This is a genomic window from Halotalea alkalilenta (genome assembly GCF_001648175.1).
GTDB classification, from domain to species: domain Bacteria; phylum Pseudomonadota; class Gammaproteobacteria; order Pseudomonadales; family Halomonadaceae; genus Halotalea; species Halotalea alkalilenta_A.
Window position 1 is genome coordinate 4,165,567 of sequence record NZ_CP015243.1, and the last position, 221,862, is coordinate 4,387,428.

A 221,862-nucleotide genomic window follows, 5' to 3' on the forward strand; every position below is an offset into this window, starting at 1 on the left:
GCCCGGCGACCCCGGAGCCGAGGGCGAAGGTGAGCAGGTCGACGCGCGAGGCGCGAATCCCCATCGCCCGGGCCATCGCGCGGTTCTGGGTCACCGCGCGCACCTCGAGACCGAGCCGGGTGGCGCGCATCACCGCGAGCAGAGCGAGAAACACCAGCGCTGCGAACAGCATCACGTAGAGCCTGTTGAGCGTCAGCGACAGGCCGTCGATCACCATCACTGACCCACTCATCCATTCCGGCGTGACCACGCTGCGGTTTTGCGGCGAGATCATCGTGCGCACCAGCTGCTGCAGGATCAGGCTGACCCCGAAAGTGGCGAGCAGGGTCTCCAGCGGGCGCCCCTTGAGATAGCGGATCACGCCACGCTCGAGCACGATGCCGACCAGTGCCGAGACCAGGAATCCAGCCGGGATCGCCAGCAGCACCGCGAGCCCCGGCTGGCCCGGCAGCCATTGCTGCAGCATCCAGGTGGTGTAGGCGCCGAGCATGATCAGCTCGCCATGGGCCATGTTGATCACCCCCATCACACCGAAGGTGATCGCAAGCCCTATCGCCGCCAGCACCAGCACCGAGCCCATGCTCAGGCCGAAGAACAGCTGCTGCAGCCAGCGATTGATCTCGGCACGTCGCTCGATCTCCCCCAGCGCCTGCTGCGCGGCGGCGGCCATCTGCGCATCGCCGCTCTGCGCCGCGCGGGTCAGGGCGAGGCGCACGGCGTTGTCCTGGCTGCCACGCAGCGCTTCGATCGCGGTCACATCGCCGTGCTCCAGCCTGGGCAACGCCAGCGCTCGCTCGAGCGCGGCACGCACGCTCTCGTCTTCTTCGCCTTCGAGCCGCGCCTCGATCAAGCTGGCGAGGTCGTCGTCGACGCGGCCGAACAGCCCGGCCGCTGCGGCGCGACGCACGGCGGGATCCTCGGCGGAAAGGTCGAGAGTGGCGATCGCACCGCGCAGCTGTACGCGCAGTGCGTTGTTGATCGGAATTCGTCTGAGCTCGCGACGCTCGATCGTGCCCATCGGCGCACCGTCGAGCGCCGCACGGGCCTCGAGGGAGCGTCCGCTGGTCGAAGCGACGATCACCAGCGTCCCGTCGCCTGCGAGTTGGAGACGGCCGTCGAGCATCGCTTCGAGCCACTCGCCCGCGCGTGGTGTACCGCTCGCGGCGACTGAGTTGATCGCCTCGCTCTTGTCGTTGAACGAACCGGTGCCGAGCGACTCGAGCAGTGCCGCGTCATCGGGCGACTGGGCATGCGCCTGCTGGCCGAGAATGACGACCATCAGGCAAGCACAGAGCCCGAGCAGCGCGAACAGCCTTGCGCCAGAGGAGGCGAATAAGGGCAGGGGGAAAAGCTTCATCGGTTTTCTCCGTGGGGTACCGCGCGGGGCGCAAGCGCCCCGCAACGGACTCACTCGGCGAGCGCGGCCTCGGCCTCTTGCGCAGCGGTACTGCCGCCACAGCTCATGGTCTGGACGTTGAGATTCCCGCAGCGCAGCGGTGCGCGCCAATCGCTGATCAGGTCACGCGAGCCGGGCAGGAAGTCCGACCATTCGTCGCCGGCGACGGTCGAAGGCGTCTCCCAGACCACCTGGAACTGGCCATCGTCCTGGATCTCACCGATGAACACAGGCTTAGTGATGTGGTGGTTGGGCATCATCGCGGCATAGCCGCCAGAGAGGTTCGGCACGGTGACGCCGATGATCGCCTCCTTGACCGCGTCGACATCGGTGGTACCGGCCTTGCGCACCGCTTCGAGCCACATGTTGAAGCCGATGTAGTGTGCCTCCATCGGGTCGTTGGTCACCGCCGCATCGTCCTGCGTGTAGGCCTGCCATGCATCGACGAATTCCGCATTGGCGTCGGTGTCGATGCTCTGGAAGTAGTTCCATGCGGCGAGATGGCCGACCAAGGGACCGGTATCGATGCCGGAGAGCTCCTGCTCGCCGACCGAGAAAGCGATCACCGGGATGTCGGAGGCATCGACCCCCTGGTTGGCGAGCTCGAGGTAGAACGGCACGTTGGCATCGCCGTTGATCGTCGAGACCACCGCGGTCGGCTTGCCCTGGGAACCGAACTGCTGGATCTGGGCGACGATGTTCTGCCAGTCCGAGTGTCCGAACGGGGTGTAGTTGATCATGATGTCTTCGTCCGCAATGCCGCGCTCGTCCTTGAGATAGGCCTCGAGGATGCGGTTGGCGGTACGCGGGTAGACGTAGTCCGTGCCTGCGAGCACGAAGCGCTCGATGCCGAGTTCGTCGATCAGGTAGTCGACCGCGGGGATCGCCTGCTGGTTGGGCGCCGCGCCGGTGTAGAAGACGTTCTGAGAGGACTCCTCGCCCTCGTACTGCACCGGGTAGAACAAAAGCCCATTGAGCTCCTCGACCACCGGCAGCATCGCCTTGCGCGAAACCGAGGTCCAGGCGCCGAAGATCACGTCGACCTGGTCCTGGGCCAGCAGCTGGCGCGCTTGTTCGGCGTACATCGGCCAGTTCGAGCCCGGGTCGACCACCACCGGCTGGAGCTGGCGCCCGAGCAGGCCGCCTCGCTCGTTTTGCTGCTCGATCAGCATCAGCATCTCGTCTTTGAGGACCGTCTCGCTGATCGCCATGGTGCCGGAGAGCGAATGGAGAATGCCGACCTTGATCGGACCTTGGTCCTGGGCGCTCGCCGGACCCGCCAGTCCCAGGCCCGTGCCGATTGCCAGGGCAAGGGTCGAGTTGCGCATCAGTGCACGCGTGATCATCGCTTGTCACCTCTGTTTTCTTTGTGGTTAGGGGTGTCGTCGAACATCGGCGCCCTCCCCTTCAAGGCGCCGGGCCAGGCTCAATCGCGCAACCGCTCGCGCGCGGCTTGCAGCATGTGCAAGGTAATCTTGCGCACCTCCGCCTTACTGATTTCGATGTGACTCTCAAGCAGCCGCTTGGCATGCTCACCGCGATGGCGCCTCAACGCTTCGAGGATCTGCCCGTGCTCGTCGTAGGTCGCCTCGATGCGCGGCAGCTGGGTGAAGTCGAGCCGGCGAATGATGCTGATCTTCTCACTGACATCGCGGTGCACCCGCGCCATCTCGGCGTTCCCGGAGGCTTCTACCAAGCCGATGTGGAACGCCTTGTCGACCTCGGCGAGCTGCGGGTCACGGCGACGCTGATCCGTCGGCACGCACCAGATCTCGGCCAACCGGTCGACCATCTCGGGCAACTCGCTCAGGTTGGTCAACCGCTCGACGGCGGCGCACTCGAGCACGATGCGCAGGTCATAGAGCTGCTCGAAATAGGCGAAGTCGAATGGCCTCACCTGCCAGCCGCTCTTGAACTGCACCTCGACGTAGCCTTCGCGGCCGAGCCGATGCAGCGCCTCGCGCACCGGCGTTCGCGAAACCTCCATACGCGCGGCGACGTCGTTCTCGCTGAAGCGGTCCCCAGGCATCAATTCGAAATCGAACAGCATCCGCTTGATCCGCTGGTAGACCTGCTCGGCCAACGGCTCCCGCGTGGGCAGCTCGCGGGCGAAGCCGTGACGCGCAGCGCTCACGCGCGCTCCTCCTCGTCCATCACTACCAGCACCTCGCCAGCGGCGACCTGCTGGCCCGGCCGGCAGCGCACCGCCTTGACCAGTCCGGCCACCGGGGCGTTGAGCGCGATCTCCATCTTCATCGCCTCTAGCACGATCAGCGGCTCACCCGCGGCGACCCGCTGTCCGGGCTCGACCAGGACTTTCCAGACGCTGCCGGTGATCTCCGCATGCAGCGCACGCCCATCGATCTGCTCCTCTACCTCGGGACGCTCGACCACCGCCGGGGGCGGGGCGATGTCGGCCTCCTGCCAGCGCGCCACTTCACGCTCGAAGGCGGCGCGCTGGTGGCGCTGAAACCCCTTGATCTCTGCGTCGTGCTGCTCGAGCAGGCGGGCATAGTCGGCAAGATCGAAGTAGGTCGGTTCGATCTCGATGGTATGGCGCCCGTGGCGGAACTCCTCGCGCAGATGGCTGAGCTCGGATTCCGAGACCGGGTGGAAGCGCACCTGGTCGAAGAACTTCAAAAGCCAAGGCTCACCATGCTCGAACTGCACGTTGAGCAGGTGCTTGTTCCAGATCGGCAGCGTCCGCCCGACCAGCTGGTAGCCGCCTGGCGAGTCCATCCCATAGATGCACATGTACATGCCACCGATGCCGACCGTGCCCTCGGCGGTGAAGGTGCGGGCCGGGTTGTACTTGGAACTGAGCAGACGATGGCGCGGATCTACCGGCACCGCGCAGGGTGCGCCGAGATAGACGTCACCGAGGCCGAGCACCATGTAGCTGGCATCGAACACGATCCGCTCCACCTCCTCGCGCGAATCGAGACCGTTGATCCGGGCGATGAAGTCGACGTTGTTGGGCAGCCAGGGGGCTTCCGCGCGCACGGTCTCGGCATAGCGCTCGACCGCGCCGAGGGTGGCGGAATCTTCGAATGCCAGCGGCATATGCACGATCCGGGAGGGCACCCGCATGCTCTCGATCGGTGGAAGGCTGTCCTCGAGCGCCACCAGCCGTTCGATCAGCTCGTCCTGCGCGATCACCAAGGGATCGAAGCGCACTTGCAGCGAGCGCACGCCCGGGGCGAGCTCGGTCACGCCGACGAAGCCACCGGCGCGAATCGCCTCCATCAGCGCATGCAGGCGAAAACGCAGGCGCAGGTCGAGCAGATTGTCGCCGTATTCGATCAGCACGTAGCGGTCGCCGGCACGGCGATAGTGAATTTCGGGGCGATCGAGAAGCTCCGGCAGGTGGGCCAGCAGCGTACGCGAGCGGTTGTCTTCGTCGGCCTCGAGCGCAGGCACCGCGCAGTGCTCCAACCGGGCTGCCTCGGCGACCGGGGATAGGGTCTCGATCTCGGCTTCCTGGACACGACGCAGCTCGAGGGCATCCTCATGACGGATCGGAACGAAGCGAATGGTGTCGCCCGGTTTGAGCTGGCCCACCTTCCAGAGCTCGGCCTCGCAGATCGTCACCGGGCAGACGAAGCCACCGAGGCTTGGACCGTCATGGGTGAGGATCACCGGCATGTCGCCGGTGAAATTGACCGCGCCAATCGCATATTCGCAGTCATGGACGTTGGAAGGATGCAGCCCCGCCTCGCCGCCGTTGTCGCGCGCCCAGGTAGGACGCGGCCCGATCAGCCGCACGCCGAGGCGGTTGGAGTTGTAGTGCACTTCCCAGTCGGTGGCGAAAAAACGTTCGATCGACTCCGCGGTGAAGTAGTCCGGTGCGCCGTGCGGCCCGTAGAGAACACCGATGCGCCACTCGATGCCGTATTCGGGCAGCAGGCTTGCGTCGAGCGCACGTGGCGCAGCGATCGGCGCCGGCGAGTCGCCTTCCACGCCTTCGCGGCCGATCGGCAGCCAGTCCCCCGCACGCAGCGTGCGCCCCGCATGACCGCCGAACTGGCCGAGCACGAAGGTCGAGCGGCTGCCGAGGTAGCTCGGGACGTCGAAGCCACCGCGCACCGCGAGATAGGTGCGACAGCCCGCCTGCGCCTTGCCGATCACCAGGGTATCGCCGGCCTGTACCGCGACCGGCGACCAGAACCCGGCCTCGCGGCGCTCACCTTCGGCGCTCTCGAGGTAGGCGTCGCACGGGGCACCGGTCAGTGCGATGACGCCCTCGGCGTGAAAACGCACGGAAGGACCGACCAGCGTGCACTCGAGCCCTGCGGCATGGGGGTGGTTGCCGACGATGCGATTGCCCAGGCGGAAGGCGCGATCGTCCATCGGTCCCGAAGGCGGCACGCCGACGTCCCAGTGGCCGAGCCGACCGGGATAGTCCTGCACCGTGGTGTAGGTGCCGGGAGCGATCACTTCGACGCCGAAAGGGGAAAACGCAAAGGTATCGAGGGCTCGGGTCGAGACCTCGCCCCGATCGAAGTCGGGATCTCTCACCACCGCGCGCAGATAGTCGAGGTTGGTGACGATACCTTGGATGCGAGTGGCATCGAGCGCTTGTCGCATCCGCGCCAGCGCCTCTTCGCGATCGGCACCGAAGGTGATCAACTTCGCGATCATCGGATCGAAGTGGCTCGACACCGAGCTTCCGCGCCCGATCCCACTATCGATACGCAGCCAGGAAGCGGGTTCGGGCCAACGCACCTCGGTGAGCTCGCCGGCGGAGGGGCGGAAGTTCTTCGCCGGGTCTTCGGCGTAGAGGCGGACCTCGATCGCCGCGCCCTTCGGCGCGACCGTCGCGTCGAGCACCGAGGCGTCACCCGCGGCGATACGCAGCATCCATTCGACCAGGTCGAAGCCGGTAACCATCTCGGTGATCGGATGCTCGACCTGCAGCCGGGTGTTGACCTCGAGGAAGTAGAAGGCGTCGCGGGCTTGATCGTAGATGAACTCGACGGTGCCCGCGCTCTGGTAGGCCACCTCTTCACCGAGCCGCACCGCGGCCTCGCACATCCGCTCGCGAGTGGCGGCAGGCAGCTTGGGCGCCGGCGTCTCCTCGACCACTTTCTGGTTGCGCCGCTGCAGCGAACAATCTCGCTCCCCCAGCGCGACTACACGGCCCCGACCGTCGCCGAATATCTGCACTTCGACGTGGCGGGCGTGATCGATGAAACACTCGAGAAATACACCCGCGTTGCTGAAATAGCTCTGGCCTAAGCGGGTCACTGAATCGAACGCCGCTTCGAGCTCGGCGGCATCGGCGCAGCGGGTAAGCCCGATGCCGCCACCTCCAGCGGTGCTCTTCAGCATCACCGGATAACCAAGCCGCTCGGCCTCCGCAAGGGCCTGGTCGCGATCAGCGAGCAGACCGCTGCCGGGCGCCAGCGGCACGCCCGCCCGCTCGGCGATCTCGCGGGCGGTGTGCTTGAGTCCGAAGCGAAGCATCTGATCCGGCGTGGGACCGATGAAAACGATGCCCGCGGCGGCGCACTCGGTGGCGAATTCGGCGTTTTCGGACAGGAAGCCGTAGCCTGGGATGATCGCCTCGCAACCGCTGGCCTTCGCCGCGGCGATGATCTTGTCGCCACGCAGATAGCTCTGCGCCGCACTTTCACCCTCAAGCGCAACCGCCTGGTCCGCAAGTTCGACGTGACGCGCATAGCGATCGGGCTCGGCGAAGACCGCGACCGACTCTATGCCCAGCCGCTTCAAGGTGTGGATGATGCGGACCGCTATCTCCCCACGGTTCGCGATCAGGACTCGGGTGAACATGGTAATGATGTCTCCTGCTCGGGGCGGATCAGCGATTGGGGTCGGCGATGAAGGCGCGCCAACCACCATAGGCGGTGATGTCTCGGGCACTGGGCAGCGCAGCACCTTCGCAGATGAATCCCTTGACCCAGCGACCGTCTTCGAGCTCGAGGTTGCCGATGCCGAGAGGCGCGGGAATTTCGGCGACGAACTCGCCGAAGCGCGCGGTGGGTACGTCCCACAGTTCGACGATGATCGCGCAGCCCTCCTCCCCATCCGCGCAGCGTGCAAGCCCAGGCTTCGGCGGCACGGTGCCGGCCAGGGCGTAGAGGCGATAGCGTGGGGCGGTCAGGGTCTGCTCGACCAGCCGTGCATCTCGGGTGATCAGCTGGAAGTTGAGCGGCATGCCGGTGAGATGGGCACCGACCACTGCGACGCGTACGCAGCCGGCAGCCTGCTCGACCTTTGCAACGCCCGGTGCAGGGCGCCCGGTGGCCCCCAGCGGTGCGGCCAGCGCCTGCTGCCAGCGGCGGGCGAAATGGGTCAGCGCGCGGTCGTGCCAGGCCGGGGCGATCAGGGTGATGCCGGCGGGCAAGCCATCGCTGCGAAAGTCCGCGGGCAGGGCCAGGGCGCTGAGGTCGGCCAGGTTGGTGAAGTTGGTATAGGTGCCGAACTGGGCGTTGTAGGCCACCGGCTGCTCGGCCATTTCGGCGATGGTGCGAATGGTAGGTGAAGTCGGTACCACCAAAGCGTCGAGGTCGTTGAGGACCTGCCCGATCGTGCGGCTCAGTTCGGCGCGACGATACTCGGCCTTGAACACATCCAGAGCGCTGTAAGTGAAGCCCTCCTGGACGATGCCACGCACGGTCGGTTCGATCGCGTCGCTGTCGGTCTCGAGCAGCGCTTCTACGGCGGCGGTGCGCTCGGCCACCCAGGGCCCCTGGTAAAGCTCTGCGGCAAGCTTGGCGAAGGGGGCATAGTCGATCTCGACCAGCTCGGCGCCGAGTGCCTCGAGACGCGAAATCGCCGCCGCGAACGCCGCTTCGGCCTGGGTATCGCCGAAGAACTCCAGCTTGTCGGGAATCCCGAGCCTGGGCGCGATCGGCAGCGCCACCGGGGCAGTGCCGGGGTGGCGCCTCGAGTAGGGGTCCTGCGGATCGTAGCCACCGGCGATCTCGGCCACGGTCTCGGCATCCTCGGCCGTGAGCGCGAATATTGAAATGCAATCGAGGGTACGGCAGGCGGGCACCAGCCCACGGTTGGAGAACCAGCCGCGGGTCGGCTTTAGCCCGACGATATTGTTGAACCCAGCAGGCACCCGGCCAGAGCCTGCGGTGTCGGTGCCAAGTGAGAACGGCACCAGTCCGCGAGCGACTACGCTGGCAGAACCGGCGCTGGAACCACCGCTGACGTAGCGTGGATCGAAGGCATTGGTCACCGCGCCGTAGGGAGAGCGGGTTCCGACCAGGCCGGTGGCGAACTGATCGAGGTTGGTCTTACCGATTGCGATCGCCCCCTGCGCCTGGAGCCGCGCAATCACCTCGGCGTCCTCGCTTGGAGCGTAGGCGAACTCGGGGCAGGCGGCGGTGGTATCGAAGCCAGCCACATCGATATTGTCCTTCACCGCGAACGGCACACCGAACAGCGAAAGCTGCTCTCCGGCCGCACGGCGCGCTTCGAGCGCTTGCCAGCGGGCGCTCAACCCATCGGTCGATAGCCTGGAGATCCAAGCGGTGTCATCGTCTTCGAGGCTCGCGAGCAGCGCTTCGAGACGCTCGAGCCCCCGTCCATCGAGTTGCCGCTCGCGCCATTCGCCGAGCGTCCAGCCGCGAAAGTCATCCATTCGGTCATCTGCCATGCAATCTGGTATCCCAGTTTGAATAGCAGGAAGCGTGCCAGTTCTTTCGCAGCGTCAGAGTGGCGGAGGTGAAGCAGCAGGTGGAGCAGAAGAGGCAGCGGAGGATGGAACAGGAATGGAGCGAGGCTACTGACCAGGCGAACATCCGCGCAAAGCCCGATACCACCCTGCCTTCGGGCGAGAAATCCGCCGGTGGCGAACGCGCGGCCGCTCGCCTGAGGGGCGCACGGATGGCGCTCAATTGAGCATCGGTTTCTTACTGCGTCGAGCTCGGGAAGAGCCTATGGCGACGCGCCATCCTGCGCAGAATCGGTGCACGGCCGCCGGGCCCTGCTCCATGGACGCGCAGCCAGGATGACGGGGTGCCATCCTGGCTGCGGAATCCGGCCCGGCTTCGGCGCGCGCTCTTTTTCGAAAGGGGGTGCTAATCGATCAGCATATGCCTGTGGCGCAGCGCATCCAATTCACCGGTCAGCTCCATGTTCTCCAGGAGGAAGTCGACGGTATCCTGCAGGCGCTCGGCATCCGCGGCCATCAGGTAAGCGAGCTGGCTGCGTGTGAAAGGCTCGTTGGCCAAGGGGGCGGCCAAGCGGTCATCGCTATTGGCATAGAAAATCGCCTCCGGGCTGTCGGTGATCATCACATCGACCTTCTTGGCCGCGACGGCTGGCGGGATATCCAGGTTGTTCTCGATCGACACGACCTCGGCTCGATGGATGCTGTCCCTCACGAATGCCTCATTGGTCCCACCTGGGTTGACCCCGATTCTGACATCAGCCTGGTCGATGTCTTCCAGCGAGGTGAAACGCTCGGCATTGTCGGCATGCACCAGAGGGGTCTTGCCATAGGTCAGGTAGGGAATGGAAAAGCGAGCCTCGAGCTGTCGGGCGATGGTGCGACTGATCCCCCCCATGCCGATATCGAAATTATCAGCCTTGAGGTCACCCATGAGCGTCGGCCAACTGGTTTCAACGAACTCGAGCTTCAATCCCATCTTGTCGGCCACGAGTTCGGCCATCTCGATATCGAAACCCTGGTACTCCCCCTCATCCAGATAGGTGAAAGGCTTGTAGTCTCCCGTAGTGCCGACTCGAAGAGTGCCACTATCGAGTATGGCGTCGAGATCACGTGCCATTACGCCAAGGCTGGAGGTCAATAACAGGGTTAGCAGAGCGAGTCGCAGCATCGGAGAAATCCTTCGCTTTATTGTGATTTCGGCTGCGCTGATTCAGCGTGTGATGGCTGCTCAGCGCTCGCCAGTATTCAACCCCTCGGCAGCGGCGTCAACGCTGCCATCATGTACTTTCCACGCCGTTTTCCGCCGCCGGGCGCCCCAAAAGGGAAAACCCCCGCACCAATCGGTGCGGGGGTTCTCGGGATGAATGCTTGACGATGACCTACTCTCACATGGGGAGACCCCACACTACCATCGGCGCTGAGCGGTTTCACTGCTGAGTTCGGCATGGGGTCAGGTGGGACCCGCTCGCTATGGTCGTCAAGCATATTCTGGCGCAAAGCCTGCCCATCAAGGCAAACTTCACTGATTCGTGGATCATGCTGGCCGAGATCGTCTCGTCGTATCCGTTGCTTCGTCTTTCGATGACCTGACCACTTGGGGTTATATGGTCAAGCCTCACGGACCATTAGTACACGTTAGCTCAAAGCGTTGACCGCTCTTCTACACCGTGCCTATCAACCTCGTCGTCTTCGAGGGTCCTTTAGGGGGCTCGAGGCCCCAGGGAAGTCTCATCTTGAAGGGGGCTTCCCGCTTAGATGCTTTCAGCGGTTATCCCGTCCGAACATAGCTACCCGGCAATGCCACTGGCGTGACAACCGGAACACCAGAGGTTCGTCCACTCCGGTCCTCTCGTACTAGGAGCAGCGCTTCTCAAACTTCCAACGCCCACGGCAGATAGGGACCGAACTGTCTCACGACGTTCTAAACCCAGCTCGCGTACCACTTTAAATGGCGAACAGCCATACCCTTGGGACCGACTTCAGCCCCAGGATGTGATGAGCCGACATCGAGGTGCCAAACACCGCCGTCGATGTGAACTCTTGGGCGGTATCAGCCTGTTATCCCCGGAGTACCTTTTATCCGTTGAGCGATGGCCCTTCCATACAGAACCACCGGATCACTAGAACCTACTTTCGTACCTGCTCGACCTGTCCGTCTCGCAGTCAAGCACCCTTATGCTCTTGCACTCAATGCACGATTTCCAACCGTGCTGAGGGTACCTTCGTGCTCCTCCGTTACTCTTTGGGAGGAGACCGCCCCAGTCAAACTACCCACCACACACTGTCCTTCCCCCGGATCACGGGGGCAAGTTAGAACGCCAATGATGCCAGGCTGGTATTTCAAGGTTGGCTCCCCCCGAACTGGCGTCCAGGGTTCATAGCCTCCCAGCTATCCTACACAAGCAACATCAGCGTCCAGTGTGAAGCTGTAGTAAAGGTTCACGGGGTCTTTCCGTCTAGCCGCGGGTACACTGCATCTTCACAGCGATTTCAATTTCACTGAGTCTCGGGTGGAGACAGTGTGGCCATCATTACGCCATTCGTGCAGGTCGGAACTTACCCGACAAGGAATTTCGCTACCTTAGGACCGTTATAGTTACGGCCGCCGTTTACCGGGGCTTCGATCAGGAGCTTCGCCTAAGCTAACACCATCAATTAACCTTCCGGCACCGGGCAGGCGTCACACCCTATACGTCCGCTTACGCGTTAGCAGAGTGCTGTGTTTTTAATAAACAGTTGCAGCCACCTGGACTCTTCGACCGGTTCGCGCTCCGAGAGCTAGTCTCTTCACCCTACGCCGGCGCACCTTCTCCCGAAGTTACGGTGCCATTTTGCCTAGTTCCTTCACCCGAGTTCTCTCAAGCGCCTTGGTATTCTCTACCTGACCACCTGTGTCGGTTTGGGGTACGGTCACACGTTACCTGAAGCTTAGAGGCTTTTCCTGGAAGCGTGGCATCAACGGCTTCCCAGTTCCGAAAAACTGGTTCGTCTCGTATCTCGGCTTTGAATCTCCGGATTTGCCAGGAGATTCGGCCTACCTACTTTTACCCGGACAACCAACGCCGGGCCCGCCTAGCCTTCTCCGTCCCCCCATCGCAGTAACGTCTGGTACGGGAATATTGACCCGTTTCCCATCGACTACGCCTTTCGGCCTCGCCTTAGGGGCCGACTCACTCTGCTCCGATTGACGTCGAACAGAAACCCTTGGTCTTCCGGCGGGGGTGGTTTTCACACCCCTTGTCGTTACTCATGTCAGCATTCGCACTTGTGATACCTCCAGCAGACCTTACGATCCACCTTCGCAGGCGTACACAACGCTCCTCTACCGCATGCCTGCATCCTTAAGCCTACTCCCTTCACGCGCAACGCCACCCACTCGACGTTCGTGGATGGCTTTCACTCGCTGCGCTCGTGCAAGCGAATAGTCTTAAGTGATGCAGGCACACCCGTAGCTTCGGCATCTGGTTTGAGCCCCGTTACATCTTCCGCGCAGGCCGACTCGACTAGTGAGCTATTACGCTTTCTTTAAAGGATGGCTGCTTCTAAGCCAACCTCCTAGCTGTCTAAGCCTTCCCACATCGTTTCCCACTTAACCAGAATTTTGGGGCCTTAGCTGACGGTCTGGGTTGTTTCCCTTTTCACGACGGACGTTAGCACCCGCCGTGTGTCTCCCACGCTGCACTCATCGGTATTCGGAGTTTGCCTCGGGTTGGTAACCCGGGATGGGCCCCTAGCCGAAACAGTGCTCTACCCCCGATGGTGATACGTGAGGCGCTACCTAAATAGCTTTCGAGGAGAACCAGCTATCTCCGAGCTTGATTAGCCTTTCACTCCGATCCACAGGTCATCCGAATCTTTTTCAACAGATCCCGGTTCGGTCCTCCAGTTGATGTTACTCAACCTTCAACCTGCCCATGGATAGATCGCCCGGTTTCGGGTCTATTCCCAGCAACTATGTCGCCCATTTAAGACTCGGTTTCCCTACGCCTCCCCTATACGGTTAAGCTCGCTACTGAGAATAAGTCGCTGACCCATTATACAAAAGGTACGCAGTCACAGGACTTGCCTGCTCCCACTGCTTGTACGCACACGGTTTCAGGATCTATTTCACTCCCCTCGCCGGGGTTCTTTTCGCCTTTCCCTCACGGTACTGGTTCACTATCGGTCAGCCAGGAGTATTTAGCCTTGGAGGATGGTCCCCCCATGTTCAGACAGGGTTTCACGTGCCCCGTCCTACTCGTTTTCACACCCTATGCCCTTTCATGTACGGGGCTATCACCCGCTACGGCCCGACTTTCCAGACGGTTCCACTAGAACATAAGCTGCTTAAGGGCTTCTCCCCGGTCGCTCGCCGCTACTGGGGGAATCTCAATTGATGTCTTTTCCTCGGGGTACTTAGATGTTTCAGTTCTCCCGGTTCGCCTCCGTACGTTATGTATTGGCGTACGGATACCGACCTTCTGGCCGGTGGGTTTCCCCATTCAGAAATCGCTGGATCAAAGGTCATTTGCCACCTCCCCAACGCTTATCGCAGGCTATCACGTCTTTCATCGCCTCTGGCTGCCAAGGCATCCACCGTGTGCGCTTAATCGCTTGACCATATAACCCGAAGGGGTCTGGTCACCGATCAACGAAAACAATTTCGCCGGATACGCTTGAGACGTATCTCTCTGCCCGCCTTGCGGCCGGCAGGCCAGCGTTCACGACACGAGGTCTCCACCCCGGTGTTCGCGCTGGACTTGGTCAGCATGATCCACATTGTTAAAGAGCGTACTGTCGCGAAGACAGTCGGAAACCCACGTCTTCCTCTTGATCCGGAGGACATTGGTTTGCGACTGGCATCGGTATTTTCTTCGTTGGCCTGGACAGCGACCTCGATTCAAACGAATCGATGGTGGAGCCTAGCGGGATCGAACCGCTGACCTCCTGCGTGCAAAGCAGGCGCTCTCCCAGCTGAGCTAAGGCCCCGTTGTCGTCACCGCTCTCACAGATCCAACCAGGAGAATGGTGGGTCTGGGCAGATTCGAACTGCCGACCTCACCCTTATCAGGGGTGCGCTCTAACCAACTGAGCTACAGACCCAGCTTCGGGCACTCAGAGCTTACCTTCGGCATACTTCGAACTGCCGACCTCACCCTGCTTTCCACAAGGTCAGGGGATGCGCTCCAACCAACCGAGCTACAGACCCAAGCCGGGGCCGTAGACCCTTAGTACTTCGCTCTTGCTTTCGATCAGGCAATTTGGTGTGGGTACTCGGCTCAACCACGGCGCTGTCGTTTAAGGAGGTGATCCAGCCGCAGGTTCCCCTACGGCTACCTTGTTACGACTTCACCCCAGTCATGAACCACACCGTGGTGACCGTTCTCCCGAAGGTTAAACTAGCCACTTCTGGTGCAATCCACTCCCATGGTGTGACGGGCGGTGTGTACAAGGCCCGGGAACGTATTCACCGCGACATTCTGATTCGCGATTACTAGCGATTCCGACTTCATGGAGTCGAGTTGCAGACTCCAATCCGGACTGAGGCGAGCTTTCTGGGATTGGCTTCACGTCGCCGCTTCGCAACCCTCTGTACTCGCCATTGTAGCACGTGTGTAGCCCTACCCGTAAGGGCCATGATGACTTGACGTCGTCCCCACCTTCCTCCGGTTTGTCACCGGCAGTCTCCTTAGAGTTCCCGACCGAATCGCTGGCAAATAAGGATAGGGGTTGCGCTCGTTACGGGACTTAACCCAACATTTCACAACACGAGCTGACGACAGCCATGCAGCACCTGTCTCAGAGTTCCCGAAGGCACCCATCCATCTCTGGATAGTCCTCTGGATGTCAAGGGTAGGTAAGGTTCTTCGCGTTGCATCGAATTAAACCACATGCTCCACCGCTTGTGCGGGCCCCCGTCAATTCATTTGAGTTTTAGCCTTGCGGCCGTACTCCCCAGGCGGTCAACTTAGTGCGTTAGCTGCGCCACTAAATCCTCAAGGGATCCAACGGCTAGTTGACATCGTTTACGGCGTGGACTACCAGGGTATCTAATCCTGTTTGCTACCCACGCTTTCGCGCCTCAGCGTCAGTGTCAGTCCAGAAGGCCGCCTTCGCCACTGGTATTCCTCCCGATCTCTACGCATTTCACCGCTACACCGGGAATTCTACCTTCCTCTCCTGCACTCAAGTCCGCCAGTTCCAAATGCTGTTCCCAGGTTGAGCCCGGGGCTTTCACATCTGGCTTAACAGACCGCCTACGCGCCCTTTACGCCCAGTAATTCCGATTAACGCTCGCACCCTCCGTATTACCGCGGCTGCTGGCACGGAGTTAGCCGGTGCTTCTTCTGCGAGTAACGTCCCCCCTCCAGGGTATTAACCCAAAGGCGTTCCTCCTCGCTGAAAGTGCTTTACAACCCGAAGGCCTTCTTCACACACGCGGCATGGCTGGATCAGGGTTGCCCCCATTGTCCAATATTCCCCACTGCTGCCTCCCGTAGGAGTCTGGGCCGTGTCTCAGTCCCAGTGTGGCTGATCATCCTCTCAGACCAGCTACGGATCGTCGCCTTGGTAGGCCTTTACCCTACCAACTAGCTAATCCGACATGGGCTCATCCGATAGCGGAAGGTCCGAAGATCCCCTCCTTTCTCCCGTAGGACGTATGCGGTATTAGCGTGCGTTTCCACACGTTATCCCCCTCTACCGGGCAGATTCCCATGCATTACTCACCCGTCCGCCGCTCGCCACCAGGGAGCAAGCTCCCCGTGCTGCCGCTCGACTTGCATGTGTTAGGCCTGCCGCCAGCGTTCAATCTGAGCCATGATCAAACTCTTCAGTTTAAATCTTGCTGCCCCCCACCTTCGAAAAAGCGGACGGCTTAGCCTGGCTCGACAGAGCTGTTACATCGACAAACGATGGATCGCTTGCCTTTGTGGTCGCTGCCTCGATGCCTGACTGGATACATCAGTGACGTTGCCGTCTCATCGAGCCGAGCGCCCACACAAATTGCCTGATCGACTTGTTAAAGAGCGTCTCGTCGCGGGCTGAACCTGGCTTCGAAGAAGCGTGCCCTGCGTCGAGTGGATGAGCATTCTACTCAGAAACGCTTTGGTGTCAACCACTTCCTTGAGGAAGCGTCGTTCGGAACCAGCCAACCACCCGCTCCCGAACCAACCTGAAACACCAAAACAATCAATGACTTGCTCTTCCCGCTGCGGGTTAACCCCGGTCAGCGAGGGCGTACTTTATAGACCCCCTCGCCACTTGGCAAGTCCTTTCCGCAGGTTTTTGACCCAAAGGGGCAGTTTCATCGCGTTGAAAACAGCAGACGCCCCGGGATGCAGGGCGTCTCGAGCGTGAAGCATCGTCGAAGATCGAAGGCGTTAGCGCTCTTCTTGCCTGCGAACGTTACGCACCAGCGCCATGATCGGGCCTGAAAGGGCATAGCCGCTGAACAGTATCAGGAGTACCACGGAAGGCTGCAGGGAAATGACGACGAAAGCGAGCACGATGGCCAACAGCGCGACGAAGGGGACCGGACTGCGGAAATCGATCTCCTTGAAGCTGTAGTAGCGAATGTTGCTGACCATCAGGATGCCCATCACCGCCACGATCAGCGCCATCAACAGATCGAAAGCGAAGGCGTCGATTTCGAAGCTATCGAATGCCCATACGCAGCTGGCCACCATGGCCGCCGCCGAGGGGCTCGGCAGACCGATGAACCATTTCTTGTCGACGCTGCCGATCTGGACGTTGAAGCGCGCCAGACGCAGCGCGGCACCCGCGACGAAGATGAACGCACAGATCCAGCCGAACTTGCCGAGCGACTGCAGCGACCAGCTGAAGGCCACCACCGCGGGCGCGACACCAAAGGAGAGCATATCGGAAAGGCTGTCGTACTCGGCCCCGAAGGCGCTTTGGGTATTGGTCATCCGCGCCACCCGGCCATCGAACCCATCGAGCACCATGGAGACGAAGATCGCGATCGCTGCGGTGGAGAAATCATTGTTGAGCGCGGAAACGACAGCGAAGAACCCGGCGAACAGTGCCGAAGTGGTGAACAAGTTGGGCAGCAGATAGATCCCCTTGCGGCGCACCGTCTTGCCATCCTGCACGACCTCCTCGACGACTTCGGTATCCTCGCGGAAATCACGAAAAGGATCGCTCGGCTTGCAGCGATTCGGCGCATCCTCTGCCTGCGCTTCCGGCCTGGATGCATCAGTACGCTCATTGGGGTCATGCGACATGAAAACTGTTCCTTAAATCACGCCCGCCTCGCTCGATGAGGAAACGGGAAACGGTTCATCACACGAGGCGATGAACCAGAGTAACCAGCATGCAGGATATCCATACCTTGATGAGACGTCACGCGTGGGTAAACGAGCCCGCCAATCCGATGGTCGCTGCCCGCCTTGGGAGATCGGATCCGGCATGACAGGGCGGCACGCCGAGCGCGGATCAGCAGCGTGCGGCTCCCGCGCCGGGCCGTGGACCAAAGAATAGCGGCCGCAGCCGAACACCCACCGCGTTGCCGAAGAAAGCAGCGATCAACCACACCCAGCCGTGCAGGCTGCCGGAGGCGATGCCGCTGAAGTAGGCGCCGATGTTGCAACCATAGGCGAGACGCGCCCCATAGCCGAGCAGCAGCCCGCCAACCACCGCGGCGACCAGCGAGCGCACGGGAATCCGCAGGCTCGGCGCGAACCGCCCGGCCAGCGAAGCCGCCAGCATCGCGCCAATGATGATGCCGACATCCATCACCGTAGTGATGTCATACCAGACGCTCTGGGACAACGCTCGAGCGTTGTTGGGCATCTGCCAATAGGCCCACGCACTCGGATCGACGCCCAACCACTGCGCGCCTTTGGCCCCCCATAGCGCAAAAGCGCTGGTGATGCCCCAGGGGCGCCCGGAGAGCGCGAGGGTGATGAAGTTGAGCACCGCCAGCGCCAGCGCGCCGAACAGCAGCGGCCAGGGACCACGCAGCCAACGAGAGCCCCCATGACGAGGAGCCTCGGGCTCCTTCTCGAGCGAACCATGGCGACGCTTTTCAAGCATCACGGTAAGCAACGCGATCAGCGCGAAGAGCGCCAGGCTCGAACTGATTCCGCCGACCGGGCCTAGGGTGTCGACCAAGGTGACCGGTGCGAAATGCGGGAGCGCCGCCCACCAGTCGAAATGGATCGTCGCCAACAGCGAGCCGATGATGAAGAAGGCCAGCGTCACCAGCATCCGCGCGTTGCCACCCCCGACGGTGAACAGGGTCCCTGATGCACAGCCACCGCCAAGCTGCATGCCGATGCCGAAGATGAAAGCCCCGAAGACCACCGAGACGCCTATCGGCGCCAACAGCCCGGTGACCGGCTGGCCGAACAGAGTGCCCGAAGCGAGCGCGGGGAAGAACAAGACCACTGCCAGCGACAGCATTGCCATCTGGGCACGCAGACCTCGACCGCGCCGTTCGGTGATGAATACCCGCCAGGCGGAAGTGAATCCGAAAGCGGCGTGATAGAGCACCAACCCGAGCGCACCGCCGACGATGAGCAGCGCCCCCTGGACCGGCCCCACCTGCTCGCCAAGCCAGAGCGCACCGACTATCAATAGCGCGACGGTTGCCACGACCAACGGCCGCAGCGGAGGACGAGTGACGGAATCAGCGATCGATGTACTCATGGCTCAGCGTTCCTACAAGAACTGGGTAGCTATCGGCAAAGCTTAGCGCTATCGGATGGGAATCTCAGACGAAGCGTCCAAGTCCCACGGCGCTGCGCAGACGATCGACGAACGGTGCCGCCTGAGCCCGGGCGCGTTCAGCACCTTTGCGCAGAAGCGCTTCGATATGCGCTGGGTCCTCGAGCAGTGCCTGATAGGTCTCGCGAGGAGCCCGCAGCTGTTCGTTAAGGGTTTCGAACACGATGTTCTTGGCCTCGCCCCAGCCGATGCCTTCGGCATAGCGCTGGCGCATCGCATCGCTCGCGCCGCGGTCGACGAAAGCGCTGTAGATCTGGAACAACGTGCAGCCGTCGGGATCCTTGGGCTCCCCAGGCTCGAGCGAGTTGGTCTTGATCTTGCGCACCAGCTTCAAAAGCTGCTTTTCGGTGCTGAACAGCGCGATGGTATTGTCATAGCTTTTCGACATCTTGCGCCCGTCGAGCCCGTTGAGCACCTGCACCCGCTCGTCGACCTGCGCCTCTGGCAAGGTGAAGAAATCGCCTTTGTAGAGGTGGTTGAAACGTCCCGCGATGTCGCGCGCCATTTCGATGTGTTGGATCTGGTCACGGCCGACCGGCACCCGATTGGCGTTGAACAGCAGGATGTCGGCGGCCATCAGCACCGGATAGCTGAACAACCCCATGGTGATGCCACGATCAGGATCCGGACTACCGGAGCTCTCGTTGTCGGCGACCGCGGCCTTGTACGCATGCGCGCGGTTCATCAGCCCCTTGGCGCAAACGCAGGTCAAAAGCCAGGTCAGCTCATTGACTTCGGGCACGTCGGACTGCCGATAGAAGATCGCATTGTCCGTGTCCAAACCGAGCGCGAGCCAGGTCGCGGCGATCTCGAGCCGCGAGCGCTGAACCCGGGCCGGATCCTGGGCCTTGATCAGCGCGTGCAGATCGGCGAGGAAGTAATAGGATTGGACGCCTGGATCCTGGCTTGCCTCGATCGCCGGGCGGATGGCGCCGACATAGTTGCCGAGATGGGGCGTGCCTGTGGTGGTGATGCCGGTGAGAACGCGGGTCTTGGTCATTGGAGAACGCTGTCGCTTACCCAAGTCTGTACGAGTTTCGAACCGCCAGCCAAGAAGGCCGGCGGAGACTCGTGCCAGTGTACTACAGCTGTACTAAGGCGTCGGGGCTTCGCGGATCAGCGGATCAACGCACGCGAATCGATCGCCTCGAGCCCGAAGGCGGCGGCGATCTCTCCACGGGTCAGCACACCTTCGTGCGCATTGAGTCCGGACAAGAAGTTGCCGTTTTCCCGAAACGCCCTGCGCCACCCCTTGTCGGCCAGGGCAGCGACGTATGGCAAGGTCGCGCTGGTCAGCGCCTGGGTGGCCGTCCTCGGCACCGCACCCGGCATATTGGCGACGCAGTAATGGTTGATTCCATCGACCAGATAGGTGGGATTGTCATGGGTGGTCGGCCGGCTGGTCTCGAAGCAGCCGCCCTGGTCGATCGCGACGTCGACCAACACGCTCCCCGGGCGCATTTGCGCAAGCTGGGCCCGCTTGACCAGCTTCGGCGCCGCCGCTCCGGGAACCAGGACCGCACCGATCACCAGATCGGACTCCCGAATGGCCGCGGCGAGCGCGTCCTGGGTCGAATAGACCGTGCGCAAGCGCCCTCCATAGCGCTGGTCGAGCGCCTCGAGCCGCGCCAGGGAGAGATCGAACACGCTGACCTCGGCTCCCAAGCCAAGCGCCATACGGGCTGCGTTCTCACCCACTACGCCAGCGCCGATCACCGTCACCTTCGCAGGCGCCACTCCGGGGACGCCGGAAATCAGGATCCCAGCCCCACCCTGGGCGCGCTCCAGGCTATGAGCGCCGGCCTGCACCGACATACGCCCCGCCACGCGACTCATCGGCGCGAGCAGCGGCAGCCGTCCTTCGGCATCGGTAACGGTCTCGTAAGCGATCGACGTAGCCCGACTCTCGAGCAGCCCCTCGGTCAGCGCTCGATCGGCGGCAAGGTGGAGATAGGTGAACAGCATTTGACCAGCACCGAGCCGGGCGACCTCGCCGCGCTGTGGCTCCTTGACCTTGACGATCAGCTCCGCCTCGCTCCAGAGCCTATCGACCTCCACCGTCAACTCCGCACCGGCGTCGCCGTACTCGGCGTCGCTGAAGCCCGCCCCCGCGCCCGCTCCGCGCTCGACCATCACCCGGTGGCCTCGCGCCACGAGCTCACCCACCCCCGACGGGGTCAGGGCGACCCGATACTCATGGCTCTTGATCTCCTTGGGCAGCGCGATCTTCATCTTCACCTCCAGATTCGCATCGATACACCCTGAGCATAGCGAAACGATCCAGACACCGCGGCCGAACCCCATTTCCATGCGCGACTCATTGGTCGCAGCCGTGAAAGGGCTCAGTCGCGGAAGACGCGCACACCCAGCGCCTTGAGATAAGCGGTCTCGGGGATCGCCGGATGCACGGGATGATCCGGCCCTTGACGGCCATCGAAGAGAATCTGCGCATGGCGATCCTGATGGCGAGCAGCGCCCCTCACCACGTCGACCAACCGCTCGGGCGCCAGGTGCATCGAGCAGGAGGCCGAGACCAGCAGGCCATCACGCCCCAGCAGCCGCATCGCCTCGCGGTTGAGCCGTCCATAGGCGCGCTCCCCGTTGGGAATGTCCTTGCGCTTACGGATGAAGGCGGGAGGGTCGAGCACCACGATGTCGAACTGCTCGCCGGCAGCCTTGAGTGAGGCCAGCGCTTCGAAGGCGTCGGATTCGAGCGTCGAAACCCGCTCGGCGACACCGTTCAGCTCGGCATTGCCGGCGACCGCCTCGAGCGCACGAGCGGAGCTGTCGACACAGACCACCTGGGAGGCGCCATGCGCCGCGGCCTGCACGCCCCAGCCACCCACGTAGCTGAACACATCGAGCACCCGCTGCCCTTGGACCAGCCCGTTGAGCCAGGCGCGATTGACGCGGTGGTCGTAGAACCAGCCGGTCTTCTGCCCATCGACGGCCGAAGCCCGGAAGCGTACGCCGTTCTCCTCGAGCTCGATCTCACCGTCGAACTCGCCCTTGACCACCTCCACGCCCTGCTCGAGCTGCTCGAGACGGCGCCCGCTCGAATCATTGCGCAGTACGATGACGCGAGGCTTGAGCACTTTTTCGAGTGCATCGACGATCTCGTCTCGCAGCCGATCCATGCCCAGGGTATTGAGCTGCACCACCAGGACATCGCCGAAACGGTCGATCACAAGGCCCGGCAGCAGGTCGCCCTCGCCATGTATCAGCCGGTAGAAAGGCTTGTCGAACAAGCGCTGGCGCAGCCCGAGCGCCTGCTTGAAGCGATGGACCAGCAGCGAGCGATCGAGCCGCAGAGAGGGGTCGCGTGACACCACTCGTGCACAGATGAGCGAATTGGGATTGACATAGGCGACACCGATCGCGCGCCCGTTGGCCTCTTCGACCAAGGCCTGGGCGCCGGCTTCGAAACCTTTCAACGGCGTTACCGCGATATCGATTTCGTTGGAGTAGAGCCACAGGTGACCGGCCTTCAAGCGGCGATCGGCATTTTTCTTCAAGCGCAAGCGTTGAGTCACGGCAAGGAATTCCTGAAAAGGGAGGGCGATGGTTCAGCGCTGGCAGGTCGCGCAGAACACGCTGGCCCGCTGCCCCAGGGTGACCTGGAGCAACGGGGCCGCACAGCGGCGGCAAGGCTCGCCAGCGCGACCGTAGACGTTGAGTCTTTGAGCGAAGTAGCCCGGTTCACCCTGGCCGCTGACGAAATCGCGCAGCGTGGTGCCACCCTGCTCGATCGCCGCGGCAAGCACCTGCTTGATCGCAACGCAGAGCAACCGGTAGCGCTCGAGCGAAATACGACCCGCCGCGCGGCGCGGATCGATGCCGGCGATGAACAGCGCCTCGGCGGCATAGATATTGCCGACGCCGACCACCACCGCGTTGTCCATGATGAAGGTCTTCACCGCCGCGCGCTTGCCCCTCGACAGCCGATGGAGGCGATCCCCATCGAAGTCATCGGAGAGCGGCTCTGGGCCGAGGCGAATCAGTCGGCGATCGGCCAAGGGGTCGCCGGTGATGAAGTCGAGCGCGCCGAAACGGCGAGGATCATGGTAGCGCAGCAGCCAGCCCGAACTCATCCTCAGCTCGATGTGGTCGTGCCGCTTGGGCGCGTCCTGGCCTCGGGTCAGGCGCAGGCTGCCGGACATGCCCAGATGCCAAAGCAAGTGCCCCCCACCGACCGGCAGCAGCAGGTACTTCGCCCGGCGCATGATCGACCCCACCCGCTCACCGACGACACGCTCGGCGAGATCCGCGGGTACCGGCGAGCGCAGGCGCGACTCGCGCACCGTCACTTCCTCGATACGTTCGTTCTCGACGAAGGGAGCGATTCCGCGCCTGGTGGTTTCGACTTCGGGCAGTTCGGGCATGGGGCTCTTTGCTCCCGGTGAACGACCAGATACGAAGAACCCGGCGCTGGGCCGGGTTCCGCGTCACCGACAAAAGCCGAGCGGGCGCCTTGCGGCGCCGAACTCAGGCTTGCGATCCGAAAGGACCGCGGCGGCTTACTTGATCTTCGCTTCGCGGTAGATCACGTGCTTGCGCACGACCGGGTCGAACTTCTTGAATTCCAACTTGTCAGGCGTATTACGCTTGTTCTTGTTGGTGGTGTAGAAGTGACCGGTACCTGCAGAGGAGACCAGCTTGATCTTGTCACGCATGATGATGCTCTCCGGCTCTCAACGAGCTTGATGAACGTGGACGAGACTCGGCCCGGCGGGCGCTGATGCCATCAGGGTCGCCTAATGCGACCCAATGGCAAAATCAGACGCGCTCGCCGCGGGCGCGCAGCTCGCTGAGGACCTGCTCGATGCCTTTCTTGTCGATGATGCGCATTCCCTTGGAGGATACGCGCAGCTTGACGAAGCGTTTCTCGCCTTCGACCCAGAAGCGATGGGTGTGCAGGTTCGGAACGAACCGGCGACGCGTCTTGCGCTGGGAGTGTGAAACGTTGTTACCCGTCACCGGACGCTTGCCGGTGACCTGACATACCTGGGACATGCGTGCCTCCAACCGTTAGCCTGGCCGATCGAACTCGTGGGTGACGGGTCCAACCAGAAATCGTCTGTTCGAAGCGAACCCGCAACGGCCCGGTCGAGCAATCTCGATCGATCGCTTTCGCGAAGCCTCGTCACGGACGTATCTACGGGGATACTCGACCACTAACGCAAACACAAAGGGGCGGTGATCGTCGCGACGCACGGGAAGATTCGAATACCAAATTGACCTTGATGATGCCACGGGAACCAATGCGTCGATGAACGCTGAGAGGAACTCACCACGGGCACCTTAGATATCAAAGGCCGCATTTTATAGCAGAACGCGGGACAAGCGGCAACCCTGGGATGTCACAACCAGCCACGCTCCGCGAACGAGGTCATCTCGCCATCCCCGATGACGAAGTGGTCAAGCACCCGTACATCGACCAGCCCAAGCGCCTCGCGCAACCGGTGGGTGATGCGCCGGTCCGCTTCGCTCGGCTCAGAGACGCCGGACGGGTGGTTGTGGGCGAAGATGACCGCACCGGCGCCCAGCGCCAGGGTTCGCTTGACCACCTCGCGAGGATAGACCGCGGCGGCATCGAGCGTACCGCTGAACAGCCGCTCGAAACGCAGCATTCTATGCTGGTTATCGAGAAACATCGCCGCGAACACCTCGTGATCGAAATCTCGCATCTGCGCGTGCAGGAACTGACGCACAGCGCCTGGGGAATCGAAAGCGCTCGAGCGCATCAGCTGCGCTTCATAGTGCCGCCTCGCAAGCTCCAGCGCGGCCTGGAGCGTCACGTAGGCCGCCTCGCCCAAGCCATGACCGGCACAGAAGCGAGCGCGATCGGCGTCCAGCAGCGGCCTCAGGCCATCGAACTCGATGAGACGATCGCGGGCGAGATCCACCGCGGAGCGCCCGGCGACGCCGACCCTCAGGAAGATCGCCAACAGCTCCGCGTCCGACAGTGCGGCACACCCGTGGCGGAGAAGTTTTTCCCGGGGCCGTTCGGCCAGCGGCCATTGCTTGATGCTCATCTGCATTTCCCCCGGTGCGACTCGATACCCCTTCATCGGCATCGCCGCGGGTCGATTGACCCCCGGGTCGTTCCCAGCAATGACTCGCAGGCGCGATCAGCCGACAGGCTGATATACTCCGGCGGACGCGCGTCAAATGATCCCTGCGTTCATCCAGGTAGAACGCTCCACCACGAAACGAAGGAAGCTGAGACATGGTCAAGCTGGTACTCGTCCGTCACGGCGAAAGCGAGTGGAACAAGGCCAACCTGTTCACTGGTTGGGTCGATGTCGACCTCTCGGAACAGGGCGTCGAGGAAGCCAAACGCGCCGGTCGTCGGCTCAAGGCGGCGGGGCTTAGCTTCGACATCGCCTATACCTCGGTGCTCAAACGGGCGATCAAGACGCTCCACTATGCGCTCGAAGAACTCGATCAGCTGTGGATCGAGGAGCACAAGTCGTGGCGGCTCAACGAGCGCCACTATGGCGGCCTGTCAGGACTCGACAAAAAAGAGACGGCGGAGAAATACGGCGCCGAGCAGGTGCATATCTGGCGCCGCAGCTACGATGAACTGCCCCCCCTGCTCGACCGCGACAGCCCTTATCATCCGGCCAACGATCCGCGTTACAAAGACCTCGATCCGCGCTCGCTGCCGTCCGGTGAGAACCTCAAGGTGACCCTGGAACGGGTGATCCCCTTCTGGCAGGATCGCATCGCCCCACAGCTTCGCGACGGTCGTACCGTGCTGGTTGCCGCCCACGGCAACAGCCTGCGAGCGCTGGTGAAGTATCTCGAGTCGATCAGCGACGAAGAGATCATGAACCTCAACATCCCCACCGGCGTGCCATTGGTCTACGAGCTCAGTGACGACCTCGCGGTGGAGAAAAAGTACTACCTCGAGCGCGACTGAGCGACCCGACGTCGTAGTGCTCTACCCTGGCCCCGGGAGATAACGATGTTCGCCTCTCACCGCACCGGCACCTTGCTCGGCACTCGCATCCTGCTCGGCGTCAGCGGCGGCATCGCCGCCTACAAGAGCGCGGTGCTCGCGCGCCTGTTGAAAAAAGCAGGGGCCGAGGTGCGGGTGGTGATGACCGAAGGCGCCCAAGCTTTCATCCAGCCGCTCACCTTCCAGGCGCTTACCGGCGAACCGGTGGGGACGTCGCTGCTGGACCCGGAGGCCGAGGCGGGCATGGGGCATATCGAGCTCGCTCGCTGGGCCGAACTGATCCTGATCGCGCCGGCCAGCGCCAATCTCATCGCCCGTCTCTCCAGGGGACACGCCGATGACCTGCTCACCACGCTGTGCTTGGCGAGCGGCGCCGAGCGCATGCTTGCACCGGCGATGAACCAGCAGATGTGGGCCCATCCCGCGGTGCAGGAGAACGTCGACAGGCTGAAGGCCCAGGGCTGGGGGATCCTCGGCCCGGACGCGGGCGAGCAGGCCTGCGGCGATATCGGTAGCGGACGGATGATGGAGCCGGAAGCGATCATCGATACGCTCCAGGCCTCGCCGGGCCAGCGTCCGGCGGAAGGTCTCGAGATAGTCATCACCGCCGGCCCGACCCGGGAGGCCATCGACCCGGTTCGCTACCTGACCAACCACAGCTCCGGCAAGATGGGCTATGCCCTCGCCGCCGCCGCCCAAGCGCTCGGCGCCACTGTCACGCTGATCAGCGGGCCGGTGCGGCTGGCCACCCCGCCCGGCGTGGCGCGAGTCGATGTCGACAGCGCAGAGCAGATGCTCGATGCCGCCGAACGCGCAGCCATGACGGCGGACATCTTCATCGCTGCCGCGGCGGTGGCGGACTACCGTCCGGCCACCGCCGCGGAGCAGAAGATCAAGAAAGGCAGCGAAGACGAGCTGGTCCTGCGCCTGATCAAGAACCCAGACGTCGTTGCCACCATCGCGGCAGGCGAGAACGCCCCCTTCACCGTGGGGTTCGCCGCGGAGACCGAGGCGCTCGAGCATCACGCGCTCGACAAACTCGAGCGCAAGCGGCTGATGATGATCGTCGCCAACCAGGTCGGCGGCGGCCTCGGCTTCGACCGCGACGACAACGCAGCGACGCTTTACTGGCGCGAACCAGAAGAGCAGATACGCAGCGAGCGCTTCGACGCCCAGCCCAAGAGCGCGCTGGCCGAGAAGCTGATCATGCGGATCGTTGCCCACTATCGCAGCGCGACAAGCGCCTGAACCCATACCCAGAACCAGGAGAGCACTTCGATGCCACGCATTGAAGTCAGGATTCTCGATCCTCGACTCAAGGACCACCCCCTGCCCCATTACGCCACCGCTGGCAGCGCCGGCATGGACCTGCGCGCCCTCCTCGATGCCCCGCTGACGCTGGCGCCCGGGGAGTGCGAGCTGGTGCGCACCGGGCTCGCCCTGCACATCAAGGACCCGGCCTACGCGGGCCTGGTACTGCCACGTTCAGGGCTGGGCCACAAGCGAGGCATCGTGCTCGGCAACCTGGTCGGGCTGATCGATGCCGATTATCAAGGCGAACTGATGATTTCGGTGTGGAACCGGGGCCTGGAAACGGTCACCATCGAACCCTTCGAGCGCATCGCCCAGTACGTACTGGTGCCGGTACTCAAGGCCGAGCTCGAAGTGGTCGAATCGTTCGAGGCCAGCACCCGCGGAGAGGGTGGTTTCGGCCACTCCGGTCGCCACTGACGAAGGCCAGGACACAAGAGATCATCGCAATGTACCAACAAGGACATGACCCGGCCTCGGTGGTGGAGATACTCTCCGAGGCGCTGCCCTACATCCAGCGCTATGCCGGCAAGACCATCGTGGTCAAGTACGGTGGCAACGCCATGACCGACGATACCCTGGTCGACTCATTCGCCCGAGACATCGTGCTGATGAAGACCGTTGGGCTCAATCCGGTGGTAGTGCACGGCGGTGGGCCGCAGATCGGCATCCTGCTCGAGCGACTGGGCATCGAGTCACGCTTCGTCGACGGCATGCGCGTCACCGACGCCGCTACCATGGACGTGGTCGAAATGGTCCTCGGCGGCCAGGTCAACAAGAGCATCGTCAACCAGATCAATCTCGCTGGCGGCAAGGCGATCGGCCTGACCGGAAAGGACAATGCCCAGATTCGCGCCCGCCGGCTGAAGATCGAGCGTCGCTCTCCCGAGCTGAGCGCGCCGGAGATCATCGACATTGGCCATGTCGGCGAGATCACCAGGATCTCGACCGACCTGATCGAGATGCTCACCCAGGCGGACTACATCCCGGTGATCGCACCGATCGGCGTCGATGACCAAGGAAACTCCTACAATATCAACGCCGACGTGGTCGCCGGCCGCATCGCCGAGGCGCTCAGCGCCGAGCGGTTGATGCTGCTGACCAACGTCGCTGGGCTACTCGACGCCGATGGCAAGGTGATGACTGGGTTGACCGTCGAGGACGTCGACCGCTTGATCGAGGAGGGTGTGATTTACGGCGGTATGCTGCCGAAGATCCGCTGCGCCCTCGAGGCGGTGAAGGGCGGCGTCGACAGCGCGGTGATCGTCGATGGCCGCGTGCCTCATGCAACCCTGCTCGAAATCTTCACCAATGCAGGCGCGGGAACCCTGATCAGTGCTACGCCGCGAAGCTGAGCACATCCACGAAGCGACCATAACGAATCGACGCCATGACGCAGGAAACCCAAGCGACCTCCCGCCGCGAGCAGATTCTCCAGACGCTCGCGGAGATGCTCGAGCAGGAGAACGGTGGACGGATCACCACTGCGGCACTCGCCCGTCAGGTCGGCGTCTCCGAGGCAGCTCTCTATCGCCACTTCCCCAGCAAGGCCAAGATGTTCGAAGCCTTGATCGGCTTCATCGAACAGTCGGTGTTCGAGCGCATCCAGGCGATCATCGAGGGTACCCGGCGCGACCAGGCCCCGGCGAGCGAATGCATACGCCTGATCCTCACCCTGGTACTCACCTTCGCCTCGCGCAATCCTGGCCTCTGCCGGCTGCTCAATGGCGAGATCCTGAGTGGCGACGTCGCCCGTCTTCGCCCACGCATGGCGCAGTTCTTCGAGCGGCTCGAGACCCAGCTCAAGCAAGTACTGCGTGAGGCCGAGATCCAGCAGGGGCTGCGCCTGCCGAGCACGGTGACGACCTATGCCAACCTGCTGATGAGCGTCATCGAGGGCCGCATCGGTCAATACGTGCGCAGCGGCTTCCGTCGAGCGCCCACTGAGCTATGGGAAGACCAGTGGCAGCTGTTGGCGGCCCCTCTCACCGGCCTCGCCCACCTTCGCCCGTGACAGCCACTGGACGGGCATGAGAAAAAGCCCCGGCGCCTTTGAACTGCCCCCCAATAGTTGGACGGTTGGTTCTCTCAGCCGGTGGCCATGGCCTGAGTCCTGTACTGTACGGGGCTCAGGCCTTTTAGTTTCATTTTGATCCGCTCGTGGTTGTAGTAATCGATGTAACGATCGAGACCTCGCTGCAGCTTCTCAACATTATCGAACGGCTCAGGTGAAAGTATTCGGCCTTCAGGGTACCAAGGAAGCTCTCCATCGCGGCATTGTCCAGGCAGTTGCCCTGGCGTGACATGCTTTGGGTCAGCGCCTGTCTGCCGCAAAACGGCGGTGAAGCTACGGTAGCCATAGCATGCACGTTCTCAGATCCACACATCATTCTGGGCCGTCCGCTCTCCCGTCCAGTCGCCCGTGTTCAACACGCCGCGCGGCTCGATCAGCATCAGTTTGACTTCATGCTCAGCATAGGGCTTGTGCTCGACCCCTTTGGGAACGACATACAGCTCGCCTTGCCGCAGCAAGACGTTGCCATCGCGGAAGTCAATGCGCAGCTCGCCCTCAAGCACAAGGAAGGCTTCGTCGGTATCTGCGTGAGTGTGCCAAACGAAGTGGCCTTCCAGGCGAACGATCTTGAATTGGTAGTCGTTCATTTCAGCGACGACCTTGGGCGTCCATTGCTCGCTGAAAAGCGCGAACTTCTGCGCAAAGTTGATGCCGTGTTGGCGGCCTGTGCCGGGTGTCGGTGTCATGCTGAAATCCTGATGAAAGCCAGAAGTCAGCATGTTAGAAAAGCACCGCCTGCGGGTCTTGCACGATCGTGCAGGTCGCTGCCGTGAACCTACCGGGGCCGCTTGATCCGTTTCAGCCATCGCGCCGGGGGAACGCCATAGGCCGAGGTGAACTGGCGCGCCATATGGCTCTGGTCGAAGAAACCAGCCCTCAGCGCCGATTCGGCGATGGTCAGGCCCGACAGCATCAGCCGCCGGGAGAAATCGAGGCGGCGCATCGTCAGATAACGATAGGGACTGGTGCCGTAGAGCGACCGGAAATCCCGGCATAGCTGCCAGCGATCCAAGCCACTGGTTTCTGCCAGCGTATCCAGCGTGATGATTTGATCCAGCGCGTCATGGATATAGGCCCGAGCACGTTCCACTGCGATGAAATCGGGATGACGCCGGATACGGCGCTGCCCGGCAACGGCGACCAAGGCATGCGCCAGGTCGTGCAGCGCATCTTCTTCTTCCATCGGGTCGATGCCCGCATCCATGCCTTGCAGCAAGGGCGCCAGTGCGGCCTGGAGCCGTGGATCGCTGGACAGACCGCCCTCGATGAAGGGGAGCGGCTTGCCGCCGAGAATCTGTTGGATCAAGGAAGGCTCGATGTACGCCATCCGGTAGTGAAAGCCGGCCTCGGTGCCCGCCTCGCCATCATGGAGTTCATCGGGATGCAACACCAGGATGGTTCCGGGCAGGCTATGGCGCTGGGCGCGGCGATACTGGAAGCTCTGCACGCCCGCCAGGGTGAGGCCAATGGCATAGGTGTCGTGTCGATGCGGGGCGTAACCGTACCCGCCGAAATAGGCTTCGATGCGCTCGATCTTTCCCGGTCGGGTGGCGTGCTGAACCCAATCGTAAGGTGTTGTTGTTTTAGCCATCCTGTTTTTCCACATAGAAACGCGGCCTGACAAGGAATCGGCACACAGGTTCGCAATCCTACTTCCCTACGAGGAATTGCAGGTAGAAAAACTGAAGCATCGAATGACACCTGGTTCGGTCGCGTCGGCGTTTTCGCCGCCGGGCTTTCGGGCTGCGCCCCGCCGCAACGAACTGCCCCCGAAGGTTGGATCGGGTGTCCAACCTTCGGGGGCAGTTCATCTTGCGGCGCCGGGGCTTTTCTTCAGAGCGAGGTTCGAAGGGTGGATCAGGCGAGTTCGCGCGACTCCTCGCCCATCATCATACGAAGCTTCTTCATCGCGCTCTTTTCGAGCTGACGAATCCGCTCGGCCGAAACGCCGTAGATATCGGCGAGTTCATGCAAGGTGGCTTTCTGATCGCCCAGCCAGCGCTGCTGGAGAATGTCGCGGGAGCGCTCATCGAGGCGGCTGAGCGCCATCGCGAGCCGCCGCGAGGCATCCTCTTCGGAGTCCGCGACCTCGAGCTGTGTCGCCGGGTCGAAGCGATCGTCTTCGAGGTAGTTGGCCGGTGCCAGATAGCTCTGCTCGTCGTCGTCGCCCGGGCCCGCATCGAAGCCGGCGTCGTTGGAGGCGAGACGGCCCTCCATTTCACGCACCACCTGCGGCTTGACGTCGAGATCCTTGGCGATCGCCTCGACCTCGTCGGTGTTGAGCCAGGCAAGCCGTTTCTTGGCGCTGCGCAGGTTGAAGAACAGCTTGCGCTGCGCCTTGGTGGTAGCGACCTTGACGATCCGCCAGTTGCGCAGCACGAACTCGTGGATCTCGGCTTTGATCCAATGGACCGCGAAGGATACCAAGCGTACCCCTTGGGTCGGATCGAAGCGCTTGACCGCCTTCATCAGGCCGACGTTGCCTTCCTGGATCAGGTCGGCCTGGGGCAGGCCATAGCCCGAATAGCTGCGCGCGATATGGACCACGAAGCGCAGGTGGGACATGACCAGCCGGCGGGCGGAATCGAGATCGCCGTGCTCGCGCAGGCGCGTTGCAAGCGCCTGCTCTTCCTCTACCGAGAGGACGGGAATGTTGTTGACGGTCTGAATGTAACCGTTGAGATCATGGCCCGGAGAGAGATGACCGATGGCCTGAAGACTATTACCCATGTTTGGCTGTCTCCTTGCGACTTGGCCGGATGAACTGGCCGAATAAAGAAAAGAGCGTAACCCTGTGACACGTGGATGAAGATGACTCAATCGTGGCTGCTCTGGAAACCACCAGCTTGGACCACCGAACCGGTCCTGAGTTCCTCCCGGTCAGCGCGGACGGATCTCGGCGAGATGCCGGCCTACCGCCACCCAGGCGCCAATCAAGCTCAATAGTATACTACACGCGACCATCAGCAGCGAACCGCCGCCTCCGAGCGAGGGCAAAGCGTAGTCGCTGCCGTAGCTACGCGCCAGCGCACCAATCGGCGCGGAGAGCCAGCCACGACCCAGGGTCAGCAGCAGTACCGCGAGCACGCCACCGCCCAGCCCGAACCAAGCCCCACTGTAGAGGAATGGCCGGCGCACGAAGGCCCGGGTCGCGCCGATCAGCGTCACTACCTCGATCTCCTTGCGCCGATTCTCCACCGCAAGCCGGATGGTGTTGCCGACCACCAGCAGCACACCGAAACCGAACAGCACCGCCAGTCCCAGGGTCAAGCGCTGGCCCAGCGCACCCAGCTCACGCAAGCGCTCGAGCCAAGCGAGGTCGAGACGCGCCTCGTCGACGCCTTCCAGCGTCCCCAAGCGCTCGGCCAGTCGCTCGGCCTCCGCGGGATCACGCTCGAGCGGCGTGACCAAGAGCGTCGCCGGCAGCGGGTTGGCGTCGAGCAGCGACAGCGTATCGCCCACCCCAAGGGCCTGCTGGAACTCCTGAAGCCCCTGTTCGGCGGTGATCACCTCGACCTCGGACACGCCTGGCTCGCCCCGCACTCGCTCGGCCAGCCCCATGACCTGCTCGCTGCCGCTACCGGGGGAGAGATAGAGGGTCATTCGCGCGCTGTCGTCGAAACTATGATCGAGCGCACGCACGCTGCCGAGTCCGAGCCAGAGCATCGCCGGCAGGACCAGGGCGATCGCGATCGCGAGCATGGTGAACAGCGAGGAGAAAGGCTGGCGCACGAGCCGCCGCCCGCTGTCCACCGCGACCTGACGGTGGTGGCGCAGCCAGGCCTGATAGCGGCTGTCGAGGGATATCCGCTGGGCGCGCGCGCCCTTGCGCGGGCGCGGCTCGCGCGTGGCCGCCTTTGGCGTACGTTTCATGCAGCCTCCTCATCGGCGATCAGGCGGCCTTCGCGCAGCCGCAGGATACGGTGACGAAGACGAGCGATCAGCGCCAGGTCGTGGCTCGCCAGCAGCACCGTGGTGCCGATCCGATTGAAATCCTCGAAAAGTCGCATGATGTCGGCGGAGAGCTGGGGGTCGAGGTTACCGGTCGGCTCGTCGGCGAGCAGCAGCGCGGGCTTGTTGACCACCGCCCTGGCGATGCCGACACGCTGCTGCTCGCCGCCGGAAAGCTCGATCGGCAGCGCCCGCTCGCGATGCAGCAGGCCCACCTTGTCGAGCGCCGCGCGCACCCGGCGCGCGGCATCCAAAGGAGGCACCCCCTGGATCAGCAGCGGCAGAGCGACGTTGTCGAACACACTGCGATCGAACAACAGCTGGTGGTCCTGGAATACCACGCCGATCTGGCGTCGATAGAACGGCACCTGCCCGGCGCTGAGCGAGGCCAGGTCGCGCCCAGCGACCAGCACCCGCCCCCGGCTCGGTCGCTCGAGGCAGGTGAGCAGCTTGAGGACCGAACTCTTGCCCGCCCCTGAGTGGCCGGTGAGGAACACCATCTCGCCGCGCTCGATCGAGAAATTGAGATCGGCGATCGCCTCGAAGCGTCCGCCATAGCGCTTGCCCACGTGCTCGAAGGTGATCATCGCCATCGGCTAGCTGCTCCGCTGATCGAACAGGGCATCGACGAACGGCTTGGCCTCGAATGGACGCAGGTCGTCGAGGGTTTCCCCGACGCCGATGAAACGAATCGGGATCTCGAGCTGCTTGGCCAAGGCGAAGATCACCCCCCCTTCGCCGTGCCATCGAGCTTGGTAAGCGCAATGCCGGTGATCGGCACCGCGTCTCCAAAGGTCTGCGCCTGGCTGATCGCGTTCTGACCGGTGCCGGCGTCGACCACCAGCAGCACCTCATGGGGCGCCTCGGCGTCCAGCTTGGCCATCACCCGGCGGACCTTCTTCAGCTCTTCCATCAGGTGGCTCTTGTTGTGCAGCCGCCCCGCGGTATCGGCGATGAGGATGTCGGTGCCGCGCGAACGCGCCGCCGACAAAGCATCGAAAATCACCGAGGCGCTGTCCGCACCGGTATGCTGGGCGATCACCGGCACCTTGTTGCGCTCGCCCCAGACCTGGAGCTGCTCGACCGCGGCGGCACGGAAGGTATCCCCCGCCGCGAGCATCACCGAGCGCCCCTCGCGCTGGAAGCGCCGGGCGAGCTTGCCGATGGTAGTGGTCTTGCCGACGCCGTTGACCCCGACCACCAGGATCACGAACGGCCCCTGGCCCTTCGGCGGCAGGGGCATCGGCCGCTCCACCGGGAGCAGCATGGCGGCGAGCTCCTCCTGCAGGGCGCGATAGAGCGCCTGGGCGCTGGAAAGCTCGCGCCGGGACACTCGCTCGGTCAGCCGGTCGATGATCACCGTAGTCGCCTCGACCCCGACGTCCGCCATCAGCAGTTGGGTCTCGAGATCCTCGATCAGCTCATCGTCAATCTCTTTCTCACCGAGAAACAGAGTAGCGATGCCGCCGGTCAGGTTGCTGCGGGTCTTGCTCAAACCCTGGCGGATCCGCGAGAACCAGCCGCGGGATTCATCCGGCTCGACCGGCTCGGCGTCCAGCGCCTCTTGCGGCGGCGCGGCGAGCACCTCGCGGCCGGCGATCAAGGGGGGCTCATCGCTCGCTGGCGTCTCGCTCACCTGCCCGTCCGGCGCACCATCGCGCTGAGGAGGCGGCTCGGGAGCGGTGGCTTCCTCCGTACGCGGCGCAGCGGCGGGCAGCGGCGAGGGTTCGCCCTCGGCAAGATCATCGCGCTGTGTCGACTCAGGCTCGGCAAGGGGCGGGATTTCGGCCGACGGCAACCCCTCGCCTTCTCTCGGCTCGGCGATCTGCGGCGATTGGGAAGGCTCCGACTGCTGCGGGGAGCGCTCGTCTTGCTGCTTCTTGCGTTTGAAAAAACCGAACATGGGAAATCATCATGCCTGTAAAGGAGATGGGCCGAATCACCGCTCGGTGACCCAGTGACGCTGCGCCTCGGCGGGCATGCCGCAGGCGAAAATGGTCGCGCCCTAAACGTTTCGGCATCCTATCACTTGCGACCCTGACCCGGGTACAATCGCGCGCCATGAGCCCAAAACGCCCGCCCTCCCACCCCCGCACTCGGCCCGCAGGACGGGTACGCCTGATCGGCGGCCGCCTCAAACGCAGCGTGATCGAAGTGCTCGACAGCCCCGGCCTTCGACCGACGCCAGACCGGGTCCGCGAGACCTTGTTCAACTGGCTTGCCTTCGAACTCGCCGGGGTCCGCGTGCTCGATCCATTCGCCGGCAGCGGCGCGCTCGGTTTCGAGGCGATCTCGCGCGGTGCCGCGAAGGCGCTGATGATCGAGCGCGATCGCCGGGTCGCAGGGCTGCTGCGTGACAATGCCCGCCGCCTCGGCATCGGGGAGCAGATCGAGGTACGCGAGGCGGATGCGCTCGTCCAGCTCGCCCGGACGCCGGATGAACCATACGACCTGGTCTTCCTCGACCCGCCATTCCACCAGGGACTGGCGGCCGCAGCCGCGGCGCTGCTCGAACGGCATGGCTGGCTCACCGAGCGGGCGCTGATCTATCTCGAATGTGAATCGAGCCTGGCGACGCCGGTACCGGCAAATTGGCAGGCGCTGCGCGACACCCGCGCGGGCGAGACACAAGCCCGGCTCTATCGTCGTGCGCCGACGGGCTGATCGGCGCTTGCTGACCTGCCCGCCCTTCGGGCATGCTGGCGCGACGCGGCGATCCAGCCAAACTCACGACCGAACCAACCGCAGCAATTATCCGTAGTAAATGCCAGGAGGCACGCCCAAGATGAGCACCGAACTCTTCGACCAGCTCGAACAGAAGGTCAGCAATGCACTCGATACCATCGAGATGCTGCGCATGGAGGTAGAGGAGCTCCGCGAAGAGAATCAGCGGCTTCTCAACGAGCGCCAGCAGGGCGAATCACGCCTCAACGATATTCTCGCGCGCTTCAACCAGATCGAGCAGCAGAACTCGAACGCTCCCCAGGATCCTGCCCAGGGCTTCCAGCCCAACCAGGAAGCGACGCAGCCGAGCGAGCAGCAGCACTACTGAGCGCCATTCGGGGGCGCGCCACATCATCGCGCCCCCGCTACAGCGGCGCTCGACCCACCGCGGTTCCCCTCGACATCAAAAGCGCATCCTCGCGCCCGCTGCCCGCATCGGGGTAATAGCCGCGGCGCACTCCGTCCTCTGCGTAGCCGGCACGCCGATAGAGCGCGATCGCGCCTTGGTTCGACACCCGCACTTCGAGCAAGATCCGCTCCTTGCCCAGCGCACCGGCCCGAGACGCGCAGTGCTCGAGCAGCGCCAGCGCGATACCACGCCTGCGCCAGTCGGGAGATACGCCGATGATCTCGAGCTCGACGTCGAATAGCCCAACCCCTAGCACACAGTAGCCACGAACCACCCGCTGCTCACGATCGCGCCAGCCCCACACCTCGCGCGCGGGGTCCTCGAGCGCGGCCGCAAGCAGCGAGCGCGACCAGGGGGAGCCAGCGCTGGCGACTCGCTCGAGCGTATCGAGCTGCGCCAGCGCATCGACCTCGAGACGCTCGATCATCGTTCATCCATTCGCGAGAACGTCACGCAAGCGCGCCAGCGCAGGCCACAGACGCCGCTTCGCCTCGGCGCTCTCGAGCAGCGTCGCGAGACCAGGCGCAGCCAGCGCGGGCAGTTCCAGCAGCTCGCTTCGAACATCGTCGATGGCGAGCACCTCGCGCAGCCGCGAAGCGTCGTCTCCATCATCGGCGAACAGCAGCAGCCATTCGGGCGATGCGTTCGCGCCGATGCGCCCCTGGAGGAAAGCGCGCAGCCCTTCGCGCGCCTCGAGCAGCGGCTCCTCCACGCTCAGCCCTTCGATCATCGGCCAGTGGAACTCGACCAGCTCGCCCAACTGGCGCTGATTCGCCCCGACCGCTGAGAACAGCGCATCGAGCAGGCTGAGCTGTCGTGGATCGGGTCGGTCTCCGACGCTCATCACCAACCAGCGCCGCTCGACCACGATGGCGGTAAAGGAGAACCGCAGCGGCGCCTGGGACACCGCCGCGGGTGCCGGCGCTTCCGTGGCTGCTGCGGGCGCTGGCGTCGTCTCGGCCTGCTCCTCGCCGAGCAGCGCGCGCGCGCTGGCGGGCGGGGGCGCAGGCGTGACGGCAGAGACATCCGCCATGGCGGTGTCTTCACTGCGAGACCGCTCGACCGACTCGGACTCGCGCAGCAGCGCCTGCAGCCGAGTGGCAGGCGCCACTCCCTGCTCTTCGGCTGACTCCAGCGGCCATTCGCAGGCGTCGATGGGTCGTGCGTTGGGCAACTGATAGCGCGCGGTCCAAAGCGTCAGCCCCATCGCCTCGAGATACTGCAACTGGTGATGGGGCGCGGCCGCGCTGGGGCATGACATGGGCGAATTCCTAGGCGTACGCGGGAGGGCTTGTGGCACTGCGGTATCAGGCAATGCGCCCACCGCCGCGGCAGTCGGGCGAAGCGGGAATCTCACCGTGCCGGCGCTCCCACTCGCGAGGCGTATAGAGGTGCAGTGCGAGCGCATGGATGGGCCCTGCGAGCTCCTCGTCGAGCAGACCATAGATCCGCTGGTGGCGCTTCACCGGCATCAAGCCTTCGAACGCCTCGCTGACCAAGGTGACTTTGAAGTGGGTCTCGGAATCAGGTGGGACGTGGTGGAGATGACTTTCGTTCTCGACCTGCAAAAACCGCGGCGAAAGCTGACCGAGCTTGGCTTCGATGCGTTGTTGAACGTTCATGGATTCTCCGGATCGAGCGAATGTCAGCGGATGCGCCGATGGTGGAGGCGCGGCTAGCGGCATTGCGCGCGGGATTCAGCGATCAGCCTCGCAGGAGCACGCGCAGAGCGGCCATTCGCAAAAGGCTCACGACCAGCGCCACTGCCGCGAACAGCGAGGCGACCCACAGCGCCAACCCCACCGGCAGCGTCGCGGCATGGCTTGAGAAGATTATTCCAGAAAGCGCCAGGGCGACCAAGGCGGCCCCTACGCTTTGCGCAAAGGTGCGCACCGTGGCGAGAACGCCCGATGCCCGGTTGCTCAGCGCCAGCGGCAGGCTGGCCATCATCTCCCGATTGTTCGGCGCCTGATAGGCGCCGAACCCCAGTCCGCAGAGCGCCGAGCGCCATAGCACGTCGACCACTTGAGGCGCGGGCTCGGCGGCGAGTAGCGCCAGCGACAGCACCCCCGCGCAGAAGAGCAAAAGCCCACAGGTCGCCACCCTGGGCGCGGGCACCCGATCGGCCAGTCGCCCGGCCAGAGGCGCGGCGATCATGATCGCCAGCGGCCAGGGGGTGAATAGCAGTCCGGACACCAGCGGCGAGAATCCTTGCGCGTTCTGGAACAAGAAGGGTAGCGCAACGAAAGCCATGGTCTGGGCGACGAAGCTGAAGAACGAGGTCAGCGCCGCCAGCGAGAAACGCGGCTCACGGAACATCGACAGCGGCAGCAGTGGGTGAGACGTGCGCCGCTGGCGCTGCAGGAAGGCCAGCGCCGCGACCGCGCTGAGAGCAAGCCAGAGCAGCGCGCTGCTCCACCCATCGTCGGCACGCAGGCGATCGACGCCGATCACACAGGGGCCGAGTGCCAGCGCCGACAGCATCGCGCCGAGCAGGTCGAAGGGGCGGCCGTTGCCGCTCTCGCGTGGCAGGAAGCGAGCGGCGATCACCAGCGCCGCCAGCCCGACCGGCAGATTGATGTAGAAAAGCCACCGCCAGTCGGCGATCGTCAGCAAAAGTCCACCGAGGGTCGGTCCAGCGGCCAGCGCCGTGGCGACGCTCATCGCGACCATGCCGATCGCGGCTCCGAGCAGCCGGGAGGGGAAGATACGTCGATTGAGCGAGGGGCCGATGCTCATTACCGCCGCAGCCCCGAGCCCCTGCACCGCGCGCCAGAACACCAGGGTCTCGAAAGAATCCGACAGCGCACAGCCCAGCGAGGAGACCACGAACAGCGAGAGGCCGCCGAGATAGAGCCGGTATCGACCGATCCGGTCACCGAGCGCGGCGCAGGAGAGAATCACCGCGGCCGCGACCAGCTGGTAGATGTTGCTGATCCATACCGCCGATGCGGAGTCGATCGACAGCGAGTGCGCCATCGTTGGCAGCGCCACGCTGACCATGGTGGTGTCGAGCACCACCATCAGCGTCGCCAGCAGTACCGACACCATCGCCGGCAGGCGATGCGCGGGCGGCAGCCCATCATCTCCCGGCCGGGAGGAGAACAGGCCGTCCTTCATCTATGCTGCGCGGCGATGCAGCACCACATCGCGCGCGGCGTCTCGAATCACGCCTCGTCCTCGTCGAGGGGCTGAGCGTCGAGCACCTCGTCATCCTCGAGATCGAGCGCTAGATAGCTGTGCTCGACGCGCAGGAAGCGTTCGAACAGCGCCCAATCGAGTGTCTCGGGCCACAGCCGGGAATCCTCCTCCCAGGCGCGCAGCTCGCTCTCGAGGATGTCGAGATAGCGCTCGCGGACATAGGCCAGAAGCGCTTCCTCGGTATCCATCTCACCGATCAGGTAGACGGTACTCTCGCGCTCGACATCCGCCAGGTTCAGATCATCCTCTCCCTCGGTCGCTTCCAGCAGGTTGATCCAGTCGACGAAGGCCTGGGTCGGCTTGACGCTCAGCGCCGAACGATTGACCAATCTCATCTTGAAACTCCTCACCTGGGAGGTGGACGTTGGCGATATGCCGCCGGGACTTCAATCAGCGATGGGGCGCATCGCCGGGAACAGCAGCACGTCGCGAATCGAAGCGCTATTGGTGAGCAGCATCACTAAACGATCGATGCCGATGCCCTCGCCCGCGGTCGGCGGCATGCCGTACTCGAGCGCGCGCACATAGTCGGCGTCATAGTACATGGCTTCGAGATCTCCGGCGTCCTTTTCCGCTGCCTGGGCACGGAAGCGCGCCGCCTGATCCTCGGCGTCGTTGAGCTCGGAGAAACCGTTGGCGATCTCGCGCCCACCAACGAAGAACTCGAAGCGGTCGGTGACCTCGGGATCGCGGTCGCTGCGCCGCGCCAGCGGGCTGACCTCGGCCGGATACTCGGTGATGAAGGTCGGCTTGACCAAGCGATGCTCGGCGACCGCTTCGAACACCTCGGTGAGGCGCTTGCCATGACCCCAACTGGGCTTGAGCTCGATGCCGAGGCGCTGGGCGAGCGCGGTGATGCCGTCGAGGCTTTCGAGTTCGCAAGCCTCGATCCCCTCACCATATCGAAGTACCGCATCCTTCATGCTCAGCCGGTCGAACGGCTCGGCCAGATCGAGCTCGATCGCCGCTTCATCGTGCCCGAGCATGATCCTGGTGCTACCGAGCACCTCGAGAGCGACCTCGCGCAGCATCTCTTCGGTGAGATCGATCAGGTCCCGGTAGTCGGCGTATCCCCAGTAGAACTCGAGCATGGTGAACTCGGGATTATGCCGGGTGGAAAGCCCCTCGTTCCTGAAGTTACGGTTGATCTCGAAGACCCGCTCGAAACCGCCCACCACCAAGCGCTTGAGATAGAGCTCAGGGGCGATCCGCAGGTACATATCGAGATCGAGCGCGTTGTGATGGGTGACGAACGGTCTGGCGCTGGCGCCGCCGGGAATCGGCTGCAGCATCGGCGTCTCGACTTCCATGAACGCACGCTCGGTGAGGAAGCGCCGGATCGCCGCGATCACCCCAGCGCGAACCCGGAAGGTCTCGCGAACCTCCGGATTCATGATCAGATCGACGTAGCGCTGACGGTAGCGGCTCTCCTGGTCGGTGAGACCGTGGAACTTGTCCGGCAGCGGCCGCAGCCCCTTGGTCAGCAGGCGCGCCTCGCGCATCAATACGTAGAGATCGCCCTTGCCGGATTTGTGCACCGGCCCATGCGCGCCGACGATGTCACCGATATCCCACCCCTTGACCTCTTCGAGCGTCTCAGTATCGAGCCCGTGCTTGTCGACGTAGAGCTGAATCTGGCCACTCACGTCCTGGATCACGATGAACGGGCCCCGCTTGCGCATCACCCGCCCGGCGACCGCCGCCTGGCGATCGAGCGCCTCGAGCGCCGGCTTGTCATACCCACCGAGTTCGAGCTCGAGCTCCGAAGCCAAGCTGTCACGGCGAAAATCGTTGGGGAAGGCGCTGGTGCCCCGCTCGTTAGCCCGCTCGCGCAGCTGGCTCAGCTTGGCGCGGCGCTCCTGGATCAGATGATTTTCCGGCTCCTGGCCGGGCAACGCGGTGCTTTCAGAGGGGTCCTGGTGGGGCATGGTGTATCCTGTCTCGATAGCTTCAAAGCAGTCGATGGTAATGGAAATCTAAACGAGTTCCGGCGAGCCGTGATGGCATCGCCGGGCGGATCATAGCGGCTCAGAGCCCTTGCTTGAGGCTGGCGACGATGAATTCGTCGAGATCGCCATCGAGCACTTTATCGCAGTTGCTGGTCTGCACCCCGGTGCGCAGGTCCTTGATCCGCTGGTCGTCAAGAACGTAGGAGCGGATCTGGCTGCCCCAGCCGATATCGGACTTCGAATCCTCGAGCTTTTGCTTTTCAGCGTTCCTGAGCTGCATTTCGCGCTCGTAGAGCTTCGCCTTGAGCATCTTCATCGCGCGGTCGCGGTTGTTGTGCTGCGAACGCTCGGTCTGGCAGGAGACCACCACGCCAGTCGGCACGTGGGTGATCCGCACCGCCGAATCGGTGGTGTTGACGTGCTGCCCACCGGCGCCGCTCGAGCGATAGGTATCGGTGCGCAGGTCCGCCGGGTTGATGTCGATCTCGATATTGTCGTCGACCTCGGGAGAGAGGAACACCGAAGAGAACGAGGTATGCCGACGCCCGCCCGAGTCGAACGGGCTCTTGCGCACCAGCCGGTGCACGCCGGTCTCGGTACGCAGCCAGCCGAAGGCATATTCGCCGCGGATGTGCACGGTCGCCGACTTGATCCCCGCCACCTCGCCGGCGCTGACCTCGACCAGCTCGGTGTCGAAGCCGTGATGCTCGGCCCAGCGCAGGTACATGCGCAGCAGCATGTTGGCCCAGTCCTGCGCCTCGGTGCCACCGGAGCCGGCCTGGATGTCGAGATAGGCGTTGTTGGCGTCCATCTCGCCCGAGAACATGCGCCGGAACTCGAGCGCGGCGAGGCGCTCCTCGAGGCGGTCGATCTCGACCACGATCTCCTCGACGGTGGCCTCGTCATCCTCCATCACCGCCAACTCGAGCAGCTCGGCATTGTCGCCAACCCCAGCGTCGAGGGCGTCGATGGTCGACACCACCTGCTCGAGCTGGGCGCGCTCGCGTCCGAGCTTCTGAGCGTATTCGGGATCGTTCCAGACCGTCGGGTTCTCGAGCTCGCGGTTGACTTCTTCTAGCCGGTCTTTCTTTTCGGCGTAGTCAAAGATACCCCCTCAGGACGTCGGCGCGTTGCGCCAGATCCTTGAGCTGGGCGTTGATCGGATTGATCTCTCGCATATTGGCTACCGTGGTGTCTGTACGCACGCCGAGACGGGCGGCGCAGGAGAAAACGTCGGCGCCTCACGGCAGGTGGCATTCACCAAACCTTCCCGGGGCGCATCAGAGGGGGAGCATTGTAGGGCATCGCCCAGCGCAGCGTCATCCGCGCCATATCGACGGTTCGCGACCGCCCGACCGATCGAACCGCCCTTGCCCACCCTATAAGCAAAGAGCCAGAGTGAATTGGCCGAGATACTCAAAGGCTGGCTAAAGTGGCAACGGGCCCGAGACGAGGGCTAAAGTGAACTTGAAGCATCGGGACCATCTCGTCGAACGATAATCAGAAGGGAACACCAACCGGATGAAGCGCACTCTTGTCCACGCCACGCTGCTCACCGCCATGCTGGGGCTACCGGCCCTCGCCCAGGCAGAAACCCTCCGGGTCGGGATCATCGGCGACCCCGCCTCGCTCAGTCCGCCGAAGATCACCGGCGGCGTATGGGAAGAAGATGTGCTGCGCGATCTGTTCGCCGGGCTCATCGACGTCTCGAGCGACGGCCAGGTGATCCCCGGCGTCGCCGAGCGCTGGGAGGTATCCGAAGACGGAAAGACCTACACCTTCCACCTGCGCGACTCGAAATGGTCCGACGGCGAGCCGGTCACCGCCTCCGACTTCGTCTTCGCGCTGCGCTATGCGATCGACCCGAGCAACGCCGCCACTGGTGCCGAGCGGCTCTACCCGCTGGTCAATGGCCAGCGCATCGCCGAGGGCGAGGCCGAACCGGACACCCTCGGCGCGAGAGCGGTCGACGACCATACCCTCGAACTCACCCTGAGCGAACCCGCCGCGTACTTCCTCAAGATGCTGGTGCTGCCGATCTTCTATCCCCTGCCAGAGCACGCGGTGCAACAGCATGGCGACGACTGGAGCCGCCCCGACCGGATCGTGGTCAACGGTGCGTTCAAACCGACCCAGTGGATATCGGGCACCGAACTGACCACGGTCAAGAACCCGGAATACTTCGACGCCGAGAACGTAGCGCTCGACGGCGTGCGCTACTTCCCGATGGAGGACCGCGAGGCAGGGATCACCCGCTTCCGCGCCAACGAACTCGACGTGCTGCGGGACTTCCCCGCTTCACGCCATACCTTCCTCCAGCAGACGCTGCCCGATGCGGTTCACATCACACCCAATCTCGGCAGCTACTACTATACCTTCAACCTGCGCGACAGCCAGCCGACCGCGGATCAGAGAGTGCGCGAAGCGCTGAGCCTCGCCATTCGCCGTGACGTGATCGCCGACCAGCTGCTCGAAGGCGCGGTCTCTCCCTCCAATGCACTGGTGCCGACCAGTGTCAGCGACTACACCCCCCAGCCCCAGCCGGGTCTCGACCAACCGATCGAGCAACGCCTGGAGCGCGCCCGGGAGCTGCTCGCGGAAGCAGGCTACGGGCCCGACGAGCCGCTCGAGCTGACCCTGAGTTTCAACGCCGGTACAGAACAGCAGCGTATCGCGGTGGCGATCGCGGCGATGTGGCAACCACTCGGCGTCCGGGTGCGGATGAACAGCGCCGAGGCCAACGTGCACTACGCCAACCTCCGCCAGGGCGACTTCCAGATCGGGCGCGCCGCCTGGATCTCGAGCTACGACGACCCACAGAACTTCCTGCAACTGGTCTACTCCGCCGGCAACAACTACGGCGACTACCAGGACCCGACCTTCCGCGACTTGTTCGCCCGCTCCAACGTCGAACAGGATGCGGCCAAGCGGCGCGAGCTGCTCGAGCAGGCCGAGCGGCGGCTGTCTTCCCAGTTCGTGCATGCCCCGATCTATCTGTACACCGCACGCAATCTGGTCAACCCGAACGTCGAAGGCTGGCAAGACAACGCTCTCGACATCCACCCTGCGCGGTGGATCAGTATCGAGGCCCAGTAGCTCCCGCTACCGACCGGCGGCTGCCGGTCGGTGCTCTGCGACCATCGTACTGGTCTCTTGTTGATGCTCGTTCAAGCCCGTAAATTGATGCCCTTGAACAAAGGTTCATCAAAGCTTGCACGTACTACGAGATCCGCAAACTGTCCTCCGCTGGGGATCGCCGCCGCTTTGATCAGCCAGGCTCCATATCAACAACAACTCGGAACACCACATGCGCTCATCCAGATATCTCCTCAAAGCCCTGGCGCTCTCGGGCGGCATGATCGCCTCGCTGCTGCTCGCCGGCCCCGCGGCCGCGCGCACGCTCAACATCGGCGTGATGGGCGAACTCGCCTCCTTCGACACTTCCCAAGTCGCCGGCGGCGTTTGGGAATCGCAAGTGCTGATGGACGTCTACGAGGGATTATTGAAGAAGGGGCCGGATGGCGAACCCCTACCAGGCATGGCCACCTCCTGGGAGGTCTCCGAGGACGGCAAGACCTATACCTTCCATCTTCGCGAAGGCGCCAAGTGGTCGGACGGCCAGCCAGTGACCGCGGAGGACTTCGTGTTCGGCTGGCGACACCTTCTCGACCCGCAGAACGCGTCGAAATACGCCTACATGCTCTACCCGGTGGTCAACGCCGAGGCGGTCAACACCGGCGAACAGCCGCTGGAGCAGCTGGGAATCCGCTCGCTCGACGAGGGCCGCACCTTCGAGGTCAGCCTCAATGCGCCAACGCCCTATTTTCTCCAGCTGATGACCCACTACACCGCTTATCCGCAGCCCAAGCATCTCTACGATGAATATGGCCGCAGATGGGTCGATCTTGCCAACATCGCCACCAACGGAGCGTTCAAGCCGGTGGGCTGGGTGTCGCAGTCACGCATCGACACGGTGAAGAACCCCGAGTACTACGACGCCGAACAGGTCGCGCTCGATGGCGTCACCTTCCATACCACCGAGGATCGCAACTCGGCGATCACCCGCTTCCGCGCCGGTGAGTTCGACATCATCACCGACTACCCTTCGAGCCGTTACGCCTGGTTGAAGGAGAACCTGCCCGAGGCTACCCATATGGCGCCTTATCTCGGCAGCTACTACTACGTGCTGAACCAGCGCGAAGGGCGCAAGACCGCCGATCCGCGAGTGCGTGAGGCGCTCAACCTGGCGGTTCGCCGCGACATACTGTCGAACCAGATCATGGCCGGCAGCTTCGCCGAGGGGCTCTCCTTCGTGCCACCCGGGGTCAGCCACTACCAGCCCCAGGAAATGGACCTCGGCGACGCGGACTACCAAGACCGGCTAGCGCGGGCGAAGGCACTGATGGAAGAGGCCGGCTACACCCCCGCCAACCCGCTGCGGGTGGACCTGCGCTACAACACCGCCGATGAGCACCGCCAGATCGCGGTGGCGATCGCGGCGATGTGGCGCCCGATAGGGGTCGAGGTCAACATGGTCAACGCCGAGGCCACGGTCCATTACCAGACCATCGCCCAGGGCGACTTCGACATTGCTCGCGCGGGGTGGATCGCCGACTACAACGACGCCGAGAACTTCCTCACCCTGCTGCGCACAGGGGTGGGCAACAACTACGGCGCCTACTCCAATCCCGAGTACGACGAACTGATGGCGCAGGCCGCCAACACCCAGGATCTCGACGCCCGCGAGAAAGTACTCGAACAGGCCGAGCACCTGGCGATGAACGACTATGCGCTGATTCCGCTGCTCTACTACGTCTCGCGCAACCTGGTCGATCCCTCGATCCGAGGTTGGGAAGACAACGTTCAAGACGACCACCCCTCACGCTGGGTGAGCTTCGCCGAGTAAGTCACCGCGATCGCCCGGCACCCCGCCGGGCGGCCCTCAGTATCCGGCACCGCCGAGCGGCGGTGCCGGCCAGATCGAGTTTGCCGATGACATCCCTGCTCTTCATCCCGTCCTCTCGCCTCAAGCGTATCCTCGCCGCTGGCTGCAGCGCGCTGCTGTTCGCCGCCCTCGCCCCACCGCTCCAGGCGGCCACTTTGCGCATGGCGATCCAGGGCGAGCCGGCCTCGCTGGCACCGGCCAGAGTCAACGGCACCGTATTCGACAATGACGTGCTGGGGGATCTCTACGAAGGCCTGGTGACGCTCGACGCCACGGGTCGATACATACCGGGCGTCGCCAGCGGCTGGCAGGTCAGCGACGACGGGCGGACCTATACTTTCGAACTGCGCGAGGACGCCCGATGGTCCGATGGCGAGCCGGTCAAGGCCGTGGACTTCGTTACCGCCTTTCGCACCGCGCTCGATCCCAAGTCGCCGTCGGTCTACGCCAGCCTGTTCTATCCGATCGAGGGCGCGCAGCAAGCGGCCCGGGGCGAAGTGGCGCTGGAGTCGATCGGCGTAAGCGCGGAAAACGAGCATCAATTGCGCATCGAGCTGGTCCAGCCGATCACCTATTTGCCGGCGCTGCTCGCCCACATCGCCGCTTCTCCGCTGCCGACCCATCTGATCGAGCGCCTGGGCGATGACTGGAGCAGCATCGATGAGATCGTCACCAACGGCGCTTTCGCACCTCGCAGCTGGGTTTCCCACGACCACCTGAGCGCGGTCAAGAACCCCTATTTCCATGCGGCCGAAAGCGTAGCCCTGGAAGGTATCGACTACTATCCGATGGAGGATCCCGCAGCCGGAGTACAGCGTTTCCGCGCGGGCGAATTCGACGTCGTACGCAGCTTCCCGGTTGGAGACTATCCGCGGCTCGCGCAGCAGTTGGGTGAGCAGGTCAGACTCTCGACCGAGCTCGGGGTCTACTACTACGCGCTCAATCAGCGCGATGGCCAGCCGACGAGCGATAAGCGCGTGCGCGAAGCGCTCAACCTGGCCATCGACCGCGAGGTGATCGCCGATAAGATCATGCAGGGCACGGTGATCCCCGCCGAGAGCTTCGTCCCCCCCGGCGTCGATCACTATCAAGGCGCGCAGATGCCTGGGCTGGACGCCCCGCTCGACCAGCGCCAAGCGAGGGCGCGTACGCTGCTCTCGGATGCCGGCTACTCAGCCTCGCCGCTCGTGCTGCGCCTGGCCTTCAACGAGAATCGCACCAATCGCAGCATCGCCATCGCGGTGGCGGCGATGTGGCGCGCCATAGGAGTCGAGACCGAGCTGGTCAACGCCGAGGCGAGCGTGCACTTCTCCAATCTCGCTGGCGGTCAGTTCGGCATCGGCCGGGCAAGCTGGATCGGAGACTACGATGACGCAGACAACTTCCTCGGCATATTGCAAAGCGGCAACGCCAAGAACTACGGCGGCTATCGCGATGACCAGTTCGATGCCCTGCTCGAGCGCGCCGCCGCCGAACAGGACCAGCAGCGCCGAGCGGCGATACTCCAGGCCGCGGAGGCGCAGGCGCTCGATGACTATGCGCTGCTGCCGCTCTACTTCGACGCTTCACGCAATCTCGTCGCCGAGGGTGTAAAGGGCTGGCAGGACAACGTACTCAACCGACATCTCGCCCGCTGGTTATCGCTGCAAGCACAGTGAGCCGGGAGATGATCAGACGCATCGACACCGACCCAAGCTTGGGAGCTTGGCGCACTTCCCCACGTACGATGGGCAGCGTCAACCCAGGCTGCCGCCAAAACGTGCATGGCACGATAGTTGCCTAATCATCTACCGTATCGGCACCGCGATCCGGCGCCGACGGTAAAGCCGTTTCAGGAGCAACGCATGCTTCATCGACTGTTCTCGGGCCTATCCTCTCGCGCCCGACCGCTCAGGGGTCCAATCACCGGGGCGCTACTGCTCGGCCTGCTCCCCTTCGCCTCGGCCCAAGCGGCGACCATCCATATCGCCAATGGCGCCGAACCCGGCACGCTCGATCCACAGAAGGCCTCGGGCGACTGGGAAACACGCATTACCCGCGAGCTGTTCGAACCATTGGTGGGATACGACGCCCAAGGTGAACTCACCCCCGGGCTCGCCGACCGCTGGGAAGTATCGGACGATGGCAGGACCTATCGATTCCATCTGCGCGAAGCGCAATGGTCGGATGGCCAGGAAATCACCGCCGCGGATGCGGTGTTCGCGCTGCGCCGGCTGCTCGCGCCCCAGACCGCAGCCTACAACGCCAACCTCTACTACCCGATCGAGGGTGCCGAGTCGGTCAACCGCGGTGACGCCACGCCCGACACCCTCGGGGTGGAGGCGCTCGACGAACGCACGCTGGAGATACGGCTGACCCAGCCCACCGCCTATTTCCTCCAAGCGATGGCGATGACTGAATCCGCACCGCTACCCGAGCACTACATCGATCAGGCGCTCGACCAACCGGGAGCGCGCTGGGTCATCCCCGGTAAACTGGTGGTCAGCGGCGCCTTCCAACTCACCGCCTGGACGCCACAGACCGAAATCCGGCTCGAGAAGAATCCCAGCTTCCATGCGGCCGACCAGGTGAAGCTCGATACCGCGGTGCTCTACCCACTCGACGATGCCCAGGCGGCGCTCAACCGCTTTCGCACCGCAGAGATCGACATCTCCTACCTCGGCGTCCCGTCATCCCAGATCGGCTGGGCCAGAGAGAATCTCGAACACGAGCTTCGGATCAATCCGATCCTCGGCGAGTACTACTACGTGCTCAACCAGCGCGAAGGCTCGACGCTTGCCGACAAGCGGGTGCGGGAGGCGCTCAACCTCGCCGTTCGCCGCGAGGTGATCACCGACACCATCCTCGGCATGGGCCAGATTCCCTCCTACTGGTACCTGCCCCGGGCGATGTCCGGCAATGCAGGCGGCACGATGGGCTTCATGCAAGAACCGCTCGAGCAGCGCCTGGACCGCGCTCGCGCGCTGCTCACCGAGGCAGGCTACGGCCCAGGCCAGCCGCTCGAGCTGGAGATTGCCTACAACACGCTCGAAGACCATCGCAAAGTGGCGGTGGCGATCGCTGCGATGTGGCGCGCGATCGGGATCGAGACTCGGCTGACCAACCGCGAGACGGCGGTGCACTTCGCCACCCTGCGCCAGGGCGACTTCCAGGTCGGCCGCTACGGTGCGATTGCCACCGTGGACGATCCGTTCGATCTGCTCAGCTCCTTCGTCACCGGTGCCAGCGGCAACTACAGCGGCTACACCAATCCGGCCTACGACCAGCTGGTCGCGCGCAGCACCGCCGAGCTCGACCCTACACGCCGCGCTGAGCTGCTGACCGAAGCTCAGCAGCAACTGCTCGACGACTACGCACTAGTGCCACTCTATGACTACGTCTCGACCAAACTCGTCTCCGACAGGGTTCAGGGCTGGCAAGGCAATCCGCTCGATGTCCATCCACTTCGCTACATGAGCGTCACCGAGTGAAAGCGCAAGGCTCCCAAGACTCTTCCATCCCCCGGCTTTGGAATGCACGTACGCCATGCTGACCTACATCCTCAAGCGCTTCGGGCAGGCGATCCCGACGCTTTTGATCGTGATCACCGTCTCGTTCTTCCTCATGCGCCTGGCGCCAGGCGGCCCCTTCGACGGAGAGCGCCAGCTGCCACCGGAGATCGAAGCCAACCTGATGGCGGCCTACCACCTCGACGAGCCGCTGTGGTCGCAATACTTGCGATACATGGGCGGCCTGCTGCAGGGAGACTTCGGCCCCTCGTTCAAGTACAAGGATTTCAGCGTCACCGATCTGATCATGCAGGGCTTCCCGGTCAGCCTCGAGCTGGGTGCCTGGGCGATCGCGCTGGCGCTGGCGATCGGCCTGCCGCTCGGGATAATCGCCGCGCTGAAACGCAACTCGACGGTCGACTACGTGGTAATGGGCATCGCACTCGGTGGCATCGCGATCCCAAACTTCGTGATCGCGCCGATCATGGCACTGGTGTTCGGGGTAATGCTGGCCTGGTTGCCAGCCGGCGGCTGGAACGGCGGCGCCTGGGCCAACATGGTGCTGCCGGTGATCGCGCTGTCGATCCAACAGATCGCCGCGATCGCGAGGCTCACCCGGGCCTCGATGATCGAGGTGCTCGGCAGCCAGTACATCCGCACCGCCCGCGCCAAGGGGCTCTCCGAATCGGAGGTGATTTTCCACCATGCGCTCAGGCCTTCGCTGCTGCCGGTGATCTCGTACCTGGGGCCGGCGATCGCCGGAATCATCACCGGCTCTATCGTGATCGAGCAGATCTTCGGCCTGCCCGGCATCGGACGCTATTTCGTCCAGGGCGCGCTCAACCGCGACTACACCCTGGTGATGGGGGTGGTGGTTTTCTACGGGGTACTGATCGTGCTGCTCAACCTGATCGTCGATTTGCTCTACAGCGTCCTCGATCCACAGATCCGCTACGACGATTGAGCCTGCTCCTCGACCCAGATTCGGTGACCAACAGATGAGCCAAGACAACGTACCCAGCGTCGCCAAGAGCGTCGCTCCGCAAACCTTCCTCGGCGCCGGCGACAGCCTGGCGATGGACGCCTGGCACCGGCTGCGCCAGAACAAGGCCGCGATGGGCAGCCTGATCATCCTGGTACTGCTCGCGGCCGTCTGCCTGGTCGGTCCCTTGCTGCTGCCCTGGGGTCTGGCCGACGTCGACTGGGAGAACTTCATGAGCCCGCCGTCGCTCGAGTCGACCCACTACCTCGGCACCGACGCCAACGGCCGCGACCTGCTGGTGCGCACCCTCTATGGCGGCCAGATCTCGCTCTCGGTAGCGCTGGTCGCCACCGCCGTGAGCCTGGTGATCGGCGTGCTCTACGGTGCCATCGCCGGCTATTTCGGCGGGCGCATCGACAGCCTGATGATGCGCTTCGTCGACATCATGTTCTCGCTGCCGTTCATGTTCATGGTGATCCTGCTGATGGTGGTGTTCGGCCGCAACATCCTGCTGATCTATGCCGCGATCGGTGCGGTCGAATGGCTCGACATGGCGCGCATCGTGCGCGGCCAGGTACTGGCGCTGAAACGCCGCGAGTTCGTCGAGGCGGCCCAGGCGCTCGGGGTCAAGGACTCGAAGATCGTCACCCGCCACCTGATCCCCAATGCGATCGGCCCGGTGATCGTCTACGTCACGCTGACCGTGCCCAAGGTGATCCTGCTCGAAAGCTTCCTCTCCTTCCTCGGCCTCGGCGTGCAGGAGCCGCTGACCAGTTGGGGAGTGCTGATCTCGGAGGGCCGCGAAATGATGGAGAGCGCCCCTTGGCTGCTGGTCACCCCGTCGGTGTTCCTCGCTGTGACGCTGTTCTGTCTCAACTTCCTCGGCGACGGTCTGCGCGATGCGCTCGACCCCAAGACCCGTTGAACGGCCCGCGACGATGGATACCAAGGGAACCAAGATGAACGCACCCCAGCACTCTCCTCATCCCCAAGAGGACAACGTCCCGCTGCTGAAGGTCGAGGGCCTGTGCGTCGACTTCGCGCTGCATACCGGCGCGGTCAACGCGGTCAAGGACGTCGGCTTTACCCTGCGGCGCGGCGAAACCCTGGCGCTGGTCGGCGAGTCCGGCTCGGGCAAGTCGGTGACCTCGAGCGCACTGATGCATCTGCTGCCGGATCTGGCTCAGGTCTCCGGCCGGGCGGAGTTCGAGGGCGAAGAGCTGGTCTCGATGCCGCTCAAGCGGATGCGCCGGATTCGCGGCAACGCGATTTCGATGATCTTCCAGGAGCCGATGACCTCGCTCAACCCGCTGCATCGGGTCGGCAAGCAGATCGGCGAGGTGCTGAAGAAGCACCGCAAGGCACACGGAGCGGCGGTGCGCCAACGCGTGCTGGCACTGCTCGAACAGGTCGGCATTCCCGACCCCGCTCGAAGGATCGACAGCTACCCGCACGAACTTTCCGGCGGCCAGCGCCAGCGCGTGATGATCGCGATGGCGCTGGCTTGCGAGCCAAAGCTCCTGATCGCGGACGAACCGACCACTGCGCTGGACGTCACCGTGCAAGCGCAGATCCTCGAGTTGCTCAAGGAACTGCAGGCTCGCCTCGGCATGGCGATTCTGTTCATCACCCACGACCTCAACCTGGTCAAGCGCTTCGCCGACAGCGTCTGTGTGATGCGCCATGGCGAGCTGGTCGAGTCGGGCTCGGTCGAGGAGGTGTTCACCAATCCTCGCCATGACTACACCCGCATGCTGCTGGCCGCCGAGCCGCGTGGCAGCAAACAGCCGGTCGAGGAGTCAGCGCCGGTGCTGCTCGACGCCAAGGACGTACGGGTGCGCTTCGCCACCAGGAAGCATTTGTTTCGCGCCGACGAGTATTTCGAGGCGGTGCGAGGGATCGATCTGACCGTAAGACGCGGCCAGACCATCGGCATCGTTGGCGAATCGGGCTCGGGCAAATCCACCCTCGGCCGAGCGCTGCTGCGATTGGTCGAGAGCAAGGGATCGATCGATTTCGACGGCACCGATCTAGAGCGACTCGACAAGAGCGGCATGCGGCCGCTGCGCTCGCGCATGCAGGTAGTGTTCCAGGATCCCTACGGCTCGCTCTCGCCTCGTCTCAACGTCAGCGAAATCATCAGCGAAGGGCTCAAGGTCCATCACCCCGAGCTCAATCGCCGCCAGCGCGACCAACGGGTGGTCGAGGCGCTGGAGGAGGTCGCTCTCGACCCTCGGATGCGCGGCCGATACCCGCACGAGTTCTCCGGTGGACAGCGCCAGCGCATCGCCATCGCGCGCGCCCTGGTACTGAAACCCGAGTTCTTGCTGCTCGACGAGCCGACCTCGGCGCTCGATCGCTCGGTACAGGTGCGCGTGGTCGAGCTGCTGCGCGATATCCAGCGCAAGTACGGGCTGACCTATGTATTCATCAGCCATGACCTCGCGGTAGTACGGGCACTGGCCGACACCGTGCTGGTGATGAAGGACGGCCAGGTGGTGGAACGAGGCCCGGCCGAGCGGATATTCTCCGCACCGCGCGAGCCCTATACCCAGGCGCTGCTCAAGGCCGCCTTCCTCAATCGCGCCAACGGCCCGACACCCGAAACCCTGCATCGAGGCTGACGACTCAGGCCGGCCCCAGTGCCGGCGCTTCTCATACCAAAGCCATCTACCAGCGCTGTCTGCCAATGCTATCCACCCCGGCCCTCCCGATGAGGGCCGGCGGCCTCGTCACGGATGAATCCTGCGAGCTGGTTCGGAAGTAAAGCGCAGAACCGGGCGTAATAACTACAGACCCAGCTAATCCTTAGTTTTCAAACATTTAAATAACAATACAATGATTAGCATTGCAAATAAAAATCCCTCTACAAATAGCTATTTTTGATGGAACTTTTTCAGTATAAAAGATCGCGGATGCGCCAAAGGCCCGTCGATCACCAGTGGTAGCGATTCCACACCGACCGAGCCGCAGAGCGGTCTCCTGCGCTCATCGAGAGGGCCACAACTAGTACAAATCGATCGCCACTGGCCTATCCACAACTGTTCGACCCACAACTACAAAAGCGCCACATCCATTAGGATCATCAGGAATCCGATAATGCATAACGCAACATCCCACGCACGCCATACTTTCAAACTCAGCCTGCTCGCCGTCGCCATCGGCGCCGCTTCCTTCAGCGCCATCGAACAGGCTTCGGCCTTCACCGCCTACGAAGACGCCAACAACCGCTTCATCATCAACGGTCGTATCGCCGGCAACTACACCTGGAACCGCGGCGGCGTCGACGGTGAAGACAACTTCAAGAACCAGGCCTCGCGTATCAACCTGGTTTACGAACACTACTTCGCCGATGACTGGACCGCGCTTGCGCGCACCGAATGGGGCTTCGATCCCTTCTTCGAGAATGGCGACGACAACCACACCAAGCGCCACCAGTACGTCGGCGTCAAGCATCCGGTCTACGGGACCGTACTGCTTGGCCAGCAGTGGTCGATCTACTACGACATGGTCGGCATCATGACCGACCAACTGTGGGTCTATGGCGCCGAGGCGCAGGGCTCGTTCAATGGCAACATGGGTAACGGCTTCCAGGGCCTGAGCCGTCCGAACCAGTCGATCTCCTATCGCAACACCTGGGACGACCTGACCTGGGGCCTGATGTACGGTACCTCGACCGGCGAGAACAAATCCGATCTCGTCGGTTTCGACTCCGTTACCGGCAACCCCGAGTACGTCAGCCGCGGCGGCGAGCGCCGGTACTTCGCCCAGACCGCGTTGAGCTGGAAAGCCAGTGAGGACCTGACCCTGGCCGCGGCCTATAACTACAGCCGCATCGAGCAGCACTACGTCACCAGCGACGCGGGCCAGGTCACCGAAGACCCCAACGTCAACGCTTGGCTGCTCGGTGCCAGCTGGACCCCGGGCAACTGGTACCTCGCTGTGACCGCCGGCGAGCAGCGCAACCTGCGCGGCCAGGGTAATGGGGCCTACCAGAGCGCGCGCGGCTATGAAGGCGTGGCGAGGTACACTTTCCCCGAACTTACGAGCTTCGGCGACGTCCAGCTCTACAGCGCCGTCAACCGCTACGAGGACAAGGACACCAGCCAGCGCGCGAGCTACTACGTGCTGGGTACCGCCTTGGTCGCCTTCGATAGCAAGCTGATCCTGGCGCTCGAGCATCGGTTCAACGACAACAAGACCGCCAGTGGCAGCAACACCACCGCAGACAAGGATTCAACCGCTCTGCTGGTCCGCTACAACTACTAATCCCGACAGGCGACGCAGCGAAAGTCCCACCTGGTCTGAACCGCCCATCCCATTGGGCGGCTCAGGGCGCCAGGCGGGGCTTTTTTGCGCCGGAAAGACGCCTTGCGCCCAATCATCGATACAGCAAATCATTTGCAAGGCAAGTTTTAATTGAGTAATTAAATGGAACTATCCAACAGTCGATGATGAGGTGCGCGCCATTTTTCGGTATAAAGATCACATCACCTGAATCGGCACATACACAATTCTCAGAATAACAGTGGTTTAGGTGAATTAACCTCATGCGGGTCAGCCATTGGCAGCAGCTGTAGCACCAATGAGCTAGGCACCATGCGGGTCGCGGGACCGGATTGGTGATATTGGCGACGACAACGACCCCACGCACATACCAAGTCGATCGGCGCCGTTCCCAACCCGAAGACTGTGTTCTAAGTGAGTGCAAGCTCGCTCGACACCGACAAAAAGCAGTGCTTGCCCGCGCAAGGTCCTCGCAGCTTGCAGCGGTTGGCTCCACTAAAACATTCGGGAACACTACGACAATGCAGCGTTCAGCACATCGACAGATCTTCAAGCACAGCGCCATCGCCGTCGCCGTCGGCCTTGCCTCGATGGCAACCGTCGAACGCGCGGCCGCCTTCACCGCCTTCGAAACGCCCAACAACCGTTTCGTGATCAACGGCCGTATCGCTGGCAGCTATGACTGGAATGACGGCGGCAGCGATGAAGACAACTTCAACAACGCCGGCTCGCGTATCAACCTGGTCTATGAGCACTACTTCGCCGATGACTGGACCGCGCTGGCGCGCACCGAATGGGGCTTCGACCCGTTCTTCCAACACGGTGACGACAACCATACCAAGCGCCACCTCTATGTCGGCCTGAGCAACCCCACCTACGGTACCGTCACCGTTGGTAAGCAGTATTCGGTCATGTATGACCTGGTCGACGTCTACACTGACCAACCGTGGCTCTATACCGACTACACCTCCCAGACCTGGATGGGCTACGCCGGCGACTGGCTCGGCATGCAGCGCCCTGACCGTTCGATCAAGTACGTCGTCGACGTGGGTGACTGGACCCTGGGTGCGATGTACGGCACCTCCCGCGGCGACATCGACAGCGATCTGGTCGGCGTGAATGGCAGCGAGCTCGTCTACGCCGACCGTGGCGCCGAGCGCGAGTACTTCGCTCAGCTGGCGTTCAACTACCGGCTGGGCTACGACGTCACCCTGTTCGCCGGCTACAACTACGCGCGCATCAGCGAAAGCGGCTATACCGCCTCGGAAGGCGTAGTGAATGACACTTACGAAGACGATCCCAACGTCAACAACTGGGAAGTCGGCTTCAACTGGGCGCCGGGCAACTGGTACATCTCCGCACTCGGCGGCGAGTCGCGCAACCTCATCGCCACCGACCGTCAGGGCGGCGTGATGCAGTCCGCGCGCAACTACGACACCTTCGCCGGCTATACCTTCCCGGGCGCGCTGGGTGAAATCGGCGACCTGCAGCTCTACGGCCAGTACAGCTACGCCAAGGACAACGACGGCGATGCTCGCATGGATCGCAAGATCTTCGGCGTAGCCGCGATCACCTTCAACGAGCAGCTGATCATCGCCCTCGAGCACATGATCATGGATGACAAGTCGGATACCGGCGCTGACGCCTATGACAACGACGTCACCGGCATCCTGGTCCGCTACAACTACTGAGTCGCCAAGCAAGGCAACGCTTTAGTTCGGCTTCCTTCCGCCCCGGCTCGCCGGGGCGGAAGGTTTTCATCTCCTCCTGTTCGCCACTCCCCCTCCCGCACCGTTCTCATCACTCCTGTCTCATCCCTCTTGTCTCACCACCCTTGCCATTGACCCAAGTGCTACCCACAGGTTCTAGACTGCGAGATACAGGAAGTCGCAGCAGCCTCTGGAGGCGAGAATGAAAGTCAGCGAATTGGCGCGTCGCGCCGAAGTGACCGCCGAAACGGTCCGTCACTATGTCCGCGAAGGCCTGCTCGAACCAGCGCGAGACCCTCATAACAACTATCAGCTGTTCGACGAAGGCGCGCTCGGTCGACTGCGCTTCATCCTTCGCGCGCGCACCCTGGGGTTCAGCCTCAAGGAGATCCGCGACATCGTCGCTCACGCAGACCAAGGTGATTCACCCTGCCCGCTGGTCCGCGACATGCTCAGCGCTCGCCTGCCTGAAGTCCAAGCGCGCATTCGTGAACTGCAAAGCCTCGCCGAACGAATGGAGCAGGCGCTCACCGCCTGGTCGACCATGCCCGACGGCTCACCCGACGGACACACCATCTGCCAGCTGATCGAGCACTGGAACGAAGGCGCGGACGACTGCTGTCCGTCTCGAGTGGAGAAGCAGCACGCGCAAGAAGCCTCCCACTGAGGCTATCCACCGGCATCCGGGGCCTACTCTAGGAGGCTTCACTCATGCAACAAGCCATCGCTCCCGCCCGACACCACTGGTCGCTGAGCCTCAGCGGGCTCAGCTGCGGACACTGCGTCCAGCGCACCAGACAAGGGATCGAGGCCGCCGATCCAGCGGCCTCGATCACCACACTGGACAAGACGCGCCTGGAAATCGACACCGTGCTGGGGCGCCAGGAGCTGATCGCCACGGTCGAGGCCGCGGGCTACCACGCCCGCCCTGTGCACGAAGACGAACTCTCCAAGGAGCCGGCCGCGCCTGCGCAGCCGGCGTGCGGCCATGGCGGGATGACGGAGGGCGACGAGCGTTCATCGATGCGACGCGAGTTCGAGATCGAAGGCATGACCTGCGCCTCCTGCGTATCCCGCGTAGAAAGGGCGCTTGGCCGCGTCAGCGGCGTAGCCCACGCCTACGTCAATCTCGCCAGCGAGCGCGCGACCGTCGAACTCGATGCCAAGGTCGACGACGCCAGCCTGATACGCGCGGTGCAAGATGCAGGCTACTCGGCCAAACCACTCACGGCCAACGCGAGCGAACACCAGGAAGCACGCCAGCGTGAAGAGCAGCGATCGCTACATCGGGCGCTGCTGTTGGCAACCGTGCTCAGTCTGCCGATAGTCGTTCTGGAGATGGGCGGGCATCTGATACCGGGCCTCAACGACCTGCTGGTCGCTACCGTCGGGCAGCACAATCTCTGGCTGCTCCAGGCGATACTCGCCACCCTGGTACTGGCCGGGCCCGGCAGGCGATTCTTCCGCCAGGGCATACCCGCGCTGCTGCGCGCAGCACCGGACATGCACTCGCTGGTCGCCGTAGGCACTGGCGCGGCCTATCTCTACTCGCTGATCAGCACTCTGCAACCAGGCTGGCTACCAGCGGGCACCGCCAACGTCTACTTCGAAGCAGCCGCAGTGATCGTCACGCTGATCCTGCTCGGGCGCTATCTGGAAATACGCGCACGCGGGCGCACCTCCAGCGCGATTCGCCACTTGATCGGCCTGCGTCCACGGCAAGGACGCATCGAACGCGACGGCGTCGTCACCATGCTGCCCATCGACCAAATCGAGACCGGCATGCGGGTGCTGGTCCAGCCCGGCGAGCGGATCCCGGTGGATGGCGTGGTGCTCGAAGGAGAGAGCTTCGTCGATGAATCGATGCTCAGCGGCGAGCCGATGCCGATCGCCAAGCGCGCAGGCGAACGGCTTGCCGCCGGCACCCTCAATCAGCGGGGCGCATTGATCTTTCGCGCGACGGAGGTAGGCGAAGGCACCCTCTTGGCCCAGATCGTGCGCATGGTGGAAGAGGCCCAAGGCGCCAAGCTGCCGGTGCAGGCACTGGTCGACAGAGTGACGCTATGGTTCGTTCCGGCGGTAATGGGCGTGGCGCTGCTCACCTTCTTCGCCTGGCTACTGCTGGCGCCAGCGCCTTCGCTGGGTCTTGCCGTGGTCAATGCAGTGGCAGTGCTGATCATCGCCTGTCCTTGCGCGATGGGACTGGCGACGCCGACTTCGATCATGGTCGGTACCGGCCGCGCTGCCCAGCTCGGGGTGCTGCTGCGCAGGGGCGAGGCGCTGCAACGCCTCAGGAACGTTCGCGTGGTGGCACTCGACAAGACAGGCACCTTGACCGAAGGTCGGCCAGCCCTGACCGAACTCGAGATCGTTGAAGGCATCGACGAAGCGCGGCTGCTTGCCGATCTCGCCACGGTGGAGGTGCGCTCGGAGCATCCGATCGCCCAAGCGATCGTCGCCGCCGCCGAAGCGCGCGGCCTGCGCCGTGGAACGCTGGAAAGATTCGAATCGCTCACCGGACTCGGTGTGACCGCACAGGTCGATGGTCGCGAGATCGCCATCGGTACTGGAAGGCTACTGGCCAAACTGGGCATCGACCCAGCGGCCCTGGATGCGCGCGCCACCCAGCTGGCCGAGACGGGAAAAACGCCGCTGTTCGCGGCGGTCGACGGTCGGCTCGCCGGCGTACTGGCGGTCAGCGACCCGCTCAAACCCAGCAGTCGGGAGGCTATCGATGGCCTCCATGCCCACGGTATCAAGGTCGCGCTGGTCAGCGGTGACAACCGCCGCACCTGTGAAGCGATCGCCGCTCAGCTCGGCATCGATGAGGTGATCGCCGAAGTGCTGCCCGGTGGCAAGGTCGCAGCGGTAGAGCGGCTTCGCCAGCGCATGGGCTCGATCACCTTCGTCGGCGATGGAATCAACGACGCCCCGGCACTGGCCAGCGCCGACGTCGGTGTGGCGATGGGCTCTGGCACCGACATCGCGATCGAGTCAGCCGATGTGGTACTGGTCAACGGCCAGCCACGAGGAATACTGCGGGCGATCGAGATATCGCGCGCGGTGATGCGCAACATCGCACAGAACTTGTTCTGGGCCTTCGCCTACAACGTCGCACTGATTCCGGTCGCCGCGGGCGTGCTGACCCTGTTCGGCGGGCCGCTGCTGTCTCCGGAGCTCGCCGCCGGGGCAATGGCGCTATCCAGCGTGTTCGTCCTCGCCAACGCCCTGCGCCTGCGCCGCGCGGCCGCTTGAGCATGGCGCAAGGAACCAGCCACCGATGAAAACCGGTGGCTCGTTTCGTCCCGCCCGAGGCGCTTCATCAGTACTGAAGTTCAGCGTGCTCGATCATCAACTGCAGAGATTCGCGCCCGCGGTAACGGTTGCGTGAAGGCTTGAAGGCGCAGCGCACGCGGGCGCCTGCGCCGAAAGGCACCGCCTCGCCGGGCGTTACCGCGCGAAACCAGATCGCCTTGAGCGCGCGCGAACCCGCGCCGAGCTCGAGCATCAAGTGGCAGCCATCGGCGCCCACCAGCCGGGTGCCAAGTACCTCGAACCGGCCCTCGAACAGCGGCGTCTCGAACTCGCGGCCGAAGGGTGCGAGACGCTCGATCTCATCGAGCAGCCCAAGATCGAGCGCCTGTAGCGGCAACTCCCCGTCGGTGAGAATCAGCGGGTGCAGCTCGCGCTCCCCCAGCTGCTCGTCCACGGCTTGCTCGATCGCCGCGCGAAAAGCCTCGAACCCGGAAGCAGCAAGCCCGATTCCCGCTGCGCCGGCGTGCCCGCCGAAACGCTCGAGTACTCCAGGCGCCAACTCGTCAGCGCGCTGCAGCGCGGCACGCAAATGCACTCCCTCGATCGAGCGCCCCGAGCCGGAGAGCTGCCCCGGCGCAGCGGCCGGGGTGAGCACGAAGCACGGACGGCCGAACGCCTGGACCAGACGCGAGGCGACGATGCCCTGAACGCCGGCATGCCCATCGGCGAGATGGATCACCAGCACCCTGGCACCGCGGCCGAGTGGCGCTTGGGCCAGCCGCTTCGCCTCCTCGGTCATGGTGGCTTCGATCACCTTGCGCGACTGGTTGTCCTGGTCGAGCAGTTCGAGCTGGTGCCGCGCGCGATCGTCGGTCTCAGCGAGCATGAAGTGCAATGCCGCATAGGGATCATCGAGCCGTGAGCGGGCGTTGATCCTCGGCCCCATCTGAAAGCCCAGGGTCTCGGCGGTGAACGGCAGGCTGTCGGGGCCGAGACGTTCGGCCATCGCCCGCCAACAGGGTTCATCCATGCGATTGATCAGCGAGAGCCCCAGGGTCACCACCGCGCGATTGATCGCACTGTCGCCAAGAGAAACGCAATCGGCCACGGTGCCGAGTGCGACATAGGAGAGCCAGGCCGAGAGCTTCGGCGTCGCCGCGGGCAGCACGCCCATCTCGATCAGCGTCGAGCGCGCCAGCGACATGGTCAGCCAGGAGACCATGCAGCCGGCGATGGTGGCATCGGGGTAATCGCAGTCGCTTCTGGACGGGTTGACCACCGCGTAGGCCGAAGGCGGCGGCCCATCGATCGGCAGGGCGTGATGGTCGGTGACTACCACGTCGATCCCCGCGGCGCTGAGCCGAGCGATGCGCGGCTCGTCCGATGAACCGCAGTCGGCGCTGATCACCAGCGTCGGCCTGGGCCTGAGTGCGAGGGTACGCTCCACCAGCGGCTGCGAGATCCCGTAGCCATCGTTGATCCGATGCCCAATCAGGCTATGGATGCGCGAACGCGGCACCCCGAACAGCTCGACCAGGGTGCGCAGGATCACCACATGGGAGGTGATGCCATCGACGTCGTAGTCGGTGAGTATGCCGATATGCTCACCCTCGGCCACCGCGCGGGCGATCCGCTCGGCCGCGCGCGCGCCGTCGCGCAGCCGCCCAGGGTGGACGAGATGGCGCAGGCTCGGTGAAATCAGCGCATCGAGCGCATGCAGCGGCGAGCAGAGCCTGCCGCCGAGCAGTCGCGCCTGCAGCGGGCTCAGGCCGGCGGCGAGCGCCGCCGCCTCGACTTCACGATCGACCTCGCGCGCGACCAGCCGCGGCGCGGCATAGTCGACCCGCGCAGCGCCCCCGCTATCGCCCACGGGCCGCATCAGCGGCGCGCGCGGGCAATGTAGTCCTGCACCGCCTCGAGCGAAGCCGGCAACACCTCGTAGCGCTCCTCACGAGTGAGCAAGTCGCTCATCGCCTCGGGCAGCGGGACTTCGGTAAAGCCGGCCTTGACCACGGCCTCGGCGAACTTGGCCGGGTGCGCGGTAGCCAAGGTCACCATCGGCACCTCTGGATGACGGTTGCAGCGCTCGGCAGCGCGGTAGCCGGTGGCGGTGTGAGGATCGAGCAACTCGCCGGTGCGGGCATGGGCATCGCGAATCGTCTCGAGGATCTCCGCATCATCGACGCTGTAGCTTGAAAACAGCGCGCGCAGGCGCTCGAGTGGCGCATCGGCGAGCGAGGCGGGCTCGTGCTTGAAACGCTCGAGCAGCGCATCTACCGCACCGGTATCGCGATCGTAGGCGAAGAACAGCAGGCGCTCGAAGTTCGACGAGACCACGATGTCCATCGAGGGCGCGAGCGTCGCCAGCAGTTCACGCCGGGAGAAATCGTTGTCGCTGATCACCCGATGGAGAATGTCGTTGGCATTGGTGGCGATCACCAGCTGGCGAATCGGCAATCCCATCTCGCGAGCGATGTAGCCGGCGAAGAGATTGCCGAAGTTGGCCGATGGTACGGTGAAGCTGACCTCTCGGTGCGGTGCACCGAGCGCCACCGCCGCCGCGACGTAATAGACGGTCTGGGCCATGATCCGCGCCCAGTTGATCGAGTTGACCGCGACCAGCCGGGTACCGTCGAGGAAGGCCTGGTCGGCGAAGCTCGCCTTGACCATCGCCTGGGCGTCGTCGAAGTTGCCCTCGATCGCGATGTTGAACACGTTGTCGGCGAGCACCGAGGTCATCTGGCGGCGCTGCACCTCGGAAACCCGCTGGTAAGGATGGAGAATGAAGATGTCCAGATGCTCGCAGTGCCGGCAACCCTCGATCGCAGCGGACCCGGTATCACCCGAAGTGGCGCCGAGGATCACCGCCCGCTCGTCCCGCTTGGCGAGGAAATGATCGAGCAGCCGGCCAAGCAGCTGCAGCGCGACGTCCTTGAACGCCAGCGTCGGGCCGTGGAACAGCTCGAGCAGGAAATGATTGGCGTCGAGCTGCTTGAGCGGCACTACCGCGTCATGGTGAAAACTGGCATAGCTCTCTTCGACCAGCCGCTTGAAGGTGCCGTCATCGATCGCGCCACCGACGAAGGGACGCATCACCCGGAAGGCGATCTCGGCGTAGGAGAGTCCGGCGAACTCCGCCAGCTCCTGGTGCGATAGGCGAGGTAGGTCCTCCGGTACGTAGAGCCCGCCGTCGCTGGCGAGACCAGTGAGGACCACGTCTTCGAAACCAAGTGCGGGAGCCTTCCCGCGAGTGCTGATATAGCGCATCGCTCATGTCTCGTGCGGCCCTGATCGGGCCGGATCATTGCAAGGGATGCGACGGCATGGCCGTCGTCGATCCAAGGCTCACTGCTCGTCGAGGTTCTCGACCCGAATGCGGGTGACCGGACCCGCGATGTCGTCGAGCGCTTCGAGGCTCAGGATCGCTGCATTCATGTTCGCCTCGCGCACAGCGTGGGTCAGCATGATGATCGTCGCCAGGTCGCCGCTCTTCGCTTCCTTCTGGATCAGCGATTCGATGCTGATCTCCTGCTCGGCGAGGATCATCGCTACCCGCGCCAGCACGCCCGGCCGATCGACCGCGGAGAGACGCAGGTAGTAGGCGCTGACGATTCGCTCCATCGGCAGGATCGGCAACCGGTCCTGGTCGTCATCGATGCCGATGAACGCCAGGTACGGGGTGCGGTAATTGTGCTCGGTGGCGATATCGCGGGCAACGTCGAGGATATCGGCAACCACCGCGGAGGCAGTCGGCTCGGCACCGGCACCGGCACCGTAGTAGAGCGTCGGCCCTACCGCATCGCCCATCACCTCGATCGCGTTCTTGACCCCATGGACGTTGGCCAGCAAACGAGTCTTTGGGATCAGCGTCGGATGCACGCGCAGCTCGACCCCGCCATCGGTGCGCCGAGCGATACCGAGATGCTTGATGATGTAGCCAAGGTTGTCGGCCTGCTCGATGTCCTCCGAGGTAATCCGCGAGATGCCCTCGGTGTAGGTCTTGTCGAACTGCAGCGGCACGCCGAAGGCGATCGAGGCCAGGATGGTCAGCTTGTGGGCGGCATCGATCCCTTCGATGTCGAAGGTCGGGTCGGCTTCAGCGTAGCCCAGCGCCTGGGCCTCGGCGAGCACGTCCTCGAAGGTGCGCCCTTCGTCGCGCATATGGGTAAGGATGTAGTTGCCGGTGCCATTGATGATCCCAGCGAGCCACTGGATGCGGTTGGCTCCGAGCCCTTCGCGCAGCGACTTGATCACCGGAATGCCCCCGGCCACCGCCGCCTCGAAAGCGACGATCACGCCGCGCTCCGCGGCGGCGCGGAAGATTTCGCTGCCGTGCACCGCGATCAATGCCTTGTTGGCGGTGACCACGTGCTTGCCATGACTGATCGCCTCGAGCACCAGCTGGCGGGCGACCTCATAACCGCCGATCAGCTCGACCACCACATCGATATCGGGATTGCGGGCGACCTCGAAAATGTCGCGGGTCACCTTCGCCGAGGACAGATCGCACAGCGGGTTGTCACGGCGCGCGCCGATCTGCTCGATCACGATCGGGCGACCCGCGCGACGGGCGATCTCATCGGCGTTGCGGGTCAGCACGTTGAAGGTGCCGCCGCCAACGGTACCGAGACCGCAAATGCCGACTCGTACAGGTTTCAGATTGACTGGTGCCTTGCCCGCGGATTCCAAGATTGCCATCACTCTCTCACTGCATGATTGACCGGGCGAGTCGTCGCCCATCGATTCTCTTACCCATCCTGCCTCACCACCCTAGGCGGCTTCAGGATCTCGCATCGATCAGCTGGGTCAACTGGTCGACCGGCAGGTAGCCCGGAACGATGCTGCCATCGGGAAACACCACCGCCGGCGTGCCTTGCACGCCAAGACGCTTGCCTAGTTCGTAATCACGTTCGATCTGAGCGACGCAGGCGCTGCCGGAGGCGCTCAGCTCCTCCCCTCGTACCGCGGCACTCATCGCTTCACTGCGATTGTCGCTGCACCAGACCTGAGCGAGCTGGCGCGCCCCGGGGGAGTTCTCGCCCGCGCGAGGGAAAGCCAGATAACGCACCGCGATACCGCGCTGGTTGAGCTCGGGCACCTCGGCGTGAAGCTTGTGACAATAGGGGCACGAGGTATCGGTGAACACCGTCAAGGTGCTCTTGATCTCGCCTGCCGGTCGAAAGATCACCATGTCATCTTCGTCGAGCGAGGCGAGCGCCTCGCGGCGCTCCTGGTTCTCGGCCTGACGGCTCAGGTTGACCAGACCGCCGGGGCCGTTCTCGTAGAGATCGCCCACCAGCATGTAGCGACCCTGGGCATCCGAGAACACCACTTCACCGCTTTCGAGCCGCAGCCGGTAGAGCCCTTCGATCGGCGTACTGCGGGCGTCTCTCACCGCGACCTCGGTACCATTGATCGTCAAGCGCTCAAGCCCATCGGGCGGTTCGTCAGCGGCCACCGCCATGGATGCGCCAAGGGCGAACGTACCTAGCAGCGCCCGACCGAACAGGCGACGCGGGGCGGCAAACGAGGTGAATGGCATCTATCGATCTCCTGAAAAACGTATCGCGTCGTTCAACCGCGCGGGTGGTGGCGGCGATGCAGCGCTTCGAGCCTACGCTGCGCGACGTGGGTATAAATCTGCGTGGTCGACAGATCACGGTGTCCGAGCAGCTCCTGGACCACCCTTAAGTGGGCGCCGTGGTCGAGCAGGTGCGTGGCGAAGGCGTGGCGGAGAGTATGCGGCGATAGCGGCTTTGAGATTCCCGCCGAAGCCGCATGCAGCTTGATCCGGTGCCAAAACGTCTGACGGGTCATGAAGCCATCTTGGCGCCCGGGAAACAAGGGGGCACGCGTGATGTCGCGCATCAACTGCCCTCGCCCCTCGCGCAGGTAGCGTTCGAGCCAATCGTGCGCCTCCTCGCCAAGCGGCACCAACCGCTCCTTGCCGCCCTTGCCCAGCACCCTCACCACGCCCTGGCGCAGGTTGAGACTGTCAAGGCGCAGGCCGACCAGCTCCGACACCCGCAATCCGCAGGCGTAGAGCACCTCGATCATGGTGCGATCGCGCAGGCCGATAGGCTGTTCGACGTCCGGCGCGGCGAGCAGCCGATCGACATCGACCTCATCGAGGGTCTTGGGCAGCCCTGGCCGGGCGGGAGGGGTACCGACACCGCCGACCGGATCCGCCTCGAGCAGCCCCTCGAGCATCGCCCAGCGATAAAACCGCCGCAGGCTGGAGAGTAACCGGGCGTCGCTGCGCGGATGGTAGCCGGCTGCCCGGCGCTCGCCCAAGAGCGCCTCGATGGCCCCCTCTCCCGGTGCGAGCAGCGTCGTCGCCGAGCGTTCGAGATGGCTCGTCCAGTGGCCCAGGTCGCGCCGATAGGCCGCCAAGGTGTGCGGGCTGGCGCCGCGCTCGAGCCAGAGCGCGTCGAGGAAGCCGTCGATCAGGACATTGGCGCAGCCGTCGTTCATGGAGCCTCGATGCCAAGCGGACAACAACAGAGCTTGCGAAAAGCACGAAACCCCGCGCGCCAGGAAGGCGCCGCGGGGTTTCGTCTCGACCGGGGCACGCCCGAGTGGGCGTATCCCGAGGCGCTATCAGGAAAGCTTTTCCTTGATGCGCGCGGCCTTGCCGCTGAGCTCGCGAAGGTAGTAAAGCTTCGCCTGACGAACGTCACCGCGGCGCTTCACTTCAACGCTCGCGACCAGCGGGCTGTAGGTCTGGAAGGTACGCTCGACGCCGACACCGTGGGAAATCTTGCGCACGGTGAAGGCGGAGTTGAGGCCGCGGTTGCGCTTGCCGATCACCACGCCTTCGAACGCCTGCAGACGCTCGCGGGTACCTTCGACGACCTTCACCTGGACGATGATGGTGTCGCCGGGGCCGAAAGCGGGCAGCTCTTTGCCCATCTGCTCGGATTCGATCACCTGGATCACTTTGTTTCGATTGCTCATGTCCTGCTCCTGATGCTGGACCGGTAGCCCGGTTCCGGTGATCCCGACGCCGAGCGCGGGGACCGATGATGGATGACGCGCGAGGACATTCAGTCCCGCGCACCGCCGTCGCCCTGCCGGGCGGCGTACTCACGGACGTACTCATCGAGAAGCGTGCGCTCCTCTGCGGTCAACGTCCGCGTTTCGAGCAGATCCGGCCGCAATGACCAAGTCCGCCCAAGGGATTGCTTGAGGCGCCAGCGGCGAATCTCACCATGATGCCCGTTGATCAGCACCTCGGGAACGCGCTTGCCATCGATCTCTTCCGGCCGCGTATAGTGCGGGCAGTCGAGCAGGCCATCGGCGAACGAATCCTCCTCGGCCGAGCGGGCATGTCCGAGCACCCCCGGCACCAGCCTCGAGATCGCATCGATCAGCACCATCGCTGGCAGCTCGCCGCCACTCAGTACGTAGTCGCCGATCGACCACTGCTCATCGACGTCGGCTTCTATCACGCGCTCGTCGATGCCCTCGTAGCGTCCAGCGACCAGCACCAAACGCCCGCTGCTCGCCAGTTCACGCACTCCCCGCTGGTCCAGCACCCTTCCCTGCGGGGAGAGATAGATCACTCGGGGAGCGACACCGTCCACGGTGAGCGCATCGCGCGCATCGTGAATCGCACCGCGCAGCGTATCGACCTTCATCAGCATCCCCGGCCCTCCCCCGTAGGGGCGGTCATCGACGCTGCGATGCCGGTCGACGGCATAGTCACGCGGATTCCAGAACTCGAGCGACAAAAGCCCCTGGCGAACCGCGCGACCGCTGACCCCATGCAAGGTCAGGGCGTCGAACATCTCGGGAAACAGCGACACCACGCCGATGCTCAGGCCTGGGCCTCCCTCACTGCTCGAGTCGTGCATCGTCGTGCTCAGAACTCAGGGTCCCAATCGACGCGCATCTCTCCCGTCTCGAGGTCGATCCGCTCGATCACCTCGTCAGGCAGGAAGGGCAACAGCCGCTCCTTGCCGTCGGGGCCACCCTTGACCACCAATACGTCGTTGGCACCGGTCTCGAGCAGGTGATCCACCCGCCCGAGCTCGACACCGTCGATGGTCGTTACCTTGAGACCTTCGAGCTGGTACCAGTAATACTCGCCCGCCGAGAGCCGGGGCAGTTCGTCGGTCGCAAGCTTGATCGTCGCACCGCCGAGCGCTTCGGCCGCCTCGCGCGAAGCGACACCAGCCAACTGGACCACCAAACCCTTGCCCTGGCGACGCCCCTGGAGCACCTCGTAGACACGCTCGACACCGTCCTTGTCGACGGTCCAGCGGTCGTACTCGAGGATGCCCTCCATGGGGCTCGTGTGCGAATAGACCTTCAACCATCCCTTGACACCGTAGGGGCTGGTCAAGCTGCCCATCACCACACGCTCGGGCGAGGCATTTTCAGCGGGGGTCACGTTATCGCTCACTAATTCGCTCGATGAAGTCGGGACGGCGTCCCGGGGCACTCTTACTTAACGCTTCTACTTAACGCTTCACGCCTAGCCCTCGCGCCAGGCACGAGAGTCTCAAGCCCACCGAGGTGGGCATGGGTGCCGCTCAGGCTGCGGTCTTACGCGCTTCCTTGATCAGCTGAGCGACGCGGTCGGAGACCTGCGCGCCCTGCGACTGCCAATAGGCCAGGCGATCAAGATCGACGCGCAGGCGTTCTTCGCCACCGCGCGCGATCGGGTTGAAGAACCCCAGGCGCTCGATGAAGCGACCATCACGAGCGACGCGGGAGTCGGTGACGGTGAGGTGATAGAAAGGACGCTTCTTGGCGCCGCCACGTGCCAGACGAATGGTTACCATCGATAAGTCTCTCTAGTGATGCTCGAACTGAAGTGCTTGATTAGGCTCTGGCCACTGACCGATCGCTCGCGCCGGTCCATCGCCCCAAAGCTACCGATGCTCGACTGTGAAGATCGCAGTACGGCACTCACGGCAGGTGAGCCACCTGCCTAAGGGCAGCCCACTTCGAAGACGCGACATTCTACGGGAAATTTCAACCCCTGCAAACACGCACCGGCGTCAAAGGCATCAGCGGCGAGGGAAACCGCCCATTCCGCCCATGCCCCCCATACCGCCGGGGCCACCGCCCCCGCCGAACATGCTGCTCATGCCGCGCATCATCTTCTGCATGCCGCCCTTCTTGCCCATTTTCTTCATCATCTTCTGCATCTGCTTGTGCTGCTTGAGCAGCCGGTTGAGCTCCGGGATCTGGGTACCGGAACCCGCGCAGATGCGACGTTTGCGCGAACCGTTGATCAGGTCGGGTTTACGCCGCTCGAACGGCGTCATCGAATTGATCATCGCCTCGAGTTTGCCGAACTCCTTCTCCGCGTTGCGGTTCTGCGCAAGCTCGGCCATCTGGCCCATGCCGGGCAGCTTCTCGAGCAGGCTACCCATACCCCCCATGTTCTTGAGCTGCTGGAGCTGATCGCGGAAATCCTCGAGATCGAAGCCCTCGCCCTTCTTGAGCTTCTTGGTCAGCTTGGCGGCCTTGCCCTTGTCGACGGTGCGCTCGGCCTCCTCGATCAGACTGAGGACATCACCCATGCCGAGAATGCGCGAGGCGATACGGTCGGGGTGGAAAGGCTCGAGGGCATCGGTCTTCTCGCCCATGCCGATGAACTTGATCGGCTTGCCGGTGAGATGACGCACCGACAGCGCGGCCCCGCCACGGGCATCGCCATCGGCCTTGGTCAGGATCACACCGGTGAGCGGCAGCGCCTCGTGGAACGCCTTGGCGGTATTGGCGGCGTCCTGCCCGGTCATCGCGTCGACCACGAAGAGCGTCTCGGCGGGTTTGATCGCAGCGTGCAGCGCCTTGATCTCGTCCATCATCTCGGCGTCGACGTGCAGACGACCAGCGGTGTCGACCAGCACCACATCGTGGAAGTGGATCTTGGCGTGGCGAATCGCCGCTTCGGCGATCGCTACAGGGCGCTGCTCGGTGGTGGACGGGAAGAACTCCACCTCGACCTCTTCAGCGAGGCGCGCGAGCTGGTCGATCGCCGCCGGACGATAGACGTCCGCCGAGACCACCAGCACTTTCTTCTTCTCGCGCTCGCGCAGGAAGCGGGCGAGCTTGGCCACCGAGGTGGTCTTGCCCGCGCCCTGGAGACCAGCCATCAGGATCACCGAAGGCGGGTGCTTGAGATCCAGCGGCGCGCTGCCCTCGCCCATGACCGCCTCGAGCTCCTGCTGGACGATCTTGACGAACTGCTGCCCTGGCGAAAGGCTCTTGGACACCTCCTGGCCGACCGCGCGCTCGCGCACCCGCTCGACGAAGGCTTTGACCACCGGCAGCGCGACATCGGCTTCGAGCAGCGCGCGGCGCACTTCACGCAATGTCTCCTGGACGTTCTCTTCGGTGAGCCTGGCCTGGCCGGTGATCGTGCGCAGCGTCCGCGACAGGCGATCGGACAAACTTTCGAACATGGGCGCCTCCAAGGGCTGACGGCTAACGCGGGCCGTCGAGCGGAAATCTCGGTCGTGACCCGGCAGCGGCGCTTGGTAGCGATGCTTGGTAGCGATAGTGCTGGCCGATCACGACGACAGGTGCGTGATTATATCGTCTCCGGCGGCAGCTCTCCATCCGCCGCCTCGCCCGAGCACTTGCGAATGGTTATAGTGACACAACCCTTGAAGGTCACTCATGACGCGCCAAAGGCGCGTGGACGCCATATCTGGATGCATGCCGCACTGCCCTACGCCCTGCTTGCCGCTTTTCTCTATCTGTTTGCCGGCCTCTGGCAGGCCGCGGCACTCGCCCGAGCCTGCTCACCGCGCCCTGGGCTTGTGCGCACGACCGGCCTGCTCGCCGTCGCGCTCCATGCGCTGGTGCTCTATTTCGTGCTCTATCGCGATGGCGAACTCAACCTTGGCATGATCGAGACCCTGTCGCTGATCTGCTGGGTCATCGCCGTGCTGCTGCTGGGTGCCAGCCTGTTCTCCCCGACTCTCGCGCCAGGCGCGGCGCTGCTGCCATTCGCCGCGTTCAGCCTGATCGCCATGGTCGGCCTACCCGGAACGCTGACCTACGCTTACTTCCCCCCTGGGGTGCTGGTCCATATCGCAAGCTCGACGCTCGCCTTCGCGCTGCTCTCGATCGCCGCGGTCCAAGCATTGCTGATCGCACTGCAGGACCATGCGCTGAAGACCAGGCGGCTGCGCGGCATCGTCCAGGCGCTGCCCGCGCTGACCCGAATGGAGCGCATGCTGTTCGAACTCATCACCCTGGGAATGGTGCTGCTGACGATTTCGATCGCCAGCGGTGCGCTGTTCGTCCACGACCTGTCCGCCCAGCACCTGACCCCGAAGACCCTGCTTTCACTGATGGCATGGGTGATCTTCGGCGTGCTGCTCTGGTGCCGCCGTTTCCACGGCTGGCGTGGACGTCGCGCGGTGCGCTGGACGCTGGTCGGCGCCGTGGTGCTGGTACTCGCCTACTTCGGCAGCCGGCTGCTGCTCGCCACGCGCTGAGCTGGCAGCGATCGCCCTCGTGCATCCATCCTAGGGCGGGTTAACCCGCCCTAGCTTAAGATTCCGGCCATCGGCTTGACGCCCCGAGGGCCAATCCCTAAAACCCCTCCAATCTCTTATGGAGTCACGATGACGCGCCAAGCTGCCGCCATGCCCCTCGCACCCTCGCGGATGCTCGACGCTTCATGCGCCAAGCGCCATGGAGCGGCTCGATGAGCGAACTGCTGCTGTTGACGAGCGGGATAGTGCTGCTACTGGCGCTGTGCGCGTTCTTCTCCTTCGCGGAGATCGGCATGATGGCGGTCAATCGCTACCGGCTGCATCACCTCGCCGGAGAAGGGCATGTGGGGGCCAAGCGAGTGCTCGAGCTCGTCCGCCAGCCGGACAAGCTGCTGGGAGTGATCCTGATCGGCAATACCCTGGTCGGCAACCTCTCCGCTTCACTGGCCACCATGCTCGCGCTCAACTTCTTCGACGCGGGCTCGGCGCCGATCGTCGCGACCGTGCTGCTGACCATCGTGATGCTGATCTTCGGCGAAGTGATGCCCAAAACCTGGGCGGCGGTGAGCCCGGAGCAGGTTTCCTACCCCTGCGCACGGGTGCTGGGGCCGGCGCTGAAGATATGCATGCCGCTGGTGGTAATGGTCAACGGCATCTCCAACTGGCTGCTCAAGTTCTGCGGCCTGCACAAGGTCCAGGCCGACGCGACCTCGCTGTCGCCCGAGGAACTGCGCACCGTGGTCGGAGAGGCCGGCAGCCTGATTCCATCACGCAACCGTGCAATGCTGCTGTCGATCATCGACCTCAACAAGGCGACAGTGCGCAGCATCATGGTGCCACGCCATGAAATCGACGGCATCGACCTGGAGAGCGACGACGAATCGCTACGTCGACAGCTGACCCACAGCCAGCACACCCGGCTGCCGGTCTACAAAGGGGACGTCAACAACGTCGTCGGACTGCTCCATGTGAGAAGCGCGGCGGCGATCCTGGGCCGGCCCGAGCGGCTGCGCGCCGAGATCGTCAACGCGGCCAGCGAGCCCTACTTCGTCCCTGAATCGACGCCGCTGCATACCCAGCTGCACTACTTTCAGAGTCAGCAGCGCCGTATCGCCCTGGTGGTCGACGAATATGGCGAAGTGATCGGACTGGCCACCCTCGAGGACATCCTCGAGGAGATCGTCGGCGAGTTCACCACCCAGTCCCAGTCGCCCACGGACGGCATCCAGCCGTTCGAGGATGGCTACCTGATCGAGGGCAGGGTGCCACTGCGCGAGATCAATCGGCTACTCGGCTGGTCACTGCCGGTCGATGGACCGCGAACGCTCAACGGGCTGATCGTCGAACGACTCGAGACCTTCCCGGCGGGTCCGGTCTCGCTGATGTTGGGCGACTATCGTATCGAGGTGACCGACCTCGAAGACAACTTCATCGTCCGGGCGTACTGCGCGCCTCGCGCCAGCATCGCCGGCGCGAGGTCCCGCCCGGAGTAACGGAGAACCGAGCATGGCGATCGACAGGCTAGGTGCTCGACTGGGCGCGGCTTTTGCCGGGCTGACGCTGATTGCGCTAACTTGGAGCATAGCGCCCGCTCGAGCGGAGCTCGATCAGAACGATGCGTTGGATCTCACCGAACAGGGCAAGATTCTGCCGCTCGAGGAGATCATCGCCCAGGCGCGCCATTTTCATGAGGGAAAACTGATCGAAGCGATGCTCGAATATCATGCCCCGCACTACGTGTACCGGCTGGAAATACTCGACGAACACGGGCAGGTCTGGGACGTGCTCTTCGATGCGGCCTCGGGCGAACGAATCACCACGGAATAGGAACGGACCGATATGCGACTCCTGCTGGTCGAAGACAACGTACCGCTCGCCGACGAACTCAACACCCTGTTCACCCAGAATGGCTATGCCGTGGACTGGTGCACGGATGGCCGCGACGCTGCGGTGATGGCGCTCAACATTCCTTTCGACATGATCGTGCTCGATCTCGGGCTGCCCGGCCGTCCCGGCCTTCAGCTGCTCGAGGAGTGGCGCGAGAACGGCCTCGACACCCCGATCCTGATCCTCACCGCCCGGACCAGCTGGAGCGAGCGGATCACCGGGCTGCGCGCCGGCGCCGACGATTACCTGCCGAAGCCCTTCCATCCCGACGAGCTGCTGCTGCGCCTCCAAGGGCTGATGCGCCGCCGCCACGGCCAGAGGCCGACGCCCAAGCTCTCGGTCGCAGGCGTGGTGCTCGACGAGGCCAGCCAGAGCGCGACCACCGAGGCCGGCGGCGACAAGCAGGTCAACCTGACCCGCGCCGAGTTCGCCATCCTGCGCTACATGATGCTGCATCCCGAACACGTGATCCCCAAGGATCGACTGCTCGACCACCTCTACGACAGCGAGCACGAACGCAATCCGAACGTGGTCGAGGTGCACATCAACCACCTGCGCCAGAAGCTGGGGCGCGGCGTGATCATCACCCAGCGAGGACAGGGCTATCGTTTCGGCGGCAGCAGCCGCGAAGATAATCAGTGATCTCGCTGACCCGGCGGCTCGCGCTGGGGCTCCTGCTCGCAGGTCTGGCGGTGATGTTCCTCCTCGCGCACGGCAGCGTGCTGCTGTTCGACCATGCCTTTCGCGACTATCTCGGCGAGCGGCTGCGCGAGGACGCGGAGGGCATCGTCGCCGAGGCGCTCGACGAGCAGGACCGGGTCGATCTCGATCGGCTGCCGTTTCGCGAGTCCTATAGCCGGGTCTATGCAGGCAGCTATTTCAGCCTGAGAGTCGACGGCGGCGAGGAGATTCGCTCTCGCTCCCTATGGGACCACCGCTTGCCGAACGTAGGCGAAGGGCTCGCCGAACGCCTGCTGCCTGGCCCGGAAGGCCAGGCGCTGCTGGTGTGGAGCGGCGCCTACAGCCGCGCCGGCCACGAATTCGAAATCACTACCGCGCTCGACTACACCCCGGTGACCCAGCGGCTCAACTGGCTGCGGCTTTCCATCTGGCTGCTCGGCGGACTGCTCGCGGTACTGCTGGTCGTGATCCAGCAGCACGTCATCCGCCTCGGCATGCGCCCGCTCGGACGCCTGCGCAGCGAGCTGGCACTGATCAACGATGGTCACCGGATGAAGATCGAGACCCAGGTACCGGAGGAGATCGAGCCGGTGGTGGTCGAGCTCAACCACCAGCTGGAGCGGATCGAGAAAGTCCTCAACCGCTCTCGTGATGGGATCAGCAACCTGGGGCACGCGCTGAAAACGCCGCTGGCGGTGATGGAGACCCTGCTCGCCCGTCGCGAACTCAGCCAGCATCCGGAACTGCGTGACGGACTACGCAACCGGCTCGACGATATCCATCGCCTGGTCGAGCGAGAACTGCAGCGCGCGCGACTCGATACCCGGGACAACTCCCACACCACGCGCTTTCATCCCGACACCGAGCTGCCGCCGCTGATCGACACCCTTGGCGAGATCTACCATCACATTCATTTCGACTATCGCATCGACGGCGTGCCCAACGCACTGCCCTGGGATGGGGAGGACATGCTCGAGGTCCTCGGCAATCTGCTCGATAACGCCGGCAAGTGGGCCAAGAGCGAGGCTCGTCTCACCCTGAGCGTCGCTCGCGGCCAGCTGATCATGGAAGTGGATGACGACGGCCCGGGGATCAGCCCGGAGTATCGCGACGAAGTGATCCACCGTGGCACACGACTGGATGAAAAGGTGGCCGGCCACGGCCTCGGGCTCGGCATCGTCGAACAGGTGGTCGCCTATCACGGCGGAGAGATGGCGCTCGCCGACAGTCCCTTGGGCGGGCTCAAGGTGAGAATCCAACTGCCGATGCCGATCGAGGAGCCGGAGCGTCAGCCTCGCCGCCGCCGACGGGGCCAGAAGGGCAACAAGGCCTGAGCTACCCTTCTGACAATCATACGAAGCGATGGCCAGGCGGATCTCCCCGCCTGGCCATCGCCGTTCATCAATCAGTCAGCGCTGCTCGTCGAGCCGCTGCTTGAGTCTCACCACCTCCAGCCGCAGGTGATGGCGATCGATGCAGGTGGCCGGCAGCGGTGCGCCGAAGCCAAGCCTCACTCGCCGACGTAGCCGTCTCGGCCAGCGCTTGAACGGACGCCCGGCGTGATAGGAGCCCCAAGAGCCCCACAGCCCCGAAATCGCCGCAGGCACCACAGGCACCGGGTCACGGCGCAGGATGAGTTCCACCCCGCGACGGAACTCGTTGACACTCCCGTCCCGGGTCAGCCGTCCCTCGGGAAAGAGCATCACCACCTCGCCATTGCGCAGCGCCATGCTGACTTCGTTCAGCGCCCGGCGCAAATCGGTCGGGCTGCGCTTGTCGAGATCGACCGGGATCGCCCCGACGATCCGACAGAACCAGTTGATCCAGGGCGATTCATAAGCCGGGCTGTCCATCATGAAGCGCAGCGGGCGAGGGCTGGTACCGCCTAGCATCAGCGCGTCCATATAGCTCACGTGGTTGCAGACGACTATCGCAGGCCCTGAGTCGGGAATGTGGCGACGCCCCTCGAGACTCAGCCGATAACCCAAGCGCAGCGCGATGAATATGCAGATCCGCAAAAGCGGCCGCGGACGAGCCACCGAACAGGTTACCCCGACCGCCAACGAGATCGCCGCGATCAGAGTGAAGTACCAGTTCAACGAGGCGCCTAATACGCTCAGCACCAGGATGCCGAGTCCCGCGGCGAGGATCATGAACAATGCGTTAAGCACATTGTTGGCGGCGATCATTCGCGCTCGCTCGCCCTCGTCGCTACCGATCTGGACGATCAGGTAGAGCGGCACGATGTAGAGCCCTCCCCCGATGCCGATCAGTACCAGGTCGGCGAACATCCACCATAGTCGCGGCTCGCCCACCAGCTCACCGAGCCCTCTGAGCGTTTCATCGCCGCCGAACGGACTATGGTGGGCGAAGTCGAAACCGCCCAGGGCGATCAACAGCGCGCCGAGAGGGATCAGCCCCACTTCGAGACGCCCGGCCGACAGCCTCGCGCAAACCAGCGAGCCGAGACCGATACCAATCGCGAACGCTGCGAGCAGGAAGCTGACCACGCCGCCGTCGCCGCCGATGATCACATCGACCCACAGAGGCAGCTGGGTCAGATAGCTGGTACCCAGCAGCCAGAAGATGCTGATGCCGAGCAGAGCACGAAAGATCCGCGGCTGCCGCCAGGCCGAGCTCAACACTTCCCGGCTGAGCTTGAGCGGTCGCCAGGTGACCCGCTGCGAACTCACCGGCGGCGCGCTCGGAACCTGGTAACCCGCGATCAGGCCACAGAGCGACACCAGTACCAGCGTTGCCCCCATCGCCCATACCGAAATTCCCTCCGGCAGTGCGACCAGCCCCCCGCGAGCAGCGTGCCGAGCAGAATCGCCATGAAGGTGCCCATCTCGACCCAAGCGTTGGCGTTGACCAAGCGGGAGCGCGGCACGTGCTGGGGCAGGATCGCGTACTTGACCGGGCCGAACAGCGCCGCCTGGACGCCTGCCAGGAACAAAAGCGAAAGGAGCGCGACGAAGGCCTGGAACCAGATCATCACCGCCGCCGCGAGCATGGTCATCAATTCCAGCCATTTCAGCGCGCGGATCAAGCGGCGCTTGTCTACCGCATCGGCCAGCGCTCCACCCCATGCGGAGAAAAGCAGGAAAGGAAGGATGAAGAGCCCAGCGGCGAGGTTGTTGACCAGCCCAGCGTCCCAACCGTGCATCGGCACGGCGACAAAGGTGAGCAACAGCAACAGAAGCTGCTTGTAGACGTTGTCGTTGAAGGCACCGAGCGCCTGGGTCCAGAAGAAGGGCGCGAAGTGGCGCGACCCCATCAGCCCAGGTGCGCTCGCATCAAGAGCGTCGATCTCGGGCCTTACGTTCATGGGCTCAACGAGCGCGCACCGAGCGCGGCGAGGGTCATGGCGAGCAGTTGGTCGAGCAGATCGGTGACCTCGACCGGGCGCCCCTGGCTATAGCCGAGACGCTGGGTCATACCCAGCTGGACCAGACCGTGGACGCTGCCCCAGAGGGTACGGGCGAGGCGATTGGCATCGGCCTCATTGAGCCCGGGACGCAGCTCACAAAGGGTCGCCTCAACGCGCACGAACAGTGCTTCGATCGCCTGGCTCTGGCGCTGGTCGAGTTCGCCCTCCTGGGCCAGCGGATACTCGAACAGCAGCTGCCAACGGTGCGGATGCTTACTGGCGAAATGCCAATAAGCATGGGCCAGGGCACCGAGACGCTCCTGCGGCGCAGCGGAGGCGCTAAGCTCGATACCCTCGCTCAGCGCCTTCAAGGTCTCGACATTGACGTACTGGAGGAGATTGTTGAAGCTGCCGTACAGTTTCAACAGGGTGCTGGGTGCACAGCCAATCTCCCGCGCCAGGGCGCGCAGGGAAAGCGAGTGAGCTGGCTGAGTATTGAGCCATTCGTCACACGCAGCCATCACCTGTGCATGCAACGCCTCTGGTGCATGCTGCCGTGGACGAGCCATCGTCGACCCCTGATAATCAGAAAGCGTGCAGTTTAACATAGAGAAACACTGTTTCCGTAGCATATCGACACACTCCGCAAACGCAACACCTCGATTGTCTCGAACGCTGCGCGCGAGTTGCCGCGTCCTAACCTCAAGGAGACCGCATGGCGGGCCGCCTACATGTCGATCATATCGACCTTGCCACGCTTTGTGCTCCACTCGTCCCGCGCATCCGCCAACCGCTGGTAAGAAGCCCCAACCTCGCGCCGCGCAGGCCGCTGTCGATGCTGCGCTTCGCGCCTGAAACACCATCGACCGATAGTTTGGAACTGGCCGAGGCGTTCTGGGGTCTCACTCCGGCCTGGCTCGAGGTGCTCGATCACGCCCCCCACTGTGCCCGTGCCGAATCCCTCGAGCAGCGCCCGATGTTCCGGGAAGCGTTTCTATCCCGACGCTGCGCGATACCGGTCACGGGTATCTATGCATGGGTGGCGGGAGCTCGGGGCAAGCAGCCGTTTCTGATCACCCGGGTGGATCGCTCGCCGCTGCTGCTCGCTGCCATCTGGTGCGGCTATCCACGCCCAGGGGAGAGCGGCTTCGACTCCACCGCGCTGGTCACCGTACCGACGCAGGGAGCGATCACACCGCTCAGCGACCGACTTCCTGCGTTGCTCGATGGGGAGCGGCTGCATGCCTGGCTCTCCCCGTCGACGCCGATGGGCGAGGCGCGAGCGCTGCTCGCGCCAGCCGCGCCAGGGGCTCTCGGCGCCTTTCCAGTCGAGCGCGCGATCAATGATCCGCGCTGCCAGGAATGGCACTGCGCCCGGCCGATCGGCCCGATGCGCATCGATAGGGCTTGAAGCGACACCGTTCGAACATCGGGCAAGGCGATCTCCACCGTATCACCGGCCTCCAACAAGACTACGGATCAGGAAAAAGCATGCTGCGACTCTCCACCGATCACCCGCCCCGGCCAAAGCCGCGCCGGATGCTGGCCACTGCGCTGTTGTGCATCGGGCTGGCCCAGCCGTTCATCGGCCAGGCGGTTGCCGAACAGCCCTCCCAGCCCAGTCCCGAGGCGCTTGAGGACTTCGCACTGCCCGCCTATTCTCCCGACTCGCTCGAGGTGATAAAGAGCCCGAACGACCGCGCCGACTACCGCGCTCTGCGGCTCGACAACGGCCTCGAAGTACTGCTGGTGCACGACCCTCGCGCGGATCGCGCCGGCGCTTCGATGGACGTCTCGGTGGGCAGCGCCTTCGATCCAAAGGACATGCCGGGGCTTGCCCACTTCCTCGAGCACATGCTGTTTCTCGGCACGCAGCGCTATCCAGACGCCGCCGACTACCAGGACTACCTCACCCGCCACGGCGGCAGCCACAACGCCTTCACCGCTCCGCGCGATACCAACTTCTACTTCGATATCGCCCCCGATGCCTTCGAAGGGGCGCTGGACCGCTTCAGCCAGTTCTTCATCTCACCGCAGTTCAACACCGAATTCGTCGACCGGGAGCGCCACGCGGTCGATTCAGAATATCGTGCCCGCATACGCGATGATTCTCGCCGGATCAACGATGCCACCAACCAGGCGATGAACCCCGAGCACCCATTCTCTGGCTTCTCGGTCGGTAGCATCGACACCTTGGTCGATGGCCAGACTTCGTTACGCGATCGACTGCTGGCGTTCTACCGCGCCCACTATGACGCCAACGTCATGCACCTGGCGGTGGTCGGCCCACAGTCGCTGGATGAGCTGGAAGCGCTGGTACGGGATCGCTTCGAGCAGATTCCCGATCACGGACTGAAAGCGCCGGAGATCGACGCGCCGATGTTCACCCAAGGACAGCTGCCGGCGAAGCTCGAGGTGCAGACCCTCGCCGACCAACGCAGCCTGAGCTTCAGCTTCCCGGTACCCGACCCCCAGCAGTTCCCTCGCGAGCGTCCGGACGCTTATCTTGGAGACCTGCTCGGCCACGAGGGCGAAGGCAGCCTGCTCGCCGCGCTGCGCAACCGGGGGTGGGCCAATGCGCTGTCGGCGGGCGTCCAGGGCGGTGATGGCAAGCAGGCGATACTGGGTATCGATATCGAACTCACCCCCGAGGGCACCCAGCACCAGGATGAGATTCAGGCCACCCTGTTCGCCTACCTCGATATGCTGCGTGCCCAGCCTCCCCAGCAATGGCGCTTCGATGAGCAGGCGGCGCTGCTGGCCCAGCAGTTTCGCTTCGCCCAGAATGGCTCGGGCGCCGACCGCGCGGTGGGCCTGACACTGGGCATGTCGCGCCTTCCGCTCAGCGAGATCAATGTTGCCCGCTATCGTATGGATCGCTTCGATGCGGGGGTAATCGATGACTACCTGCGCGCGCTGACGCCAGACAACCTGCTGCGTGTGTACGCGGGCCCCGAAGTGCAAGGAGAATCCCGCTCCCCCTGGTTCGACGCCCCCTATACGCTGACTAAGATGAGCCAGTGGCCGGCGGCCAGACCGCTCGAAGAGCTGGCACTGCCTGGCGCCAACCCATTCATCGCCAGTGACTTCTCGCTGCTGCCGGTCGACGACACCAGCCCGCGCCGGCTGATCGACCGTCCCGGGCTCGATCTCTGGTACCGGGGGGATCACGACTTCGGCACCCCAAGTGCTGAGTGGCGCATCAGCCTGATGAGCCCCGAGGCTACGCGCGATGCGCGCCAGCAGGTGCTCACAGAGCTGCTCGCCGATTGGCTCAACGACAGCCTCTCGGAAGTGCTCTATCCCGCCACGCTGGCAGGCCAGTCGGCCGGCGCCTATGCACACGGCCGGGGTATCACCCTGAGCCTCTCGGGCTGGCGCGATCATCAACGGGGCGTGCTGACCCAGCTGGTCGATCAGCTACGCGAGGGAGAGATCGACGAAGCGAACTTCGCCAGGATCCGGCTCGATCTCGAGGACGAACTGCGCAACGAACGCCAGATGCCCCTCTACCAACGCCTCGGCTCGAGTCTCGCCGAACGCTTGATCAGTCCCCAGTGGACCACGACCCAGCGACTCGAGGCGCTGGAACAGATCGATCTCGACGACCTGCGCACGTTCCGCGACGCCTGGCTACAGTCGCTCCACGTCCAGGCTCTGACCATCGGCAACCTGAGCGAGGATGACGCCATCGCGGTAGGCGATATGCTCGACCAGCGGCTGGCACCGAGACGACCGCTCGATGCGATCCCGGATCTAGTGCCACTCGCGGTGCGCGCCGACATGCCGGTGCTGCGCCCCGCCACCGATCGCAATGACTCGGGAGCGCTGCGCTATCTCCAGGGGCCTGATCGCTCAGCGGAGTCCCAAGCGCGGCTAGCGGTGATAGGCCAGCTGATCCAGGCGCCCTTCTACACCGAACTGCGCACCCGCCAACAGCTCGGCTACGTCGTCAGCGCACGCTACATGTCGCTACTCGACGCTCCAGGGATCGCGATGCTGATCCAGTCGCCGGGTCAATCGAGCGAGACGCTGTTCGAGCGGATGGACGATTTCCTCGATCAGTTCACTCCCAGCATCGAGGCACTCGACGACCAGGCGCTGATGCCCTTCAAGGCCGCAGTGCGCTCATCGCTGCTCGAGCGTGATCAGAGCCTGTCGGAGATGACCAATCGGCAGTGGCGGGAGCTCTCGTTCGGCTGGACCGACTTCGATCGCCAACAGCGCCTGGCCACCGCGGTCGACGCAGTCGATGCCGAACAGATCAAGGCAGCCTGGCAGGCGCTTCGCCAGGCGCCGCCTTTCGACATCGCAGCCGACCCGCAAGAGCCAGACAACGACGACGCCTATACCGAGAGCGACACCTTATCTGCGCTGCCACGCTAAGCGGTCAGAAGAGGCGCCCCGGTCCGTGAGGACCGGGGCGCTTTTTCGTACGGCAAAGCGGAGGAAACCGTCTGCGCAGGGCGCTACTCGAACGCTTGCGGGGGCATGATCGCTTCGACGTGCATCACCAGCTCTTCCAGCAGTTGGCGGTCACGCTCGGACAGCGGCTCGCGATTGAGCCGCTCGATCTCGCGGGCGAAGCCTTGAAGGGTCAATGAGGAGAGCTGGGGCGAATTGAAACGCTCCCAGCGCAGCTGGTCCCAATGCTCGCGGTCAGCCCCTTCGAGGGTCTCGGGATAGCTGCGCGCGCGCATACGGAACAGCATTTCCGGCAGGCGGGCATCCTGGAACATAGGATTGAGCCCGACCAGATCCCAGCCGAGATGCTGGTGCACCTCGGCCATTGCGCGCTTGTCCGAGGACGAAAAGAAGCTCCCTGAGTAGAGCATCAGATCGGGATCCGTGCTGCCTTCGGGAGGCGGCTCGGCGAACACCTCGGCCACCTTCGCCGCCAGTCCCTCGACCTGGGCCAACCGCTGCCAGTGGGACTCGGAACGCTCGCGGTCGATGCCCAGGCGCGCAGCGGCGCTCTCGTCGAGCGCCTTCACCGGCAGCAGGGCCGGGCTGCGATTGACCTGCACCACCTTGAGCGGAATCCGCTCGAGCCCCTCGGCCAGTTCGGCTCGGCTGACGAATACCCGCGCGCGGATCTCTTCGGCCGAGAGCGCGAGCAGCGGCTCGGGGTCGGCCGACAAATCGCAGACGATCACCCCATTAGGGTTGCTGGGATGGCGTGCCAGCGGCGCGACCAGCGCGCTGCAGCCTTGCGCTGCAGGATAGCGGCGGGAGACATGGATCATCGGTTTGCGCGAGTCGACGTCGAGCAGCGCCTTGACCCGATGCTTGTCACGCAGGCCGAGCAGGTAGTCGAACAGCTTGGCGTTGCGCTCGCGCAGCAGCCGGGCGAGCGAGATCGTCGCGCGTACGTCGGAGAGCGCATCGTGGGCGCCAACATGCTCGATGCCGTTGGCGGCGGTGAGCTGCTCGAGCTTGAAACTCGGCACCTTGCGGCCTTCCATGTCTTCCCGCATCGGCCATTCGATGCCCTGCGGACGCAGCGCGTAGAAGGTGCGCACCGCATCGATCAGGTCCCAGCGCGAATTGCCGTTCTGCCACTCCCGCCCATAGGGGTCGAGCAGGTTGCGGTAGAAGAGGTGACGGCTCACCTCGTCATCGAAGCGCAGGGTGTTGTAGCCAAGCGAGCAGGTCCCCGGCACGCTCATCAGCGCCTGGATACGAGCGGCGAACTCCGCCTCCGGCAGCCCGCGGCGATTGGCTCGCTGCGGGGTGATCCCGGTGATCAGGCAGGCCTGCGGATGGGGCAGATAATCATCCGCCTGACGACAGTAGATCACCTCGGGCTCACCGATCTGGTTGAACTCGACGTCGGTTCGGATCGCCGCGAACTGCGATGGGCGGTCGCGCCGAGGGTCGGCACCGAAGGTTTCGTAGTCGTGGAAAAGGAAGCTTGGCTCGGGCACTACGAGGAACCTACTGCGGTGCGGCGGTCACGCGCGACCGCCACGCCCGCGTCAATTGTCTTGGTTGGGCAACGTCACGTTGAGTTCGAGAATCGAGCAGTCGGCGTCACGATCGAGACTGATACTGATCGCATCCTGATCGACGTCGACGTAGCGGCGGATCACCTCGAGCAGCTCGCGCTCGAGCATTGGCATGTAGTCGGGCTGGCCACGCTGCCCGCGCTGGTGGGCGACGATGATCTGCAGCCGTTCCTTGGCCACCGACGCCGTCTTCTTGCTTTCTCCGCGAAAGAAATCGAGTAGTCTCACCGGCGACCTCCTCCGAACATACGGCTCAGGAATCCGCGCTTCTGCTGCTCGTGAAAGCGCAGCGGCTTATCCTCGCCAAGCAGTCGATCCACGGTGTCCGAATAAGCCTGGCCCGCATCGCTTTGCTGGTCATGGGTAACCGGCACGCCCTGGTTGGAAGCCCGCAGCACCGCCTCGGACTCAGGGATCAGTCCGATCAGCGGGATCGCCAGGATCTCGCGGATGTCATCGAGGTTGAGCATGTCTCCGCTGGTCACGCGATCAGGGGAATAGCGAGTGATCAGCAGATGCTCCTTGATCGGCTCCTGGCCCTGCTCCGCGCGGCGAGTCTTGGAGCTGAGCAGCCCCAGCATGCGGTCGGAGTCGCGTACCGAGGAGACCTCGGGGTTGGTCACCACCACCGCTTCATCGGCGAAGTACATCGCCAGCTGCGCGCCGCGCTCGATCCCCGCCGGCGAGTCGCAAACGATGTAGTCGAAATCCTCGCTGAGGGTATCGAGCACCCGTTCGACCCCTTCGATGGTCAGCGCATCTTTGTCGCGGGTCTGGGAGGCGGGCAGGATATGCAGGTTCTCGACCCGCTTGTCGCGAATCAGCGCCTGATTGAGCCCCGCTTCGCCCTGGATCACATTGATCAGGTCATAGACCACCCGACGCTCGCAGCCCATGATCAGATCGAGGTTACGCAGGCCGACGTCGAAATCGATCACCACCGTCTTGTGCCCTTTGAACGCCAGCCCCGTGGCGATCGCTGCCGCGCTGGTGGTCTTACCAACGCCGCCTTTCCCTGAAGTCACTACAATGATCTTGGCCAAGGTTACATTCCTGTATGACGCTGTTCATCGACTACCGACCGCATCCTGCCCTGCGGGCCGAGAGGGCCGTAACGTTCTTCGTCCGGGCCGCGCCCGCGACGTCACACTCGCAGCGGCTCGAAGGCGCTGATCTCCAGCTGGTCCTCAACCATCCGAACCTGCACGCTCTTGCCCAGCAGATCCGGCGGGATGTCTTCGAGTCGCTTGTAGTTGCCGGCCACCGAAAGCAGCTCAGCGTCGAGTTCATGACAGAACACCGCAGCGTCCTGATCGCCGTGGATACCCGCCAGCGCTCGACCGCGCAGTGGTCCGTAGACGTGAATGCTGCCAGCGGCGAGGATTTCCGCCCCGGCGTTGACCGCACCGACCACCACCAGATCACCGCGTGGCGCGCTGACCTGCTGCCCGGAGCGCACCGTACCCCGGAATATCCGCCCACTGCGTAGCTCGAGCGGCGGCGCCTCCTCCGGCAAAGGCGTCACCGGCGCCTCCGGCACCGGCTCCAAGAGCGGCTGGACACGCCCTTCCTGAGGCGGGAACCAACCGATTCCCAACGCCCAGGCCGATTGCTTGATCGCATCGTTACCGCCACGCACCGCTACCGGCAGCAAGCGATGGCGACGCAGCATGGCGCAGAGCTGATCGAGTGCCAGGGGCTCGTCCGGCAAGCGCTCGAGACCGATCACTACCGGAGTCTGCTGGAAGAAGGCGGGCGACTGGCTGATCTTTCCGCTGAGCTGGGCCTCGATTCGCTCGATATTGCCTGAGGCCAGCTCGATGACCGTCAAAGGCAGCATGCCGCCTTTGAAAGTGAAGGCGACCTGTTCTGCGTCCAGCTCGAGGCTCATCGTCCGCTCCACATCAGTGGCGTATTCATTGCGCATTCCTTTTCAACGCCCGCGGCGCGAGATCGGACAAATAATCGCTTACGCTATAGCGCAACCGCACGGGGCGCAATCGTCTCCTTGGAACGGTAACAACTTTTAGCATTTTCCTGCATTTACCACCTGGACGCCTACGCCCAATGGAGAAGAGCAGAAGCACGTTAGGTTGACCATTTGGAAAAAAAGAGTATAGTGACGCCTCAGTCGATGCGGGGTGGAGCAGTCTGGTAGCTCGTCGGGCTCATAACCCGAAGGTCGTCGGTTCAAATCCGGCCCCCGCTACCAAGTTATAGAGAAGGCGATCCTTAAACAGGGTCGCCTTTTTCGTTGTGGCCGGCCACCGCCGGGCGAACCCGGAAAGCGTCGGTTCGCATTCCCCCTCCCAGGCCCCCGCCGCCAGAGTCTTCGGGGCAGAACGCCCTCCTTTTGAAAGCCCGCTCGTGGAGAGCCGGGCCTTCGTCTATCTTGGTCATCTCACACAAGGCCGGGAAGGCGTCGAACCACAGCCTCCACGCCAGGGCCAGGCTCCCTAAACGAGCTTCCCGTTCGTCAAACCGAATCATAGGATTGGCGCTTAGGGCTGCTAAAAAAGCATCCAGATCAGTGGTGTAAATTCATCCACTCAATGGATGAATTTACAGGTTGCATCCACGCAGAATCCGCCAGTACACGCTCGAAGACTTGGATGACTCTCCGGTCATTCTGGTCAATGACACCCGCCATATAGGCAAAAGCACCCTGGTTAGAACTCTGGAGCAGGATGTCCGCTGCTTCACCTTTGACGATCCGGCTGTGCTGGCGGCTGCCCAAGCCAACCCGTTCGGTTTCATCGGGGCGCTCGGGGATGAATGGCTGATCCGGTTCTTCAGCTGCGCAATTGCACCTCTCTTGACCGGCCATTCGCATAGACGCTTGCCACTCATCCCATATCAAGACCAGCGTTTAAATGATGATCACGCAGACCAAGAGATCCCGTTAGGTTCGAACGGCGGCAGAAAATTCCATCGCCAGCATCACCTGCACGGCCTCGCATCTACTCCTGGTGGTCGCTACCTTCGATTGAATCACCCACATATGAAACAGCGATTGCCGTTCGACGCATCCAGGCGCGGCCATCAGCCACGCCGCACGCGCGATATTGCCGGTCACCGAAGATGGTGACATGCTAGCCAGGCTGGGTTCGCAAAAGAACCATCGTGATTATCCTTAGAGCGGGGAGGCTCTCGACCGGAAACGGACGAGAGCCTTTTATTTTTTTGGTGGCCTAAGATGCAATCAAACAACTGGCGGGTGGGTATTCTCTTCTCCGAAACAGGCGTCACTGGGGCCATCGAGCGGACGCAAAGAGCGGCCACGATGCTCGCTATAGAGGAGATCAATCGGGCCGGCGGCGTCAGGGGACGACCGATCGAGCCTGTCAGCTACGATCCTCGCTCCACACCCGGTCTCTATCGCGATCTTGCGACCAAGCTCTGTGACGAGGACAGGGTTCGCATCGTCTTCGGTTGCCATATGTCCAGCTCCCGCAAGGCCGTGCTCCCGGTGGTCGAGTCACGCGAAGCGCTGCTGTTCTATCCCACCCTCTACGAGGGTTTCGAATACTCCCGGCATTGCATCTATACCGGTGCCGCACCCAACCAGAACTCGCTCCAGCTGGTCGACTTCCTCACTACGCACTATGGCAAGCGGGTGTTCCTCGTCGGCTCCAACTACGTCTACCCCTACGAATCCAACCGGATCATCAGCGACCTTTTTCTCGACGCGGGTGGTCAAGTGCTGGACGAGCTTTACGTCCCTCTCCACCTCAGGGACGAGCACCTGGATAAGATCATCACGCGCGTTCGCCAGGCGCAGCCCGATGTCATCTACTCCACCATCGTCGGCGACGGGATCATCCCCTTCTACACGGCTTTTCACGAGGCCGGCTTCGATGCCGAAAAGATCCCGATAGCAAGCCAGTCCACCAGTGAAGCGGACGTTGCGCGCATGCGCCTGGAGGTGGCGAAAGGACACATCACCGCCGCCCCCTTCTTCGCAACGCTGGACACCCCTCGCGCTCGTGAATTCGCCGACGCGTTTGCGAGCAGATTCGGCAAGGATATGCCGCTGACCGCACCGGCCGAAGCGGCCTATTTCCAGGTCTATCTCTACGCCGCTGCCCTGGAGCTCTCGAACAGCGACCGTCTGACTGAGCTTCTGCCAGCGCTCTACGAGGTGGAATACCACGCCCCTCAAGGTCCGGTGAAGATCGACCGACGGACCAATCACACCCACCTCTGGCCGCGGGTGGCGAAGGTGGACGAGCACGGGCACTATGAAATCGTCCTCGACCCATCCATGCGGGTCGCGCCCGATCCTTTCATGCTGGAATATCGACTCGAAGCGGCAGCGCCGGCTTCGACATCGTCTGAGCAGGGGGACAGGACGTGTCGTTTTCCCTACTGAGGGATCTCAGAGATCTCAATGTGCTCGTTTTGCACCCTAGGAATGCCGAGGGTGAAGCGCTCGTCGACCATCTGCGTCGCATCGGTTGCATGGTGAACTTCCTGTGGCCTGCGCCGGACAACCTGCCCCCTGGCACGGACGTGGTATTTCTCGCCATGGAGGACGAATCCCGGCCGGAAATCGAGTACTTCCTGAAGTCGATGCCGAAGCCAGGGCCGACGATACTGGCCATCGTCGGCTACGAAAACCCATCGACACTGCAAATCGTGATCGAAAGTGGAGCGCTCGCTGTCATCGAACGTCCCATCAAGCCATTTGGCCTGCTCACCAATCTGGCGATCGCTCGTAATCTATGGCTGCAACAACAAAAACTGCTCAAAGAAGCACGCAAGTACAAACGCAAGGTGCTGGGAGATCAGCGAATCTCTCGGGCCAAGGCAATTCTCATGGCGGTCCACCATGTCAGCGAAAGCGAGGCCTATCAGGAACTCCGTCGTCAGGCTATGGCGCGACGCGTATCCATTGATGCCATCGCCGATTCGATCATCGACCAGGAACAATGCTTGCGAACGCCGCAAAAACATGATTAGCTTCTAACAGCTCCAAGCATCCACATATCTCCGGTATATCCCCTGAAAAAAGGCCATATACCGGTGACGCACACGGCACCTCGCCGTAGTGCTTCGCGGCAAAGACGCCCGCAGGCTTTTCTCTAGCCTAGCGGGCTTTTTGTCGTTTTCTGACAGTGTCGTCAGGTATTCCAAAAACTCCAAAGTCACTACCAGGCCTCCTGATAACGGAGCCAGGTCGTGTGCGCCTGTCACAATAAGGAGAAAGACAAATGGTGCTCAAACGACGCGATTTTCTCAAGCGCAGTGCCATCGCCTCGGCAGCCATGGCATTTCCAACTTTGACCCGGCACTCGTTCGCATCGGAGCCAATCAAGGTGGGCGCGCTCTACTCTCAGACCGGAGGCCTGTCGGTAGCTGAGAAGCTGCTCGCCAACGGCGTCCTGATGGCGATCTCGGAAATCAATGCCACAGGTGGCGTGCTCGGGCGGCCTGTCGAAGTGGTGGTTGAAGATGGCGCCTCCGACCCTAGGACCTTCAGTGAAAAGGCTTCCAAACTGGTGATGAGGGATCGCGTCTCCACCGTCTTCGGTTGCCATACTTCTGCCAGCCGCAAAGCGGTTCTTCCTATCTTCGAACGCCGCGATGCGATGCTCTTCTATCAAACCCACTACGAGGGTTTCGAGTGCTCTCGCAACGTCATCTATTCCGGCGCGGTGCCGAATCAGCAGCTTGCCAATTACATTCCTTGGATCGTCGAGAAACTAGGCAAGAAAAAATTCTTCATCGTCGGATCCAACTACGTATATCCGCGTGAAATGGCCAAAGTTTCCAAGATGTTGATCGAACAGGCGGGAGCCGAATGGGTAGCCGACGACTACCTGGAACTGGGCCATTCCGAATGGTCGGTAACGGTGAACAAAATCAAAGAATCCGGCGCGGATGTCGTTCTTTCCAACGTCGTTGGAGATTCGGTTATCTCCTTTTATCGCGAATACATAAACCAGGGGATGAGCCATGAAACCGTGCCGATATGCGCCACCGTGACTTCCGAGATAGAAATCGCCGCAATGGGCGCCGAATATGCCGTCGGAAGCTATACCTCCTTCCCCTACTTCATGTCGATCGACACCCCAGACAATACCAGCTTCATCGAACGATTCCGTGCCTTCGTCAATGATCCTAGAGCGGTCACCTACCACTCCCTGGAGGCAGCCTATTTCCAGGTCTTCCTGTGGAAACAGGCAGTTGAAAAGATGAATGACCTGTCAGCGAGCGCTATACGGGAAGGAGTCAGAGGCCAGAGCTTCCAGGCACCCGGGGGGCTCGTCACCATCGACGCCGATAACCTGCACTGTTGGCTCACTCCGCGTATCGGCCGATGGGGCTCGAACGGCCAGAGCGAAGTAGTGGATGCCTATCCCGCGCCGATCAAGCCGCTGCCCTATTCCGCCTATGGGGAGACCGAACAGAGCCTGTTCTGCACACCAGCAGGGCTCGACTCCTCCCGACTCAGCGGCTAGAGAACAAAGACAATCGGCTGATCCGGCCTTTCGGGTTCAGCGATCGGCTCTGCGATGCTCAACACTCAGGATCGTTCGGCATGACCGCAAGCTTTGCCGTGACGCCTCCCCAGGGGCGGTCACGGCAGGCAGCGAATTCATCGGACGCATTATCGATTCGGGGCGCCCTATCCTATGCTCAACATACTCTTCATCGGACTCAGCCTGAGCTCGATACTCTTATTGATCGCCCTGGGACTGGCGATCACTTACGGCGCAATGGGTGTGATCAACATGGCCCACGGGGAAATGGTCATGGTCGGCGCCTATGTCGCGGTTCTCTCTGGCATCTGGCTGGATGCCAACCTGCTCGTCGCGATTCCGCTCGCCTTCGTCGTCACCGCGCTACTCGGACTGGCCATCGAGCGCGTGGTGGTACGCAAGCTCTATGGCCGCATGCTGGATACTCTGCTAGCCACTTGGGGCGTAGCACTGTTGATCCAGCAGGCCGTGAGGCTCGAGTTCGGACTCTCCTTCTTCGGCGTCCATGTCGAGGGGCTGGGGCCTGGATTGCAGCACGTGACCACGCCGGCCTTCCTGCAAGGCACCTTCCGTCTCGCCGGGGTGGAGCTCAACGCCTACCGAACCTTCATCATCCTGGTCACCGCGGTGCTGGCAACGGCCACCTGGTGGCTGGTCTACCGAACCGCCGCAGGCATGCAGGTCCGGGCGATCATCCGCAACCCCAACATGGCCGCGGCCAGCGGCATCGATGTCAAGCGCGTCAATTCAATGACCTTCGCTTTCGGCTCAGGCCTGGCGGGCATCGCAGGCGTGCTGATTTCAGGGATCAGGACCGTCTTTCCGGACATGGGGCCGCCGCTGGTCGTAGATGGCTTCATGGTCGTCGTCACCGGTGGCGTCGGCAGCCTCTACGGCACTCTGCTGTCTTCCGCGCTGCTCGGCGAAATCAATGCACTGGTCGCCATCGGTACCAACGACATCCTCGCGCGCGCGGTGATGTTCGCGGTAGTGATCCTGGTGATCCTGATCAAGCCCAACGGACTTTTCTCATTCAAGGAGCGTTGAAATGGCCTTAGAAAACAAACTGAGGCTCGCAGCCTACGCCCTGTTCTTCCTTGCCGTCTTCGCCGCTCCAGTCTTCAGCGACGAGTTCCTGCTCAATCGCCTGTCGAAGTATCTGGTCTACGGCATGCTCGCCATTGCCATTGCCCTCACCTGGGGATACGCGGGCGTACTCAATCTAGGCCAAGGGCTCTTCTTCGGTCTGGGCGCATACATGCTGGCCATGTCGCTGAAGCTATCGAGCCCGACCAGCCTGCAACAGGGAGCCGACCAGCCAGTACCCGACTTCATGCTGTGGAATGCGCAGCCGGGATCCCCCACCGAACTGTGCTGCATCACGCCTGGCTCATTCATCTGGCTGCCATTTCAGAGCCAATGGACCGGGCTGGTGCTTGGCGTCGTGCTGCCGGTACTGATCGCGGGACTGCTCGGCCTCTTGGTCTTCCGCAAGCGCATCGCCGGCGTGTTCGTCTCGATCATCACTCTTGCGCTGGCCTTGCTGGTACGACTGGTGGTGGGCGATGCGCAGCCGGTCACCAACGGCTTCAACGGATTGACCGACCTCGGCTGGCTCACCATCGGCGGCCTGGAATTCGATCCGTACAGCCACGCAACCTACTATCTCTGCGCCGCAACGTTGACGTTCACGCTGATCGGCACGCGATTGCTGGTCGAGACCCGGGCGGGCCTGATTCTCCAGGCAGCGCGTGACGATCAGACGCGGGCACGCTATCTCGGCTTCGACGTACCGCTCTATCAGACCTTCTTTTTCCTCATCGCGGCGGGCATCTCCGGACTCGCCGGCATGCTCTACGTGGTAGTGGCGGAATTCGCCTCACCGACCTTCATGGATCTCTCCTTCTCTATCGCGATGGTGATATGGGCGGCGGTGGGAGGACGAAACTCGCTCCTCGGCGCCTGCCTCGGCGCCATCCTGATCAGCGCGATCGAAACCAGCGTGAGCGAGACCGCCGCGCTCATCGAAGCCTGGAAGGCGGTGATCGGGCTGATCTTCGTGCTCGTCGTCCTGTTCCTGCCGCGCGGTCTCGCCGGCGCGGCCCACGACCTGATCAAGCGTTTCCGGCACAGCCAGCCCCATATCGCCCCCTCCTCCCGCGAACAACGCAACGAGGTGCATTGAGATGGGCTCCATAGCACTCACGGTCGATGGGCTAGGGGTGAGCTTTGGCGGTTTCAAGGCTCTACAGGGCATCAATCTCACCGTAGCAAGTGGGGAACTGAGAGTACTGCTCGGTGCCAACGGTGCAGGCAAGACCACGCTGATGGACCTGATCAGCGGCAAGACGCGCAGCAGCGAGGGCCGCGTGTTCATCCACGATACCGAGATCACCCACTGGCCCGAGCATCGGATCGCTCGAGCCGGCATTGGTCGTAAGTTCCAGGTGCCGAGCGTATTCAGGGAGTTGAGCGTATGGCAGAACCTGGCGGTGGCCGCCTGCCGCGCAACGTCGGTACTGGCCAACCTGCGCTTCTCCTTCTCCCGCACCGAGATCAGCAAGGTGGAAGAGGTACTGGCGCTCACCAGCCTCACCGACGAGCGCAACGCTACCGCCGCCCATCTCAGTCACGGTCAGACCCAGTGGCTGGAGCTCGGCATGCTGATCGCCCAGAACCCGAAGATCGTCCTGCTCGATGAACCGACGGCGGGAATGACCCAAGCGGAAACCCGCAAGACGGCGCAGATCATCAACCAGCTCAAGGGACGGCACACGCTCCTGGTGGTGGAACATGACATGGGTTTCGTACGCGAGATCGCCGAGCGAATCACCGTGCTGCACCTCGGCCAGGTGCTGGCGGAGGGCAGCGTGGCCCAGATCGAAACCGATGCCCGCGTGCGAGCGGCCTATCTCGGCTCGAAGGGGATCTCATGATGCTTTCTGTCCAGGACCTGCAGAGCTACTACGGGCGCAGCCACATCCTGCACGGTATCCGACTCGAGGTGGCCAAGGGGGAGATACTCAGCGTCATAGGTCGCAATGGCACCGGCAAGACGACATTGCTCAAGACATTGATGGCGCTCACCGATCGAGCGAGTGGTTCCATCCACTTGGATGGGAAGGAACTGATCGATGCTCCCACTCATCGCCGCGCACGCGCGGGTATCGCCTACGTACCCCAGGGGCGTGAAATCATTCCAGACTTCACCATCCGAGAAAACATCCTGATGGGCGCTTTCGCACGCACTGATGGATGCCGGAGCATCCCGGACCTGGTGGCGGAGCTCTTTCCCTATCTAATCGCGAATCTCAACCGACCGGGTGGGCTGCTTTCCGGCGGGCAGCAGCAGCAACTCGCCATCGCCCGTGCCCTCGCCGCACAGCCGAAGCTACTGCTGCTCGACGAACCCAACGAAGGCATCCAGCCCTCGATCGTCGAGGAGATCGAACGGATCATCGTTCGCCTCAATCAGGAGGCGGGCATCACGGTGATCTTGGTCGAGCAGAACATCGCCTTCGTCCGCCAAGCGTCCCACCGATTCGCCATGCTGGAGAAAGGCAGCGTAGTGGCCGCCGGCAAGATCGACACCCTGTCCGATGCGTTGGTGCACAAGCATATGACCGTCTGAGTCAAACGGACGGCGCTATTTCAATCAAGGAGATGATGAGCATGACCTCGATGCCGGGATACAAGGCGGCCACCATTCAATTCGAACCAATGCTAGGCGAGAAGGAACGCAACGTCGCGCGACTGCTCGAGCTCTGCACAGAGGCGGCGGAAAACGGCGCACAGCTGATCGTCACCCCGGAAATGGGCACCACCGGCTACTGCTGGTACGACCGTTGCGAAGTTGGCCCTTTCACTGAAACGATTCCTGGCCCCACCACCGAGCGCTTCCAGGCGCTGGCGGCAAGATTCGGCTGCCATATCGTGATCGGCATGCCCGAGGTCGATCCATACAGCGATCTCTACTACAACAGCGCGGTACTGATCGGTCCGGAAGGCATCGTCGGCAAGCATCGCAAATCCCACCCCTACATCGCCGAGCCCAAGTGGGCCGCCAATGGCGACATCGCCCACCAAGTGTTTGAGACCAAGCTCGGTCGGATCGCCTTACTGGTCTGCATGGACCTGCACTTCTTCGAGACCGCGCGACTCGAGGCACTCGCCGGTGCCGATGTGATCTGCCATGTCTCGAACTGGCTGCAGGAGCGCACCCCGGCCCCCTACTGGATAAACCGCGCCTTCGAGAACGCATGCTACGTGGTGGAGAGCAATCGCTGGGGATGGGAACGTACCGTCCAGTTCTCCGGGGGGAGCTGCATCATCGCGCCGGATGGAAAAGTGGTCGCCACGATGGATTCGGGAGACGGCATCGTCTACGCATCGATCGACCCCACCCTCGCGCGCCGACGCCAGGTACTCGGTGAACCAGTATTCAGCCGGCGCCGCCCCGAGCTGTACATGAACCTGATGACCAACAGCTTCACCTGGAACCCCTCCGACTACTTCCGCCTCTATGGCTATCAGCCCATTCCGCCAGGGAGGAAGTCACGCGCCGCGGTCGCCCAGTTCAAACCCTCCAATGTGGTTGCCGACAACCTCGCGCGAATAGCTGAACTGACGCAGGAAGCCCATCGAGACGGTGTGGATCTCCTGGTCTTCCCCGAGCTTGCCCTGAGCGGCCTGGATGAACCACAAACACGCGCCGAGCCACTGAGCGGGCCAGCGGTCGAGGCTTTCGTCCGCTTGGCCATGAGGCTCAGGATCTACCTGGTCGCGGGACTCGCCGAGGCCGACGGCGAACAGCGATACAATACGGCGATTCTCGCCGGCCCAGAGGGACTGGTGGGCAGCTATCGCAAAACCCATCTGAGTATCGCCGATGGCACCTGGGCCAGGGCTGGCGACCAGTGGCGAACCTACGACCTGCCGATCGGCCGCGTCGGCCTCGCCCTCGGCCACGACACGCTCTATCCAGAGGCGATTCGCTCGCTCGCGCTGCTCGGCTGCGACCTGGTGGCATGTCCGGCAGCGCTCGCCGGTTGCTTCACCAGTGCCCACTCTGGCACACGGATTCCGCACAACTATCCAATCCCCAAGGGAGCGGATCCATACCACTGGCATGCGATGCGTATGCGTGGAGGCGAAAACAATCTCTACCTGGCTTTCGCCAACGTGATCGATCCGGCTCGCGATTACCTCGGCAACAGCGCAGTGTTCGGCCCGGACGCCTTCGTCTTTCCTCGCCAGGAGTCAGCGATACTCGATGACGAGGGCATCGCCTCCACCACGATCGATACCACCAACCTCGCTACCCCCTACCCGACCAATATCGTGCGACGCAAAGACCTCATCGTCATGCGCCTACCGCATCACTATCGGCCATTGGTCGAGCGCCCGCTCGATACGGCTCGTTGATCGGCAGCGGCGGTATTCCCGCCTAACCACCCGGCATGCCGGGTCCGTACCGGGCAAGTCCGGCCCGAAGGCCGTCGGCTCGTTTTTCATCGGCCTCATGGCGATCCGGCTTTGGGACTCAACCGAGCGGCTTGCGTATCGCGCAGCGCCGCTCGAATCCGCGCTGCCGTTCTGACTCGAGCAGCTGCGCCAAACGCTCGCCCGACCGTTCATCGGTGACGATATCGAAGCCGAGGCGGCGATAGAAAGGCGCGTTGAACGGAACGTCGCGGAAAGTAGTCAGGGTCAACGCATGGATGCCGCGAGGAGCGACGCAGCGCGGGTGACTGTTCGGCATCGGCTTCGACGGCCAGGCGGTAAATGACAGGCATAGGGCTGGGCATCTGTTCGCGATCTCGCATAATGCGCTTGGTGTTTTATACCACCGCCGAAAAACCTGAAAAATTTTAAAATCAGCTCGTCATCGCAATGCTCTTTTCCATCGATGACGAGGAATATATCTACCGGAAAGAGAGGTATAACCGTGAACCACTTCCTCTTCATCCTCCATCCATAGTCGAATTTCTCGGCCGTTAATCAGAAGCACACCCATTCCAATCGGAGAAACTTACTTCGTCACCAGAACATCACTCCCTGTGAACCAAGCTCGATAAACCGAAGAAATAGGACGTCTTGAACACCCAGCCAATTTCCAACGATCCGACAGTGTAATTTCGGTCCAATCGATCGATAAGCTACGCCGATGTTTGCATTGGGTCGCATCGTTTCCCAGACACTACCGGCTGCGGAAAGGCAGATGCACGAAGAGATCGCCGAGATCGTTCACCCCATATCCGCATGGGTATATATGCCACTGTCACCGCATAAGGCAGACCATAAAGTTCTATACATTTTGTAGGAAAAGAATGCCCGGTCTTTACACTGTCGACATGATCTCCTTGTCAAACAGCGCAGGATCGCATCATGACCGTAGAATTCATCAGCGCCAGCTATGCGAATGCCTCGACCGATCTCGACCCCAGGCCCGGCGCACCGCTCGACCCTGCCTATTTTGCGCGCTATGCGCGGACGCTGGATGAGATCGGCTTCAACTATACGCTGTTACCTTATCATTCATCTTCCTTCGATCCTTTCACGCTGGGGGCGACCGTCATCGCCCATACGAAGTCCATCAGTCCCATCATCGCGCTTCGTCCGAACACCGTCTATCCGACCGTCGCGGCCAAGGCTCTGGCTACGCTTGACCAGTTGAGCGGCGGCCGCGTCGTGGTCCACTTCATCGCCGGAGGGGACGCCATCGAGCAGGCCCGTGAGGGTGATTTCCTCACCAAGGAAGAGCGCTATGCGCGCACCGAGGAATACATCCGTATCCTGCGGCGGGCCTGGCAGTCGTCCGAGCCCTTCGATTTCGATGGAAAGTACTACCAGTTCAAAGGGTTCAGCAATGCAGTCCTGCCGGTGAATGGCACCATCCCGGTGTCGCTCGGCGGCTCTTCCGACGACGCCTACCGGGTCGGCGGCTCGCTCGCCGATATCTTTGGACTCTGGGGTGAACCGCTCAAGGAAACGAAGGAGCAGATCGGCCGCATCCACGAGGCTGCGGCAAGGGCCGGCCGCAAGGATCGTCCACGCATCTGGGTGACCTTCCGACCGATCATCGCCGAAACCGACGATCTCGCCTGGGCGAAGGCGCATCGGGTACTGGAGAAGCTCAAGGCGAATCATGCCAAGGGCGCACCAACGCGGCCGCTTTCCGGCGGTCCGCCACAGAATGTCGGCTCTCAGCGCCTGCTCGCGATCGCCTCGCGCGGCGAGGTGCAGGATCGGGCGCTGTGGTATCCCACGGTGACGGCCACCAATGCACGCGGCGCTTCCACGGCACTGGTCGGTTCGCCACAGACGATCGCGGATTCCATCCTCGACTACGTCGATCTGGGCGCGGAGCTGATTTCGATCCGCGGCTACGACAATCTCAACGACGCCGTCGACTACGGCCGTTATGTGCTGCCGCTCGTCCGGGCGGAGCTTACCCGACGCACCGGCAAAGATTACGCCTATGCCTGACCACCACGGCCGGGCTGGATCGCGCGACGCGGGGATCGATCTTGCCGGCGTTCGCCTTGGCGACCATCTATCCCGGCTTTCCCGTTTTCCCAGACCGGGCGTTTCAATGCACTTGCCGGCGAGATCGATCCGCTGCTGGTAGGCGGCGTTCAACAACTCTGTCCCGATGCTGTCCGATCGCGCCCCGCAGGAAAACACGGTGATTCCGCTACTCGGGGGTAACTTCCTTCGTCACCCGGACCGGGGAGTCCGCCGTCGTGGAAGGAAACGAGCGCGCGTAATTCGCGGCCATTGCGGATGAACGATTTCCAGACCGGCGATGATCATCGCCGCCGCTGGCACCAGACCCAAACCGAACCATCAGGATCTCTACTAAATGACCAAGCGCTCTTCTCTGTTTTCCCTTTCCCGGCGCCGCATGATGATCATGACATCCACGTTGGCGACCGCTGCGCTGGTGGCAATGGCGGGCTTCACACCGGCCCAGGGTGCCGACGATCCGCGCAATGGCGGTGACATCGTCTTCCTCATCGACTCGCTGGGCGACACCTGGATCCCGAACAATAGCGCGATCTCCAGCTTCCAGGGGCATATCTGGGGCCATGTGACCGACAAGCTGGTCTACGTCGACGCCAAAGGCGAGGCCAGCCCTTGGATCGCCGAAAGCTGGGAGCAGAACGACGACGCCACCGAATTCACCCTCCACCTCAAGCGCGGCGTGACCTTCTCCGATGGCACCCTACTCGACGCCTCGGCCGTCGTCGCCAACCTCGACATCTGGTACGCCGGGCGCACGAACGAGGGCATCAACCCGATCGGCCTTTTCCCGAAAACCTACGACCGCGCCGAAGCGGTCGATGAAACCACGGTGAAGGTCTTCTTCACCGCGCCGACGCTCGGCTTCATCCCGACACTCGGCTACCACGGCTCTATCCTCATCTCGCCGAAGACCCTCGAGCAGCCCGCCGCCGAGCAGGCTGACCTGGGCAAGACTTCCGGCAGTGGCCCATACGTGATCGACTCCTGGAGGGAGGGCGACTTCGTCAAGCTGGTCAAGCGCGATGACTACAACTGGGGCCCCGAGGCGGTTGGCCACACCGGCCCCGCCTTTCTCGACTCGATCACCTACAAGCTGGTGTCCGAGCAGTCGCTGCGAGTCGCCTCCGTCCAGGCCGGCCAGGCCGATGTCGCCTACAACGCCTCGCCACAGGAGCTGCAATCCCTCAAAGAGGAGGGCTTCACCACCGCGACGCCCCGCTACCTCGGCTTCGTGAACGGCTGGGCCATCAATACCCAACAAGCGCCGTATGACGACGTGAAGGTGCGCCAAGCGCTTCAGGCCGGCATTGATCGCCAAGAGATCATCGACACCGTCTACACACCCGACTGGTTGATGCCGCAGTCCCTCATCCAGAGCAACGTGCCCGGGGTGACCGATCAAAGCGACCTGCTGGCCTACGATCCCGAAAAGGCCGAGAGGCTCCTCGATGAAGCGGGCTGGACCAGGGGCCCCGACGGCATCCGCACCAAGAACGGCGAACAGCTGACGCTGACTGTTCACCCCAATCCCTATCTCGCGACCGCCAGATCGGTCGACGAACTCATTGCCCAGCAGCTCGGCAGAATCGGCTGGAAGGTCGACATCCGCGCCTACGATGTCGTGACCTTTGGCGAGAGAGTCCGGTTTGGTCGCCCAGGCGTGCCGGCCTACGAAGTGACGCGCAGCTTCATCGATGCCGGCACCGTGGCCAGCATCCTGACCAGCGCCAACAACGCAGAGAACTGGTTCGCCCTCGACGAGCGCGACGAAAAGCTGAACGAGCTGCGCGACAGCATCGCCAGTGCCGGCTCCCACGAGGTCCGCGATCCGCTCTTGGACGAGTTGCAGAAATACGTCCTGGAGCAGGGCTACTTCATTCCGCGCACGCAGATCGTCCAGCGGATCTACGTGCAATCCCCGAGGCTCACCGGCGAGGTCTACAACGGCGTGGCCTACGCGAGCTATTACACCGCCACGCTGAACGACTGAGCACCGGCATCCGAGCGAAATGAGGAGGAATCCAATGAGCAACGCCTACTCGGTCTATGTCACCAAGCGCCTCCTCCAGTCCGTCGTCGTCATCCTGCTGGCCTATGTCTTTACCTTCATCGTCGTCAGCATCCTCCCGGGCGACCCCGTTACCAACGTCCTGCGCGACCCCCAGAACGGATTCACCGAGGAGCAGATCAGGGAGATCATCGCCGCCCAGGGTCTGGACCAGCCGATCCCAGTCCAGTTGTGGTCATCCCTGTCCAGCTTCCTGACCGGCGACCTGGGCTTGTCGATGCGATCGAGTCGGCCCGTGGCAACCTTGATCGCCGAGGTGCTCCCCTCGACGCTAATCCTCGCCTCCTCGGCTCTGGGCGTCGCGCTGGTACTGGCATTCGCGGTCGCCTACGGAACCCAGTTCCTGCCCAAACGGTTCGGCCAGGACCTCCTGCGAGCCTTCCCGTCGCTGTTCCTGTCAGTACCCAACTTCGTGATCGGCCTGGTGCTGATCCATCTCTTCGGCTTCCAGCTCGGGCTCTTCCGGGTGATCGAGCCCAACAGCTTTTGGGCGACCTTTTTCGCAGCGATCGCGCTCGGCATCCCGGTCTCGGCACAGATCGCCGAGGTACTGATCGCGAACCTCGACAACGAGTCGCGACAAGAGTACGCCACCGTCGCGCGCGGCCGCGGTCTCAGGCGGGCACGCCTCTTCGCCAAGCACTTGCTCAAGCCATCCTCGCTCCCGGTGGTCACCGTCGTCGCGCTCACCATCGGCGAGCTGCTCGGCGGCTCGCTGATCACCGAGACGGTCTTCGGCCGCACCGGCGTTGGCAGCCTGGTACAGCGTTCGGTGGCGATGCAGGACCTGCCTGTTCTGCAGGCAATCGTCTCGCTGGCGGCGGTGGTCTTCGTGCTCATCAATCTGATCGCAGATCTGGTCTATCCGCTGCTCGACCCGCGCGTGAAGCTCGTCGGCGGCACAAGACACCGCGGTGCAACGTCGACAGAGCCCCTACAGACACTCCCCGGACGGTGACAGCATGACCTTTTCCTCTACTTACCTCCGCCGCGTCACCGCGCCCCGTCGGCTGGCAGCCCTACGGGTGCCGCCGACCGTCGCGCTCTCCTTCGCGGTCATCGCGCTCGTGGTCGCCTGGTCACTCGTGCCAAGCCTCTTCACCAACCACAGTCCAGTCAATGGCGCGCCCGCCGACAAGCTGCTCGGCCCCAGTGCGGAGTACTGGTTCGGCACCGACCACTTGGGACGCGACCTCTACAGCCGCATCGTCCATGGCACAGCCTCTTCGGTGACCAGCGCGCTCATCGCCGTCGCCATCGGCTCCCTCGTCGGCGGCCTCGTCGGTCTGCTGGCCGGCTTCCTCGGTGGCTGGGTCGACATCGTGCTCGCCCGCCTGGTCGACGTGCTGCTGGCGATTCCGAGCTTCCTGCTGGCCGTCATCGTCGTCACTGCGCTCGGCTTCAACAGCACGAACGCCGCCATCGCGACCGGCGTCTCGGCGGTGGCCGTCTTTGCCCGGGTGATGCGCTCGGAGGTCATCAAGATCCGTCAGATGACGTTCGTCGAGGCGTCGTTCCTGCAGGGCGGCTCGCGCTGGCACATCCTCTGGCGCCACGTGCTGCCGAACGCATCGCGTTCGGTGCTCCCGCTCGCAGTGCTGCAATTCGGCCTGTCGATCCTGGTGATCGCCGGCCTTGCGTTCCTCGGTTACGGCGATCCACCGCCCGCCTCCGACTGGGGCCTGCTGATCTCGATCGGCAAGGACTACCTCAAATGGCCGTGGCTGGTATACGCACCCGCTCTAGTCACGATCGCGACAGTTCTCTCTGTGAATAGGATCAGCCGATGGCTCCGCAAGACAGACTGACCGCCACCCTCACCTGTGCAGAGACCAACGGGCCGACGCCGCGGCAAGCCGATGCTCCAGCGGACAGCCCACTGCTCCGGGTTGACGGTCTGTCGGTCTGTTATGGGCCGCAAGAGGTCGTCACCGAGGTTGGATTCGAACTGGGCCGCGGCAGGAGCCTGGCCCTCATCGGGGAGTCCGGCTCGGGCAAGTCGACCATCGCCCGTGCGGTGCTGCGCCTGCTTCCCGCCGGGGGACGGACCACCGGCCGCGTAGCGTTCGATGGCCAGGAGCTGTTAGCGCTCTCAGAGCGTCGTTTCCGACCACTTAGAGGCCGTGCCATCGGGTTCGTGCCGCAGGACCCCGGCAACTCGCTCAATCCAGTGCGGACGATCGGCGCCCAGGCACAGGAGGCGGCCGCGCTCCTCGACGGATCCGGCAAGGCCGTCCGCAAGGCGCTTATCCTCGAGACCTTCGCCCAGGTCGGGCTCGACAACCCCGGGCGAGTTTACGACTCCTACCCGCATCAGCTGTCCGGCGGCATGCTGCAACGCGTGCTGATCGGTCTGGCGGTCCTGCCGCGTCCGGCCCTGCTGGTCGCGGACGAACCAACCTCCGCGCTCGACGTCACGATCCAGAAGCGGATCCTCGATCTGCTTTCACGGTTGCAACACGAACTCCATATCAGTCTGCTGCTCATCACCCACGACCTGGCGATCGCGGCCGAGCGGGCGGACTCGCTGGTGGTGCTCAAGGATGGCGTGGTCCAGGAAGCCGGCCGGACCGCGGCGGTCTTTTCCTCGCCGGCGTCGGCATATGCGAAGAAGCTGCACGCTGACGTCCCGGCGCTCAACCCTGACCGCTTCGCCGAGCTGCGCGACACTGGCTTCCATCGTCGCGGGGCCGATGCCGGCGAAACACCGAAGATCGAGGTCAATGCCGTCACCAAGACCTTCACGGTCGACGGGGAGACGATGACCGCCGTCGATGCTGTGTCGTTCACCGTTCCGGCAGGCACTACGCATGCGCTGGTCGGCGAGTCGGGCTCCGGCAAGACAACGACGATCCGCTTGCTGCTCGGGCTTGAAGAACCCGACACCGGGGACATCTCGGTCGCCGGCGAGCAGGTCACAGGTCGCACGCACGAGTCCCTGCGCGCGGTGCGCCGCCATCTCCAGCTCGTCTACCAGAATCCATTCACCTCACTCGACCCGACCTGGAAAGTCGAGCAGCTGGTGCGCGAGCCGCTGGACCAATTCAGAATCGGGACCGCTAAGGAGCGGGCCGAGCGGGTTCGCGAGGCATTGGCCAGCGTCGGGCTTGGCGAGCACCTGCTCTCGCGTAATCCGGGAGCCCTGTCCGGCGGCCAGCGCCAGCGCGTGGCCATCGCCCGTGCGCTGGTCCTCAAACCCGACGTGATCGTGCTCGACGAGCCCACCTCCGCGCTTGACGTCAGCGTCCAGGCCGACATCGTGGAGGTGCTGCTCTCGCTACAGACCGAGCTGGGCCTGACCTATGTGTTCGTCTCCCACGACCTCGCGCTGGTACGCCAGCTCGCCCACACCGTCTCGGTGATGCACCGTGGGCGCGTCGTCGAACACGGGACCGTCAGCGATATCTTCGACAACCCGCAGCAGCGCTATACCGTGTCGTTACTGGAGTCGATCCCGTCCGGTGTGAGAGCACTGTGAACCAGGTGGGATCCGGGCTTGGCGCCATCCCCCCCTCCGTTCGTCCCGAGGGCGAGGAACGAGCATCGAGGGACAGGCTTTCCTTGAACCGGCCTTCCGGTTCAAGGTCCACGCGCAGGGTCGCCATGGCACAGGCGGCAGACCGGGAGCACACCCGGGCGCTATGGAAGCAGATCGAGAAGCAGATCAATGTTTCCGCCACATTCATGGGATACATTGGCGGCGGCAATTTCCACGATATTTTTGCCGTCGACCCTGACAGCCTCGAAGAGTTGCAACAAGTCGTCGAAATCAACTCCCGTAGCTAGACCACGCTCTACCGGTAAGCGGCATCTGCGCCGGCGAACATCGTATGGACACGGCAGGATCGATTATCTAAAGCGTAAATATGGAGAGGTGGCTATCGCGGTCATGCGGGTCATCAAAGGGGCCATCGATCCCCAGGGTTTAATGAATCCGGGCAAGCTTTTAATCCCATAGACTTAAAATCATACGTTAATAGCCATCGGGACGGCTTCAATTTCATTATTAAACATCATGGCATCAACGGATATCGCTGAACGCAAACTTTCAAATCCAGCCCCGGCGATAAAGTCATCGAAAAAGCCCGGTCGGTCGGACCGGGCTTCGCTTTTAGTTCTTGCTCTTGTCGACCATCTTATTGGCCGCGATCCAGGGCATCATCGCGCGCAGTTTGGCACCGACCTGCTCGATCTGATGCTCGGCACCGATCCGGCGCTTGGCCTTGAGGGTCGGGAAACCGGCCTGGTTGTCGAGGATGAAGTCCTTGGCGAAGGTGCCGTTCTGGATCTCCTTGAGCACCTGGCGCATGGCGTTCTTGGTCTCTTCGGTGACCACCTTCGGGCCGGTGACGTAGTCGCCGTACTCGGCAGTGTTCGAAACCGAGTAGCGCATGTCCGCCATGCCGCCTTCGTACATCAGGTCGACGATCAGCTTGAGTTCGTGGAGACACTCGAAGTAGGCCATTTCCGGTGCGTAGCCGGCTTCCACCAGGGTTTCGAAGCCCGCCTGGACCAGCGCGGTTACGCCGCCGCAGAGCACTGCCTGCTCGCCGAAGAGATCGGTCTCGGTCTCTTCCTGGAACGAGGTGTGGATGATCCCCGCGCGGCCGCCGCCGTTGGCGCTGGCGTAGGAGAGCGCGATTTCCTTGGCCTGGCCGGACTTGTCCTGATAGACCGCGATCAGGCTCGGTACGCCGCCGCCCTGGGTGTAGGTCTGGCGCACGGTGTGCCCGGGGGCCTTCGGCGCGATCATGATCACGTCGAGGTCTTCGCGTGGTTCGATCTGCTGGAAGTGGACGTTGAAGCCATGGGCGAAGGCCAGCGCCGCGCCCTGCTTGAGGTTCGGCTCGATATCGCGATAGTAGATCTGCTTTTGCAGCTCGTCGGGCGCAAGGATCATCACCACGTCGGCACCGGCGACCGCGTCGGTTACTTCGGCGACCTTGAGACCCGCGTTCTCGGCCTTCTGCCAGGAGCTGGAGCCCTTGCGCAGCGCGACGGTGACGTCGACACCGGACTCCTTGAGGTTATTGGCATGCGCGTGGCCCTGTGAGCCGTAGCCGAGAATCACGACTTTCTTGCTCTGGATCAGGGAGAGGTCGCAATCCTTGTCGTAGTACACCTGCATGATGTTCACCTTGTCGTCTTGAATCGTAATGATGAAGGGTAAGTCGCGGCCGTGCATCGGCGGCGCCATGGCATTGTCAAAGGCTCAGGGTCTTCTCGCCGCGCGAGATACCGGAGACACCGGAGCGCACCACTTCGAGCACCGAGGCCGGCCCGATCGCCTGGAGGAAGCCATCGAGCTTCGATGCATCACCGGTGATCTGCACCGTGTAGGCGCTGGGCGTGACGTCGACAATCTGCGCACGGAAGATGTCGACGGTGCGCTTGATCTCCTCGCGCGCGCCGGCCACCGCCTTGAGCTTGACCAGCATCAACTCGCGCTCGATGTGGGCACCCTCGGTCAGGTCGACCAGCTTGACCACGTCGATCAGCTTGTTGAGGTGCTTGGTGATCTGCTCGATGATTCGGTCGTCGCCGTTGGTGGTGACGGTCAGCCGTGAAAGGCTGGCGTCCTCGGTCGGCGCTACGTTGAGGGTTTCGATATTGAAGTTGCGCTGCGAGAACAGGCCGACCACACGGGAGAGCGCGCCGGGCTCGTTCTCAAGCAGAATCGAGATGATGTGGCGCATCAGGTTCTCTCCGTCTTGGACAGCAGCATGTCGTTCATCGCCCCGAGCGGTACCTGCATCGGGTAGACGTGCTCGCGCGGGTCGACGTGGATGTCGAGGAAGACCATCTCGTTTCTGTCACGGAAGGCTTCGTCGAGCGCGCCCTCGAGCTCCTCTGCGCGGGTCACGGTGATCGCCTTGAAGCCATACGCCTCGAACAGCTTATGGAAGTCCGGCAGCGATTCCATGTAGGACTGAGCGTGGCGGGCCTTGTAGTTGAGGTCCTGCCACTGCCGCACCATGCCGAGCGACTGGTTGTTCAAGTTGACGATCTTCACCGCGATGCCGAACTGCCGGCAGGTGGAGAGCTCCTGCATCATCATCTGGAAGCTGCCCTCGCCGGTGAACAGCACTACCTGCTCCTCGGGGAAGTTGAGCTTCACACCCATCGCCGCGGGCAGGCCGAAGCCCATGGTGCCGAGACCGCCCGAGGTGATGAACCGATGGGGTTTGTTGAACTTGTAGTACTGGGCCGCGAACATCTGGTGCTGGCCGACGTCGGTGGCGACGAAAGCATCGCCCTGGGTCGCGCGGTGCACCGCCTCGACCACCTGCTGGGGCTTGAGCAACTCGTCCTGGGCCGCGGGCTCGTAGAGCCGACCGGCGCGGCTCGCACGCCAGGCGTCGATCCGCTCCCACCAGGGCGCGAGCTGCTGCTCCCGCGTGGTGACGTCCTTCTCGCGATCGCCGAGCAGACCGAGCATCTCGTTGAGCACGCTGGCAGCCGCACCGACGATCGGTACATCGGTGGGCACGGTCTTGGAAATCGAGCTGGGATCGATGTCGATGTGGATGATCTTGGCGGTCGGGCAGAACTTGGCGACGTTGTTGGTCACCCGGTCGTCGAAGCGCGCGCCCACGCAGAAGATCAGGTCCGCATGATGCATCGCCTGGTTGGCTTCGAAGCTGCCGTGCATCCCGGGCCAGCCGAGGCACTGGCGGTCGTTCTGGGGATAGGCGCCAATGCCCATCAGCGAGGTGATCACCGGGAGCCCCAAGCGCTTGGCGAGGTCGGTGAGCGCATCGCTCGCCTCTCCGGTGATCACGCCACCACCCGCGAACACCACCGGCCGGCGCGCCTCGAGGATCAGCTCGATCGCCTTCTTGATCTGCCCGCCGTGGCCGCGGAATGCCGGGTTGTAGGAGCGGATCTTGACCTTTTTCGGATAGACGTACTCATAGCGCTCGGTCGGCGCAGTCATATCCTTGGGAATGTCGACCACCACCGGCCCCGGACGGCCCGAAGCGGCGATATAGAACGCCTTCTTCAACACCGTGGGAATGTCCGAGGGATAGCGGATCGAGAAGCTGTGCTTCACGATCGGCCGGGTCACGCCGACGATGTCGGTTTCCTGGAAGGCATCCTCACCGATCAGGTGGCTTGCGACCTGGCCGCACAGCACCACCATCGGGATCGAATCCATGTAGGCAGTGGCGATGCCCGTTACCGCATTGGTCGCACCGGGCCCCGAGGTCACCAGCACCACCCCGGGTTTACCGGTGGCGCGAGCGTAGCCATCGGCCATGTGAGTGGCGGCCTGTTCGTGGCGAACCAGGATGTGTTTGACGGCTTCCTGACGGAACAGCGCATCGTAGATGTGAAGCGCTGCGCCACCCGGATAGCCATAGATGTACTCGACGCCTTCGTCTTTCAGAAAGCGCGCGATCATGTCTGCGCCGGAAAGCAATTCCACGGATGAATCCTCTTGAGGTCTCGATCGCAATCGCGATGCAGTACGCATCGGAGTTCGAGGGCGGATGACCGCCTGTCACACGCCCTGGGCGCATGACACCTGATCGCCACAATGGCTGGACCTGGGGTCGGGGAAGAGCGCGCGCCACCATCGCAAGATGGTGGACGCGCGGCTTGCCACCCATGGCCCGGTAGGGCCTGCTCTCTCATGCGCAAGGCCGAGGGGGAGCTGTTCGGGAGGAAGGCGGGTGACGCCGTGGCCCGATGTAGGTCCTTTGACGAGCGAACGGTCGGTCAACCGCTGCAATGCTTGGCGGGGGGATTGCCCGCTCGCCATGCATGCTCGCAATCAGGAGGCTGCTAGACTCTACGACCCAAAAGAAAGTGTCAACATATAGCGCGCCATGCGCACAACATAAGCACGATTACCCAAATAAAACACAAAAAAGGAAACATTATCCCCCAATCAATGAAAAACCGGCATTATATTGCAGAGCAAAATTCGCTTTTCCCGCCCTGGATCAGCCCTCTCCGCTGAGCGGACGCTTGCCTATCCTGACTTTGGTCGAAGCGTTCCCGTACTACGCGCTAAGATGATGGCTCGGGCGTAGACAGCGAGCGCCCGAGCCCGCTTTCGCGCCCGGAGGATAGCCATGATCGATGCAGCGACGCAGCTGGAACTTCCCAACGTTCCGCCGCCCCCCGACGAGCTGTGGGGCGAGCTGTTCATCGAGGTCCAACGGCGCGGCCTGTTCGAAGACAGCAAGACCTTCGTCGACTTGGTCCCCCGTGACGCACCAGAGGCGGTGCTGCGTGAGTTCGCCCGGCTGCAGGCCGCCGGCTCGCCGAGCGACGAAGCCCTTGGCGGCTTCGTCGAGACCCACTTCGCCCCTCAGGACGCCGAGGATGTCGAGCTCAGCCACCAGCAGGGCGATCGCCTCGGCGAAGACTGCATCAACAGCCACATCGATACCCTCTGGCGCGTCCTTACCCGGCGCCCCCAGGCCAGCGACAACCCTTACTCCTCGAGGCTGCAGCTGCCCTACCCTTTCGTGGTGCCCGGCGGGCGATTCAATGAAATCTACTACTGGGATTCCTACTTCACCATTCTCGGCCTGCAGGAAAGCGAGCGCTCCGACCTGATTCGCGACATGGTAAACAACTTCGCCTACCTGATCGACGAGTTCGGCCATATTCCCAACGGCAACCGCAACTACTTCCTCAGCCGCTCGCAGCCGCCCTACTTCGCCGACATGGTCGACCTGCTCGCGCTGATCGACGGCAACGAGACCTATCGCCTCTATCTGCCTCAGCTGGAAGCGGAGTACGCCTACTGGATGGATGGCGCCGACGACCTGCCGCCGGGCGAAGCGTACCGAAGGGTGGTGCGGCTCGCGGACGGCGCGCTGCTCAACCGCTACTGGGACGACGCCGACAAACCGCGCCCCGAGTCCTATCGGGAGGATCTAGAGACCGCCCACGACGCGCCAGAGCGGGACGAGCGCCAGGTCTGGCGCGATCTGCGCGCGGGCTGCGAGAGCGGCTGGGACTTCACTTCGCGCTGGCTGACCGACGATCACCGGCTATCGACGATCCGCACCACCGCGATCGCGCCGATCGATCTCAACTGCCTGATGCATCATCTGGAAGCGACGCTCTACAAGATTCATGAAAGCCTCGGCCATGCCAACCGCGCCGAGTTCTACCATGAGCGCCATATCCAGCGCCGCAATGCGTTGCTGGCCCATTTCTGGGACGAGGAACAAGGGGTCTTCGGCGATCTGCTGTGGCAAGAGTGCCAGCTCACCGGCGTACTCAGCGCCGCCTGCTGCTACCCGCTCTACTATGCGATCGCCACTCCCGACCAGGCGCGCGCCACCGCAGCCACTTTGGAAACTCAGCTGCTCGCCGACGGAGGCCTGCTGACCACCACGATACGCTCAGGCCAGCAGTGGGACGCTCCCAACGGCTGGGCGCCGCTGCAGTGGGTCTCAGTCATCGGTCTGCGCCACTACGGCGAGCACGACCTGGCGGCCGAGATCGCGCGACGCTGGATCGGCTGCAACGTCGATTACTATTACCGCCGGCGCAAGCTGATCGAAAAATACGATGTCGTCACCGGCGACACCGCCAGCGGCGGCGAGTATCCCGCTCAGGACGGCTTCGGCTGGACCAACGGCGTTCTGAGCGCGCTGCTGGCTCTCTATCCCGAACACCACCCCGGCCACTGCGCCTGAGCCAGCCGGCTGCGCAGGCAAGCGAACGCCCCTGGACGATCATCGTCCAGGGGCGTTTACGTTGCGTTTCGCAGTCCTACTTGACCAGCGTCAGCTGTCCTTCCTCGGCATCTACCTTGATCGTATCGCCGGGGCCGAAGCGGCCGGAGAGCAGCGCCTGGGCCAGCGGGTTCTCGAGCCGGGTCTGGATCGCTCGCTTGAGCGGGCGAGCGCCATAGACCGGGTCGAAGCCGACCACTGCGAGCTGGGCCATCGCTGCATCGGAGACCTCGAACCCGATATCGCGATCCTTGAGACGGCCGCGCAGGCGCTCGAGCTGGATCGAGGCGATCCGCTGGATCTGCTCCTGACCGAGCGGGTGGAACACCACCACTTCGTCGATACGGTTGATCAGCTCGGGGCGGAAGTGCAGCCCGACCACGTCCATCACCGCATTTTTCATCTCGGCATACTGCTCTTCCTGCCCGGCGAAGCGTTGGATCACATCGGAGCCGAGATTCGAGGTCATCACCACCACGGTATTGCGGAAATCGACCGTGCGACCCTGCCCATCGGTCAGGCGGCCGTCCTCGAGCACCTGAAGCAGGATGTTGAACACATCCGGATGGGCCTTTTCGACCTCGTCGAGCAGCAGCACCGAGTAGGGCTTACGCCTGACCGCTTCGGTGAGATAGCCACCCTCCTCGTAACCTACGTAGCCCGGAGGCGCACCGATCAGCCGCGATACCGAGTGTTTCTCCATGAACTCGGACATGTCGATCCTGACCATCGCCTCTTCGGTATCGAACAGGAACGCAGCCAGCGCCTTGCACAGCTCGGTCTTGCCGACCCCGGTCGGGCCGAGGAACAGGAAAGATCCGTTGGGACGATTAGGGTCGCCGATCCCCGCGCGCGAGCGGCGCACCGCGTTGGAGACCGCTTCGACCGCTTCTTCCTGGCCGACCACCCGCTGATGCAGCGCTTCTTCCATCCGCAGCAGCTTGTCGCGTTCGCCCTCGAGCATCTTCGACACCGGGATACCGGTCCAGCGCGAGACCACCTCCGCGATCTCCTCCTCGGTGACGTTGGCGCGCAAGAGCCTGAGCGGGGTCTTCTCGGCCTCGCCGGCCTCGCTGATCTTCTGCTCGAGCGTCGGGATCACCCCATACTGGAGCTCGGACATCCTGCCCAGGTCGCCGGCCCGCCGAGCGGCCTCGAGATCGATACGCGCCTGCTCGAGCTCGGATTTGAATTGGGCCGCGCCCTGCAGGCTCGCCTTCTCGGCCTTCCATACCTCCTCGAGATCGGCGTACTCACGGCCGAGCTCCTGGATCTGCTCCTCGAGCAGCTCGAGACGCTTGCGCGTCGGCTCGTCGGTCTCTTTCTTCAGCGCCTCGCGCTCGATCTTGAGCTGAATCAGCCGCCGCTCGAGACGATCCATCGACTCAGGCTTGGAGTCCATCTCCATGCGAATCCGCGAGGCCGCCTCGTCGATCAAGTCGATCGCTTTGTCGGGCAGCTGGCGGTCGGCGATGTAGCGGGTCGAGAGCTTGGCCGCGGCGATGATCGCGCCGTCGGTGATATCGACACCATGGTGGACCTCGTAGCGCTCCTTGAGCCCGCGAAGGATCGCGATGGTATCCTCCTCGGAGGGCTCGTCGACCAGCACCTTCTGGAAGCGGCGCTCGAGCGCGGCGTCTTTCTCGATGTACTTGCGATACTCATCCAGCGTGGTCGCCCCGACGCAGTGCAGCTCGCCGCGCGCCAGCGCGGGTTTCAACATATTACCGGCATCCATCGCCCCATCGGCCTTGCCCGCGCCGACCATGGTGTGCAGCTCATCGATGAACAGGATCACTCGACCCTCTTCCTTGGCCAGCTCGTTGAGCACCGCCTTGAGCCGCTCCTCGAAGTCACCACGGAATTTGGCCCCGGCGAGCAGCGCGCCAAGATCGAGCGAGAGCACCCGCTTGTCCTTGAGCGACTCAGGCACCTCCCCGTTGATGATCCGCTGGGCCAACCCTTCGACGATGGCGGTCTTGCCCACCCCGGGCTCGCCGATCAGCACCGGATTGTTCTTGGTCCTGCGCTGCAGTACCTGGATGGTGCGGCGAATCTCGTCATCACGACCGATCACCGGATCGAGCTTACCGCTCGCCGCGCGGGCAGTGAGGTCCATGGTGTACTTGTCGAGCGCCTCGCGCTTTTCTTCGGCACCGGCATCGTCGACGCTGGCCCCGCCGCGCAGCGAGTCGATCGCCGCGCGCACGCTCTGCTTGCTCAATCCCGCGTCGCTGAGCGCACGCCCCACCGCGCCACCGGCTTCGAGCGCAGCGAGCAGCGTAAGCTCGCTGGCGATGAACTGGTCATTGCGACTCTGCGCCTCACGGTCGGTGAGGTTGAGCAGCTTGGCCAGCTCCTGGCTCATCGAAACGTTGCCGTCGAACTGCTTGAGCGTAGGCAACTCCTCGAGCTGATGGGTCAGCGCCTGCTTGAGCCGCGCGGGATCGCCGCCGGCTTTCTGCACCAGCGCACGGAAGCCGCCATCGCGCTCGTCGAGCAGCGCCAGCAACAGGTGCACCGGTTGAAGTTCGTTGTGACCCAGCCCGACCGCGCGCGACTGGGCATCGGCCAGCGCGCTCTGCAATTTAGTGGTGAGGCGATCCATTCTCATGCGTGTTTCTCCTTGACACCTGGGCGTGTCGCGCTGATCCAAAGCTTAGTTCGGGATGAGCGGACCGTCAGCGGTGCGAAGCGGGAATTCGGCCCGGCGCGAGCCGGGTCCTGGAAGTGACAGCAACCATGATGAGGGCGAGCCGGGAAGTTTCAAGCGGCAAGGGGTTGACAAAACGCCGCAGGATGAATCTTTCGCTACTGACTCAGCCCTTGAGCCAGATCACGCTGGCCATGCGCCCGGTCTGGCCATCGTCGCGCCGCCATGAATAGAAACGCGCATCCGAAGCGGTGCAGAAGTGCCCCCCGCCGATCGACTCGAGCCCAAGTCGTTCGAGGCGTAGTCGCGCCAACCGGTAGAGGTCGGCCATGTAGTGCTCGAGTCGGTAAGGGCTGACCTCGAAGGCGGCCTCGGCCTCGGAATCCTGCTCGACGAAGGCATCGAACACCTCCCGGCCGACTTCGTACTGCGCGTTGGAGATCGCAGGCCCCAGCCAGGCAAGCAGCTCGGAGGGATGGCAGCGGAGCGCCGCCACGGTCGCCTCGAGCACTCCGCCGGCGAGCCCGCGCCAGCCGGCGTGGGCGACGCCCACCCGGGTGCCGGCGCGATCGCAGAAGAACACCGGCAGGCAGTCGGCGGTCATCACCACGCATGCGTGGCCTTGGTCGAACGCCACCGCGGCATCGGCCTTGGGTGGCGCGGTACCTGCCGGTGGCAGCGTCGTCGCCACCTCGCAACCGTGGGTCTGTTCGAGCCAGAGCAGCGGCCGGGGGTCGTTGATCCGCAGTGACAGCATCCGCCGACAGGCATGGACGGTGTCGGGGTCGTCGCCAACGTGGGCGGCGACATTGAAAGCGTCGAACGGAGGAGCGCTCGGGCCCAACTCACGCGTGGTGACGAAGGCGCCCACGGTGCTCGGCGCGGGCCAGTCGGGCACGAGCATGCGCGGCTCGCTCTGGTCGAATTGATGCGACACGGCGCTATTGATCATCCTGGTCCTCGTTTGCAGGTCGCTCGCTGGGCTCAAACGATGCCGGCGTCCTCGAGGAGCGCGGCGATCAGGTCTTGCAGATCCGCCGGCGGCGATGCCTCGAAACGCAGCGTCTCGCCGCTCGCCGGGTGCCGGATGCTCAACCGGCGCGCGTGCAGGGCCTGGCGCGAGAAGCCGCGAAGCCGCTCCTTGAGCACCTCAGAGGCGCCCGCGGGGAACTTGAGCCTCCCGCCGTAGACCGGGTCGCCGACCAACGGCAGCTGCCGATGCGCCATGTGCACGCGGATCTGATGGGTGCGGCCGGTCTCGAGCTTGCAGCGCACCAGGGCGTGGGCGCGATAGCGCTCCACCACCCGATAATGGGTCACCGCCGGTTTGCCACCCGCCACCACCGCCTGGCGCTTGCGGTCCCTGGGATGGCGACCGATCGGCGCATCCACCCGGCCACCGGAGATCGGCGTACCGACCACCACTGCATCGTACTCGCGCGACACGCTCCTGTCCTTGAGCTGCTCGATCAGCGAACGCTGGGCAAGCAGGCTCTTCGCCACCACCATCAGCCCGCTGGTGTCCTTGTCGAGCCGGTGGACGATGCCCGCACGTGCCAGCTGGATCTGCTCCGGCAAATGGTGGAGCAAGGCGTTGAGCAGGGTACCGTCGGGATTGCCGGCGGCGGGATGGACCACCAGGCCGGCCGGTTTGTCGATCACCAGCAGCTCCTCGTCCTCGAACAGGATCTCAAGCGCGATGTCCTGCGCCTCCCAATCGCCGGCGGGCTCCAGTTCGGCGGACAGCGTCAGGAGCTGACCGCGCAGCACCTTGGCGCGCGGCTTGACCGTCTCGCCATCGAGGGTCAAAGCGCCCTCGCCGATCCAGGCCTTGAGGCGCTCGCGGGAAAAATCTCCGAACAGTTGGGCGGCGGCCTGGTCGACACGCAGCCCGCTGAGCTCCTCGGGGACGATGTACTGCTGTTCGATTCGCTCGGGCATGGGCTGGGGAAACTCCTGGCTCGACAAACGGCGGCTGAGCGTATCACCGGCATCCGCGTCGAAGCGGGACGGTGTTCTAACGTCGCACGGTGTTTTATAGTGGGGCGGCTTTCCGCGCAGGAGAAGCCGGCAGAGGCCGGTTTTCCCGCTCGCGCGGCAATCCCGATGATGTACAGCGGCGGCGAATTCTATCATGTGCGCCGCGGTTTGCCCGACACGAGGAAGATGATGCGCGCCTTTCAACTGAGTGCTCTCGCGCTGGCCGCCGCCGTGCTGGTCGGTTGCGCCAGCAGCGACACCCAGGATTCGATCCCCGACGTGCCAGAGCAGCAGCTCTACCAGCAGGCGCAGCAGTCCCTGGACAATGGCCGCTACTCCGCCGCGGTGACCCAGCTCGAAACCCTCGACAGCCGCTATCCGTTCGGCGACTACGCCCAGCAGGCGCAGCTCGAGCTGATCTACGGCTACTACCAGATCAGCAACTGGGAATCAGCGCGCGCCGCCTCGACCCGGTTCATCCGCCTGCACCCGGATCATCCGCAGGTCGACTACGCCTACTACATGCGCGGCCTGGCCGCCTGGCAGGCCGGACGGTTCAGCCTCGAGGGCCTCGACCTGATCGACATTTCCAAGCGCGACCTCGGCTCCACCCGCGACGCCTATGCCGACCTTGGCGAGGTGGTGCGCCGCTTCCCCGACAGCCCCTACGCCGCCGATGCTCGCCAGCGGATCATCTATCTGCGCAACGTGCTCGCGCGCAGCGAGCTGCAGGTCGCTGACTTCTACCTGCGCAAGCAGGCCTACGTGGCAGCGGTCGAGCGCGGACGCTGGGTGATCGAACACTATCCGCAGGCGCAGGGCAGCGATGACGCCCTCGCCGCGATGATCGAGGGCTACATGGGGCTGGGCATGACCGACCGCGCCCGTGAGACCCTCGCGATCCTGATCCACAATGCGCCAGACTACTCACGCCTCAATGGCCAGACCTTCCAGCCGCGCTACGTGGGCGGTAGCCTTTCGCTCGAAGGCTGAGCACTTGCAGACCACCGTCCCGGCGGCAGCCGGGACGAGGTCGTAGTCTCAGTCCCCCGGCTTCCAACCGTTGACGATCGGGTAGCGCCGTTCACGTCCAAAGGCGCGCTTGGAGACTCGCACCCCCGGCGCGGATTGACGGCGCTTGAATTCATTGCGATCGACCAGCGCCACTACCCGCTCGACCGCCTCGCGCTCGAATCCTTCGGCGACGATCGCCTCCAGGCTGTGATCCTGCTCGATGTAGCGCATGAGGATCGCATCCAGCGTCGGATAGTCCGGCAACGAATCACTGTCCAGCTGCCCCTCGGCGAGCTCCGCCGAGGGCGCGCGCTCGATCACCCTCGGCGGAATCACCGGCGCACCGTGCTCGCCCTGGGCGTTACGCCAGCGTGCAAGGCCATAAACCTGGGTCTTGTAGAGATCCTTGAGCACGCTGTAGCCGCCGACCATATCGCCATACAGCGTGGCATAGCCAACCGCCATTTCGCTCTTGTTGCCAGTGGTCAACACCATCAGCCCACGACGGTTGGCCAGTGCCATCAACAAGGTGCCGCGCACCCGCGCCTGGAGGTTCTGCTCGGTGACATCCTGGGCCGAAGGCGGATCGAGCGAGGCGAAGCTCTCGCCGAGAATCGCATCGAGTGCCTCCACCGCTGCACCGATCGGCAGTTCCTCGAAGGCGACACCGAGGCCATGCGCCTGCGTCGCCGCATCGTCGCGCGACATATCGGCGGTGTAGCGATACGGCATCATCACCGCCCTGACCCGCTCAGGGCCGAGCGCATCCACCGCGACCGCGAGCGACAGCGCCGAGTCGATACCGCCGGAGAGCCCCAGCACCACACCGGCGAAACCGCTCTTGCGCACGTATTCACGCAGGCCCACCACCAATGCGCAGTAGAGGGACTCCTCGTCCTGCGCGATCCGCGCTCGTTCACCGGGCGCCAGCTGCCAGCCGCTCCCCTCATCGACCAGCCGCAGCGGCATCAGCCCCTCTTCCCAGGCTGGCGCCTGGACCTGGATCCGGCCATCGCTATCGAGGGCGAACGAGGCGCCATCGAAAACCAGGTCGTCCTGCCCGCCCACCTGGTGGACATAGGCGATCGGGGTCGAGATCGCGCGCGCCCGCTGCGTGATCACCGCGATACGCTCATCGAGCTTGCCGAGATGCCAGGGGGAGCAATTGAGCGAGAGCAGCAGATCGACCTGGCCGGCGTAGCCGGCGGCCGGCTCGGTGAGCCACAGGTCCTCGCAGATCGAGAGTCCGAGGCGAACGCCCTGGTGTTCGATCACGCAGAGCGCATCGCCGGCGGTGAAATAACGCCGCTCGTCGAACACCCCATAGTTGGGTAGCGCCTGCTTGGCGTACTCGGCGATCCACTCCCCGTCGCGCAGCGCTCCGGCGAGATTGTAGAGCTGGCTTCCACGCAGGCCTGGATAGCCGATCACCACCAGCACCCCTGGCACCATGCGGCTTGCCATCAGCGCGCGGGCCTTGCTCACGCGGGCTTCGAGCGCCTCGCGCAGCAGCAGGTCCTCCGGCGAGTAGCCGACCAGGAACAGCTCGGGGAACACCACGACGTCGGCATGATGCTCGATGCTCGCCTCTCGCACCGCCTCCACCGCCCGCACGGCGTTGCCTTCGATGTCGCCGACCAGCGGGTCGCACTGGGCCATCACTGTGATCAGTTGCCGCATTTTAGTCCTCGTGCCGCTCGCCGGGAGCGCTTTCATCGCGTCGAGATTCCCTGACGCGGTTTGTCAACGACGTTGCCATCGACATCCCGCCAACGACATTGTGTTGGTATAGTAACCGCGCATCGCGGCGCTACTTTGCTCTTATTGTGATCTTTGCCACGACGCTGTCAAAACCGCCGTATCACTTTCAAGGAGTGCCGCCCGATGCTGCGCCTGCTGATCCTGGCCGCACTGATCTATCTGCTCTACCGGTGCTACCGTCACTATCGCCGACTCCAGTCGCGCGCCGAGACGAAGGCGCCGCGCAGCATTGCCTCGATTCGCTGCTCCCACTGCGGCCTGCACCTGCCTGCCAGCGAGGCGGTACGGGCGGCGGATGCTTCGCATCACTACTACTGCAACTCCGAGCATGCGCGACTCGGGCCAAAGCCACCACGCAGGCACTGAGGTCGCGTTCAATCCTGCCTCGTCGGTGCCGATGGATGCGATATCCAACCGATACCGCGAACCCATCATGCCGACTCCTGAAGCGGGCGCGAGCCTGCCATCGCTGCTGCTGGCCCTGACGCTTACCTCGGCCACCGCGCTGTACGCCGTCGATGGCGCCCGTCGCTGGCTCGATGCCCGACATGCCGAGGCCGACCGTCAGGCACTGGCGGGCCTGATCGAGCGCGCCCGGCTGCAAAGCCTGCTCGAGGGACGCAGGCTTCGCCTCTGCGCAAGCGCCGATGCCGAGCGCTGCGCAGAGCGCTGGGAGCGAGGCGCACTGCTGCTCGACCCGGTATCGGGGCAAATGATCAGCGCCTTCACCCCCCGAGCGCGCATTACCCTCCATGGTCCGGCGACCGCGCTCGACTTCAGCGCACACCCGGCCGCGAGCGTGCTCAATGCCACCTTCACGCTCTGCACACCACTGCGCCAAGGCTGGCAACTGGTACTCAACCGCGTAGGCAGACCGCGCATGGACTGGGTCGAGCGCGATCAGCGCTGCAGCACCCAGTAGCCCGGCAGCAGCGAACGCCCGGTGTCGGGCGATTCGACCACCATACCGCCGCGCACCAGCCTGGAGGAGAGACCATCCTCGTCCCGATACTCGATGGAAATCTCTATCTCCCTGCAGCGCGGGCGCTCGAGCCCTTCGCAGCGCCGCTCGGGGCCGAGCGGCACCACCGCGACCGCCGTCTGTCCGCTCCCATCTACCCGCTGCCAACGTCCGTAGCCCGCATCGCTCTCCCCCAGCCGCCGCCACGCAATATCCATCTCACCCTCGAGCCGGGCCAGCCGTTCAAGGCGAAGCTGCTCTCCTCGCAGCGCAGGCGGCTCTCGCTCCAGACGCTGGATCAAGGCATCGAGCAGCGGCGACAAGGTCGTCAGCAGCACCAGCACCATGGGCAGCACGATGCCCGACTGGCGCGACGCAGCGCTCACTCGCGGTCCTCGAAGATCGAGAGCGCCTCGAGCCTACTCGCCGCGAGATGCTGATCGAGCGGGTTGCGCAGCACTACCAGCAGGCTGCGCTCGACTTCGACCTGATCGATGCCGACACCGGCGAAGCCCAGCGGATCACTCACCGCTCGCAACGTACAGCGCACCGCCACCGCCCTTCGCCAGTCACTCACCTGCTCGGCGGCGACGAAAGTTAAGGACTGGCCGTCTGCGTCACTGCCCAGCCCATACTCACAGCGAAGTCCTGTGATCCCACGAACCAGCTCCTGCGCCAGGCTACGCCCGGCAATGCGCAGATAGAGCCCGGGCCCATCCCCATCGAGGTAGTAACCAGCGGCGTAGTGATGCCACTGCGCGCCCTGGGCCTCGGCGAAAAGTAGCGGCAGTCCCGCGGCCATCGGATCACCGCTGGCGCGCGCGAAGCGCACGATCAGCGCGCTTTCCCTACCGCCCGCTGGCGCCAGCCGGTCCTCCCCCGGCATCGCACAGGGTGAGCCCTGGCAGACCACGCGACCGCTGCCCCCCGTCACTGCGGCCGGCATCGCAATGCCGCGGTCAGCGGGCATCCCGCCCCAGAAACCGGCCAGGCGCAGCTCGTCCTCGAGCAGCAGGGAAGCCACTCTAACCCGCTCGAAGGCCTGCCAGCGTGCCGCTTCGTAACGAACTCGCTGCTGCAGCACGGCGTGTACCTCGAGCAACATGACCACCAGCAGCGCACCGATCGCGAGCGCCGCAAGGGTCTCGACCAGGGAGAAGCCGTGTTGGTCGCTCAAGGCGCGGCCCCCGAAAGCTCGATCGCACCGGCCGGCGCCCCCTCGCCACAGGCCGGCGGCGCCAAGCCGGGCCTGCGCGGCCACACCAGCCAGACGTGCATCACGCCGTCATCGGCACGCCGACAGAGCGTCACGCCGCCGCCCAATGGCGCAAGGGTGACTGATGATGCGGGTACCCCACGCTGAGACTCGAGCAGCATCCCGATCGCCGAGGTGCCCAGGCTACGCTCGCGCAGCAGCTGCCCACGTCCGAGCGCCACCTCGAGCGCGGCTACCAGCGCCGTGATGCCGACAGCGGCGATCGCCACCGCCGCGAGCGCCTCGATCAGCGAGGCACCGCGCTGGCGACCGGCAGCTTCGGATATCGAGAAATCGCGCATGCAAGACTCCCTGGCGACGCGAAGGCGCCACTTGAGATAGCCATCGGCCAGGCAGGCAACGGTTTGAGTCGGAAGGAATGAAACGAAAAGCTGCGCCGAGGGGCGCAGCTCAGATCGAAGGCTTCGGCAGGAAGATGCTCAGTGAGTGGTCAGCGGGCGAACCTCGAGCACCTCGACGTCGAACAGCAGGATGCGTCCGGCGAGCGGATGATTGAAATCGACCTCGATCCGGTCCCCTTCGACCGTCTTGATCACCCCGGGCAGCTCACCGCCCCCCGGGTCGGAGAACGAGACCACGGTGCCCGTTTCGAGCTCGATCGAGGCATCGAAGGCGCTACGATCGAGCAGCTGCACGTTCTGCGGATTGTACTGGCCGAAGGCGTGTTCGGGTGTGACCTCGAAACGACCGCGCTCGCCGGTACCCAGCCCCCTGAGCGGCTGCTCGAAACCTGGCGGCAGGTTGCCGTCACCGAAGTCGAACTCGGCGGGACGACCGTCGCGGGTCGAATCGACCACGGTGCCATCCTCGAGCATCAGGGTGAAATGGAGCACCACTGAGGTGCCCTCGCCGATCCGGGTAAGATCGTGCTCGATTCCACTCATGACTGCTCCTCTTCTTGCCGGCCGCGACGACCGCGCAGCGCATCCCAGATCAACCCGACCGCGCCGACGCAGATCGCGCTGTCGGCGATGTTGAATGCCGGGTAGTAATAGGCCCTGCGCCAGTGGAACGAGAAAAAGTCGACCACGTAGCCGTGCACCATGCGATCGAACAGATTGCCGACCGCGCCGCCGATGATCAACGCCAGCGCCACCGCCACCAGGGTTTCGCCCTGCTTGAGCCGCGACATCCATACGCTCAGCCCCACTGCCGCGCCGACCGCGATCAGTGCGAACAGCCAGCGCTGCCAGCCGGAGTGGTCGGCGAGGAAGCTGAACGCGGCGCCATAGTTATGCAAAAGCGTCAGGTCGAAGAATCCCTCGATCACCACCACCGGCTGGGCATAGACCAGCAGGCTCGAGGCCAGCGCCTTGGTGCCGAGATCGACCACGATCACCGCCAGCGCCAGCCACAGCCAGCGCAGCGGAGCGCGCATCGGCGCTAAGGAATGCTTATCGAGATCAGGCATAGCGCCGTACCTCGCCCGGACCGCCCGGCAGGTTGAGAATGCTGCGCTCGCAGAGCGTCGGGTGCTCCGGATGGGTGCCTACGTCGGGGCGCCGCTCCCAGCTGCGCTCGCACTTCGGCCATGGGCTTGCGATCACCTTGACCTTGAGGCCATCGATCTCGGTCTCGGCCGCACCCTCACCCGCCTGATCGAGCGGCTCCAGCCGGGCCTCGGAGGTGATCAGCACGAAGCGCAGCTCGTGCCCCAGGCGAGCGAGCAGCGAGTGCAGCGCCTCGTCCACGTAGAGCGTCACCTCGGTATCCAGCGACCCCTTGACCAGGCCTTCGCCGCGCGCGGCCTCGAGGCACTTGTTGACCGCGTGCTTGACCTCCATCACCCGATCCCAGAAGGCGCGACCATAGGCGAAGTCCTGCGGCAGCTCGACGAGTTCGCGATAGTACTCCTCGAGCAGCACGCTCTCGGCGCCTTTGCCCGGCAGGTTCTCGTGAATCTCCTCGGCGGTGAAGGAGAGGATCGGCGCGATCCAGCGACTGAGCGCCCGGGCAATGTGATAGAGCGCGGTCTGGCAGCTGCGTCGCGGCAGCGAATCCGCCTGGGTGGTGTACTGGCGGTCCTTGATCACGTCGAGGTAGAAACTGCCCATGTCCCTCGAGCAGAAGCTCAGTACCTGCTGGTAGACGTCGAGGAAGCGGTACTCGGTATAGGCCTTCTCTATCCGCGCCTGGAGCTGGGCGGCGCGATCCACCGCCCAGCGGTCCAGCGCGATCATCCTCTCCGGCTCGACGATATCGCGAGCGGGATCGAAACCGGTCAGGTTGGCGAGCATGAAGCGGGCGGTATTGCGAATGCGCCGATAGGCGTCGGCGGTACGCTTCAAGATTTCATCGGAGACCGCCATCTCACCGGAATAATCGGTCGAGGCGACCCACAGACGCAGAATGTCGGCACCGAGCTTGTCCATGACCTGCTGCGGAGCGACCACATTGCCGACCGACTTGGACATCTTGCGTCCTTGGGCATCGACCGTGAAGCCATGGGTCAGCAGCGCACGATACGGCGGGTGGCCATCGATCGCCGAGCCGGTGAGCAGCGAAGAATGGAACCAGCCGCGGTGCTGGTCCGAGCCTTCGAGGTAGAGATCCGCCGCCGGGCCTTCGGCATGGGCCAACGGGTGCGAACCGCGCAGCACATGGTAGTGGGTGGTGCCGGAGTCGAACCAGACGTCGAGGGTGTCGAGCACCTTCTCGTAGTCGGACGCCTGCGCGCCCAGGAGCTCGACGGGATCGAGCTTGAACCAGGCCTCGATGCCTTCGCGCTCGACCCGCTGGGCGACCTCTTCCATCAGTTCGACGGTGCGCGGATGCAGCTCACCGCTCTCACGATGGAGGAAGAACGCAATCGGCACGCCCCAGTTGCGCTGGCGCGAGATGCACCAGTCGGGCCGGCTTTCGATCATGCCGTGCAGCCGCGCCTGGCCCCAGGCCGGATAGAAACGCGTGCTATCGATGCCCTCGAGCGCCAGCCCGCGCAAGCTGCGGCCATCGGCGCAGGGCTTGTCCATGCTCACGAACCACTGCGCGGTCGCGCGGTAGATCAGAGGCGACTTGTGCCGCCAGCAGTGCATGTAGCTGTGGGAGATGCGTTGATGGGCGAGCAATTGCCCTGCATCGTCCAGCGCGGCGACGATCCGGGGATTGGCCTTCCAGATGAACTGGCCACCGAACAGCGGCAGGGATTCGGCATAGACTCCGTTGGCCTGCACCGGGCTTAGGATCTCATCGAAGCTCATCCCATGGCGGCGGCAGGAGTAGAAGTCGTCCTCGCCATAGGCCGGCGCCGAGTGGACCACTCCAGTGCCGGCGCCGAGTTCGACGTAGTCGGCGAGATAAACCGGCGCAGCGCGGTCGTACCCTGGATCGATACCGGCCAGCGGATGGTGGAACTCGATCAGCTCCAGCGCGGTCCCTGGCGCACGGGCGATGATTTCGCCGTCGAGGCCGTAGCGTTCGAGACAGCTTTCGACCAGCGTCTCGGCCAGCAGCAGCAGGCGCTCGCCGACATCCACCAGCGCATAGGTGAAGTCAGGATGGACATTGAGCGCCTGGTTGGCCGGGATGGTCCAAGGCGTGGTGGTCCAGATCACCACCGCGGCCGGCTTGGCCAGTGCGTCGACACCGAATGCGGCCGCCAGGCGCAGCGGGTCGACGACCGGGAAAGCGACGTCGATCGCGTCGGACTCCTTGTCCTGGTACTCGACCTCGGCCTCGGCCAGGGCCGAGGCGCAATCGAAGCACCAGTTGACCGGCTTGAGCCCCTTGAACACGAAGCCGCGCTCGACGATCTTCGCCAGCGCCCGGATCTCCATTGCTTCGTTGACGAAGTCCATGGTGCGGTAAGGGTTGTCCCAATCGCCCAGCACGCCGAGCCTGATGAAGTCGGCCTTCTGGCCCTCGATCTGCTCCGCGGCATAGGCGCGGCAAAGCTCGCGCGCTCGCGCGGCGGGAAGATGCTTGCCGTGGGTGGTCTCGACCTTGTGCTCGATCGGCAGGCCGTGGCAGTCCCAGCCCGGCACGTAGGGCGCATCGAACCCCGCCATGCTCTTCGACTTGACGATGATGTCCTTGAGGATCTTGTTCACCGCGTGGCCGATATGGATGCTCCCATTGGCGTAGGGAGGCCCATCGTGGAGCACGAAGCGCTCGCGTCCGGCACGGATCTCGCGGAGCTTGGTGTACAGCCCCATGTCGGTCCACTGAGCGAGCCGCTTGGGCTCCTGGCTCGGCAGGTTGCCGCGCATCGGAAAATCGGTGCTCGGCAGGTTCAAGGTATGCTTGTAGTCGTGCTGTCGATCGCTCATGGCCTGCTCGTAGGACTCAGGATGATAAGAAAAAACGCGTCAGCGTTGGTCGACGCCCGCGCTCGAAGGCGTATTCGCATTGCTCGGCGGAGAGAGCGGCGCGGTGGCGAGCTTGAGCGGCCGCCCCGCGTAGCGAGCCTCGACGAAGGTGTCGGGCTCCGCCGCTTGGCTCAGGTAATCACGGCTCACCGCCACGTCGCGATGCAGCTGGGTACGCAGCGCCTCGAGCCCGTCGAAGACGAGTTCGCCGCGCAGCCTGACACACGGCAGTACAGTCAGCCGCTCGCCGTAGAGATCGCCCGAAAAGTCGATCAGGTGAACCTCGAGCACCGGACGCTGGCTGCCGACCGTCGGTCGCCAGCCGAAATTCGCCGCGCCCGGCAGCAGTTCGCCACTCTCGCGCGCCACCATCACCGCGTAGACGCCCCGCAGCACCAGCGGCCCTTCGGGCAACGGCAGGTTGGCGGTGGGAACGCCCAAGGTGCGCCCAAGCTGCCGGTCGGCGACCACACGGCCCTCGAAGCGATAGGGGCGCCCCAGCAGATAGGCGGCCTGGAGAAAGTTGCCGGAAGCCAGCAGCGTTCGCACCCGGCTGCTGGAGACCCGCTCGTCGTCAAGCTGGAAAGCATGAGTGTGTTCGACACTGTAGCCATGCTCGCGGCCGAGCGCTTCGAGCAAAGCGAAGTCGCCGGCACGATCGCAGCCGAAGCGAAAGTCGTCGCCGACCACCAGATGACGCACATCCAGCCCCTCGACCAGTACCCGTTCGATGAAGTCACGCCCCGAGAGTTCGCGCAGACGCTGATTGAACGGCAAGCAAAGCACCTGCTCGACCCCCTGCTCGGCGAGCAGCCTTAGCTTCTCCCTCAACCGAGTCAGACGCGGCGGCGCCTGGGTACCGGCGAAGTACTCGCGCGGCTGGGGCTCGAACAGCACCACGGTCAGCGCCAGCCCCTCGCCATTGGCGTGCCGGCGCAGCTGATCGAGGATCGCGCGGTGGCCACGGTGCACCCCATCGAAGTTGCCGATGGTCGCAACGCACCCACGGTGGCGTTGGCGAAGATTGTGCAGTCCTCTGATCAATTCCATGCGAGATCGTCCCGTTGGCGATGCGTGGCGCCGAGCCGCGCAAACGTCGGCAGGCGCCCCGAGTATAACCGAGCCCATCGGTGTAGACCGGCAGCCGTAGCGCAGGCCGCATGGGCGCTCATCCGCGCATCCTGAAGTGGGAAAGGCGCATGCCGGTGAGCGCCAGCCAAGCGAAATAGACGGCCATAGAAGCCACGATCACCGCACTCATCATGCCTGCGCGCTCGAGCACTCCCCAGGCGAGCCACTGCTGCAGTGGCGGCACCAACCACCAGAGCCCCGCGCCGAGCAATCCGCAGCCACCCCCGACCTGCAGCCAGAAGCGCCGCCAGCCCGGCTGAACCACCAGCACTCCCTGGCGCAACAGGCCACGCGCCAGCAGCCCGGCGTTGACATAGGCCGCAAGCGCAGTGGCAAGTGCGAGCCCCGCATGGGCCAGCGGCCAGACCAGCACCAGGTTGAAGGCCATGTTGGCGGCCATCGCGATCACCCCGATGCGCACCGGGGTGCGAGTATCCTGACGCGCATAGAAGCCAGGCGCGAGCACCTTGATCAACATGTAGGCGATCACCCCGAAAGCCAATGCCCTGAGGCTGCGCGCGGTCATCTCGATGTCGTGGTCGGTCATCGCGCCGTAGTGGAACAGCGTCACCAGCAACGGCTCGGCGAGCAGGAAGATCGCCAGCGCCGCGGGCAGGCTAATGATCAGCACCATGCGCAGCGCCCAATCGAGCATCCGGGAGAAGTGCTCGGTACTCTGGCTGGCGTGCCGCCGGGACAGCGCGGGCAGGATCACGGTGGCGATGGCGACACCGAAGATACCGATCGGCAGCTCGACCAGCCGGTCGGAGTAGTAAAGCCAGGACACGCTGCCGGTGACCAGGAACGAGGCCAGGATGGTGTTCAGCAGCATGTTGATCTGCGCCACGGAGACGCCGAACAGCGCAGGCCCCATCAGCTTGAGGATACGCCTCACCCCGGGGTGGCTGAAATCCGGCCTGGGACGCGGCAGAAGCCCCAGCCGGCCGAGAAACGGCAGCTGGAAACCCAGCTGGATCACCCCTGCGGCGAGTACCCCCCAGGCAAGCCCCATCGCGGGCACCTCGAGGCGCGGTGAGAGCCACAGCACCGCCGCGATCATCGTCAGGTTGAGGAATACCGGGGTCAATGCGGGAATCGCAAAGCGGTTCCAACTATTGAGCACTGCGCTGCAGAAAGCGGTCAGCGAGATCAGCAGCAGATACGGAAAGGTGATCCTCAGCATGTCCGAGGTGAGCGCGAGCTTGCCTGCATCGCTCGAGAAGCCGGGAGCGAAGATCCATACCAGCCAGGGCGAAAGCAGCACCGCGACCAGCGTGATCAGGGTCAGGACCATCGCCAGGCTGCCGGCGGTGGCGTCGAGCAACCGACGCGTCTCGCGCGGATCATCCTTGGTCGCGTATTCCGAAAGCACCGGGACGAAGGCCTGGTTGAACGCCCCCTCGGCGAACAGCCGGCGCAGCAGGTTGGGGATGCGGAAGGCAACGAAGAACGCATCCGCGCCCCCGCCTGCGCCAAGCAGCGATGCGATCATCACGTCGCGCACCATTCCCAGCACGCGCGAGATCATGGTCATCGCGCCGACCACCGCGCCAGACCTGAGCAGCCCCGCCACCTTGCGTTCCTTCATTCGCTCCGTTCCCGCTCACGTTACGAACACAAAAAAACCGGCCGAAGCCGGTTTTTTCTACAGCACCTGACCGGCTTAGGCAGCCAGGCTTTTAATTCGCGCGTTGAGACGGCTCTTGATGCGAGCTGCCTTTTTCTTCGCGATCACGTTCTTGTCGGCGATACGGTCGATGACCGGCTGCGCTTTCTTGAACTCGGTCATCGCGACGCTGTGGTCGCCGGTCTGGATCGCTTTCAGCACGCGCTTGACGAAGGTACGTGCCATCGAGCGCTGGCTGGACTTGAGGACGCGACGCGCTTCGGACTGACGTGCGCGCTTACGGGCTTGCTTGGAATTCGCCACCGTCTACTCCCTGGAGATATCGACAGTTGATTAACGGATAGTTCGTGATTATGCCCGGCTAGAGGCAAATGACGCTGATGCCTGCACGAGCCGAGCTTCGTTACGACCGCGGGTTCTCTGATGCGAAGACCCATGGTCGTACGGGCCATGTCTGAGAGGATGCGGCATTCTATCAGCGAGTCGCGATCAACGCCACCCGTCTCTCAACGCGACGGCGCCTGCCCGAGCTAGAGCACCACCAGATTGTCGCGGTGGATCAGCTCGGGGGATTCGACGTAGCCGAGCCGCGCCTCTATCTCACGGCTCGGCGCACCGATGATCAGCTCGGCCTCGGCGATATCGTAATTGACCAGCCCCTTGGCGACCCGCTCGCCGCGCTCATCGACGCAGACCACCAGATCGCCGCGCTTGAATCGACCGCTGACTTGCCTGACACCGACCGGAAGCAGGCTCGAGCCGTGGGTGCGCAGCACCTCCACCGCACCGTCGTCGATCACCAGCGTTCCACGCACCTGGAGCTGGCCGGCGATCCAACGCTTACGCGCGGTAATCGGCGCATGCTCGGGCTTGAGCAGCGTTCCCAGGGACTCGCCGCGCAGCAGTCGCAGCAGCACGTCTGGCTGCCGGCCGCTGGCGATCACCGTCAGCGCGCCGGAACGCGCGGCCAACCTGGCCGCACGCAGCTTGGTCGCCATCCCACCGCGACCGAGCAGCCCACCGCCGCCCGCCACGGCATCGAGCCGCGGATCGTCGGCATCGCACTCTTCGATCAGCTGCGCATCGGGGTTGCTGCGCGGGTCCGCATCGAAAAGCCCCTCCTGATCGGTGAGCAGCAGCAGCGCTTCTGCCTCGACCAGGTTGGCGACCAGAGCGCCCAGGGTGTCGTTGTCACCAAAGCGAATCTCGTCGGTGACCACGGTGTCGTTTTCGTTGATCACCGGGACCACGCCGAGCGAGATCAGCGTGCGCAGCGCCGAGCGGGCGTTGAGATAGCGCTTGCGATTGGAAAGGTCGTCATGGGTCAGGAGGATCTGCGCGCTGCGCACGCCGTGCCTGGCGAAGTGGCCCTCCCAGCACTGCACCAACCCGGACTGCCCCACCGCGGCGGCGGCCTGCAGCTCGTGGAGCTCGCTCGGGCGCGAGTGCCAGCCCAGGCGGACCATGCCCTCGGCGACGGCGCCGGAGGAAACCAGCACCGGAGCGATGCCGAGCGCGCGCAGCGCGATCAGTTGATCGACCCAGCCACCGATCGCGACCTCATCGAGCCCGCGTCCGTCGTTGGTCAGAAGCGAGCTGCCGATCTTCACCACTACGCAGCGAGCCCGGTCGAGGCTCGCGCGGTCCGGAACCTGCGCACTCATCCCTTACGCCACTCCCCTGCCTTGGAATCGAAAACGCCGCGGTGCATGCCGCGGCGTCTGGAACTTGACCGAGTCGACCGAGCGGCGTTCAGCCGCGCAGGCCAGCCGTGCGCTCAGCGAGCGTACTCGATCTCGACATCATAATCGTCCTCGTCCCAATCATCATCGTCGTCGTCGACGTTCTCATCCTGCTCGACGTCTTTCTCGACGACGCGCCGATGGCGACGAGCGAGACGCTCCTCGGCCCGGGCCAGCGACTCCTGCTCCATCCGCTCGCGCATTTCACGCTCGCGCTCCGCCGCATCCTCGCTTTCAAGCACCTGCTGGCGCTGCTCGACGAGCCAGCGATGAGCGGCCTGGACCAGCTCATCGCAGCCCTCGCGATTGGCCGCGGAAAGCTCGAACACCGGGCCCTCCCAACCAAGCCGCTGCTTGATCTCGGCGACCTTGGCGGCGCGCTCGTCGGGAGCGATCAGATCGAGCTTGTTGATCACCAGCCACCGCGGCAGCTCGGCGAGCGCTGGCGAGAAGCTGGCGAGCTCAGCGGCGATCATCTCGACCGCGGCCACCGGATCGCTCTCATCGACCGGCATCACATCGACGACGTGGAACAACAGCCGGGTGCGGGTAAGGTGCTTGAGGAAACGAAGCCCGAGCCCCGCCCCCTCGGAGGCCCCCTCGATCAGCCCCGGCACGTCGGCGATCACGAAGTGCTCATGGGAGCCGATCTTGACCACGCCGAGGTTGGGCACCAGGGTGGTGAAGGGATAGTCCGCCACCTTGGGACGCGCCGCCGAGACCGCGCGGATCAAGGTCGACTTGCCGGCGTTGGGCATGCCGAGCAGCCCCACATCGGCCATCAGCTTGAGCTCGAGACGCAGCTCGCGACGATCGCCTTCGGTGCCCTGAGTGGTGCGCCGCGGCGCACGGTTGGTCGACGACTTGAAGTGCACGTTGCCGAGCCCGCGACGGCCGCCCTGGGCGACCTTGAGCTCTTGACCCACTTCGGTGACATCGCCGATCACCTCGAGGGTCTCGACGTCGATCACGATGGTACCGACCGGCACCTTGACGTAGAGATCCTCGCCCTGGCGACCGCTCATCTGGCTGCCCTGCCCGGGACGACCGTTCTCGGCCTTGTAGAAGCGCTGGAACTTGAAGTCGATCAGGGTATTGAGCGACTCGTCGCCGACCAGATAGACGCTGCCGCCATGGCCGCCGTCACCACCGTCGGGACCGCCCTTGGGGATGAATTTCTCGCGCCGGAAACTCAGGCAGCCATTGCCGCCATTACCCGCCTCGACGGTGATCGAAGCCTCATCGACGAATTGCATATGCTCTCCTCACGCCTTGCTCGGGCGCCTTCAGCAATCGTACGGCGTGGCGGGAACAACGAACCCGGGAAGGCACTGCATCGACGTCGATTGCACGATCTGCGACGACCCGAAGGCCATCGTTTGAACTGGATGGAGCCGCCCAAGCGGCACTGGCCCTTGCGGGCCGACATGCGAAAGAGCCCCGCAACGAGGGCGGGGCTCTTTCACCTGCCGACCGACCCCGGCATGCGCCAGGGTCGCGGAAGGCTAGATCAGGCCGGGACGACGCTGACGAACTTGCGCTGCTTCGGACCTTTGGTCTCGAACTTGATGTGACCATCGGTCAGCGCAAACAGGGTGTAGTCCTTGCCCACGCCCACACCGGTGCCAGCGTGGAACTTGGTGCCACGCTGACGAACGATGATGTTGCCGGCGATGGCGGCCTGGCCACCGAACAGCTTCACGCCGAGGCGTTTCGAATGAGAGTCGCGTCCGTTGCGCGAACTACCCGCCGCTTTCTTGTGAGCCATTGCACTTTACCTCGCTTCTCGGGGAATCGATCGCTTACGCGCTGATTCCGGTGATCTTGACTTCAGTGAACCACTGGCGGTGGCCCTGACGCTTCATGTGGTGCTTGCGACGGCGGAACTTGATGATGGTCACCTTGTCGCCGCGGCCGTGCGAAACCACCTCGGCAGTCACCTTGGCACCGTCGACCAGCGGAGCGCCGACCTTGACTTCGTCACCGCCGATCAGCAGCACCTGGTCGAAATCGAAGCTCTCGCCGGTGGCGATCTCGAGCTTCTCGAGCTTGATGCGCTGGCCTTCCTTGACGCGGTACTGCTTGCCACCGCTCTTGATTACTGCATACATGGGGGTTTCTCCGAACGACTCATCTGGATCGCTACTTGGTCGACCTGCGTCGAGTGGCGCCCCTTTTGGCACCATCTAACAGGGAGCACGACGAGTTTGGGGCCGCGCATTATAACCATGAAGCCCCCATCACTCAAGTGCCAAGGTCAGCTGCCTTGACGCCTTAGCGCGCCCCGCCTAGCATACCGCGACGGTGCAGCCCCAGGGCATCGCAAGGCTGCCGATGGCGGCGAAGCGTGCCCGTGAAGTTCGAATCACGGCATCGCCTTTACAACTCCCAAGACGGTCGTCTCGTCCGACGCCGGCACCGACACTCTCGGTTGTGACGGATAGAGCGGCGGCGAGCGCATCACAGCGACAGAGCCAGCCATGTCATTCAGCGCCTCCCCGACTCACGCTCCAGTAGCCAAAGACTTCGCCGAAGTCGATAGCACCATTCATCGACGTCTCGCCTCCGATATCCCCTTGGTCGAGACGATCGGCCACTACATCGTGGAAAGCGGCGGCAAGCGGGTTCGCCCACTGCTGGTGCTGCTCGCCGCGCGCGCACTCGGCTACCGCGGAGACAAGCACGTACTGCTGGCCGCGCTGATCGAGTTCATGCACACCTCCACCCTGCTCCATGACGATGTGGTCGACGAATCCCGGCTACGTCGCGGCAAGCCGACCGCCAACGAGGAGTGGGGCAACGCGCCCTCGGTACTGGTCGGCGACTTCCTCTATTCCCGCTCGTTCCAGATGATGGTCGACGTCGGCTCGATGGAGATCATGGCGATTCTGTCCAAGGCGACCTCGACGATCGCCGAAGGCGAAGTGCTCCAGCTGACCAACATCGGCAACGCCGACATCGACGAGGCGGACTACTTCAAGACCATCCAGGGCAAGACCGCGATGCTGTTCGAGGCGGCATCGCATACCGGCGCGATGCTCACCGATGGCAGTAGCGAGCAGATCGAGGCGCTGCGGCTCTATGGCCGCCACCTCGGGCTCGCCTTCCAACTGGTCGACGACCTGCTCGACTATCTCGGCGACGCCGGCACGATGGGCAAGAACGTCGGCGACGATCTTGCCGAAGGCAAGCCGACCCTGCCGCTGATCCAGGCGATGAAGACCGGCACCGCGGAGGAAGCGGCATTGATCCGCCGAGCGATCGAGCAAGGCGGCCTCGAGCACCTCGACGCCGTGCTCGATATCGTCCAGCGTACCGGCTCGCTCGACTACACCCGCGATCGCGCACTCGAAATGCGCGACCAGGCACTGGCCAACCTCGACTGCCTGCCGCCGAGCGAATTCCGCGAAAGTCTCGCCCTGCTGGCACGGCAAGCGGTCGAGCGCAGCGCCTGAACGGCAACGATCGCTTGCAAAAGAACGGCAAAGACTTATAATGCGCCCCGTTCTCGATGCTTGGGGCGAACGCCGCTAGCAGCGGGCAACATGTCGGAGTGTAGCTCAGCTTGGTAGAGCACTGTCTTCGGGAGGCAGGGGTCGTAGGTTCAAATCCTATCACTCCGACCAAAAAGATCCCGCCAAAACCGCCATCTTCGGATCATTCCGGGTGGCGGTTTTTCGTTGCAGATGACGCCAGCGGCATCCGCTCCGCGCGCCCTCGTTCTTCGCACGGCCAGAGATCGCCCGCAAACCGCCGATGAGCTTACGAATGCCGGTCGCGTCTCCCCTCGATGACATCCGCGCCCTGGGACGCCAACGTATTCGGCGTACTGGCCGTCTACCAGGCCATGCTGCCAATCCTGCGTGACACGTCGCACTCGCGCATCGTCAACATCTCGAAGAGTATGCCGCCAAGGCCCTACGCGTCGCGCTGCTCGGCCCCGAAGCGCCGACAGAGACGCTCACGCATGCCACAATGGGCGTAGTTCCGTGGTGATCTGAAACTCCGCCGGCCTTCGCCTATCGGCCATTTGACCAGCTGTTGCCCAAATCCCGCAAAGTCGCACGGTATGACCAGCAACGCCTATGACTAGCGCTGACCGGATTATGCAGTCCCGCAGAGACACATCTCATCGTGGCGGGGGCGACCGTCATCGCGGCGACGTCGCCTGTACTTGCGTCGAGTAGTAACGCCGAAAACGAAAGGACTGAGCCCATGAGACCCATTACCTTCAAGAATCGCGATATCAAGCTTCAGGGTAATCTGCATCTGCCGCCTGGCTTCGACCAGGGTGGCTCCTACGCCGCGCTCGTGCTCGCCACGCCCGGCAGTAGCGTGAAGGAGCAGATTGGCGGTATTTATGCTCAGAAGCTGGCGGAACACGGCTTCGTGGCACTGACTTTCGACCCTTCCTACCAAGGCGAAAGCGGCGGTGAACCGCGCGATCTGGAGGACCCCGCCGCCCGGGTCGAGGACATCCGCTGCGCGGTCGATTATCTGATGACGCTGCCCTTCGTGGGCGAGGAACGCGTCGGCCTTCTCGGCATCTGCGCCGGCGGCGGCTATGCGATCAACGCAGCGCTTACCGAGCACCGCTTCCAGGCTGTCGGGACGGTCGTCGCCAGCGATATCGGCCGTGCATTCCGTCAGATGCAGCCCAAAGAAGACCTCCTCAAAAAGCTCGAGGACATTGGCAGGCAACGCACTGCGGAGGCGCGAGGCGGTGAGCTGCGGCGCGATCCATGGATTCCGGACAGCCAGAAGGAGGCCGAAGCAGCAGGAATCGAGGACCCGGAGTTGTTCGAAGCCATCAAGTTCTACCGCGAGTCGCGCCATCGCCACCCGAACTCCACCAACCGGCTACTCTTCTCGAGCTACGCGCAACTGCTCAGCTTCGACGCCTTCAACCTCGTCCCCGAATTGCTGATTCAGCCGCTACAGGTCATCGTCGGCGGGCGTCGCGGCAACACTGGCCAGTATGAGACTGGAGAGAGGCTGTTCGAATTGTCCCCTGCCGCCGAGAAAGACTTCTTGGTGGTGGAAGGTGCCGGCCACTATGACATGTATTACAAGCCCGAGTACGTGAACCCGGCGATCGACCATTTAGTGCCGTTCTACTCGAAACACCTTCGCGCCTGAAGCGAGGAGCTAGATATGTCTGACACCGCAACGGCTTCTAACACCACGAAGCCTATGCAGAACTCGGCCAGGCAGTTGTTAGCATCCCCTATTGGGCTGTCCGAAGCTATTGGACACTTTTGGCCCACCTGCCAACCTCCCACATCAGCATGGAAGAGACTTCCCGTGCGCTTGTCGAGCCAATCGGCAAACGCATAGCGAATGCGCCGACACCGTAGAAAGACCGGCGATGGGAAGGCTGGCTCAGCCGCGAACGTCGCTCAGCGGGCCGCTGCGGCGATCATCGCCAGCGCTTGGCGATGCAGCTCGGTCGAGGCTGCGGCGATCACTTGGCCGCATGAGTCGAGGCCGAGCGGCCGTCCTCGCCAGTCGCTGATCACGCCACCGGCGCCCTCGACTATCGTGACCAGGGCCAGATAGTCGTATGGCTCGAGCCCGGTTTCGATGATCAGGTCGATGTGGCCCGAGGCGAGCAATCCGTAGCCATAGCAGTCGCCGCCGAAGCGTACCAGCGCGGCCTGCTCCATCACCTGGTCGAGGCCTTTGCGCTCATCGGCGGCGAAGTAGAACGGTGAAGTGGTATAGAACCGTGCCTCGGTAAGCGTCTCGCATCCGCTGACACGACAAGGCTCCCCGTTCAGTCGGGTCGGCTCCCCCACCTGAGCGCTCCACCTCTCGCCGACCGCAGGCGCATCGATCACTCCCAAAAGCGGGCGGCCGTCGCGCAGCAAGGCGATCAGCGTTCCCCAAAGCGGCCAGCCGCTGATGAAGCTGCGGGTGCCGTCGATCGGATCGATCACCCAAACGTACTCGGCATCGAGCCTTTCACGCCCATGTTCCTCGCCGAGGATGCCGTGGTCGGGATAGCGCCGCGCGATCATCGCTCGCAGCTCGGCTTCGGTCTCGCGATCAGCGATGGTGACCGGGCTCTCGTCGCGCTTGGTATCGACCTCGAACGACTGCCGGAAGCGCCCCAGGGTCAGGGGTGACGCGGCATCGGCGAGGGCCTGGGCGAAACGCATCGAAGCGTCGTGATCGGAGCTGGACGTGTCGGCGGGGCTGGGCATGGTCGGGCGATCTCGATGAAGTGACCTTCGGCACCGACGAGGCGATGGACGAGGAGTCGATGGCGGTAAAAAAACGTTGCGTCCTATCCGTTGGTGTGATTTCAATAGACATATCCATAAAAAAGCACATATTCCACAAAACAACAACAACGCCAAGACCCCCTTCGCCAGGATCGACACGCAGGCGCAGACCGCAAAATTTCGCCTCATCGCCCGATCGCAGCAGCACCAGCAGCACCGTGGTCAATAACAAAAAGCCCCAAGGGTGACACCCCGATGCCGACATGCGCTTTCACGCCGCTCCTGCACGACGCCGCGCCACCGATAGGCCCTGACCCCATCGGTACCAGCGCCAAAGCCCCGAGGCCGGAGCTCAGCCGCTAGCCCACCGCCAGCCACATAGTGCCGTAAGCCGTCTCAAGAGCCGTCCCTAGACCAATAACACCGATAAAAACATTAGGAGGGTTTCATGATCAGTCGCCGGAATTTCCTCAGTGCCTCAGCGCTGGCCTGCGGTACCTTGGCCATCGCCAGGATCGATCCCGATTTCTTCTTCACCTCGGCCCGTGCACAGAGCGATCGTCCGATCACCTTTCTCTCGGCCGAGAACATCACCGGCAACTGGGATCCGACCGCTCACACCACGCTGTCCCAGACCACGATCCAGGGGTTCGTCATGGGCTATCTGGCCCGCGCACCGATGCGCCCCGAGGACCCAGGTGAGATGGTGATGGAGCTGGCGACCTCGATCGAGCAGCTCGATCCACACCGGCTCGAGATCCGGCTGCGCGAGGGCATCACCTTCCACGACGGCAAGCCGTTTGGCGCCGAGGACGTGAAGGCGACCTTCGAATACGGCTCGCAGCCCGACCGACCGGCGCAGTGGTATCCAGGCTCGAACGAGACGTTCGAGGTGACCACGCCGGACGACTACACGGTGATCGTCGATACCTCCAAGGGCGGCTATGGCGCCCACCTGTTCATCTTCCTCGCGGCCTACTTGCCGATCATGTCGGCCACCGACATCGCCGGAGGGCCGCGCGGCCCGCTCAGCCAGCGGCTGAACGGCACCGGCCCGTTCCGGTTCGTCGAGCAGCGAGGCAACAGCACGGTGATGGAGGCGTTCCCTGACTACTACAAAGGGCATCCGACCGTGCAGGGCGTGACGTTCTCCTTCGTCGGCGACGCGACCACGCGCATGCTGTCGTTGATGAACGGTCAGGCCGACATCATCGAACGCCTGGAACCGGAGCAGTTCGCGACCCTGGAAGGCCGGGACGACATCAAGCTGTCGCGGCTGGTCTCGGTGGAGAACAAGTACCTCTGGTTTCGCTGCTCGAAGCCGCCCTTCGACGATTGGCGCGTGCGCCGCGCGGCCTGCCACGCGATCGACCGCACGGTGATCGACGAGATACTGGGTATCGCGGGCGAGCCGTCGTCGAATTTCATTTCGCCGATCAAGTTCGGCTACTCGGACCTGGCCAACTACCCCGAATACGATCCAGAGGAGTGCCAGCGCCTGCTGGCCGAGGCGGGCTATCCAAACGGCGAGGGCCTTCCCGAGCTGGAGTACATCACCTCGACCGGTTTCTATCCCAAGACCCGTGACTACGGCGAGATCATCACCATGCTGCTGCGCGAGCAGGGCTTTCCGGTGACGCTGAACGTGATGGAGGTCGCCGCCTGGAACGAGCGCCTGTACGACCGCCCCGGTGGAGGCCCAGGCCATATGATCGACTGCGGCTGGTCGACCGGCTCGCCCGAGCCCGACCTGGTGCTGCGTACCCATTTCCACTCCTCCTCGAAGCGCATCTGCGGCATCGAGGACGCCGAGATCGATGCGGCCCTGGACCGCGAACGCAACGCCGCGACCCTCGAGGAGCGGCGCGAGCTGCTGCAGACCGACCTGCTGCCGATGCTGGCGGACAAGGCACCAGCGCTTTCGCTGTTCACGTCGGTGATGATCCACGGCATGCGCGCGGAGATGGACGGCCTGTTCATCTACCCCGACGGCCTGACCGACGCATCGAAGGCGGTCTTCTCCACCTGACCTGCAAGCGCGGCGCGCACCGCTGCGCGCCGCCCCGCTCACTGGCTGGAGGATGGAGCCATGTTCATCATGGTCTTTCTAGCGAAGAGGCTGGCACAGGGCACCTTGATCGTTCTGCTGGTGGCCTTCGTCATTTTCACCCTGCTGCGTGTGGTACCGGGGGACCCGGTGCGGCTGATGGCCGGCGGCATGGCGCCCGAGACGCTGATCGAGCAGATCGCAACCGAAATGGGACTGCGCGATCCGATCCCGGTGCAGTTCGGCCGCTACATCGCAAGCGTCGCCCAGGGCGACCTGGGCCAATCCTTCATGCGGCCGGCCAGCGGCGCGGCGGTGGGCGGCGCCAGCTTCGACGATATGACCCGCTCCGAGCGGGCCCGGGTGCTGGACCTGATCGCCGAGGCGGCGCCGAAGACCCTCCAGCTGGCGCTGCTGGCCATGGTCTTCGCATTGATCGTCGCGGTGCCGGTCGGCGTAGCGGGCGGGCTTCACCCTGGGCGCTGGCCGGACAGGATGGCGCTCTATCTGGGGTCGGTGTTCGTCAGCCTGCCGAACTTCTGGCTGGGCATCGTACTGGCGCTGCTGCTGTCGGTGAAACTGGGCTGGCTGCCGGCAATCGGCTATCGCGGCTTTGCCTACACCGTACTGCCGGCGATCGTGCTGGCGGTCGAGATGGCCCCGTTCATCATTCGTACGCTGACGGTGTCAGTCGCCCAGATCATGCGCCAGAGCTTCATCGACATCGCCAGGATTCGCGGCCTGTCGCGCGTCCAGATCATCGTCCGCCACGCGCTGAAAAACGCCTCGGTGCCGCTTTTGAACCTGCTGGGGGTGCAGTTCTCGATGCTGCTCGGCGGCGTGCTGGTCGTCGAGTTCATCTTCGACTACCCAGGTCTCGGCCTACTGACCATCAACGCGGTCCTGCAGCGGGATTTCCCGCTGATCCAGGGTATCGCCATCGTCACTAGCGCCGCCTTCGTGCTGATCAACATCGCGGTCGATCTCGCGACGACCGCCATCGACCCGAGGCTGGAATACTGATGTCCGAGATCGAGATCCCCCAGCCCCCCGCGACCCCGGTCCGCACCCTCACCTCGCGTATCTGGCACTTGGCCTGGGCCTCGGTCGAGTTCCGGATCGGGTTTTGCGTCTTCACCCTGCTGCTCCTGGCGGCACTGCTTTACCCCGAGCTGAGAGGCATCGACCCGACCGCGATGAACGTCCGGGCACGCTTTACCCCACCGGTACTGCTCGCCGAAGGCTTCAGCTGGACACACCCCCTGGGCACCGACCAGCTGGGGCGGGACATGCTGTCACGCTCCTTGGTGGGGCTGCGCTACTCGCTGCTGATCGGGGTGACGACCGTGGTGCTGATGCTGGTGATCGGCTGCGCGGTAGGGATGGTCGCCGGCTACTACGGCGGCAAGATCGACATGCTGCTGATGCGGCTGACGGATGCTCAGCTATCGATCCCGATGATCATTCTCGCCATTACCATCCTCGGCGTCGCACGCCCCACCATCCCGGCGATCATCCTGGTGCTGGGACTCTCCGGCTGGCCGGTCTATGCCCGCGTGATGCGCTCGACCGTGATGGCCGAGCGCAGCAAGGAGTACGTGCGCGGCGCACGAGTGCTGGGCGCCTCGGACGCGCGCATCATGCTGTCGCTGCTGCTGCCCTTGGTGCTGCCACCGATCGCCTTCGTCGCCGTGCTCGACATCGCACGGATGATGATCTTCGAGAGCGTGCTGGGATTCCTTGGACTCGGGGTTCAGCCGCCCACGCCTACCTTCGGCAACATCATCGCCGAAGGTCGCCAGTACCTGTTGAACGCATGGTGGATCGCTACGATGCCCGGTGTCTTCCTGTTCCTGACGCTGGGCAGCATCAACCTGATGGGCGCCGCGCTGGAGCGCGCCCGCAACAGCGTCTACGGAGGCCAGCGATGACTGGGGATTCGCTGCTCAGCGTGCAGAATCTTTGCGTCGATCTGAACACCTCGGCGGGCAGAACGGCGATCCTGCGCGACATCTCGTTTGAGATCGCCACGCGCCAGATCGTCGGGGTGATCGGCGAAAGCGGCTCGGGCAAGACCGTGCTTGCGCGGACGCTGGCCAGCTGGCTGTCGCCACCGCTTGGAGTATCGGCGGGGCGAATCCTGTTCCAGGGCCGCGACCTGGTTGCCGACCCCGGCTTGGCGAAACGCCTGTCCGGGCGCGAAATCGCCTATGTCGGCGGCAATCCCGCCGGCGCGCTTGACCCAACGATGACGGTCGGCGCACAGATCGTCGAGAAGCTGCGCGCGGTGCGCCCCGGCATCTCGGTGACCGATGCGCGCAAGCGCGCGATCGAGCTGCTCTCGGCGGTGCGTATCCCGGCGGCGCGCCAGCGGTTCCACGAGTATCCGTTCCAGTACAGCGGCGGGATGATGCAGCGGGCGATGATCGTCGATGCGCTGATCTCGGACCCCGCGCTGCTGATCGCCGACAACATCACCCAGCCGCTGGATGTGACCATTGCCGCGCAGATACTCAAGCTGCTGCGGGAGCTGGCGAATGAATTCGACACCGGCGTGCTGTTCGTCTGCTCGTCGCTGCCGGTCGCCTGCGACGCCTCGGACAGGGTCATGGTCCTGCATGAAGGCCAGGTGGTCGAACAGCAACCGCCCACCGCGCTGATCCACCAGCCGCGACATGCTTATACCCAGGGTCTGATCGCAGAACTGCCCCGACTGTGGGACGAGACCACGACGCCCCCCATGCATGGCGACACCCGCCAGCCGATCATGTCGGTGCGCGGCGTCAGTCGCAGCTATTCGGTGCGAAAGCCGGGCGGCCTGGGAAAAGTACAGGTCCAGGCCGTGCGCCAAGTGGATTTCGACGTCTACGCTGGAGACAACTTCGGCGTCGTCGGCGAGAGCGGCTGCGGAAAGTCCTCGCTGATGCGCCTGCTGACCGGGCTCGAGCAGCCCGACAGCGGTGAAGTGCTGTTCGAAGGAACCAACGTCTCGACCAGCTCGTCGGCCGAACTGCGCCGGCTGCGGCGCAGGTTCCAGCTGGTGCTGCAGGATCCCTATGGCTCGCTGCCTCCGCAGTCGACCATCGGCGCGATTCTGGAGGAACCGCTGAAGATCCATCGGATCGGTACCGCACGCGAGCGCCGCGCACGCGCTGCCGAGGTGATGAACGAAGTCGGCCTGTCCCCAAGCCTGTACCATGAACTGCCGACGGGGCTGAGCGCCGGACAGCGCCAGCGCGTGAACGTCGCGCGCGCGATGATCCTGGAGCCGCGCCTGCTGATCATGGACGAGACCCTGTCGGCGCTGGATCAGACCGAGCAGGGCAAGATGCTCAACCTGTTCGAGCGGCTGCAGGCGCAGCATGGATTCACCTACATCTTCATCTCGCACGACCTGGCGATGGTCCGCCGGGTGTGTTCGCGGATCGCGGTCATGTACCTCGGCGAGACCGTGGAAGTGGCCCCGAACCGCAAGTTGTTCTTCGATCCCGCCCACCCCTATTCCCGCGCGCTGCTGTCGGCCGCCCCGACGCTTGAGCAGCGTCGCTACCGCCCTGAAGAGTGCCTGCTGGAGGGCGAGCCGCCCAGTCCGATCGAGCTGCCGCCCGGCTGCTCCTTCGCCAACCGTTGTCCGCACGCGTTCGATCGCTGCCGGCTGGAGAGCCCGCGGCTGAGCAGTTCCGGGGACGGCGCACTGTCCGCCTGTTTCCTTCACCAGCCATCTTCCCAGCGAGCGATGACAGCCGAGCTGCTTCGCTAGCCAGGCCAGTAGCCCTAAGGAGAGCATCCATGCCCGACACTCAGCGCATCCCTCGCATCGACAGCAAGTCGCTCGACGAGCTGATGGCCACGGTCTCGACATTCGGCTCGACCGGTGACGGCGGGGTCGACCGTCCCGCGCTGACCGATGCCCATGCACAGGCACGTGACTGGTTCGCCGCGCAGATGCGCAGCCGAGGCTATGAGGTGCGGGTCGATGCGATCGGTAACCTGTTCGGTGTGCTCGAGCTGGCCGGCCCCGATGCGCCAATGATCATGGTCGGCTCCCATCTCGACAGCCAGCCCAAGGGGGGGCGTTTCGACGGAGCCTATGGCGTGATGGCGGCACTGGCGGGCATCGAGGCCGTCCGCGAAGCCGCCCGCGCGCGGGGCATCACGCCGGGCTGCAACTTCGCCATCGCGGACTGGATGAACGAGGAAGGCGCGCGCTTTCAGCCCAGCCTGCTGGGCAGCAGCGTTTTCGCCGGCGAGCTGACGCTCGACTTCGCCCTCGATCGGCGCGACGGCGACGGCCACCGCGTCGGCGACGAGCTCCAGCGTACCGGCTATGCCGGCTCCGCTTCCGCGCCGGTCCCCAATGCCTATCTCGAAGTCCATGTCGAGTGCGGCCCCCATCTGGAGCGCGAGCACAAGGTCATCGCGCCCTTCGTGCGCTACTGGGGAGCACTGAAGGTCCGTATCGAAGTCACCGGCGAACAGGCGCACACCGGCCCCACCGCGATGGCACAGCGCAAGGATGCCGTACTGGGGGCCGCCTACCTGATCAGCGCGATCCGCGAGTTGGTGGACCAGGCGCCCGACACCCTGCATACATCGGTGGCGCGCCTTGAAATCTCGCCGAACTCGCCGAACATCGTCCCCGGGCAGGCGATTCTGTTCGCCGAGCTGCGCGCCCCTGAGATGGCGACGCTTACGTGGGCTGAGAAGGCGCTCGAATCCGCCCTGCCCGGCTGCATGAAGCGCGCCGGCGTAGCGGGGCGGATCGTCTCCATCGACCGCCGGCCGGCCGGGCGCTTCGACGCGCGCCTGGTGGAGATGACCGAGGCCGCCGCGGACGCCCTGACGCTGCCGCGCATGCAGTTGGACACCATCGGTGGACATGACGCCATCCCGGTGCTGCGCCGCTGTCCGGCGATCGTCATCGCTGTACCCAGCAAGGACGGTATCTGCCACAACCCGCAGGAATACACTTGCGCGGAGGATCTCGCCGCAGGGGGGGACGTGCTGGTTCACATGCTGTGGCGGCTGTTCCGCGCCGACGGCGACCTGGACCGAGCCAGGGAGGACGCGTAATGGCGGACCATGCCAGCGAGGTGGATCCGAACCTGGTGCTCGAGGCAGCGGGACTGGCCGGGGCAGTGGTCCAACCAGGCCCGGAGTCGGTGGCCTCGCCGACCTGCCGAGCCGTCGACAGCCTCACCTATCACCTCGAGCACCCCTCCACCCACCAGCCGCTGTTCCTGAAGATCATGCATGCGGAAATGCGCAGCTTCTACGATCTCGACGCGGCGATCGCCGGAGCACGCTTGGCCTCCGAGCTGGGGATCGGTCCACGGGTGGTCTGGGCCGATGCAGCGCTCGGCGCGGTGCTGTTCGAACGGTTGGAGGCGGGCTGGCATACCGCGACGCTCGATCGCCTGCAAACACCCGAGATCCTGAACCAGACCCTCGCTAGGCTTGCCTGCCTGCATGCGGCCCCGCCAATGGCGGCGCGCTTCGACCCATTCGCCCGGATCGACGAGCTCAGTGAACGCGCAGGCGCATTGAACCTGCCGATGCCGGACGACTTCTGGTGGATTCTCAGGATGGTCGAGGCGATCGAGCAAGCCACCAGCGCAAGCCCACTGGCCCCCTGCCGCAACGAGGGCAATGCATCCAACCTGATGATCTCGGATGGTGGCGACGTGATGTTGCTGGACTTCGACAGAGCAGGGATGAACGACCCGCTCTATGACGTCGGTGTGGTGCTGAACGAGGCGCACTACTTCGAATCCGAGATGCGCATGGCCTTCGGCATCTACCTGGGGCGAGAGGATTCTAAAGCCTTCAACCGCGCGCGACTGTACGCCATCGTCGATGACGTGATGTGCGCGCTGTGGGGATTGGTGGCGGCTCGGACGACTGCGCGAGAGCAGATCGAGTTCATGAAGTACGGCGAATGGCGCCTAATGCGCGCGCGACTGGCGCTGAACCATCCGCAGTTCGAGGAAAAGTTGCGCGGGCTTTGAGCGACGGGGGATAACGATGATGATCAGGAAGCTCGGAGAGGCGATGACGGTCGCCGAACGTGAGATAGAAGCGGCGATCCGCAAGGCGCCACTGTTTCGCCGCTGCGGAGATATCACCTATCGACCAGTGTCGGGTGGGATAAGCAATTCGAACTGGCGTGTGACCTGCAGCGATGGAACGGGGGACTACTTCGTCAAGCTGCCCGGCAAGGGAACCGAAATGTTCATCGATCGGGTCGCCGCGCTGGATGCATCGCGCAAGGCCGCCGCGGCGGGCATCGGCCCGGCCGTGCATGACGATCTGGCCGCGGAGGGGATCGAGATCAACGATTTCATGCCCACCCACCGTGCCAGCACCCACAGTGTCTTCGCCGACAGCGATGCCCGGTTGGCCGCGATCGATGCCTATCGAAGATTTCACGCCCTGCCGTCGCTGGTGCTGACCAAGACCGTTTTCGACATGATCGATGAGCACGAGGAGCAGGTCAGGACACTGGGCGCGCCTCAGCCGCCCGACGCCGAATGGATCGCGCTGAACTATCGATTGGCGCGCAGCGCGCTGGAAGCCTCGGGACTGGACCTGGTGCCCTGCTTCAACGATCCGATGCCGGGTAATTTCATGGTTGGAACGGATGGTTCGATCATGCTGATCGACTACGAGTATGCGTCGATGAACGACCGCTGCTACGATCTCGGGATCTGGTTCGGCGAGATGTTCTTTCCTCCCGAGGTCGAGCGCGCCCTGATCGAGGCCTATTTCGGCCATGTCACCGACCAGCTCGTTGCGCGCGTCACGATCCACAAGGCGCTGGCCGACATCAAGTGGGCGGCCTGGTCGATGGTGCAGATGATGGTCTCGCAGCTCGAGTTCGATTACTTCAAGTACGGCGCATGGAAGCTGATGCGCTTTCGCGCCATCGTTGGCGACCCCGCCTGGAAGACCCATCTATCCAAGGTATGAGTTGCGGATACCAAATCATGGATCCCCCGCGGCACGACATTGCGCCCCAGCCGGGGCACGGATATTCCGCGTTGGCGATGAGTAAAGGGATTTGACCGGATGTGGCATCAGGAACGCTATCAACGCATCTGCACGCTGCTCGACACTTTTCAACGCCTCTCCACCGAACGATTGGCGTCGGAACTGGGCGTATCACGCGAAACCGTCAGGCGGGATCTGCTCTATCTCGAACGCCGCGGTGAACTCAGGCGCATCCACGGCGGCGCGATGACGACCAGGCCCCAAGAGCCGCCGATCGATGTGCGTGCAAAAACCCGGATCGAAGAAAAACGCACGATCGCAAAACTCACCCGCAATGAGATATCAAGCGGACAGACCCTGTTCATCGACGCAGGCACCACGACGACCCTCTTGGCCGAGGAGCTCAGTACGCTGGAGGGGCTGGTCGTGGTGACCAACTCGATTGCCGTGGCGCTGAAGCTCTCACCCGCCCCACGAGAGGCACACACCATTTCCAGCAACCGGGTGATTCTGCTCGGCGGAGACGTCAACTCCGCCCTGCAGGCAACCTTCGGTGCCAAGACCATCGGTGAGATCCACCGCTATCGTGCCGATCTGGCGCTGCTTTCACCGGTCGGCATCGATGCCGCGCACGGCGCCACCAGCTACGATCACGACGAGGCGGAGATCGCCGCCGCCATGGCCGCGTGCGCCTCGCGTATCGCACTGCTTGCCGATCACAGCAAGATCGGGCGAGCCAGCCGACTGTCCTACTGCAGAGCCTCGCGGATCGATCTGCTGGTCAGTGATCGCCCCATCGACGACCCGGCGCTGCTCGACGCCCTCGCCGAGCGAGGGCGGATACTCCACCCTGGCAGCTAGCCCTTTGCAGGCTCGCGCCCGTTCGTTGCGGGGCAAGCGAGGCACGATCGAGGGCCACGCCCTGGCGGTGCGGCTCGATCTCAGTGGAACACTACGGTGCGATCGTCGTTCAGCAGGACCCGGTGCTCGAGGTGCAATCGCACCGCTCGGGCCAGCACCTGGCACTCTGTATCGCGGCCGATCGCGGCCATGTCTTCGGCGGTCATCGAATGATCGACGCGCTGCACGTCCTGCTCGATGATCGGCCCTTCGTCGAGGGCGGCGGTGACGTAGTGCGCGGTAGCCCCGATCAGCTTCACCCCACGCTTGTGCGCCTGATGATAGGGACGCGCGCCCTTGAAGCTGGGCAGGAAGGAGTGATGGATGTTGATCACCCGTCCGGAAAGCGCTTTCGATAGATCATCGGAGAGGATCTGCATGTAGCGGGCGAGGATCACCAGGTCGACACGCTGCTCGCGTATCAGCTCCAGCAGTTTCGCCTCCTGCTCCGCCTTGCTGGCGGCGGTCACGGGCAGATGATGAAAGGGCACACCCTCGTGCTCGGCACGACGCCTGAAGGTGTCGTGGTTGGAGAGGATCGAGGTCAGCTCCATCGGCAACTGCCCGGTGCCATGGCGATAGAGCAGGTCGTTGAGACAATGACCTTGCTGGGAGACCATGATCATCACCCGCGGCTTGACCGCGGCGTCATGCACCTCCCATCTCATCGAGTACTCGGCACCGACCGGCGAGAAGCCCTTGCGGAATGCCTCGAGCGAACCGCTCTCTTCGACCTCGCAGCATACCCGCATGAAAAAGCGCCCATTCTCGCGGTCGACGTACTGTCCGCTTTCGACGATGTTGCCGCCTTGCGCTGCGATCGCGCTGCCGACGGCGGCAACGATACCCATGCGGTCCGCGCAGGAGAGAGTGAGAACGAGGGTTTTCATCGGCGGGAATATCTCCGGAATTCGATTCGTGGCTATTCGAACAGACTGGCCACGGCAAAGACGAAAAACAAAACGATCACCACCATCGCGACCCCAACGATCAACAGACGCACATCCTTGAACGGAGAAACGCGACTTGGCCTGCGTTCCTTCGCAGAAGCGGGACCAGTGGCATCGTCATGCGCTCTTTCGGCAGAGTTCGAGTCTTTCATCACCGGGCAATCCACGCTGTGCAGGAAGGGCTGGATGGTTGAGGGCTGGCTGGCAGTCCTCGATGGGTCGAGCAGTATATGCCCGATCAGCGAGCTCGGTAAGGGGCTGCCAGTGGAGACGGGGAAAACCTCAATCGCGCGGCGGATGTCGCTCGAAACATCCCGTCGAACTTTTCTGCGCCGCTCTGCGCTGCGAACTTCTCTTTGGTCGCAAGGTACTTCCAGCATCGGATAGCGTCGCTACACTGGAGGCGTACTCGAGCTCGGCGAGGGTGCCAGCCAGCCCCTACCCAAGGCTCGGGCCGCGATCCAGGCGAAACTCCAGCCTACGTTCGATACGGAGGCCTTTGATATGTTCGATTCGATGCTCAGTGCTCTCGTGGTGATTTCGCTCACCGGTGTCAGCGCCTGGATCTGGTCGATGCTGGTCAATGCACGCCCCCGCGACCCTCTCTACTTGCGCCCCCACAGCATCCGCCGCGGGGTATTGTTCTTGCGCAGAAAGCGTAAGGATTCCAGCCAGCCCGGCCTAGCCGTCCAACGGCGTCAACCTGATCTCACCCATGAGCGAGCGCAGGACGTCGGCCGCGATAGCGGCTCCTAGATCACGTCTTCAGCGCACGCCAGAGTGGATAGAGTCCGCGCGCAGACCGCGTCCGAGTCCGATGTGGCCAGCGCAATCGCGTTCAGATTTCCCTACCCGACCAAGCCGGACCTCGACGAGCGTCTGATACAGTGGTGATGCGGCCGGATACGTCGATCATCCGCAGAGAGCCTGACTGCGCAGCGGAGCCGCTACCGGCCTCTTCATTCGGATCGGTCATGGCTGCGCATCGGCCTGACGAATCTCGTTGCCAAAGCAGGTCTTCCGGCTTGCGCCTGCCGAGGCCCAACAAACGTTTGGAGTGGAACGTGGATACTGAAGAATTCCGCAGGCACGGCCATGCCGTGATCGACTGGCTGGCCGATTATCACGCGCAAATAAGGAGTCTGCCTGTCCAGGCCGCTTCGGAACCGGGCAGCGTAAAGGCACTCCTGCCGGACTCGCCGCCACTGCAGGGCGAGTCATTCGAAGCGATCCTCGGTGACATGGACAAGGTCGTGCTGCCCCACCTCTCCCACTGGCAGCATCCACGATTCTTTGGATTCTTCCCGTCGAACTCCCTGCGTGCGGGCATTCTCGGAGACCTGATGAGCAGCGGCCTCGGCGTCCTCGGCCTGTCCTGGCAGTCCTCGCCCGCGGTTACGGAAGTCGAAGAGGTCGTCGTCGACTGGTTCCGCCAGATGGTGGGCCTTTCGCCGCAGTGGTTCGGCGTAATCAACGATACCGCCTCGTCGAGCACACTGGTGGCGCTACTGACCGCGCGCGAGCGCTCGACGGACTACTCCTTGGCACGGGCGGGCCTGCAGGACGGCGGCCAGCGCCTGGTCGTCTACACCTCGGTGAGCGCGCACTCCTCTGTGATGAAGGCGGCTCTGCTCTGCGGTTTCGGCCGTGAAAACGTCCGCCTGATCGATGTCGACGAGGCCTTTGCGATGCGCGCCGACGCGCTCGAGCAGGCCATCGCAGCCGACCTGGCCGCTGGCCTCAAACCGTGCGCCATCGTTGCCGCCGTGGGGGGCACGGCGACGACCTCCGTCGATCCGGTCGACGAGATCGCCGCGATTGCGCAAAAGCACGGCATCTGGCTGCACGTGGATGCGGCGATGGCCGGCAGTGCGATGATCCTCCCGGAATACCGATGGATGTGGAACGGCATCGAGGGCGCCGACAGCGTCGTGATCAATGCCCACAAATGGCTGGGTGTACCCTTCGACTGCTCTCTTTTCTTCGTCCGAGACGAGCCGCATCTGCTGCGGGTCATGTCGACCAATCCGACATATCTCCAGTCGGAAACCGACGGCGTGGTTCGTAACCTCCGCGACACAGGCATCCCTCTCGGCCGGCGTTTCCGGGCCTTGAAGCTGTGGTTCGTCATTCGTGAACAGGGTGTCGACGGCTTGCAGGCGCGCCTGCGACGCGATTTGAAACTGGCAGCGGAGCTGTCCGAGGAAGTTTCGCGCACACCGCATTGGCATGTCGTGGCGCCGGTGGTGCTCCAGACCGTCTGCGTCCGGTTCGAACCGCCGGGCATCCCAGGGGAGGCGCTCGATGAATTCACCCGGGCGTGGGCGAGCGCGGTCAACAAATCCGGCGAGGCCTTCGTCACACCCGCGACCGCAGGTGGAAAGTGGATGGTCAGGGTATCCATCGGCGCACCGGAAACGACCGATGAAGACGTGAAGTCGCTGTGGTCGCTGATGCAGTCGGTATCCGCGGACGTCGCCTCGACATTCCAAACCAACCAAGCCGGCGCCTGAGTTTCAAGGCGCTGGCGCAGCCGCCGAGCAGCGATGAAGCGCTGCTCGGCGAGGGCGCGACTTCTCAGCATCGCGTCGAGCCAAAAAGGCTTCGACGCGATCGACGCTGGCGCAAAACACCGTGGCTATCGAATAGACATCAGGCCAATGCAGCAGCGGTGCACAGCCGTAGTTCCGGCGCGCAGGCAACGGCTGCGGCAAGCGGCCCTTGTTCCTGCACTGCGGCGAAAGCAGTCTTGAATGCCTCCATATCTTCACGAGTCCCCACCGACACGCGCACCCAGTTGGGCCAGCTCGGCCAGCTGCGCCCGACATGGACGCCATGGCTCGCCATCGCCGCGGCCACGTCCTTGCCTGGTCGACCGACATCCATCATGAAACAGTTCGTATGAGACACCGTGCACTCGATTCCCCGAGCCTGGAGCCAGCGGATCACATCGTTACGCACCCCTGAGTTATAAGCGCGCCGTTCGGCCACGATCATTTCATCCTCGATGCTCGCCTGCGCCGCTACCGCAGCGGTGACCGAAATGGCATCGGACCCCATTTCCCGCAGCTTGGCCAACGCTTCGCCCTGCCCCACCGCGAATCCGCAGCGAAGCCCCGCCATACCGTAGAGCTTGGCGAAGGTATGCAGCACGATCAGATCAGGGTGCGATGCGACCAGATCGATCACCGACTGCTCTTCGGAGAAGTGGATGTAGGCCTCATCGACCAGCAGGATGGCACCGGCAGGTTTATTGGCCAGCGCGCTCACGATCGCCTCGCGCGGTGTGATGGTGCCAGTCGGGTTGTTAGGGTTGCAGACGTAGATCAGTCCGGCATCGGGGAAGGCGCACATCGCAGTCAGATCGTGCGCGCCATTGGCGAGCAGGGGAACCCGGTGGACGGGGGTACCCATACGCTTGGCAACCTGTTCGCAGGCTTCATAACTCGGGTCTGCGACCACCAGTGAGCGCTCAGCCGAAGTGAATACCCGAGGTGCGAGTTCCAGCGCCCATCCAGAGCCGGGGTAGAGGATCACCTGCTCAGCATCGACGCCGAGGTGTGCGGCCAGCGAGTCGTGGAAGTGCTGGATCAAGTCGAAGCGGTAGAAACCGGTGTGCCCAATGATCTCGACCAGAGCCTCGCGGGCGGACTCGCAAGGACCGAGCGGATACTCGTTGTAGTTGATGAAAGTGCCCTTGCGGGCAAAGCGCGCACCTGGAGCCGGGGCGAGTATCGAGGATGTTGGCTGTGCGCTGGCGCAGCCACCGAGCAGCGGCAGAGCGCTGCCGGCGACGGCGAGGGCGGAAGCTCCCAAAGAAGAACGAAGGAAATGGCGGCGGGAACCAGTGTCAGTCATGAAGACATCCTTGGCGTGTTATTGTTGAGAATCAAAAGGCTTCTCTTTGTAGCACGCCAAGAACCTAGACCAAAGTCGTACCTCGCTCAGTGCAGCTCCTCGGGGGCCACCTCGATCCAGTTGAGATCGGCACTCGGCTGCGCTCCTGCCGCGCGCTGCTGCTCGGCGGAGCGGCTGCGCCATTCACGCATCCGTTCGGTATGGCTGGCGCTGCGCGTGACCCAGACCCTCACACCGCCCTGCTCGATGTCGGTGCCGTTGAGCAGCATGTAGCCGTCCGAACCGGAGGTGTCCCCGGCGACCAGCACCGGCTTGTTCCATTGATCGATCCAGCCATAGATGGTGCCGAGCTTACCTTCGAACCAGGTCATCGGATTGACCAGATAGCTGGTCAGCACCATCCGCTGGCTCGCCGCCTGGTCGTACACGCCGTCTCTGATCGCGAACCGCGAGGTGGTCAGCTCACCGCTCTCGGGGTCCTTGAGCAGCGTATTGACGCCGATCACGTGCTCGGGCGGCACGTTGTAGCCATAGCGAGGATCGGAGGCCACCATCCGCACTATCTCTTCGTTGGCGGCGGTGACGACGTAGACCTCGATGCCGTTCTCCTGCAGGCGATTGTAGAGCTCCTGCATGCCGGCGAAGAGTCGCGGCGGCTCGACCTGGTATTCGACGTAGTCGTCGCCATCGTAGTAGTGGGTCGGCACCGGCTTGCCCTCGGCCAGCATCTCATCGACGTTGCGCTTGAGCTCCTCGAGGCTCAGTCCCGCGAACGACTGGGCGATCCACGGGTAGCAGACCAGATCATCGATCTCGCACAGCCGGTAGTAGTAGCTGAACAGGCTCTCGGGCTGCCCCTCTGCGTCCTTGAACGGAATCAGCTTGAGCGCCGGATCGAGGTTTTCGCGGGTCAGTACGCCTTTGTTCTCGAGATAAGGCAGCAGCGACTCGGTGATATCGAACTGGTAGCTGGTGTTGTCCATATCGAACACCGCGTAGGCATGCTCGCGACCGCGGTTCTGTTCGATCATCGCATCGATCCTGGCGGCCGCTTCGGGCGGCCAGTGCTCGAGCTTGGTCTCGGCGAAGGCGAGATGCGTGGCAGTGACGCACAGCGCGCCGAACATCAAAGACGAGATAGTGCGTGTCATGACGATCCTCTCGGCATAGTTATCGTTGGATTTGGTTATGGTTGGATTTGCCAGCGCCAACGCGGCGTCGGCGCCAAAACCCTAACATCGCCGTAAATTTTATTGAATGGGCAATCAAAAAAGAGGCGGCGCAGCGGCTCAAAGCAACCGTTCCAACCTCAATACCCTCGCGACCCAGGCCTGGAAACGCCGCCACGGATTGCCTCGCTCGCTGTGATATCGACGCAGCCGGCCACTGCCATCATCGGATATCCAGGTCAGCCGCCCCTGGTCGATGTGTACCGCATAGCTGTGCTCGGGCAGCGCACCGAACGCGTTGATTCCACGCAGCTCGCGATTGAGCTCGACGCTCTCTATCACGACTCCGAGCTCGCAGTTCCACCACACCGATCGAGGGTCGAGATTGAACGAGGCGATCATCAGCCGGTCATGATCGAACGCGAAGGTCTTGGCATGCAGCGAATTGGAACGCGGCCGGGAGAGCTTGAGCCTGGTCCGCGCGCGCAGCCGGGCACGCATCCGTGACCTGGTCAGCGGCTGGTAGCGAATTTCATAGAGTTTCGCCCCCGCCGCCAGCAGCGGCTTGCGCCAGGGTGCGTAACCGCCGTGCACCAGCGGCACGTCGGTGGCTTCCAATGCGTTAGTGATCGCCACCACCTTCACCCCGCGCGCGAGCAGGGCGAACAGGTCGATGCCGTCGAGATCATGGGGAATCAGGTAGCCAGAGACCACCTCCAGGCTATGCTCGACCCGATCGAGCTCTTCGACCACCTTGCCGCTCATCCGCAATTCGCGAGGCGGCAGGCCGCGCATCGCGGCCACCTCTGGGTCGTCCCACAGTACTCGCGCAGCGGCCCACTCGAGCCGCCCGGCGAGTTCGTCGCGGTCATCCCGGCGCAGTTCATCGAGCGCTTCGTCGTACTCCTTGCCTGTCCGCGAAGGCTCGGCGCAAATCCTCTCCAGCTCGTCATCCAGCGCCCGCCAAGCCTGCCCATCGCGCGCACGCGCGAACTTCCGAAGCGGCACCGCCAGCGAATGGCTCCAGTAGGCATCGAAGCTCTGGCCCAATCGCTCGGGCGTCTCGCCACCGACGGCCAGCGCATCGATATCGATGAACAAGTGGCGGGAATCGGAGCTGAAGTAGTCATCGCCAAGATTGCGACCGCCGAAGATCGCCAGGCTGCGATCGGCCAACCACAGCTTGTTATGCATCCGCCGATGCAGTCGGCGGACATTGAGCACCAGGCTCGCGAGCCGGGTGAGGGTGAAGCGGCGCCCGGAGGGAATGGGATTGAACAGCCGCACTTCGATGTTGGGATGGCTATCGAGCTTGGCGAGGCGGTACTGCTGGTGACCTACGCTCAAATCATCGAGCAGCAGCCGGACTTTGACTCCGCGCTGCGCAGCCTGGATCAGTTGGCGCAGCAGCCGCCGGGTGCTGTGGCCATCCTCGAAGATGTAGGTCTGCACGTCCAGGCTGTGACACGCCCGCTCGGCAAGCAGCGCCCGTCGTGCATGCGCCTCGATACCATGAATCAGCAGCTGGAAGCCGCTGTGACCGCCTCGCCCATCGGCAAGCGACCTTGCCCACTCGGCTTCGCTCTCGCGCTGATCGATCGAACCCATGCTTGCTCCTGGTCGATGCCGGCAACGCCTGGCGACTGAAAATGGCCTTCGCACCGCCGATGACACCAGACAGTACTCAGCGCCCGCAGGATAACCCGCGTATCCCGCCCCGCCCACTAAAGGCGCAGGAGGCCTCGATCAACGCATTCTCGCTAGGCTCTTTGGTGCTGCCGCTTGCACCGCTGCACGCCGCGCTCGCCGTACTGGTACTGCTCGCCCTCGGTGCCGGGCGCGCGGAACGCCCGCGCCTGCTCGGTCGTGCGGCGCTGGCCGTCGCATTCGGGCTGGTCATACGAGCGCTGATACCGGCGCTCGACGACGAACTCGGAGACTGGCTGGCAGTGCTCGCGGCGCTTGCCGTGCTAGTGCCCTCGAGCCTGCACCAGCGCGCCACGCGACGGCACAAGGCCCGGGAGCTTCTCGCCCTGGCGCTCGCGCTGGCGACGTGGCATCTGCTCGAGTACAGCGCCCCGCTGGCACCTCGATTGCCTGACCAGCTGGCGCTGCCAGCGCTCGAACGGCTCGACGGCACTTTGCGCCACGCCTCGCCGCCTCCTGGCTCACCGCACCCTGCCAGGCCGCTGCTGCTGGTGCTATGGCGCAGCGACTGCGCACCATGCCTCGCTCAGCTCGCTCTACTGTCCGCAGAGCCGATCCCGGCCGCCGCAGCCGAGACGCTGCTGGTCAACCAGGGTGAAAGCCTGCTCGCCAACCTTCGCGCCCTCGGTGCTCATCGCGACGGCGCATTGCGCGATCCCGGCCAGCGGCTCCAAGCCGCCGCCGGCACCCAGGGGCTTCCGCTCACCATCCTGCTCGACCGCGACGGCCGGGTGCTGGAATGGCACCTCGGCGCCTTCGGCTCGCGTGAATGGAGACGCTGGCGTACGCGTCTGCCGGAAGGTGCGATGCATTAGCGCGTGAAGCGTCGCTGACAAGCCGCTAGAATACGCGCCCCCTGATTGATGTCGGCGCGCCGACCGCAGCGACGACTCTTCGACCCGATTTGAGCTCTCGATTCAACTAAGGCCAGACTTGCGACTGCTATGAGCGAATTCATTCCCGGCCAGCGCTGGATCAGCGACGGCGAGGCCGAACTAGGGCTGGGCACCATCCTCAAGTGCGACTTCCGCACCGTCATGGTGCTGTTCAACGCACGCGAAGAAACGCGTACCTACAGTGTGCGGCAGGCACCGCTCACCCGTGTCGCGTTCTCGAGCGGCGATCGCGTCGAATCCGATCTTGGAGAGCGCCTGCGGGTGGTCGACACCAAGGAGATCGACGGGCTTTTGACCTACATCTGCCAGCCAGATGGCGAATCCACCGCCAGCGCTGCGCTGATCGAGCTGCCCGAAGCGCGGCTCAACGACAAGATGCAGTTCCACCAGGCGCGGGACCGGCTGCTCACCGGCCAGGTCGACCGCAACGACTGGTTCAACCTGCGCTATCGCAGTCTGCAGCACATCCAGCGGTTGCAGCGCCACGCAGCCCACGGCTTCTGTGGCCCGCGCATCGACCTGGTGTCGCACCAGCTGGCGATCGCCGACGAAGTCAGCTCGCGCCACCGCCCTCGGGTACTGCTTGCCGACGAGGTCGGGCTGGGCAAGACCATCGAAGCAGGGCTGATTCTCCATCGGCTGCTGCTCAACGAACGAATCTCCCGGGTGCTGGTGCTGGTGCCGGCCAGCCTCTGCCACCAGTGGCTGGTCGAGCTGCTGCGCCGCTTCGATCTCGCCTTCACCCTGCTCGACGAGCACCAGAGCGAAGCGCTCGAGCGCGATGCCAATCCGTTCGAAAGCAGCCAGTGGGTGATCGCCAGCCAGCAATGGCTGTTCGCTAACCCGCGGCGCCAGCGCGAGGCCGAGGAGGCGGGCTGGGACCTGCTGATCGTCGACGAGGCCCATCATCTCGACGCCAGCGACGAAGAGAGCGGCTATGCCTGCGTCGAGCGCCTCGCCGGCGGCGACTGCGGCCTGCTGCTGCTTACCGCGACCCCCGAGCAGATGGGCATCGAGCGCCACTTCGAGCGCCTGCGCCTGCTCGATCCCGAGCGCTACCATGACCTCGAGCGCTTCCGCGCCGAGGAGCAGGGTTTCGCCCGGCTCGCCGACCAGCTCGAGCGGCTGGGTGAGGCGCTCGATACCGATGGCACGATCGATGCTGCGCTGGTCAGCGAATTGGCCACCACCGTGGGCGACGACCAGGATGCCCGTGCCCAGCTCGATACCCTGGTGACGGCCGCGGCCGGCGACGCGCGCGACACCGCGCATCGCGCGCTGCGCCAGCTGCTGCTCGACCGCCACGGCATCGGCCGGGTGATGTTTCACAACAGTCGTCGCGAGATCGAAGGCTTTCCCGAGCGCAGGCTCTCGGTCTCTATGCTCGAGCCGCCGATGCCCTACCGGCGGGTGCTGCGCCGGCTCGAGCGTGACGAGGAGTACCTCGACACCCTGATGGTCGAGCATGAGCTCGCCTATCCCGATGCGTTGATCTACCCCGAGCTGACCTACACCGCGCTCGCCGGCGAGGAGGCCGATCCCTGGTGGCGCCTCGACCCCAGGGTCGAGTGGCTGCGCCAATGGGTGAAGACCCACCCGGGCCAGAAGGCGCTGGTGATCTGCCATTCCAACGAGACCGCACGGGATCTCGCCACCGCGCTGCAGGTCCTCAGCGGCCAGCACGTGCCGGTGTTCCATGAAGGCACCTCGCTGGTCGAGCGTGATCGCGCCGCGGCCGACTTCGCCGACGCAGAGGATGGCAGCCCGCTGCTGATCTGCTCCGAGATCGGCTCCGAAGGGCGCAACTTCCAGTTCTGCCACCATCTGGTGCTGTTCGACCTGCCTCCCCACCCGGATCTGCTCGAGCAGCGCATCGGCCGGCTCGACCGGATCGGCCAGCGCTTCCCGATCGAGCTGCACGTGGCTTGCTTCGAGGGTGCCCCCGACGGTGCGCTGATGCATTGGTATCGCGACGGAGTGGAAGCCTTCGGCGCTCCCAATGGGCTCGGCGGAGAGCTGTTCGAAGCGTTCAACCAAGAGCTCGACGAAGCGCTGCTCGACGCCGACAAGCTCGATGGCCTGGTCGAGCGTACCGCCGAGCGCCGCCGCGAGCGGCTGGCCGAACGCGCGGCGGGGCGCTATAGGCTGCTGGCCAAGAGCATCGCCGAGCGCGGTCGGGTCGAGGAGCTCAAGCGCGCGATCATCGAACTCGACGAAGACGCGAAGCTGCCAAGCTACCTGGAGCAAGCGTTCGATGTCTTCGGTGTCGAGACCAGCGATCTGGGCGATGGCTTGCTCCATCTGGTCGCCGGACCGCACATGCTCGACGGCCTGCCGGGGCTCGCCAAGGGCGAGGAAGGCTTCACCGCGACCCTTTCGCGCGCGCAGGCGCTGTCCCGCGACGATGTCCAGCGGCTCAGCTGGGAGCATCCGCTGGTGCGCGAAATGCTCGGCCGCGCGCTCGAGGGCACGCTCGGCAACACCGCCCTGGCGCTGCTCAAGCACCCCGCGATTCCCGGCGGCCGGCTGATGGCCGAGATGGTCTTCGTCACCCATACCCCGGCACCGCGCCGCTATCAGGCGGGACGCTTCCTGCCGCCGACCACGGTGCGGGTGCTGCTCGACGACCAGGGCCAGAACCTCACTGACAAGGTCTCCTTCGGCGGGCTCGCCAAGAACCTGCGCAAGGTCAAGCGCACGATGGCGCGGGACCTGATCAAGCAGTGCCTGCCCCAGCTACGCGATTTGCTCGAACGCGCCGAGGTCGAGGCAGAGCGCACCCTGCCGACGCTGATCGAAGATGGGCAGCAGAGATTGGCTGCGGGCCTGGACCGCGAGATCGCCCGGCTGCGCGCACTGGCGGGCCGCAATCCCGCAGTGCGCGACGAAGAGATCGATGCGCTGGTCGCGGAGCGCGGCACGCTGAGTGCCGCGATCAATGACACCCGCCTGCGTCTCGATGCGGTGAGGGTCATCGTCACTGTCGGAGCCGAAGACTAGCGCGAGCGCTCCCGCCCGAGCATTGCCGCGAGCGCGCCGTCGAGTTCGGGATGAGAGAATTCGAATCCCGCCTCGAGCAGCCGGCGCGGGCGCATGTCGGCACCGGTGAGCAGCATGCGCGACATCTCACCGAGGCCGAGCTCGAGCAGCCGCGCCGGGATCCGCCACGGCACCGGTCGGTGCAGCGCCCGCCCCAGTGCCGCCATGAACTCGGCGTTGCGCAGCGGGCGCGGCGCGCTCAGGTTGAACACCCCCGCCTGGGCGCGGTCCTCGAGCAGCCACACCAGCGCCTCGACCAAGTCGCTGCGTGCTATCCACGGCATGAACTGGCAGCCATCACCGAGCCTAGCGCCGGCGCCAAAGCGCACCGCCGGCAGCATCGAGCGCAGCATCCCACCCTCTGGATCCAGCACCAGCCCGAAACGCGCGATCACCAGGCGCATACCAAGCGACTCGACCGGCTTCGCCGCCTGCTCCCAGAGGGCGCAGAGGCGATGGGCGAACTCATCGTGAGCAGGCGTCGCCTCGTCGACCTCGCGCTCGCCTTGATCACCGTAGTAGCCCATCGCCGAGGCGGAAATCATCACCGCAGGCGGAGAATCGAGGCGCCGGCACAGCGCTACCAGGTCAGCGGTGGCCGCGACCCTGCTGTCGATCAGCGTGCGCTTGCGTGACTCGCTCCAACGCCCGCCGAAGATCGGCGCGCCCGCCAGATTGATGACCGCAGCCACCGGCTCACCGGAAAAGCCAACCGCGCTGTCATGCGCATCCACCTCGATGCCGATCCGCTTGGCCGCGCCGCGGGGGTCGCGAGAGACCACGCCCAGCCGGTGGCCGGCGGCCTTCAGTCGATGGCATAGCGCCCGACCGACGAAGCCGGTGGCACCACTCAAGACCACGTACATACGAGCATTCCTCATCGCGCGACATCACGCCGCTCTACCTACGGTAGTTCCCCACCTCCCCGCTCGCCATGCCCACCTTGGCATGAGATGGCCTCGCGTCAGCACCATCGCTGCCTCTCCGAGGGCATCGATGCCTCCCCTTCCATGCCTCAGGCGTCGTACCATGGGCGGGACACGCGCTCCCGTTCGACCGGGACAGATACACGTTTTCAGAGCCGCTCGCCCATGCAAAGCACGCTGATCATCCTCGCCCATGGATCGACCGATCCCACCTGGCAGGCCCCCTTCACCACGCTCGAGGCGCGCCTTCGCGAACGGCTGGGCCCTCAGCTACGGCTCGCCTACATGGAGCTTTGCTCGCCACTGCTTGAAGAGGTGGTACAGGAACTCGCCGAGGCGCATCCCGAAGGTACCCGCATCGACGTCCTGCCGCTGTTCTTCGCCTCCGGGCGCCACCTGCGCAAGGACGTGCCGGCGCAGCTCGAGGCACTCGCCCAGCAGCACCCCAGGCTCGAGCTGGCCCTGCTGCCGCCGGTTGGGCAGCATCCGGCATTCATCGATGTGGTAGCGGAAATCGTCGCGGAACGCGGCCTGCAGGCGTGAGCCGCCGGATCGAGGAGGAAGCGATGCCCCAGCGCCAGTTGGTCTGGTTCAGAAACGACCTGCGCTGCGCAGACCATCGCGCGCTCTACGCCGCCAGCGCCAGGGGCGAGGTGATCGCGCTCATCTCCCCCTGCTACGGGCAGTGGCGGGAACACGGCCATGGCGCCAACAAGCTGGATTTCTGGTATCGCAACGCAAAGGCGCTCGCCGCACAGCTCGATGCGCTGAACATCCCGGTGCAGGTACTCGAGGCCGAGCGCTTCGACCAGGTGCCCGAGGCGCTGGTGGATCGGGCTCGAGCACTCGGCTGCGACGCCTTGCACTTCAACGACGAGTACGCGGTCAACGAACGCGAGCGCGACCGTCGGGTAGCCGAGGCTTGTCGCGCCGCGGGGCTCGAAGTGCATCGCCATACCGATGCCGTGCAGTTCGCGCCCGGTGAGCTCAGAACCGGCAAGGGGGAGTACTACAGCGTCTTCACCCCGTTCGCCAAAGCCTGGCACCGCGCGCTGGAGGGATCTCGGCTGAAGCCCTCGCCCATGCCCGAGCGCCAGCCCGCTCCAACCGACGTGGTGAACGAAGATATTCCCGCCCCGCCACGGCCCGCGACGATCGATACCGCCCTCTGGCCGGCTGGAGAGGAGGAAGCGCAGGCGAGGCTCTCACGATTCATCCGTGATCGAGTGCGCCTTTATCAGCGCGATCGGGACTTTCCCGCCCAGGCCGCGACCAGCGCTTTGTCCGCCTATCTGGCCATCGGGGCGATCTCGGCCCGCCAGTGTCTCAATGCGGTCCTGCACCATAATAATGGGCATCTCGCCGACGGCGACGCAGGCACCTCGGCCTGGGTCAATGAACTGGTATGGCGGGAGTTCTACCAGCACATTCTGGTCGGCTATCCCCAGGTCTGTCGTCATCGCCCGTTTCGCCAGGAAGCACAGCGGATCCGCTGGCGCGATGCTCCCGAGGAGCTCGAAGCCTGGCGACAGGGACGCACCGGCTACCCGTTGATCGATGCAGCGATGCGCCAATTGGTCGAGACCGGGTGGATGCACAATCGGCTGCGCATGGTCACTGCGATGTTCCTTACCAAGCATCTGCTGATCGACTGGCGAGAGGGGGAAGCTTTCTTTCTCGATCACCTGGTCGACGGAGAGCTCGGCGCCAACAATGGCGGCTGGCAGTGGGCCGCCTCGACCGGCACCGACGCTGCGCCCTACTTCCGCCTGTTCAATCCGACCACTCAGTCGCGGCGTTTCGATCCCGACGGCGCCTTCATTGCCTCCTGGCTCGAGGGCTTCGAGGAGCTCGATGCCAAGGCGCGCCACGCGCCGAGCGCGCAGCAGCGTGAGGCGTGCGGCTACCCTGCACCGATCGTCGATCACCGCGCAGCGCGTGAACGGGCGCTGTCTACTTTCGCCGCAGCATTCAAGCACCACGGCTAAGTATGTGATGATTAGCCTGTGGCGGGCGCCTCATCGAGCATCGGGCTTCGATTTAGTCACCCGCCGCACAGCTATGGCATAATGCCGCCGGCTGATGCCCACGTGGCGTGCACAAGATCCTCGCCACGACAGGGCCTGACACCCCCGCGCCAGGTGACCACCAGGCACGGCGCAGCGCCGGGAACGCTAGAATGGCGCGATTGGCGGGCACCGGGTGACATGCTCTAAACTCGGGCGCCTGACGAACAAGCCCCCTACCCAGATCTTCGGAAAGCGTCTCTGTGACCAAGCAACACTCCTTTAGCCATGAAGAGCTGCTCAAGTGCAGCCAAGGCGAACTCTTTGGCCCGGGCAACGCTCAGCTGCCAGCACCGAACATGCTGATGCTCGATCGTATCACCCACATCGGCGAGACCGGTGGGCAGTACGGCAAGGGTGAGCTGATCGCCGAGCTCGACATCCATCCCGACCTCTGGTTCTTCCAGTGCCACTTCCCTGGCGATCCGGTAATGCCTGGCTGCCTCGGTCTCGATGCAATGTGGCAGTTGGTCGGATTCCATCTCGGCTGGCTGGGCAACCCTGGCCGTGGCCGCGCGCTGGGCTGTGGAGAAGTCAAGTTCTCCGGCCAGATCCTGCCGAGCGCGGAAAAGGTCACCTATCACATCCACGTCAAGCGGGTCATCACCCGTAGACTGATCCTCGGCATCGCCGACGGCGTGGTCTCCGTGGATGGAGAGCCGATCTACCAGGCCAACGACCTTCGCGTCGGCCTGTTCACCTCCACTTCGAATTTCTGATTGGGAGGTCCCCATGCGACGAGTGGTAGTCACTGGTATCGGTATCGTTTCGTGCCTCGGCAATGATCAGCAACAGGTCCTCGAGTCCCTCAAGCAAGGGCGCTCCGGCATTCGCTACCGCGAAGAGTACGCGCAGCGCGGCATGCGCAGTCACGTCGCAGGCGTAGTGGACATCGACCTCGATGCACTGGTCGATCGCAAGCATCGCCGCTTCATGGGCGATGCCGCGGCCTATGCCTATGTCTCGATGCAGCAGGCGATCGAGGACGCGGGGCTCACCCCCGAGCAGGTATCCAACCTTCGCACCGGCCTGATCGCAGGCTCCGGTGGCGCCTCCTCGGCCAACCAGGTCGAGGCTGCCGATATCCTGCGCGAGAAGGGCCTTCGCCGGGTCGGTCCGTATCGCGTCACGCGCACCATGGGCAGCACCGTCTCCGCCTGCCTGGCCACGCCGTTCTCGATCAAGGGGCTCAACTATTCGATCTCCTCGGCCTGCGCCACTTCCGCGCACTGCATCGGCAGCGCAATGGAGCAGATCCAGTTCGGCAAGCAGGACATCGTCTTCGCCGGCGGCGGCGAAGAGGAGCATTGGACGCTATCGTGCCTGTTCGATGCGATGGGCGCTCTCTCCACCGGCTACAACGATACGCCAGAGAAGGCCTCTCGTGCCTATGACTCGCAGCGCGATGGCTTCGTCATCGCCGGCGGTGGCGCCATGCTGGTACTCGAGGAATACGAACACGCCAAGGCCCGCGGCGCGAAGATCTATGCCGAGCTGGTCGGCTATGGCGCCAATTCGGACGGCGCAGACATGGTCGCCCCTTCTGGCGAAGGCGGTGCTCGCTGCATGCAGCAGGCGCTGGCGACGGTGGAAGGTTCGATCGACTACATCAACACCCACGGCACCTCGACGCCGGTAGGCGACATGAGCGAGCTGCGCGCACTGCGTCAGGTTTTCGGCGACGCCGTGCCGGCGCTCTCCTCGACCAAGTCGCTGACCGGGCACTCGCTCGGCGCCACGGGGGCCCAGGAAGCGATCTACTCGCTGCTGATGATGAAGCACGACTTCATCTGCGCCTCGGCCAACGTCGACGAGCTCGATGCCAAGGCCGAAGGCTTCGATGTCGTGCTCAAGCGTCGCGACGGCGTGCGCCTCGAACGCGTCATGTCGAACAGCTTCGGATTCGGCGGCACCAACGCCTGCTTGGTGTTCCAACGACTGGAAGATTGATCCACAGCACGTCCAGCGCTATGAAAAGAAGACCCCGCGAAGCGATTCGCGGGGTCCTTCGTTGGCTCACCGTATCATCGAGCCCGGCTCAAGCCTGCTCGACGGGCATCGTTTTACGACTCGGGCGAGGCACCGTGGATATCTGCTCGAGCTGGTCCTCGATCCAGTTCTCCACCTCGACGAGTAGATCCTTGACATCGCGCCCCTCTGTCGCGATCGGCTCGCCTATCACCACCTCGATGCGCCCCGGGCGTTTTATCCAGCCACCGCTGGTCCAGCATTCGCCCGAATTGTGGGCGATCGGGACTACCGGCACCCCAGCCCGCCAGGCAATATGCACGCCGCTTTTGCTGAACGGCTTGCGGCTGCCCGGCGGCACCCGGGTACCTTCGGGGAAGATGAGCACCGAGAGCCCCTCACGCAGCCGTTCAGCGCCTTCTCTAAGCACCTGCTTCAGCGCGACCGACGGGCGCGAACGATCCAGCGGGATCGGTCTCACCAAGCGCAGCGCCCAGCCGAACACCGGAATTTTCAGCAACTCCTTCTTGAGTACCGTACAGGTCGGCGGCTTGAGCAGTTGCAGGAACAAGGTCTCCCACTCACTCTGGTGATTGGAGAGCATCACGCACGGGCCAGCCGGCAGCCTCTCGCCACCGCGTACCCGGACCGTCACCCCGCAACAGAGGCTGAACCAAGCAATGATCGTTCGGTTATAGAGATTGAGTACCCGAAAACGCGGCTTCAGCGGCAAAAAGCAGGCAACTGGCACCAATGTCACCGCGCTGACCAGCACCATCAGCACGTAGCCGATGTAGAACAATGAGCTGCGTAGTACATTCATACCGCTTCTACCCTTGCTGCCCACGCATCGACGCAGGCGCCTCCGGCTCGCCGAAACGCTCGTCGAGCCACTGTTCGATCAGCCGCTCGAGCTCGAGCCGCCAAGGTTTTTGATGCACCCCGAAGGTGCCCAGCATGCGCCGGCAATTGAGCACTCTACGCACCATTCCTCCCTCTCGGAAAACAGCCTCGACCTCACCCAGTCCATCGACCGGAAGCCCGCGTGCGCTGAGCTGCTGCTCGAGCTGGGTGCGCACTGCGGCAACGAAGGTGAAGAGGCTCACCGGCTCGATTCCAGCCAGGTGGTAGGCGCCCCATGCCTCGGCACCGTTATCGAGCTGCAGCAGCATGCCGCAAAGTGCGCGGGCCAGCCCCTCGACCGGGGTCGGGCCAACGAACAGATCCTGCTCGGCATGCACTCGCCGGCCAGCCTCAAGCGTCTCGAGCAGGTCGGGAAGCCATGCCTCCTCGCCTTCGCTACCGAACAGCGGACCTACCCGCACTACCAGGTGACGCGGCAGTTCGGCGCGAATCCGGTCGCCAACCGCGACCAGACGCTTGCGCGGGGCGGACTCCGGACGAGGAATGAGCCCTTCCTCGATCGCTCCTTCCTCATAACCATGCTCGTAGATCTGGTCGCTGATGCACCAGACCAGGATCGTCCCGCTGACGCGACATCCCGCGATCATCGCCTCGACCCGCGAGGCGTGCGCCTCGACCTGCTCGGGGCTGATCGCATCCAAGTGAGCCAACGGCGGCAGCACCAAGGCGTCGAACTGTCCAGAATCGAGCGCCTCGAGCGCATCGCGAGACTCGTCGACGAGGGATAACTCGAGATCCAGGCGACGTTCCACCTCGCGATCCAGTGCAAGGCTAAGACAATGACCGGCATCGAATACCAGAAGTTTCACGACAGGGCAGCTCGGCTTGGCAGGTGATCGATCGACAGCCACGGACGGCTGCAAGTTTCGGGATCGACATGATCCTAGCTGCGGAGCGCAACGTCCAGTTTGGCGTGTATCCACGTAGCCAAGGGCAGGGCTTGGTGGCTCTTGGTGTACACGATCGAACGAGGCTCGAGCCCTACGGCATAACGGGCCCAGGCCATGGCCACCGGCTGAGAGCGCGAACCGTCCAACTATCGGAGTCGGCTCACAGTCCGGCTTGCCGGGGATAGCGATCTGGAGAATTCTACCGCCGACAGGCAGGACTGCTACGAGCCGTCGGCTCGCTTCAGGATTTAGCGATTTCCGGCGTCAACATCCACTCAGCGCTGTCGTTCCACACGTCCATGCGGGTGATCTTGCCGTCGCGTACTTCGAAGCGGTCCAGGTAGCGGTTGCCGGAGAAGCTGCGGCCATCGGGCCATTCGCCGTAGAGCGTGCCGTTGGAATACACCACGGTGTGATCGCCGCGATCCATCCAGTCGAAATTGCCCAACGCCTTCTTTACCCAGGCATATCGTCCGCCGTTGAACGCAGTGATGGTTTGCGGGTCGGGCATAGCGCGCCCACCGGTGAAGGTGATCTTCACGTCATCGCTCATGAAGGTCGCTGCGCGGACCGGATCCGGGGCCATGGATGCCTCAAGAAAATTGCTAACAATCTGCACGGCCTCGTTTATCTCAGACATAACCCACTCTCCTGACTCAGTGATGATCGCAATGAAGAGGCGTGCCCCCGTGTGGTGCAAAGCGCCTTAATTTGGAGCGAAATTTCCAGTCGAAACCCCGCAAGCCCTTGGATTTCAACTGGCCACGGACTGGCATCCTAATTGCTAGCAATAAATTTACAAGTGCTAGCAAACAGGAGCATCACCCATGTCATTCCGGCTTCCAAACGTGCAGCGTCTGTTATTCACCGTGGCTGCGGCCGTCTCGCTCAACCTCGCCATCGGCACCAGCACTCAAGCGGCCGAACCACCCATCAAGGTCGGTCTGGTGGCGGCTCTTTCTGGCCAGTCAGCCAAATCCGGCGAGGCCCTCACCCGTGGCCTGACCATGGCCATCGACGAGGTCAACGCCAATGGCGGCGTGCTGGGACGCCCGCTTGAACTGGTACGTCGCGACGACGAAAGCAATCCGTCCAAGGGCATGCTGGCAGCGCGCGAATTGATCCAGCGCGAGAAAGTCACGGTGCTGTTCGGCGGCCTCGACACCCCGGTTTCCCTGGCGATCGTGCCTCTGGCCAATCAGCTGAAGGTGCCGTTCATGGGCGTCTGGGCAGCGGGCACCAAAATCACCGAAAACGGCGCAGCGGATAACTACGTGTTTCGTGTCTCGGCCGTCGATGAGCTGGTGGACGAAGCGCTGGTCAAGTACGGCGCCGATCAGGGCATGAAGAAGCCGGGCATGATCCTCATCAACAATCCGTGGGGCGAGTCCAACGAAGCCGGCTTCAGGATCGCGCTGGAAAAACGCGGCCTGGAAAACGCCGGTGTGGAGCGCATTCAGGACAGCGATCTGGACGTGGTGCCGCAGCTCACCCGCCTGAAGAACGCAGGCGCCGATACCCTGCTGATGGTCGGCAACGTCGGGCCCTCGGCGCAGGTGGTGAAATCCCTCGACCGCATGGGCTGGGACGTGCCGGTGATCTCGCACTGGGGCCCGGCGGGCGGGCGTTTTGGCGAGCTGGCCGGACCGAGCGCCTCGCGGGTGCACTTCATCCAGACCTACGTGTTCACCGAACACAACGATGCCAAGGGTGACGCGCTGCTCGCAGCGCTGAAAACCGCTTACCCGCAGATCAAAAGCCTGGCCGATGTGACGCCTGCTGTCGGCATCGCCAACGCCTACGACGCCCTGCACCTCAGCGCCCTGGCCATCGAGAACGCCGGCAGCACCGACGGCGAGGCGGTGCGCGACGGTTTCTACGAGATCACCGATTACGACGGTCTGATCAAGGACTACGAACAGCCGTTCACCGCGCAGAAACATGACGCACTTGGCCCTGACGATTATGTGTTCGCCCACTTCGTGGGCGACCAGATCGTGCCGCTCAAACCCTGAACTCCGGTCCTGAATCAAGCCGTCACCGAACACTAAGGAATTCGCCATGTTCACCGCCGCCATCGTCACCGGCCTCGGACTGGGCAGCATGTACGCCCTGCTCGCCCTAGGTTTCCACCTGACCTACGTGGTCTCGCGCACCGTCAACTTCGCCCAGGGCAGCGCCATGATGGTCGGCGCGGTGCTGGGCTACACGCTGTGCATCACCTGGGGTCTGTCGCTGTGGCTGGCGCTGCCGCTGACGCTTTTGCTCAGCGCCCTCTACGGGCTGGCGATCGAACGCTGGCTGGTGCGCCCGTTCCACAGCCGCGGCTCGCAAGCCTGGCTGATGGCGACGGTGGCGGGCGGTATTCTGGTGGACAACCTGGCGCTGTTCACCTTTGGCAAAGAGCCGCGGCAGTTCGAAAGCAGCCTGCTCAATTTGAAAGTCGAGCTGTTCGGTAACACCATTGGCGCCTTGCAGCTGTTGATCCCGCTGGCCGGCGCGGCCATCGCCCTGGCGCTGTTTCTGGTACGCCGTTACACGCGGCTGGGCAAGGTGCTGGAGGCCTGCGTGCAGAACTCGCGCGCCGCGATGCTGATAGGCATCAACGTCAATCGCGTGGTCGCCATTGCCTTTGCGATATCGACGGTATTCGCGGCCATCGCCGGTCTGCTGATCGCGCCGCTGTTCAGCGTCAACGCCGAGATGGGCATGTTGTTCGGTCTGAAGGCCTTCGCCGTGGCGATTCTGGGGGGTATAGCCAGCGCCGGGGGCGTGTTCGTCGCCGGGCTGCTGTTCGGCCTGACTGAAGCCCTGGTCACCCTGTATTTCGGCTCGGCATTCACCCAGATATTTACCTTCGCTCTGGTGATTCTGGCCCTGGCGATCCGCCCCAACGGCCTGTTCGGCAGTCAGGCACTGGTGAAGGTATGAAATACCTGAAAACCCAACTGGGCCCTGTTTCCATTGGCGTTCTAGCCCTGACCAGCGTCGTTGCCGTGCTCGCTCTCGACAGCTATTCGCTGCTGGTCTTCACCCTGTGCGCGCTGGCCGCCGTAGTGGGTGTGGGCCTCAACGTACTGATCAGCTTGAGCGGTCAGATTTCCTTTGGCCACATCGCGTTCTATGCCATTGGCGCCTACATCTCGGCGCTGATGACCCTGGCTGGGTTGCCGCTATGGCTGGCCGTTCCCGCAGCCGGTCTGGTGGCTGGCGCCATCGGCGCTTTGCTGGCGATTCCGGCGTTGCGTGTCACTGGGTCTTATCTGGCGATGATCACCATCGCGTTTTCCTTTGTCGTGCATCACAGCCTGATCGAATGGCGCGACGTCACCGGCGGCTCCAATGGCCTGATGGGCATTCCATTGCCTGAGTTCGCAGGCATGGATCCATCGATCCTGCTGGCATTGATCGCCACAGCCCTGATGATCGCCGCGCTGGCGTTCTACCAGCGCCTGCGTCACAGCGGCTGGGGCAAGGCCATGCGCGCGGTGAAGGCCTCGGAAATCGCCGCCCGCTCCCTGGGTTTCAACCCGGTCGTCACCAAGACCCTGGCCTTCGCCCTGTCGGCGCTGCTCACCGGTCTGGCGGGTTCGTTGCTCGCGCCATTGCTGATGTTCATCAATCCGGAATCCTTTCCGTTCTCGCAGTCGATCCTGTTCGTGCTGGCGGTGATCGTCGGCGGCAGCGGCACCCTGTTCGGTCCGGTGCTGGGTGCGTTGCTGATCGTGCTGGTGCCTGAACTACTGTCTGATTTCGCCGAATACCGGCTGCTGATCTTTTCGGTGCTTTTGCTGGTGGTGCTGTGGATCGCGCCTAATGGATTGCTGGGTACCATCGCCCGCCGCTGGATCAAGCCGACAGCGCTGACACCGCCGGCAAGAATCAACACCAGGCGCGTCGCTGATTACCTGAGCAATCACACCCATCGCGACGGTCTGCACATTCGCGATATCGGCATTCGTTTCGGCGGTGTGCAAGCAGCGCAACACGTGAGCCTACACGCTCCGGCAGGCAGCATCACCAGCATCATCGGCCCTAACGGCGCGGGTAAAACCACGGTGCTGAACATGATCAGCGGGTTTTACACCCCCGACAGCGGACAGATCGAACTGGGTCGGGCGCTGGCCGGATTGCCTGCCTGGAAGACCGCACGAGCCGGGATCGCCCGCACCTACCAGACCACTCAGCTGTTCGGCGAAATGTCGGTACTGGACAACGTGTTGGTGGCGATGCAGAAAGGACGACTGGGGCTGATCTTCAGCCGATCGAGCACCGCTCAACGGGAGCTGGCGTTGGATCTGCTGGCACTGGTCGGCTATCGCGGCGCAGTCAATATCCCTGCCGAAGACCTGGCCCATGTCGACCGCCGCCTGGTGGAGATCGCCCGGGCCCTCGCCGCGGCACCCGCGGTGTTGCTGCTGGACGAACCTGCGGCCGGCCTGAGCCGCCGCGACACCGATGCGCTGGCCATTCTGCTGAAGCAACTCGCAGGTTTCGGTCTGACGGTGATTCTGGTGGAGCACGACATGGCGCTGGTGATGGCAGTGTCCGAGCGCTTGCTGGTGCTCGACGCAGGCAAACCGATCACGGTCGGCACACCTGCCGAAGTGCAACGCGACGAGCGCGTCATTGCAGCATATCTAGGCGGCACTGATTATCAGGCCACGCCTCGCAACGAGGCTTGGGACGGCAGTCGCGATGCACGCTTGCAGGTCAAGGATCTGGTCATCGACTACGGCGCAGCGCCAGTGGTGAACAAGGTCAATCTGGTGGTCAATCCGGGTGAACTGGTGGCGATTCTCGGCGCCAATGGCGCGGGCAAATCCAGCATCCTGCAATGCCTGGCCGGGCTGCATCGCGCATCGGGCGGCAGCATCCTGCTGGACAACGAAAACATCGAACAGGCCAGCGCCAGCAGCATCGCAGGCCAGGGCCTGGCGCTGGTGCCCGAAGGTCGTCAGGTGTTCCCGTACCTGAGCGTGCGCGACAACCTGTTGCTGGGCAGTTATTCACGCCGCGATGTAGTGGATGCCGACCGGGAAATCGAAGCGATCCTGCAGCGCTTCCCACGCCTGCGCGATCGCATCGACAGCCCCGCCGGCCTGCTTTCCGGTGGCGAGCAGCAAATGGTCGCGGTGGGTCGTGGACTGATGGCCAAGCCGAAAATTCTCCTGCTCGACGAGCCGTCGCTGGGGCTTTCGCCATTGATGATCGGCGAGCTGTACGACGCGCTGGCAGCGCTGCGCGATGAGGGCGTGACCCTATTGCTGGTGGACCAGATGGCCAATCTCGCACTGCAGGTCGCTGATCGCGCTTACGTGCTGGAAACCGGCCACGTGATCAAGTCCGGTAGCGCCGCGCAGCTGCGCGAAGACAGCGACCTGGCAGCGGCGTATCTGGGTGAAGGAGTCAGCGCATGAGCGCCTTGATCATCAACAATGCGCGCGTCGGCCACGAACCGATTCCGAGCTCGCTGTACGTCGAGGACGGGCGTTTCGTCGAAGCGCTGGGCCGTGAGGCTACTGCCTGCGAGACCCTCGATCTCGAAGGTCGGCTGCTGCTGCCGGGACTGGTCGAAACCCACATCCATCTGGACAAGGCCTGCATCATGCAGCGCTGCCAGTTGCAGGCCGGCACACTGGCCGAGGCCGTGCGGCAGACCCGCGCGGCGAAGGCGGAATTCACCGAGGAGGACGTCTATCGACGGGGCGCTCAGGTGCTGGAAAAGGCCATCCTGCAGGGCACCACGCACATGCGCACCCACGTCGAACTGGATCCGCAGATCGGTCTGATCGGCTTCAATGCGATTCGTCGCTTGCAGGCCGATTACGCCTGGGCGATCACCCTGGATATCTGCGTGTTTCCCCAAGAAGGCATGCTCAACAACCCGGGCACCGAGGAATTGCTGCGCTTCGGTCTGGAAAACGGCGCGACGGTATTGGGAGGCTGCCCTTACACCGACAGCGATCCACTGGGGCAGATCGAGCGTCTATTCGAACTGGCGGTGGAGTACGGCTGTGACCTGGACCTCCATCTGGATTTCGACCTCAACCCCGAAGGCATGACCGTCGCACACGTGGCGCGCTGCACCGAGCAGCACGACTGGAGCGGGCGCGTGACCATCGGCCATGTCACCAAGCTGTCGGCACTGCCCAAGGAAACCTTGATTCCCCTGGGTAGCCGCCTGGCCGAGGTCGGCGTACAGGTGACTTGCCTGCCGAGCACCGATTTGTTCCTGATGGGTCGCGAGCACTTCCACAACAAGCCCCGTGGCTTGGCGCCGCTGGCGCATTTGCACGCTTGCGGGGTGACGTGTTCGGTATCGACCAACAACATCGGCAACCCATTCACGCCATACGGCGACGCGTCATTGGTACGCCAGGCCAACCTGTTCGCCAACGTCAGCCAGATGGGTACGGTGCCGGAACTGCTGCAATGCCTGGCGTGGGTATCGAGCGAATCGGCGCGAATGCTGCGCCTGCCGGACTACGGCCTGACGCCTGGCTGCTACGCCGACTTCATCGTCTTCGACGCCCCCTCGCCTGCTGCGGTGATTGGTGAAATCAGCGTGCCGTTAATGGGCTACAAACGCGGAAAGCGGACCTTCGAGCGGCCGCAAGGGAGATTGCTATTGCCCCGATAATCAAGGGGGCACGCTGAGGGGTAGATCGACATCTACCGCCAATCCGCTACACGACGCTCTCGTGGAAGTGAGCTTGCTCACTTCCATGGGCATGTGCCCCGATTGAATTGGCGATTGACCAGATGAAGTGGCAGCACCGTAGCCGTCCGGCTACAGCTACGTTCGATCACTCACTCAACGCCTGCTTGAGGTTGAACTCCGCAGGCGCTGCGGAGTTCAGCACTAGTTGCCCTTCCAGCTCCTCCAAGTGCTCGATCATCACCACCACGGCTTTCTCATGGTCACCGTTTTCAAGAGCCGTGATGATCTGCTGATGCTCGTCCGAAGCGCAGGAAGGCACATCGTTACGCTGGTACAGCGCGACGATCAGCGAGCTGCGCACCATCAGGTTGCCGAGGATGTCGCTGAGCACGCTGTTGCCGCAAATCGCTCCGAGCATCAGGTGAAACTCGCTCAGCTCACGCACGATGGCGCGGCGATCGGTATCGTCAGTCGCCTTGCGCTCGTTGTTCATGTGGGCCGCCACGCGCTGGCGCTGTTCGCGCATGATCGCGGGTGTGATGGATTCGACGATCGCCCGCTCGATGGCTCGCCGCGCACTGAAAATGTCCCGCGCTTCCTTGGCGGTAGGCTGGGCAACCATCGCCCCACGATTGGCCTCGATGGTCACCACTTTCTGCAGTGCCAGGCGCTGCAACGCGGCCTGGACATGGTTGCGATTGGCTTGCAGGGTCTCGACGATCTGCGCTTCGATCAGGCGCGTGCCGGGCGGCAGGCGATGCTGGGCAATCGCCCTGTACAACGCATCGAAGATGCGCTGAACCTCAAGCTGTTTGGCGGTGACAGTTCTCGAGCCCATCCTTTCCTCATTTCTGCAGAGAACCTCACGCCACCCGCACAGCATTGGCGGTCAAGCCACGGGCGGCATTACCCCGCCAGCGCCCCTTACAGCACGGGACTCAGGCCTTGAGCCCCGGCTGAGTGAACCGTCCAATACTGGGGGTCAATTCGAAAGGCGGGGCTCTCCAAGGAAAACTTTACAGCTTTCGTTGAGGTGCTCTCTCAGAACGGAATCTCGTCGTCGAAGTCGTCGAAGCTACCCGGGTTCGGTGCGCCATTATTATTCTGCTGCGGGGCGCCATAGCCACCCTGCTGGGGGGCGTTGTTCGGCGCCGGGCGCGGCTGGCCGCCACCATGGGCCGGAGCGCGTGCCGCTTGGCCATAGTCCTGGCCGCCACCATAGCCGCCCTGCGGGGCGTCCTGTGGAGCACCGCCCCCCTGGTTGCCGCGCGGTTGATAACCGCCCTGACCACCCCCATTGTTAGGGTTGAAATCGCCGGCTCGGGAATCGAGCATCTGCATGTCGTTGGCGACGATCTCGGTGGAGTAGCGATCCTGGCCGTCCTGTCCCTGCCATTTGCGCGTCTGCAGGCGCCCTTCGATATAGAGTCGGGAGCCTTTCTTGACGTACTGCTGGGCGATCTCGGCCAGCTTGTTGAACAGCACCACCGTGTGCCATTCGGTACGTTCCTGGCGCTGACCGCTCTGGCGGTCGTTCCAGGTGTCGGTGGTGGCCAGGCGCAGATTGCAGACCGGGTTGCCCGAGGGCAGGAAACGCACTTCAGGATCCTGACCGAGGTTGCCGATCAGGATCACTTTGTTCACACCGCGGGCCATATCCGCTCTCCTCGATTGAAAATTCCTGGTTCACGCCTCAGGGCCGACCGTCGCACCAGCGCCCGGTCCTTCTGGCAAGCGCCTAAAACCGCTCGCGCGCACGCTTGGCGTCGCGCCACTCGCTCGGGTCACGAGCTTGGTGCCTGGCATTCGCCGCTTGCCCCGAATCGCGCGGCAAGGCATGCACAATTGAGTGGCGCGCCCTAAGGCTATCGGCGCATTTTAGCGTACTTGAACCCCTCGGCATACGCGCCGAGGGTCTTGGCCGCGTGACGTAAAGACGCCTGGGCCCGCTATGGCCTATAGTTACTCGCTTAACCCGTCAGAGGTCGCCATGGATCGTATTCTGGTGCGCGGTGCGCGCACTCATAACCTGAAGGACATAGATGTAGAACTGCCGCGCGACAAGCTGATCGTGGTCACTGGGCTTTCCGGCTCGGGCAAGTCGTCGCTCGCCTTCGACACTCTCTATGCCGAAGGACAGCGCCGCTACGTCGAGTCACTCTCCACCTACGCGCGCCAGTTCCTGTCGATGATGGAGAAACCCGACGTCGACCATATCGAGGGACTCTCCCCGGCCATCTCGATCGAACAGAAATCGACCTCGCACAATCCGCGCTCCACGGTCGGTACCATCACCGAGATCTACGACTACCTGCGCCTGCTCTATGCCCGCGCAGGTACGCCACGCTGCCCGGATCATCATCTCGATCTCGAAGCGCAGACCGTCTCGCAGATGGTCGACCAGACCCTGGCGCTACCCGAAGGCAGCCGGGTGATGCTGCTCGCACCGCTGGTCAAAGGCCGCAAGGGCGAGCATCAGCAGTTGCTCTCCGAACTGCGCGCCCAAGGCTACGTCCGTGCCATGGTCGATGGCGAGGTATTCGAGCTCGATGACGTGCCGGCGCTGGAAAAGAACAAGAAACACGACATCAGCGTGGTGGTCGACCGTGTGAAGATCCGCCCGGACCTGGCCCAGCGCCTCGCCGAATCGTTCGAGACCGCGCTCGGACTGGCCGATGGTGCGGCGATCCTGCACTTCATGGACGAAGATCGCGAGCCGATGATCTTCTCTTCTCGCTTCGCCTGCCCAATCTGCGGCTACTCGCTGGCCGAGCTGGAACCGAGGCTGTTCTCGTTCAACAACCCGGCAGGGGCCTGCCCAAGCTGCGATGGCCTCGGGGTGCATCAGTTCTTCGACCCTGACAAGCTGGTTCGCCAGCATGAGCTATCGCTGGCCGAGGGGGTGATCAAGGGCTGGGACCGCCGCAGCATCTACTACTTCGGCCTGCTCGAAGCGATCGCCGAGCATTATGGATTCGCGCTCGACACGCCCTGGCGCGACCTCCCCGCTTCGGCGCGGGACATCGTGCTGCATGGCAGCGCCGGCGAGGAGATCGCTTTCAGCTACGTCAACGATCGCGGCAAGCAGGTCACCCGGCACCACCCCTTCGAGGGCGTGCTGCCGAATCTGGAGCGGCGCTATCGCGATACCGACTCGAACACGGTGCGCGATGAGCTCGCCAAGTACATCGCGATTCGCCCTTGCCCGAACTGCGAAGGCTCTCGACTCAGGCGCGAAGCGCGCAACGTGTTCGTCGATGATCGGCCACTGCCCTCTGTGGTGAGGATGCCGATCGGCGAGGCACAGGCGCTGTTCTCGACCATGCGGTTGCCGGGCCGCAAGGGCGAGATCGCGGTGAAGATATTGAACGAGATCAGCGCGCGGCTGGAATTTCTGGTCAATGTCGGTCTCGACTACCTGACGCTGGAGCGCAGCGCTGACACGCTCTCTGGCGGTGAGGCACAGCGCATCCGCCTGGCGAGCCAGATTGGCGCGGGCTTGGTCGGGGTGATGTATATCCTCGATGAGCCGTCGATCGGTCTGCACCAGCGCGACAATGATCGGCTGCTCAGTACCCTGGTGCATCTGCGCGACCTGGGCAATACGGTGATCGTGGTCGAACACGACGAGGATGCGATCCGCGCCGCCGACCATGTGCTCGACATCGGCCCCGGGGCCGGTGTTCACGGCGGACGGATCGTCGCCCAGGGTACGCCCGCGCAGATCGAGCGGCACCCTGACTCGCTCACCGGCCAGTATCTGAGCGGCAAGCGGCGTATCGAGGTCCCGCACCAGCGCTTTCCGGTCAACGAAAACAAGATGATCCATCTCCTCGGCGCTAGCGGTAACAACCTCTGCGACGTCGACCTGCATCTGCCGCTGGGCCGCTTCGTCTGCATCACCGGAGTCTCTGGATCGGGTAAATCGACGCTGATCAACGCAACGCTGATGCCGATCGCCGCCACCGAGTTGAACAAGGCGACCACGCTCACCCCTGCGCCCTATCGCTCGATCTCCGGGCTCGACCAGCTCGACAAGATGATCGACATCGACCAGAGCCCGATCGGCCGCACTCCGCGCTCCAATCCAGCCACCTACACCGGGATCTTCACCGCGATCCGCGAGCTGTTCTCCGGCACCCAGGAGGCACGGGCTCGAGGCTACAAACCGGGCAGATTCAGCTTCAACGTCAAGGGTGGGCGCTGCGAGGCCTGCCAGGGCGAGGGGCTGATCAAGGTCGAGATGCACTTCCTGCCCGATATCTACGTCCCTTGCGACGTCTGCCACGGCAAGCGCTACAACCGCGAAACGCTCGAGGTGAAGTACAAGGAGAAGAACATCCACGAAGTGCTCGAGATGACCGTCGAGGACGCGCTGACCTTCTTCTCCCCTGTTCCCGCGATCGCACGCCGCCTGCAGACGCTGATGGACGTGGGGCTGACCTACGTGCGCCTCGGCCAAAGCGCGACCACGCTCTCCGGGGGCGAGGCACAGCGGGTCAAGCTCGCCCGCGAGCTGGCCAAACGCGATACCGGCAAGACGCTCTACATTCTCGATGAGCCCACCACAGGGCTTCACTTCGAGGATATTCGCCAACTGCTCGGAGTGCTGCACAAGCTGCGCGACCAGGGCAATTCAATCGTGGTGATCGAGCACAATCTCGATGTGATCAAGACCGCCGACTGGCTGATCGACCTGGGCCCTGAGGGCGGCTCGAAGGGGGGGCAGATCATCGCCGAAGGCACTCCGGAGACGCTGGCGGAAAACGAGCGATCCCACACGGGGCGCTTTCTCAAGCCCCTGCTGCAGGCCCATACCGAACGGAGCAAACGCGCCGGATGATGAAGAGCGGCGGCACAGCATCACGAGTGTGCCGCCGACTCGCTGGGTGATCGTCTCATCAGATGAAAGAAAAAAGCCGATTCGGGATGTCCCGAATCGGCTTTGATTACTGCTCGCGCCTGGTCAGCAAGGCGCGCGATGCTTACTCGTCGCCGGCGGCTTCAGCAGCTACCGGACGATCCACCAGCTCGACGTAAGCCATCGGTGCGTTGTCGCCGGGGCGAAAACCGCACTTGAGGATGCGCACATAGCCGCCCGGACGGGTAGCATAGCGCGGACCCAGCTCACGGAAGAGCTTGCCCACCGCGGCGTCGGAACGCGTGCGGCTGAACGCCAGGCGCCGGTTGGCGACGCTGTCGCTCTTGGCCAGGGTGATCAGCGGCTCGATATGACGACGCAGTTCCTTGGCCTTGGGCAGGGTGGTTTTGATCAGTTCATGTTCGACCAGCGACACGCACATGTTCTTGAACATGGCATGGCGGTGCGCCGAATTCCTGTTGAGTTGACGACCACTCTTACGATGACGCATGGTTGTGATTCCTTACCAATCTTGGACTCGAGTCACCCGTTTCAGGCGGAGGCCTTTTCGTCCTTCAGGCTCGCGGGCGGCCAATTTTCCAGCCTCATACCGAGCGACAAACCACGTGCCTCGAGCACGTCCTTGATTTCATTCAAGGACTTCTTGCCAAGGTTCGGCGTCTTCAGCAGCTCGACTTCGGTGCGCTGAATCAGATCGCCGATGTAGTAAATGTTCTCGGCCTTGAGGCAGTTGGCGCTGCGGACGGTCAACTCGAGATCGTCTACGGGGCGGAGCAGAATCGGATCGATCTGATCCTCTTCCTCCTCGACTTCCTGCTCTTTATCGGCTTCAAGATCGACGAAGGCAGCCAGCTGCTCCTGCAGAATGGTCGCGGAGCGGCGGATCGCCTCTTCGGGATCCAGGGTGCCATCGGTCTCCAGGTCGATCACGAGCTTGTCGAGGTCGGTACGCTGCTCTACGCGCGCAGACTCGACGGCGTAGGAAACGCGGCGAACCGGGCTGTAGGTCGCATCCAGTTGAAGACGGCCGATCGCTCGGGTTTCGTCTTCGTTCTGGGCACGGACGTCTGCCGGCTCGTAACCGCGACCACGCATGATGCGAAGCTTCATGTTGAGCTCGCCGCCATCGTTCAGGTGAGCGATGACGTGATCCGGATTGACGATCTCGACATCGTGGCTGACGGCGATATCGCCGGCGGTCACGACGCCAGGGCCCTGCTTGTTCAGCGCCAGTTCAGCATCGTCGCGTCCGTGCATCTTGATGGACACGTCTTTGAGGTTCAGGAGGATTTCGATGACATCTTCCTGAATGCCTTCGATGGCGCTGTACTCGTGCTCGACTCCTTGGATCTCAGCCTCTACGACGGCACAGCCGGGCATCGAGGAGAGAAGGATGCGACGCAGAGCATTCCCCAGGGTATGACCGAAGCCGCGCTCGAATGGTTCGAGCACGATCTTCGCGTGATTCGCGTTGATCTCTTCGACCTTGATATCGCGAGGACGGAGAAACTCTGTCACTGAACGCTGCATATGAACACCTTTAGGCTGCCGAACGAATACTCGAAGTCTCTTACGAAGTTGACCACTCGAAGGATTACTTGGAGTAGAGCTCGACGATCAGGTTTTCGTTGATGTCGGCAGACAGGTCTCCACGCTCGGGAATGGCCTTGAACGTGCCTTCCATCTTCTTGGCATCGATTTCGATCCAAGGGATGTCGCCACGGTTGCCGGCAATTTCGAGGGCAGCCTGGATACGGCTCTGGTTCTTCGACTTCTCGCGTACGGAGATCACGTCACCAGTGGCGACCTTGAAGGACGCGACGTTAACGGTCTTGCCGTTGACGGCGATCGCCTTGTGGCTCACCAGCTGGCGTGCTTCAGCGCGGGTAGCACCAAAGCCCATGCGGTAGACGACGTTGTCCAGGCGGGTTTCGAGCAGCTGAAGCAGAACTTCGCCGGTCGCACCCTTCTGGCTTGCTGCCTTTTTGTAGTAGTTGCGGAATTGCTTTTCCAGTACGCCGTACATGCGACGCACTTTCTGCTTTTCACGCAGCTGAGTACCGTAGTCGGAGAGACGCTGACGGCGCTGGCCATGCTGCCCCGGGGGCTGCTCGGCTTTGCATTTCTTCTCGAATGCGGTGACGCCGCTCTTGAGGAAGAGATCGGTGCCTTCGCGACGAGACAGCTTGCATTTGGGTCCGGTATAACGTGCCATGAATCTGTCTCCTTATACGCGGCGTTTTTTCGGCGGACGGCAGCCGTTGTGAGGAACGGGCGTCGCGTCGGTGATGCTCTGTACGCGGAAGCCTGCGGCGTTGAGCGCACGCACGGCGGATTCACGGCCGGGTCCGGGACCCTTGACCAGCACGTCTACGTTCTTCACTCCATACTCGGCTGCAGCGGTCGCTGCACGTTCGCTTGCTACTTGAGCCGCGAACGGGGTGCTCTTGCGAGAACCACGAAAACCCGAACCACCGGCAGTCGCCCATGCGAGCGCGTTGCCCTGGCGGTCTGTGATCGTCACGATCGTGTTGTTAAAAGAGGCGTGGATATGAGCGATCGCATCCACTACCTGCTTTTTAACCTTTTTACGGTTACTGCGCGGGTTAGCCATGTTTGGAAGTATCCTGGTGTTAACGCATCACGCGTTATTTGCGAATCGGTTTACGCGGCCCCTTACGGGTACGCGCGTTGGTCTTGGTGCGCTGACCGCGCAACGGAAGACCACGACGATGGCGCAGACCACGGTAGCAACCCAGATCCATGAGACGCTTGATATTCAGCGTGATCTCACGGCGAAGGTCACCTTCTACGACGTACTTGCCGACTTCTACACGCAAAACGTCCAGCTGCTCGGGGGAGAGATCCCCGATCTTGGTGCTGGCTTCGATGCCAACAGCAGCACAGATCGCTTTGGAGCGAGTACGGCCAACGCCGTAGATGTAGGTCAGCGAGATCGCCGCATGCTTGTTGTCCGGGATATTGACGCCTGCAATACGGGCCATCAGCTTACTCCGAAGATTTGAGCGGCTTTGCTCGGTTAGTCATCTACAAAAAGGCGCAATAGCATACCTCTTGCTCACTACTGGAGCAAGAGGCATGCTCGCGCCGAGGTCAAAGACAGTGTCAGGGCGAAGATCTAGGATCAACCCTGGCGCTGCTTGTGCCGCGGTTCAGTGCAGATAACCCGCACAGCACCGCGACGGCGAATGATCTTGCAGTTACGGCAGATCTTTTTAACGGAAGCTCGAACTTTCATCGTTCACTCCAAAATGTCTAGCGGAGACATCAGCGCATGATGCCGCCGCTGCCATAGCCTTTGAGGTTGGCCTTCTTCATCACGGACTCGTACTGATGGGACATCAGATGCGATTGCACCTGGGCCATGAAGTCCATCACGACCACCACCACGATCAGTATCGACGTACCGCCGAAGTAGAAGGGCACCTGCCAGGCGACCATCAAGAACTGAGGCATCAGGGAGACGAACGTGATGTAAATAGCCCCGAACAGCGTCAACCGCGTCATCACCTTGTCGATGTAGCGCGCGGTCTGATCCCCCGGGCGGATACCCGGAAGGAAGGCTCCAGACTTCTTCAGGTTATCGGCAACGTCCTTCGGATTGAAGACCAGCGCCGTATAGAAGAAGCAGAAGAATACTACCGCGGCTGCAAAAAGCAAGATGTAGAGCGGCTGTCCTGGCCCAAGCGCCTGAGAGATGGTGGAAAGCCACCCCAATCCTTCGCCCTGACCGAACCACTGCCCGATGGACGCCGGGAAGAGCAGGATACTGGACGCGAAGATCGGCGGAATGACACCCGCCATGTTGACCTTCATCGGCAGATAGCTGCTCTGACCCGCATACATCTTGTTGCCCACCTGACGCCGCGGATAGTTCACCGTAATGCGGCGCTGGCCGCGTTCGATGAACACCACGAAAGCGACGGTGGCGACGCCGAGGAGCGCCAGCGCGAGCAGCGGCAGCACGTTCCAGGCGCCGTCGTTGCGCGCTAGTTCGAAGGCCTGCCCGACCGCACTGGGCATGCCAGCGACGATACCCGCGAAGATGATCAGCGAAATGCCGTTGCCGATCCCCTTCTCGGTGATCTGCTCACCGAGCCACATCAGGAACACCGCGCCAGCGACGAAGGTCACGATGGCGGTGAAGTAGAAGCTGATGTCGGCACTGTAAGCCACACCGCTCCCAACCAGTCCCACTGCCATGCCGACCGCTTGGATCAGTGCCAGTACGACCGTGCCGTAGCGAGTGTACTGGGTGATCTTGCGACGACCTGCCTCTCCTTCCTTCTTCAACTGCTCGAGATGGGGAGAGACTACCGTCAAGAGCTGCATGATGATCGACGCGGAAATGTACGGCATGATGCCGAGCGCGAAGATACTCATCCGCTCCAGCGCACCACCGGAGAACATGTTGAACAGGCTCAGGATGGTGCCCTGGTTTTCTCTGAAGAGGGCAGCGAGCTGGTCAGGATTGATACCGGGCACCGGAATGTGGGCACCGATCCGGTACACCACGAGCGCGATGATCACGAACCGAAGACGGGCCCAGAGTTCACTGAGGCCGCCCTGGCTACTGGCCGGTACGTTTCCTGACTTAGCCATTAGTCCTCTACCTTACCACCAGCGTTTTCGATCGCCGCGCGAGCACCCTTGGTGACTTTGATGCCACGCACGGTAACGGCACGGTCCAGCTCGCCAGAGAGAACGATTTTGGCGAAGCGGGTCGAGTCCTTGATCACGTTGGCTTCTTTCAGCGTCGCGAGATCGACGACCTCGCCATCGACCTTGGCCAGCTCGGAGAGGCGAACCTCTTCGGAGACCAGCGACTTGGCCGAGGTGAAGCCGAACTTCGGCAGACGACGCTGGAGCGGCATCTGGCCACCCTCGAAACCGGGCTTCACAGTCCCACCGGAGCGAGATTTCTGCCCTTTATGGCCGCGACCGCCAGTCTTGCCAAGCCCGGAGCCGATACCGCGCCCAAGGCGTTTTTCGGCATGCTTGGCGCCCGGTGCCGGACGCAAAGTGTTGAGCTTCATGGATTACTCCCCTTCGACTCGGACAAGGTAGTTAACCTTGTTGATCATGCCGCGAACGGCCGGAGTGTCTTCCAGTTCGACGGTGTGGCCGATACGGCGAAGACCCAGACCACGAACCGTGGCCTGATGTTTCTTGCCAGTGCCGATCACACTGCGGACCTGAGTAACTTTAAGCTTGCCTGACATGGTGCTTACCCCGTGATTGCAGCGACGGAGAGGCCACGCTTGGCAGCGACGTCCTCGGGCGAACGCATCGAAGCGAGCCCTTTGACGGTCGCACGCACCACGTTGACCGGATTGGTCGAACCGTAGCACTTGGCGAGGACGTCATGGACGCCGGCCAGCTCGAGGACGGAGCGCATGGCGCCACCGGCGATGATGCCGGTACCCTCGGATGCGGGCTGCATGAAGATCTTCGATGCGCCGTGACGGGCACGCACCGGATACTGCAGGGTGTGGCCCTTCAATTCGACTTTGACCATGCTGCGATGAGCCTGGTCCATCGCCTTTTGGATCGCGACCGGCACTTCACGCGCCTTGCCGCGGCCGAAGCCGACACGCCCTTTGCCATCGCCAACGACGGTCAGCGCGGTGAAGCCGAAGATACGGCCACCCTTGACCACCTTGGCGACGCGGTTGATCTGCACCAACTTCTCTTGCAGATCACCGCTGCCTTTCTGTTCGTTATTCGCCATCGTGAAACCCTTTAGAATTGCAGGCCGCCTTCACGCGCGGCATCGGCCAGAGCCTTGACGCGACCGTGGTATTTGAAGCCAGAGCGGTCGAAGGCCACTTCAGTGATACCCGCGTCCTTGGCACGCTCAGCGAGCAGCGATCCGACCTTGGCAGCCGCGTCGGCGTTGCCAGTGGCCGCTTCGCGCAGCGCCTTGTCGAGCGTAGAGGCGCTGACCAACACATGGCCGCCATCGGCGGAGATGATCTGCGCGTAGATGTGGCGCGGAGTGCGGTTGACGCACAGACGCACAACACCCAGCTCACGGATCTTCGCGCGCGCACGGCGGGCACGACGGAGACGAGATTCTTTCTTCGCGTTCATAACCCTGCCTTACTTCTTCTTGGCTTCTTTACGGCGAACCTGTTCGTCGCTGTAACGAACGCCCTTGCCCTTGTAGGGCTCCGGCGGACGGAAAGCGCGAATTTCTGCCGCGACCTGGCCGAGCTGCTGCTTGTCCGCGCTTTTCAGCACGATCGTGGTGTTACGCGGAGTCTCCGCGCTGACACCTTTGGGCAGCGTGTACTCAACCGGGTGAGAAAAGCCGAGCGAAAGGTTGATGGTCTGGCCATTAGCAGCGGCACGATAGCCGACGCCGTTGATCTCGAGGGTGCGCGAGAAACCTTCGCTCACTCCGACGACCATGTTGTTGACCAGTGCCCGAGTAGTGCCCGCCATGGCCCAGCTCTTGGCTTGAGCGCTGGGTGCGAAGGTCAGCTGACCTTCTTCCTGGCTGACGACGACATCGGCGTGAACGGTCAGTTCGAGCTGGCCCTGGCCGCCTTTCACGGTCAGGGTCTTATCGTTGATCTTCACTTCGACGCCGCTGGGCAGCTTTACCGGATATTTGGCAATCCTAGACATTTCTCACTCCTAGAATACGGTACAGATGACTTCACCGCCGACGCCGGCCTGACGCGCGGCACGGTCGGTCATCACGCCCTTGGAGGTGGAAACGATGGCGACGCCGAGACCGTCTGCGACCTTGGGCAATTCATCCTTGCCCTTGTAGATGCGCAGGGAAGGCTTGGAGACGCGCTGCAGGTGCTCGATGACCGGCTTGCCTTCGAAATACTTGAGGGTGACCTTCAGCTGCGGCTGAGTCTCACCGACGACAGCGAAGTCGGCGATGTATCCCTCTTCCTTCAGTACACGCGCCACTTCGACCTTGACCTTGGAGGACGGAATATCGACCGTCACCTTGGTGGCCTGCTGCGCGTTGCGGATACGAGTCAACATATCCGCCAGAGTGTCTTGCATGCTCATTGCTAGCGCTCCTCGCGTGCGTTACCAGCTGGACTTGGTCAAGCCGGGGACGTCGCCGCGCATTGCGGCTTCACGCAGCTTGTTACGGCCAAGGCCGAACTTGTTGTAGTAGCCGTGCGGACGGCCGGTGATACGGCAGCGGTTACGCTGACGGACCGGGCTCGAGTCACGCGGAAGGCTCTGCAGCTTGAGCTGAGCATCGAATTTCTCCTCGTCGGACGAGGAGACACTCTGGATGATTGCTTTGAGCTCCGCGCGGCGAGCTGCGTACTTCTTGACCAGCTGCGTGCGCTTGAGCTCACGCTCAATCATACTTTTCTTCGCCATTATTCCAGCCTTTATTTCTTGAACGGGAAGTTCAGCGCGCTAAGGAGCGCACGACCTTCTTCGTCGCTGTTGGCAGTGGTGGTAATCGTGATGTCCAGACCACGGATCCGGTCGATCTTATCATATTCGATCTCCGGAAAGATGATCTGCTCACGAACGCCCATGGAGTAGTTGCCGCGACCGTCGAAAGACTTCGGGTTGAGACCACGGAAGTCACGGACACGCGGGATCGCGATATTGACCAGACGGTCAAGAAAATCCCACATCCGCTCCTTGCGCAGCGTCACCTTGACGCCGATCGGCCAGCCTTCACGGACCTTGAAACCGGCGACGGATTTACGCGCCTTGGTCACGATCGGCTTTTGGCCGGAGAGCTTCTCCAAGTCCGCTGCAGCGTGCTCGATCAGCTTTTTATCGCTGGTCGCTTCACCAACACCCATGTTCAGGGTGATCTTGGTGATTTTCGGCACCTGCATCACGTTGGCGTAGCCGAAATGCTCCTTGAGCTGGGCTACCACCTCGTCTTTGTACTGCTGTTTCAAATTCGCCATTATCCCACCCGACTCGCGTTAGGCGTCGATCTGCTTTTGAGTCGACTTGAAGATACGGACCTTGGTACCGTCGTCCTTCAGCTGAAAGCCGACACGATCCGCCTTGCCGGTTTCCTGGTTGAAGATCGCGACGTTAGACTCGTGAATCGGAGCCTCACGTTCGACGATACCCCCCTGCTGACCGAGCATCGGGTTGGGCTTGGTGTGACGTTTAATCATGTTCACACCTGCGATGACGAACTTACCGTCTTTAAGCACACGCTTGACGGTACCGCGCTTGCCCTTGTCCTTGCCGGCGATGACGATTACCTCGTCGTCACGTTTGATCTTGCGCATTTTCCGCTCCGCTCCTTACAGCACTTCGGGCGCCAAGGAAATGATCTTCATGAACTTTTCAGTACGAAGCTCACGAGTAACCGGCCCAAAGATACGGGTGCCGATCGGCTGTTCGTTGGTGTTGTTCAACAGAACCGCCGCATTTCCATCGAAACGGATCAGCGAGCCGTCCGGACGGCGAACGCCGCTCGCGGTACGCACGACCACAGCCTTGAGTACTTGGCCTTTCTTTACACGGCCACGCGGAATCGCTTCCTTGACCGTGACCTTGATGACGTCGCCGATGCGCGCGTAGCGACGGTGAGAGCCGCCGAGCACCTTGATGCACTGGACCCGGCGCGCACCGCTGTTGTCAGCGACATCCAGCATTGTTTGCGTCTGAATCATCGGTTTTCTCCAAACCTAAACTGACTGCACTGGTAGGCAGCGGGCTCAGCCCTTGGCCTGTTCGATCACTTCGACCAGCGACCAGGACTTCATCTTGGAGATCGGGCGGCCTTCACGAATGGAGACCAGATCGCCAACCTTCGCCTGGTTGGTTTCGTCGTGGGCATGCAGCTTGGTGGAGCGCTTAACATACTTGCCGTAGATCGGGTGGCGCTCAGAGCGCTCGATCATCACGACGATGGACTTGTCCATCTTATCGCTCACAACCTTGCCGGTGAGCGTACGTGCTTGCGTTTCCTGGGACATCTTATTCACCTGCCTTCTGTTTGATCACAGTCTTCACGCGAGCGATCTCGCGACGCGTCTGCTTCAACAGATGGGTCTGGTTAAGCTGCCCCGTAGCCTTCTGCATACGCAGATTGAATTGCTCGCGCAGCAGCTCGAACAGCTGCTCTTTGAGCGCCTCGGCTGACTTTTCACGAAGTTCCTGAGCTTTCATCACATCACCGTCCGTTTCACGAAGGTAGTGGCAACGGGCATCTTCTGAGCAGCCAGAGTGAACGCCTCACGCGCCAGCTCTTCCGAAACGCCTTCGATCTCGTAAAGAACGCGACCGGGCTGGATCTGCGCAACCCAGTACTCCACCGACCCCTTACCTTTACCCATACGAACTTCGAGGGGCTTTTCCGAGATCGGCTTGTCCGGGAAGACGCGAATCCAGATCTTGCCACCACGCTTGACGTGACGGGTGATCGCACGACGACCGGCTTCGATCTGACGAGCGGTGAGACGACCACGGCCAGTGGCCTTGAGGCCGTACTCGCCGAAGCTCACGCTGCTACCGCGATTCGCCAGGCCACGGTTGCGGCCCTTGTGCTGCTTGCGAAATTTTGTACGCTTGGGCTGTAACATCGACTAATCCCCTTACTTTGAGCCTTTCTTCTTGGGAGCCGCAGGCTGCTGAGGCTGCTTGGCTTTCGCCCGCACTTCCTCGATGCCTCCGAGAATCTCTCCCTTGAAGACCCAAACCTTGACGCCGATGACGCCGTAGGTGGTATGCGCTTCATAGGTGGCGTAGTCGATGTCCGCGCGCAGTGTGTGAAGCGGAACACGGCCTTCACGATACCACTCGGTGCGCGCGATCTCGGCACCGCCAAGGCGACCGGAGAGCTGGATCTTGATGCCCTTGGCGCCGAGGCGCATGGCGTTCTGCACCGCACGCTTCATTGCACGGCGGAACATCACGCGGCGCTCGAGCTGGCCTGCGATGTTCTGCGCGACCAAGCGAGCGTCGAGCTCCGGCTTGCGAACTTCCTCGATGTTGACGTGCACCGGCACGCCCATCATCGAAGTCAGATCGCGACGAAGGCGATCGACGTCTTCGCCTTTCTTGCCAATCACGATGCCCGGACGAGCAGTGTGAATGGTGATGCGTGCATTGTTAGCCGGACGCTCGATGAGCACGCGGCTGACGGATGCATTCTTGAGACGATCCTCGATGAAGCTACGAACGGCGAGGTCGTTGTTCAGCTTGTCGGCATAAGCACCGCGCTCTGCGTACCAGACCGAAGTGTGGTCTTTGACGATACCGAGGCGAATACCGATTGGATGTACTTTTTGACCCATCTGGTCGACTCCTACTTCTCGGCTACCTTGACGGTGATGTGGCAAGAACGCTTCATGATGCGATCCGCACGGCCTTTGGCGCGCGGCTGAATGCGCTTGAGCGTCGTGCCCTCATCGACATAGATGGTCGAGACGCGAAGCTCGTCGATGTCCATGCCGTTGTTTTCTTCCGCGTTAGCGATGGCGGACTGAAGCACTTTCCGGACGATCACCGCCGCTTTCTTCGGCGAGAAGGTCAGGATGTCGAGCGCCTCAGCCACCGGCTTGCCGCGCACCTGATCAGCGACCAAACGGGCCTTCTGAGCGGACAGGCGAGCGCCGCGCAATTTTGCAGCTACTTCTTCCATTTCTCGGTCCTCTCTCACCGCTTGGCTTTCTTATCAGCCGCGTGGCCGCGATAAGTGCGGGTGGCAGCGAACTCGCCAAGCTTATGCCCCACCATCTCCTCGGAGACGTAGACCGGAACATGCTGGCGACCGTTATGGACGGCAATGGTGAGTCCTACCATGTTCGGCAGGATCATCGAACGACGCGACCAGGTCTTGATCGGTTTGCGGTCGTTCTTTTCCACAGCCGCCTCAACCTTCTTCAAAAGATGAAGGTCGATGAAGGGACCTTTCTTAAGTGAACGTGGCACAGCCGTTACCCCTTAAATTCTGTTACTTGGCCTTGCGGCGACGAACGATCAGTTTATCGGTGCGCTTGTTCTTACGAGTCTTATGACCCTTGGTCGGAACACCCCACGGAGAAACCGGGTGACGGCCTCCGCTGGTACGACCTTCACCACCACCGTGCGGGTGGTCGACCGGGTTCATTGCGACACCGCGAACTGTCGGACGCACACCTCTCCAGCGCTTGGCGCCGGCCTTGCCGAGTTGGCGCAGGCTGTGCTCCGAGTTGCCCACTTCGCCGAGGGTGGCGCGGCATTCGGAAAGAATGCGGCGCATCTCGCCGGAGCGCAGGCGCACGGTGGCGTAGTTGCCTTCGCGTGCGACCAGCTGAGCACTGGCACCGGCGCTACGGACGAGCTGGGCACCCTTGCCGGGCTTGAGCTCGATACAGTGGATGGTCGAACCAACCGGGATGTTGCGCAGCGGCAGGGTATTGCCCGCGCGGATTGCCGCATTGACGCCTGACTCAAGGCGATCACCGGCCGCAACGTTCTTCGGCGCGATGATGTAGCGACGCTCACCATCCGAGTACTTAAGCAGCGCGATATGGGCGCTACGGTTCGGGTCGTACTCCAGGCGCTCGACAACCGCCGGGATACCATCCTTGTTACGCTTGAAATCAACCAAGCGGTAATGCTGACGCTGGCCGCCACCGATGTGACGAGTGGTGATACGGCCATTGTTGTTGCGACCGCCGCTGCGCTTCTGCGCCTCGACCAGAGCGTCAACCGGGCGACCCTTGTAGAGGTCTGGGCTGACGATCTTCACCATGTGGCGACGGCCGGCGGACGTCGGTTTGGTCTTAACTACTGCCATGATCCGTTCTCCTGCCTCACTCGTTGCCAGTGAAGTCTTCGAGGGTCTCACCAGCGGCCAGGGTCACATAGGCTTTGCGATAGCCGCTGCGACGACCTTCGCCACGCGCGGTGCGCTTGACTTTGCCCTTGATGTTGAGCACCTGGACGGCCGCGACCTTCTTGCCGAAGAGAGCCTCGACGGCTTTCTTGATTTCCGGCTTGGTGGCGTCCGAGGCGACCTTGAACACATACTGATTGTTCTCGGCGGCGATGGCGGCCTTCTCGGTCATATGCGGCCCGAGCAGCACTTTGAATACGCGTTCCGGGTTCATCCCAGCTTCTCCTCGAACTTACGCAGAGCGGGCACGGTCACCAGCACCTTGTCGAAAGCGACCAGGCTGACCGGATCGACCGCGGCAACGTCGACGACAGCAACGTTGGGGATGTTGCGAGCGGCAAGGTAAAGGTTTTCATCGACCTCTTCGGTAACGATGAGCACCCTCTCCAACCCCAACTCCTGAAGCTTGGTGACGAGCTGCTTGGTCTTCGGAGAATCGACGACGAACTCGTTGATCGCGACCAGGCGCTCCTGACGGAGAAGCTCGGAAAGGATCGAACGCATCGCGGCGCGATACATCTTGCGGTTGACCTTCTGGGAATGATCCTGCGGGCGAGCCGCAAAGGTCACACCGCCGCTGCGCCACAGCGGGGAACGGATGGTGCCAGCACGTGCGCGACCAGAACCTTTCTGGCGCCACGGTTTCTTGCCACCACCTCTGACATCGGAGCGAGTCTTCTGCGCGCGGGAACCCTGACGAGCACCTGCCAGATAGGCGGTGACGACCTGGTGCACGAGAGGCTCGTTGAAATCCTTGCCAAAAGTCACGTCGGAAAGTTCGACGGCTTCAGCATTGGCACCTACGAGATTGAGATTCATCGGTACTTACCTCTCAGCGGGCTTTAACAGCGCTGCGCACGATCACTTGGCTGCCGGTTGCACCGGGGACAGCACCTTTGACCAGCAGCAGGTTGCGTTCAGCATCGACACGCACCACTTCAAGGCTTTGCACGGTCACGCGGGCGCTGCCCATGTGTCCTGCCATTTTCTTGCCCTTGAAGACGCGACCCGGGGTCTGGCACTGGCCAATGGAGCCAGGTGCACGGTGCGAGAGGGAGTTGCCGTGAGTCATGTCCTGAGTACGGAAGTTCCAGCGCTTGACCGCGCCCTGGAAGCCCTTACCCTTGGACGTACCGGTCACATCAATCTTCTGACCAGTTTCAAAGAGGGATACGGTGAATTCGCCGCCGACCTGGGGATCTTCCTCGCTTTCAGCGAGACGGAATTCCGCCAGAGTACGACCAGCTTCGACACCTGCTTTGGCGAACTGACCTGCAGCAGCCTTGGACAGATGCTTGGCCTTGCGCGAACCGGCAGTCACTTGGACGGCGCGATAGCCGTCAGACTCGAGAGTCTTGACGCTGGTGACGCGATTAGGCTCAACTTCGATGACGGTTACGGGCACGGAGGTGCCATCTTCGGTGAAGATACGGGTCATGCCGCTCTTCTTGCCGACCAAACCGATCGTCATGTTCAGTCTCCTTTAGTGTACGGGGCTATCACCCGCTATGGCTGCCCTTTCCAGAGCATTCCACTAGCACATTGTGTGGCGTCTCACGACGCGGCGGCCAACACGGCCGCAAGTGACTAGTGAGGGTGATTAATCAACCTTGATCTGCACATCGACGCCGGCGGCGAGATCAAGCTTCATCAGCGCATCGACCGTTTTCTCGGTCGGTTCGACGATGTCCAACACACGCTTGTGGGTGCGAATCTCGTACTGATCACGCGCGTCTTTGTTGACGTGCGGGGAGATCAGAACGGTATAACGCTCCCGATTGGTCGGCAGGGGGATCGGCCCACGCACCTGAGCACCGGTCCGCTTCGCGGTATCCACGATTTCCTGCGCGGACTGATCGATCAGGCGATGGTCGAACGCCTTCAGCCGAATGCGAATTTTCTGGTTCTGCATGTTGCCTTAACTCCAATGGGCAATACCCGCGCGCCATGATGATGCGCTAAGCAGCCTGTGAATGCGACGGCGCGAGCCGCCCACTCACGCTTGAAAGGATGCGCATTATATTCACCCTGAGGGGGTGAGTCAAACGCACATCGCACGAGAGGGACAGCCCGACATGAGAAAGGGGCCCGAGCCGGGCCCCTTTTGAATCGCCTTGCGATGTTACTCGACGATCTTGGCGACGACGCCAGCGCCGACGGTACGACCGCCTTCGCGGATAGCGAAGCGCAGGCCGTCTTCCATCGCGATCGGAGCGATCAGGGTGACAACCATCTTGACGTTGTCGCCCGGCATGACCATCTCGACACCTTCCGGCAATTCACAGGTACCAGTCACATCGGTGGTACGGAAGTAGAACTGCGGGCGATAGCCTTTGAAGAACGGCGTGTGACGGCCGCCTTCTTCCTTGGACAGGATGTAGACTTCGCTTTCGAACTTGGTGTGCGGAGTGATCGAGCCCGGCTTGGCCAGAACCTGGCCACGCTCGACGTCGTCACGCTTGGTACCGCGCAGCAGCGCACCGATGTTCTCACCCGCACGACCTTCGTCGAGCAGCTTACGGAACATCTCGACACCGGTAACGGTAGTCTTGGTGGTGTCACGCAGACCAACGATCTCGACTTCTTCGCCAGTCTTGACGATGCCGCGCTCGACACGACCGGTGACCACGGTACCGCGGCCAGAGATCGAGAACACGTCTTCGATCGGCATCAGGAACGGACGGTCGATGGCACGCTCCGGCTCAGGGATGTAGTCATCCAGTGCCTTGATCAGGTTGGTAACGGCGGTGGTGCCCATGCCGTTATCGTCCTTGCCTTCGAGCGCCATCAGCGCGGAGCCGATGATGATCGGGGTGTCGTCACCCGGGAAGTCGTACTCGCTGAGGAGCTCACGAACTTCCATCTCGACCAGCTCGAGCAGCTCTTCGTCGTCGACCATGTCGGCCTTGTTCAGGAACACGACGATGTAGGGTACGCCCACCTGACGCGACAGCAGGATGTGCTCGCGGGTCTGCGGCATGGGGCCGTCAGCTGCGGAGCAGACCAGGATCGCGCCGTCCATCTGAGCGGCACCGGTGATCATGTTCTTGACGTAGTCGGCGTGCCCAGGGCAGTCGACGTGCGCGTAGTGACGGACTTCCGACTGGTACTCGACGTGAGCGGTGGCGATGGTGATACCGCGCTCGCGCTCTTCCGGAGCGTTGTCGATGGTGTCGAAAGCGCGCCATTCACCGCCGAAGACTTCCGCGGAGACGCGGGTCAGTGCCGCAGTCAGGGTGGTCTTACCATGGTCGACGTGACCGATGGTACCGACGTTTACGTGCGGTTTGGAACGTTCAAATTTTGCCTTAGCCACTGCTATAACCTCGTTTGAGCTATGGGTTATTTCTGATTGATGACGGCTTCGACGACGCTGGACGGCGCCTCATCGTACTTCGCAAACTCCATGGAGTAGCTTGCGCGGCCCTGGGTCTGCGAACGCAGGTCGGTCGCGTAACCGAACATCTCACCCAGCGGCACCATTGCACGGATGACTTTACCAGAAGAGGAGTCATCCATACCCTGCACCAGGCCACGGCGGCGGTTCAAATCGCCCATCACATCGCCCATGAAGTCCTCAGGCGTCACCACCTCGACTCGCATGATCGGCTCGAGCAGAACCGCGCCAGCCTTGCGCGCGCCTTCCTTGATCGCCATCGACGAGGCGATCTTGAAGGCATTTTCGTTCGAGTCGACATCGTGGTAGGAACCATCGAACAGCGCGACTTTGACGTCGATCATCGGGTAACCCGCGATGACGCCGTTCTGCAGCTGCTCGAAAGCGCCCTTCTCGACTGCGGGAACGTATTCCTTCGGCACCACCCCACCGACGATCTCGGAGGTGAACTTGAAGGTCATTTCCTCGTCGCCACCCTTGTCGGCCTCGGTCAGCGGCTCGATACGAAGCCACACGTGACCGAACTGACCGCGCCCACCGGACTGGCGAACGAACTTGCCTTCCTGCTCGACGCTCTTACGAATCGTCTCGCGATAGGCAACCTGCGGCTTGCCGATGTTCGCCTCGACTTTGAACTCGCGACGCATACGGTCGACGATGATGTCGAGGTGCAGCTCGCCCATCCCGGAGATGATGGTCTGACCGCTCTCCTCGTCGGTCTTGACGCGGAAGGAAGGATCCTCCTGCGCAAGCTTGCCGAGGGCGATACCCATCTTCTCCTGATCAGCCTTGGACTTCGGCTCGACGGCGACCGAGATCACAGGCTCAGGGAACTCCATCCGCTCCAGCACGATCTTGTTATCGATGGCGCAAAGAGTATCACCGGTAGTGACATCCTTGAGCCCGACGCAGGCAGCGATGTCACCCGCGAGGATCTCTTTGATCTCTTCGCGCGTGTTCGCATGCATCTGAACGATACGACCGATGCGCTCTTTCTTCTCCTTAACGGAGTTGTAGACGCTATCGCCCGAGCTCAGCACGCCCGAATAGACGCGAACGAAGGTCAGCGTACCGACGAACGGGTCGGTTGCGATCTTGAACGCGAGCGCGGCGAAAGGGGCGTTGTCATCGGCCTCACGGGTCTCGATGGTGCCTTCCTTGTCGTTCAGCTCACCCTCGATCGCCTTGACCTCGAGCGGAGAAGGAAGATATTCGACGACCGCGTCGAGCACTGCCTGCACGCCCTTGTTCTTGAACGCGGAGCCGCAGGTGATCAGTACGATCTCGTTGTCGAGGGTACGACGACGCAGACCGGCCTTGATCTCTTCCTTGGTCAGCTCGCCCTCGTCGAGGTACTTCTCCATCAGCTCGTCCGAGGCCTCGGCCGCGGCTTCGATCATCTGCTCGCGGTAGGTCTCAGCGGTCTCGCGGAGCTCGTCGGGGATATCGACGAGTTCGTAGGTGAGCCCCTGATCGGCGTCGTTCCAGAGGATCGCTTTCATCTCGAGCAGATCGACGACGCCCTTGAACTCTTCTTCAGCGCCCCAGTTGATCTGGATCGGCACGGCGTTGCAGTTCAAGCGATCCTTGAGCTGCTCGACGACCTTGAAGAAGTCCGCACCCGCGCGGTCCATCTTGTTGACGAAGACCATGCGCGGCACTTCGTACTTGTTCGCCTGGCGCCAAACGGTTTCGGTCTGGGGCTGCACACCGGAGGAGCCGCAGAGCACGACCACGGCGCCATCGAGCACGCGCAGGGAACGTTCGACCTCGATGGTGAAGTCGACGTGTCCAGGGGTGTCGATGATATTGATGCGGTGCTCGTCGAACTGCTGGTTCATCCCCTTCCAGAAGGTCGTCACAGCAGCGGAGGTGATGGTGATACCACGCTCCTGCTCCTGCTCCATCCAGTCGGTGGTTGCAGCGCCGTCATGGACTTCGCCGATCTTGTGCGAGAGACCGGTATAGAAAAGCACGCGCTCGGTCGTAGTGGTCTTGCCCGCATCGACGTGCGCGACAATCCCGATATTGCGATAGCGCTTAAGGGGAGTCTTGCGTGCCACGATAGTGTGTCCTGTTGGTTGGAAGCCTCGTCCTTCACCGGCGGGGCCATCGCGAGGAGAAGCCCCGCGACGGCCGAACGACGCGGATCAGAAACGGTAGTGCGAGAACGCCTTATTGGCCTCGGCCATACGGTGGACGTCTTCGCGCTTCTTGACGGCGGCACCTTTTCCTTCCGCTGCATCCAGGATCTCGCCAGCAAGACGCTGCTCCATGGTCTTCTCACCACGCGAACGCGCAGCGTCGACCATCCAGCGCATAGCCAGCGCCTGACGACGGGAAGGACGTACTTCCACAGGCACCTGGTAGGTGGCACCACCTACGCGACGCGACTTGACCTCGACCATCGGCTGGATAGCTTCCAGCGCTTTTTCGAACAGATCCAGCGGCTCGGCATCTTTGGAGCGAGTGGCAACCCGGTCGAGCGCGCCATAAACGATGCGCTCGGCAACGGACTTCTTGCCGCTGATCATCAGATGGTTCATGAACTTGGCCAGCCGCTCACTTCCGAACTTGGGATCCGGAAGAATGTCGCGTTTTGCGGCAATACGACGTCTAGGCATGATAAGCCCTCGGTGAAGGGTCCTTCAGGTAAACCTGGCCACTGAGACCAGCCTTACTCTTATCAGACCAGAATGAAATCAGGATTTCGGACGCTTGGTGCCGTACTTCGAACGGCCCTGCTTACGGTTCTGGACGCCAGAGGTATCCAGAGCGCCGCGCACGGTGTGATAACGCACACCGGGCAAGTCCTTCACACGACCGCCGCGAATCAGCACGACCGAGTGTTCCTGCAGGTTGTGACCCTCACCACCGATGTAGGAGGTGACTTCGAAGCCGTTGGTCAAACGCACGCGGCAAACTTTACGCAGCGCCGAGTTCGGCTTCTTCGGGGTCGTGGTGTATACGCGGGTGCAAACCCCACGTTTCTGGGGGCAGGCCTGAAGCGCCGGGACGTCACTCTTGGTGACGGGGCGCTTGCGCGGCTTGCGCACCAGCTGGTTGACGGTTGCCATTAAGTTACTCACTCCAAATAGCGATGCAATGATACTGCCACTACCCACCCGGGCAGCTTGATAGCGAAAAAAGACGGACTTCTCCCGCTATTAAAGGCTGCGAATTCTACGGGCTTCGCAACCTGAGCGTCAAGCCCGGGCGAAGCTCTTCGCCCGGGCTTGACGATTTCATCCACTACAGACGTCTTCAGTCTTCGTCGGCATCCAGCGCGGTCAGCTGCTCGCCGAGCTGCTGTTCGATGTCGAGCGCGGTCGGGTGCAGCACGCGATCGGACTCCTCGCGCCGGCGCCGACGCTCGGCGTGATGCGCAAGACCGGTACCGGCAGGGATCAGGCGACCGACGACCACGTTCTCCTTCAGGCCGCGAAGGAAGTCGCGCTTGCCGGTGACCGAGGCCTCTGTGAGCACGCGAGTGGTCTCCTGGAACGATGCCGCGGAGATGAACGACTCGGTGGCAAGCGAAGCCTTGGTGATCCCCAGCAGTACGCGCTCGTACTTGGCCGGGAAACGGTTCGCTGCCGCGAGGCGCTCATTTTCCTCGAGCACCCGGAAGAACTCGACCTGGTCGCCCTGGATCAGCTCGCTGTCGGCGGCATCGGTGACTTCGACCTTGCGCAGCATCTGACGCACGATCACTTCGATGTGCTTGTCGTTGATGCCCACGCCCTGCAGCCGGTAGACATCCTGGATCTCGGCGGTGATGTACTTCGCCAGCTCCGAGACGCCAAGCAGGCGCAGGATATCGTGCGGGTTGCTCGGGCCGTCCGAGATCACTTCGCCCTTCTCGACGTTCTCACCCTCGAAGACGCTGATCTGGCGCCATTTCGGGATCAACATCTCGAACGGGTCGCCCTCGCTCGGGGTGATCGTCAGGCGGCGCTTGCCCTTGGTCTCCTTGCCGAAGGTCACGGTCCCTGAGATCTCGGCGAGGATCGCCGGCTCCTTGGGCTTGCGAGCTTCGAACAGATCGGCGACGCGCGGCAGACCACCGGTGATGTCCTTGTTACCGGAAGCCTCCACCGGCATGCGCGCAACGACTTCACCCACGTCGATCTTGGCGCCGTTGTCGACCGAGACGATCGCGTTGCCGGGCAGCATGTACTGCACCGGCGTGTTCGAGCCAGGCAGGGTGACGTGCTGTCCCTTCTCGTCGACCAGCATGATCATCGGCCGCTTGTCACGACCGGAGGTCGGACGGCTACCAGCCTCGATGATCTCGATCGAGGAAAGGCCGGTCATCTCATCCACCGTACGGTGCATGGTCTGACCTTCTTCCATCTCGGAGAACTGAATGCTCCCCGTGACCTCGGCGATGATCGGGTGAGTGTGCGGGTCCCATTTGGCGACGATCTGTCCAGCCTCGACCACATCGCCATCGCGAACCGAAAGCTCGGCGCCATAGGGCAGCTTGTAATACTCGCGCTCACGCCCGTGGTCATCGGCGACCGCCAAGGCGCTGGAGCGGGACACCACCACCAGCTTGCCGTCTCCACGCTCGACCGATTTCATGTTGTGCAGGCGAACGCTGCCGCCGTGCTTGACCTGTACGCTGTCCACTGCGGACGCACGCGAGGCGGCACCGCCGATGTGGAAGGTACGCATGGTCAGCTGGGTACCCGGCTCACCGATCGACTGCGCGGCGATGACCCCGACCGACTCACCGACGTTGACCAGATGCCCGCGGGCCAGATCACGGCCGTAGCACTGCGCGCAAACCCCGTGAGTGGTCTCGCAGGTGATGGTGCTGCGCACCACGATCTCATCGACGCCCATGGTGTCGAGCCGCGAGCACCACTCTTCGTCGAGCAGGGTGCCGCGCGGAATCAGCACGTTATCCTGACCATCGAGTACGTCCTGGGCGGTCACTCGGCCCAGCACACGCTCGGCGAGCGAGACGATGACATCGCCGCCTTCGATCACCGGGTGCAGGGTCAGGCCTTCTTCGGTGCCGCAATCGATGTCGGTGATCACCACGTCCTGGGCGACATCGACCAGGCGGCGAGTGAGGTAACCCGAGTTGGCGGTCTTGAGCGCGGTGTCCGCCAGACCTTTACGCGCACCGTGAGTCGAGATGAAGTACTGGAGTACGTTCAGGCCTTCACGGAAGTTCGCGGTGATCGGCGTCTCGATGATCGAGCCGTCCGGCTTGGCCATCAGGCCACGCATGCCAGCGAGCTGACGGATCTGGGCCGCGCTACCACGAGCGCCCGAGTCAGCCATGATGAAGACGCTGTTGAACGAATCCTGTTCGACTTCCTCGCCCTTGCGATTGATGACGCTCTCCTTGGAGATGCCCACCATCATCGCCTTGGCGACCTTGTCGTTGGCCTTCGACCAGATGTCGATGACCTTGTTGTACTTCTCGCCAGCAGTGACCAGGCCGGAGGAGAACTGATCTTCGATCTCCTTCACTTCCTGCTCGGCGGCATCGATGATCGAGGCCTTGGAGGCCGGAATGACGAAATCGTTGACCCCGATCGATGCACCCGACCAGGTCGCCATGCGAAACCCGGTGTACATCAGCTGGTCAGCGAGAATGACCGCATCCTTCAGGCCGACACGACGATAGGCAGTATTGATCAGCTGCGAGATCGCCTTCTTCTTCATCGGCCGGTCGATGATGTCGAAGCTCATGCCCTTGGGCAGGATCGTGAACAGCAGCGCGCGGCCGACAGTGGTGTCGCGAATCGCGGTGTTCTCGGTGAGCTCACCACTCTCTTCGTCCTTGATCCACTCGGTCAGGCGTACCTTGATCCGAGCATGCAAGGCGACACTCTGGGTGCCGAAGGCGCGCTCGACCTCGCTCAGGTTCGAGAACACCATGTCCTCGCCCTTCGCGCCGATCTTCTCGCGGGTCATGTAGTAGAGACCGAGCACCACGTCCTGCGACGGCACGATGATCGGGTCACCGTTGGCCGGCGAAAGCACGTTGTTGGTCGACATCATCAGCGCACGAGCTTCGAGCTGGGCTTCCAGCGTCAGCGGCACGTGGACCGCCATCTGGTCACCGTCGAAGTCAGCGTTGTAAGCCGCGCAGACCAGCGGGTGGAGCTGGATCGCCTTGCCTTCGATCAGCAGCGGCTCGAAAGCCTGGATGCCGAGGCGGTGCAGGGTCGGCGCACGGTTGAGCAGCACCGGGTGCTCGCGAATGACGTCGGCGAGGATATCCCACACCTCGGGCACTTCGCGCTCGACCATCTTCTTGGCGGCCTTGATCGTCGACGCCTGGCCATTGAGCTGCAGCTTGGAATAGATGAACGGCTTGAACAGCTCGAGCGCCATCTTCTTCGGCAAGCCGCACTGATGCAGGCGCAGAGCCGGCCCGACGGTGATGACCGAACGACCGGAGTAGTCGACGCGCTTGCCGAGCAGGTTCTGGCGGAAACGCCCCTGCTTGCCCTTGATCATGTCGGCGAGCGACTTCAGCGGGCGCTTGTTCGACCCGGTGATCGCACGGCCGCGGCGACCGTTGTCGAGCAGCGCATCGACCGACTCCTGCAGCATGCGCTTCTCATTGCGCACGATGATGTCCGGCGCGTTGAGATCGAGCAGCCGCTTGAGGCGGTTGTTACGGTTGATCACCCGACGATAGAGATCGTTGAGATCGGAGGTGGCGAACCGGCCACCGTCGAGCGGCACCAGCGGGCGCAGGTCGGGCGGCAGCACCGGCAGCACTTCCATCACCATCCAGGCCGGCTTGTTGCCGGACTTGAAGAAGGCTTCGAGCAGCTTGAGCCGCTTGGAGAGCTTCTTCACCTTGGTGTCGGAATTGGTCTGCGGAATTTCTTCGCGCAGCCGCTCGATCTCCTCGCCAAGCTCGATATCGGCAAGCAGTGCCTGGACAGCCTCGGCACCCATACGCGCGTCGAAGTCGTCGCCGAACTCCTCGAGAGCCTCGAAATACTGCTCGTCGTTGAGCAGCTGGCCTTTCTCGAGCGTAGTCATGCCCGGGTCTATGACCACGAAGGACTCGAAGTAGAGCACCCGCTCGATGTCACGCAAGGTCATGTCGAGCAGCATGCCGATACGGCTTGGCAGCGACTTGAGGAACCAGATGTGAGCGACCGGCGAGGCCAGTTCGATATGCCCCATGCGCTCGCGGCGCACTGCGGCCTTGGTCACTTCGACGCCGCACTTCTCGCAGATGATGCCGCGGTGCTTCATGCGCTTGTACTTGCCGCAGAGGCACTCGTAGTCCTTCACTGGGCCGAATATCTTGGCGCAGAACAGGCCATCACGCTCGGGCTTGAACGTCCGATAGTTGATGGTTTCCGGCTTCTTGACCTCGCCGTAGGACCACGAACGAATCATTTCCGGTGAGGCGAGCGATATCTTGATCGAGTCGAACTCTTCCGACTGCGCCTGCGATTTGAGTACTTTCACCAAATCTTTCATTAGGTCGGCTCCGCTGCGGAGTTTTCATGGGCGGACCAGTGAGGCGATCGCCACACTGGTCCGCGGACCATCAGATAAAACGGTCGTACGACCGGGAGCGTCCTGAGTTCAGGACTCCAGCTCGATGTCGATGCCCAGCGAGCGGATCTCCTTGACCAGCACGTTGAACGACTCCGGCATGCCGGCCTGCATAGTGTGGTCGCCGTCGACGATGCTCTTGTACATCTTGGTCCGGCCTTCGACGTCGTCGGACTTGACGGTGAGCATTTCCTGCAGGGTGTAGGCCGCGCCGTAGGCTTCCAGCGCCCAGACCTCCATCTCGCCGAAGCGCTGTCCGCCGAACTGCGCCTTGCCGCCGAGCGGCTGCTGGGTGACCAGCGAGTACGAACCGGTGGAACGGGCGTGCATCTTGTCGTCGACCAGGTGATTGAGCTTGAGCATGTACATGTAGCCCACCGTCACCGGTCGATCGAACCGTTCGCCGGTGCAGCCGTCGTAGAGCTCCAGCTGGCCGGACTCCGGCAGATCGGCGAGCTTGAGCAGCCCTTTGATCTCGTGCTCCTTGGCGCCGTCGAATACCGGCGTCGCGATCGGCACACCCTTGGAGAGGTTCTTGGCCAGCGCGATCATCTCTTCGTCGCTGAGCTCGTCCAGCGCCTCATGGCGACCACCGGTGCCGTTGTAGACCTGGTCGAGGAAGCCGCGAATCTCCTTGAGTTGCTGGCCCCGGGCATCCTTCAGCATCCGGTCGAGCTTCTCGCCGAGCCCATGGGCGGCCATGCCCAGGTGGGTCTCGAGGATCTGGCCGACGTTCATGCGCGAAGGTACGCCAAGCGGGTTGAGCACGAAGTCGACCGGCACGCCGTTGGCATCGAAGGGCATGTCCTCGACCGGCTTGATCGCCGAGATGACACCCTTGTTGCCGTGACGGCCAGCCATCTTGTCGCCCGGCTGGATGCGACGCCTGACCGCCAGATAAACCTTGACGATCTTCAGCACGCCCGGCGCGAGGTCGTCGCCCTGGGTCAGCTTGCGACGCTTGTCCTCGAAGCGCTCGTCCATCTCCTTGCGCCGACCCTCGAGCTGCTCGTTGGCCTGGGCCAGCAGCTCGTTGAGCGCTTCATCCTGCATCCGCAGGCTGAACCACTGGGCGCGCGGCAGCTCGCTGAGATAAGCGTCGTCGAGCACGTCGCCTTTCTTCAGCTTCGGCCCACCGTTGACCGGCTGACCACCAAGCGAATTGCGCAGACGCTCGAAGGTCGCGTTCTCGGCGATGCGGTAGGTCTCCTGGAGATCCTTGCGCACTTCGTCGAGCTGCATCTTCTCGATCGCAAGCGCACGCTGGTCCTTCTCCACGCCGTCACGAGTGAACACCTGCACATCGATGACGGTGCCACGCATACCGGTGGAGGCACGCAGAGAGGTGTCCTTCACGTCGGAAGCTTTCTCGCCGAAGATCGCACGCAGCAGCTTCTCTTCCGGGGTCAGCTGGGTTTCGCCCTTGGGCGTGACCTTGCCGACCAGGATGTCGCCGGGATTGATCTCGGCGCCGATGTAGACCACACCGGACTCGTCCAGCTTGCTCAACGCGGCTTCGCCGACGTTGGGAATGTCAGACGTGATCTCTTCCGCCCCGAGCTTGGTATCGCGGGAAACGCAGGTCAGCTCCTGGATGTGGATCGTGGTGAAGCGATCCTCTTGGACCACGCGCTCGGAAATCAGGATCGAGTCTTCGTAGTTGTAGCCGTTCCAGGGCATGAACGCGATGCGCATGTTCTGGCCCAGCGCCAGGTCACCGGTATCGACCGAGGTGCCGTCGGCGAGGATATCGCCACGTGCCACCTGATCGCCGGGACGCACGATCGGGCGCTGGTTCTGGCAGGTGTTCTGGTTCGAGCGGACGTACTTGGTCAGGTTGTAGATATCCACACCTGCCTCACCACCGACCACTTCGTTCTCATCGACACGGATGACGATGCGCTTGGCATCGACGGAATCGACCTTGCCACCGCGGCGGGCGATAGCGCAGACGCCGGAGTCACGGGCAACGAAGCGCTCCATGCCGGTACCGACGAGAGGTTTCTCGGCACGCAGGGTGGGCACCGCCTGACGCTGCATGTTCGAGCCCATCAGCGCGCGGTTGGCGTCATCGTGCTCGAGGAACGGAATCAGCGCCGCCGCGACCGACACGACCTGGCGCGGAGAAACATCCATCAGGGTCACCTTGTCCGGTGCCATGAAGGTAGTCTCGCCACGGTGCCGGACCTGGACCAGGTCATCGACCAGCCGACCGCTCTCATCCACCGAAGCGGAGGCCTGGGCGATGATGTAGTCGCCCTCCTCGATCGCCGAGAGATGGACCAGCTCGTCGGTCACCTGGCGGTCCACCACCTTGCGATACGGAGTCTCGAGGAATCCGTAGCTGTTGGTGCGCGAGTAGGTCGCCAGCGAGTTGATCAGGCCGATGTTCGGGCCTTCCGGCGTTTCGATCGGGCACAAGCGGCCGTAGTGGGTGGCATGAACGTCGCGCACCTCGAAGCCTGCACGCTCACGGGTCAGGCCGCCCGGCCCAAGCGCGGAGACACGGCGCTTGTGAGTGACCTCGGAGAGCGGGTTGTTCTGGTCCATGAACTGGGACAGCTGGCTCGAACCGAAGAACTCCTTCACCGCAGCCGCCACCGGCTTGGCGTTGATCAGGTCCTGCGGCATCAGGCCTTCGCTCTCGGCCATCGACAGGCGTTCCTTGACCGCACGCTCGACGCGCACCAGGCCGACACGGAACTGGTTCTCGGCCATTTCGCCGACGCTTCTGATGCGGCGGTTACCGAGGTGGTCGATATCGTCGACGTCGCCGAAGCCATTACGGATATTGATCAGCTCCTTGAGCACGTCGAGGATGTCGGCGTGGTCGAGGACACCGGAGCCAGTATCGCTGTCGCGACGCAGGCGGCGGTTGAACTTCATCCGGCCCACCGCAGACAGGTCGTAGCGGTCGGCGGAGAAGAACAGGTTGTTGAACAGCGACTCGGCGGCTTCCTTGGTCGGCGGCTCGCCGGGACGCATCATCCGGTAGATCTCGACCAGCGCTTCGAGCTGCGAGCTGGTCGGATCGACCCTCAACGTATCGGAGATGAACGGACCGGTATCGAGATCGTTGGTGTAGAGCGTTTCGATCTGCGTGATCCCGGCCTTGCCGATGCTCTCGATGAGTTCGGGGGTGAGCTCGGTATTGCACTCGCAGATCAGCTCGCCCGTCGAGGGATTGACCTGGTCTTTGGCAAGGGTCTTACCGACGAGGTAGTCCAAGGGGACGCGCAGACGCTGGATACCCGCCTTTTCAAGCTGGCGAATATGCTTCTGGGTGATCCGCCGGCCTTCCTCGACGATCACGTTGAGCTGCTCGTCACGGATTTCGAACGATGCGGTTTCACCACGAAGGCGAGCCGGCACCAGATCCACGCTGAAGCCAGAGTCCTCGATGCGGAAAACGCTGGTCTCGAAGAAGGTGCCGAGGATCTCTTCACCGGTCAAGCCCAGCGCGCGCAGCAGCACCGTGGCCGGCAGCTTGCGGCGACGGTCGATACGAACGAAGACGTTGTCCCGCGGGTCGAACTCGAAGTCGAGCCAGGAGCCGCGATAGGGAATGATGCGCGCTGAATAGAGCAGCTTGCCCGACGAGTGGCTCTTGCCCTTGTCGTGGTCGAAGAAGACCCCCGGGCTGCGATGCAGCTGCGAGACGATGACGCGCTCGGTACCGTTGATGATGAAGGTCCCGTTCTCGGTCATCAGGGGGATTTCCCCCATGTAGACTTCCTGCTCCTTGATGTCCTTGACCGCCTTGTTGGAAGACTCACGGTCGTAGATGATCAAGCGTACCTTGACCCGCAGCGGTGCGGAGTAGGTCACTCCGCGAAGCTGGCATTCCTTGACGTCGAACGCGGGCGTGCCGAAACGATAGCTCACGTACTCGAGCGCGGCATTGCCAGAGAAACTCTCGATCGGGAACACGGAGTTGAAAGCGGCGTGCAGACCGATGTCGAGACGTTCGGCGAACGGCTTGTCCTGCTGGAGGAAGTCGTAGTAGGAATCAAGCTGGATGGCCAGCAAGTAAGGCACATCCATCACTTGGGGCAGTTTGCCGAAATCCTTGCGGATGCGTTTTTTCTCAGTGTATGAGTAAGCCATCTGTATTCCCCAGCTTGTTCACCATAAGTGACCGGCGTGGTCGGCACGCGGTGACGAGGACGCCCCCGTCAGGCGCCAACGGCAAGCCCCTCGAAGGAGGGAGGCTCGCCGTTGAGAATTCGGTCGGACAGCGTGGGCGATTCACGACGCGAAACGCCGCTCCCGCGCTTTTCCGATGACATCTAGCCGTTGCCTTGCGAATTTCGCTGCCGTCTGATGCACCGGCTTGCAACGGAAAAAGGCCGGCGGCGGAGAACCGCCACCAGCCGTGTACGCAAGCTAAGCCGCGTACGTAGCGATACGCATGAACGTTACTTGAGTTCCGCGGTAGCGCCAGCTTCTTCGAGCTTTTTCTTCGCAGCTTCTGCGTCATCCTTGGACAGAGCTTCTTTGATGGTCGCCGGAGCGCCATCAACAGCAGCCTTGGCTTCTTTCAGACCCAGACCGGTGATTTCGCGAACAGCCTTGATGACGTTGACTTTCTTCTCGCCAGCTTCTTTCAAGATCAGGTCGAATTCGGTCTGCTCTTCAACTGCTTCGGCAGCTGCGGCCGGGCCAGCGACAACGGCCGCTGCGGCGGAAACGCCGAATTTTTCTTCCATCGCAGTGACCAGATCGGCCACTTCCATGACGGACATTTCGGCGACTGCGTTGATGATATCGTCTTTGCTAAGTGCCATGATTACATTCCTAGACTTTGCGGAGCAACTGTTGCTCGAGCGTGATTTTGGACGTTCGCACCCGTACGGGCGGACAAGATGAAAGAAAACAACCGCTTATGCGGCTTCTTCCGATTGTTTCTTGTCGCGCAGCGCAGCGAGAACGCGGGCCAGTTTGCCGGCGGAAGCTTCTTTCATCACCGACATCAGTCTGGCGAGCGCTTCATCGCGTGTCGGCAGAGCGGCCAGGCGATCGATCTGTTCAGCCGGGATGAGCTCGCCATCGTACGCCAATGCTTTGACGTCGAACTTCTCCTGCTTCTTGGCGAACTCCTTGAGCAATCGGGCGCCAGCGCCAGGGTGCTCCATGGAAAACGCAAGAAGGGTCGGGCCGACGAACGACTCGTTCAGGCACTCATACGAGGTGCCTGCGAGCGCACGGCGCGCCAGCGTATTGCGCACGACGCGCAGCTGGACGCCATTCTCGCGTGCCTGTTTACGCAATTCTGTCATTGCGTCTACAGTCACTCCGCGAGAGTCGGCAACGACGACGGAGAGCGCGGCGCTAGCGGCTTCGCTGACTTCAGCGACGATCGCCTTCTTGCCTTCAAGACCTAATGCCACTGTCTTCACTCCTTCGTACCGGAGAGCGACCGAAACGAATCCGATCACCACCCCGGGGTTGCCATATCCCAGAGCGTAGACACGACCGAAATCGCGCGGCGCCTGGGGCGGGGGATGGCTGGTGCCAAGGGCTACTCACGCAGCCCGATGGCAAGCCTCACCATCTGCGCAGGCGGGCAGAACCCATTAAGCGCGGGACGGAGCCTGCGCACCTGCGGTCTTTGACGGCGCCCGCCCAATCGGCACGGGAACCGCAAAGTTACTGCTAAAGACAATCGATCGACGGCAGCTGGATCGCTGCCGCCGAACCACCGATCAGGTCAGGTAAGAGTGATCGACGGTAATGCCGGGACCCATGGTGCTCGAGAGCGAGACCTTCTGCAGGTACACGCCTTTCGAGGTGCTGGGCTTGAGGCGCTTGAGATCGTTGATCAGCGCTTCGAGGTTGCCCTTGATCGCTTCAGGAGCGAAGTCGACCTTACCCAGCGTCGCATGGATGATGCCGTTCTTGTCGGTACGGAAACGCACCTGACCAGCCTTGGCGTTCTTGACCGCGGTGACGACATCGGGAGTCACGGTGCCGACCTTGGGGTTCGGCATCAAGCCGCGCGGCCCGAGGATCTGGCCCAGCTGGCCGACCACACGCATCGCATCCGGAGAGGCGATGACGACGTCGAAGTCCAGACGGCCACCTTTGATTTCGGCAGCAAGATCGTCCATGCCGACGATCTCGGCACCGGCTTCGCGGGCCGCATCGGCATTGGCGCCCTGGGCGAACACGGCGACACGAACGTCGTTGCCGGTACCGTGAGGCATGACGGTAGCGCCACGCACCACCTGGTCGGATTTGCGCGGATCAACGCCCAGGTTCACGGAAACGTCGATGGATTCCTTGAACTTGACAGTCGAAAGCTCAGCGAGAAGCGCGGTGGCCTCATCGATGCTGTAAGTCTTGGCAGAGTCGACCTTGGCGCGAATCTGCTTCATGCGCTTGGTAAGCTTGGCCATCTCAGAGACCCTCCACGTTCAGGCCCATGCTGCGTGCACTGCCAGCGATGGTACGGACGGCAGCTTCGAGATCGGAAGCGGTCATATCCGGCTCTTTGGTACGCGCGATCTCTTCGAGCTGCGCGCGAGTCACGGTGCCTACCTTCTTCTTGTTCGGCTCGCCCGAACCAGACTGGATGCCGGCTGCTTTCTTGAGCAGCACCGCCGCCGGAGGAGTCTTGGTGATGAAGGTGAAGCTGCGATCGGAATAGACGGTGATCACGACCGGAGTCGGCAGACCCGGCTCGAGGTTCTGGGTAGCCGCATTGAAGGCTTTGCAGAACTCCATGATGTTGACGCCGTGCTGACCGAGCGCCGGACCCACGGGGGGACTGGGGTTGGCTTTACCAGCTGCGACCTGCAGCTTGATGTACGCCTGTACTTTCTTGGCCATGGATGGACTCCGTTTGGGTGATAGCGCCTTTCGGCTCCCCGGTGAAAAAGAACGTCGAACCGACGCTCCAAAACTCACGAGAGGCTTCTCTCGTGAGCTGAATCAAATCACTCTTTGACCACCTGGGAGAACTCAAGCTCCACAGGGGTGGAACGCCCGAAGATCAATACGCTGACCTGCAGACGGCTCTTTTCGTAGTTCACTTCTTCGACCACGCCGTTGAAGTCGGCGAACGGACCATCGACGACTCGAACGGTCTCGCCAGCTTCGAAAACGGTCTTGGGGCGAGGCTTCTCGCTGCCATCCTGCACACGACGAAGAATGGCGTCCGCTTCGCGCTGAGTGATCGCCGCGGGTTTCTCCGGCGTACCGCCGATGAAGCCCATCACGCGCGGCGTCTCGTTGACCAAGTGCCACGTCGTATCGTTCATTTCCATCTCGACCAATACGTAGCCGGGATAGAACTTACGCTCGCTCTTACGACGTTTGCCGTCACGCATCTCGACGACTTCTTCGACCGGCACGAGAATCTCACCAAAGAGATCCTCGACCTCATGCAGCTTGATGCGATCCTTGAGCGACCGCATCACCTGCTTCTCGAAGCCGGAGTAGGCGTGAACCACATACCAGCGCTTAGCCATGCTTTCTCCTAACCTATGATGCCCGACACAAGCCAGCCAAGCAGGGTATCGATCAGCCAGAGCACGAGCCCAACGATCAGCACTGCGACCATCACGATGGCAGTGGTCTGAATGGTTTCCTGGCGCGTCGGCCAGACCACACGTTGAATCTCTTTCTTCGCGCTGCGCCCGAGCTCGATCAGCTCGCGCCCTTTGGCCGTGGTGAAGCCAACGTAGACACCAAGGCCTGCGACCACGACAACGCCCAGAACGCGATAAAGCAGGGGCTGATCCGCGAAATAGATGTTGCCGGCCACCGCCAGGGCAACGAGAACGACCGCGATCGCCCACTTGATAGCGTCGTGGCGCGACGTCGTCTGCACCTCGGCGTTATTTTTCATGGATGAACTCCTGGTGCGGCGATAGCTGGGATTATAGGTATCAATCGGGCTTTTGACTGCCGACTGATGCCAACCTGGGGAAGGTTGGCAGGCCAGGAGGGAATCGAACCCCCAACCTGCGGTTTTGGAGACCGCTGCTCTGCCAATTGAGCTACTGGCCTAGACACGACTTTCAACCCTCGAAAGAGCGGGCGCCATCGTAGCCGAAAGACACTCGACTGACAACCCCCACCCAAAACACCCACACGAGCGCAGAAAAAGAAGAAAAGGACGACCATACCGATCATCCTTTTCAAAATTGGAGCTCATGGACGGAATTGAACCGTCGACCTCTCCCTTACCAAGGGAGTGCTCTACCCCTGAGCTACATGAGCGCTTTGCCTGGAGCGGGCGGCGGGAATCGAACCCGCACCATCAGCTTGGAAGGCTGAGGTTCTACCATTGAACTACGCCCGCTTACCCATCTGCTTCGCCAAGACTGCATAGCGAAGCCAAAATTCTGGTGGAGAGGGAAGGATTCGAACCTTCGAAGCTTTCGCGGCAGATTTACAGTCTGCTCCCTTTGGCCACTCGGGAACCTCTCCTACGTGGCGGCGAATTTTACATCATTTCCCCACCCTGTCAATCGCTTATCTCTCTTTTCATCCGCCGCCCGAACCGTGAGATTCAGCGCAACCACGAGAGACCCCAGCGAAGACGCGGCGCATTGTTGCAAAAAGACCTTGCCCGCGCAACCCCGCCGCAAAAAAACCAGCCTCTCAGTCAGGGCAGGGGCCGCAGAGTGACTTCCCCACCCGCCAGGGTACGAATCGCGTCCCCTTCGCGAACCCTGAGGTTGCCATTCGAATCGACGTCGAGCGCGGTGGCGAGATACCCCCCCTCCCCCAGCTTGACATTGACCGCGCGGCCGCTGAGCGCATGCAACTGATTCCAGCGCGACCGCCATGGTTCGAACCCCTCGTCGCCGAACCGCTCCAGCATGGCGGTCAAGTGCTCGATCAGCACGGCGGCGACGGCATTTCTCGACAGCCCCTGATTGACCTCTCCCAAGCACCCGCTTGGCAACCCCTCCGTTCCCTCGAGTTTCGGAGCGGAGAGAACGTTGAGACCGATGCCGATCACCACTTCACAGGGACCTTCCGCATCGCCCTGCAGCTCGATCAATACCCCGCCCAGCTTGGCAAGCTCACCGTCGCCTCGGCGCAGCAGCAGATCGTTGGGCCACTTCAGCTCGATATCGACACCCTGGGTCGCCAACGCCTCGGCTATCACCACCCCGACGGACAAGCTCAGCCCCTGCAAGCGGGCCGCCGGAGAACCGAAGCGCCACCCAAGGCTAAAAGTCAGACCACCGCCCAATGGAGTCTCCCAACGCCGCCCTCGACGACCACGACCGCTGGTCTGCTGCTCGGCGAAGCAGACTTCCGCATGCCCCGCCCCTTGCGAAAAACGATTGAGCAGGAAGCTATTGGTAGAATCGAGCTGCATTTCGACGAACAGGCGCGCCAGACGACGGCGCGCAGCATGAGGTAGCTTGCCGACGATTTCGCTGCCATCGAGCAGCTCGATTGGCGGCGAGACGCGATACCCTCGCCCACGCACCGCCTCGAGCGTGACACCCAGCCCCTCGAGCTTCTTCAACTGCTTCCAGATCGCCGTCCGAGAGACGCCGAGCCGCTCGCCCAGCTCCTCGCCGGAGCGGTACTCACCATCCCCAAGAAGACGGATCAGGTCGCGAAAATTCATCATGCACATCCAACGCAAGTGAAAGGCGATTCTATCTCAATTGCGTCACGCATCGATCATTTGGCGAGCCAAAACGCAGCAAGCCCTCTCATGGCAATGAGAGGACTTGCGCGACGCACACCAGGCGGGCTCAGTAATGATGCAGATTTTCCAGCCGCACCTTGCCGCGGAAGACATAGTAGCTATAAGCGGTGTAGACCAGTACCACCGGCATGATCACCAAGTAGCCAACGATCAGAAACTGCTGGCTCGAGGCGCTCGAAGAGGCCTCCCAAATAGTGATCGAGGGCGGGATGATGTAGGGAAAGAAGCTGATCACCAGGCCGACGAGCCCCAGCATGAATAGCCCGATCACCTTGGCGAAAATGAGTTTTTCGCTCCCTTTGCCCACTCCGCTGAGGATACTGACCGCAAGCACCACCACCAGCAGCGGGACTATCGAGAGATAGAAGATGTTCGGGGTGGAGAACCAGCGCTCAGCGATCGCCTGGTTGTTCAGAGGCGTCCAGATGCTGATCACCGCCATCGCCACGATAAGCACGATCGTCAACGGGCGAACCGCAGCGTAGAACTTCCGCTGCAGCGCCCCTTCGGTCTTCACCACCAGCCACGCTGCGCCGAGCAGGGCATAGCCGCACACCAGCGCAGCGCCGGTGAACAGCGAAAACGGCGTCAACCAGTCGAAGGTGTTCCCGGCGAACTGCCGATCGCTCACCTGCAGACCATGGATGATTCCCCCCAGCACCACTCCCTGGGCAAAGGTGGCGATGATCGCACCCAGGGAAAACGCCAGGTCGAACATGTGACGATAGCGGGTCGACTTGGCCCTGAACTCGAAGGCGATCCCACGGAAGATCAAAGCGAGCAGCATCAATACCAATGGCAAGTACATTGCCGGCAGGACGGTCGCATAGACCATGGGAAAAGCGCCATAGAGCCCGGCCCCAGCGAGTATCATCCAGGTCTGGTTACCATCCCAGACAGGCATTGCGGTCCCCATCATCACGTCACGGCGCGCGTCGCCTTTGACGAACGGAAAGAGAATACCGATACCGAGACTGAAACCGTCCAGGATGATGTACATCGCAACGGCGAAGCCGATCAAGCCGAACCAGACGACCGGCAACATAGGCATGTCCATGAACATAAGTGGTATCTCCCGGGCTTAGTCGTCGAGGCTTTCGATCGTGGCCGAGAACGGCCGTTTCGGCGTATTGCGCTCACCCGGGCCACCCTCTGGCATTTCACCCATCGGCTCCTTGCGGATCAGCATCAGCATGTAATAGATGCCGATCGCGAAGATCACCGCATAGACCACGAGGAAGCCGATCAGACTCGCCACCATGCTGCCGAAGGAAAGGGAGGAGTGCGCATCGAGCGTGCGCAGCAGACCGTAGATCACCCAAGGCTGTCGACCGGCCTCGGTCGTCACCCAACCGGCCACGATGGCAACGAATCCCGCGGGGGAAAGCAGCATCGCCCAGCGCAGGAACAGTGGCGTGGTATAGAGCTTGCCGCGGTGACGCAGATAGTTGCCCACCACCCCCGTCAACAGCATCAGCATGCCGAGCCCCACCATCACGCGGAAGCTCCAGAACACCAGCGGCACATCCGGCCATTCATCGCGCGGAAAGTCCTTGAGCGCCTGCACCTCACCACTCCAGGAGTGGGTGAGATAGAGGCTGGCCACCCTCGGAATCTCGAGAGCGAAATCATTGCGCTCGGCATCCATGTTGGGCAACCCGAACAGCACCAGCGGTACACCCGCACCAGGCTCGTTCTCCCAGTGCCCCTCCATCGCAGCCAGCTTGACCGGCTGGTGCTCCATGGTATTGAGCCCGTGCATATCACCGGCGACGATCTGGATCGGCACGGCGATGATCGCCATCCACATCGCCATCGAGAGCATCTTGCGCGCGGCGGCATCCTTGCTGTTGCGCAGCAAGTGATAGCCGGCGACACCCGCCACCAGGAAGCTCACCGAAATGAATGCGGCCAGCACCATGTGGACGAAGCGATAGGGGAAGGAGGGGTTGAAGATGATTTCGAGCCAGTTGCCCGGCACGAAGCGCCCGTTGACGACTTCATAGCCAGCAGGCGTCTGCATCCAGCTGTTGGAGACCAGGATCCAGGTCGCCGAGATCAACGTACCGATCGCCACCATGCATGTGGCGAGGAAGTGCACTGGCTTGCTGACTCGCTTCTCACCGAACAGCATCACACCCAGGAATCCGGCCTCAAGGAAGAAAGCCGTGAGCACTTCATAGGTCAACAGCACCCCGGTGATGTCTCCCCCTCTTTCGGCGAACACACTCCAGTTGGTACCGAATTGATAGGCCATCACTACCCCGGAAACCACCCCAAGACCGAACGCGACCGCGAAGATCCTGATCCAGAATCGGTAGAGCCCGTGATAAACCTCGTTTCCAGTCTTCAGCCACAGCGCTTCGAGCGCCATCAGATAGCTGGCCAAGCCTATCGACAGCGCGGGAAAGATGATGTGAAAAGAGACGGTGAAGGCGAACTGGAATCTTGCCAGATCGACAGCGTCGAGCCCCAACATACGGTTGTCTCCTCAGCACGCACGGCACGCACTGTTGCTTCCTATTGTGAGGCGGCCATTCTAGTCACTTAGGGCCGAAGCCATGTCCCGTTGCGTCAATATGACGCAGACTCCGCGAAGTCCGGCGACACGACCCTCAGCATAGGCGCTGGCTGAAAGCGCGCACGCGGAAACGACGAACGACCAAGGGAGTACCGGGGCGTTGCTCTCGAAAGCCGCGCATCCATCGAGCCACGCTCCACTCGGAGCGAGCGGGTTTCGCGAGGTATTCCAAGCAGAAGAGGAAGAGAGAAGATCGGACAGAAACCCTTCGCAGCCGTCGTGAATAGACGACGGCGAGGGGTTTAGTCTGCGAAGGTCAACAGCGCAGGCGAGACCGCCACCTGGAAGTCCACCGACATCATGACGCTCAGCGAAGTGATGATCAGGATGGAGAAGACGAACAGCCTGCGGGCCCAAGCGCTGTCATCCGACGTAACGTAGCCACGCAGCGCCATGTATAGCCAGTAGGCGCTCATGCCAACCGCGACGACGAAATAGCCGTATCCCGCATAACCACTCACCGTAAGCATCAAGGTGGCGATGGCGAAGGCGAGGATGTAGCCGACGATGTGCGCCTTGGCCACACCGATCCCGCGCTCCACCGGCAGCACGGGGATCGACGCAGCACGATAGTCGTTGAAGCGGAAGATCGCGATGGCGTACGAATGCGGCATCTGCCAAAGACTGAAGATCAACAGCAGGATCAAAGCACCGACGTCGAAACGCCCGCTCACCGCACAATAACCGATCACCGGCGGCGCCGCGCCGGACAAGCTGCCCACCAGGGTGCCATAGACGGAATTGCGCTTCAGATAGAGGGAGTAGACGACGACATAGATGAAGAACCCAAGACCCGCAAACAGCGCCGCGAGCGGGTTGGCCGCGATGTAGAGCGTGGCGAATCCCAGCACGCCCAGGACGCAGGCGTAGAGAATCGTTACGGGTCCGGAAATCAGCCCTTGGACGAGGACGCGCTGCCGCGTCCTCTCCATCATCTTGTCGATGTCTCGATCTATGAAGTTGTTGAACACGCACCCCGAGGCAATCACTAGGGAAACCCCGACCATGGTGGCGAGCAGCAAAAGCAAATCTATGCTGCCACGGGAGGCGAGGAAGAATCCTCCCGCCACCGAGATCAGATTGCCAAAGATGATGCCCGGCTTGGTGACGAGCAAGTATTTCTTGAACATCTAGTCGGTTTCAGCCCGCGATCATCACGTTGTGATTGAGGTGGTGCATGATCCACAACGAACCAACGACCAGGATGCCCACGATCAATATCGTGAACCACAGGGTGATCAAGTTCCACCCACCCTCGGATTTGCTGTTCATATGCAGGAAGTAGATCACCTGGATCACGATCTGCACCACGGCAAGCACCATGATCACCGCCAGGAGCACGCCCCTGGAGAGCCCGCCAGCCATCACCAGCGCGAACGGGATGACCGTCAGGATGACCGAAAGTACCAACCCGACGATGTAGGAACGCAGCGTGCCATGATCGGCGCCAGTGTGAACGTCGTGATGCTGCTGTCCACTCATTACAGAACCCCCGTCAGATACACGATGGTGAAAACGCAAATCCAGATGATATGCAGGAAGTGCCAGAACAGGCTCAAGCAAGAAAGCCGGGTGACATTGGTCGCGACCAGGCCTTTCTTACCGATCTGAATCAGCAGCACCAAGCCCCAGATCACACCGGAGGTCACGTGCAGCCCGTGGGTTCCTACCAAGGTGAAGTAGGCCGAAAGGAAGGCACTGGTCTGCCAGGTCGCACCGATCCCAACCAGGTGATGGAACTCGTATATCTCGAGGGCGACGAACAAGGCACCGAGAATTACCGTCAACAGCAACCACTGCTGCGTCTTGGCCTTGTCTCCACGATGCATTGCGAGCGTCGCCAGACCAATGGTGAAACTACTCGCCAGCAGCACGAAGGTCTCGATCAACACGAACGAGAGATCGAATAACTCTTGTCCGGTAGGACCCCCGGCGTAGCTGGTGCCGAGCACAGCGAATACAGCGAACAGCGTGGCGAAAAGCACGCAGTCGCTCATGATATAGACCCAGAAGCCGAACACGGTGGTTGCGCCGGCGTCGTGGTGCTCATGCCCTTCGGCATGAGCATCGTGATGCTTGAGGGTTTCGCTCGTCATGGATCAGGCCTGCTTCTCAAGGTTCTTGAAATGCTGGTTTTCGGTCTGTTCGACCTCTTCCGCGGGCACGTAGTAGTCGATGTCGTAGTTGAAGGTACGAGCGATGAAGGTAATCACCATGCCCAGGAAGCCCACTATGACCATCCACCAGATGTGCCAGACCAGCGCGAAGCCCATGACCAGACTGAACAGCGCAATGATGACACCGGCTCCGGTATAACGGGGCATGTGGATCGGCTGGTACTTCTCCGGACGCTTGTAGGCCGTGCCTTTTTCCTTCATGTCCCAGAAGGCGTCACGCTCGTGAACCACTGGAGTCTCGGCGAAGTTGTAGAACGGCGCCGGCGAGGAAATCGACCACTCCAGAGTACGACCGCCCCACGGATCGCCCGTCAGATCGAGATTCTTCTTACGATCCTTGATGCTGACGAACAGCTGGGCGAACTGGCAGAGGATACCGCAGAGAATGATCAGGGCCCCAATGGCGGCGATGACCAGCGGGATATGCCAATCAGGGTTGTCGTAGGTGCTGACACGACGGGTCATCCCCATGAAGCCGAGTGCATAGAGCGGCATGAAGGCGACGAAGAAACCAATGCACCAGCACCAGAAGGCGGCCTTGCCAAGCTTCTCGTTCAGTTTGAAACCAAACACTTTCGGGAACCAGTAGCTAAAGCCTGCCAGGTAGCCGAACACCACACCACCGATGATCACGTTATGGAAGTGCGCGATCAGGAACAAGCTGTTGTGCAACACGTAGTCGGCACCCGGAATCGCCAGCATGACACCTGTCATCCCACCGATGGTGAAGGTGACCAGGAAGCCAAGCGTCCAGAGCATCGGCACCGAAAACTCGATGCGACCCTGATACATGGTGAACAGCCAGTTGAATATCTTCACCCCGGTCGGGATCGCGATGATCATCGTCGCGATGCCAAAGAAGGCGTTGACGTTGGCGCCCGCCCCCATGGTGAAGAAGTGGTGCAACCAGACGATGAACGAAAGGACGGTGATCGCAATGGTCGCGTAGACCAGCGAGGTATAGCCGAACAGGCGCTTCTTACAGAAGGTGGCGGTGACTTCAGCGAAGATACCGAAGGCCGGCAGCACCAGAATGTAGACCTCGGGATGGCCCCACGCCCAGATGAGGTTGACGTACATCATCTGGTTGCCACCAAGCTCGTTGGTGAAGAAGTTCATCCCCATGTAGCGATCGAGCGTCAGCAGCGCCACGGTCACGGTCAGGATCGGGAACGAGGCGATGATCAAGACGTTGGTGCACAGAGCGGTCCAGGTGAACACCGGCATCTTCATCAGGCTCATGCCCGGGGCACGCATCTTGAGGATGGTGACGAAGAAGTTCACGCCGGTGAGCAACGTACCGATACCGGATATCTGCAAAGCCCATATCCAATAGTCGACCCCGACCCCCGGACTGTACTCTATCCCCGATAATGGTGGATAAGCGAGCCAACCAGTCTGCGCGAACTCACCCACCGCCAGCGAGACGTTGATCAGCACCACCGACATCGCGGTGAACCAGAAGCTCACGGAGTTGAGGAACGGAAACGCCACGTCCCTCGCACCGATTTGCAACGGCACGACGATGTTCATCAGACCGATCATGAACGGCATCGCCATGAAGAAGATCATGATCACGCCGTGGGCAGTGAAGATCTGATCATAGTGGTGCGGAGGGAGATAACCCTCGCTACCGCCAGAAGCGATCGCCTGCTGCGTACGCATCATGATCGCATCGGCGAAACCGCGGATGAGCATGACGAAGGCGACCAGGATGTACATCACCCCGATCTTCTTGTGGTCGACAGTGGTCAGCCACTCGTGCCACAGGTAGCCCCACTTGCGGAAGTAGGTCAGCCCCGCGACGACAGCCAGGCCGCCGAGGATGATACAGCTGACCGTGGCCATGATGATGGGATCATGATACGGAATAGCGTCGAGACTTAATTTTCCGAACATTTTTACTCTCCGGCACCTGCTTGCATGCTCACGTTCCTACCATGAAACCGGTCGACGACCCCTTGGAAGAAGTTAGGCTGGACCATCGAGAAGTACTCGACCGGGTGCCGTTCACTGGGTTCGGCTAGGTTCTGATAGCTATTCGAGTCGAGGGCTTCGTTGGATTGACGCACCTGCTCGACCCAGCCGTCGAAATCCTGCTGGGACATCGCCAATGCGTCGAAGCGCATTCCCGAGAAGCCGTGGCCGCTGTAGTTGGCGGACATTCCGCTGTAGGTGCCTGCCTCATTGGCCTCGAGATGCAAACGATTGACCATGCCAGCCATCGCGTAGATCTGGCTGCCGAGCTGAGGGATGAAGAAGGAGTTCATCACCGAGCCGGAGGTCACCCGGAATTCGACCGGGACATCCAGTGGCATCGCCATCTGGTTGACGGTAGCGATACCCTGCTCGGGATAGATGAACAACCATTTCCAGTCGAGCGCCACGACTTCCACCACCATGGGCGGAATGTCAGGGTTGGTCGGTTTCATCGGATCGAGATTATGGGTGCTGCGATAGGTGATCACGGCCAGCGCCAGGATGATCAGGCAAGGCACCGCCCATACGACGAATTCGACCTTGTTGGAGTGCGACCAGTTGGGTGAATATTTCGCTTGCTTGTTGGAGGCCCGGAACTTCCAGGCGAAGAGGAAGGTCATCACGATGACAGGAATCACTACGATCAGCATCAGCAAGAACGCAGTAATGATTAGTTGACGCTGTTCGAGCCCGACCTGCCCTTTGGGATCCATCAGCACCATGTCGCAGCCGCCGAGCAGGAAAACTGCACACACGGCCAGTACCTTGCAGATGCTTTGCCAGTAGTTTCTCGTCATCTTCCGCTCTCTTGATGCCCCTGCTTGCCAGAAAGATACATGCGCTCGACTGCATCCTGGGTAACGACCGACGCCTGTGGCGTCAGCACCCATCCTGCAGTGGAACCGCCAGACTCTTGCACCGATCTCTGCGGATCGAGGTGCGTATCCCACGCACGGTCATCGCCCGATACCTGGCTTTTCCCCTCTGCGAGTGTGGAAAAGCGAACTCCGGGTGTGGCTGTATGCGACAACGGCGTCGCGTGTCGCCAGAGAACCGCGTTCGAGGGGTTTTCCAAGCAACGGTCGTGACCTCGTAGCCGGGGGTCGACCGTGACGCGGTATTCTTAGTTTTTTTTGTGGATATCTCAACCCATGCAGTCGGGCCAAAACATCAACCTTGGTCCAATTGACGAAAACAACAGCATGATTCTAAAGGTTATTTCAACAAAACCAAAGTGTTAGCATGCTAACTCAAGCCATGCAAATAAATAGCTATCACAAAGCATATAAAATTAGTAACAATCTATCGTCGCGATGCCGCGCCCACTTCGTTCCTTCCCCTTCACCGAGCCGGTAGAATCGTTCGCCACCTCGACTCCTCCTCATCCACTGTCGGCACGCTATGAAACGTTCCCCCCTGCTCGGGTCAGAGCTCCGCGCAATCTCAGGGCTCTCGACGCTGTATGCGATCAGGATGCTTGGCTTGTTCATGATCCTGCCAGTGCTGACGCTCTACAGCGAGCACCTGGCCCACGCGACCCCAGTGCTGATCGGCTTGGCACTGGGCGCCTATGGCCTGACTCAGGCTCTGCTGCAGGTGCCGTTCGGCATGCTGTCCGACCGCATCGGACGCAAGTCGGTCATCGCCTTTGGCCTATTGCTGCTGCTGATCGGCAGCGTCATCGCGGCGAACGCCACATCGATCTATGGCGTGATCCTCGGCCGCTGCCTTCAAGGCAGCGGTGCCGTGTCGGGGGTGATCATGGCATTGCTCGCCGACCGAACCCGTGAAGAGGTACGCACCAGCGCGATGGCAGTGATCGGGATGAGCATAGGCGTCTCGATCGGCACCTCCATGGTCATTGGCCCGGTGCTCGCTCATCGCTTTGGACTGGCGGGGGTGTTCTGGAGCACCGCCCTGATGGCGGCCCTGGGCATGCTGGTGCTGTGGCGTCTGATACCGAAGGCCCCAGAGCGATCGCACAAGGATGTCGGCATGGATATGCACCAGCTGCGTAACATTCTGGCTCGTACTGATCTTCTGCGCCTCGACCTGTCCATCTTCGCGCTCCATGCCATCCTCACCGCGCTGTTCGTCGTATTGCCACTCAAGCTGATCGCCCTCGGTATCGCCAGCGAATCCCATGGCTGGGTCTACCTGCCGATCATGGCGAGCGCTTTCGTGGCGATGACGCCACTGATCATCATCGCCGAGAAGCGACGCAAGATGAGGCCGATATTCATCGGAACCGTCGTGCTGCTGGTCCCGGTTCTCTCGGGCATGTTCGCCTTGCCCGACCATAGCCGGGGGCTGATCGCTCTGCTTTGGCTATTCTTCGTCGCGTTCAATCTGCTTGAAGCGACCCTGCCCTCGATGGTCAGCAAGCTGGCACCCGCCGGAGGCAAGGGCACGGCGCTCAGCCTCTATTCCACCAGTCAGTTTCTCGGCACCACGGTGGGTGGAAGCGTCGGGGGCCTGATTGCGGGCGCCTTCGGCACTGATGCCATCTTCTTGTTCGCGGCCCTCGTTGCCCTAGGGTGGCTCGGCTGCATCTGGAGGATGCCTTCTCCTCGCTACCTTTCCAGCGAGATAGTGCCCCTCGGCCAGCAGCGCGGCGATACCCAGCAGCTGCTCGAGCGCCTGCTCGCCATCAGGGGGGTAGCGGATGCAATGATCGTCAAGGAAGAGGGCGTCGCCTATCTCAAGATTGACCGGGACCACTTCGACGCGGAGTCACTCGAAGCAGCGCTCCGTCCGACCGCTGCCTGAAACAGCGCCGCTATGCGACTTCTCGCGTGATTCGACACCATACAAAGCCATGACCGCGGCCCTTCGCACCCCACCTCTGCGCGCCTGATCGGAGATAGGATCGGCGCGCCCCGCGTTACCACTGCCGCGAGCTCATCGTCGAGGCCGCCATACTTCTTCGGGTACTTCGTCAGGTGAGAGGAGCGCATCCATGCCCTACTTGCGCCACCGGCCGGTGATCGGAACATCTGCCTCAGCCTCCCTCTGGATCGTGATGATCCACCGGCATGGTCGATGCTCGCCGGGAGCTTATCCACAGCGCCTGCCGCGAACCGGCTGTGGGTAAACCATCCACCGGGCGTGCGCTCCGCTGCCGTTCTCTCTGCTCTCGGCACCCCTTTTGGGGCGCCCCTCGCCGGGCACCCCTCGCCGGGCACCCCAAAAGGGAAAACCCCCGCACCATCGGTGCGGGGGTTCTCGGGATGAATGCTTGACGATGACCTACTCTCACATGGGGAGACCCCACACTACCATCGGCGCTGAGCGGTTTCACTGCTGAGTTCGGCATGGGGTCAGGTGGGACCCGCTCGCTATGGTCGTCAAGCATATTCTGGCGCAAAGCCTGCCCATCAAGGCAAACTTCACTGATTCGTGGATCATGCTGGCCGAGATCGTCTCGTCGTATCCGTTGTCTTCGTCTTTCGATGACCTGACCACTTGGGGTTATATGGTCAAGCCTCACGGACCATTAGTACACGTTAGCTCAAAGCGTTGACCGCTCTTCTACACCGTGCCTATCAACCTCGTCGTCTTCGAGGGTCCTTTAGGGGGCTCGAGGCCCCAGGGAAGTCTCATCTTGAAGGGGGCTTCCCGCTTAGATGCTTTCAGCGGTTATCCCGTCCGAACATAGCTACCCGGCAATGCCACTGGCGTGACAACCGGAACACCAGAGGTTCGTCCACTCCGGTCCTCTCGTACTAGGAGCAGCGCTTCTCAAACTTCCAACGCCCACGGCAGATAGGGACCGAACTGTCTCACGACGTTCTAAACCCAGCTCGCGTACCACTTTAAATGGCGAACAGCCATACCCTTGGGACCGACTTCAGCCCCAGGATGTGATGAGCCGACATCGAGGTGCCAAACACCGCCGTCGATGTGAACTCTTGGGCGGTATCAGCCTGTTATCCCCGGAGTACCTTTTATCCGTTGAGCGATGGCCCTTCCATACAGAACCACCGGATCACTAGAACCTACTTTCGTACCTGCTCGACCTGTCCGTCTCGCAGTCAAGCACCCTTATGCTCTTGCACTCAATGCACGATTTCCAACCGTGCTGAGGGTACCTTCGTGCTCCTCCGTTACTCTTTGGGAGGAGACCGCCCCAGTCAAACTACCCACCACACACTGTCCTTCCCCCGGATCACGGGGGCAAGTTAGAACGCCAATGATGCCAGGCTGGTATTTCAAGGTTGGCTCCCCCCGAACTGGCGTCCAGGGTTCATAGCCTCCCAGCTATCCTACACAAGCAACATCAGCGTCCAGTGTGAAGCTGTAGTAAAGGTTCACGGGGTCTTTCCGTCTAGCCGCGGGTACACTGCATCTTCACAGCGATTTCAATTTCACTGAGTCTCGGGTGGAGACAGTGTGGCCATCATTACGCCATTCGTGCAGGTCGGAACTTACCCGACAAGGAATTTCGCTACCTTAGGACCGTTATAGTTACGGCCGCCGTTTACCGGGGCTTCGATCAGGAGCTTCGCCTAAGCTAACACCATCAATTAACCTTCCGGCACCGGGCAGGCGTCACACCCTATACGTCCGCTTACGCGTTAGCAGAGTGCTGTGTTTTTAATAAACAGTTGCAGCCACCTGGACTCTTCGACCGGTTCGCGCTCCGAGAGCTAGTCTCTTCACCCTACGCCGGCGCACCTTCTCCCGAAGTTACGGTGCCATTTTGCCTAGTTCCTTCACCCGAGTTCTCTCAAGCGCCTTGGTATTCTCTACCTGACCACCTGTGTCGGTTTGGGGTACGGTCACACGTTACCTGAAGCTTAGAGGCTTTTCCTGGAAGCGTGGCATCAACGGCTTCCCAGTTCCGAAAAACTGGTTCGTCTCGTATCTCGGCTTTGAACCTCCGGATTTGCCAGGAGATTCGGCCTACCTACTTTTACCCGGACAACCAACGCCGGGCCCGCCTAGCCTTCTCCGTCCCCCCATCGCAGTAACGTCTGGTACGGGAATATTGACCCGTTTCCCATCGACTACGCCTTTCGGCCTCGCCTTAGGGGCCGACTCACTCTGCTCCGATTGACGTCGAACAGAAACCCTTGGTCTTCCGGCGGGGGTGGTTTTCACACCCCTTGTCGTTACTCATGTCAGCATTCGCACTTGTGATACCTCCAGCAGACCTTACGATCCACCTTCGCAGGCGTACACAACGCTCCTCTACCGCTCAGGCCATAGACCTGAACCCGTAGCTTCGGCACCTGGTTTGAGCCCCGTTACATCTTCCGCGCAGGCCGACTCGACTAGTGAGCTATTACGCTTTCTTTAAAGGATGGCTGCTTCTAAGCCAACCTCCTAGCTGTCTAAGCCTTCCCACATCGTTTCCCACTTAACCAGAATTTTGGGGCCTTAGCTGACGGTCTGGGTTGTTTCCCTTTTCACGACGGACGTTAGCACCCGCCGTGTGTCTCCCACGCTGCACTCATCGGTATTCGGAGTTTGCCTCGGGTTGGTAACCCGGGATGGGCCCCTAGCCGAAACAGTGCTCTACCCCCGATGGTGATACGTGAGGCGCTACCTAAATAGCTTTCGAGGAGAACCAGCTATCTCCGAGCTTGATTAGCCTTTCACTCCGATCCACAGGTCATCCGAATCTTTTTCAACAGATCCCGGTTCGGTCCTCCAGTTGATGTTACTCAACCTTCAACCTGCCCATGGATAGATCGCCCGGTTTCGGGTCTATTCCCAGCAACTATGTCGCCCATTTAAGACTCGGTTTCCCTACGCCTCCCCTATACGGTTAAGCTCGCTACTGAGAATAAGTCGCTGACCCATTATACAAAAGGTACGCAGTCACAGGACTTGCCTGCTCCCACTGCTTGTACGCACACGGTTTCAGGATCTATTTCACTCCCCTCGCCGGGGTTCTTTTCGCCTTTCCCTCACGGTACTGGTTCACTATCGGTCAGCCAGGAGTATTTAGCCTTGGAGGATGGTCCCCCCATGTTCAGACAGGGTTTCACGTGCCCCGTCCTACTCGTTTTCACACCCTATGCCCTTTCATGTACGGGGCTATCACCCGCTACGGCCCGACTTTCCAGACGGTTCCACTAGAACATAAGCTGCTTAAGGGCTTCTCCCCGGTCGCTCGCCGCTACTGGGGGAATCTCAATTGATGTCTTTTCCTCGGGGTACTTAGATGTTTCAGTTCTCCCGGTTCGCCTCCGTACGTTATGTATTGGCGTACGGATACCGACCTTCTGGCCGGTGGGTTTCCCCATTCAGAAATCGCTGGATCAAAGGTCATTTGCCACCTCCCCAACGCTTATCGCAGGCTATCACGTCTTTCATCGCCTCTGGCTGCCAAGGCATCCACCGTGTGCGCTTAATCGCTTGACCATATAACCCGAAGGGGTCTGGTCACCGATCAACGAAAACAATTTCGCCGGATACGCTTGAGACGTATCTCTCTGCCCGCCTTGCGGCCGGCAGGCCAGCGTTCACGACACGAGGTCTCCACCCCGGTGTTCGCGCTGGACTTGGTCAGCATGATCCACATTGTTAAAGAGCGTACTGTCGCGAAGACAGTCGGAAACCCACGTCTTCCTCTTGATCCGGAGGACATTGGTTTGCGACTGGCATCGGTATTTTCTTCGTTGGCCTGGACAGCGACCTCGATTCAAACGAATCGATGGTGGAGCCTAGCGGGATCGAACCGCTGACCTCCTGCGTGCAAAGCAGGCGCTCTCCCAGCTGAGCTAAGGCCCCGTTGTCGTCACCGCTCTCACAGATCCAACCAGGAGAATGGTGGGTCTGGGCAGATTCGAACTGCCGACCTCACCCTTATCAGGGGTGCGCTCTAACCAACTGAGCTACAGACCCAGCTTCGGGCACTCAGAGCTTACCTTCGGCATACTTCGAACTGCCGACCTCACCCTGCTTTCCACAAGGTCAGGGGATGCGCTCCAACCAACCGAGCTACAGACCCAAGCCGGGGCCGTAGACCCTTAGTACTTCGCTCTTGCTTTCGATCAGGCAATTTGGTGTGGGTACTCGGCTCAACCACGGCGCTGTCGTTTAAGGAGGTGATCCAGCCGCAGGTTCCCCTACGGCTACCTTGTTACGACTTCACCCCAGTCATGAACCACACCGTGGTGACCGTTCTCCCGAAGGTTAAACTAGCCACTTCTGGTGCAATCCACTCCCATGGTGTGACGGGCGGTGTGTACAAGGCCCGGGAACGTATTCACCGCGACATTCTGATTCGCGATTACTAGCGATTCCGACTTCATGGAGTCGAGTTGCAGACTCCAATCCGGACTGAGGCGAGCTTTCTGGGATTGGCTTCACGTCGCCGCTTCGCAACCCTCTGTACTCGCCATTGTAGCACGTGTGTAGCCCTACCGTAAGGGCCATGATGACTTGACGTCGTCCCCACCTTCCTCCGGTTTGTCACCGGCAGTCTCCTTAGAGTTCCCGACCGAATCGCTGGCAAATAAGGATAGGGGTTGCGCTCGTTACGGGACTTAACCCAACATTTCACAACACGAGCTGACGACAGCCATGCAGCACCTGTCTCAGAGTTCCCGAAGGCACCCATCCATCTCTGGATAGTCCTCTGGATGTCAAGGGTAGGTAAGGTTCTTCGCGTTGCATCGAATTAAACCACATGCTCCACCGCTTGTGCGGGCCCCCGTCAATTCATTTGAGTTTTAGCCTTGCGGCCGTACTCCCCAGGCGGTCAACTTAGTGCGTTAGCTGCGCCACTAAATCCTCAAGGGATCCAACGGCTAGTTGACATCGTTTACGGCGTGGACTACCAGGGTATCTAATCCTGTTTGCTACCCACGCTTTCGCGCCTCAGCGTCAGTGTCAGTCCAGAAGGCCGCCTTCGCCACTGGTATTCCTCCCGATCTCTACGCATTTCACCGCTACACCGGGAATTCTACCTTCCTCTCCTGCACTCAAGTCCGCCAGTTCCAAATGCTGTTCCCAGGTTGAGCCCGGGGCTTTCACATCTGGCTTAACAGACCGCCTACGCGCCCTTTACGCCCAGTAATTCCGATTAACGCTCGCACCCTCCGTATTACCGCGGCTGCTGGCACGGAGTTAGCCGGTGCTTCTTCTGCGAGTAACGTCCCCCCTCCAGGGTATTAACCCAAAGGCGTTCCTCCTCGCTGAAAGTGCTTTACAACCCGAAGGCCTTCTTCACACACGCGGCATGGCTGGATCAGGGTTGCCCCCATTGTCCAATATTCCCCACTGCTGCCTCCCGTAGGAGTCTGGGCCGTGTCTCAGTCCCAGTGTGGCTGATCATCCTCTCAGACCAGCTACGGATCGTTGCCTTGGTAGGCCTTTACCCTACCAACTAGCTAATCCGACATGGGCTCATCCGATAGCGGAAGGTCCGAAGATCCCCTCCTTTCTCCCGTAGGACGTATGCGGTATTAGCGTGCGTTTCCACACGTTATCCCCCTCTACCGGGCAGATTCCCATGCATTACTCACCCGTCCGCCGCTCGCCACCAGGGAGCAAGCTCCCTGTGCTGCCGCTCGACTTGCATGTGTTAGGCCTGCCGCCAGCGTTCAATCTGAGCCATGATCAAACTCTTCAGTTTAAATCTTGCTGCCCCCCACCTTCGAAAAGACGGACGGCTTAGCCTGGCTCGACAGAGCTGTTACATCGACAAACGATGGATCGCTTGCCTTTGTGGTCGCTGCCTCGATGCCTGACTGGATACATCAGTGACGTTGCCGTCTCATCGAGCCGAGCGCCCACACAAATTGCCTGATCGACTTGTTAAAGAGCGTCTCGTCGCGGGCTGAACCTTGCTTCGAAGAAGCGTGCCCTGCGTCGAGTGGATGAGCATTCTACTCAGAA

Annotated in this window: 195 protein-coding genes, 10 tRNA genes, 6 rRNA genes and 2 pseudogenes (1 of these 213 only partly in view); 72 read left to right on the top strand and 141 right to left on the bottom strand. The window is 62.8% G+C overall.

The features are described from left to right. The 5 genes from urtB (A5892_RS18625) to atzF form a co-directional block, all read right to left on the bottom strand. Window positions 1–1,357, bottom strand: partial view of an urea ABC transporter permease subunit UrtB gene (gene urtB / locus A5892_RS18625; RefSeq protein WP_064124064.1) — the 5' portion only. It extends 275 nt beyond the left edge of the window; only the first 1,357 of its 1,632 coding nucleotides appear in the window; its start codon is at window positions 1,355–1,357; the stop codon falls past the left edge of the window. Window positions 1,358–1,407: 50 nt separating this feature from the next. Next, the gene (urtA, locus tag A5892_RS18630; RefSeq protein WP_411431769.1) at window positions 1,408–2,724 is read right to left on the bottom strand and encodes an urea ABC transporter substrate-binding protein; all 1,317 of its coding nucleotides are present in this window, start codon (window positions 2,722–2,724) and stop codon (window positions 1,408–1,410) included. 98 nt (window positions 2,725–2,822) lie between these two features. Next, a complete protein-coding gene (locus A5892_RS18635) occupies window positions 2,823–3,530 on the bottom strand; it encodes a GntR family transcriptional regulator (RefSeq protein WP_064124065.1) in 708 nt (235 codons plus the stop codon). Continuing rightward, window positions 3,527–7,189, bottom strand: a complete 3,663-nt coding sequence (uca, locus tag A5892_RS18640) for an urea carboxylase (RefSeq protein ID WP_064124066.1) — start codon at window positions 7,187–7,189, stop codon at window positions 3,527–3,529. Before uca ends, A5892_RS18635 begins: the two co-directional genes overlap by 4 nt. A gap of 28 nt (window positions 7,190–7,217) precedes the next feature. Further along, window positions 7,218–9,026: an allophanate hydrolase gene (gene atzF, locus A5892_RS18645; RefSeq protein ID WP_150123601.1), complete on the bottom strand. Its 1,809-nt coding sequence runs from the start codon at window positions 9,024–9,026 to the stop codon at window positions 7,218–7,220. A gap of 104 nt (window positions 9,027–9,130) precedes the next feature. On the opposite strand from atzF, the gene A5892_RS20580 reads away from it, so the two are divergent. Continuing rightward, window positions 9,131–9,271 carry a hypothetical protein gene (locus A5892_RS20580; RefSeq protein ID WP_190295636.1) on the top strand — a complete coding sequence of 47 codons (141 nt, stop codon included), beginning with the start codon at window positions 9,131–9,133 and terminating at the stop codon, window positions 9,269–9,271. A 179-nt stretch (window positions 9,272–9,450) separates the two neighbouring features. Here the strand turns inward: A5892_RS20580 and A5892_RS18655 are convergent, their stop codons facing one another. From A5892_RS18655 to radC, 15 genes are all read right to left on the bottom strand, one after another. Next, a complete protein-coding gene (locus tag A5892_RS18655; protein ID WP_064124069.1) occupies window positions 9,451–10,212 on the bottom strand; it encodes a transporter substrate-binding domain-containing protein in 762 nt (253 codons plus the stop codon). A gap of 198 nt (window positions 10,213–10,410) precedes the next feature. Then, window positions 10,411–10,526: ribosomal RNA gene (rrf, locus tag A5892_RS18660) — 5S ribosomal RNA — on the bottom strand. A 122-nt stretch (window positions 10,527–10,648) separates the two neighbouring features. Continuing rightward, a 23S ribosomal RNA gene (locus A5892_RS18665) occupies window positions 10,649–13,643 on the bottom strand. A gap of 293 nt (window positions 13,644–13,936) precedes the next feature. Beyond that, window positions 13,937–14,012, bottom strand: a tRNA-Ala gene (locus A5892_RS18670). A 37-nt stretch (window positions 14,013–14,049) separates the two neighbouring features. Further along, window positions 14,050–14,126 (bottom strand) — tRNA-Ile (locus A5892_RS18675). Window positions 14,127–14,322: 196 nt separating this feature from the next. Further along, a 16S ribosomal RNA gene (locus A5892_RS18680) occupies window positions 14,323–15,862 on the bottom strand. The 16S, 23S and 5S rRNA genes sit together here with 2 tRNA genes alongside, the layout of an rRNA operon. A 543-nt stretch (window positions 15,863–16,405) precedes the next feature. After that, window positions 16,406–17,269, bottom strand: coding sequence for a CDP-diacylglycerol--serine O-phosphatidyltransferase (gene pssA / locus A5892_RS18685; RefSeq protein WP_064124070.1), 864 nt, complete (start codon window positions 17,267–17,269; stop codon window positions 16,406–16,408). A gap of 211 nt (window positions 17,270–17,480) precedes the next feature. Continuing rightward, window positions 17,481–18,695: a YeeE/YedE family protein gene (locus A5892_RS18690; protein ID WP_064124071.1), complete on the bottom strand. Its 1,215-nt coding sequence runs from the start codon at window positions 18,693–18,695 to the stop codon at window positions 17,481–17,483. Window positions 18,696–18,759: 64 nt separating this feature from the next. Then, a complete protein-coding gene (trpS, locus tag A5892_RS18695) occupies window positions 18,760–19,773 on the bottom strand; it encodes a tryptophan--tRNA ligase (protein ID WP_064124072.1) in 1,014 nt (337 codons plus the stop codon). Window positions 19,774–19,889: 116 nt separating this feature from the next. Continuing rightward, window positions 19,890–21,005, bottom strand: a complete 1,116-nt coding sequence (ald, locus tag A5892_RS18700) for an alanine dehydrogenase (protein ID WP_064124625.1) — start codon at window positions 21,003–21,005, stop codon at window positions 19,890–19,892. Window positions 21,006–21,115: 110 nt separating this feature from the next. Continuing rightward, window positions 21,116–22,306, bottom strand: a complete 1,191-nt coding sequence (locus A5892_RS18705) for a class I SAM-dependent rRNA methyltransferase (RefSeq protein ID WP_064124073.1) — start codon at window positions 22,304–22,306, stop codon at window positions 21,116–21,118. Between the two features lie 33 nt (window positions 22,307–22,339). Then, window positions 22,340–23,155 (bottom strand): bifunctional DNA-formamidopyrimidine glycosylase/DNA-(apurinic or apyrimidinic site) lyase, encoded by an 816-nt coding sequence (gene mutM, locus A5892_RS18710; protein ID WP_064124074.1) that lies wholly within the window; start codon window positions 23,153–23,155, stop codon window positions 22,340–22,342. Window positions 23,156–23,290: 135 nt separating this feature from the next. Beyond that, complete coding sequence (gene rpmG / locus A5892_RS18715; protein ID WP_027349991.1) at window positions 23,291–23,446, bottom strand: 50S ribosomal protein L33; 156 nt, start codon at window positions 23,444–23,446, stop codon at window positions 23,291–23,293. A 103-nt stretch (window positions 23,447–23,549) separates the two neighbouring features. Continuing rightward, window positions 23,550–23,786, bottom strand: a complete 237-nt coding sequence (rpmB, locus tag A5892_RS18720) for a 50S ribosomal protein L28 (RefSeq protein ID WP_027349992.1) — start codon at window positions 23,784–23,786, stop codon at window positions 23,550–23,552. Window positions 23,787–24,133: 347 nt separating this feature from the next. Further along, window positions 24,134–24,808 carry a RadC family protein gene (gene radC, locus A5892_RS18725; protein ID WP_064124626.1) on the bottom strand — a complete coding sequence of 225 codons (675 nt, stop codon included), beginning with the start codon at window positions 24,806–24,808 and terminating at the stop codon, window positions 24,134–24,136. Window positions 24,809–25,002: 194 nt separating this feature from the next. Here radC and gpmA point away from each other — a divergent pair, with 194 nt between their 5' ends. The 5 genes from gpmA to slmA are packed head-to-tail and all read left to right on the top strand — an operon-like array spanning window position 25,003 to window position 29,062. Further along, window positions 25,003–25,698, top strand: a complete 696-nt coding sequence (gene gpmA / locus A5892_RS18730; RefSeq protein ID WP_064124075.1) for a 2,3-diphosphoglycerate-dependent phosphoglycerate mutase — start codon at window positions 25,003–25,005, stop codon at window positions 25,696–25,698. A gap of 45 nt (window positions 25,699–25,743) precedes the next feature. Beyond that, window positions 25,744–26,985, top strand: coding sequence for a bifunctional phosphopantothenoylcysteine decarboxylase/phosphopantothenate--cysteine ligase CoaBC (coaBC, locus tag A5892_RS18735; RefSeq protein ID WP_064124076.1), 1,242 nt, complete (start codon window positions 25,744–25,746; stop codon window positions 26,983–26,985). A gap of 30 nt (window positions 26,986–27,015) precedes the next feature. Beyond that, complete coding sequence (gene dut, locus A5892_RS18740; protein WP_064124077.1) at window positions 27,016–27,468, top strand: dUTP diphosphatase; 453 nt, start codon at window positions 27,016–27,018, stop codon at window positions 27,466–27,468. A 29-nt stretch (window positions 27,469–27,497) separates the two neighbouring features. Beyond that, window positions 27,498–28,403 carry an acetylglutamate kinase gene (gene argB, locus A5892_RS18745; protein WP_064124078.1) on the top strand — a complete coding sequence of 302 codons (906 nt, stop codon included), beginning with the start codon at window positions 27,498–27,500 and terminating at the stop codon, window positions 28,401–28,403. Window positions 28,404–28,438: 35 nt separating this feature from the next. Continuing rightward, window positions 28,439–29,062, top strand: a complete 624-nt coding sequence (gene slmA, locus A5892_RS18750; protein WP_064124079.1) for a nucleoid occlusion factor SlmA — start codon at window positions 28,439–28,441, stop codon at window positions 29,060–29,062. A 74-nt stretch (window positions 29,063–29,136) separates the two neighbouring features. On the opposite strand, the pseudogene A5892_RS20025 reads toward slmA, so the two are convergent. The 7 genes and pseudogenes from A5892_RS20025 to ftsY form a co-directional block, all read right to left on the bottom strand. Continuing rightward, window positions 29,137–29,375, bottom strand: a pseudogene (locus A5892_RS20025) (transposase); the annotation flags it as partial. 46 nt (window positions 29,376–29,421) lie between these two features. Next, window positions 29,422–29,808 (bottom strand): cupin domain-containing protein, encoded by a 387-nt coding sequence (locus A5892_RS18755; RefSeq protein WP_052365087.1) that lies wholly within the window; start codon window positions 29,806–29,808, stop codon window positions 29,422–29,424. A gap of 89 nt (window positions 29,809–29,897) precedes the next feature. Beyond that, window positions 29,898–30,728: an AraC family transcriptional regulator gene (locus A5892_RS18760; protein ID WP_223302737.1), complete on the bottom strand. Its 831-nt coding sequence runs from the start codon at window positions 30,726–30,728 to the stop codon at window positions 29,898–29,900. 251 nt (window positions 30,729–30,979) lie between these two features. Continuing rightward, window positions 30,980–31,852 (bottom strand): RNA polymerase sigma factor RpoH, encoded by an 873-nt coding sequence (gene rpoH, locus A5892_RS18765; protein WP_064124081.1) that lies wholly within the window; start codon window positions 31,850–31,852, stop codon window positions 30,980–30,982. Window positions 31,853–32,002: 150 nt separating this feature from the next. Then, window positions 32,003–32,995: a permease-like cell division protein FtsX gene (ftsX, locus tag A5892_RS18770; RefSeq protein ID WP_064124082.1), complete on the bottom strand. Its 993-nt coding sequence runs from the start codon at window positions 32,993–32,995 to the stop codon at window positions 32,003–32,005. Further along, the gene (gene ftsE / locus A5892_RS18775; protein ID WP_027350003.1) at window positions 32,992–33,660 is read right to left on the bottom strand and encodes a cell division ATP-binding protein FtsE; all 669 of its coding nucleotides are present in this window, start codon (window positions 33,658–33,660) and stop codon (window positions 32,992–32,994) included. The genes ftsX and ftsE overlap by 4 nt, the downstream gene beginning before the upstream one ends. Before the next feature lie 9 nt (window positions 33,661–33,669). Continuing rightward, window positions 33,670–34,976, bottom strand: a pseudogene (gene ftsY / locus A5892_RS18780) (signal recognition particle-docking protein FtsY). Window positions 34,977–35,134: 158 nt separating this feature from the next. Between ftsY and rsmD the strand changes: the two are divergent. Next, on the top strand, window positions 35,135–35,737 hold the full coding sequence (gene rsmD / locus A5892_RS18785) for a 16S rRNA (guanine(966)-N(2))-methyltransferase RsmD (RefSeq protein WP_064124083.1): 603 nt from the start codon (window positions 35,135–35,137) through the stop codon (window positions 35,735–35,737). Between the two features lie 121 nt (window positions 35,738–35,858). Continuing rightward, entirely contained in the window at window positions 35,859–36,125 is a 267-nt protein-coding gene (locus A5892_RS18790) for a cell division protein ZapB (protein WP_064124084.1), read from the top strand. A 37-nt stretch (window positions 36,126–36,162) separates the two neighbouring features. Here A5892_RS18790 and rimI read toward each other — a convergent pair whose 3' ends face one another. The 7 genes from rimI to prfB all read right to left on the bottom strand — a co-directional run bounded on the left by rimI (window position 36,163) and on the right by prfB (window position 42,534). Further along, on the bottom strand, window positions 36,163–36,633 hold the full coding sequence (gene rimI / locus A5892_RS18795; RefSeq protein ID WP_064124085.1) for a ribosomal protein S18-alanine N-acetyltransferase: 471 nt from the start codon (window positions 36,631–36,633) through the stop codon (window positions 36,163–36,165). Window positions 36,634–36,636: 3 nt separating this feature from the next. Then, window positions 36,637–37,467: a hypothetical protein gene (locus A5892_RS18800; protein ID WP_064124086.1), complete on the bottom strand. Its 831-nt coding sequence runs from the start codon at window positions 37,465–37,467 to the stop codon at window positions 36,637–36,639. Window positions 37,468–37,513: 46 nt separating this feature from the next. Continuing rightward, complete coding sequence (locus A5892_RS18805; RefSeq protein ID WP_064124087.1) at window positions 37,514–37,828, bottom strand: BolA family protein; 315 nt, start codon at window positions 37,826–37,828, stop codon at window positions 37,514–37,516. A gap of 82 nt (window positions 37,829–37,910) precedes the next feature. Then, window positions 37,911–39,326 carry an MFS transporter gene (locus tag A5892_RS18810; RefSeq protein WP_064124088.1) on the bottom strand — a complete coding sequence of 472 codons (1,416 nt, stop codon included), beginning with the start codon at window positions 39,324–39,326 and terminating at the stop codon, window positions 37,911–37,913. A 47-nt stretch (window positions 39,327–39,373) separates the two neighbouring features. After that, a complete protein-coding gene (locus A5892_RS18815; RefSeq protein ID WP_064124089.1) occupies window positions 39,374–39,742 on the bottom strand; it encodes a hypothetical protein in 369 nt (122 codons plus the stop codon). Between the two features lie 51 nt (window positions 39,743–39,793). After that, complete coding sequence (gene lysS / locus A5892_RS18820; protein ID WP_064124090.1) at window positions 39,794–41,335, bottom strand: lysine--tRNA ligase; 1,542 nt, start codon at window positions 41,333–41,335, stop codon at window positions 39,794–39,796. 100 nt (window positions 41,336–41,435) lie between these two features. Further along, window positions 41,436–42,534 (bottom strand): peptide chain release factor 2 gene (gene prfB / locus A5892_RS18825; protein WP_150123602.1). Its coding sequence is split into 2 segments (ribosomal slippage): window positions 41,436–42,458 and window positions 42,460–42,534, totalling 1,098 coding nucleotides; the frame shifts between segments, so codons are not numbered across the junction. Window positions 42,535–42,877: 343 nt separating this feature from the next. On the opposite strand from prfB, the gene A5892_RS18830 reads away from it, so the two are divergent. The 11 genes from A5892_RS18830 to A5892_RS18880 all read left to right on the top strand — a co-directional run bounded on the left by A5892_RS18830 (window position 42,878) and on the right by A5892_RS18880 (window position 60,022). Then, window positions 42,878–44,452 (top strand): peptide ABC transporter substrate-binding protein, encoded by a 1,575-nt coding sequence (locus A5892_RS18830; RefSeq protein WP_064124092.1) that lies wholly within the window; start codon window positions 42,878–42,880, stop codon window positions 44,450–44,452. A gap of 211 nt (window positions 44,453–44,663) precedes the next feature. Continuing rightward, window positions 44,664–46,262: a peptide ABC transporter substrate-binding protein gene (locus A5892_RS18835; RefSeq protein WP_082890564.1), complete on the top strand. Its 1,599-nt coding sequence runs from the start codon at window positions 44,664–44,666 to the stop codon at window positions 46,260–46,262. An 86-nt stretch (window positions 46,263–46,348) separates the two neighbouring features. Then, window positions 46,349–47,959, top strand: coding sequence for a peptide ABC transporter substrate-binding protein (locus A5892_RS18840; protein ID WP_064124093.1), 1,611 nt, complete (start codon window positions 46,349–46,351; stop codon window positions 47,957–47,959). Window positions 47,960–48,145: 186 nt separating this feature from the next. Then, complete coding sequence (locus A5892_RS18845; RefSeq protein WP_082890565.1) at window positions 48,146–49,771, top strand: peptide ABC transporter substrate-binding protein; 1,626 nt, start codon at window positions 48,146–48,148, stop codon at window positions 49,769–49,771. A 55-nt stretch (window positions 49,772–49,826) separates the two neighbouring features. Next, window positions 49,827–50,753, top strand: coding sequence for an oligopeptide ABC transporter permease OppB (gene oppB, locus A5892_RS18850; protein WP_064124094.1), 927 nt, complete (start codon window positions 49,827–49,829; stop codon window positions 50,751–50,753). A 34-nt stretch (window positions 50,754–50,787) separates the two neighbouring features. Beyond that, on the top strand, window positions 50,788–51,696 hold the full coding sequence (locus tag A5892_RS18855) for an ABC transporter permease (protein WP_064124095.1): 909 nt from the start codon (window positions 50,788–50,790) through the stop codon (window positions 51,694–51,696). 34 nt (window positions 51,697–51,730) lie between these two features. Beyond that, on the top strand, window positions 51,731–53,395 hold the full coding sequence (locus A5892_RS18860) for an ABC transporter ATP-binding protein (protein ID WP_064124629.1): 1,665 nt from the start codon (window positions 51,731–51,733) through the stop codon (window positions 53,393–53,395). A 475-nt stretch (window positions 53,396–53,870) separates the two neighbouring features. Beyond that, window positions 53,871–55,040: a porin gene (locus A5892_RS18865; protein WP_064124096.1), complete on the top strand. Its 1,170-nt coding sequence runs from the start codon at window positions 53,871–53,873 to the stop codon at window positions 55,038–55,040. Window positions 55,041–55,579: 539 nt separating this feature from the next. Beyond that, window positions 55,580–56,749: a porin gene (locus tag A5892_RS18870; RefSeq protein ID WP_064124097.1), complete on the top strand. Its 1,170-nt coding sequence runs from the start codon at window positions 55,580–55,582 to the stop codon at window positions 56,747–56,749. A 220-nt stretch (window positions 56,750–56,969) separates the two neighbouring features. After that, window positions 56,970–57,434, top strand: a complete 465-nt coding sequence (locus A5892_RS18875; RefSeq protein WP_064124098.1) for a MerR family transcriptional regulator — start codon at window positions 56,970–56,972, stop codon at window positions 57,432–57,434. A gap of 44 nt (window positions 57,435–57,478) precedes the next feature. After that, entirely contained in the window at window positions 57,479–60,022 is a 2,544-nt protein-coding gene (locus tag A5892_RS18880) for a heavy metal translocating P-type ATPase (protein ID WP_064124099.1), read from the top strand. A gap of 67 nt (window positions 60,023–60,089) precedes the next feature. On the opposite strand, the gene A5892_RS18885 is transcribed toward A5892_RS18880, so the two are convergent. From A5892_RS18885 to ffh, 10 genes are all read right to left on the bottom strand, one after another. After that, window positions 60,090–61,892 carry a single-stranded-DNA-specific exonuclease RecJ gene (locus tag A5892_RS18885; RefSeq protein WP_223302738.1) on the bottom strand — a complete coding sequence of 601 codons (1,803 nt, stop codon included), beginning with the start codon at window positions 61,890–61,892 and terminating at the stop codon, window positions 60,090–60,092. Window positions 61,893–61,900: 8 nt separating this feature from the next. Continuing rightward, entirely contained in the window at window positions 61,901–63,289 is a 1,389-nt protein-coding gene (thrC, locus tag A5892_RS18890; protein ID WP_064124101.1) for a threonine synthase, read from the bottom strand. 78 nt (window positions 63,290–63,367) lie between these two features. Beyond that, complete coding sequence (locus tag A5892_RS18895) at window positions 63,368–64,681, bottom strand: homoserine dehydrogenase (RefSeq protein WP_064124630.1); 1,314 nt, start codon at window positions 64,679–64,681, stop codon at window positions 63,368–63,370. A 121-nt stretch (window positions 64,682–64,802) separates the two neighbouring features. Continuing rightward, window positions 64,803–65,564: a DsbC family protein gene (locus A5892_RS18900; protein ID WP_223302739.1), complete on the bottom strand. Its 762-nt coding sequence runs from the start codon at window positions 65,562–65,564 to the stop codon at window positions 64,803–64,805. A gap of 32 nt (window positions 65,565–65,596) precedes the next feature. Then, window positions 65,597–66,496, bottom strand: a complete 900-nt coding sequence (xerD, locus tag A5892_RS18905) for a site-specific tyrosine recombinase XerD (protein WP_064124102.1) — start codon at window positions 66,494–66,496, stop codon at window positions 65,597–65,599. Between the two features lie 126 nt (window positions 66,497–66,622). Beyond that, entirely contained in the window at window positions 66,623–66,979 is a 357-nt protein-coding gene (rplS, locus tag A5892_RS18910) for a 50S ribosomal protein L19 (RefSeq protein WP_064124103.1), read from the bottom strand. Between the two features lie 89 nt (window positions 66,980–67,068). Then, window positions 67,069–67,845 carry a tRNA (guanosine(37)-N1)-methyltransferase TrmD gene (trmD, locus tag A5892_RS18915; RefSeq protein WP_064124632.1) on the bottom strand — a complete coding sequence of 259 codons (777 nt, stop codon included), beginning with the start codon at window positions 67,843–67,845 and terminating at the stop codon, window positions 67,069–67,071. A gap of 41 nt (window positions 67,846–67,886) precedes the next feature. Then, complete coding sequence (gene rimM, locus A5892_RS18920) at window positions 67,887–68,378, bottom strand: ribosome maturation factor RimM (RefSeq protein WP_064124633.1); 492 nt, start codon at window positions 68,376–68,378, stop codon at window positions 67,887–67,889. Between the two features lie 181 nt (window positions 68,379–68,559). After that, complete coding sequence (gene rpsP / locus A5892_RS18925; RefSeq protein ID WP_027349391.1) at window positions 68,560–68,811, bottom strand: 30S ribosomal protein S16; 252 nt, start codon at window positions 68,809–68,811, stop codon at window positions 68,560–68,562. A gap of 228 nt (window positions 68,812–69,039) precedes the next feature. Then, window positions 69,040–70,443, bottom strand: a complete 1,404-nt coding sequence (gene ffh / locus A5892_RS18930; RefSeq protein ID WP_064124104.1) for a signal recognition particle protein — start codon at window positions 70,441–70,443, stop codon at window positions 69,040–69,042. A gap of 192 nt (window positions 70,444–70,635) precedes the next feature. Here ffh and A5892_RS18935 point away from each other — a divergent pair, with 192 nt between their 5' ends. The 5 genes from A5892_RS18935 to A5892_RS18955 all read left to right on the top strand — a co-directional run bounded on the left by A5892_RS18935 (window position 70,636) and on the right by A5892_RS18955 (window position 75,389). Further along, complete coding sequence (locus A5892_RS18935) at window positions 70,636–71,487, top strand: cytochrome C assembly family protein (protein WP_223302740.1); 852 nt, start codon at window positions 70,636–70,638, stop codon at window positions 71,485–71,487. Window positions 71,488–71,699: 212 nt separating this feature from the next. Then, window positions 71,700–72,980 (top strand): HlyC/CorC family transporter, encoded by a 1,281-nt coding sequence (locus A5892_RS18940; protein WP_064124106.1) that lies wholly within the window; start codon window positions 71,700–71,702, stop codon window positions 72,978–72,980. 13 nt (window positions 72,981–72,993) lie between these two features. Continuing rightward, window positions 72,994–73,314: a PepSY domain-containing protein gene (locus tag A5892_RS18945; protein WP_082890567.1), complete on the top strand. Its 321-nt coding sequence runs from the start codon at window positions 72,994–72,996 to the stop codon at window positions 73,312–73,314. Between the two features lie 12 nt (window positions 73,315–73,326). Continuing rightward, window positions 73,327–74,016: a response regulator transcription factor gene (locus A5892_RS18950; protein ID WP_027349386.1), complete on the top strand. Its 690-nt coding sequence runs from the start codon at window positions 73,327–73,329 to the stop codon at window positions 74,014–74,016. Continuing rightward, window positions 74,013–75,389 (top strand): sensor histidine kinase, encoded by a 1,377-nt coding sequence (locus A5892_RS18955; protein WP_064124107.1) that lies wholly within the window; start codon window positions 74,013–74,015, stop codon window positions 75,387–75,389. Before A5892_RS18950 ends, A5892_RS18955 begins: the two co-directional genes overlap by 4 nt. Window positions 75,390–75,464: 75 nt before the next feature. Here the strand turns inward: A5892_RS18955 and A5892_RS18960 are convergent, their stop codons facing one another. From A5892_RS18960 to A5892_RS18965, 3 genes are read right to left on the bottom strand one after another with little or no spacing between them, the layout of a single operon-like run. Next, window positions 75,465–76,820, bottom strand: coding sequence for a 1-acyl-sn-glycerol-3-phosphate acyltransferase (locus A5892_RS18960; RefSeq protein ID WP_223302741.1), 1,356 nt, complete (start codon window positions 76,818–76,820; stop codon window positions 75,465–75,467). Continuing rightward, the gene (locus tag A5892_RS20865) at window positions 76,781–77,383 is read right to left on the bottom strand and encodes an MFS transporter (protein WP_223302742.1); all 603 of its coding nucleotides are present in this window, start codon (window positions 77,381–77,383) and stop codon (window positions 76,781–76,783) included. The genes A5892_RS18960 and A5892_RS20865 overlap by 40 nt, the downstream gene beginning before the upstream one ends. Beyond that, window positions 77,380–77,994: a TetR/AcrR family transcriptional regulator gene (locus A5892_RS18965; RefSeq protein ID WP_064124108.1), complete on the bottom strand. Its 615-nt coding sequence runs from the start codon at window positions 77,992–77,994 to the stop codon at window positions 77,380–77,382. The genes A5892_RS20865 and A5892_RS18965 overlap by 4 nt, the downstream gene beginning before the upstream one ends. Window positions 77,995–78,140: 146 nt before the next feature. Between A5892_RS18965 and A5892_RS18970 the strand changes: the two genes are divergently transcribed. Beyond that, on the top strand, window positions 78,141–78,836 hold the full coding sequence (locus A5892_RS18970) for an SOS response-associated peptidase (RefSeq protein WP_064124109.1): 696 nt from the start codon (window positions 78,141–78,143) through the stop codon (window positions 78,834–78,836). Between the two features lie 80 nt (window positions 78,837–78,916). Continuing rightward, the gene (locus A5892_RS18975) at window positions 78,917–81,811 is read left to right on the top strand and encodes an insulinase family protein (protein WP_064124110.1); all 2,895 of its coding nucleotides are present in this window, start codon (window positions 78,917–78,919) and stop codon (window positions 81,809–81,811) included. Window positions 81,812–81,894: 83 nt separating this feature from the next. Here the strand turns inward: A5892_RS18975 and sbcB are convergent, their stop codons facing one another. The 4 genes from sbcB to minC all read right to left on the bottom strand — a co-directional run bounded on the left by sbcB (window position 81,895) and on the right by minC (window position 85,324). Further along, window positions 81,895–83,352, bottom strand: a complete 1,458-nt coding sequence (sbcB, locus tag A5892_RS18980; RefSeq protein ID WP_064124111.1) for an exodeoxyribonuclease I — start codon at window positions 83,350–83,352, stop codon at window positions 81,895–81,897. A gap of 51 nt (window positions 83,353–83,403) precedes the next feature. Further along, on the bottom strand, window positions 83,404–83,661 hold the full coding sequence (minE, locus tag A5892_RS18985) for a cell division topological specificity factor MinE (protein WP_027349380.1): 258 nt from the start codon (window positions 83,659–83,661) through the stop codon (window positions 83,404–83,406). Next, entirely contained in the window at window positions 83,658–84,476 is an 819-nt protein-coding gene (gene minD, locus A5892_RS18990; RefSeq protein ID WP_027349379.1) for a septum site-determining protein MinD, read from the bottom strand. Before minD ends, minE begins: the two co-directional genes overlap by 4 nt. A gap of 101 nt (window positions 84,477–84,577) precedes the next feature. Then, entirely contained in the window at window positions 84,578–85,324 is a 747-nt protein-coding gene (gene minC, locus A5892_RS18995) for a septum site-determining protein MinC (RefSeq protein ID WP_064124112.1), read from the bottom strand. 244 nt (window positions 85,325–85,568) lie between these two features. Between minC and A5892_RS19000 the strand changes: the two genes are divergently transcribed. The 10 genes from A5892_RS19000 to A5892_RS19050 all read left to right on the top strand — a co-directional run bounded on the left by A5892_RS19000 (window position 85,569) and on the right by A5892_RS19050 (window position 95,342). Next, a tRNA-Met gene (locus A5892_RS19000) sits at window positions 85,569–85,645 on the top strand. Window positions 85,646–86,002: 357 nt separating this feature from the next. After that, complete coding sequence (locus A5892_RS20585) at window positions 86,003–86,521, top strand: hypothetical protein (protein ID WP_190295637.1); 519 nt, start codon at window positions 86,003–86,005, stop codon at window positions 86,519–86,521. Window positions 86,522–86,650: 129 nt separating this feature from the next. Further along, window positions 86,651–87,805 (top strand): transporter substrate-binding domain-containing protein, encoded by a 1,155-nt coding sequence (locus A5892_RS19015; protein WP_263281391.1) that lies wholly within the window; start codon window positions 86,651–86,653, stop codon window positions 87,803–87,805. Beyond that, window positions 87,787–88,395 (top strand): ANTAR domain-containing response regulator, encoded by a 609-nt coding sequence (locus A5892_RS19020; protein ID WP_064124116.1) that lies wholly within the window; start codon window positions 87,787–87,789, stop codon window positions 88,393–88,395. Before A5892_RS19015 ends, A5892_RS19020 begins: the two co-directional genes overlap by 19 nt. A gap of 251 nt (window positions 88,396–88,646) precedes the next feature. Further along, window positions 88,647–89,897, top strand: coding sequence for a transporter substrate-binding domain-containing protein (locus tag A5892_RS19025; protein ID WP_064124117.1), 1,251 nt, complete (start codon window positions 88,647–88,649; stop codon window positions 89,895–89,897). A gap of 174 nt (window positions 89,898–90,071) precedes the next feature. Beyond that, complete coding sequence (gene urtB / locus A5892_RS19030) at window positions 90,072–90,965, top strand: urea ABC transporter permease subunit UrtB (protein WP_064124118.1); 894 nt, start codon at window positions 90,072–90,074, stop codon at window positions 90,963–90,965. Between the two features lies 1 nt (window position 90,966). Then, window positions 90,967–92,103 (top strand): urea ABC transporter permease subunit UrtC, encoded by a 1,137-nt coding sequence (gene urtC / locus A5892_RS19035; RefSeq protein WP_064124119.1) that lies wholly within the window; start codon window positions 90,967–90,969, stop codon window positions 92,101–92,103. A gap of 1 nt (window position 92,104) precedes the next feature. Next, window positions 92,105–92,854 (top strand): urea ABC transporter ATP-binding protein UrtD, encoded by a 750-nt coding sequence (gene urtD / locus A5892_RS19040; RefSeq protein ID WP_064124120.1) that lies wholly within the window; start codon window positions 92,105–92,107, stop codon window positions 92,852–92,854. After that, window positions 92,851–93,549, top strand: coding sequence for an urea ABC transporter ATP-binding subunit UrtE (urtE, locus tag A5892_RS19045; RefSeq protein WP_317627705.1), 699 nt, complete (start codon window positions 92,851–92,853; stop codon window positions 93,547–93,549). Before urtD ends, urtE begins: the two co-directional genes overlap by 4 nt. A gap of 41 nt (window positions 93,550–93,590) precedes the next feature. Then, a complete protein-coding gene (locus A5892_RS19050) occupies window positions 93,591–95,342 on the top strand; it encodes a nitrilase-related carbon-nitrogen hydrolase (RefSeq protein ID WP_064124121.1) in 1,752 nt (583 codons plus the stop codon). Window positions 95,343–95,460: 118 nt separating this feature from the next. On the opposite strand, the gene A5892_RS20870 is transcribed toward A5892_RS19050, so the two are convergent. Continuing rightward, a complete protein-coding gene (locus A5892_RS20870; RefSeq protein ID WP_064124122.1) occupies window positions 95,461–95,679 on the bottom strand; it encodes a hypothetical protein in 219 nt (72 codons plus the stop codon). 626 nt (window positions 95,680–96,305) lie between these two features. Here A5892_RS20870 and A5892_RS19060 point away from each other — a divergent pair. The 7 genes from A5892_RS19060 to A5892_RS21050 all read left to right on the top strand — a co-directional run bounded on the left by A5892_RS19060 (window position 96,306) and on the right by A5892_RS21050 (window position 103,471). Further along, window positions 96,306–97,406 (top strand): LLM class flavin-dependent oxidoreductase, encoded by a 1,101-nt coding sequence (locus A5892_RS19060; RefSeq protein ID WP_064124123.1) that lies wholly within the window; start codon window positions 96,306–96,308, stop codon window positions 97,404–97,406. A gap of 376 nt (window positions 97,407–97,782) precedes the next feature. Then, window positions 97,783–99,435, top strand: coding sequence for an ABC transporter substrate-binding protein (locus tag A5892_RS19065; protein ID WP_064124124.1), 1,653 nt, complete (start codon window positions 97,783–97,785; stop codon window positions 99,433–99,435). A 34-nt stretch (window positions 99,436–99,469) separates the two neighbouring features. Continuing rightward, the gene (locus A5892_RS19070) at window positions 99,470–100,471 is read left to right on the top strand and encodes an ABC transporter permease (RefSeq protein ID WP_064124125.1); all 1,002 of its coding nucleotides are present in this window, start codon (window positions 99,470–99,472) and stop codon (window positions 100,469–100,471) included. A gap of 4 nt (window positions 100,472–100,475) precedes the next feature. Next, window positions 100,476–101,321, top strand: coding sequence for an ABC transporter permease (locus A5892_RS19075; protein WP_064124126.1), 846 nt, complete (start codon window positions 100,476–100,478; stop codon window positions 101,319–101,321). Then, window positions 101,300–102,991 carry a dipeptide ABC transporter ATP-binding protein gene (locus tag A5892_RS19080; RefSeq protein WP_064124127.1) on the top strand — a complete coding sequence of 564 codons (1,692 nt, stop codon included), beginning with the start codon at window positions 101,300–101,302 and terminating at the stop codon, window positions 102,989–102,991. The genes A5892_RS19075 and A5892_RS19080 overlap by 22 nt, the downstream gene beginning before the upstream one ends. A gap of 125 nt (window positions 102,992–103,116) precedes the next feature. Beyond that, a complete protein-coding gene (locus tag A5892_RS20875; protein ID WP_064124128.1) occupies window positions 103,117–103,299 on the top strand; it encodes a hypothetical protein in 183 nt (60 codons plus the stop codon). Beyond that, complete coding sequence (locus tag A5892_RS21050; RefSeq protein ID WP_223302900.1) at window positions 103,235–103,471, top strand: FAD-linked oxidase C-terminal domain-containing protein; 237 nt, start codon at window positions 103,235–103,237, stop codon at window positions 103,469–103,471. Before A5892_RS20875 ends, A5892_RS21050 begins: the two co-directional genes overlap by 65 nt. A gap of 153 nt (window positions 103,472–103,624) precedes the next feature. Here the strand turns inward: A5892_RS21050 and ilvC are convergent, their stop codons facing one another. From ilvC to A5892_RS19100, 3 genes are all read right to left on the bottom strand, one after another. After that, entirely contained in the window at window positions 103,625–104,641 is a 1,017-nt protein-coding gene (gene ilvC, locus A5892_RS19090) for a ketol-acid reductoisomerase (protein WP_064124636.1), read from the bottom strand. 76 nt (window positions 104,642–104,717) lie between these two features. Continuing rightward, window positions 104,718–105,209, bottom strand: coding sequence for an acetolactate synthase small subunit (gene ilvN, locus A5892_RS19095; protein WP_064124129.1), 492 nt, complete (start codon window positions 105,207–105,209; stop codon window positions 104,718–104,720). After that, a complete protein-coding gene (locus tag A5892_RS19100) occupies window positions 105,209–106,942 on the bottom strand; it encodes an acetolactate synthase 3 large subunit (RefSeq protein ID WP_064124130.1) in 1,734 nt (577 codons plus the stop codon). Before A5892_RS19100 ends, ilvN begins: the two co-directional genes overlap by 1 nt. Before the next feature lie 652 nt (window positions 106,943–107,594). Between A5892_RS19100 and treA the strand changes: the two genes are divergently transcribed. Further along, the gene (treA, locus tag A5892_RS19105; protein ID WP_064124131.1) at window positions 107,595–109,178 is read left to right on the top strand and encodes an alpha,alpha-trehalase TreA; all 1,584 of its coding nucleotides are present in this window, start codon (window positions 107,595–107,597) and stop codon (window positions 109,176–109,178) included. 76 nt (window positions 109,179–109,254) lie between these two features. Here treA and clpB read toward each other — a convergent pair whose 3' ends face one another. From clpB to rluD, 3 genes are all read right to left on the bottom strand, one after another. Continuing rightward, entirely contained in the window at window positions 109,255–111,831 is a 2,577-nt protein-coding gene (clpB, locus tag A5892_RS19110; RefSeq protein WP_064124132.1) for an ATP-dependent chaperone ClpB, read from the bottom strand. A 205-nt stretch (window positions 111,832–112,036) separates the two neighbouring features. Continuing rightward, window positions 112,037–112,822: a peptidoglycan editing factor PgeF gene (gene pgeF, locus A5892_RS19115; protein WP_064124133.1), complete on the bottom strand. Its 786-nt coding sequence runs from the start codon at window positions 112,820–112,822 to the stop codon at window positions 112,037–112,039. Between the two features lie 32 nt (window positions 112,823–112,854). After that, on the bottom strand, window positions 112,855–113,811 hold the full coding sequence (gene rluD, locus A5892_RS19120; protein WP_064124134.1) for a 23S rRNA pseudouridine(1911/1915/1917) synthase RluD: 957 nt from the start codon (window positions 113,809–113,811) through the stop codon (window positions 112,855–112,857). Between the two features lie 228 nt (window positions 113,812–114,039). Between rluD and A5892_RS19125 the strand changes: the two genes are divergently transcribed. Further along, window positions 114,040–114,843, top strand: coding sequence for an outer membrane protein assembly factor BamD (locus A5892_RS19125; protein WP_064124637.1), 804 nt, complete (start codon window positions 114,040–114,042; stop codon window positions 114,841–114,843). A 48-nt stretch (window positions 114,844–114,891) separates the two neighbouring features. Here the strand turns inward: A5892_RS19125 and A5892_RS19130 are convergent, their stop codons facing one another. Further along, a complete protein-coding gene (locus A5892_RS19130; protein WP_064124135.1) occupies window positions 114,892–116,544 on the bottom strand; it encodes an NAD+ synthase in 1,653 nt (550 codons plus the stop codon). Between the two features lie 204 nt (window positions 116,545–116,748). Here A5892_RS19130 and A5892_RS19135 point away from each other — a divergent pair, with 204 nt between their 5' ends. Both A5892_RS19135 and A5892_RS19140 read left to right on the top strand, forming a co-directional pair. Continuing rightward, window positions 116,749–116,991, top strand: a complete 243-nt coding sequence (locus tag A5892_RS19135; RefSeq protein ID WP_064124136.1) for a PP0621 family protein — start codon at window positions 116,749–116,751, stop codon at window positions 116,989–116,991. A 67-nt stretch (window positions 116,992–117,058) separates the two neighbouring features. Continuing rightward, window positions 117,059–117,547 (top strand): GspH/FimT family pseudopilin, encoded by a 489-nt coding sequence (locus A5892_RS19140; protein ID WP_190295638.1) that lies wholly within the window; start codon window positions 117,059–117,061, stop codon window positions 117,545–117,547. Here A5892_RS19140 and A5892_RS19145 read toward each other — a convergent pair. From A5892_RS19145 to rplU, 13 genes are all read right to left on the bottom strand, one after another. Next, window positions 117,526–117,972, bottom strand: coding sequence for a hypothetical protein (locus tag A5892_RS19145; RefSeq protein WP_064124138.1), 447 nt, complete (start codon window positions 117,970–117,972; stop codon window positions 117,526–117,528). The genes A5892_RS19140 and A5892_RS19145 overlap by 22 nt on opposite strands. Then, window positions 117,969–118,763: a PilW family protein gene (locus tag A5892_RS19150; protein WP_064124139.1), complete on the bottom strand. Its 795-nt coding sequence runs from the start codon at window positions 118,761–118,763 to the stop codon at window positions 117,969–117,971. Before A5892_RS19150 ends, A5892_RS19145 begins: the two co-directional genes overlap by 4 nt. After that, a complete protein-coding gene (locus A5892_RS19155) occupies window positions 118,760–119,143 on the bottom strand; it encodes a prepilin-type N-terminal cleavage/methylation domain-containing protein (protein WP_064124140.1) in 384 nt (127 codons plus the stop codon). Before A5892_RS19155 ends, A5892_RS19150 begins: the two co-directional genes overlap by 4 nt. 138 nt (window positions 119,144–119,281) lie before the next feature. Then, complete coding sequence (gene fkpB, locus A5892_RS19160; protein ID WP_064124141.1) at window positions 119,282–119,746, bottom strand: FKBP-type peptidyl-prolyl cis-trans isomerase; 465 nt, start codon at window positions 119,744–119,746, stop codon at window positions 119,282–119,284. Continuing rightward, window positions 119,743–120,273, bottom strand: coding sequence for a signal peptidase II (lspA, locus tag A5892_RS19165; RefSeq protein WP_064124142.1), 531 nt, complete (start codon window positions 120,271–120,273; stop codon window positions 119,743–119,745). The genes fkpB and lspA overlap by 4 nt, the downstream gene beginning before the upstream one ends. Further along, window positions 120,266–123,130: an isoleucine--tRNA ligase gene (gene ileS, locus A5892_RS19170; RefSeq protein ID WP_064124143.1), complete on the bottom strand. Its 2,865-nt coding sequence runs from the start codon at window positions 123,128–123,130 to the stop codon at window positions 120,266–120,268. Before ileS ends, lspA begins: the two co-directional genes overlap by 8 nt. Before the next feature lie 39 nt (window positions 123,131–123,169). Continuing rightward, on the bottom strand, window positions 123,170–124,219 hold the full coding sequence (gene ribF / locus A5892_RS19175) for a bifunctional riboflavin kinase/FAD synthetase (protein WP_064124144.1): 1,050 nt from the start codon (window positions 124,217–124,219) through the stop codon (window positions 123,170–123,172). 118 nt (window positions 124,220–124,337) lie between these two features. Next, a complete protein-coding gene (murJ, locus tag A5892_RS19180; RefSeq protein WP_064124145.1) occupies window positions 124,338–125,888 on the bottom strand; it encodes a murein biosynthesis integral membrane protein MurJ in 1,551 nt (516 codons plus the stop codon). Between the two features lie 75 nt (window positions 125,889–125,963). Continuing rightward, window positions 125,964–126,230 (bottom strand): 30S ribosomal protein S20, encoded by a 267-nt coding sequence (gene rpsT, locus A5892_RS19185; protein ID WP_064124146.1) that lies wholly within the window; start codon window positions 126,228–126,230, stop codon window positions 125,964–125,966. A gap of 227 nt (window positions 126,231–126,457) precedes the next feature. After that, complete coding sequence (proB, locus tag A5892_RS19190) at window positions 126,458–127,591, bottom strand: glutamate 5-kinase (RefSeq protein ID WP_064124147.1); 1,134 nt, start codon at window positions 127,589–127,591, stop codon at window positions 126,458–126,460. Window positions 127,592–127,704: 113 nt separating this feature from the next. Next, a complete protein-coding gene (cgtA, locus tag A5892_RS19195) occupies window positions 127,705–128,925 on the bottom strand; it encodes an Obg family GTPase CgtA (RefSeq protein WP_064124148.1) in 1,221 nt (406 codons plus the stop codon). 254 nt (window positions 128,926–129,179) lie between these two features. Then, a complete protein-coding gene (rpmA, locus tag A5892_RS19200) occupies window positions 129,180–129,437 on the bottom strand; it encodes a 50S ribosomal protein L27 (protein WP_027349352.1) in 258 nt (85 codons plus the stop codon). Window positions 129,438–129,471: 34 nt separating this feature from the next. Beyond that, window positions 129,472–129,780, bottom strand: a complete 309-nt coding sequence (gene rplU / locus A5892_RS19205; RefSeq protein WP_027349351.1) for a 50S ribosomal protein L21 — start codon at window positions 129,778–129,780, stop codon at window positions 129,472–129,474. A 369-nt stretch (window positions 129,781–130,149) separates the two neighbouring features. Here rplU and ispB point away from each other — a divergent pair, with 369 nt between their 5' ends. The 3 genes from ispB (at window position 130,150) to A5892_RS19220 (ending at window position 132,808) form a co-directional block, all read left to right on the top strand. Continuing rightward, window positions 130,150–131,124 (top strand): octaprenyl diphosphate synthase, encoded by a 975-nt coding sequence (gene ispB, locus A5892_RS19210; protein WP_064124149.1) that lies wholly within the window; start codon window positions 130,150–130,152, stop codon window positions 131,122–131,124. A 94-nt stretch (window positions 131,125–131,218) separates the two neighbouring features. Continuing rightward, window positions 131,219–131,295 (top strand) — tRNA-Pro (locus A5892_RS19215). 589 nt (window positions 131,296–131,884) lie between these two features. After that, complete coding sequence (locus A5892_RS19220) at window positions 131,885–132,808, top strand: alpha/beta hydrolase (protein WP_064124150.1); 924 nt, start codon at window positions 131,885–131,887, stop codon at window positions 132,806–132,808. 260 nt (window positions 132,809–133,068) lie between these two features. On the opposite strand, the gene hisN is transcribed toward A5892_RS19220, so the two are convergent. Beyond that, complete coding sequence (hisN, locus tag A5892_RS19225) at window positions 133,069–133,830, bottom strand: histidinol-phosphatase (RefSeq protein ID WP_223302743.1); 762 nt, start codon at window positions 133,828–133,830, stop codon at window positions 133,069–133,071. 514 nt (window positions 133,831–134,344) lie between these two features. Here hisN and A5892_RS19230 point away from each other — a divergent pair. The 8 genes from A5892_RS19230 (at window position 134,345) to A5892_RS19265 (ending at window position 143,794) form a co-directional block, all read left to right on the top strand. Further along, a complete protein-coding gene (locus A5892_RS19230) occupies window positions 134,345–135,925 on the top strand; it encodes an ABC transporter substrate-binding protein (protein WP_064124152.1) in 1,581 nt (526 codons plus the stop codon). Window positions 135,926–135,985: 60 nt separating this feature from the next. Next, entirely contained in the window at window positions 135,986–136,966 is a 981-nt protein-coding gene (locus A5892_RS19235; protein WP_064124153.1) for an ABC transporter permease, read from the top strand. Next, the gene (locus A5892_RS19240) at window positions 136,966–137,874 is read left to right on the top strand and encodes an ABC transporter permease (protein WP_064124154.1); all 909 of its coding nucleotides are present in this window, start codon (window positions 136,966–136,968) and stop codon (window positions 137,872–137,874) included. The genes A5892_RS19235 and A5892_RS19240 overlap by 1 nt, the downstream gene beginning before the upstream one ends. Then, window positions 137,871–139,703, top strand: coding sequence for an ABC transporter ATP-binding protein (locus A5892_RS19245; RefSeq protein WP_064124155.1), 1,833 nt, complete (start codon window positions 137,871–137,873; stop codon window positions 139,701–139,703). The genes A5892_RS19240 and A5892_RS19245 overlap by 4 nt, the downstream gene beginning before the upstream one ends. A 29-nt stretch (window positions 139,704–139,732) precedes the next feature. Next, entirely contained in the window at window positions 139,733–141,016 is a 1,284-nt protein-coding gene (locus A5892_RS19250; protein ID WP_064124156.1) for a Zn-dependent hydrolase, read from the top strand. After that, a complete protein-coding gene (locus tag A5892_RS19255) occupies window positions 141,016–141,951 on the top strand; it encodes a phosphotransferase family protein (protein WP_064124157.1) in 936 nt (311 codons plus the stop codon). The genes A5892_RS19250 and A5892_RS19255 overlap by 1 nt, the downstream gene beginning before the upstream one ends. A 19-nt stretch (window positions 141,952–141,970) precedes the next feature. Beyond that, window positions 141,971–142,912 (top strand): choline/ethanolamine kinase family protein, encoded by a 942-nt coding sequence (locus tag A5892_RS19260; protein ID WP_064124638.1) that lies wholly within the window; start codon window positions 141,971–141,973, stop codon window positions 142,910–142,912. Window positions 142,913–143,011: 99 nt separating this feature from the next. After that, window positions 143,012–143,794, top strand: a complete 783-nt coding sequence (locus A5892_RS19265; protein WP_064124158.1) for a DeoR/GlpR family DNA-binding transcription regulator — start codon at window positions 143,012–143,014, stop codon at window positions 143,792–143,794. An 80-nt stretch (window positions 143,795–143,874) separates the two neighbouring features. Here A5892_RS19265 and purU read toward each other — a convergent pair whose 3' ends face one another. Together purU and A5892_RS19275 are read right to left on the bottom strand one after the other, a co-directional pair. After that, window positions 143,875–144,723 carry a formyltetrahydrofolate deformylase gene (gene purU, locus A5892_RS19270; protein WP_064124159.1) on the bottom strand — a complete coding sequence of 283 codons (849 nt, stop codon included), beginning with the start codon at window positions 144,721–144,723 and terminating at the stop codon, window positions 143,875–143,877. Window positions 144,724–144,755: 32 nt separating this feature from the next. Further along, window positions 144,756–145,163 carry a hypothetical protein gene (locus A5892_RS19275; RefSeq protein WP_064124160.1) on the bottom strand — a complete coding sequence of 136 codons (408 nt, stop codon included), beginning with the start codon at window positions 145,161–145,163 and terminating at the stop codon, window positions 144,756–144,758. A gap of 124 nt (window positions 145,164–145,287) precedes the next feature. Between A5892_RS19275 and A5892_RS19280 the strand changes: the two genes are divergently transcribed. Both A5892_RS19280 and A5892_RS19285 read left to right on the top strand, forming a co-directional pair. Next, a complete protein-coding gene (locus A5892_RS19280; protein WP_064124161.1) occupies window positions 145,288–145,539 on the top strand; it encodes a hypothetical protein in 252 nt (83 codons plus the stop codon). A gap of 308 nt (window positions 145,540–145,847) precedes the next feature. Then, a complete protein-coding gene (locus A5892_RS19285) occupies window positions 145,848–147,296 on the top strand; it encodes a pyridoxal phosphate-dependent decarboxylase family protein (protein ID WP_064124162.1) in 1,449 nt (482 codons plus the stop codon). Window positions 147,297–147,435: 139 nt separating this feature from the next. Here A5892_RS19285 and A5892_RS19290 read toward each other — a convergent pair whose 3' ends face one another. The 3 genes from A5892_RS19290 to A5892_RS19300 all read right to left on the bottom strand — a co-directional run bounded on the left by A5892_RS19290 (window position 147,436) and on the right by A5892_RS19300 (window position 151,418). Then, a complete protein-coding gene (locus A5892_RS19290) occupies window positions 147,436–148,641 on the bottom strand; it encodes a pyridoxal phosphate-dependent aminotransferase (protein ID WP_064124163.1) in 1,206 nt (401 codons plus the stop codon). Between the two features lie 86 nt (window positions 148,642–148,727). Beyond that, on the bottom strand, window positions 148,728–149,792 hold the full coding sequence (locus A5892_RS19295; protein ID WP_064124164.1) for an HAD family hydrolase: 1,065 nt from the start codon (window positions 149,790–149,792) through the stop codon (window positions 148,728–148,730). 138 nt (window positions 149,793–149,930) lie between these two features. After that, window positions 149,931–151,418, bottom strand: coding sequence for a phospholipase D family protein (locus A5892_RS19300; RefSeq protein WP_064124165.1), 1,488 nt, complete (start codon window positions 151,416–151,418; stop codon window positions 149,931–149,933). 2 nt (window positions 151,419–151,420) lie between these two features. Between A5892_RS19300 and A5892_RS19305 the strand changes: the two genes are divergently transcribed. Continuing rightward, entirely contained in the window at window positions 151,421–152,332 is a 912-nt protein-coding gene (locus A5892_RS19305) for a TlpA family protein disulfide reductase (protein ID WP_064124166.1), read from the top strand. A 129-nt stretch (window positions 152,333–152,461) separates the two neighbouring features. After that, complete coding sequence (gene rapA, locus A5892_RS19310; RefSeq protein ID WP_064124167.1) at window positions 152,462–155,413, top strand: RNA polymerase-associated protein RapA; 2,952 nt, start codon at window positions 152,462–152,464, stop codon at window positions 155,411–155,413. Here rapA and A5892_RS19315 read toward each other — a convergent pair. After that, on the bottom strand, window positions 155,410–156,318 hold the full coding sequence (locus A5892_RS19315) for a TIGR01777 family oxidoreductase (RefSeq protein WP_064124168.1): 909 nt from the start codon (window positions 156,316–156,318) through the stop codon (window positions 155,410–155,412). The two genes, rapA and A5892_RS19315, sit on opposite strands and share 4 nt — an antisense overlap. 225 nt (window positions 156,319–156,543) lie before the next feature. Between A5892_RS19315 and A5892_RS19320 the strand changes: the two genes are divergently transcribed. From A5892_RS19320 to fabB, 4 genes are all read left to right on the top strand, one after another. Continuing rightward, window positions 156,544–156,921: a sirohydrochlorin chelatase gene (locus A5892_RS19320; protein WP_064124169.1), complete on the top strand. Its 378-nt coding sequence runs from the start codon at window positions 156,544–156,546 to the stop codon at window positions 156,919–156,921. Window positions 156,922–156,944: 23 nt separating this feature from the next. After that, window positions 156,945–158,366 carry a deoxyribodipyrimidine photo-lyase gene (phrB, locus tag A5892_RS19325; RefSeq protein WP_064124170.1) on the top strand — a complete coding sequence of 474 codons (1,422 nt, stop codon included), beginning with the start codon at window positions 156,945–156,947 and terminating at the stop codon, window positions 158,364–158,366. A 281-nt stretch (window positions 158,367–158,647) separates the two neighbouring features. Then, complete coding sequence (fabA, locus tag A5892_RS19330) at window positions 158,648–159,163, top strand: 3-hydroxyacyl-[acyl-carrier-protein] dehydratase FabA (RefSeq protein ID WP_027349330.1); 516 nt, start codon at window positions 158,648–158,650, stop codon at window positions 159,161–159,163. A 13-nt stretch (window positions 159,164–159,176) separates the two neighbouring features. Continuing rightward, entirely contained in the window at window positions 159,177–160,394 is a 1,218-nt protein-coding gene (fabB, locus tag A5892_RS19335; RefSeq protein WP_064124171.1) for a beta-ketoacyl-ACP synthase I, read from the top strand. Between the two features lie 88 nt (window positions 160,395–160,482). On the opposite strand, the gene A5892_RS19340 is transcribed toward fabB, so the two are convergent. The 3 genes from A5892_RS19340 to A5892_RS19350 form a co-directional block, all read right to left on the bottom strand. After that, window positions 160,483–161,235 (bottom strand): lysophospholipid acyltransferase family protein, encoded by a 753-nt coding sequence (locus tag A5892_RS19340; RefSeq protein WP_064124172.1) that lies wholly within the window; start codon window positions 161,233–161,235, stop codon window positions 160,483–160,485. 7 nt (window positions 161,236–161,242) lie between these two features. Further along, window positions 161,243–162,088 carry a sugar nucleotide-binding protein gene (locus A5892_RS19345; RefSeq protein WP_223302744.1) on the bottom strand — a complete coding sequence of 282 codons (846 nt, stop codon included), beginning with the start codon at window positions 162,086–162,088 and terminating at the stop codon, window positions 161,243–161,245. 379 nt (window positions 162,089–162,467) lie between these two features. Further along, window positions 162,468–162,866, bottom strand: coding sequence for a nuclear transport factor 2 family protein (locus A5892_RS19350; protein ID WP_064124174.1), 399 nt, complete (start codon window positions 162,864–162,866; stop codon window positions 162,468–162,470). A 187-nt stretch (window positions 162,867–163,053) separates the two neighbouring features. On the opposite strand from A5892_RS19350, the gene A5892_RS19355 reads away from it, so the two are divergent. Genes A5892_RS19355 through A5892_RS19370 form a run of 4 tightly spaced genes read left to right on the top strand, consistent with a single transcriptional unit; the run spans window position 163,054 to window position 168,869 of the window. Beyond that, entirely contained in the window at window positions 163,054–164,241 is a 1,188-nt protein-coding gene (locus tag A5892_RS19355; RefSeq protein WP_064124175.1) for an ABC transporter substrate-binding protein, read from the top strand. Window positions 164,242–164,287: 46 nt separating this feature from the next. Next, window positions 164,288–165,157 (top strand): branched-chain amino acid ABC transporter permease, encoded by an 870-nt coding sequence (locus A5892_RS19360; RefSeq protein WP_064124176.1) that lies wholly within the window; start codon window positions 164,288–164,290, stop codon window positions 165,155–165,157. Then, window positions 165,154–167,646, top strand: coding sequence for a branched-chain amino acid ABC transporter ATP-binding protein/permease (locus A5892_RS19365; protein ID WP_082890572.1), 2,493 nt, complete (start codon window positions 165,154–165,156; stop codon window positions 167,644–167,646). Before A5892_RS19360 ends, A5892_RS19365 begins: the two co-directional genes overlap by 4 nt. Continuing rightward, window positions 167,643–168,869, top strand: coding sequence for an amidohydrolase family protein (locus tag A5892_RS19370; protein ID WP_064124177.1), 1,227 nt, complete (start codon window positions 167,643–167,645; stop codon window positions 168,867–168,869). Before A5892_RS19365 ends, A5892_RS19370 begins: the two co-directional genes overlap by 4 nt. A 166-nt stretch (window positions 168,870–169,035) precedes the next feature. On the opposite strand, the gene A5892_RS19375 is transcribed toward A5892_RS19370, so the two are convergent. Together A5892_RS19375 and ssb are read right to left on the bottom strand one after the other, a co-directional pair. Next, window positions 169,036–169,773, bottom strand: a complete 738-nt coding sequence (locus A5892_RS19375) for a GntR family transcriptional regulator (RefSeq protein WP_223302745.1) — start codon at window positions 169,771–169,773, stop codon at window positions 169,036–169,038. A gap of 158 nt (window positions 169,774–169,931) precedes the next feature. Beyond that, entirely contained in the window at window positions 169,932–170,546 is a 615-nt protein-coding gene (gene ssb, locus A5892_RS19380) for a single-stranded DNA-binding protein (RefSeq protein ID WP_064124179.1), read from the bottom strand. A gap of 334 nt (window positions 170,547–170,880) precedes the next feature. Between ssb and uvrA the strand changes: the two genes are divergently transcribed. Continuing rightward, a complete protein-coding gene (gene uvrA / locus A5892_RS19385; protein WP_064124180.1) occupies window positions 170,881–173,733 on the top strand; it encodes an excinuclease ABC subunit UvrA in 2,853 nt (950 codons plus the stop codon). A gap of 142 nt (window positions 173,734–173,875) precedes the next feature. Here the strand turns inward: uvrA and rplQ are convergent, their stop codons facing one another. The 52 genes from rplQ to cyoA form a co-directional block, all read right to left on the bottom strand. Further along, the gene (rplQ, locus tag A5892_RS19390; protein ID WP_027349319.1) at window positions 173,876–174,262 is read right to left on the bottom strand and encodes a 50S ribosomal protein L17; all 387 of its coding nucleotides are present in this window, start codon (window positions 174,260–174,262) and stop codon (window positions 173,876–173,878) included. Window positions 174,263–174,303: 41 nt separating this feature from the next. Beyond that, window positions 174,304–175,302 (bottom strand): DNA-directed RNA polymerase subunit alpha, encoded by a 999-nt coding sequence (locus A5892_RS19395; RefSeq protein WP_064124181.1) that lies wholly within the window; start codon window positions 175,300–175,302, stop codon window positions 174,304–174,306. A 64-nt stretch (window positions 175,303–175,366) separates the two neighbouring features. Further along, window positions 175,367–175,987, bottom strand: a complete 621-nt coding sequence (gene rpsD / locus A5892_RS19400) for a 30S ribosomal protein S4 (RefSeq protein ID WP_064124182.1) — start codon at window positions 175,985–175,987, stop codon at window positions 175,367–175,369. 12 nt (window positions 175,988–175,999) lie between these two features. Continuing rightward, window positions 176,000–176,386, bottom strand: a complete 387-nt coding sequence (gene rpsK / locus A5892_RS19405) for a 30S ribosomal protein S11 (RefSeq protein WP_027349316.1) — start codon at window positions 176,384–176,386, stop codon at window positions 176,000–176,002. Window positions 176,387–176,420: 34 nt separating this feature from the next. Beyond that, the gene (rpsM, locus tag A5892_RS19410; protein ID WP_064124183.1) at window positions 176,421–176,777 is read right to left on the bottom strand and encodes a 30S ribosomal protein S13; all 357 of its coding nucleotides are present in this window, start codon (window positions 176,775–176,777) and stop codon (window positions 176,421–176,423) included. A 140-nt stretch (window positions 176,778–176,917) separates the two neighbouring features. After that, window positions 176,918–177,031 (bottom strand): 50S ribosomal protein L36, encoded by a 114-nt coding sequence (rpmJ, locus tag A5892_RS20045; protein ID WP_077373351.1) that lies wholly within the window; start codon window positions 177,029–177,031, stop codon window positions 176,918–176,920. 29 nt (window positions 177,032–177,060) lie between these two features. After that, window positions 177,061–178,395, bottom strand: coding sequence for a preprotein translocase subunit SecY (secY, locus tag A5892_RS19415; protein ID WP_027349314.1), 1,335 nt, complete (start codon window positions 178,393–178,395; stop codon window positions 177,061–177,063). Next, a complete protein-coding gene (gene rplO, locus A5892_RS19420) occupies window positions 178,395–178,829 on the bottom strand; it encodes a 50S ribosomal protein L15 (RefSeq protein WP_064124184.1) in 435 nt (144 codons plus the stop codon). The genes secY and rplO overlap by 1 nt, the downstream gene beginning before the upstream one ends. A gap of 3 nt (window positions 178,830–178,832) precedes the next feature. Beyond that, window positions 178,833–179,015: a 50S ribosomal protein L30 gene (gene rpmD / locus A5892_RS20050; RefSeq protein WP_081803395.1), complete on the bottom strand. Its 183-nt coding sequence runs from the start codon at window positions 179,013–179,015 to the stop codon at window positions 178,833–178,835. A gap of 5 nt (window positions 179,016–179,020) precedes the next feature. Next, the gene (gene rpsE / locus A5892_RS19425) at window positions 179,021–179,524 is read right to left on the bottom strand and encodes a 30S ribosomal protein S5 (RefSeq protein WP_027349312.1); all 504 of its coding nucleotides are present in this window, start codon (window positions 179,522–179,524) and stop codon (window positions 179,021–179,023) included. 11 nt (window positions 179,525–179,535) lie between these two features. Continuing rightward, window positions 179,536–179,886 (bottom strand): 50S ribosomal protein L18, encoded by a 351-nt coding sequence (rplR, locus tag A5892_RS19430; protein WP_064124185.1) that lies wholly within the window; start codon window positions 179,884–179,886, stop codon window positions 179,536–179,538. Window positions 179,887–179,895: 9 nt separating this feature from the next. Then, the gene (rplF, locus tag A5892_RS19435; RefSeq protein ID WP_064124186.1) at window positions 179,896–180,426 is read right to left on the bottom strand and encodes a 50S ribosomal protein L6; all 531 of its coding nucleotides are present in this window, start codon (window positions 180,424–180,426) and stop codon (window positions 179,896–179,898) included. A 9-nt stretch (window positions 180,427–180,435) separates the two neighbouring features. Beyond that, window positions 180,436–180,828: a 30S ribosomal protein S8 gene (rpsH, locus tag A5892_RS19440; RefSeq protein WP_027349309.1), complete on the bottom strand. Its 393-nt coding sequence runs from the start codon at window positions 180,826–180,828 to the stop codon at window positions 180,436–180,438. 21 nt (window positions 180,829–180,849) lie between these two features. Beyond that, on the bottom strand, window positions 180,850–181,155 hold the full coding sequence (rpsN, locus tag A5892_RS19445; protein WP_064124187.1) for a 30S ribosomal protein S14: 306 nt from the start codon (window positions 181,153–181,155) through the stop codon (window positions 180,850–180,852). An 11-nt stretch (window positions 181,156–181,166) separates the two neighbouring features. Continuing rightward, window positions 181,167–181,706 (bottom strand): 50S ribosomal protein L5, encoded by a 540-nt coding sequence (gene rplE / locus A5892_RS19450; protein ID WP_027349307.1) that lies wholly within the window; start codon window positions 181,704–181,706, stop codon window positions 181,167–181,169. A gap of 18 nt (window positions 181,707–181,724) precedes the next feature. Further along, window positions 181,725–182,042, bottom strand: a complete 318-nt coding sequence (rplX, locus tag A5892_RS19455; RefSeq protein ID WP_027349306.1) for a 50S ribosomal protein L24 — start codon at window positions 182,040–182,042, stop codon at window positions 181,725–181,727. 15 nt (window positions 182,043–182,057) lie between these two features. Beyond that, window positions 182,058–182,429, bottom strand: coding sequence for a 50S ribosomal protein L14 (rplN, locus tag A5892_RS19460; protein WP_027349305.1), 372 nt, complete (start codon window positions 182,427–182,429; stop codon window positions 182,058–182,060). Window positions 182,430–182,474: 45 nt separating this feature from the next. Continuing rightward, on the bottom strand, window positions 182,475–182,735 hold the full coding sequence (gene rpsQ, locus A5892_RS19465; protein WP_027349304.1) for a 30S ribosomal protein S17: 261 nt from the start codon (window positions 182,733–182,735) through the stop codon (window positions 182,475–182,477). Window position 182,736: 1 nt separating this feature from the next. Beyond that, on the bottom strand, window positions 182,737–182,928 hold the full coding sequence (rpmC, locus tag A5892_RS19470; protein WP_027349303.1) for a 50S ribosomal protein L29: 192 nt from the start codon (window positions 182,926–182,928) through the stop codon (window positions 182,737–182,739). Then, window positions 182,928–183,341, bottom strand: a complete 414-nt coding sequence (gene rplP, locus A5892_RS19475) for a 50S ribosomal protein L16 (RefSeq protein WP_064124188.1) — start codon at window positions 183,339–183,341, stop codon at window positions 182,928–182,930. The genes rpmC and rplP overlap by 1 nt, the downstream gene beginning before the upstream one ends. Window positions 183,342–183,353: 12 nt before the next feature. After that, complete coding sequence (gene rpsC, locus A5892_RS19480; protein ID WP_027349301.1) at window positions 183,354–184,055, bottom strand: 30S ribosomal protein S3; 702 nt, start codon at window positions 184,053–184,055, stop codon at window positions 183,354–183,356. 11 nt (window positions 184,056–184,066) lie between these two features. Beyond that, the gene (gene rplV / locus A5892_RS19485; RefSeq protein ID WP_027349300.1) at window positions 184,067–184,402 is read right to left on the bottom strand and encodes a 50S ribosomal protein L22; all 336 of its coding nucleotides are present in this window, start codon (window positions 184,400–184,402) and stop codon (window positions 184,067–184,069) included. 14 nt (window positions 184,403–184,416) lie between these two features. Further along, on the bottom strand, window positions 184,417–184,692 hold the full coding sequence (rpsS, locus tag A5892_RS19490; protein WP_027349299.1) for a 30S ribosomal protein S19: 276 nt from the start codon (window positions 184,690–184,692) through the stop codon (window positions 184,417–184,419). Window positions 184,693–184,714: 22 nt separating this feature from the next. Further along, window positions 184,715–185,542 (bottom strand): 50S ribosomal protein L2, encoded by an 828-nt coding sequence (gene rplB / locus A5892_RS19495; RefSeq protein ID WP_064124189.1) that lies wholly within the window; start codon window positions 185,540–185,542, stop codon window positions 184,715–184,717. Between the two features lie 16 nt (window positions 185,543–185,558). After that, entirely contained in the window at window positions 185,559–185,855 is a 297-nt protein-coding gene (gene rplW, locus A5892_RS19500) for a 50S ribosomal protein L23 (protein ID WP_027349297.1), read from the bottom strand. After that, window positions 185,852–186,460, bottom strand: a complete 609-nt coding sequence (gene rplD / locus A5892_RS19505) for a 50S ribosomal protein L4 (protein ID WP_064124190.1) — start codon at window positions 186,458–186,460, stop codon at window positions 185,852–185,854. Before rplD ends, rplW begins: the two co-directional genes overlap by 4 nt. A 13-nt stretch (window positions 186,461–186,473) precedes the next feature. After that, window positions 186,474–187,112, bottom strand: a complete 639-nt coding sequence (gene rplC / locus A5892_RS19510) for a 50S ribosomal protein L3 (RefSeq protein WP_064124191.1) — start codon at window positions 187,110–187,112, stop codon at window positions 186,474–186,476. Between the two features lie 129 nt (window positions 187,113–187,241). Then, window positions 187,242–187,553: a 30S ribosomal protein S10 gene (gene rpsJ / locus A5892_RS19515; protein WP_025733376.1), complete on the bottom strand. Its 312-nt coding sequence runs from the start codon at window positions 187,551–187,553 to the stop codon at window positions 187,242–187,244. A 210-nt stretch (window positions 187,554–187,763) separates the two neighbouring features. Next, on the bottom strand, window positions 187,764–188,957 hold the full coding sequence (gene tuf / locus A5892_RS19520) for an elongation factor Tu (protein WP_027349294.1): 1,194 nt from the start codon (window positions 188,955–188,957) through the stop codon (window positions 187,764–187,766). Window positions 188,958–188,983: 26 nt separating this feature from the next. Continuing rightward, on the bottom strand, window positions 188,984–191,101 hold the full coding sequence (fusA, locus tag A5892_RS19525; protein ID WP_064124192.1) for an elongation factor G: 2,118 nt from the start codon (window positions 191,099–191,101) through the stop codon (window positions 188,984–188,986). Window positions 191,102–191,188: 87 nt separating this feature from the next. Beyond that, entirely contained in the window at window positions 191,189–191,662 is a 474-nt protein-coding gene (gene rpsG / locus A5892_RS19530; RefSeq protein WP_064124193.1) for a 30S ribosomal protein S7, read from the bottom strand. Between the two features lie 78 nt (window positions 191,663–191,740). Further along, on the bottom strand, window positions 191,741–192,115 hold the full coding sequence (gene rpsL / locus A5892_RS19535; RefSeq protein WP_027349291.1) for a 30S ribosomal protein S12: 375 nt from the start codon (window positions 192,113–192,115) through the stop codon (window positions 191,741–191,743). Between the two features lie 187 nt (window positions 192,116–192,302). Further along, a complete protein-coding gene (gene rpoC / locus A5892_RS19540) occupies window positions 192,303–196,511 on the bottom strand; it encodes a DNA-directed RNA polymerase subunit beta' (RefSeq protein ID WP_064124194.1) in 4,209 nt (1,402 codons plus the stop codon). Window positions 196,512–196,619: 108 nt separating this feature from the next. Then, entirely contained in the window at window positions 196,620–200,696 is a 4,077-nt protein-coding gene (gene rpoB / locus A5892_RS19545) for a DNA-directed RNA polymerase subunit beta (RefSeq protein ID WP_064124195.1), read from the bottom strand. Window positions 200,697–201,007: 311 nt separating this feature from the next. Continuing rightward, a complete protein-coding gene (rplL, locus tag A5892_RS19550) occupies window positions 201,008–201,376 on the bottom strand; it encodes a 50S ribosomal protein L7/L12 (RefSeq protein WP_064124196.1) in 369 nt (122 codons plus the stop codon). 96 nt (window positions 201,377–201,472) lie between these two features. Then, a complete protein-coding gene (rplJ, locus tag A5892_RS19555; RefSeq protein WP_064124197.1) occupies window positions 201,473–201,979 on the bottom strand; it encodes a 50S ribosomal protein L10 in 507 nt (168 codons plus the stop codon). Between the two features lie 315 nt (window positions 201,980–202,294). Continuing rightward, window positions 202,295–202,987: a 50S ribosomal protein L1 gene (gene rplA / locus A5892_RS19560; protein WP_064124198.1), complete on the bottom strand. Its 693-nt coding sequence runs from the start codon at window positions 202,985–202,987 to the stop codon at window positions 202,295–202,297. Window position 202,988: 1 nt separating this feature from the next. Next, window positions 202,989–203,420, bottom strand: coding sequence for a 50S ribosomal protein L11 (gene rplK / locus A5892_RS19565; RefSeq protein WP_027349285.1), 432 nt, complete (start codon window positions 203,418–203,420; stop codon window positions 202,989–202,991). A 107-nt stretch (window positions 203,421–203,527) separates the two neighbouring features. Beyond that, on the bottom strand, window positions 203,528–204,061 hold the full coding sequence (gene nusG, locus A5892_RS19570; RefSeq protein ID WP_064124199.1) for a transcription termination/antitermination protein NusG: 534 nt from the start codon (window positions 204,059–204,061) through the stop codon (window positions 203,528–203,530). A gap of 8 nt (window positions 204,062–204,069) precedes the next feature. Beyond that, a complete protein-coding gene (gene secE, locus A5892_RS19575) occupies window positions 204,070–204,441 on the bottom strand; it encodes a preprotein translocase subunit SecE (protein WP_064124200.1) in 372 nt (123 codons plus the stop codon). 85 nt (window positions 204,442–204,526) lie between these two features. After that, window positions 204,527–204,602, bottom strand: a tRNA-Trp gene (locus tag A5892_RS19580). 138 nt (window positions 204,603–204,740) lie between these two features. Continuing rightward, a tRNA-Thr gene (locus A5892_RS19585) sits at window positions 204,741–204,815 on the bottom strand. Between the two features lie 8 nt (window positions 204,816–204,823). Then, window positions 204,824–204,897, bottom strand: a tRNA-Gly gene (locus A5892_RS19590). Window positions 204,898–204,941: 44 nt separating this feature from the next. Continuing rightward, window positions 204,942–205,025 (bottom strand) — tRNA-Tyr (locus tag A5892_RS19595). A 178-nt stretch (window positions 205,026–205,203) separates the two neighbouring features. Further along, the gene (locus A5892_RS19600) at window positions 205,204–206,187 is read right to left on the bottom strand and encodes a biotin--[acetyl-CoA-carboxylase] ligase (protein WP_064124201.1); all 984 of its coding nucleotides are present in this window, start codon (window positions 206,185–206,187) and stop codon (window positions 205,204–205,206) included. A gap of 130 nt (window positions 206,188–206,317) precedes the next feature. Continuing rightward, window positions 206,318–207,316, bottom strand: a complete 999-nt coding sequence (gene cydB, locus A5892_RS19605) for a cytochrome d ubiquinol oxidase subunit II (protein ID WP_263281392.1) — start codon at window positions 207,314–207,316, stop codon at window positions 206,318–206,320. A 36-nt stretch (window positions 207,317–207,352) separates the two neighbouring features. Beyond that, window positions 207,353–208,750, bottom strand: a complete 1,398-nt coding sequence (locus tag A5892_RS19610) for a cytochrome ubiquinol oxidase subunit I (protein WP_064124203.1) — start codon at window positions 208,748–208,750, stop codon at window positions 207,353–207,355. Between the two features lie 344 nt (window positions 208,751–209,094). After that, window positions 209,095–209,982 (bottom strand): heme o synthase, encoded by an 888-nt coding sequence (cyoE, locus tag A5892_RS19615; RefSeq protein ID WP_064124204.1) that lies wholly within the window; start codon window positions 209,980–209,982, stop codon window positions 209,095–209,097. Between the two features lie 10 nt (window positions 209,983–209,992). After that, entirely contained in the window at window positions 209,993–210,334 is a 342-nt protein-coding gene (gene cyoD, locus A5892_RS19620) for a cytochrome o ubiquinol oxidase subunit IV (protein WP_064124205.1), read from the bottom strand. Beyond that, window positions 210,334–210,948: a cytochrome o ubiquinol oxidase subunit III gene (cyoC, locus tag A5892_RS19625; RefSeq protein ID WP_027349277.1), complete on the bottom strand. Its 615-nt coding sequence runs from the start codon at window positions 210,946–210,948 to the stop codon at window positions 210,334–210,336. Before cyoC ends, cyoD begins: the two co-directional genes overlap by 1 nt. Before the next feature lie 3 nt (window positions 210,949–210,951). Beyond that, window positions 210,952–212,928, bottom strand: a complete 1,977-nt coding sequence (cyoB, locus tag A5892_RS19630) for a cytochrome o ubiquinol oxidase subunit I (RefSeq protein WP_064124206.1) — start codon at window positions 212,926–212,928, stop codon at window positions 210,952–210,954. A 2-nt stretch (window positions 212,929–212,930) separates the two neighbouring features. After that, the gene (gene cyoA / locus A5892_RS19635; RefSeq protein WP_317627706.1) at window positions 212,931–213,899 is read right to left on the bottom strand and encodes a ubiquinol oxidase subunit II; all 969 of its coding nucleotides are present in this window, start codon (window positions 213,897–213,899) and stop codon (window positions 212,931–212,933) included. A gap of 511 nt (window positions 213,900–214,410) precedes the next feature. Here cyoA and A5892_RS19640 point away from each other — a divergent pair. Continuing rightward, on the top strand, window positions 214,411–215,778 hold the full coding sequence (locus tag A5892_RS19640; protein ID WP_064124208.1) for an MFS transporter: 1,368 nt from the start codon (window positions 214,411–214,413) through the stop codon (window positions 215,776–215,778). Between the two features lie 467 nt (window positions 215,779–216,245). Here the strand turns inward: A5892_RS19640 and rrf (A5892_RS19645) are convergent. From rrf (A5892_RS19645) to A5892_RS19665, 5 genes are all read right to left on the bottom strand, one after another. Beyond that, window positions 216,246–216,361: ribosomal RNA gene (rrf, locus tag A5892_RS19645) — 5S ribosomal RNA — on the bottom strand. Window positions 216,362–216,484: 123 nt separating this feature from the next. Further along, a 23S ribosomal RNA gene (locus A5892_RS19650) occupies window positions 216,485–219,381 on the bottom strand. Window positions 219,382–219,674: 293 nt separating this feature from the next. Next, window positions 219,675–219,750, bottom strand: a tRNA-Ala gene (locus A5892_RS19655). 37 nt (window positions 219,751–219,787) lie between these two features. Then, window positions 219,788–219,864: transfer RNA gene (locus tag A5892_RS19660), tRNA-Ile, on the bottom strand. A gap of 196 nt (window positions 219,865–220,060) precedes the next feature. After that, window positions 220,061–221,599: ribosomal RNA gene (locus tag A5892_RS19665) — 16S ribosomal RNA — on the bottom strand. Window positions 221,600–221,862 lie beyond the last annotated feature (263 nt).

Excerpts from the sequence above, each read along its gene's own strand:
- urtA (WP_411431769.1), bottom strand. The coding sequence starts at position 2,724 with ATGCGCAACTCGACCCTTGCCCTGGCAATCGGCACGGGCCTGGGACTG.
- uca (WP_064124066.1), bottom strand. The coding sequence starts at position 7,189 with ATGTTCACCCGAGTCCTGATCGCGAACCGTGGGGAGATAGCGGTCCGC.
- atzF (WP_150123601.1), bottom strand. The coding sequence starts at position 9,026 with ATGGCAGATGACCGAATGGATGACTTTCGCGGCTGGACGCTCGGCGAA.
- A5892_RS20580 (WP_190295636.1), top strand. The coding sequence starts at position 9,131 with ATGGAACAGGAATGGAGCGAGGCTACTGACCAGGCGAACATCCGCGCA.
- A5892_RS18655 (WP_064124069.1), bottom strand. The coding sequence starts at position 10,212 with ATGCTGCGACTCGCTCTGCTAACCCTGTTATTGACCTCCAGCCTTGGC.
- pssA (WP_064124070.1), bottom strand. The coding sequence starts at position 17,269 with ATGTCGCATGACCCCAATGAGCGTACTGATGCATCCAGGCCGGAAGCG.
- A5892_RS18690 (WP_064124071.1), bottom strand. The coding sequence starts at position 18,695 with ATGAGTACATCGATCGCTGATTCCGTCACTCGTCCTCCGCTGCGGCCG.
- trpS (WP_064124072.1), bottom strand. The coding sequence starts at position 19,773 with ATGACCAAGACCCGCGTTCTCACCGGCATCACCACCACAGGCACGCCC.
- ald (WP_064124625.1), bottom strand. The coding sequence starts at position 21,005 with ATGAAGATCGCGCTGCCCAAGGAGATCAAGAGCCATGAGTATCGGGTC.
- mutM (WP_064124074.1), bottom strand. The coding sequence starts at position 23,155 with ATGCCCGAACTGCCCGAAGTCGAAACCACCAGGCGCGGAATCGCTCCC.
- rpmG (WP_027349991.1), bottom strand. The coding sequence starts at position 23,446 with ATGCGTGACAAGATCAAGCTGGTCTCCTCTGCAGGTACCGGTCACTTC.
- rpmB (WP_027349992.1), bottom strand. The coding sequence starts at position 23,786 with ATGTCCCAGGTATGTCAGGTCACCGGCAAGCGTCCGGTGACGGGTAAC.
- radC (WP_064124626.1), bottom strand. The coding sequence starts at position 24,808 with ATGAGCATCAAGCAATGGCCGCTGGCCGAACGGCCCCGGGAAAAACTT.
- gpmA (WP_064124075.1), top strand. The coding sequence starts at position 25,003 with ATGGTCAAGCTGGTACTCGTCCGTCACGGCGAAAGCGAGTGGAACAAG.
- coaBC (WP_064124076.1), top strand. The coding sequence starts at position 25,744 with ATGTTCGCCTCTCACCGCACCGGCACCTTGCTCGGCACTCGCATCCTG.
- dut (WP_064124077.1), top strand. The coding sequence starts at position 27,016 with ATGCCACGCATTGAAGTCAGGATTCTCGATCCTCGACTCAAGGACCAC.
- argB (WP_064124078.1), top strand. The coding sequence starts at position 27,498 with ATGTACCAACAAGGACATGACCCGGCCTCGGTGGTGGAGATACTCTCC.
- slmA (WP_064124079.1), top strand. The coding sequence starts at position 28,439 with ATGACGCAGGAAACCCAAGCGACCTCCCGCCGCGAGCAGATTCTCCAG.
- A5892_RS18755 (WP_052365087.1), bottom strand. The coding sequence starts at position 29,808 with ATGACACCGACACCCGGCACAGGCCGCCAACACGGCATCAACTTTGCG.
- A5892_RS18760 (WP_223302737.1), bottom strand. The coding sequence starts at position 30,728 with ATGTGGAAAAACAGGATGGCTAAAACAACAACACCTTACGATTGGGTT.
- rpoH (WP_064124081.1), bottom strand. The coding sequence starts at position 31,852 with ATGGGTAATAGTCTTCAGGCCATCGGTCATCTCTCTCCGGGCCATGAT.
- ftsX (WP_064124082.1), bottom strand. The coding sequence starts at position 32,995 with ATGAAACGTACGCCAAAGGCGGCCACGCGCGAGCCGCGCCCGCGCAAG.
- ftsE (WP_027350003.1), bottom strand. The coding sequence starts at position 33,660 with ATGATCACCTTCGAGCACGTGGGCAAGCGCTATGGCGGACGCTTCGAG.
- rsmD (WP_064124083.1), top strand. The coding sequence starts at position 35,135 with ATGAGCCCAAAACGCCCGCCCTCCCACCCCCGCACTCGGCCCGCAGGA.
- A5892_RS18790 (WP_064124084.1), top strand. The coding sequence starts at position 35,859 with ATGAGCACCGAACTCTTCGACCAGCTCGAACAGAAGGTCAGCAATGCA.
- rimI (WP_064124085.1), bottom strand. The coding sequence starts at position 36,633 with ATGATCGAGCGTCTCGAGGTCGATGCGCTGGCGCAGCTCGATACGCTC.
- A5892_RS18800 (WP_064124086.1), bottom strand. The coding sequence starts at position 37,467 with ATGTCATGCCCCAGCGCGGCCGCGCCCCATCACCAGTTGCAGTATCTC.
- A5892_RS18805 (WP_064124087.1), bottom strand. The coding sequence starts at position 37,828 with ATGAACGTTCAACAACGCATCGAAGCCAAGCTCGGTCAGCTTTCGCCG.
- A5892_RS18810 (WP_064124088.1), bottom strand. The coding sequence starts at position 39,326 with ATGAAGGACGGCCTGTTCTCCTCCCGGCCGGGAGATGATGGGCTGCCG.
- A5892_RS18815 (WP_064124089.1), bottom strand. The coding sequence starts at position 39,742 with ATGAGATTGGTCAATCGTTCGGCGCTGAGCGTCAAGCCGACCCAGGCC.
- lysS (WP_064124090.1), bottom strand. The coding sequence starts at position 41,335 with ATGCCCCACCAGGACCCCTCTGAAAGCACCGCGTTGCCCGGCCAGGAG.
- A5892_RS18830 (WP_064124092.1), top strand. The coding sequence starts at position 42,878 with ATGAAGCGCACTCTTGTCCACGCCACGCTGCTCACCGCCATGCTGGGG.
- A5892_RS18835 (WP_082890564.1), top strand. The coding sequence starts at position 44,664 with ATGCGCTCATCCAGATATCTCCTCAAAGCCCTGGCGCTCTCGGGCGGC.
- A5892_RS18840 (WP_064124093.1), top strand. The coding sequence starts at position 46,349 with ATGACATCCCTGCTCTTCATCCCGTCCTCTCGCCTCAAGCGTATCCTC.
- A5892_RS18845 (WP_082890565.1), top strand. The coding sequence starts at position 48,146 with ATGCTTCATCGACTGTTCTCGGGCCTATCCTCTCGCGCCCGACCGCTC.
- oppB (WP_064124094.1), top strand. The coding sequence starts at position 49,827 with ATGCTGACCTACATCCTCAAGCGCTTCGGGCAGGCGATCCCGACGCTT.
- A5892_RS18855 (WP_064124095.1), top strand. The coding sequence starts at position 50,788 with ATGAGCCAAGACAACGTACCCAGCGTCGCCAAGAGCGTCGCTCCGCAA.
- A5892_RS18860 (WP_064124629.1), top strand. The coding sequence starts at position 51,731 with ATGAACGCACCCCAGCACTCTCCTCATCCCCAAGAGGACAACGTCCCG.
- A5892_RS18865 (WP_064124096.1), top strand. The coding sequence starts at position 53,871 with ATGCATAACGCAACATCCCACGCACGCCATACTTTCAAACTCAGCCTG.
- A5892_RS18870 (WP_064124097.1), top strand. The coding sequence starts at position 55,580 with ATGCAGCGTTCAGCACATCGACAGATCTTCAAGCACAGCGCCATCGCC.
- A5892_RS18875 (WP_064124098.1), top strand. The coding sequence starts at position 56,970 with ATGAAAGTCAGCGAATTGGCGCGTCGCGCCGAAGTGACCGCCGAAACG.
- A5892_RS18880 (WP_064124099.1), top strand. The coding sequence starts at position 57,479 with ATGCAACAAGCCATCGCTCCCGCCCGACACCACTGGTCGCTGAGCCTC.
- thrC (WP_064124101.1), bottom strand. The coding sequence starts at position 63,289 with ATGCGCTATATCAGCACTCGCGGGAAGGCTCCCGCACTTGGTTTCGAA.
- A5892_RS18900 (WP_223302739.1), bottom strand. The coding sequence starts at position 65,564 with ATGCCATTCACCTCGTTTGCCGCCCCGCGTCGCCTGTTCGGTCGGGCG.
- xerD (WP_064124102.1), bottom strand. The coding sequence starts at position 66,496 with ATGAACGACGGCTGCGCCAATGTCCTGATCGACGGCTTCCTCGACGCG.
- rplS (WP_064124103.1), bottom strand. The coding sequence starts at position 66,979 with ATGAGCAATCGAAACAAAGTGATCCAGGTGATCGAATCCGAGCAGATG.
- rimM (WP_064124633.1), bottom strand. The coding sequence starts at position 68,378 with ATGGGCAGCTTGACCAGCCCCTACGGTGTCAAGGGATGGTTGAAGGTC.
- rpsP (WP_027349391.1), bottom strand. The coding sequence starts at position 68,811 with ATGGTAACCATTCGTCTGGCACGTGGCGGCGCCAAGAAGCGTCCTTTC.
- ffh (WP_064124104.1), bottom strand. The coding sequence starts at position 70,443 with ATGTTCGAAAGTTTGTCCGATCGCCTGTCGCGGACGCTGCGCACGATC.
- A5892_RS18940 (WP_064124106.1), top strand. The coding sequence starts at position 71,700 with ATGAGCGAACTGCTGCTGTTGACGAGCGGGATAGTGCTGCTACTGGCG.
- A5892_RS18945 (WP_082890567.1), top strand. The coding sequence starts at position 72,994 with ATGGCGATCGACAGGCTAGGTGCTCGACTGGGCGCGGCTTTTGCCGGG.
- A5892_RS18950 (WP_027349386.1), top strand. The coding sequence starts at position 73,327 with ATGCGACTCCTGCTGGTCGAAGACAACGTACCGCTCGCCGACGAACTC.
- A5892_RS18960 (WP_223302741.1), bottom strand. The coding sequence starts at position 76,820 with ATGGGGGCAACGCTGGTACTGGTGTCGCTCTGTGGCCTGATCGCGGGT.
- A5892_RS20865 (WP_223302742.1), bottom strand. The coding sequence starts at position 77,383 with ATGAACGTAAGGCCCGAGATCGACGCTCTTGATGCGAGCGCACCTGGG.
- A5892_RS18965 (WP_064124108.1), bottom strand. The coding sequence starts at position 77,994 with ATGGCTCGTCCACGGCAGCATGCACCAGAGGCGTTGCATGCACAGGTG.
- A5892_RS18970 (WP_064124109.1), top strand. The coding sequence starts at position 78,141 with ATGGCGGGCCGCCTACATGTCGATCATATCGACCTTGCCACGCTTTGT.
- A5892_RS18975 (WP_064124110.1), top strand. The coding sequence starts at position 78,917 with ATGCTGCGACTCTCCACCGATCACCCGCCCCGGCCAAAGCCGCGCCGG.
- minC (WP_064124112.1), bottom strand. The coding sequence starts at position 85,324 with ATGAGCCTCGAGCTGGACGCAGAACAGGTCGCCTTCACTTTCAAAGGC.
- A5892_RS19025 (WP_064124117.1), top strand. The coding sequence starts at position 88,647 with ATGGTGCTCAAACGACGCGATTTTCTCAAGCGCAGTGCCATCGCCTCG.
- urtB (WP_064124118.1), top strand. The coding sequence starts at position 90,072 with ATGCTCAACATACTCTTCATCGGACTCAGCCTGAGCTCGATACTCTTA.
- urtC (WP_064124119.1), top strand. The coding sequence starts at position 90,967 with ATGGCCTTAGAAAACAAACTGAGGCTCGCAGCCTACGCCCTGTTCTTC.
- urtD (WP_064124120.1), top strand. The coding sequence starts at position 92,105 with ATGGGCTCCATAGCACTCACGGTCGATGGGCTAGGGGTGAGCTTTGGC.
- urtE (WP_317627705.1), top strand. The coding sequence starts at position 92,851 with ATGATGCTTTCTGTCCAGGACCTGCAGAGCTACTACGGGCGCAGCCAC.
- A5892_RS19050 (WP_064124121.1), top strand. The coding sequence starts at position 93,591 with ATGACCTCGATGCCGGGATACAAGGCGGCCACCATTCAATTCGAACCA.
- A5892_RS20870 (WP_064124122.1), bottom strand. The coding sequence starts at position 95,679 with ATGCCGAACAGTCACCCGCGCTGCGTCGCTCCTCGCGGCATCCATGCG.
- A5892_RS19060 (WP_064124123.1), top strand. The coding sequence starts at position 96,306 with ATGACCGTAGAATTCATCAGCGCCAGCTATGCGAATGCCTCGACCGAT.
- A5892_RS19065 (WP_064124124.1), top strand. The coding sequence starts at position 97,783 with ATGACCAAGCGCTCTTCTCTGTTTTCCCTTTCCCGGCGCCGCATGATG.
- A5892_RS19070 (WP_064124125.1), top strand. The coding sequence starts at position 99,470 with ATGAGCAACGCCTACTCGGTCTATGTCACCAAGCGCCTCCTCCAGTCC.
- A5892_RS19075 (WP_064124126.1), top strand. The coding sequence starts at position 100,476 with ATGACCTTTTCCTCTACTTACCTCCGCCGCGTCACCGCGCCCCGTCGG.
- A5892_RS19080 (WP_064124127.1), top strand. The coding sequence starts at position 101,300 with ATGGCTCCGCAAGACAGACTGACCGCCACCCTCACCTGTGCAGAGACC.
- A5892_RS20875 (WP_064124128.1), top strand. The coding sequence starts at position 103,117 with ATGGCACAGGCGGCAGACCGGGAGCACACCCGGGCGCTATGGAAGCAG.
- ilvC (WP_064124636.1), bottom strand. The coding sequence starts at position 104,641 with ATGCAGGTGTACTACGACAAGGATTGCGACCTCTCCCTGATCCAGAGC.
- ilvN (WP_064124129.1), bottom strand. The coding sequence starts at position 105,209 with ATGCGCCACATCATCTCGATTCTGCTTGAGAACGAGCCCGGCGCGCTC.
- treA (WP_064124131.1), top strand. The coding sequence starts at position 107,595 with ATGATCGATGCAGCGACGCAGCTGGAACTTCCCAACGTTCCGCCGCCC.
- clpB (WP_064124132.1), bottom strand. The coding sequence starts at position 111,831 with ATGAGAATGGATCGCCTCACCACTAAATTGCAGAGCGCGCTGGCCGAT.
- pgeF (WP_064124133.1), bottom strand. The coding sequence starts at position 112,822 with ATGATCAATAGCGCCGTGTCGCATCAATTCGACCAGAGCGAGCCGCGC.
- rluD (WP_064124134.1), bottom strand. The coding sequence starts at position 113,811 with ATGCCCGAGCGAATCGAACAGCAGTACATCGTCCCCGAGGAGCTCAGC.
- A5892_RS19125 (WP_064124637.1), top strand. The coding sequence starts at position 114,040 with ATGCGCGCCTTTCAACTGAGTGCTCTCGCGCTGGCCGCCGCCGTGCTG.
- A5892_RS19130 (WP_064124135.1), bottom strand. The coding sequence starts at position 116,544 with ATGCGGCAACTGATCACAGTGATGGCCCAGTGCGACCCGCTGGTCGGC.
- A5892_RS19135 (WP_064124136.1), top strand. The coding sequence starts at position 116,749 with ATGCTGCGCCTGCTGATCCTGGCCGCACTGATCTATCTGCTCTACCGG.
- A5892_RS19140 (WP_190295638.1), top strand. The coding sequence starts at position 117,059 with ATGCCGACTCCTGAAGCGGGCGCGAGCCTGCCATCGCTGCTGCTGGCC.
- A5892_RS19155 (WP_064124140.1), bottom strand. The coding sequence starts at position 119,143 with ATGCGCGATTTCTCGATATCCGAAGCTGCCGGTCGCCAGCGCGGTGCC.
- fkpB (WP_064124141.1), bottom strand. The coding sequence starts at position 119,746 with ATGAGTGGAATCGAGCACGATCTTACCCGGATCGGCGAGGGCACCTCA.
- lspA (WP_064124142.1), bottom strand. The coding sequence starts at position 120,273 with ATGCCTGATCTCGATAAGCATTCCTTAGCGCCGATGCGCGCTCCGCTG.
- ileS (WP_064124143.1), bottom strand. The coding sequence starts at position 123,130 with ATGAGCGATCGACAGCACGACTACAAGCATACCTTGAACCTGCCGAGC.
- ribF (WP_064124144.1), bottom strand. The coding sequence starts at position 124,219 with ATGGAATTGATCAGAGGACTGCACAATCTTCGCCAACGCCACCGTGGG.
- murJ (WP_064124145.1), bottom strand. The coding sequence starts at position 125,888 with ATGAAGGAACGCAAGGTGGCGGGGCTGCTCAGGTCTGGCGCGGTGGTC.
- proB (WP_064124147.1), bottom strand. The coding sequence starts at position 127,591 with ATGAGTGCGCAGGTTCCGGACCGCGCGAGCCTCGACCGGGCTCGCTGC.
- cgtA (WP_064124148.1), bottom strand. The coding sequence starts at position 128,925 with ATGCAATTCGTCGATGAGGCTTCGATCACCGTCGAGGCGGGTAATGGC.
- rpmA (WP_027349352.1), bottom strand. The coding sequence starts at position 129,437 with ATGGCTCACAAGAAAGCGGCGGGTAGTTCGCGCAACGGACGCGACTCT.
- rplU (WP_027349351.1), bottom strand. The coding sequence starts at position 129,780 with ATGTATGCAGTAATCAAGAGCGGTGGCAAGCAGTACCGCGTCAAGGAA.
- ispB (WP_064124149.1), top strand. The coding sequence starts at position 130,150 with ATGTCATTCAGCGCCTCCCCGACTCACGCTCCAGTAGCCAAAGACTTC.
- A5892_RS19220 (WP_064124150.1), top strand. The coding sequence starts at position 131,885 with ATGAGACCCATTACCTTCAAGAATCGCGATATCAAGCTTCAGGGTAAT.
- hisN (WP_223302743.1), bottom strand. The coding sequence starts at position 133,830 with ATGCGTTTCGCCCAGGCCCTCGCCGATGCCGCGTCACCCCTGACCCTG.
- A5892_RS19230 (WP_064124152.1), top strand. The coding sequence starts at position 134,345 with ATGATCAGTCGCCGGAATTTCCTCAGTGCCTCAGCGCTGGCCTGCGGT.
- A5892_RS19235 (WP_064124153.1), top strand. The coding sequence starts at position 135,986 with ATGTTCATCATGGTCTTTCTAGCGAAGAGGCTGGCACAGGGCACCTTG.
- A5892_RS19240 (WP_064124154.1), top strand. The coding sequence starts at position 136,966 with ATGTCCGAGATCGAGATCCCCCAGCCCCCCGCGACCCCGGTCCGCACC.
- A5892_RS19245 (WP_064124155.1), top strand. The coding sequence starts at position 137,871 with ATGACTGGGGATTCGCTGCTCAGCGTGCAGAATCTTTGCGTCGATCTG.
- A5892_RS19250 (WP_064124156.1), top strand. The coding sequence starts at position 139,733 with ATGCCCGACACTCAGCGCATCCCTCGCATCGACAGCAAGTCGCTCGAC.
- A5892_RS19255 (WP_064124157.1), top strand. The coding sequence starts at position 141,016 with ATGGCGGACCATGCCAGCGAGGTGGATCCGAACCTGGTGCTCGAGGCA.
- A5892_RS19260 (WP_064124638.1), top strand. The coding sequence starts at position 141,971 with ATGATCAGGAAGCTCGGAGAGGCGATGACGGTCGCCGAACGTGAGATA.
- A5892_RS19265 (WP_064124158.1), top strand. The coding sequence starts at position 143,012 with ATGTGGCATCAGGAACGCTATCAACGCATCTGCACGCTGCTCGACACT.
- purU (WP_064124159.1), bottom strand. The coding sequence starts at position 144,723 with ATGAAAACCCTCGTTCTCACTCTCTCCTGCGCGGACCGCATGGGTATC.
- A5892_RS19275 (WP_064124160.1), bottom strand. The coding sequence starts at position 145,163 with ATGCTGGAAGTACCTTGCGACCAAAGAGAAGTTCGCAGCGCAGAGCGG.
- A5892_RS19280 (WP_064124161.1), top strand. The coding sequence starts at position 145,288 with ATGTTCGATTCGATGCTCAGTGCTCTCGTGGTGATTTCGCTCACCGGT.
- A5892_RS19290 (WP_064124163.1), bottom strand. The coding sequence starts at position 148,641 with ATGACTGACACTGGTTCCCGCCGCCATTTCCTTCGTTCTTCTTTGGGA.
- A5892_RS19295 (WP_064124164.1), bottom strand. The coding sequence starts at position 149,792 with ATGACACGCACTATCTCGTCTTTGATGTTCGGCGCGCTGTGCGTCACT.
- A5892_RS19300 (WP_064124165.1), bottom strand. The coding sequence starts at position 151,418 with ATGGGTTCGATCGATCAGCGCGAGAGCGAAGCCGAGTGGGCAAGGTCG.
- rapA (WP_064124167.1), top strand. The coding sequence starts at position 152,462 with ATGAGCGAATTCATTCCCGGCCAGCGCTGGATCAGCGACGGCGAGGCC.
- A5892_RS19315 (WP_064124168.1), bottom strand. The coding sequence starts at position 156,318 with ATGTACGTGGTCTTGAGTGGTGCCACCGGCTTCGTCGGTCGGGCGCTA.
- A5892_RS19320 (WP_064124169.1), top strand. The coding sequence starts at position 156,544 with ATGCAAAGCACGCTGATCATCCTCGCCCATGGATCGACCGATCCCACC.
- phrB (WP_064124170.1), top strand. The coding sequence starts at position 156,945 with ATGCCCCAGCGCCAGTTGGTCTGGTTCAGAAACGACCTGCGCTGCGCA.
- fabB (WP_064124171.1), top strand. The coding sequence starts at position 159,177 with ATGCGACGAGTGGTAGTCACTGGTATCGGTATCGTTTCGTGCCTCGGC.
- A5892_RS19340 (WP_064124172.1), bottom strand. The coding sequence starts at position 161,235 with ATGAATGTACTACGCAGCTCATTGTTCTACATCGGCTACGTGCTGATG.
- A5892_RS19350 (WP_064124174.1), bottom strand. The coding sequence starts at position 162,866 with ATGTCTGAGATAAACGAGGCCGTGCAGATTGTTAGCAATTTTCTTGAG.
- A5892_RS19355 (WP_064124175.1), top strand. The coding sequence starts at position 163,054 with ATGTCATTCCGGCTTCCAAACGTGCAGCGTCTGTTATTCACCGTGGCT.
- A5892_RS19360 (WP_064124176.1), top strand. The coding sequence starts at position 164,288 with ATGTTCACCGCCGCCATCGTCACCGGCCTCGGACTGGGCAGCATGTAC.
- A5892_RS19365 (WP_082890572.1), top strand. The coding sequence starts at position 165,154 with ATGAAATACCTGAAAACCCAACTGGGCCCTGTTTCCATTGGCGTTCTA.
- A5892_RS19370 (WP_064124177.1), top strand. The coding sequence starts at position 167,643 with ATGAGCGCCTTGATCATCAACAATGCGCGCGTCGGCCACGAACCGATT.
- A5892_RS19375 (WP_223302745.1), bottom strand. The coding sequence starts at position 169,773 with ATGCTGTGCGGGTGGCGTGAGGTTCTCTGCAGAAATGAGGAAAGGATG.
- ssb (WP_064124179.1), bottom strand. The coding sequence starts at position 170,546 with ATGGCCCGCGGTGTGAACAAAGTGATCCTGATCGGCAACCTCGGTCAG.
- uvrA (WP_064124180.1), top strand. The coding sequence starts at position 170,881 with ATGGATCGTATTCTGGTGCGCGGTGCGCGCACTCATAACCTGAAGGAC.
- rplQ (WP_027349319.1), bottom strand. The coding sequence starts at position 174,262 with ATGCGTCATCGTAAGAGTGGTCGTCAACTCAACAGGAATTCGGCGCAC.
- A5892_RS19395 (WP_064124181.1), bottom strand. The coding sequence starts at position 175,302 with ATGCAGCGTTCAGTGACAGAGTTTCTCCGTCCTCGCGATATCAAGGTC.
- rpsD (WP_064124182.1), bottom strand. The coding sequence starts at position 175,987 with ATGGCACGTTATACCGGACCCAAATGCAAGCTGTCTCGTCGCGAAGGC.
- rpsK (WP_027349316.1), bottom strand. The coding sequence starts at position 176,386 with ATGGCTAACCCGCGCAGTAACCGTAAAAAGGTTAAAAAGCAGGTAGTG.
- rpsM (WP_064124183.1), bottom strand. The coding sequence starts at position 176,777 with ATGGCCCGTATTGCAGGCGTCAATATCCCGGACAACAAGCATGCGGCG.
- rpmJ (WP_077373351.1), bottom strand. The coding sequence starts at position 177,031 with ATGAAAGTTCGAGCTTCCGTTAAAAAGATCTGCCGTAACTGCAAGATC.
- secY (WP_027349314.1), bottom strand. The coding sequence starts at position 178,395 with ATGGCTAAGTCAGGAAACGTACCGGCCAGTAGCCAGGGCGGCCTCAGT.
- rplO (WP_064124184.1), bottom strand. The coding sequence starts at position 178,829 with ATGAAGCTCAACACTTTGCGTCCGGCACCGGGCGCCAAGCATGCCGAA.
- rpmD (WP_081803395.1), bottom strand. The coding sequence starts at position 179,015 with ATGTCAGGCAAGCTTAAAGTTACTCAGGTCCGCAGTGTGATCGGCACT.
- rpsE (WP_027349312.1), bottom strand. The coding sequence starts at position 179,524 with ATGGCGAATAACGAACAGAAAGGCAGCGGTGATCTGCAAGAGAAGTTG.
- rplR (WP_064124185.1), bottom strand. The coding sequence starts at position 179,886 with ATGAACGCGAAGAAAGAATCTCGTCTCCGTCGTGCCCGCCGTGCGCGC.
- rplF (WP_064124186.1), bottom strand. The coding sequence starts at position 180,426 with ATGTCTAGGATTGCCAAATATCCGGTAAAGCTGCCCAGCGGCGTCGAA.
- rpsH (WP_027349309.1), bottom strand. The coding sequence starts at position 180,828 with ATGAGCATGCAAGACACTCTGGCGGATATGTTGACTCGTATCCGCAAC.
- rpsN (WP_064124187.1), bottom strand. The coding sequence starts at position 181,155 with ATGGCGAAGAAAAGTATGATTGAGCGTGAGCTCAAGCGCACGCAGCTG.
- rplE (WP_027349307.1), bottom strand. The coding sequence starts at position 181,706 with ATGGCGAATTTGAAACAGCAGTACAAAGACGAGGTGGTAGCCCAGCTC.
- rplX (WP_027349306.1), bottom strand. The coding sequence starts at position 182,042 with ATGCGCAAGATCAAACGTGACGACGAGGTAATCGTCATCGCCGGCAAG.
- rplN (WP_027349305.1), bottom strand. The coding sequence starts at position 182,429 with ATGATTCAGACGCAAACAATGCTGGATGTCGCTGACAACAGCGGTGCG.
- rpsQ (WP_027349304.1), bottom strand. The coding sequence starts at position 182,735 with ATGTCCCAGGAAACGCAAGCACGTACGCTCACCGGCAAGGTTGTGAGC.
- rpmC (WP_027349303.1), bottom strand. The coding sequence starts at position 182,928 with ATGAAAGCTCAGGAACTTCGTGAAAAGTCAGCCGAGGCGCTCAAAGAG.
- rplP (WP_064124188.1), bottom strand. The coding sequence starts at position 183,341 with ATGTTACAGCCCAAGCGTACAAAATTTCGCAAGCAGCACAAGGGCCGC.
- rpsC (WP_027349301.1), bottom strand. The coding sequence starts at position 184,055 with ATGGGTCAAAAAGTACATCCAATCGGTATTCGCCTCGGTATCGTCAAA.
- rplV (WP_027349300.1), bottom strand. The coding sequence starts at position 184,402 with ATGGAAGAAGTAGCTGCAAAATTGCGCGGCGCTCGCCTGTCCGCTCAG.
- rplB (WP_064124189.1), bottom strand. The coding sequence starts at position 185,542 with ATGGCAGTAGTTAAGACCAAACCGACGTCCGCCGGCCGTCGCCACATG.
- rplW (WP_027349297.1), bottom strand. The coding sequence starts at position 185,855 with ATGAACCCGGAACGCGTATTCAAAGTGCTGCTCGGGCCGCATATGACC.
- rplD (WP_064124190.1), bottom strand. The coding sequence starts at position 186,460 with ATGAATCTCAATCTCGTAGGTGCCAATGCTGAAGCCGTCGAACTTTCC.
- rplC (WP_064124191.1), bottom strand. The coding sequence starts at position 187,112 with ATGACGATCGGTTTGGTCGGCAAGAAGAGCGGCATGACCCGTATCTTC.
- rpsJ (WP_025733376.1), bottom strand. The coding sequence starts at position 187,553 with ATGCAGAACCAGAAAATTCGCATTCGGCTGAAGGCGTTCGACCATCGC.
- rpsG (WP_064124193.1), bottom strand. The coding sequence starts at position 191,662 with ATGCCTAGACGTCGTATTGCCGCAAAACGCGACATTCTTCCGGATCCC.
- rpsL (WP_027349291.1), bottom strand. The coding sequence starts at position 192,115 with ATGGCAACCGTCAACCAGCTGGTGCGCAAGCCGCGCAAGCGCCCCGTC.
- rpoC (WP_064124194.1), bottom strand. The coding sequence starts at position 196,511 with ATGAAAGATTTGGTGAAAGTACTCAAATCGCAGGCGCAGTCGGAAGAG.
- rpoB (WP_064124195.1), bottom strand. The coding sequence starts at position 200,696 with ATGGCTTACTCATACACTGAGAAAAAACGCATCCGCAAGGATTTCGGC.
- rplL (WP_064124196.1), bottom strand. The coding sequence starts at position 201,376 with ATGGCACTTAGCAAAGACGATATCATCAACGCAGTCGCCGAAATGTCC.
- rplA (WP_064124198.1), bottom strand. The coding sequence starts at position 202,987 with ATGGCCAAGCTTACCAAGCGCATGAAGCAGATTCGCGCCAAGGTCGAC.
- rplK (WP_027349285.1), bottom strand. The coding sequence starts at position 203,420 with ATGGCCAAGAAAGTACAGGCGTACATCAAGCTGCAGGTCGCAGCTGGT.
- nusG (WP_064124199.1), bottom strand. The coding sequence starts at position 204,061 with ATGGCTAAGCGCTGGTATGTGGTTCACGCCTACTCCGGCTTCGAGAAG.
- secE (WP_064124200.1), bottom strand. The coding sequence starts at position 204,441 with ATGAAAAATAACGCCGAGGTGCAGACGACGTCGCGCCACGACGCTATC.
- A5892_RS19600 (WP_064124201.1), bottom strand. The coding sequence starts at position 206,187 with ATGAATTTTCGCGACCTGATCCGTCTTCTTGGGGATGGTGAGTACCGC.
- cydB (WP_263281392.1), bottom strand. The coding sequence starts at position 207,316 with ATGTTGCCGGTCGTCTGGTTCGGCTTGATCGGCTTCGCCGTTGCGATG.
- A5892_RS19610 (WP_064124203.1), bottom strand. The coding sequence starts at position 208,750 with ATGTTGGGGCTCGACGCTGTCGATCTGGCAAGATTCCAGTTCGCCTTC.
- cyoE (WP_064124204.1), bottom strand. The coding sequence starts at position 209,982 with ATGTTCAAGAAATACTTGCTCGTCACCAAGCCGGGCATCATCTTTGGC.
- cyoD (WP_064124205.1), bottom strand. The coding sequence starts at position 210,334 with ATGAGTGGACAGCAGCATCACGACGTTCACACTGGCGCCGATCATGGC.
- cyoC (WP_027349277.1), bottom strand. The coding sequence starts at position 210,948 with ATGACGAGCGAAACCCTCAAGCATCACGATGCTCATGCCGAAGGGCAT.
- cyoB (WP_064124206.1), bottom strand. The coding sequence starts at position 212,928 with ATGTTCGGAAAATTAAGTCTCGACGCTATTCCGTATCATGATCCCATC.
- cyoA (WP_317627706.1), bottom strand. The coding sequence starts at position 213,899 with ATGGGTGCTGACGCCACAGGCGTCGGTCGTTACCCAGGATGCAGTCGA.
- A5892_RS19640 (WP_064124208.1), top strand. The coding sequence starts at position 214,411 with ATGAAACGTTCCCCCCTGCTCGGGTCAGAGCTCCGCGCAATCTCAGGG.